At 57.3% G+C, this 227760-nt stretch carries 218 protein-coding genes, 8 tRNA genes, 3 pseudogenes and 2 CRISPR repeat arrays (2 of these 231 running past the window's edge); of the genes and pseudogenes, 103 read left to right on the top strand and 126 right to left on the bottom strand.

The genetic code is table 11. The features are described 5' to 3' along the window. The 6 genes from miaA to BM352_RS12020 form a co-directional block, all read left to right on the top strand. Window positions 1-524, top strand: partial view of a tRNA (adenosine(37)-N6)-dimethylallyltransferase MiaA gene (gene miaA, locus BM352_RS12045; RefSeq protein ID WP_342713604.1) — the 3' portion only. It extends 316 nt beyond the left edge of the window; only the last 524 of its 840 coding nucleotides appear in the window; the start codon falls outside the window, past its left edge; its stop codon occupies window positions 522-524. Window positions 525-628: 104 nt separating this feature from the next. Next, window positions 629-1411: an AraC family transcriptional regulator gene (locus BM352_RS12040; RefSeq protein WP_090217109.1), complete on the top strand. Its 783-nt coding sequence runs from the start codon at window positions 629-631 to the stop codon at window positions 1409-1411. A 276-nt stretch (window positions 1412-1687) separates the two neighbouring features. After that, window positions 1688-3361 (top strand): ABC transporter substrate-binding protein, encoded by a 1674-nt coding sequence (locus BM352_RS12035; RefSeq protein ID WP_090217106.1) that lies wholly within the window; start codon window positions 1688-1690, stop codon window positions 3359-3361. Between the two features lie 140 nt (window positions 3362-3501). After that, window positions 3502-4551 carry an ABC transporter permease gene (locus BM352_RS12030; RefSeq protein WP_090217104.1) on the top strand — a complete coding sequence of 350 codons (1050 nt, stop codon included), beginning with the start codon at window positions 3502-3504 and terminating at the stop codon, window positions 4549-4551. Continuing rightward, entirely contained in the window at window positions 4551-6011 is a 1461-nt protein-coding gene (locus tag BM352_RS12025) for an ABC transporter permease (protein WP_090217102.1), read from the top strand. The genes BM352_RS12030 and BM352_RS12025 overlap by 1 nt, the downstream gene beginning before the upstream one ends. Window positions 6012-6015: 4 nt before the next feature. After that, window positions 6016-8100, top strand: coding sequence for a dipeptide ABC transporter ATP-binding protein (locus BM352_RS12020; RefSeq protein WP_425434526.1), 2085 nt, complete (start codon window positions 6016-6018; stop codon window positions 8098-8100). On the opposite strand, the gene BM352_RS12015 is transcribed toward BM352_RS12020, so the two are convergent. From BM352_RS12015 to BM352_RS12000, 4 genes are all read right to left on the bottom strand, one after another. Continuing rightward, entirely contained in the window at window positions 8101-8991 is an 891-nt protein-coding gene (locus BM352_RS12015; protein ID WP_090217098.1) for a calcium-binding protein, read from the bottom strand. A 132-nt stretch (window positions 8992-9123) separates the two neighbouring features. Beyond that, window positions 9124-10593 carry a carboxypeptidase M32 gene (locus BM352_RS12010; protein ID WP_090217095.1) on the bottom strand — a complete coding sequence of 490 codons (1470 nt, stop codon included), beginning with the start codon at window positions 10591-10593 and terminating at the stop codon, window positions 9124-9126. A gap of 4 nt (window positions 10594-10597) precedes the next feature. Then, the gene (ctaA, locus tag BM352_RS12005; RefSeq protein ID WP_090217093.1) at window positions 10598-11734 is read right to left on the bottom strand and encodes a heme A synthase; all 1137 of its coding nucleotides are present in this window, start codon (window positions 11732-11734) and stop codon (window positions 10598-10600) included. A gap of 54 nt (window positions 11735-11788) precedes the next feature. Further along, the gene (locus BM352_RS12000; RefSeq protein WP_090217091.1) at window positions 11789-12562 is read right to left on the bottom strand and encodes an RNA methyltransferase; all 774 of its coding nucleotides are present in this window, start codon (window positions 12560-12562) and stop codon (window positions 11789-11791) included. Between the two features lie 118 nt (window positions 12563-12680). Between BM352_RS12000 and BM352_RS11995 the strand changes: the two genes are divergently transcribed. After that, window positions 12681-13322, top strand: coding sequence for a thiamine phosphate synthase (locus tag BM352_RS11995; RefSeq protein ID WP_090220221.1), 642 nt, complete (start codon window positions 12681-12683; stop codon window positions 13320-13322). On the opposite strand, the gene olsA is transcribed toward BM352_RS11995, so the two are convergent. The 3 genes from olsA to BM352_RS11980 form a co-directional block, all read right to left on the bottom strand. After that, the gene (gene olsA / locus BM352_RS11990; protein WP_090217089.1) at window positions 13288-14136 is read right to left on the bottom strand and encodes a lyso-ornithine lipid O-acyltransferase; all 849 of its coding nucleotides are present in this window, start codon (window positions 14134-14136) and stop codon (window positions 13288-13290) included. The genes BM352_RS11995 and olsA overlap by 35 nt on opposite strands. After that, entirely contained in the window at window positions 14133-14918 is a 786-nt protein-coding gene (olsB, locus tag BM352_RS11985) for an L-ornithine N(alpha)-acyltransferase (protein ID WP_090217086.1), read from the bottom strand. Before olsB ends, olsA begins: the two co-directional genes overlap by 4 nt. 78 nt (window positions 14919-14996) lie before the next feature. Further along, window positions 14997-15170 carry a DUF3553 domain-containing protein gene (locus BM352_RS11980; RefSeq protein ID WP_090217084.1) on the bottom strand — a complete coding sequence of 58 codons (174 nt, stop codon included), beginning with the start codon at window positions 15168-15170 and terminating at the stop codon, window positions 14997-14999. A gap of 1 nt (window position 15171) precedes the next feature. Between BM352_RS11980 and BM352_RS11975 the strand changes: the two genes are divergently transcribed. Beyond that, window positions 15172-15822, top strand: coding sequence for a histidine phosphotransferase family protein (locus BM352_RS11975; protein WP_090217081.1), 651 nt, complete (start codon window positions 15172-15174; stop codon window positions 15820-15822). Here BM352_RS11975 and BM352_RS11970 read toward each other — a convergent pair. From BM352_RS11970 to BM352_RS11960, 3 genes are read right to left on the bottom strand one after another with little or no spacing between them, the layout of a single operon-like run. Next, window positions 15819-16346, bottom strand: coding sequence for a gamma carbonic anhydrase family protein (locus BM352_RS11970; protein WP_090217079.1), 528 nt, complete (start codon window positions 16344-16346; stop codon window positions 15819-15821). The two genes, BM352_RS11975 and BM352_RS11970, sit on opposite strands and share 4 nt — an antisense overlap. Next, window positions 16343-16984, bottom strand: a complete 642-nt coding sequence (gene gmk / locus BM352_RS11965) for a guanylate kinase (RefSeq protein WP_090217077.1) — start codon at window positions 16982-16984, stop codon at window positions 16343-16345. The genes BM352_RS11970 and gmk overlap by 4 nt, the downstream gene beginning before the upstream one ends. 2 nt (window positions 16985-16986) lie before the next feature. Further along, window positions 16987-17859, bottom strand: a complete 873-nt coding sequence (locus BM352_RS11960; RefSeq protein ID WP_245780982.1) for a YicC/YloC family endoribonuclease — start codon at window positions 17857-17859, stop codon at window positions 16987-16989. A 199-nt stretch (window positions 17860-18058) separates the two neighbouring features. Here BM352_RS11960 and BM352_RS11955 point away from each other — a divergent pair, with 199 nt between their 5' ends. Further along, the gene (locus BM352_RS11955) at window positions 18059-18778 is read left to right on the top strand and encodes a PAS domain-containing protein (protein WP_090217072.1); all 720 of its coding nucleotides are present in this window, start codon (window positions 18059-18061) and stop codon (window positions 18776-18778) included. Window positions 18779-18831: 53 nt separating this feature from the next. On the opposite strand, the gene BM352_RS11950 is transcribed toward BM352_RS11955, so the two are convergent. Further along, the gene (locus BM352_RS11950) at window positions 18832-20202 is read right to left on the bottom strand and encodes a class II 3-deoxy-7-phosphoheptulonate synthase (RefSeq protein ID WP_090217070.1); all 1371 of its coding nucleotides are present in this window, start codon (window positions 20200-20202) and stop codon (window positions 18832-18834) included. A gap of 173 nt (window positions 20203-20375) precedes the next feature. Here BM352_RS11950 and BM352_RS11945 point away from each other — a divergent pair, with 173 nt between their 5' ends. After that, entirely contained in the window at window positions 20376-21377 is a 1002-nt protein-coding gene (locus tag BM352_RS11945) for a GlxA family transcriptional regulator (protein WP_245780981.1), read from the top strand. Here the strand turns inward: BM352_RS11945 and BM352_RS11940 are convergent. The 4 genes from BM352_RS11940 to BM352_RS11925 all read right to left on the bottom strand — a co-directional run bounded on the left by BM352_RS11940 (window position 21370) and on the right by BM352_RS11925 (window position 25667). Continuing rightward, the gene (locus BM352_RS11940; protein ID WP_090217068.1) at window positions 21370-22581 is read right to left on the bottom strand and encodes a beta-ketoacyl-[acyl-carrier-protein] synthase family protein; all 1212 of its coding nucleotides are present in this window, start codon (window positions 22579-22581) and stop codon (window positions 21370-21372) included. The genes BM352_RS11945 and BM352_RS11940 overlap by 8 nt on opposite strands. Before the next feature lie 6 nt (window positions 22582-22587). Then, the gene (locus tag BM352_RS11935; protein WP_090217066.1) at window positions 22588-22854 is read right to left on the bottom strand and encodes an acyl carrier protein; all 267 of its coding nucleotides are present in this window, start codon (window positions 22852-22854) and stop codon (window positions 22588-22590) included. Window positions 22855-22919: 65 nt separating this feature from the next. After that, a complete protein-coding gene (locus BM352_RS11930) occupies window positions 22920-23984 on the bottom strand; it encodes a UDP-3-O-(3-hydroxymyristoyl)glucosamine N-acyltransferase (RefSeq protein WP_090217062.1) in 1065 nt (354 codons plus the stop codon). Window positions 23985-24056: 72 nt separating this feature from the next. After that, the gene (locus BM352_RS11925; protein WP_090220213.1) at window positions 24057-25667 is read right to left on the bottom strand and encodes a L,D-transpeptidase family protein; all 1611 of its coding nucleotides are present in this window, start codon (window positions 25665-25667) and stop codon (window positions 24057-24059) included. A gap of 327 nt (window positions 25668-25994) precedes the next feature. Between BM352_RS11925 and mepK the strand changes: the two genes are divergently transcribed. The 8 genes and pseudogenes from mepK to BM352_RS11885 all read left to right on the top strand — a co-directional run bounded on the left by mepK (window position 25995) and on the right by BM352_RS11885 (window position 33196). After that, entirely contained in the window at window positions 25995-26564 is a 570-nt protein-coding gene (gene mepK, locus BM352_RS11920) for a peptidoglycan L,D-endopeptidase MepK (protein WP_090217060.1), read from the top strand. A gap of 85 nt (window positions 26565-26649) precedes the next feature. Next, a pseudogene (locus BM352_RS11915) lies at window positions 26650-27325 on the top strand (DUF6134 family protein). Between the two features lie 13 nt (window positions 27326-27338). Beyond that, window positions 27339-28016: a response regulator gene (locus tag BM352_RS11910; RefSeq protein WP_090217056.1), complete on the top strand. Its 678-nt coding sequence runs from the start codon at window positions 27339-27341 to the stop codon at window positions 28014-28016. Further along, window positions 28013-29371: an ATP-binding protein gene (locus tag BM352_RS11905; RefSeq protein ID WP_090217054.1), complete on the top strand. Its 1359-nt coding sequence runs from the start codon at window positions 28013-28015 to the stop codon at window positions 29369-29371. The genes BM352_RS11910 and BM352_RS11905 overlap by 4 nt, the downstream gene beginning before the upstream one ends. A gap of 110 nt (window positions 29372-29481) precedes the next feature. Next, window positions 29482-30069 carry a thermostable hemolysin gene (locus tag BM352_RS11900; RefSeq protein WP_175500673.1) on the top strand — a complete coding sequence of 196 codons (588 nt, stop codon included), beginning with the start codon at window positions 29482-29484 and terminating at the stop codon, window positions 30067-30069. Next, window positions 30069-31511, top strand: a complete 1443-nt coding sequence (locus BM352_RS11895; RefSeq protein ID WP_090217050.1) for an AMP-binding protein — start codon at window positions 30069-30071, stop codon at window positions 31509-31511. Before BM352_RS11900 ends, BM352_RS11895 begins: the two co-directional genes overlap by 1 nt. Continuing rightward, window positions 31508-32299, top strand: a complete 792-nt coding sequence (locus BM352_RS11890; RefSeq protein ID WP_090217047.1) for an SDR family NAD(P)-dependent oxidoreductase — start codon at window positions 31508-31510, stop codon at window positions 32297-32299. Before BM352_RS11895 ends, BM352_RS11890 begins: the two co-directional genes overlap by 4 nt. A gap of 36 nt (window positions 32300-32335) precedes the next feature. After that, complete coding sequence (locus tag BM352_RS11885) at window positions 32336-33196, top strand: TauD/TfdA family dioxygenase (protein WP_090217045.1); 861 nt, start codon at window positions 32336-32338, stop codon at window positions 33194-33196. 34 nt (window positions 33197-33230) lie between these two features. On the opposite strand, the gene BM352_RS11880 is transcribed toward BM352_RS11885, so the two are convergent. The 10 genes from BM352_RS11880 to iscR all read right to left on the bottom strand — a co-directional run bounded on the left by BM352_RS11880 (window position 33231) and on the right by iscR (window position 41514). After that, window positions 33231-33307 (bottom strand) — tRNA-Arg (locus BM352_RS11880). Window positions 33308-33373: 66 nt separating this feature from the next. Beyond that, complete coding sequence (locus tag BM352_RS11875) at window positions 33374-34594, bottom strand: cysteine desulfurase (protein ID WP_090217043.1); 1221 nt, start codon at window positions 34592-34594, stop codon at window positions 33374-33376. Next, window positions 34587-35183 (bottom strand): Yip1 family protein, encoded by a 597-nt coding sequence (locus tag BM352_RS11870; RefSeq protein WP_090217040.1) that lies wholly within the window; start codon window positions 35181-35183, stop codon window positions 34587-34589. Before BM352_RS11870 ends, BM352_RS11875 begins: the two co-directional genes overlap by 8 nt. Beyond that, window positions 35183-35671 carry a YIP1 family protein gene (locus BM352_RS11865; protein WP_090217037.1) on the bottom strand — a complete coding sequence of 163 codons (489 nt, stop codon included), beginning with the start codon at window positions 35669-35671 and terminating at the stop codon, window positions 35183-35185. The genes BM352_RS11870 and BM352_RS11865 overlap by 1 nt, the downstream gene beginning before the upstream one ends. Before the next feature lie 3 nt (window positions 35672-35674). Next, on the bottom strand, window positions 35675-36964 hold the full coding sequence (gene sufD / locus BM352_RS11860) for a Fe-S cluster assembly protein SufD (RefSeq protein ID WP_425434556.1): 1290 nt from the start codon (window positions 36962-36964) through the stop codon (window positions 35675-35677). Beyond that, on the bottom strand, window positions 36951-37706 hold the full coding sequence (sufC, locus tag BM352_RS11855) for a Fe-S cluster assembly ATPase SufC (protein WP_090217033.1): 756 nt from the start codon (window positions 37704-37706) through the stop codon (window positions 36951-36953). The genes sufD and sufC overlap by 14 nt, the downstream gene beginning before the upstream one ends. Window positions 37707-37783: 77 nt before the next feature. Beyond that, on the bottom strand, window positions 37784-38347 hold the full coding sequence (locus BM352_RS11850) for a hypothetical protein (RefSeq protein ID WP_090217030.1): 564 nt from the start codon (window positions 38345-38347) through the stop codon (window positions 37784-37786). 115 nt (window positions 38348-38462) lie between these two features. Further along, window positions 38463-39989: a Fe-S cluster assembly protein SufB gene (sufB, locus tag BM352_RS11845; protein WP_090217028.1), complete on the bottom strand. Its 1527-nt coding sequence runs from the start codon at window positions 39987-39989 to the stop codon at window positions 38463-38465. An 18-nt stretch (window positions 39990-40007) separates the two neighbouring features. Beyond that, a complete protein-coding gene (locus tag BM352_RS11840; protein WP_090217026.1) occupies window positions 40008-41051 on the bottom strand; it encodes a cysteine desulfurase family protein in 1044 nt (347 codons plus the stop codon). 1 nt (window position 41052) lies between these two features. Next, complete coding sequence (iscR, locus tag BM352_RS11835; protein WP_090217023.1) at window positions 41053-41514, bottom strand: Fe-S cluster assembly transcriptional regulator IscR; 462 nt, start codon at window positions 41512-41514, stop codon at window positions 41053-41055. Window positions 41515-41688: 174 nt separating this feature from the next. Here iscR and BM352_RS11830 point away from each other — a divergent pair, with 174 nt between their 5' ends. From BM352_RS11830 to BM352_RS11795, 8 genes are all read left to right on the top strand, one after another. Then, complete coding sequence (locus BM352_RS11830; RefSeq protein ID WP_090217019.1) at window positions 41689-42345, top strand: alpha/beta hydrolase; 657 nt, start codon at window positions 41689-41691, stop codon at window positions 42343-42345. Then, complete coding sequence (locus BM352_RS11825) at window positions 42345-42611, top strand: hypothetical protein (protein ID WP_175500672.1); 267 nt, start codon at window positions 42345-42347, stop codon at window positions 42609-42611. The genes BM352_RS11830 and BM352_RS11825 overlap by 1 nt, the downstream gene beginning before the upstream one ends. 118 nt (window positions 42612-42729) lie before the next feature. Further along, window positions 42730-43875, top strand: a complete 1146-nt coding sequence (locus BM352_RS11820) for an SPRY domain-containing protein (protein ID WP_090217016.1) — start codon at window positions 42730-42732, stop codon at window positions 43873-43875. 56 nt (window positions 43876-43931) lie between these two features. Next, on the top strand, window positions 43932-44510 hold the full coding sequence (locus BM352_RS11815; RefSeq protein WP_090217014.1) for an HD domain-containing protein: 579 nt from the start codon (window positions 43932-43934) through the stop codon (window positions 44508-44510). Window positions 44511-44625: 115 nt separating this feature from the next. After that, a complete protein-coding gene (locus tag BM352_RS11810) occupies window positions 44626-45834 on the top strand; it encodes an NADP-dependent isocitrate dehydrogenase (protein ID WP_090217011.1) in 1209 nt (402 codons plus the stop codon). Between the two features lie 78 nt (window positions 45835-45912). Continuing rightward, window positions 45913-46524: a YitT family protein gene (locus BM352_RS11805; protein WP_090217009.1), complete on the top strand. Its 612-nt coding sequence runs from the start codon at window positions 45913-45915 to the stop codon at window positions 46522-46524. Window positions 46525-46533: 9 nt separating this feature from the next. Next, window positions 46534-46869, top strand: a complete 336-nt coding sequence (locus BM352_RS11800; RefSeq protein WP_090217006.1) for an SMR family transporter — start codon at window positions 46534-46536, stop codon at window positions 46867-46869. Continuing rightward, window positions 46866-47459, top strand: coding sequence for a nucleotidyltransferase family protein (locus tag BM352_RS11795; protein ID WP_245780979.1), 594 nt, complete (start codon window positions 46866-46868; stop codon window positions 47457-47459). The genes BM352_RS11800 and BM352_RS11795 overlap by 4 nt, the downstream gene beginning before the upstream one ends. Before the next feature lie 120 nt (window positions 47460-47579). Here BM352_RS11795 and BM352_RS18800 read toward each other — a convergent pair whose 3' ends face one another. From BM352_RS18800 to BM352_RS11750, 3 genes are all read right to left on the bottom strand, one after another. Then, window positions 47580-54560 carry a cadherin-like domain-containing protein gene (locus tag BM352_RS18800; protein WP_139229827.1) on the bottom strand — a complete coding sequence of 2327 codons (6981 nt, stop codon included), beginning with the start codon at window positions 54558-54560 and terminating at the stop codon, window positions 47580-47582. A gap of 10 nt (window positions 54561-54570) precedes the next feature. Further along, a complete protein-coding gene (locus BM352_RS11755) occupies window positions 54571-54825 on the bottom strand; it encodes a hypothetical protein (protein WP_090217001.1) in 255 nt (84 codons plus the stop codon). An 805-nt stretch (window positions 54826-55630) separates the two neighbouring features. Then, window positions 55631-55714 (bottom strand) — tRNA-Leu (locus tag BM352_RS11750). A gap of 157 nt (window positions 55715-55871) precedes the next feature. On the opposite strand from BM352_RS11750, the gene BM352_RS11745 reads away from it, so the two are divergent. Beyond that, the gene (locus tag BM352_RS11745; RefSeq protein ID WP_090216998.1) at window positions 55872-56390 is read left to right on the top strand and encodes a glutathione peroxidase; all 519 of its coding nucleotides are present in this window, start codon (window positions 55872-55874) and stop codon (window positions 56388-56390) included. Here the strand turns inward: BM352_RS11745 and BM352_RS11740 are convergent. The 3 genes from BM352_RS11740 to ypfJ form a co-directional block, all read right to left on the bottom strand. After that, window positions 56387-57739, bottom strand: a complete 1353-nt coding sequence (locus tag BM352_RS11740) for a TRAP transporter large permease (protein WP_090216995.1) — start codon at window positions 57737-57739, stop codon at window positions 56387-56389. The genes BM352_RS11745 and BM352_RS11740 overlap by 4 nt on opposite strands. Then, window positions 57736-58320 (bottom strand): TRAP transporter small permease, encoded by a 585-nt coding sequence (locus tag BM352_RS11735; RefSeq protein ID WP_090216993.1) that lies wholly within the window; start codon window positions 58318-58320, stop codon window positions 57736-57738. Before BM352_RS11735 ends, BM352_RS11740 begins: the two co-directional genes overlap by 4 nt. A gap of 117 nt (window positions 58321-58437) precedes the next feature. Then, entirely contained in the window at window positions 58438-59298 is an 861-nt protein-coding gene (ypfJ, locus tag BM352_RS11730; RefSeq protein ID WP_090216991.1) for a KPN_02809 family neutral zinc metallopeptidase, read from the bottom strand. A 122-nt stretch (window positions 59299-59420) separates the two neighbouring features. Here ypfJ and BM352_RS11725 point away from each other — a divergent pair, with 122 nt between their 5' ends. Both BM352_RS11725 and BM352_RS11720 read left to right on the top strand, forming a co-directional pair. Further along, window positions 59421-59996: a YqaA family protein gene (locus BM352_RS11725; RefSeq protein ID WP_090216988.1), complete on the top strand. Its 576-nt coding sequence runs from the start codon at window positions 59421-59423 to the stop codon at window positions 59994-59996. Between the two features lie 2 nt (window positions 59997-59998). Further along, on the top strand, window positions 59999-60457 hold the full coding sequence (locus tag BM352_RS11720) for a disulfide bond formation protein B (RefSeq protein ID WP_175500671.1): 459 nt from the start codon (window positions 59999-60001) through the stop codon (window positions 60455-60457). On the opposite strand, the gene BM352_RS11715 is transcribed toward BM352_RS11720, so the two are convergent. After that, window positions 60454-60723 carry an usg protein gene (locus BM352_RS11715; RefSeq protein WP_090220208.1) on the bottom strand — a complete coding sequence of 90 codons (270 nt, stop codon included), beginning with the start codon at window positions 60721-60723 and terminating at the stop codon, window positions 60454-60456. The two genes, BM352_RS11720 and BM352_RS11715, sit on opposite strands and share 4 nt — an antisense overlap. Before the next feature lie 204 nt (window positions 60724-60927). On the opposite strand from BM352_RS11715, the gene gyrA reads away from it, so the two are divergent. The 4 genes from gyrA to gluQRS all read left to right on the top strand — a co-directional run bounded on the left by gyrA (window position 60928) and on the right by gluQRS (window position 66657). Continuing rightward, on the top strand, window positions 60928-63687 hold the full coding sequence (gyrA, locus tag BM352_RS11710) for a DNA gyrase subunit A (RefSeq protein ID WP_175500670.1): 2760 nt from the start codon (window positions 60928-60930) through the stop codon (window positions 63685-63687). Window positions 63688-63775: 88 nt separating this feature from the next. Further along, the gene (trmFO, locus tag BM352_RS11705) at window positions 63776-65134 is read left to right on the top strand and encodes a methylenetetrahydrofolate--tRNA-(uracil(54)-C(5))-methyltransferase (FADH(2)-oxidizing) TrmFO (RefSeq protein WP_090220203.1); all 1359 of its coding nucleotides are present in this window, start codon (window positions 63776-63778) and stop codon (window positions 65132-65134) included. 21 nt (window positions 65135-65155) lie between these two features. After that, on the top strand, window positions 65156-65767 hold the full coding sequence (locus tag BM352_RS11700; protein ID WP_090216983.1) for a class I SAM-dependent DNA methyltransferase: 612 nt from the start codon (window positions 65156-65158) through the stop codon (window positions 65765-65767). After that, window positions 65764-66657, top strand: a complete 894-nt coding sequence (gluQRS, locus tag BM352_RS11695; protein WP_090216980.1) for a tRNA glutamyl-Q(34) synthetase GluQRS — start codon at window positions 65764-65766, stop codon at window positions 66655-66657. The genes BM352_RS11700 and gluQRS overlap by 4 nt, the downstream gene beginning before the upstream one ends. Here the strand turns inward: gluQRS and hisI are convergent. Continuing rightward, entirely contained in the window at window positions 66654-67016 is a 363-nt protein-coding gene (gene hisI, locus BM352_RS11690) for a phosphoribosyl-AMP cyclohydrolase (protein ID WP_245780978.1), read from the bottom strand. The two genes, gluQRS and hisI, sit on opposite strands and share 4 nt — an antisense overlap. 81 nt (window positions 67017-67097) lie before the next feature. On the opposite strand from hisI, the gene BM352_RS11685 reads away from it, so the two are divergent. Then, window positions 67098-67550 carry an iron-sulfur cluster assembly scaffold protein gene (locus BM352_RS11685; protein WP_090216978.1) on the top strand — a complete coding sequence of 151 codons (453 nt, stop codon included), beginning with the start codon at window positions 67098-67100 and terminating at the stop codon, window positions 67548-67550. Window positions 67551-67725: 175 nt separating this feature from the next. On the opposite strand, the gene BM352_RS19240 is transcribed toward BM352_RS11685, so the two are convergent. The 5 genes from BM352_RS19240 to sciP form a co-directional block, all read right to left on the bottom strand. Beyond that, on the bottom strand, window positions 67726-67848 hold the full coding sequence (locus BM352_RS19240; protein WP_281245115.1) for a hypothetical protein: 123 nt from the start codon (window positions 67846-67848) through the stop codon (window positions 67726-67728). A 122-nt stretch (window positions 67849-67970) separates the two neighbouring features. Beyond that, on the bottom strand, window positions 67971-70061 hold the full coding sequence (recG, locus tag BM352_RS11680; protein ID WP_090216976.1) for an ATP-dependent DNA helicase RecG: 2091 nt from the start codon (window positions 70059-70061) through the stop codon (window positions 67971-67973). Between the two features lie 6 nt (window positions 70062-70067). Next, window positions 70068-72200, bottom strand: a complete 2133-nt coding sequence (ligA, locus tag BM352_RS11675) for an NAD-dependent DNA ligase LigA (RefSeq protein ID WP_245781037.1) — start codon at window positions 72198-72200, stop codon at window positions 70068-70070. A gap of 156 nt (window positions 72201-72356) precedes the next feature. Next, a complete protein-coding gene (gene ctrA, locus BM352_RS11670; protein WP_090216974.1) occupies window positions 72357-73079 on the bottom strand; it encodes a response regulator transcription factor CtrA in 723 nt (240 codons plus the stop codon). Window positions 73080-73157: 78 nt separating this feature from the next. After that, complete coding sequence (gene sciP, locus BM352_RS11665) at window positions 73158-73454, bottom strand: CtrA inhibitor SciP (protein WP_090216971.1); 297 nt, start codon at window positions 73452-73454, stop codon at window positions 73158-73160. 130 nt (window positions 73455-73584) lie between these two features. Here sciP and mnmA point away from each other — a divergent pair, with 130 nt between their 5' ends. Continuing rightward, entirely contained in the window at window positions 73585-74733 is a 1149-nt protein-coding gene (mnmA, locus tag BM352_RS11660; protein ID WP_090216969.1) for a tRNA 2-thiouridine(34) synthase MnmA, read from the top strand. A gap of 3 nt (window positions 74734-74736) precedes the next feature. Here the strand turns inward: mnmA and BM352_RS11655 are convergent, their stop codons facing one another. Both BM352_RS11655 and BM352_RS11650 read right to left on the bottom strand, forming a co-directional pair. After that, window positions 74737-75594, bottom strand: a complete 858-nt coding sequence (locus BM352_RS11655) for a glycosyltransferase (protein WP_090216968.1) — start codon at window positions 75592-75594, stop codon at window positions 74737-74739. Window positions 75595-75704: 110 nt separating this feature from the next. After that, window positions 75705-76160 (bottom strand): type II toxin-antitoxin system RatA family toxin, encoded by a 456-nt coding sequence (locus tag BM352_RS11650; protein ID WP_090216967.1) that lies wholly within the window; start codon window positions 76158-76160, stop codon window positions 75705-75707. A gap of 77 nt (window positions 76161-76237) precedes the next feature. Between BM352_RS11650 and hpt the strand changes: the two genes are divergently transcribed. Next, window positions 76238-76774: a hypoxanthine phosphoribosyltransferase gene (gene hpt, locus BM352_RS11645; protein WP_090216966.1), complete on the top strand. Its 537-nt coding sequence runs from the start codon at window positions 76238-76240 to the stop codon at window positions 76772-76774. After that, window positions 76771-76950 (top strand): hypothetical protein, encoded by a 180-nt coding sequence (locus tag BM352_RS11640; protein ID WP_090216964.1) that lies wholly within the window; start codon window positions 76771-76773, stop codon window positions 76948-76950. Before hpt ends, BM352_RS11640 begins: the two co-directional genes overlap by 4 nt. On the opposite strand, the gene BM352_RS11635 is transcribed toward BM352_RS11640, so the two are convergent. After that, window positions 76947-77792 (bottom strand): LysR family transcriptional regulator, encoded by an 846-nt coding sequence (locus BM352_RS11635; RefSeq protein WP_175500668.1) that lies wholly within the window; start codon window positions 77790-77792, stop codon window positions 76947-76949. The genes BM352_RS11640 and BM352_RS11635 overlap by 4 nt on opposite strands. 117 nt (window positions 77793-77909) lie before the next feature. On the opposite strand from BM352_RS11635, the gene BM352_RS11630 reads away from it, so the two are divergent. Both BM352_RS11630 and BM352_RS11625 read left to right on the top strand, forming a co-directional pair. Next, entirely contained in the window at window positions 77910-78380 is a 471-nt protein-coding gene (locus BM352_RS11630) for a c-type cytochrome (protein WP_090216959.1), read from the top strand. A 3-nt stretch (window positions 78381-78383) separates the two neighbouring features. Continuing rightward, on the top strand, window positions 78384-79280 hold the full coding sequence (locus BM352_RS11625; RefSeq protein ID WP_090216956.1) for a c-type cytochrome: 897 nt from the start codon (window positions 78384-78386) through the stop codon (window positions 79278-79280). An 11-nt stretch (window positions 79281-79291) separates the two neighbouring features. Here the strand turns inward: BM352_RS11625 and lipA are convergent. Further along, a pseudogene (gene lipA, locus BM352_RS11620) lies at window positions 79292-80257 on the bottom strand (lipoyl synthase); the annotation flags it as partial. A 174-nt stretch (window positions 80258-80431) separates the two neighbouring features. Further along, window positions 80432-81340, bottom strand: coding sequence for a DUF6456 domain-containing protein (locus BM352_RS11615; protein WP_342713603.1), 909 nt, complete (start codon window positions 81338-81340; stop codon window positions 80432-80434). A gap of 495 nt (window positions 81341-81835) precedes the next feature. Here BM352_RS11615 and BM352_RS11610 point away from each other — a divergent pair, with 495 nt between their 5' ends. Further along, window positions 81836-82162, top strand: coding sequence for a DUF6477 family protein (locus BM352_RS11610; protein ID WP_090216949.1), 327 nt, complete (start codon window positions 81836-81838; stop codon window positions 82160-82162). 6 nt (window positions 82163-82168) lie between these two features. On the opposite strand, the gene BM352_RS11605 is transcribed toward BM352_RS11610, so the two are convergent. Then, window positions 82169-83710 carry a trimethylamine methyltransferase family protein gene (locus BM352_RS11605; RefSeq protein ID WP_090216947.1) on the bottom strand — a complete coding sequence of 514 codons (1542 nt, stop codon included), beginning with the start codon at window positions 83708-83710 and terminating at the stop codon, window positions 82169-82171. Between the two features lie 187 nt (window positions 83711-83897). On the opposite strand from BM352_RS11605, the gene guaA reads away from it, so the two are divergent. Continuing rightward, window positions 83898-85475 (top strand): glutamine-hydrolyzing GMP synthase, encoded by a 1578-nt coding sequence (gene guaA / locus BM352_RS11600; protein ID WP_090216944.1) that lies wholly within the window; start codon window positions 83898-83900, stop codon window positions 85473-85475. A 1-nt stretch (window position 85476) separates the two neighbouring features. Here the strand turns inward: guaA and BM352_RS11595 are convergent, their stop codons facing one another. After that, window positions 85477-86892 (bottom strand): FGGY family carbohydrate kinase, encoded by a 1416-nt coding sequence (locus BM352_RS11595; RefSeq protein WP_090216942.1) that lies wholly within the window; start codon window positions 86890-86892, stop codon window positions 85477-85479. 367 nt (window positions 86893-87259) lie between these two features. On the opposite strand from BM352_RS11595, the gene BM352_RS11590 reads away from it, so the two are divergent. The 11 genes from BM352_RS11590 to BM352_RS11540 all read left to right on the top strand — a co-directional run bounded on the left by BM352_RS11590 (window position 87260) and on the right by BM352_RS11540 (window position 97842). Then, window positions 87260-87769 carry a TRAP transporter small permease subunit gene (locus tag BM352_RS11590; protein ID WP_090216939.1) on the top strand — a complete coding sequence of 170 codons (510 nt, stop codon included), beginning with the start codon at window positions 87260-87262 and terminating at the stop codon, window positions 87767-87769. Then, window positions 87769-89094, top strand: a complete 1326-nt coding sequence (locus BM352_RS11585) for a TRAP transporter large permease (RefSeq protein WP_090216937.1) — start codon at window positions 87769-87771, stop codon at window positions 89092-89094. The genes BM352_RS11590 and BM352_RS11585 overlap by 1 nt, the downstream gene beginning before the upstream one ends. A 69-nt stretch (window positions 89095-89163) precedes the next feature. Beyond that, complete coding sequence (locus BM352_RS11580; RefSeq protein WP_090216934.1) at window positions 89164-90207, top strand: twin-arginine translocation signal domain-containing protein; 1044 nt, start codon at window positions 89164-89166, stop codon at window positions 90205-90207. Between the two features lie 98 nt (window positions 90208-90305). Next, window positions 90306-91193: a DMT family transporter gene (locus BM352_RS11575; protein WP_175500667.1), complete on the top strand. Its 888-nt coding sequence runs from the start codon at window positions 90306-90308 to the stop codon at window positions 91191-91193. 151 nt (window positions 91194-91344) lie between these two features. Further along, window positions 91345-92448 (top strand): OmpP1/FadL family transporter, encoded by a 1104-nt coding sequence (locus BM352_RS11570; RefSeq protein ID WP_090216929.1) that lies wholly within the window; start codon window positions 91345-91347, stop codon window positions 92446-92448. Window positions 92449-92580: 132 nt separating this feature from the next. Then, window positions 92581-93474, top strand: a complete 894-nt coding sequence (locus BM352_RS11565; RefSeq protein WP_245780977.1) for a DMT family transporter — start codon at window positions 92581-92583, stop codon at window positions 93472-93474. 53 nt (window positions 93475-93527) lie between these two features. Next, window positions 93528-94391 (top strand): ATPase, encoded by an 864-nt coding sequence (locus tag BM352_RS11560; protein ID WP_090216924.1) that lies wholly within the window; start codon window positions 93528-93530, stop codon window positions 94389-94391. A 41-nt stretch (window positions 94392-94432) separates the two neighbouring features. Beyond that, window positions 94433-95353: a homoserine O-acetyltransferase MetA gene (gene metA, locus BM352_RS11555; RefSeq protein ID WP_090216921.1), complete on the top strand. Its 921-nt coding sequence runs from the start codon at window positions 94433-94435 to the stop codon at window positions 95351-95353. Further along, window positions 95289-96311, top strand: coding sequence for an alpha/beta fold hydrolase (locus tag BM352_RS11550; protein ID WP_090216919.1), 1023 nt, complete (start codon window positions 95289-95291; stop codon window positions 96309-96311). Before metA ends, BM352_RS11550 begins: the two co-directional genes overlap by 65 nt. Before the next feature lie 45 nt (window positions 96312-96356). Continuing rightward, window positions 96357-97232: a polyphosphate kinase 2 gene (gene ppk2, locus BM352_RS11545; protein ID WP_090216916.1), complete on the top strand. Its 876-nt coding sequence runs from the start codon at window positions 96357-96359 to the stop codon at window positions 97230-97232. Beyond that, window positions 97225-97842 carry a TetR/AcrR family transcriptional regulator gene (locus BM352_RS11540; protein WP_090216914.1) on the top strand — a complete coding sequence of 206 codons (618 nt, stop codon included), beginning with the start codon at window positions 97225-97227 and terminating at the stop codon, window positions 97840-97842. The genes ppk2 and BM352_RS11540 overlap by 8 nt, the downstream gene beginning before the upstream one ends. A gap of 114 nt (window positions 97843-97956) precedes the next feature. Here the strand turns inward: BM352_RS11540 and BM352_RS11535 are convergent, their stop codons facing one another. The 15 genes from BM352_RS11535 to BM352_RS11465 all read right to left on the bottom strand — a co-directional run bounded on the left by BM352_RS11535 (window position 97957) and on the right by BM352_RS11465 (window position 108806). After that, window positions 97957-98448 carry a peptide-methionine (S)-S-oxide reductase gene (locus BM352_RS11535; protein WP_090216911.1) on the bottom strand — a complete coding sequence of 164 codons (492 nt, stop codon included), beginning with the start codon at window positions 98446-98448 and terminating at the stop codon, window positions 97957-97959. Further along, window positions 98445-98861 carry a GreA/GreB family elongation factor gene (locus BM352_RS11530; protein WP_217643014.1) on the bottom strand — a complete coding sequence of 139 codons (417 nt, stop codon included), beginning with the start codon at window positions 98859-98861 and terminating at the stop codon, window positions 98445-98447. The genes BM352_RS11535 and BM352_RS11530 overlap by 4 nt, the downstream gene beginning before the upstream one ends. 56 nt (window positions 98862-98917) lie before the next feature. Further along, window positions 98918-100129: a cation:proton antiporter gene (locus BM352_RS11525; RefSeq protein ID WP_090216907.1), complete on the bottom strand. Its 1212-nt coding sequence runs from the start codon at window positions 100127-100129 to the stop codon at window positions 98918-98920. Between the two features lies 1 nt (window position 100130). Then, window positions 100131-100595, bottom strand: coding sequence for a carboxymuconolactone decarboxylase family protein (locus tag BM352_RS11520; RefSeq protein ID WP_090216904.1), 465 nt, complete (start codon window positions 100593-100595; stop codon window positions 100131-100133). After that, the gene (locus BM352_RS11515; protein ID WP_090216901.1) at window positions 100595-101128 is read right to left on the bottom strand and encodes an N-acetyltransferase; all 534 of its coding nucleotides are present in this window, start codon (window positions 101126-101128) and stop codon (window positions 100595-100597) included. Before BM352_RS11515 ends, BM352_RS11520 begins: the two co-directional genes overlap by 1 nt. Further along, on the bottom strand, window positions 101125-102534 hold the full coding sequence (locus tag BM352_RS11510; RefSeq protein ID WP_090216899.1) for a mercuric reductase: 1410 nt from the start codon (window positions 102532-102534) through the stop codon (window positions 101125-101127). Before BM352_RS11510 ends, BM352_RS11515 begins: the two co-directional genes overlap by 4 nt. A gap of 13 nt (window positions 102535-102547) precedes the next feature. Beyond that, window positions 102548-104029, bottom strand: a complete 1482-nt coding sequence (locus tag BM352_RS11505; RefSeq protein WP_090216896.1) for a protein adenylyltransferase SelO — start codon at window positions 104027-104029, stop codon at window positions 102548-102550. A gap of 62 nt (window positions 104030-104091) precedes the next feature. Next, the gene (locus tag BM352_RS11500) at window positions 104092-104592 is read right to left on the bottom strand and encodes a peroxiredoxin family protein (protein ID WP_090216893.1); all 501 of its coding nucleotides are present in this window, start codon (window positions 104590-104592) and stop codon (window positions 104092-104094) included. Between the two features lie 80 nt (window positions 104593-104672). Then, window positions 104673-105179: a peptide-methionine (S)-S-oxide reductase MsrA gene (msrA, locus tag BM352_RS11495; RefSeq protein WP_090216891.1), complete on the bottom strand. Its 507-nt coding sequence runs from the start codon at window positions 105177-105179 to the stop codon at window positions 104673-104675. Then, window positions 105179-105622, bottom strand: coding sequence for a peptide-methionine (R)-S-oxide reductase MsrB (msrB, locus tag BM352_RS11490; protein WP_090216887.1), 444 nt, complete (start codon window positions 105620-105622; stop codon window positions 105179-105181). The genes msrA and msrB overlap by 1 nt, the downstream gene beginning before the upstream one ends. 115 nt (window positions 105623-105737) lie before the next feature. Beyond that, window positions 105738-106631 carry a LysR family transcriptional regulator gene (locus tag BM352_RS11485; protein WP_217643012.1) on the bottom strand — a complete coding sequence of 298 codons (894 nt, stop codon included), beginning with the start codon at window positions 106629-106631 and terminating at the stop codon, window positions 105738-105740. Window positions 106632-106966: 335 nt separating this feature from the next. Beyond that, the gene (gene rpsI / locus BM352_RS11480; protein WP_090216885.1) at window positions 106967-107461 is read right to left on the bottom strand and encodes a 30S ribosomal protein S9; all 495 of its coding nucleotides are present in this window, start codon (window positions 107459-107461) and stop codon (window positions 106967-106969) included. A gap of 2 nt (window positions 107462-107463) precedes the next feature. Beyond that, window positions 107464-107925 carry a 50S ribosomal protein L13 gene (gene rplM / locus BM352_RS11475; protein ID WP_090216882.1) on the bottom strand — a complete coding sequence of 154 codons (462 nt, stop codon included), beginning with the start codon at window positions 107923-107925 and terminating at the stop codon, window positions 107464-107466. A 153-nt stretch (window positions 107926-108078) separates the two neighbouring features. After that, window positions 108079-108384 (bottom strand): hypothetical protein, encoded by a 306-nt coding sequence (locus BM352_RS11470; RefSeq protein WP_139229826.1) that lies wholly within the window; start codon window positions 108382-108384, stop codon window positions 108079-108081. After that, on the bottom strand, window positions 108381-108806 hold the full coding sequence (locus tag BM352_RS11465) for a PaaI family thioesterase (RefSeq protein WP_090216877.1): 426 nt from the start codon (window positions 108804-108806) through the stop codon (window positions 108381-108383). The genes BM352_RS11470 and BM352_RS11465 overlap by 4 nt, the downstream gene beginning before the upstream one ends. 70 nt (window positions 108807-108876) lie before the next feature. Between BM352_RS11465 and BM352_RS11460 the strand changes: the two genes are divergently transcribed. Then, entirely contained in the window at window positions 108877-109662 is a 786-nt protein-coding gene (locus BM352_RS11460; protein ID WP_090216875.1) for an enoyl-CoA hydratase, read from the top strand. Here BM352_RS11460 and BM352_RS11455 read toward each other — a convergent pair. The 6 genes and pseudogenes from BM352_RS11455 to BM352_RS11430 form a co-directional block, all read right to left on the bottom strand. Then, window positions 109659-110618 (bottom strand): DUF3179 domain-containing protein, encoded by a 960-nt coding sequence (locus BM352_RS11455; protein WP_090216873.1) that lies wholly within the window; start codon window positions 110616-110618, stop codon window positions 109659-109661. The two genes, BM352_RS11460 and BM352_RS11455, sit on opposite strands and share 4 nt — an antisense overlap. 75 nt (window positions 110619-110693) lie before the next feature. After that, window positions 110694-111242: a peptidylprolyl isomerase gene (locus tag BM352_RS11450; protein ID WP_090220193.1), complete on the bottom strand. Its 549-nt coding sequence runs from the start codon at window positions 111240-111242 to the stop codon at window positions 110694-110696. Window positions 111243-111309: 67 nt separating this feature from the next. Next, window positions 111310-111813, bottom strand: a pseudogene (locus BM352_RS11445) (peptidylprolyl isomerase); the annotation flags it as partial. 98 nt (window positions 111814-111911) lie between these two features. After that, a complete protein-coding gene (gene coaD, locus BM352_RS11440; protein WP_090216867.1) occupies window positions 111912-112403 on the bottom strand; it encodes a pantetheine-phosphate adenylyltransferase in 492 nt (163 codons plus the stop codon). Window positions 112404-112561: 158 nt separating this feature from the next. Beyond that, window positions 112562-112996, bottom strand: coding sequence for a CBS domain-containing protein (locus BM352_RS11435; protein ID WP_090216864.1), 435 nt, complete (start codon window positions 112994-112996; stop codon window positions 112562-112564). A gap of 69 nt (window positions 112997-113065) precedes the next feature. Next, window positions 113066-113965, bottom strand: a complete 900-nt coding sequence (locus BM352_RS11430) for a LysR family transcriptional regulator (protein ID WP_090216862.1) — start codon at window positions 113963-113965, stop codon at window positions 113066-113068. A 98-nt stretch (window positions 113966-114063) separates the two neighbouring features. Here BM352_RS11430 and BM352_RS11425 point away from each other — a divergent pair, with 98 nt between their 5' ends. From BM352_RS11425 to mmsB, 4 genes are all read left to right on the top strand, one after another. Then, window positions 114064-115563, top strand: a complete 1500-nt coding sequence (locus BM352_RS11425; RefSeq protein ID WP_090216860.1) for a CoA-acylating methylmalonate-semialdehyde dehydrogenase — start codon at window positions 114064-114066, stop codon at window positions 115561-115563. Between the two features lie 77 nt (window positions 115564-115640). After that, complete coding sequence (locus BM352_RS11420) at window positions 115641-116780, top strand: acyl-CoA dehydrogenase family protein (RefSeq protein WP_090216858.1); 1140 nt, start codon at window positions 115641-115643, stop codon at window positions 116778-116780. Next, window positions 116777-117808 (top strand): enoyl-CoA hydratase/isomerase family protein, encoded by a 1032-nt coding sequence (locus tag BM352_RS11415; protein WP_090216856.1) that lies wholly within the window; start codon window positions 116777-116779, stop codon window positions 117806-117808. The genes BM352_RS11420 and BM352_RS11415 overlap by 4 nt, the downstream gene beginning before the upstream one ends. Beyond that, window positions 117805-118677, top strand: a complete 873-nt coding sequence (mmsB, locus tag BM352_RS11410; protein WP_090216854.1) for a 3-hydroxyisobutyrate dehydrogenase — start codon at window positions 117805-117807, stop codon at window positions 118675-118677. Before BM352_RS11415 ends, mmsB begins: the two co-directional genes overlap by 4 nt. 124 nt (window positions 118678-118801) lie before the next feature. On the opposite strand, the gene BM352_RS11405 is transcribed toward mmsB, so the two are convergent. The 9 genes from BM352_RS11405 to BM352_RS11365 form a co-directional block, all read right to left on the bottom strand. Continuing rightward, a tRNA-Asp gene (locus tag BM352_RS11405) sits at window positions 118802-118878 on the bottom strand. A gap of 33 nt (window positions 118879-118911) precedes the next feature. Then, window positions 118912-118988: transfer RNA gene (locus BM352_RS11400), tRNA-Asp, on the bottom strand. 37 nt (window positions 118989-119025) lie between these two features. Further along, window positions 119026-119592: a GNAT family N-acetyltransferase gene (locus BM352_RS11395; RefSeq protein ID WP_090216852.1), complete on the bottom strand. Its 567-nt coding sequence runs from the start codon at window positions 119590-119592 to the stop codon at window positions 119026-119028. A gap of 45 nt (window positions 119593-119637) precedes the next feature. After that, a tRNA-Val gene (locus BM352_RS11390) sits at window positions 119638-119713 on the bottom strand. Between the two features lie 77 nt (window positions 119714-119790). After that, the gene (locus tag BM352_RS11385; protein ID WP_090216850.1) at window positions 119791-120369 is read right to left on the bottom strand and encodes a histidine phosphatase family protein; all 579 of its coding nucleotides are present in this window, start codon (window positions 120367-120369) and stop codon (window positions 119791-119793) included. Between the two features lie 62 nt (window positions 120370-120431). Then, window positions 120432-120506: transfer RNA gene (locus BM352_RS11380), tRNA-Val, on the bottom strand. 19 nt (window positions 120507-120525) lie between these two features. Continuing rightward, window positions 120526-120954 (bottom strand): HU family DNA-binding protein, encoded by a 429-nt coding sequence (locus tag BM352_RS11375; protein ID WP_090216848.1) that lies wholly within the window; start codon window positions 120952-120954, stop codon window positions 120526-120528. Window positions 120955-121053: 99 nt separating this feature from the next. Next, window positions 121054-122244: a class I SAM-dependent methyltransferase gene (locus BM352_RS11370; protein WP_090216846.1), complete on the bottom strand. Its 1191-nt coding sequence runs from the start codon at window positions 122242-122244 to the stop codon at window positions 121054-121056. Beyond that, window positions 122241-123032, bottom strand: coding sequence for a heme-dependent oxidative N-demethylase family protein (locus BM352_RS11365; RefSeq protein ID WP_090216844.1), 792 nt, complete (start codon window positions 123030-123032; stop codon window positions 122241-122243). Before BM352_RS11365 ends, BM352_RS11370 begins: the two co-directional genes overlap by 4 nt. A gap of 99 nt (window positions 123033-123131) precedes the next feature. Here BM352_RS11365 and dddP point away from each other — a divergent pair, with 99 nt between their 5' ends. Both dddP and BM352_RS11355 read left to right on the top strand, forming a co-directional pair. Further along, window positions 123132-124475 carry a dimethylsulfonioproprionate lyase DddP gene (gene dddP / locus BM352_RS11360; RefSeq protein WP_090216842.1) on the top strand — a complete coding sequence of 448 codons (1344 nt, stop codon included), beginning with the start codon at window positions 123132-123134 and terminating at the stop codon, window positions 124473-124475. A 101-nt stretch (window positions 124476-124576) separates the two neighbouring features. Next, entirely contained in the window at window positions 124577-125785 is a 1209-nt protein-coding gene (locus BM352_RS11355; RefSeq protein WP_090216839.1) for a bifunctional alpha/beta hydrolase/OsmC family protein, read from the top strand. A gap of 11 nt (window positions 125786-125796) precedes the next feature. Here BM352_RS11355 and BM352_RS11350 read toward each other — a convergent pair whose 3' ends face one another. From BM352_RS11350 to BM352_RS11310, 9 genes are all read right to left on the bottom strand, one after another. Continuing rightward, window positions 125797-126162, bottom strand: a complete 366-nt coding sequence (locus tag BM352_RS11350) for a hypothetical protein (RefSeq protein WP_090216837.1) — start codon at window positions 126160-126162, stop codon at window positions 125797-125799. After that, on the bottom strand, window positions 126159-129047 hold the full coding sequence (uvrA, locus tag BM352_RS11345; protein ID WP_090216834.1) for an excinuclease ABC subunit UvrA: 2889 nt from the start codon (window positions 129045-129047) through the stop codon (window positions 126159-126161). The genes BM352_RS11350 and uvrA overlap by 4 nt, the downstream gene beginning before the upstream one ends. Window positions 129048-129136: 89 nt before the next feature. Then, window positions 129137-130273 (bottom strand): MFS transporter, encoded by a 1137-nt coding sequence (locus BM352_RS11340; protein ID WP_139229825.1) that lies wholly within the window; start codon window positions 130271-130273, stop codon window positions 129137-129139. A gap of 130 nt (window positions 130274-130403) precedes the next feature. Further along, window positions 130404-131801, bottom strand: coding sequence for a dihydrolipoyl dehydrogenase (lpdA, locus tag BM352_RS11335; RefSeq protein WP_090216830.1), 1398 nt, complete (start codon window positions 131799-131801; stop codon window positions 130404-130406). A gap of 112 nt (window positions 131802-131913) precedes the next feature. Continuing rightward, window positions 131914-132609, bottom strand: a complete 696-nt coding sequence (locus BM352_RS11330) for an SGNH/GDSL hydrolase family protein (RefSeq protein WP_090216828.1) — start codon at window positions 132607-132609, stop codon at window positions 131914-131916. A 13-nt stretch (window positions 132610-132622) separates the two neighbouring features. Continuing rightward, window positions 132623-133201: a DUF924 family protein gene (locus tag BM352_RS11325; RefSeq protein WP_090216826.1), complete on the bottom strand. Its 579-nt coding sequence runs from the start codon at window positions 133199-133201 to the stop codon at window positions 132623-132625. A gap of 87 nt (window positions 133202-133288) precedes the next feature. Then, window positions 133289-134584, bottom strand: a complete 1296-nt coding sequence (locus BM352_RS11320; protein WP_090216824.1) for an MFS transporter — start codon at window positions 134582-134584, stop codon at window positions 133289-133291. A gap of 109 nt (window positions 134585-134693) precedes the next feature. After that, window positions 134694-135731 (bottom strand): tRNA preQ1(34) S-adenosylmethionine ribosyltransferase-isomerase QueA, encoded by a 1038-nt coding sequence (queA, locus tag BM352_RS11315; protein ID WP_090216822.1) that lies wholly within the window; start codon window positions 135729-135731, stop codon window positions 134694-134696. Window positions 135732-135741: 10 nt separating this feature from the next. Beyond that, window positions 135742-139104, bottom strand: coding sequence for a YhdP family protein (locus BM352_RS11310; RefSeq protein ID WP_090216819.1), 3363 nt, complete (start codon window positions 139102-139104; stop codon window positions 135742-135744). Window positions 139105-139215: 111 nt separating this feature from the next. On the opposite strand from BM352_RS11310, the gene bcp reads away from it, so the two are divergent. The 5 genes from bcp to BM352_RS11285 all read left to right on the top strand — a co-directional run bounded on the left by bcp (window position 139216) and on the right by BM352_RS11285 (window position 144014). Further along, entirely contained in the window at window positions 139216-139677 is a 462-nt protein-coding gene (bcp, locus tag BM352_RS11305; RefSeq protein WP_090216817.1) for a thioredoxin-dependent thiol peroxidase, read from the top strand. 17 nt (window positions 139678-139694) lie between these two features. Then, a complete protein-coding gene (locus BM352_RS11300) occupies window positions 139695-140492 on the top strand; it encodes a ferritin-like domain-containing protein (RefSeq protein WP_090220190.1) in 798 nt (265 codons plus the stop codon). A gap of 173 nt (window positions 140493-140665) precedes the next feature. Next, entirely contained in the window at window positions 140666-142012 is a 1347-nt protein-coding gene (locus tag BM352_RS11295) for a M23 family metallopeptidase (RefSeq protein ID WP_090216816.1), read from the top strand. After that, a complete protein-coding gene (locus BM352_RS11290) occupies window positions 142002-142526 on the top strand; it encodes a bactofilin family protein (RefSeq protein ID WP_090216814.1) in 525 nt (174 codons plus the stop codon). The genes BM352_RS11295 and BM352_RS11290 overlap by 11 nt, the downstream gene beginning before the upstream one ends. Window positions 142527-142532: 6 nt before the next feature. Next, the gene (locus BM352_RS11285; protein WP_090216812.1) at window positions 142533-144014 is read left to right on the top strand and encodes an MFS transporter; all 1482 of its coding nucleotides are present in this window, start codon (window positions 142533-142535) and stop codon (window positions 144012-144014) included. On the opposite strand, the gene prfB is transcribed toward BM352_RS11285, so the two are convergent. The 4 genes from prfB to BM352_RS11265 all read right to left on the bottom strand — a co-directional run bounded on the left by prfB (window position 144011) and on the right by BM352_RS11265 (window position 150291). Next, window positions 144011-145138, bottom strand: a complete 1128-nt coding sequence (gene prfB / locus BM352_RS11280; protein ID WP_090216808.1) for a peptide chain release factor 2 — start codon at window positions 145136-145138, stop codon at window positions 144011-144013. The genes BM352_RS11285 and prfB overlap by 4 nt on opposite strands. A 109-nt stretch (window positions 145139-145247) precedes the next feature. After that, the gene (locus BM352_RS11275) at window positions 145248-147770 is read right to left on the bottom strand and encodes a penicillin-binding protein 1A (RefSeq protein ID WP_090216806.1); all 2523 of its coding nucleotides are present in this window, start codon (window positions 147768-147770) and stop codon (window positions 145248-145250) included. Between the two features lie 117 nt (window positions 147771-147887). Continuing rightward, window positions 147888-149093 carry an N-acetylmuramoyl-L-alanine amidase gene (locus BM352_RS11270; protein WP_090216803.1) on the bottom strand — a complete coding sequence of 402 codons (1206 nt, stop codon included), beginning with the start codon at window positions 149091-149093 and terminating at the stop codon, window positions 147888-147890. 61 nt (window positions 149094-149154) lie between these two features. After that, window positions 149155-150291: a pyridoxal phosphate-dependent aminotransferase gene (locus tag BM352_RS11265; protein WP_090216801.1), complete on the bottom strand. Its 1137-nt coding sequence runs from the start codon at window positions 150289-150291 to the stop codon at window positions 149155-149157. A 110-nt stretch (window positions 150292-150401) separates the two neighbouring features. On the opposite strand from BM352_RS11265, the gene BM352_RS11260 reads away from it, so the two are divergent. Then, on the top strand, window positions 150402-151715 hold the full coding sequence (locus BM352_RS11260; RefSeq protein ID WP_090220187.1) for a M48 family metalloprotease: 1314 nt from the start codon (window positions 150402-150404) through the stop codon (window positions 151713-151715). A gap of 49 nt (window positions 151716-151764) precedes the next feature. Here the strand turns inward: BM352_RS11260 and BM352_RS11255 are convergent, their stop codons facing one another. The 8 genes from BM352_RS11255 to purC form a co-directional block, all read right to left on the bottom strand. After that, a complete protein-coding gene (locus BM352_RS11255; RefSeq protein WP_090220184.1) occupies window positions 151765-154581 on the bottom strand; it encodes an Rne/Rng family ribonuclease in 2817 nt (938 codons plus the stop codon). Window positions 154582-155033: 452 nt separating this feature from the next. Then, on the bottom strand, window positions 155034-156365 hold the full coding sequence (locus BM352_RS11250; RefSeq protein ID WP_090216799.1) for a sigma-54-dependent transcriptional regulator: 1332 nt from the start codon (window positions 156363-156365) through the stop codon (window positions 155034-155036). Window positions 156366-156392: 27 nt separating this feature from the next. Further along, on the bottom strand, window positions 156393-158234 hold the full coding sequence (locus BM352_RS11245) for a sensor histidine kinase (RefSeq protein WP_090216797.1): 1842 nt from the start codon (window positions 158232-158234) through the stop codon (window positions 156393-156395). A gap of 54 nt (window positions 158235-158288) precedes the next feature. Then, window positions 158289-158957 carry a phosphoribosylformylglycinamidine synthase subunit PurQ gene (gene purQ, locus BM352_RS11240; RefSeq protein WP_090216795.1) on the bottom strand — a complete coding sequence of 223 codons (669 nt, stop codon included), beginning with the start codon at window positions 158955-158957 and terminating at the stop codon, window positions 158289-158291. 12 nt (window positions 158958-158969) lie between these two features. Further along, on the bottom strand, window positions 158970-160007 hold the full coding sequence (locus tag BM352_RS11235; RefSeq protein ID WP_090216793.1) for a zinc-dependent alcohol dehydrogenase family protein: 1038 nt from the start codon (window positions 160005-160007) through the stop codon (window positions 158970-158972). Then, entirely contained in the window at window positions 160007-160237 is a 231-nt protein-coding gene (gene purS, locus BM352_RS11230) for a phosphoribosylformylglycinamidine synthase subunit PurS (protein ID WP_090216791.1), read from the bottom strand. The genes BM352_RS11235 and purS overlap by 1 nt, the downstream gene beginning before the upstream one ends. A 13-nt stretch (window positions 160238-160250) precedes the next feature. Then, window positions 160251-160625 carry a ribonuclease E inhibitor RraB gene (locus BM352_RS11225; protein WP_090216789.1) on the bottom strand — a complete coding sequence of 125 codons (375 nt, stop codon included), beginning with the start codon at window positions 160623-160625 and terminating at the stop codon, window positions 160251-160253. Between the two features lie 13 nt (window positions 160626-160638). Further along, a complete protein-coding gene (gene purC / locus BM352_RS11220) occupies window positions 160639-161400 on the bottom strand; it encodes a phosphoribosylaminoimidazolesuccinocarboxamide synthase (RefSeq protein ID WP_090216787.1) in 762 nt (253 codons plus the stop codon). Window positions 161401-161595: 195 nt separating this feature from the next. On the opposite strand from purC, the gene BM352_RS11215 reads away from it, so the two are divergent. From BM352_RS11215 to bmt, 3 genes are all read left to right on the top strand, one after another. Beyond that, window positions 161596-161910 (top strand): DUF1476 domain-containing protein, encoded by a 315-nt coding sequence (locus BM352_RS11215; protein ID WP_090216785.1) that lies wholly within the window; start codon window positions 161596-161598, stop codon window positions 161908-161910. A 182-nt stretch (window positions 161911-162092) separates the two neighbouring features. Next, entirely contained in the window at window positions 162093-164000 is a 1908-nt protein-coding gene (locus tag BM352_RS11210) for a phosphatidylglycerol lysyltransferase domain-containing protein (protein ID WP_090216782.1), read from the top strand. A 29-nt stretch (window positions 164001-164029) separates the two neighbouring features. Continuing rightward, window positions 164030-165043 carry a betaine--homocysteine S-methyltransferase gene (gene bmt / locus BM352_RS11205; protein ID WP_090216780.1) on the top strand — a complete coding sequence of 338 codons (1014 nt, stop codon included), beginning with the start codon at window positions 164030-164032 and terminating at the stop codon, window positions 165041-165043. Window positions 165044-165055: 12 nt separating this feature from the next. Here bmt and BM352_RS11200 read toward each other — a convergent pair whose 3' ends face one another. Then, window positions 165056-166159: a PA0069 family radical SAM protein gene (locus BM352_RS11200; protein ID WP_090216778.1), complete on the bottom strand. Its 1104-nt coding sequence runs from the start codon at window positions 166157-166159 to the stop codon at window positions 165056-165058. Between the two features lie 9 nt (window positions 166160-166168). On the opposite strand from BM352_RS11200, the gene BM352_RS18975 reads away from it, so the two are divergent. The 4 genes from BM352_RS18975 to BM352_RS11185 all read left to right on the top strand — a co-directional run bounded on the left by BM352_RS18975 (window position 166169) and on the right by BM352_RS11185 (window position 167971). Further along, entirely contained in the window at window positions 166169-166312 is a 144-nt protein-coding gene (locus tag BM352_RS18975; protein WP_175500666.1) for a hypothetical protein, read from the top strand. A gap of 4 nt (window positions 166313-166316) precedes the next feature. Further along, window positions 166317-167021 (top strand): corrinoid protein, encoded by a 705-nt coding sequence (locus BM352_RS11195; RefSeq protein WP_090216776.1) that lies wholly within the window; start codon window positions 166317-166319, stop codon window positions 167019-167021. 118 nt (window positions 167022-167139) lie between these two features. Continuing rightward, window positions 167140-167331 carry a hypothetical protein gene (locus BM352_RS11190; RefSeq protein WP_090216773.1) on the top strand — a complete coding sequence of 64 codons (192 nt, stop codon included), beginning with the start codon at window positions 167140-167142 and terminating at the stop codon, window positions 167329-167331. Continuing rightward, window positions 167321-167971, top strand: a complete 651-nt coding sequence (locus tag BM352_RS11185; protein WP_175500665.1) for a DUF1638 domain-containing protein — start codon at window positions 167321-167323, stop codon at window positions 167969-167971. Before BM352_RS11190 ends, BM352_RS11185 begins: the two co-directional genes overlap by 11 nt. A gap of 6 nt (window positions 167972-167977) precedes the next feature. On the opposite strand, the gene BM352_RS11180 is transcribed toward BM352_RS11185, so the two are convergent. Continuing rightward, on the bottom strand, window positions 167978-168388 hold the full coding sequence (locus tag BM352_RS11180) for a SufE family protein (protein ID WP_090216770.1): 411 nt from the start codon (window positions 168386-168388) through the stop codon (window positions 167978-167980). A gap of 137 nt (window positions 168389-168525) precedes the next feature. On the opposite strand from BM352_RS11180, the gene BM352_RS11175 reads away from it, so the two are divergent. Next, a complete protein-coding gene (locus BM352_RS11175; RefSeq protein ID WP_090216768.1) occupies window positions 168526-168984 on the top strand; it encodes a hypothetical protein in 459 nt (152 codons plus the stop codon). Window positions 168985-168993: 9 nt separating this feature from the next. Here the strand turns inward: BM352_RS11175 and rnd are convergent, their stop codons facing one another. From rnd to BM352_RS11155, 4 genes are all read right to left on the bottom strand, one after another. Further along, window positions 168994-170154 carry a ribonuclease D gene (gene rnd, locus BM352_RS11170; RefSeq protein ID WP_090220179.1) on the bottom strand — a complete coding sequence of 387 codons (1161 nt, stop codon included), beginning with the start codon at window positions 170152-170154 and terminating at the stop codon, window positions 168994-168996. Window positions 170155-170266: 112 nt separating this feature from the next. Next, the gene (purN, locus tag BM352_RS11165; protein ID WP_090216765.1) at window positions 170267-170857 is read right to left on the bottom strand and encodes a phosphoribosylglycinamide formyltransferase; all 591 of its coding nucleotides are present in this window, start codon (window positions 170855-170857) and stop codon (window positions 170267-170269) included. Beyond that, window positions 170854-171906 carry a phosphoribosylformylglycinamidine cyclo-ligase gene (gene purM, locus BM352_RS11160; RefSeq protein WP_090216763.1) on the bottom strand — a complete coding sequence of 351 codons (1053 nt, stop codon included), beginning with the start codon at window positions 171904-171906 and terminating at the stop codon, window positions 170854-170856. Before purM ends, purN begins: the two co-directional genes overlap by 4 nt. A 60-nt stretch (window positions 171907-171966) precedes the next feature. Beyond that, a complete protein-coding gene (locus BM352_RS11155) occupies window positions 171967-172425 on the bottom strand; it encodes an ABZJ_00895 family protein (RefSeq protein ID WP_090216760.1) in 459 nt (152 codons plus the stop codon). Between the two features lie 113 nt (window positions 172426-172538). On the opposite strand from BM352_RS11155, the gene BM352_RS11150 reads away from it, so the two are divergent. Further along, a tRNA-Ile gene (locus tag BM352_RS11150) sits at window positions 172539-172615 on the top strand. Window positions 172616-172625: 10 nt separating this feature from the next. Here BM352_RS11150 and BM352_RS11145 read toward each other — a convergent pair. Next, complete coding sequence (locus BM352_RS11145) at window positions 172626-173945, bottom strand: ATP-binding protein (RefSeq protein ID WP_090216758.1); 1320 nt, start codon at window positions 173943-173945, stop codon at window positions 172626-172628. Between the two features lie 41 nt (window positions 173946-173986). On the opposite strand from BM352_RS11145, the gene BM352_RS11140 reads away from it, so the two are divergent. From BM352_RS11140 to BM352_RS11125, 4 genes are all read left to right on the top strand, one after another. Further along, window positions 173987-174898 carry an MBL fold metallo-hydrolase gene (locus BM352_RS11140; RefSeq protein WP_090216756.1) on the top strand — a complete coding sequence of 304 codons (912 nt, stop codon included), beginning with the start codon at window positions 173987-173989 and terminating at the stop codon, window positions 174896-174898. Window positions 174899-174958: 60 nt separating this feature from the next. Further along, a tRNA-Asn gene (locus BM352_RS11135) sits at window positions 174959-175033 on the top strand. A 136-nt stretch (window positions 175034-175169) separates the two neighbouring features. Further along, window positions 175170-175949, top strand: a complete 780-nt coding sequence (locus BM352_RS11130) for a hypothetical protein (RefSeq protein WP_090216754.1) — start codon at window positions 175170-175172, stop codon at window positions 175947-175949. Beyond that, window positions 175924-177774, top strand: a complete 1851-nt coding sequence (locus BM352_RS11125; RefSeq protein ID WP_090216751.1) for a 7-cyano-7-deazaguanine synthase — start codon at window positions 175924-175926, stop codon at window positions 177772-177774. The genes BM352_RS11130 and BM352_RS11125 overlap by 26 nt, the downstream gene beginning before the upstream one ends. 109 nt (window positions 177775-177883) lie before the next feature. Here the strand turns inward: BM352_RS11125 and BM352_RS11120 are convergent, their stop codons facing one another. The 4 genes from BM352_RS11120 to BM352_RS18795 all read right to left on the bottom strand — a co-directional run bounded on the left by BM352_RS11120 (window position 177884) and on the right by BM352_RS18795 (window position 180193). Beyond that, complete coding sequence (locus BM352_RS11120) at window positions 177884-178957, bottom strand: tyrosine-type recombinase/integrase (RefSeq protein ID WP_090216750.1); 1074 nt, start codon at window positions 178955-178957, stop codon at window positions 177884-177886. Then, on the bottom strand, window positions 178935-179441 hold the full coding sequence (locus BM352_RS11115; RefSeq protein WP_090216748.1) for a helix-turn-helix domain-containing protein: 507 nt from the start codon (window positions 179439-179441) through the stop codon (window positions 178935-178937). The genes BM352_RS11120 and BM352_RS11115 overlap by 23 nt, the downstream gene beginning before the upstream one ends. Beyond that, window positions 179441-179644 (bottom strand): helix-turn-helix domain-containing protein, encoded by a 204-nt coding sequence (locus BM352_RS11110; protein WP_090216746.1) that lies wholly within the window; start codon window positions 179642-179644, stop codon window positions 179441-179443. Before BM352_RS11110 ends, BM352_RS11115 begins: the two co-directional genes overlap by 1 nt. 297 nt (window positions 179645-179941) lie before the next feature. After that, on the bottom strand, window positions 179942-180193 hold the full coding sequence (locus BM352_RS18795) for a hypothetical protein (protein WP_139229824.1): 252 nt from the start codon (window positions 180191-180193) through the stop codon (window positions 179942-179944). Between the two features lie 359 nt (window positions 180194-180552). On the opposite strand from BM352_RS18795, the gene BM352_RS11100 reads away from it, so the two are divergent. The 4 genes from BM352_RS11100 to BM352_RS11085 all read left to right on the top strand — a co-directional run bounded on the left by BM352_RS11100 (window position 180553) and on the right by BM352_RS11085 (window position 188713). Further along, window positions 180553-182232, top strand: a complete 1680-nt coding sequence (locus BM352_RS11100) for a hypothetical protein (protein ID WP_139229823.1) — start codon at window positions 180553-180555, stop codon at window positions 182230-182232. Window positions 182233-182412: 180 nt separating this feature from the next. Continuing rightward, a CRISPR array of direct repeats spans window positions 182413-182864; the repeat unit is 37 nt; unit sequence GTCGAAGACACATGTCCGCATGGAAGCGGATTGAGAC. Between the two features lie 115 nt (window positions 182865-182979). Further along, on the top strand, window positions 182980-184455 hold the full coding sequence (locus BM352_RS11095; protein WP_090216740.1) for a hypothetical protein: 1476 nt from the start codon (window positions 182980-182982) through the stop codon (window positions 184453-184455). Then, entirely contained in the window at window positions 184452-186158 is a 1707-nt protein-coding gene (locus BM352_RS11090; RefSeq protein WP_090216738.1) for an RAMP superfamily CRISPR-associated protein, read from the top strand. The genes BM352_RS11095 and BM352_RS11090 overlap by 4 nt, the downstream gene beginning before the upstream one ends. Further along, the gene (locus tag BM352_RS11085; protein WP_090216736.1) at window positions 186158-188713 is read left to right on the top strand and encodes an RAMP superfamily CRISPR-associated protein; all 2556 of its coding nucleotides are present in this window, start codon (window positions 186158-186160) and stop codon (window positions 188711-188713) included. The genes BM352_RS11090 and BM352_RS11085 overlap by 1 nt, the downstream gene beginning before the upstream one ends. Window positions 188714-188733: 20 nt before the next feature. On the opposite strand, the gene cas2 is transcribed toward BM352_RS11085, so the two are convergent. From cas2 to BM352_RS11070, 3 genes are all read right to left on the bottom strand, one after another. Then, on the bottom strand, window positions 188734-189024 hold the full coding sequence (cas2, locus tag BM352_RS11080) for a CRISPR-associated endonuclease Cas2 (protein WP_090216734.1): 291 nt from the start codon (window positions 189022-189024) through the stop codon (window positions 188734-188736). A 204-nt stretch (window positions 189025-189228) separates the two neighbouring features. Beyond that, window positions 189229-189553: direct repeats of the CRISPR family, unit length 37 nt; unit sequence GTCTGAGACCATTGTCCGCACGGAAGCGGATTGAGAC. 302 nt (window positions 189554-189855) lie between these two features. After that, complete coding sequence (gene cas6 / locus BM352_RS11075; RefSeq protein WP_139229821.1) at window positions 189856-190758, bottom strand: CRISPR system precrRNA processing endoribonuclease RAMP protein Cas6; 903 nt, start codon at window positions 190756-190758, stop codon at window positions 189856-189858. A gap of 84 nt (window positions 190759-190842) precedes the next feature. Continuing rightward, complete coding sequence (locus BM352_RS11070) at window positions 190843-192180, bottom strand: tyrosine-type recombinase/integrase (RefSeq protein WP_245780976.1); 1338 nt, start codon at window positions 192178-192180, stop codon at window positions 190843-190845. Window positions 192181-192711: 531 nt separating this feature from the next. Here BM352_RS11070 and BM352_RS11065 point away from each other — a divergent pair. Further along, complete coding sequence (locus BM352_RS11065) at window positions 192712-193041, top strand: TfoX/Sxy family protein (RefSeq protein ID WP_090216729.1); 330 nt, start codon at window positions 192712-192714, stop codon at window positions 193039-193041. 92 nt (window positions 193042-193133) lie between these two features. Continuing rightward, window positions 193134-194351: a methyltransferase domain-containing protein gene (locus BM352_RS11060; RefSeq protein WP_090216727.1), complete on the top strand. Its 1218-nt coding sequence runs from the start codon at window positions 193134-193136 to the stop codon at window positions 194349-194351. Window positions 194352-194409: 58 nt separating this feature from the next. On the opposite strand, the gene ndk is transcribed toward BM352_RS11060, so the two are convergent. Continuing rightward, window positions 194410-194832: a nucleoside-diphosphate kinase gene (gene ndk / locus BM352_RS11055; RefSeq protein WP_089946822.1), complete on the bottom strand. Its 423-nt coding sequence runs from the start codon at window positions 194830-194832 to the stop codon at window positions 194410-194412. A gap of 107 nt (window positions 194833-194939) precedes the next feature. Between ndk and abc-f the strand changes: the two genes are divergently transcribed. From abc-f to BM352_RS11040, 3 genes are read left to right on the top strand one after another with little or no spacing between them, the layout of a single operon-like run. Next, window positions 194940-196781 (top strand): ribosomal protection-like ABC-F family protein, encoded by a 1842-nt coding sequence (abc-f, locus tag BM352_RS11050; protein ID WP_090216725.1) that lies wholly within the window; start codon window positions 194940-194942, stop codon window positions 196779-196781. 2 nt (window positions 196782-196783) lie between these two features. After that, entirely contained in the window at window positions 196784-197410 is a 627-nt protein-coding gene (locus BM352_RS11045; protein ID WP_090216723.1) for a MarC family protein, read from the top strand. A gap of 22 nt (window positions 197411-197432) precedes the next feature. Beyond that, complete coding sequence (locus BM352_RS11040) at window positions 197433-198011, top strand: retropepsin-like aspartic protease family protein (protein ID WP_090216721.1); 579 nt, start codon at window positions 197433-197435, stop codon at window positions 198009-198011. Window positions 198012-198021: 10 nt separating this feature from the next. Here BM352_RS11040 and BM352_RS11035 read toward each other — a convergent pair whose 3' ends face one another. Both BM352_RS11035 and BM352_RS11030 read right to left on the bottom strand, forming a co-directional pair. Continuing rightward, the gene (locus BM352_RS11035) at window positions 198022-198480 is read right to left on the bottom strand and encodes a DNA polymerase III subunit chi (RefSeq protein ID WP_090220168.1); all 459 of its coding nucleotides are present in this window, start codon (window positions 198478-198480) and stop codon (window positions 198022-198024) included. A 2-nt stretch (window positions 198481-198482) separates the two neighbouring features. After that, on the bottom strand, window positions 198483-199955 hold the full coding sequence (locus BM352_RS11030; RefSeq protein WP_090216719.1) for a leucyl aminopeptidase: 1473 nt from the start codon (window positions 199953-199955) through the stop codon (window positions 198483-198485). A gap of 123 nt (window positions 199956-200078) precedes the next feature. Here BM352_RS11030 and lptF point away from each other — a divergent pair, with 123 nt between their 5' ends. From lptF to rsmA, 6 genes are read left to right on the top strand one after another with little or no spacing between them, the layout of a single operon-like run. After that, on the top strand, window positions 200079-201206 hold the full coding sequence (gene lptF, locus BM352_RS11025; RefSeq protein ID WP_090216717.1) for an LPS export ABC transporter permease LptF: 1128 nt from the start codon (window positions 200079-200081) through the stop codon (window positions 201204-201206). Then, window positions 201203-202300 carry an LPS export ABC transporter permease LptG gene (gene lptG / locus BM352_RS11020; protein ID WP_090216715.1) on the top strand — a complete coding sequence of 366 codons (1098 nt, stop codon included), beginning with the start codon at window positions 201203-201205 and terminating at the stop codon, window positions 202298-202300. Before lptF ends, lptG begins: the two co-directional genes overlap by 4 nt. A 1-nt stretch (window position 202301) precedes the next feature. Further along, entirely contained in the window at window positions 202302-204458 is a 2157-nt protein-coding gene (locus tag BM352_RS11015) for an LPS-assembly protein LptD (protein WP_090216713.1), read from the top strand. A 21-nt stretch (window positions 204459-204479) separates the two neighbouring features. After that, window positions 204480-205733 (top strand): peptidylprolyl isomerase, encoded by a 1254-nt coding sequence (locus BM352_RS11010; protein WP_090216709.1) that lies wholly within the window; start codon window positions 204480-204482, stop codon window positions 205731-205733. Further along, on the top strand, window positions 205730-206698 hold the full coding sequence (pdxA, locus tag BM352_RS11005) for a 4-hydroxythreonine-4-phosphate dehydrogenase PdxA (protein WP_090216708.1): 969 nt from the start codon (window positions 205730-205732) through the stop codon (window positions 206696-206698). Before BM352_RS11010 ends, pdxA begins: the two co-directional genes overlap by 4 nt. A 1-nt stretch (window position 206699) precedes the next feature. After that, on the top strand, window positions 206700-207542 hold the full coding sequence (rsmA, locus tag BM352_RS11000; protein WP_090216705.1) for a 16S rRNA (adenine(1518)-N(6)/adenine(1519)-N(6))-dimethyltransferase RsmA: 843 nt from the start codon (window positions 206700-206702) through the stop codon (window positions 207540-207542). A gap of 22 nt (window positions 207543-207564) precedes the next feature. On the opposite strand, the gene BM352_RS10995 is transcribed toward rsmA, so the two are convergent. From BM352_RS10995 to prfA, 3 genes are all read right to left on the bottom strand, one after another. After that, window positions 207565-208206, bottom strand: coding sequence for a DUF4167 domain-containing protein (locus BM352_RS10995; protein WP_090216703.1), 642 nt, complete (start codon window positions 208204-208206; stop codon window positions 207565-207567). Window positions 208207-208429: 223 nt separating this feature from the next. Continuing rightward, on the bottom strand, window positions 208430-209206 hold the full coding sequence (gene prmC / locus BM352_RS10990) for a peptide chain release factor N(5)-glutamine methyltransferase (protein ID WP_090216700.1): 777 nt from the start codon (window positions 209204-209206) through the stop codon (window positions 208430-208432). Next, window positions 209203-210255: a peptide chain release factor 1 gene (gene prfA, locus BM352_RS10985; RefSeq protein WP_090216698.1), complete on the bottom strand. Its 1053-nt coding sequence runs from the start codon at window positions 210253-210255 to the stop codon at window positions 209203-209205. The genes prmC and prfA overlap by 4 nt, the downstream gene beginning before the upstream one ends. 54 nt (window positions 210256-210309) lie before the next feature. On the opposite strand from prfA, the gene BM352_RS10980 reads away from it, so the two are divergent. Continuing rightward, entirely contained in the window at window positions 210310-210543 is a 234-nt protein-coding gene (locus BM352_RS10980) for a hypothetical protein (RefSeq protein WP_090216696.1), read from the top strand. On the opposite strand, the gene BM352_RS10975 is transcribed toward BM352_RS10980, so the two are convergent. From BM352_RS10975 to BM352_RS10955, 5 genes are all read right to left on the bottom strand, one after another. After that, window positions 210533-211006, bottom strand: coding sequence for a DUF1499 domain-containing protein (locus BM352_RS10975; RefSeq protein ID WP_090216693.1), 474 nt, complete (start codon window positions 211004-211006; stop codon window positions 210533-210535). The two genes, BM352_RS10980 and BM352_RS10975, sit on opposite strands and share 11 nt — an antisense overlap. Beyond that, the gene (gene ispG / locus BM352_RS10970; RefSeq protein ID WP_090216691.1) at window positions 211007-212137 is read right to left on the bottom strand and encodes a flavodoxin-dependent (E)-4-hydroxy-3-methylbut-2-enyl-diphosphate synthase; all 1131 of its coding nucleotides are present in this window, start codon (window positions 212135-212137) and stop codon (window positions 211007-211009) included. It abuts the gene before it with no gap. A 92-nt stretch (window positions 212138-212229) separates the two neighbouring features. Next, window positions 212230-213444: a helix-turn-helix domain-containing protein gene (locus BM352_RS10965; protein ID WP_090216689.1), complete on the bottom strand. Its 1215-nt coding sequence runs from the start codon at window positions 213442-213444 to the stop codon at window positions 212230-212232. 117 nt (window positions 213445-213561) lie between these two features. Continuing rightward, window positions 213562-214785 (bottom strand): 5-aminolevulinate synthase, encoded by a 1224-nt coding sequence (hemA, locus tag BM352_RS10960; RefSeq protein WP_090216686.1) that lies wholly within the window; start codon window positions 214783-214785, stop codon window positions 213562-213564. 153 nt (window positions 214786-214938) lie between these two features. Beyond that, on the bottom strand, window positions 214939-215526 hold the full coding sequence (locus BM352_RS10955) for a hypothetical protein (RefSeq protein WP_090216684.1): 588 nt from the start codon (window positions 215524-215526) through the stop codon (window positions 214939-214941). Between the two features lie 179 nt (window positions 215527-215705). Between BM352_RS10955 and BM352_RS10950 the strand changes: the two genes are divergently transcribed. Then, the gene (locus BM352_RS10950) at window positions 215706-217079 is read left to right on the top strand and encodes a M20/M25/M40 family metallo-hydrolase (protein WP_090216683.1); all 1374 of its coding nucleotides are present in this window, start codon (window positions 215706-215708) and stop codon (window positions 217077-217079) included. An 87-nt stretch (window positions 217080-217166) separates the two neighbouring features. Further along, on the top strand, window positions 217167-217619 hold the full coding sequence (locus BM352_RS10945; protein WP_090216681.1) for a hypothetical protein: 453 nt from the start codon (window positions 217167-217169) through the stop codon (window positions 217617-217619). Here BM352_RS10945 and BM352_RS10940 read toward each other — a convergent pair. Then, entirely contained in the window at window positions 217616-218077 is a 462-nt protein-coding gene (locus BM352_RS10940) for an Lrp/AsnC family transcriptional regulator (RefSeq protein ID WP_090216679.1), read from the bottom strand. The genes BM352_RS10945 and BM352_RS10940 overlap by 4 nt on opposite strands. A gap of 138 nt (window positions 218078-218215) precedes the next feature. Here BM352_RS10940 and cysG point away from each other — a divergent pair, with 138 nt between their 5' ends. From cysG to BM352_RS10910, 6 genes are all read left to right on the top strand, one after another. Beyond that, window positions 218216-219595, top strand: a complete 1380-nt coding sequence (cysG, locus tag BM352_RS10935) for a siroheme synthase CysG (protein WP_090216677.1) — start codon at window positions 218216-218218, stop codon at window positions 219593-219595. Next, window positions 219592-219894, top strand: coding sequence for a DUF2849 domain-containing protein (locus BM352_RS10930; protein ID WP_090216675.1), 303 nt, complete (start codon window positions 219592-219594; stop codon window positions 219892-219894). The genes cysG and BM352_RS10930 overlap by 4 nt, the downstream gene beginning before the upstream one ends. Further along, a complete protein-coding gene (locus tag BM352_RS10925) occupies window positions 219894-221558 on the top strand; it encodes a nitrite/sulfite reductase (protein ID WP_090216673.1) in 1665 nt (554 codons plus the stop codon). Before BM352_RS10930 ends, BM352_RS10925 begins: the two co-directional genes overlap by 1 nt. After that, window positions 221548-222288: a phosphoadenylyl-sulfate reductase gene (locus BM352_RS10920; protein WP_090216672.1), complete on the top strand. Its 741-nt coding sequence runs from the start codon at window positions 221548-221550 to the stop codon at window positions 222286-222288. The genes BM352_RS10925 and BM352_RS10920 overlap by 11 nt, the downstream gene beginning before the upstream one ends. Next, window positions 222285-222698 carry a DUF934 domain-containing protein gene (locus BM352_RS10915; protein WP_090216670.1) on the top strand — a complete coding sequence of 138 codons (414 nt, stop codon included), beginning with the start codon at window positions 222285-222287 and terminating at the stop codon, window positions 222696-222698. Before BM352_RS10920 ends, BM352_RS10915 begins: the two co-directional genes overlap by 4 nt. Before the next feature lie 73 nt (window positions 222699-222771). Next, window positions 222772-223617, top strand: coding sequence for a ferredoxin--NADP reductase (locus BM352_RS10910; RefSeq protein WP_090216667.1), 846 nt, complete (start codon window positions 222772-222774; stop codon window positions 223615-223617). Window positions 223618-223722: 105 nt separating this feature from the next. Here the strand turns inward: BM352_RS10910 and BM352_RS10905 are convergent, their stop codons facing one another. Beyond that, window positions 223723-224664 (bottom strand): hypothetical protein, encoded by a 942-nt coding sequence (locus BM352_RS10905; RefSeq protein ID WP_090216665.1) that lies wholly within the window; start codon window positions 224662-224664, stop codon window positions 223723-223725. 232 nt (window positions 224665-224896) lie between these two features. Between BM352_RS10905 and infC the strand changes: the two genes are divergently transcribed. Continuing rightward, window positions 224897-225412, top strand: coding sequence for a translation initiation factor IF-3 (gene infC / locus BM352_RS10900; RefSeq protein WP_245780975.1), 516 nt, complete (start codon window positions 224897-224899; stop codon window positions 225410-225412). 64 nt (window positions 225413-225476) lie between these two features. On the opposite strand, the gene BM352_RS10895 is transcribed toward infC, so the two are convergent. The 3 genes in view from BM352_RS10895 to BM352_RS10885 are tightly spaced (each overlapping or abutting the next) and all read right to left on the bottom strand, a layout consistent with a single transcriptional unit that may run on beyond the window. Beyond that, the gene (locus BM352_RS10895) at window positions 225477-226475 is read right to left on the bottom strand and encodes a molybdopterin-binding protein (protein ID WP_090216661.1); all 999 of its coding nucleotides are present in this window, start codon (window positions 226473-226475) and stop codon (window positions 225477-225479) included. Then, entirely contained in the window at window positions 226475-227440 is a 966-nt protein-coding gene (locus BM352_RS10890; protein WP_090216659.1) for an XdhC family protein, read from the bottom strand. The genes BM352_RS10895 and BM352_RS10890 overlap by 1 nt, the downstream gene beginning before the upstream one ends. Next, window positions 227430-227760: the 3' portion of a DUF1203 domain-containing protein gene (locus BM352_RS10885; RefSeq protein WP_090216657.1), read on the bottom strand. It continues 134 nt past the right edge of the window; only the last 331 of its 465 coding nucleotides appear in the window; the start codon falls outside the window, past its right edge — the gene reads right to left on this strand; its stop codon occupies window positions 227430-227432. The genes BM352_RS10890 and BM352_RS10885 overlap by 11 nt, the downstream gene beginning before the upstream one ends.

The raw sequence follows: 227760 nt of genomic DNA, 5'->3' as shown, positions 1-227760 counted from the left end.
TCCCGCCCATCCCCACAGGCGTGCGCGCCGCTGCCGAAGAGATGGAGCGCGAAGAGATGCTGGAGGCGCTGGATGTGGAAACAGTGTCACGGATCGACACACTCAACCGGGCGCGAGTGCAACGCGCTTGGGAGGTTCAGGAGGCAACCGGCCGCTCCATCAGCGTGTGGCAGGCAGAAACCCCACCTCCGAAATTGCGCCGAGAAGAGTGCGTCGCCATTGCCCTGAATGCCTCTGTGGACTGGTTGGATGATCGGATCATCCGCCGATTTGACCAGATGCTTGCGAAAGGCGCTTTAGATGAGGTCCGTGCGCTGCAACACGACTGGGACATTCAGCGCCCGTCCGCGAAAGCAATCGGCGGTCCTGAGCTTATGGCTCATCTCAATGGCGAAATTTCGCTTGCGGAGGCACGGGGTCAGGCAATTATCGCTTCGCGCCAATACGCTAAGCGTCAAAGGACTTGGTTCCGTGCCCGAATGAAAGACTGGACGCAGGTTTCCGCCGATACACTCTCTAATTGACACAGAATTGCCTTAATTCGACATTTGACAGTTCGGAGGAGCGCCAACTACTAATCAGGGCGTTGGAAGGTTACTTCGGCATTCCCATAATCATAGGACATTTCATGGCCCGTCAGAACTTGCCTAAGGTTGAAACGCTTGCGACGCACCAACGCTCCGAGGCGTGGCGGACGGACGCAGCGCAGTCTTTGGATTATCCGATCTTGTTCTGGATAACGCGCGGTCAAGGTCGCGTCATGGTGGACTGCAAGATGCGTGGCGTAGGCCCGAACACCGCGATCTATATCCCCCCGCATACGCTGTTCAGCTACGAGATGTTTGCGAGTCCGCAAGGCATGGTGGTTTCTCTGTCGCGGGATGAAAACGCAGGTTTCCCGAACCGACCCGCCTTGCTCAAGGCCACAAGCGTGCAAATGCAGAGCGAAATCAGCGGTCTTATTGATGCGCTGTCACGTGAACTCAACGAATTGCGCACTGGTCAACGTCGGGCGGTGATGGCTTATGCGATGATGATCGGCGTTTGGCTTGACCGCGCCCTGACCGACCAGCCGCAGGGGGAACTCGGCAAGTCAGATCGTGTCCTGCGAAAGTTCAGCCATGTCGTCAGTATCGGCCATCGTGACGGCAAGTCCCTCGGCGAATTCGCCGCTGACTTGCAAGTTACACCAACCCATCTGACGCGCCTGACACAAAACGCCGTTGGCAAACCAGCATCTGCAATTTTGCAGGAGCGTGTGATTCAAGCCGCGTGCGAAGCCCTGCTACATACGGACAGGCCAGTGCAAGATATTGCAGAAAAGCTTGGCTTTTCGAGCCCTGCCTATTTCACACGGGCATTTCAGGTGCATACAGGAAAAAGTCCCTCAGAATTTCGTAAAGCAAGGTAATTGTCCCGCAAATTTGCGCCTAGACACTTCATTTGCGCCGCCCCTCATGGGCGACATTAGTGTATGTCGCTTTTTGACCGTGGGTTTGTCGTTTTTAGAGCGCACACTGACGGTTCCAACCGTTGACCTTCTGTCAAAATTGTTGCGAAATGGCCTCTGGAGCGTTGAGGGGACACGCAAAAGTAAAACTCAAACAGCGACTGTTGCGGGCTGATCCGAGAACACTCGGGCGAAAGTGCTGCGAATTATAACGTCAAAGTCTACAGGGAGACAGACATGACAACCCAAACCATTAACGGAAAACCCGTGCATCCATCCGTGGAGATGTACCTGGAAGAGCACAAGGCCGGCCTTATGGACCGCCGCGAGTTTCTGACACGTGCAACCATGATGGGCGTTACGGTGACTGCAGCCTACGGCTTGATCGGGTCCGCTCCGGCCAAGGCAGCAGCTCACGCCCAGCAAGGCGGCACACTTCGTATGCAGATGGAAGTCCGCGCGCTTAAAGATCCGCGTACCTTCGACTGGACACAAATTGCGTATTTCACCGCCGGTTGGCTGGAATACATGGTTGAATACAACTCCGACGGTTCGTTCGAGCCAATGTTGCTGGAGTCGTGGGAAATCAATGACGACGCAACCGAGTACACCTTGAACGTCCGTAAAGGCGTGAAGTGGAACAACGGCGACGACTTCACAGCAGACGATGTGGCCCGCATGGTCACCGCATGGTGTGATAAAGACGTCGAAGGCAACTCGATGGCTGGTCGTTTCGCGATCTTGATCGATGCCAACACCAACAAAATCATCGATGGCGGCGCAACCGTTGTGGACAGTCACACCGTGAAGCTGAACCTTCCTGCGCCTGACATCACACTGATCGCGGGGATGTCTGACTATCCGGCAGCTGTTTACCACAGCTCCGCGACGGGAACGCCGGAAGATATGTTGGCAAACCCAATCGGCACCGGCCCTTACAAGCCAGAATCTCTGGAAGTTGGCGTCAAAGGCGCCATCGTTCGCAACGAAGGTTTCGAATGGTGGGGCTATGCCGCTGGCAAAGGCGCATATCTCGACCGTATCGAGTATATCGACTACGGCACCGACCCTGCTGCATGGGTTGCGGCTGCGGAAGCTGAAGAAGTCGACACCATCTACGAGACCGTGGGTGAATTTGTCGACGTCTTCGACGGTCTGGGCTGGAGCAAATCCGAAGTGGCCTCCGGTGCCACCATCGCGATCCGTCCGAACCAAGAAGCGGCCGACGCCAATGGTGTGAAGCCATATGCTGACGTTCGTGTGCGCCAAGCCATTGCACATGCGGTTGACCGGTCGGTCTGCCTTGAGCTGGGCTATGCGAACCAAGGTCAGGTCGGCGAGAACACCCATGTCGGCCCAATGCACCCTGAATACGCGAATGTGCCAGGTCTGGAATACGATCCAGCCAAGGCGAAAGCCCTTCTCGAAGAGGCCGGTATGGCGGACTACGAGTTCGAGCTGATCTCCATTGACGACGACTGGCGCAAGAACACCACCGATGCGGTTGGCGCTCAGCTGCGTGATGCCGGCTTCAACATCAAGCGGACAATCATTCCGGGCACCACGTTCTGGAACGACTGGACCAAATACGGCTTCTCGTCGACCAACTGGAACCACCGTCCTTTGGGCGTGCAAATTCTGGGCCTTGCTTACCGCTCCGGTGAAGCTTGGAATGAGAGCGCGTTCTCTAACGCGGAATTCGACGCCGCGCTGGCTGAAGCGAACTCGATCGCAGATGCCGACAAGCGCCGTGTTGTGATGGAGAAGCTTCAAACCATCATGCGCGACGAAGGCGTGACATTGCAGCCATACTGGCGTTCGCTGTATCGCCACTCCCGCGAGGGATATGTGGGTCTCGATATGCACATCGCGTATCTGCCACAAATCTACAAATGGGGCGTTGCAGCCTAAGCTGACATGGATCAGGGCCGTATCTTCGGATGCGGCCCTTTCCACATTAACAGGACCGCCATGCCGGGCATGAAAGCCCGGTTTCAGACGCCCTAAAGGGCGCGACCTCGGCGGCCAACCAACACAGGGACCCCAATCAAATGGGCATGTTCATCCTACGGCGTTTAGGCGTGATGCTACTGACGGCGCTGTGCCTGACGTTCATCGTGTTCTTCATGACGAACCTATATCCAAACCTCGAGAAGCTTGCCAAAACGCAAGGCAACTTCCGTATGTCGGACGAAGCGGTGGTCAGCTATCTGACCCGCGAGGGCTATATGGCCCCCCTGCCCGTCAAATACGGCCGCTGGCTCGGGGTTCTTCCCAATCACGTATTTACCAACGATCAGGGTGTGACGACTGGCAAATGTATTCGTGAGGGTGTCAACACGCCTGAAACGGCGCCACGCTACTGCGGTGTTCTACAAGGCGAGTGGGGATATTCTTCGGTTTTCAAGGATGACGCGGGTTCCATCATCGGCAAACGCCTCGGGCTTACCGGCTGGCTGGCCCTTTTGGCCTTTGCAGTGATGATCCCGGCGGCCTTGATAATCGGCGTCCTTGCGGGGATGCGCGAAGGCAGCAGGATGGACAGAACGCTCTCCACCTTCTCCATCGCTTCGTCCGCTACGCCCGAATATGTCTCTGGTGTTATCTTCATCGCCGTTTTCGCGTCCTCCGCCTTTGGCCTCAAATGGTTCAAAGGCTCTGCCACATCGGCCATGGATGACTTCACATGGGCCAACATCACCCTGCCCGTTGCGACGATCGCTCTTTACGGCGTCGGCTATGTGGCGCGAATGACCCGCGCCTCAATGGCCGAGGTTATGACCGCGCAATACATTCGCACAGCAAGATTGAAGGGCGTCAGCTTCGGCAATATCGTGATGCGCCACGCCCTTCGCAACGCGCTGATCGCACCGTTCACGGTCATCATGCTGCAATTCCCTTACTTGCTCACTGGCGTCGTCATTACTGAGACCTTGTTCAACTACAAAGGCTTCGGCTGGATGCTGGTGCAAGCGGCCTCGAACAACGATATCGACTTGCTTCTTGGCGGCTCGGTTGTCGCCGTAATCGTCGTTCTCGTGACGCAGCTGATCTCTGACATTGGCTACGTGTTCCTCAACCCTCGTATTAGGATTTCATAATGGAGCCGCTCACTTGGACAGGTGCGCTTGGCGCCTATTTGAACCCGATCTTCCTTCTTGCGGTCATCAGCCTTGTGCTTGCCGTCGTGGGGTATCTCGTCGTCAGCACGCTTGAGAACGCCAGATCAGTTTTTTCACCGACCAGCAGCGGCGCATTGGAAGTTTCCGCTCTCAACTCCGAGGTTTTAGCGGGTTTTCTTCTGCCCATTTCCCTCGTCACGCTCGGGCTCGCGCTCGTCTACCCGCTTGCCGGGATTGTGACGCCCTACGGCACTGCGGGTATTCTGGGCGAGCTTGGTATGCGCTTCCTCCCCGTGTGGATCGCCCTGATTGTGACGTTCTTTCTGTCGATTACCTACAAGCGAAAGTTGGGCCTCTACGGCAAACTGTTCGACAGCCCCATCGGTATGGTTGGCTTTGCCATCGTTATGTTCTGGGTCTTCACCGCGATCTTCGTGGCCATGGATCTGGTCATTACGCATGACCCGCTGGGTCAGGTCTCCGGCATGAAGAACAAGCTTCCCGGAACTCCACTGAGCGGCGCTGAGGAAGGCGAATATAGCCACTACTTACTAGGCGGCGACAACCTTGCACGAGACGTGTTCTCACGCATGGTTCAGGGCTCGCAGGTTGTTCTGGTCATCGCACCAGCCGCGACGCTGTTTGCATTTATGGTAGGGATCACACTGGGTCTGCCCGCTGGCTATTTCGGCGGTAAGCTCGACACGGTTATCAGCTTCCTTGCAAACCTCGTTTTGGCCTTCCCCGTCATCTTGCTGTTCTTCTTGCTCGTGACGCCGGAAATTCGCGCAGCGGGCATTCCGATCCCCGGTACGAATTACGTCTGGACTGTTCCGACAATCCTCGCGTCGATCTTATTTCTGTTCCCGCTGGTGTTCCTTGTGGTGCTGTTTGACTCGCGATTCTTCACTCAACCGTCCAAGCGCAACCTGTATGTCGGTTTGACAGTTCTGATCGGTGGCTACCTTTATCTGGGGCTGGCGTGGGACGCGGACCCGTTGGGCTTGATCTCCATTGATGGCGGCGTGTTGATTGTGTTTGTCTCGGTGGTCTTTGTGAACTCCCCCACTGTGTTCCGGATTGTGCGCGGTTTGGTGCTCGACATCAAAACGCGGGATTATGTGGCAGCGGGCCAAACCCGTGGCGAAGGTCCTTGGTACATCATGCTTTGGGAAATCCTGCCCAACGCACGTGGTCCGCTGATCGTCGATTTCTGTCTGCGCATCGGATACACGACCATCCTGCTCGGGACCTTGGGGTTCTTTGGGTTGGGTCTGTCGTCGGAAAGCCCTGACTGGGGGACCACGATCAATGCAGGCAGGCGCCTGCTGAGCATCTACCCGCATCCAGCCATTGTGCCAGCCATTGCATTGATGAGCCTCGTGCTGGGTCTTAACCTGCTCGCAGATGGTCTGCGCGAAGAAAGCCTGAAGGATTAAGCCTATGTCAGATGATACATATACCGGCCCGATCCTAGAGATCGACCAGCTGTCCATTTCCTTCTTCACGCGTCTGCGGGAAATTCCTGCAGTGATGGACTTCTCTTGCGTCGTTCAACCTGGCGAGGCCATGGGGCTTGTCGGGGAATCCGGATGCGGGAAATCCACCGTGGCGCTAGGGGTCATGCAGGACCTTGGCGTGAACGGGCGCGTGGTGGGTGGCTCCATCAAGTTCAAGGGACGCGACCTTGGCCAAATGAGTCCTGAAGAGCTTCGCAACATCCGTGGCTCCGAGATCGCGATGATCTATCAGGAACCTATGGCGTCGCTGAACCCGGCGATGCGCATCGGCAAGCAACTGATGGAAGTGCCGATGATCCATTTCGGCACCTCCGAAAAGGAAGCCTACGAGCGCGCTTTGGAGGTGGTCACAGACGTTAAGCTCCCCGATCCAAAACGTATCCTCAACTCCTTCCCGCACCAGTTGTCCGGCGGTCAGCAGCAACGGATTGTGATTGCGATGGCGTTAATGTCGAAGCCGTCCCTGTTGATCCTAGACGAACCCACCACCGCGCTCGACGTGACGGTTGAAGCCGCCGTGGTCGAATTGGTTAAGGATCTGGGCAAGAAATACGGCACGTCGATGCTGTTCATCTCTCACAACCTTGGGCTGGTGCTGGAAACCTGCGACAGAATTTGTGTGATGTATTCGGGTGAGGCGGTTGAGACCGGCTCCATCGAGGACGTGTTCGACGATATGCAGCACCCGTATACGCAGGCTCTGTTCCGTTCGATCCCCCTGCCCGGAGCCGATAAGAACGCGCGCCCGCTGGTGGCCATTCCGGGGAACTTTCCGCTCCCGCATGAGCGCCCGCAGGGTTGTAACTTTGGCCCGCGCTGCGACTACTTCCAAGCTGGTCTCTGTGACCAAGGCGACATTCGGATGCAGAAGATCAAAGGCAACGACCGCCACGGCTCCCGCTGCCTTCGCATCGAGGAGATCGACTGGAACGCCCCAATCGCGGCGGCGATCAAAACCGAAAAGTCCGAACCCGGTGAGGTAGTCCTTCGTATGGACAACCTTAAGAAATATTACGAGGTTGCGGCCTCCGCGCTCTTTGGCGGATCGAACAAAAAGGTCGTGAAAGCCAACGAAACGCTCAGCTTCGAGGCCCGCGAAAGTGAAACGCTGGCCATCGTTGGGGAATCCGGCTGCGGCAAATCCACATTCGCCAAAGTCCTGATGGGGTTGGAAACGGCCACGGACGGTAAAATCCTGCTTCATGGCAAAGAAATCCAAGACATCCCGATTGAAGAGCGTGACACCAAAACCATCGCAAATGTGCAGATGGTGTTCCAGAACCCGTTTGATACACTAAACCCGTCGATGACCGTCGGACGTCAGATCGTGCGCGCGCTGGAAATCTTCGGCATTGGTGACAGTGAAGCCGCCCGTGAAAAGCGGATGCTGGAACTTCTGGACTTGGTCAAACTGCCCAGAGAGTTCGCTACGCGTATGCCACGGCAGTTATCCGGTGGTCAGAAACAACGCGTCGGTATCGCTCGCGCCTTTGCCGGTGACGCCAAAATTGTGGTCGCGGATGAACCCGTCTCGGCGCTTGATGTGTCGGTTCAGGCCGCCGTGACAGACCTGCTGATGGAGATCCAACGAGAGAACAAGACGACGCTTTTGTTCATCTCTCATGACTTGAGCATCGTCCGCTATCTATCTGACCGCGTTATGGTTATGTATCTTGGCCACGTGGTTGAACTCGGCACGACGGATCAAGTATTCCAACCGCCATATCATCCCTATACCGAAGCGTTGTTGTCCGCCGTTCCGATCGCGGATACGTCGATCGAGAAGCAACACATCGTTCTGGAAGGTGACATTCCATCCGCCATGAATCCGCCCCCTGGCTGCCCGTTCCAGACGCGCTGCCGTTGGAAGGATCAAGTTCCGGGCGGCCTGTGCGAGAAGGATGTTCCACCCGTGCGGACGTTGGCGGAAGGCCATCAGGTTAAATGTCACCTCGCGGATGACATCCTTGCCCGCATGGAGCCTGTCATCAAGATCGCCGCCGAATAGCTAAACGGCGCCGCCGCCCAAAGCAGCCCCGTCAGTTGCGACGGGTTCAAGCGTGATGGTGCTCACATCAAAGTCGGTTTGCCCGTCTATGTTGAGGACTGCCACGCCGTTGCTTAAGATAGTGCTACCTCCGCCGTCGGCGTAGTTAGTGCTGGTCAGCTCTGGTGCAATCGGGGCGTCTGGATCGTCCGAGACGTCATAGCGCACGGTTATGGTGTCTTGAGCCGGGTCGAAATCGGTGATCCGAGCGGCCTCACCCGGCTCAATCGTTTCCTCGATCACAAACAGATCCGCCCCTTCGCCGCCCTCGCCTTCATCAAGGCTGGACAGGTAAAGCGTGTCATCTCCGTCGCCGCCAAACAGATAGTCTTGGGCGTCCCCTTCCACTGATGCGCCAAGAACGTTCCCGTGCAGAACATCGTCGCCCGCCTCGCCGCGCAGGATATCAGACCCCGTGCTTCCAGTTAGGGTGTCATTCCCGTCGCCGCCAAGGATCAAGTCGTCACCCGCAGCTCCGTTCAGCGTGTCGTTCCCTTCGTCGCCGCAAAGGGTATCATCGCCAAAGCCGCCATCCATACGGTCATTTCCCAAGCCCCCGATGCCGATATCGTCGCCACCGCGCAACAGCAACTCATCGTCGCCGGCGCCGCCATCAACTGTATCGGTGCCACCGCTGCCATCGAAACTGTCATCACCATCGAGCAGGAAGGTTGAGGCATTTGAGATGCTCGCCATCAGGGCGTCATCACCATCGGTGCCGAAGACCTCGGCCACTTCGGACTCGTCATCGGTTGTGGTTGTTGTTTTGTCGTCTGAATTGGCAAGCCACGGCACCAGAAAGCTCAACAGAAAGAATATCGCATTGCCGATTTCAGCCCAGTACCAACCCATCTCAGCCTCACATAATTTGTACACCCCGCTGCTTCGGCTGCGCGGGTTTAAAACTTTGTAAGCGTCATTCAGGACAAAAGAATGCCCTGAATTGGGACAGATTGCGTCGCGTAATGTGGTTCAACTGGTGCCTTACAGGCCATAGAGCCCGCTAAACTTAGCGTCGAGATAGTCCAGCAATGGCTTCTCTGACGGTTCAAACCCGCAGGCATGTGTGATCGTGGCGCGCGGTTCGCGAAGGCCGCCAAATTGCTGCAAGTTCTCACGCAGCCAGCCCGTCGCGGCAGTGGTATCCCCGCGTGACAGATCGCTATCCAGCGCCGGAACGGCTTCGCGCAGGGACTGGTAAAGACATCCTGCATAGACATTGCCCAGCGAATAAGTCGGGAAGTATCCGAACAAGCCGAACGACCAATGTACGTCCTGCAGAACCCCATTGGAGGGCTTGTCCACAGCCACGCCAAAATCAGCCTCGAACCGCGCATTCCAAGCGTCTTCAAGGTCAGCGACCTCCAACTCGCCAGAAATCAACTGACGTTCAAGATCGAAGCGCAACATGACATGTAAGTTGTAATGTACCTCGTCCGCCTCGGTGCGGATATAGCCAGAACCGACACGGTTCACGATGGCGTAAAACGCGTCCTCATCAGGCACCCCAAAATTACCAAACTGGTCCCGCATTTGCCCGTAGAGCCAGCCAGTGAACGCGCGCGAGCGGCCAAACTGGTTCTCATAAATGCGCGACTGGCTTTCATGGACGCCCATCGACACCCCGGCCCCAAGCGGGGTCAATGCGTAGTCAGCGCGGATCCCTTGTTCGTAGCAGGCGTGGCCCACCTCATGAATGGTGGAATAGAAGCAATTGAACGGGTCGCGTTCACTGGTCCGCGTGGTGATCCGAACATCCGTGCCGGAGCCACTAGAGAACGGGTGAACCGCCTTGTCGATCCGGCCGCGCGTCAGATCGTAACCAAAGACTTGCGCAAGTTTGGATGACAGAGCCATCTGCCCTGCCTCGTCAAACGAATGGTCAAGCGGTAGGGGTGCCTCTGCCGCCAACACCCGGGCGCGAAGGTCCACCAGCCGCGGGCGCATGTTGTTGAACAGGGTTTGAAGCTCCGCCCCCTTCATTCCGGGCTCATAGTCATCCAGTAGCGCGTCGTAAAGATCGCCGCCCTCTGCAAGACATGCCGCCTCTTGGCGCTTGAGGTCGATCATTCGCGTCAGCGTCGGTGCAAACGCCGCAAAGTCATCATTGGCCCGTGCCTTAGCCCAGATGCCCTGCCCTGCAGAGGTCTGGCGTGCGATATCAGTGGCCAGTTTCTCCGGCAGTTTGGTGTTGCGCGCATAAGACCGCTTCAGATGCCGCAAGATTGCTTCGCCCGTTTCGTCCGGCGCCTGTGCCTTTGCCAGCCAGTCGCCCACGCGGCTATTCGTGCGTCGCGCGTGCAGCACTGTCTCCAGCGCCGCCATCTCTTCACTGCGCAATTCCGCCGCGCCCTCTGGCATCATGGTTTCTTGGTCCCAGCCAGTGCGACCTGCAACAGACCCCAAAGCCTGAGTGGTCCGCTCATGGGCCATTAACTCTTCATATGCCGACATGTCTTCAAGTCCTTACAGATTGGGCGGGTGGATAAATGCTCAGGAAGCGCGCGCGCAGGATCAGACAGATCAACACAACAGCCCCGAATTGGTGGATGATCGCCAGATGCCACGGGGCGGCGTAGAGCACGGTGCCGATGCCCAGCACCACCTGCCCGAACATCATCACGGCGACCCAATCGAAGGCTTGTTTTACTGCTCGATTGGCCGCGCCTCGCGACTGCCACCACACGAACATGCCGAACAGAAACAAAATATAGCCCAAGGTGCGGTGATTGAACTGCACCAGCGCCTCGCTTTCGAAGAAGTTCCGCCAAAGGGGGCTGTATTCGAACGCGAGCTCGGGGAAGACATCGCCGGCCATGAGTGGCCAGTCCGTATACGTGCGCCCCGCATCAATGCCCGCAACCAAGGCTCCGACGACAACCTGAAAAAACGCCAGTGCGATCAGCCAAGTGGTGAGTTTGGACAGCCACAGGTTACCCGAACGGCGGGCTTGGATCAGGTCTGCTTCACGGCGCCCCAAGGCGTAAACATACCACGCGATCAACCCAAGGATGATAAACGCCAGGCCCAAATGGGTGGCCAAACGGTAGGACGCTACGTCCAGCATCTGGCCGGTAAGACCTGATGACACCATCCACCACCCGATAGCCCCTTGCAGGCCACCAAGCACGCCAATGCCGACAAGGCGGCCGGTCCAGCCCGTGGGGATTTGCTTGCGGAACAGGAACCAGAAGAAGCCAGCCGCCCAAACAAGACCGATCACACGGCCCAGCTGACGATGCCCCCATTCCCACCAATAGATGGTCTTGAATTCCGTTAGGCTCATGCCCTTGTTTTGCAGCTGGTACTCGGGAATGGCGCGATACTTTTCCAGTTCGACTTCCCAAGCGGCTTCCGACATAGGGGGCAGCGCTCCTGTCACCGGTTTCCATTCGGTGATGGAGAGGCCGCTGTCGGTCAGTCGCGTCAATCCACCCACAGCGATCATCACGACCACCAGCGCGAACAAAACCATCAACCATGCACGAATACCACGACGGTTTCCACGGCTTGCAGCCCGGTCAATTGCACCGGGTTGAGCGCTTGGTTTCTCGGCTGTTTGGACCTCTTCAAAGATACTGCGTTTGCCTGCCATATCATGCCTCGCTTGTTTGAAGGTAACCTAGGACGACCGTCCTTGCCCGACAAGTCAATCGCCGCGCTCTTTCCACCGTACAAACTGTCGCAGCATCCCGTGGAAGGTCTGAATATCCGCCTGCGTCATGGGCAAGCGCGACAGCATGTTGCGCAGATTCAAACGCATCGAGTCTGCTTTGTGGTCGGGAAAGAAAAACCCTGCATCGTCAAGGCGCTGCGAGAAATGCTCGAACAACTTCTCGACCTCGACTTGAGACGCAAAGTCGGTCCCCGCCAGTTCAACCACTTCCGGGGCATCCTCGCCGGTTTGCCTCCGCCACTCGTAGGCAACCAGCAAAACGCATTGGGCGAGGTTCAATGATGCGAACCCAGGATTGACCGGAACCGACACAATCGCGTTGGCCTGAGAGATGTCAACGTTCTCTAGCCCCGCCCGCTCTGGCCCGAACATGATCCCAACCCGCTTGCCCGCTGCAGTCATCGCGCGGGCATGTTCCATCGCGCGCTCCGGCGTCATAACGGGTTTGGTCAAATCACGCGACCGCGCTGTGGTGGCAAACACATAGTCCATTTCCGCCAAGGCATCGGCAGTGCTGTCGTAGACCTGTACATGGTCCAGAACCCGCGACGCGCCGGATGAGGTCGCCACCGCAGCCGGGTTTGGCCAACCATCGCGCGGGGTCACAAGCCGCATGCGCTCCAGTCCGAAATTCCACATTGCCCGCGCCGCAGAACCGATGTTCTCGCCCATCTGTGGCGCGATCAGAACAACTGTAGGTTGTGGTCCGCCCCAAGGGGCTTGTGAATTGTGGTCGGTGCCGGACATGGAGCCTCGTGTGACGTGTTGGGTGAAGGTGGGTTTAGGGCGGCGCGCTTCGCCCCGCAACACCCTTGTGAGCGTCTTCGCGCCCCGCTATGACGGGCAAAACAACGGGAAGAGCACCATGGCCCAAGATCACACCGCCCAAGACGGGCCGGAAACCCCACAAGTCTATCTGATCACACCGCCCGAGTTTGAGCTATCGAGCTTTCCGGCCAAGCTAGCCCGCGTGCTGGATGATGTCGAAATTGCCTGCATCCGCTTGAGCCTTGCCACCAAAGACGAAGAAAAGATCGCCCGTGCAGCTGACCTCATCCGTGAGGAAGCCCACGCGCGCGACATTCCATTGGTCATCGAAAGCCATTTCCTCCTTGTTGAAAAGCTAGGTCTCGACGGCGTACATCTGCTCGATGGAGCGCGGTCCATTCGGTATGTGCGCAAGGAGATTGGGGCCGAGGCCGTGATTGGCGCATTTTGCGGCCCGTCCCGCCACGACGGCATGACCGCTGGTGAAAACGGAGCGGATTATATCTCGCTTGGCCCTATCGGCGAAACCACCCTTGGCGATGGTCAGGTTGCCGAGACCGAAGCCTTCGAATGGTGGTCCAAGATGATCGAGCTGCCCATCGTCGCAGAAGGTGCTGTGACCGTAGACGGTGTGGAACGGTTGGCCCCCTACACCGACTTTTTCGCAGTTGGTGAGGAGATTTGGGGCAGTGATGATCCGAGCGCTACTTTGAAAGCATTGCTTGCGCCACTGGGCTGAGTTTCAAACCCGACCGGATGATCTTTTCGCACGCGAAGGCGAGGTCTTTGCGGCTTTCAAACTCTGACACTTTCAAGGGGCCGTGATATGTCACGGTCACTTGCCCCTGCGGCGCGGCTGACAGGGTTTGTAGAAGGTGCGGCGCGAAGTCCATATCACCCCACCACCCGTATAGACGGGGGTCGGATCCATTTGGCGCCTGATATGAAAGCGTCACAGGCTGGATATAGAGTTCATTCTTGAGTTCTGGCGTGAAGAACGCTGCAAAAAGTGTTGATTTGAATGGTAAAATTCTAATTCCGTCAGAGCTGGTTCCTTCCGGAAAAAACAGCAACTTATGGCCGGCCAAAAGCCGTTGCTCGAATAGCTTTTTCTGTTCACGGGCCTGACGCGGATCGCGGTCAATGAAAACAGTTCCCGTGGATCGTGCTAGCCACCCTATTCCAGGCCATTTAGACACTTCGGATTTCGATACGAAATATACGCGCTTGCGGGCGTTCAGCGCGAAAATATCAAGCCAACTTGCATGGTTCGAGACGACAGCGCCCCGCTGCTGCATCGGCTGCCCTTCAGATCGGAATCTCACCCCGAGGCAGATAAACGCCGCGCGGCAGACGAAGCGTGTAATATGCGGCGTCCAAGGGCGATGAAAGCCGTGGATGGGTCGTTCGACAAGCCGAACCAACAGCAACACTGCCAGCCCCCCAAACACCAAGATTGCCAAAGGAACCCCGCGCAGACCTACGCGCAGCCAAGCCATTGGTCCCATCTTGCGATGCGGGGGGGCAACGTTGCTGTCCCAAGTGCTGCTCATTGTTTATCTTTCTGGCTACCGCGCTTGCGAGCATAGATGTCACGATGCTTTTGCGACATACGCGCCGCATCCATCACCAAGCAAACGTCTATGGTATTGAACTCTCGGTCGATAAAGGCTCCATCCCCAACAACTCCGCCAAGCCGAAGATAGGCTTTGATCAACGCCGGTGTGTCTTTCATAGCCTTGGGGCGGTCAATTTCATCTGGGTCGACCAGATTCATGCGCTGATAGACCTTCGCGCGCGGCCGTAGTTCTGGTGGCGCCAGATGCGCGTGATGAAGGTAGGACAGGGATTGCGCTACTTTGCCGACGTCCGTGCCGTGAAATGACGCCACCCCAAAAAGGATTTCGATCCGATGCTCCGCCACATAATCCGACAGCGCTTGCCACAGATGAAACATCGCCGCCCCTCCACGGTAGTCGCGATGCAGACAGGACCGACCCAATTCTAACAGCCTTCGGCCGCTCGTCCTGAGCGGGCTGATGTCGTATTCGCCTTCACTGTAGAATGGCATTGCGTCTGGCAAAGCTTCACACCGCATCAACCGGTAGGCCCCCACGACCTGCCCCGCGCCCTCGGGCCGAGCATTGTCGATAAGCATCAGATGATCGAAATGGGGATCAAAGGCATCACGCTCCAGCTTGGCCGCGTGATCAACGCCTGCACCAGCGCCGCCCAACTCCTCAACAAACACGGTATACCGCAGGTGTTGGAGCGCGAGAAGATCGGTTTCACTTCGCGCCAGACGCGTTTCAAACTGAGGGGGGGCTTGGGTCATGAGCGGGTACGCTTGGAGCAGTTAACACGACGAAATACGCGGATGACGCCGCCCGCGCAATGATCGTGGCCACCCTCTTCAGGTGTCAAACTGACGTGCCAGAGCAACATTCGCGCTTTCCAAAGTCATTTTGCCCATATTCTCAAAATTAACCGTAATTTTACCGTTTATGTTGGATTGAACTTGTCCAAGCCCCCATTCGGGCTCGTGCGGGTTTCGCACCAGCATTCCGGGTTCTAACAAGGAGTTCATATTGTCCGACAAAGCTCGCTCCGACATCGTTGACACAGTTAAGCAGACTGAAGACCTAAAAGACACCGCATCCTTGCTGGCGTCTCGGATCTGCCATGACCTCATTAGCCCAATCGGCGCGATCAGCAACGGGATGGAGCTCTTAATGATGTCCGGCCTGCCCCCGTCACCGGAGCTGGCGCTGATCGAAGAGAGCATTGCGAATGCGAATGCGCGAGTCCGGTTGTTTCGGCTGGCGTTCGGGTCCGCAAATGCGAGCCAGCGCATGGCACGCAGCGACGTGCTGAAGCTGCTGAGGGATTGTTACGGATCAAGCCGCACCCAAGTTCTCTGGGAACCGACAGCCGACGTGAGCAGGATCGAAGCCAAAATAGCACTCTTGGCAGTGATGTGTCTGGAGGTCGCGCTTCCGGCTGGGGGCAAGATCGTTCTGCGTTGTGATCGCTCGAATTGGCAATTGCAGGCCTATGGCGAAAAAATCCGTTTCGATCCAGAAGCTTGGAGTTTATTGATGCCAACCACGCCCGTACCGACAGACATTCCGGCCTCTCAGGTCCAGTTCCTGCTGTTGCGAGATGCGTTGGCCAAGCTTGGCGAAACGGCACTGGCCGGACATTCGGACAGCGCGGTATCTTTGCGATATGATATCTAAAGCGTTTTAAGGCCCGCGCGGAAACGGCGCATATTGGCCTGATAGCCCAAGGCAGAGTTGATCAAACCCTGTTGAGCCGTTTTGTCCAACACGCGCACCACTTTTCCAGGTGCCCCCATGACCAACGAGCCATCGGGAATAACCTTGCCTTCGGTGACCAGCGCCCCTGCCCCGATCAAACAGCCCTTGCCGATTTGCGCTCCGTTTAGAACTGTGGCCCCCATCCCGATCAAGGAGCCTTCTCCAATCGTGCAGCCATGCAGCATCGCCTTATGCCCGATTGTGCAGTTCGCGCCTATCACCAACGGGAACCCCATGTCAGTGTGTAAAACGCAGTTCTCTTGGATGTTCGAGCCGCGCCCGACTGTGATGCACTCGTTATCCCCGCGCAGTGTTGAACCGAACCAGACGGATGCGGCTTCCTCAATGACAATATCGCCAATCAGGTTCGCGTCTGGTGCAATCCAGAAATCTTCACCTTCGGGCAGCTGTGGTGATTTATCGTCTAGCGCGTAGAGTGTCATTGTCGTGCCTCATACTCATCGTTCAACTGGCGGACCAAGGTCATCAATCCGGGCTGTCGCGACCGCTTGAGCCGTTCTGCAGTCAGAATCGCACGCAACTGATGCTCTGCCTCGTCAATGTCGTGATTGATCAAGCAGTAGTCATATTCGGCCCAGTGGCTGATCTCGTCGCGGCTTTTTTGCATGCGGGCGGCGATGACCTCGTCGCTGTCTTGTGCACGCGAGCGAAGCCGCTTCTCAAGCTCGACGATTGAGGGTGGGAGAATGAAGATCGACACGACATCCTCGGCCAGACCAGAGTTGCGCACCTGCTGACCACCCTGCCAATCGATGTCAAAGATAACATCGCGCCCTTGGCTGATCGCAGCCTCAACCGGTCCTTTTGGGGACCCATACAGGTTGTCGAACACTTCGGCATGCTCAAGCATCTCCCCATCAGCGACCATCTGCCGGAACTCATCATGGGAGCGGAAAAAATACTCTCGTCCATCCTTTTCGCCATCTCGTGGCGAACGGGTGGTGGCGGATACGGAAAAGGACAACGTGTCATCCCATTTCATCAGCCGCCCCGCCAAGGTAGACTTCCCCGCACCGGACGGAGACGAAAGGATAATCAGAATTCCGCGACGCGCTGTCATGGCTACTCCACGTTTTGAACTTGTTCACGCATCTGGTCGATCAGCGCTTTGAGGTCAAGCCCGACGCGTGTCAGCTCGGGCGCGCCGGATTTGGAACACAGGGTATTCGCCTCCCGGTTAAACTCTTGCATCAGGAAATCGAGTTTGCGCCCGACGGGTGCGTCACTTTCCAACAGTGCTTCGGCCGCGGCGACGTGTGCCGACAGACGATCAATTTCTTCGGAGACGTCAGCCTTCACAGCCAACAACGCCAATTCCTGGGCGACACGGTCGCGATCAGCCCCGTCGGTATTGTCCATCACACGGGCGAGATTAACTTTCAAAGTCGCAGCAACATGGTCTTTGCGCGCTTCCGCGAGCAGAGCGGCCTCAGCCGTGAGGCCTGCAATTTCGGCCAGTTGCTGGCGCAACACGCGCTCCAGCGCCGCCCCCTCGGACGCCCGCATAGCTGCAAATCCTGTGATGGCGGCATCGAAGCTTTGCAATATTTCGGCGTCTGGTAGTTTGGTGCTTTCAACATCGTTGCGCATCACTCCGCGCAGCGCCAGATAATCGGTTGCGGTGGACTCGGTCAGCTTTAGCCCCTTGTTCTTTGCCATAGTCCGCACACGAATGGCCGACAAGATGTAGCTCTCCAAGATGTGCTCATCGAGTTGAATGGCGCTCGCACTGCCTTCGACCTCTAGCCGCAGGGTCGCGCTGATATTGCCACGCGCGAAAGCTTTGGCGAGTTTACTGCGGATCACCTGCTCTTGTGGCATAAGGCGTTCCGGCAGGCGCAAGCGGATATCGAGCCCCTTGGCATTGACCCCGCGCATCTCCAGCACCCATGACATTTGGTCAGCATGGCCAGTTTCGGAAGCGAAGGCGGTCATTGATCGGATCATAGCAAGTTAACCTATTAACACTTTAGAAACCCACAAAGGGCAACATCCGTGCCATATTAAGACAACAGTAAGCATTGGCACTGTTGGGGTAACAAAACCGGAGTTCGATCACAACGCGTTCTGGCACACCAACACTTAAAAGAAATCGACGCGCCGTGGCTCGGGGGGGCCGCGCTTGGGGAAAAAGATGACACAGAACCACAATTCAAGTTCACGCAGCGCCGAGGTCGTTACCTTGTGGCAGCATCAAACCAAACGCGATGTTTCAGCGCTCAGCGAAATGCGGGGCTATTGGGAAAGCCTGAGAAGCGGGCGTTTGGTGCCACTGCGGTCCGAGATTGACCCGCGAGAGATTTCGGGCGCATTGGAATACGGTTTCATTCTGGAACGCCTGCAGCCCGGTGCTGTCCGCTTCCGGCTCGCGGGGATGCACTTGTGCGACCTGATGGGCATGGAGGTGCGTGGCATGCCTTTGCGTTCGTTCATCTCTCCAACAAGTCGCGCGCGGTTCTCTGCCACGTTAGAGCGGGTTTTCACCCAGCCGGAGATTCAAGAGTACACCTTGATCTCTGACGACACCAACGGCGCCCAACTGAAAGCGAGGCTCCTTGTTTTGCCTCTGAAAAGTGATGGCGGTAAAGTGGATCGAGCGATTGGATGCCTGACAACTGAAGGTGTCGTCGGTCTTGCGCCTCGCCGTTTTCGTGTTTTGGAAACGCGGGTGACGAGTTTAATCAACGGAACGCACACCTCTAGCATCGCACCTTCGGAAGAACTGGATCGACTTGCCCCGCGCGTGGCTGGATTTGCGGAGCAACAGGAGACGTTCAAGCCAGCCCCCCTGCCCGACGCGGAGCGCACGACGGGCAAGCCACATCTCCGGCTTGTTGTGACGGACACCCCCTAAACGAAATAAGCCGGGCAATTACGCCCGGCTTAATTGTTGTGATCGTGGTGACTTTAAACCGCCGCGCGGCTTTTTTCTTCGCGAAGTGCTGACAGCTCTTCAGACACCAAGAAGGCCAGTTCCAAAGACTGGGAGGCGTTCAGGCGTGGATCGCATGCTGTGTGGTACCTATCCGACAGGTCTTCATCTGTGACTGCACGGACACCGCCGGTGCATTCGGTCACATCTTTGCCGGTCATCTCGAAATGAACGCCGCCTGGAATGGTGCTTTCCGATGCGTGGATTTCAAAGAACTCACGAACTTCACGCAGCACGGATTCGAACGGGCGCGTTTTGTAGCCCGTGGACGACTTGATCGTGTTGCCGTGCATTGGATCACAGGTCCAAACGACGTTGGCCCCTTCTTCCTTCACGGTTTTGATAAGGCGCGGTAGATGCTCACCCACATTGCCCGCACCGAAACGTGCGATCAGGGTCAGCCGGCCGGCCTCGTTCTCTGGGTTCAGTTTGTTCATCAGCACTTTGAGATCATCAGCCGTCGTTGTCGGGCCGCACTTCAAACCGATCGGGTTTTGAACGCCACGCGCGAATTCGACATGCGCACCATCAGGCTGACGGGTGCGGTCACCGATCCAAATCATATGACCGGAGCCTGCAACCGGCAGACCAGAGGTGCTGTCGATCCGGCACAAGGCCTCTTCATACTCAAGCAACAATGCTTCATGCGAAACGTAGAAGTCGACCGATTGCAGTGTATGCGCGGTCTCCTGCGTTACGCCTGCGGCTTTCATGAAGTCCAAGGCCGCAGAAATGTTGTTCGCCATCTCGCGATACTTGGCAGCCTTTTCGCCTTCGGTGAAACCAAGGGTCCACGCATGAACCTGATGCACATCGGCGTAGCCACCCGTCGAGAACGCGCGCAGCAGGTTCAGCGAAGCCGCGGCCTGCGTGTAGGCTTGCAGCATCTTGGAGGGGTTCGGAATGCGGGCTTCAGACGTGAAGTCCAGCTCGTTGATAATGTCGCCGCGGTAGCTTGGAAGCTCTACGCCATCCTTTACCTCGGTCGGGGCCGAACGTGGTTTGGCGAATTGCCCTGCCATGCGGCCGACTTTGACCACCGGCACCTTTGCGCCATAAGTCAAGACCATCGCCATTTGCAGCATCACTTTGAACGTGTCGCGGATCGTGTCGGCTGAGAACTCGGCAAAGCTCTCGGCGCAATCGCCGCCTTGCAACAAGAACGCCTCGCCGCGCGAAACCGCGGCCAAAGAGGCTTTCAACTTGCGCGCTTCGCCAGCAAAGACCAACGGTGGATACTTGGCAAGTTGCGCCTCGACTGCCCCGAGGGCGTCTGCGTCTAGATAGTCAGGCATCTGCACGCGTGGTTTGTTGCGCCAGTCCGACTTCTTCCATGCCTGTGCCATGGTCTCATGCTCCATATATGATAGCGGTATCAATCTTAGGCCTCGTGTATAACCTCACACTCAAGGGCTTGCCAATGTCGAAAACTCAGCTAAGGCTTGGGTTTCGGTTGCGACATGCACTTAGTCGCTTTCCGCCCTCCGAAATGTGTCAATTGGATTGGGAGGTCCGCTGTTTGGCTCACTCTGATACTTCGAGCACTACGTCGGTCATTCCGACCAAAAAGCGGCGCTATGTCTTCGTTTTGATGGAGAACTTTACGATGCTGAGCTTTGCCGGCGCGGTTGACGCGTTGCGCATTGCAAACCGTATGGTGCCGGATACTTACGAATGGATTCTGGCGGGCGAAGGTGGAACGACCATTTCTTGCTCTTCCGGCATTAGCTACCAGCTCGACATGGATCTTGATGACGTTCAACGCGATGACACTATTATTTTATGCGGCGGGACACATGTTCAGGAAGCTACAACCAAGCGCCTTTTGAATTGGCTTCGACGCGAGGCGCGTCGCGGGGTGGTTATCGGGGCGCTGTGCACTGCGTCCTACGTTCTAGCACGGGCCGGACTTTTGGATGGCAAGCGCGCGACTATCCACTGGGAAAACCAAGACAGTTTCATCGAGGAATTCGAGGATGTCGAACTGACCAAGTCGGTGTTTGTCGTGGACGGAAACCGGATGACAACGGCGGGAGGCACATCATCGATTGACTTGATGCTCAAGATTATTGCGTCAGATTTGGGTGAAGATGTGGCCAACATGGTGGCCGATCAGCAGATTTACTCTTCCATTCGGACCGACCAAGACCAACAGCGCCTGTCGATCCCGACGCGTATCGGTGTCCGGCATCCGAAACTAAGCCGTGTCATTCAGATGATGGAAGTCAATGTCGAGGACCCTATCAGCCCGTCGCTGTTGGCAAAAGAGGTCGGAATGTCGACGCGTCAATTGGAGAGACTGTTCCGGCGCTATCTGAATCGATCCCCCAAGCGCTACTACATGGAAATCCGTTTACAGAAGGCCCGCAACTTGCTGATGCAAACAGACATGAGCGTCATCAACGTGGCGCTGGCCTGTGGGTTCGCATCACCGTCGCATTTCTCAAAATGCTATCGTGCGCACTACGACACCACGCCTTACCGCGAACGTGGCAGCCACGCGACGCGAACGCTTAGTTAGCTTTCCTAAGAGCCAATACAGCGTTCATTCCGCCAAATGCGAACGCATTGGACACCGCGACGTCAACCTTGGCGTCGCGCGCTTCATTTGGAACGACATCAAGCTCGCATTCGGGATCCGGCTCGTCATAGTTGATCGTCGGTGCAACAACGCCCTCTCGCAGGGCCATAATGCACGCTAGCAATTCAATTGCCCCGGTTCCGCCGATGACATGACCGTGCATGGATTTGGTCGAAGACATCATCAGCTTGTCAGCATGTGCGCCAAACACATCAGCGACCGCCGCGCATTCAGTTTTGTCGTTGGCCGCCGTGCCCGTGCCATGTGCGTTGATATAGGCCACATCGGACGGCGAAAGCTTGGCGTCCTTCAAAGCCCCTGAAATCGCGCGCGCAGCGCCCTGCTTGGACGGCATAACAATGTCCACGGCGTCTGATGACATCGCGAAGCCGACCACTTCGGCCAAAATGTCTGCACCACGGGCTTTGGCGTGCTCGTATTCCTCGAAGACGAAGATTGCAGCGCCCTCGCCCTGCACCATGCCGTTGCGATTGGCCGAGAACGGGCGGCATGCGTCCTTTGACATCACGCGCAGCCCCTCCCATGCTTTGACACCGCCAAAGCACAGCATGGATTCAGAGCCGCCCGTCACCATGGCCTTGGTCATACCGGAGCGCACGAATTGAAACGCCAACCCCATCGCGTGATTTGAAGAGGCGCAGGCAGTTGCGACGGTAAATGAAGGACCTTTGAGATTGTATTCCATCGACAAATGGGCCGCCGCCGCGTTGTTCATGAGCTTTGGGACAACAAAGGGATGAACCCTGTTCTTGCCCTCCTCATACACTGCACGATAATTCTCGTCTTGAGTGTTCATTCCACCACCAGCCGTGCCCAAGACCACCCCGGCTTCAGCTGCTAGTTGACCCGTAAAAACTAGTCCCGACTGGGCCAAGGCTTCGCGCGCGGCCAAAAGCGAAAACTGTGTGTAGCGGTCATAGAGCGCTATCTGCTGGCGATTGAATTCGGCGTTCGGGTCATAGTTTTTCACCTGTCCGCCGATCCGGATCGACAGGCGGTCGATATCGCGAATGTCCAGCTCTTCGATCCCGCAACGCCCCGCTTTGAAGGCGTCAAGAGTCTGCGCCACGTCAAATCCAAGGGCGTTAATTGTCCCCTGTCCAGTGATCACGACCCTAAGCATATCCGACTAGCCCTTCTGCTCCGACACAAGGCCTTCGACGGCTCCGATGATGGAGGCCACGCTTGAAATATCGAACTCACTCGACGTCGGATCATTCGCGTTAAAGGGAACGGAAATATCAAACGCCTCTTCAATTGCGAAGATGCTTTCGACCAGTCCAAGGCTGTCGATGCCCAAGTCCTCTAGCGTGGAGTCCAGCTTGACGTCGTCCACTTCCAGCACGGCTTGCTCTGCAATGATGGCGATCACCTGATCTTTGACGCTTTCGGCCATACGACTACCCCAGTCTTTATCGCGTTGCCGGAGATTTAAGCATTCGGGCCGCCTATTGCTACAATCTATTTGTCTTGTTTCAAAGACTTCATGAATCGTGGCAGACGGCGAAGGGATTTTTGCATCTCGATATGGGACTCCATTTTCACTGCCGGATAGCCAAGCAACACGCGACCTGCAGGCGCATTGGTGAAGATCTTAGAGGCCCCGCCCGCGATCACATCGTCACCGACAAAGATGTTGTCGTTCACACCGCATTGCCCCGCCATCACGACGCGATTGCCGATGCGAGACGAGCCCGCAACGCCGACTTGACCACAGAGCAGACAATCGTCCCCGATTTGGACGTTGTGTCCAATATGAACGAGGTTATCGAGCTTTGTTCCGTTGCCGATGGAGGTATCGCGAATGGTGCCGCGGTCGATCGCGCTGTTGGCACCGATCTCGACATCATTGCCAATGCGAACGCCGCCCAGCGAGTGGATGCGTGTCCAGCTTTGCTGTGCCGCTTCGCCCTGATCACCGAGGGACTGGCGCACATTTTCGACGCCGCTTTTCTCTGGGGTCACAAAGGAAAACCCGTCCGAGCCGATGACACACCCCGGCTGTGCGATGAAATTATCGCCGATCTGAACTCGCGCCCCGATGCGAACACCTTGTAAAATCAATGCATTGTCACCCAAAGCTGATCCTTCAGCGATGGAGACATGGGATGCAATCCGTGCGCACGTCCCGATCTTCACATCACGGCCGACTACCACGAATGGACCAATGGCGCATCCTTCACCGATGCTTGCAGTAGGGTGAACAATCGCCGTCGGGTGAATCCCAAGCTCAATATCGGGACCAGGGTCCATGAGGGTCGTCAGACCGGACATCGCATAACGCGGGCGCGGCACGAAGATAGCCGCTTTCAACCCGAGCGACTTCCAGTCGGCGCCTTGCCACAAGATCGCAGCTCGCGCGCGGCCTTCGGAAAGCCCGTCGCCGTATTTGGGGTCCATCGCCAGTGCCAGTTGATCCGGCTTTGCTGTTGAAGGCTCTGACGCGCCGGTCACGCGCAAATCACCGTCACCTTCGAGAGTCGCCCCAAGTGCGGTCGCAATCTGGGTCAGGGTGAAGTCCGTCATGGTATGCTCCGCAAAAGAAAAGGCACGCTGCGGTTCGCCCGCAACGTGCCTGCTGAACCTGTTCGAAGAGGTTTAGCTTGCAACCGAGCGTAGTGAAACCCCGGCACGGCTGAGGCCCGCAAAAATCCGCGCGTCGCGGTTATAAACGTCATCGCGATAGTGTGCGCGGCCCTTCGCATCCACCCATGCCGTATAATAGACGATATGGACGGGCAGCGGCTCTCGCAGGTCAACGCGGCGCTCCTGCTTGGTGCGCAATACGCCTTGGAAGAACCCTTCGGGATCCTTTTCCTGGTTTGCCAGAAGCGCATAGGCGAAATCAAACGGCTTGTGCACTCTGACGCAACCATGGCTAAAGGCGCGCGATTCACGGCCGAACAGCGATTTCGACGGCGTATCATGCAAGTAGATATTGTACTTGTTCGGGAACATGAACTTCACCAAGCCCAAAGCGTTCCCCTTGGACGGAGGCTGCTTCATCGAATACGGGAAATTCCGCTCATTGTACTGGGCGAAGTTGATGTTCGCGCGGTTTACCGGCCTACCGTTCGACCCAATGATCTGCAACTGACCGGCAGCACCCTTGTTCCGTTTGAGCAGCGGCAAATACTCTTTGGTCACGATCGAGCGCGGAACATACCAGCTCGGGTTAATGACCATAAATTCCATCGTGTCGGAAAATTCCGGCGTGCGGCGGTCGCTGGTGTTCTTGCCGACCACGACCCGCGAACGGAAAGTGGATTTGCCATTGTTCATGATGTCGACGTGGAAGTCTGGGATATTGACCCAGACGTGCTTTTTTTCGGTTGGGCGGGAGTTCCAGCGCTGGCGCTCCATTGCGACCAGCACCTGCTGTAGCCGTTCCTGAACATCCGTGTTAATTTGCGCGATGGTCGACGCTCCGGCCACACCATCTGGCGCCAAGCCATGGTTGACCTGAAACTGCTGCACAGCAGATTGGATCGCGGCATCATAGGTTTGCGATGCTGATTTACGCATATACCCCATGCGGATCATGCGATTACGCAATTGCACTACAGCCCCGCCCGACTGGCCGGGCTTCAGGGATTTTGCTTGAATCTTTTCGCCCCAACCGCCTTTACCCAAAAGCTTTTCAAGGTTCATTTTCTCTTTCTGAAGGCGGACATATTCCGCTTTCCGCGGGGCCATTTTCTTCAGAAATGCTGCAGGGTTCGATTTAGAGAACGCGTCAATTGTAGAGGCGCGGTCGTAGCGCGGGACGTCCATGACCAACGAGCTGTCAACGCTTCGCGGGTTCAGAACGCCAGAGCGCATGTGGTCGGCATAATCCAGAAAGCGTTGCGCGGCCTGCACTTCGACACGGCCCTGATCGCTTGGCGTTCTTGCTGCCTTCATTGCGGCCTTCAAGCCGTCAGCATCGTAGGCTTTCGTTGGCAACCCATGATCGCCAGAAGAAGCCAACGCCTTCAGCAAAGCGCCACGCCGGCGACCGTCCCCATTGCCCACGAAGACAGGCTTATAGTTCCGTTCGCGATAGAACGCGCTCAGTGCTTCGTCACGCGCTGCCGCCTCTGCTATCGATTGCTTGAGCGCTGTGACCGCCGCATTTGCCTGCCCTGCCCCAAAATTTGGCAGCACGAAGCTGGCCGCACCGGCGGCCATCATTTTAAGCGTCAAACGACGGGTGGGCGATCGGGTCATAGCAGCATACCTCAAACTCAACTGAACAATTGCGTCAGCATACATTTCACCGCTGGCGGAGAGTCCATTCACTTTCCTAAAGAAACCACGCCTTTTTTTCGCCACGTTGCGATTAGGTCACCGTTCACACACAGCATATAGCGTTTGGAGTTTGATCCAGCTCAAGGTGAAATGCGCAAAATTTCGCCTATTTTCACCTTATTAACGCCTCTCTTTCAGAGTGTACTTGGTAATAGAATCAAGTTGTGGCATAGCATCCCCATCTGGGGATCAAAAAAGACGAAGGCCGTGGCAGCGGTCTATTGAATACGGGACAGGCATCATACCATGAGCGATAATAAATCCGCATTGATCACGCGGCGCGCACTCTTGGGCGCTTTTGCAGCAACCACCCTCACAGCGGCCCCTGTGTACTCCAAAGCATTCGGATTTCTGAAAGGTGCCGGCGACGTCCGCCGCATCAAAATGTATTCTGGCCGCACCGGCGAAAAGATCGATATGATCTACTGGATCGAAGGCGAATACATCAAAGAGTCCCTGAAAGAAGTAAACTTTTTCATGCGTGACTGGCGTCAGGATTCTTCGATCCAGATGGACACTCGCACAATCGACATCATGACTGCCGCGCACAACCTGATGGGTGTGAATGAGCCCTACATGCTGTTGTCCGGCTATCGTTCGCCAAAAACAAACGCGATGCTCCGGTCGCGCTCGCGCGGCGTTGCTAAGAATTCGCTCCATATGAAGGGTCAAGCTGCCGATCTTCGCCTTTCCTCACGCTCTGTTGGCCAGATTTCGCGCGCGGCGTCCTCCTGCTCGGCGGGTGGAGTGGGGAGATATTCCAGCTCGAACTTCGTTCACATGGATTGCGGCCCTATCCGGACTTGGGGCCGATAAGACACACGTATCTAAAACGAATTTATCGAAGCCGCCCCTGTTTTTGGGCGGTTTTTTTGTGCTGTCATGTGTTCACGAGTAGGTCATGGCATTCTGTAAGGCTCTTGTAAGGCAATCGATCCAAGACACGATCAATCTCAGTCAAAATAGGATCGGAGTTAAGAGAATGCGTCTATTTGGATTGGCCACTGGCCTAGCCCTAGCATTGGCAATGCCTGTCAGTGCGCTCACTCTTCCCAGCGATGGCAACCTCAAGTTTGATGTGGTGCGTAAGGGCAAAGATATCGGAGACCACAGCTACCAATTCTCCGGCAACCAGAATGCGTTTACTGTAAAGGTGTCGACTGACGTCGTGGTCAAAGCGCCATTGATCCGCACAACGGCCTACAGTTTCAAACATGACAGCCTCGAACAGTGGAAAGGCGGCAAGTTGCAAAAGCTGAACTCCGCCACCAACGACGATGGCAAACCTCAAAAGTTGAGCACTTCAGGCAAGGGCGCGTTGCCCGCCAGTCTTTGGAATGACGATATCGTCAAAACAGGCAAACTCATGAATACAATCGACGGGACGATAATGAGTGTTCGCGTGGCCGACTTGGGAACAGAGCGTGTCACTACAAAAAAAAGGCAATGTGACTGCGCATCATTACCACCTCTCCGGCGGCTTGGAACGCGATTTATGGTATGATAACAATGGCAATCTTGCGCGCGTCGCGTTCAAGGCTGAGGATGGGTCAACCGTGACGTACATCCGCAAATAGGGCATACCGTCGGATGCGGATATTATACGTAGAGGATAATGAAAGACTGGCGCTCAACACGAGTGCCAGTTTGCAGGATGCAGGGTTTGTCGTCGATACGGTCCACACGGCCGAGGATGCGCTTCACGCGATCAAGAGCTTCGACTATGACGCAACAGTGCTGGACCTTGGCCTGCCGGACCGTGATGGGCTGAGCGTGTTGCCAGACCTCAAAAGTGCGGCACCGCAAACCCCTGTTATCATCTGCACCGCACGTGACGCGCTGGATGACCGGATTAAGGGCCTGAATACTGGTTCGGACGATTACCTGATCAAGCCTTTCGCAGTGTCAGAACTGGTCGCTCGCATCAACGCGCTTCTGCGACGCCAAGGTGGCGCACTTGGTATTCGGCTGTTCTTGGGCAACATCACGTTCGAGACAACGGACCGTACAGTGAGCATAAACGGCGACGCACGCCGGTTCACAAAGCGAGAACTGGCCCTGCTCGAATTGCTTTTACGTCGCGCAGAGCGGGTCGTGTCCAAAGACGCCATCGAAAACGCGCTCTACAGCTTTGATGAACCGCCAACGCCGAATGCAATCGAAGTTCTGACCCATCGCCTGCGCAAGAAGCTCATCGACATGGGGGCGACAGTCGCGATCCATAACTTGCGTGGAATTGGGTATGTCCTACAGGCCTTACCGGAATGAATGTGATCACCTCCGTTTTCGGGAACAAACGGTCGCTACGCCGCGGCTTGATTGTCAATGTCATCATCGCGCTACTGTTGTGCCTGCTTATTGCTGGCATCATCTTGGTCAAAGAATTCTACGAGCATCTGGAAGAGAATTTAGACGCTGCATTGCTGAACGAGGCGACAGAGGTCATTGGGCAAATCGACCCAGATGCCGCGTTCTACGGCCTAAACCCGGACGCGCTCCGATTTCAGGGCGTTAACGGAGCCTACCGGTATACAGTTTTCGACGGTTCAGGTGCCGTTGTCGTCGGCGGCGAAACCTCGGAGGCAATTCAGGCGCAGATCGTCACCATTGCGCTTGGTCAACCAATGCGCATCAGCCTTCCGGGGGTTCGGGTTGGCATTGGCTTGAAGGCAAAGGTGAAGGAACGTGACGTTTACGTACTGGTGTCGACCTACCCTCAAGGTGAAGACGCAACCGCCATTCAGGAAATCATTCATGAGATTGAGGAAGAGCTCGGCTGGGTCGTCTTAGGCGTGATCATTGTTCTAGCCTCGGCCTTGCTCGCGACGCAGCGGGCCCTGATCCCCATCCAGAACCTGTCAGATCAAGCTGAACGGATTGGCCCCGCAGCGGCAAATCAGCGGCTCAAAACAGATCAGGTTCCAACTGAGATCGCTCCGCTTATCAAATCGGTGAACGCTGCATTCGACCGGCTGGAAGACGGATATCAAGCTCAACGGGATTTCGCGTCCAACGTCGCACATGAGATTCGCACCCCAATTGCTGTATTGCGCTCAAGCGTTGAACGCATCTCGGACCCCACCATAAAGGCAACACTGGAACAAGACGTGCTGCGCCTTGACCAGATGTTCGGACAGTTAATTAATTTGGCGCGCGCTGACGCCGCCATCAAATCCAGTTTCTCGGAGGTTGATTTGCACGACATCGCCGTGGACGTGGCAAGTGACGCAGTGCAGGCTGCCCTTGGTCAGGGTCGAAGCCTTTCAGTCACAGGGACCGCCCAAGCGACGGTTAAGGGACATTCCGGGCTGCTCACTGTCGCGCTTTCCAATCTTGTCAGCAATGCACTGGCCTACGCCCCCGTAGGATCCGAGATAGAAATTGAAGTTCTAGCCAATCCAGCCGGTTTTCGCGTTCTTGACCGAGGCCCCGGTGTTCCTGATGACCTCAAGCCGTTACTGTTTGAACGGTTTAACCGTGGGGCGCAAACCAACACGAATTCCACTGGCTCGGGCATTGGACTCGCCATCGTTAAGTCCGTTGCGAAATCGCATGGTGCTGTTGTAGACATCGCAGATCGCGAGGGCGGCGGCAGTGCCTTTTCTTTTAGCTTTGATGGCTAAGCTAGCCTCGTGACTGAATTTTCTGATATCGGTCCGGTTTTGTAAGTCTGCTGTAAGACTGGCACGCAAAGATGCTTCAAACAAAAGTTGAAAGCATCTTGAGGTCGAACATGCAGATTGAGTTCCTAGAGGCAAAGGACCCGGGCTATGTGCGGGTGCAGTCTCATATCCGAGAGGTCTACGGGACTGTTTACGGCGCAGTGGTATCAGACTTCGCACCGCTTCTTGTGTCGGCAAAGCGCCCGGATGGACAAATCCTTTGCGCGGCTGGAATTAGAACCGCGAAAGATGGGTTCTTTTCGGACCGCTATCTTCAAACAGACTTGAGCACCGCTCTTTTGACGACTGTCGGACTTGAAACGCCAGAGGCGCAGATCATGGAAGTCGTCTCTCTTGCCTCCCTTACCCCTTTTCCAGTTTTGCCTTTGCTTGATACGATGATCCGTTGGGGGCGCCTTCACGGCATGACATGTGGCGTCTTCACCGCGACGAAACCACTGCGACGGCTGCTGAAACGGACCGGGCTTTCATATATAGAACTGGCGGAAGCAGAAGCGTCGAAGCTGGAAAATTCTGACACTTGGGGGAGTTATTATGAAACCGACCCCCGCGTCTGCGCTTTTAGCGAAATGCTGTGTTCCCCCGTCACGCTATCCCCTCGGGAGCGCGCAGTTTCACTTCAGTTTGAGGCGTCCTGATGAAACAGGTTTTCGAAGCGCTTGCTAAACACAAGCGAACCCGACCCGATGACATCGCTTTCTCGGATGATCAAGGTGACCTTACTTGGGCGGAATTATCGGCTCGTGTGGAAAATTTGGCCTCGCAACTGGGTCAACCATGCGAAGTGGTCGCGATCGGTCTTGCGGGCGGGATCGACTATGTCGTGGCGGACCTTGCGGCGAGCTTGGCAGGCAAGCGCCAGATTCCCCTGCCTTTCTTTTTCAGCACGGCACAGAACGCGCATATTCTGTTCGACGCAAAGGTCGATACAGTCATAACCAAAGATCCAGATCTTTTTGCGCAACTGCCGCACCTGACACTCATTGACCCGGCATCGCGTGTGCCATCAGAAACTTCGATCCGCGACTATAGTGGTGGTTCTCAGCGTGTGATCTATACATCCGGCTCTTCAGGAACGCCGAAGGGCGTCGTGTTAGGGGATCGTCAAATCGCGGCCTCCATCGAGGCGCTCAGCCGTCTGGTCGCCGCTAGCCCGAATGACCACCATCTATCGGTCCTTCCTTTGGCTCAACTGTTGGAGCAGATTTGCGGTGTTTTCCTGCCGATTGTCGCCGGGGCCCGCACATCATTCCGGTTTGAAGCCACCAAAGCACTGTTTGGGGCACCCATCGGCCCATTGGTCGCCGCATTTGAAGAGGTCGCCCCGACAACAAGTCTCGTTGCACCTGCCCTTTTGGCGCGTTGGGCTGGTGCGCTGAAAGCTCATGGCAGCCAAGCACCATCGAGTTTACGCTTCGTTGCTGTGGGCGGCGCATCTACGGCACCTGCCCTGATCCAAGAGGCACAAAGTGCAGGCATTCCGGTGCACGAAGGCTACGGCTTGTCGGAATGCTGTGCCGTGGTCGCGATGAACCGGCCCGGAGACAATTACCCGGGAACCGTCGGCCCTGTCTTGGATGGGCTGGACGTCCGTATTGTTCAGGGAGAGATCGTCGTTCAAGGCCCTACGGTCATGGCTGGCTACCTGAACGCGCCAGACGCGCCAGAGCGATGGCATACTGGTGATCTGGGGCATTTCGCAGGTGATCGATTGGTGATTGACGGACGCAAAGACGCGCTGCTGATCACCGGCGCGGGCCGTAATGTCTCTCCGGAATGGGTAGAGCAACGCCTCAATGCTGACCCGCGCGTCGTAAGCTCTGCACTTGGACTGCGCAAACCAGATGGGGCGTTGATCCTGATCCTTGTGACCACCGCAATCATCACTCCGAGCGAGGTCGAAAGAGCTTTGGCCGATCTTCCCCAATATGCCCGCCCAGCGGGTCTGATCCTGACCGACCCGAGCGAGCCTGATTTGCTGTTCCCCGTCAGAACACCAAACCGGAAAGTGGCTGCCCAAGTCATTAACTCACGTACAGCGATCCCCCTGAGCTTCGAGCCAGAAAGCATGGCCTCATGATGCATCACAAAACTGTTCTCATCACAGGTGCCGGATCGGGCATTGGGCGCGCCTTGGCAATAACGGCAGCCGCGAAAGGGTTCCGGTTGATCCTGGCCGGGCGGACAAAGCTGTCACTGAGGGAAACCGCACAGCAGTGCGCAAGTGGAACTCATCAAATTGTTGTAGCTGATGTGAACACTCCAAACGGTCGCGCCGCTCTTGCGAGCGCTGCTGGTGGAGCGCTTGATATCCTAATCAATAACGCCGGGGTCCTGGCCGTCGGACATCTGCGCGACATCGATGACGCATCTCTTGACCAGATGGTTACAACCAACCTTCTCGCTCCGATGGCGCTGACACGTGACTTGCTGCCCGCGCTGCAAGCCAGCCAAGGGCGCATCGTCAATATCGGTTCAGTCTTCGGGGACATTGCATACCCGTATTTCGCCAGCTACTCCGCAACAAAGTTCGGGCTTCGTGGCTATTCAGACGCGATACGCCGCGAGTTATCGGGAACAGGCGTCGGGGTGACCTACATCGCCCCACGCGCAACTCGGACTGCCGCTGAAACGAGTTTCAACGCGTTGATCGAACCGCTTGATATGACGTTGGACAGTGCGGAATCCGTTTCAGCACAGGCGTGGGCGGCAATCTTGAATGGAAAGCGTGAGTGCTTTCCCAAAGGCAAAGAGCGCTTCTTCGTCAAGATACAACGCCTTTTTCCTGCGCTCGTCGACAAATCCGTGGGCGCACAGGCGCGTCACCCAAAAACACTGGCAGCGCTTGCGCGCACGCGCCAAACCTAGAAATCCGCATCCGCGACACATCACTGGACAATTTCAATGACTTACAACGTTATCCGAGCCTCAGAAATCGGCACCAAGACTGTCACCCCTGCCATTCTTGCAGACATCCGAAGCCAGCTCCACAAATACGGCTGGTCGCTATTACGCGGTTTTGAGATGGACATGCAGACATTTAGCGACATGACATCAAAGCTATGCAAAACGATCACCTTTGATCCTGCGCGCGAAAACACAGAGAAAAACACACAGAAGGTGGATGCTGGACTTGGCCCCATCGGGCTTCACATCGAAAACGGAAATACCCCTGTCTGCCCGGATGTGGTTGCATTCTACAGTACCAAAGCCGCATTCGAGGGCTCTCAAACAACGATTTGCGACGGACGGAAGTTGCTTGAAGAGTTTACCGATGACCAACAGGCCCGCTGGTCACAACGCATGAAGGTTCAACGAACGCTGCCTGAGCAATTGTGGAAGCGCTATCTGGCCAACGAGCATCCTGCGATCAGCCGACCCGAAGAAGTCACCCACGAGCACATTCTTCAGTTCAAAGCTGCGATCCCCGATCAGGACTTTTCGTTGAACGATGATGGGTCCCTTGAATACAGCCTGAAGGTTTCCCCGGTTCGCGCGTCTTCCATGTCAGGCGGAATGGCTTTTGCGAACGCCATTCTTGGCCCATCGCACAACTACGAACCACCAGTCTACACTCTTGACGATGGCTCGATTATTTCATCGGCCGAGATTGAAGATCTTCGCGTCATAGCCGAGCGCTGCACCATAGAGATCAACTGGCAGGACGGGGATGTAGCTGTAATTGACAACACCCGTGTCATGCACGGTCGCCGCGCGATTAAAGACGTGGATCGTCAATTGTTCATAGGGATGGGCCGCGTCTAAAGTGAGCGTCCGGTATGAAGTCATGCATTGGAAATGGCGCACCCGACAGGATTCGAACCTGTGGCCTCTGCCTTCGGAGGGCAGCGCTCTATCCAGCTGAGCTACGGGTGCTTGAGCAACGCTATACAAGCGCGTCCCCGCTGCCGCAACGCCAAATCATGACTTCTTTCGCGGTGCTTAGGCAAACAGCTCGTGACAAAGTTCCAGCGCTTCGACCAGCTTATCGACTTCGCCTTCAGTGTTGTACATTCCGAAGGACGCGCGGCAGGTGGCATTGATCCCCATGTGCTCCATCAAAGGCTGCGCGCAGTGCTGTCCGGCCCGAACCGCCACACCTTTCTTATCCAGGACTGTCGAGATGTCATGCGGATGCGCCGCCCCATCCAAGGTGAAGGAGAAGATCGCGCCCTTACCGGCGGACTGGCCCTGAACATTCAACCAGTTCAATCCATCCAGCTTTGATCTTGCATAGTCGCGCAGGGCACGCTCATGCGTGGCAATATTCTCCATGCCAATGCCGGTCATGTAGTCAACCGCGACGCCAAGCCCGATCATCTGAACAATTCCAGGTGTACCGGCTTCGAATTTCATTGGTGCGTCGTTATAGATCACGTCATCCTTGTGCACATCGCGGATCATGTCGCCACCGCCGAGGAAGGGCCGCATCTCGGCCATTCGTTCGGATTTGACGTAAATGGCACCGGACCCTGATGGGCCATACAGCTTGTGCCCCGTGACGGGATAAAAATCGCAGCCGATTTCTTGCACATTGACGGGCATGTGCACCGCTGCTTGCGAACCGTCAACAAGCACCGGCACGCCGCGTGCGCGCGCAGCGTCACAAATGGATTTTACGTCCACCACGGTTCCGAGCACGTTCGACATATGCGTGACCGCAATCAGTTTGGTGCGCGGTGTGATGGCGTCAATGACCTTTTGCGGGTCGAGATCCCCATTCGCGTCGACATCGACCCAGACCAGCTTCACGCCTTGTCGTTCCCGCAGGAAATGCCATGGCACGATGTTGGCGTGGTGCTCCATCACACTAAGGATGATCTCATCCCCCGCTTCCATCCGCGGCTCGGCCCAGCCGTAGGCGACCATGTTGATCCCCTCAGTCGTGCCAGAATTGAAGATGATCTCGTCCTCTGATCCCGCACTGAGAAATCCGGCGATCTTGCCACGAACGGCTTCGTACTTGTCCGTCGCCAAGTTGGAAAGGAAGTGCAGCCCACGGTGCACGTTCGCATATTCATGCGCATAGGCTTGCGTCACGGCATCGATCACGACCTGAGGTTTTTGTGCAGAGGCACCATTGTCTAGATAAACCAACGGCTTGCCGTTCACCGTTCGGGCCAGAATGGGAAAATCAGCCCGTATTTTTTGGACGTCATACATTTGCACCCAGCTCCAATCCGAAAAGTGCTGCAATCATTCCGATGGCGGCAGCGATACCAACGCTCAGCCCCAAGATCGCTACAATCGCACCTGCGAGAACCAGTCCGAGCGATCTGAAACCATGGAGAACCCTTACAAACTGAAGGAATACATAAAACACATAAGCGGCGGCGACCCAGCCGAACAGAACGGCGACGATGGGTGCGATGATAAACAACGCGATCTGGAAGACCTGCAAAACCAGCAGAACAATCTGCATCCAGATGACTGTTATCAAACTGCCATCCAACGTGCCTGCACCGTCAAAGGCCCGCGAAATATAGTGGGTGAAGAAAACTGACAGAACCAATAAGCCCCAGATCACCAGCACCAACAGGAACGGACTGGTGGGCAACGCGCCTTGGTTCGCTACCATCTCGGGCGGGACGAACGCCATCGTCAGTGCGTTAAACAGCACCGAGACAATGGACACCAAGGCCAACGTCAACCAAAGCGTTCCGCGCTCGAGTTTGAAATTCAGCACGGTTTCGGCCGCCTGACTCGGTCGGCGCAGGGTCTCACCGACCAGTTGAAGCAAAACGGCCAACATCAGCGCGCCCTTTCCAGTTCGATCAGGCTATTAATCCAGACCCAAAGAAACACCAGGAACGACAAAAGCGCCACGAGGCCCGCTTGTGGCCCCGGCCCGATCAGTGCCGCAACGAGGCCCTGAAACAGAACCAGCGGCGCGGACGCTAAAAGCCCCCAAAACATTGCCAACCTCGCATCCGTCATACTGCCCTGAGCGCCAAAGAAGCGTGCAATGACATGGCTGAGGCTCGCGACGATATAGAAAAAAATCGGCGCCAGCAGCATGGTTCCGAAGAATGTCCCTAGCGCTAGTCCAAACAACGGCACCTCTCCGTCGCTCAGGTGCGAGGTCCGTGCGAGGTCTGGCAACCGCGCGATGAAAAACAGGATGCAGGCGGCAAAGAGCCAACCCAATCCTGTACCCTCATCCGCGCCAGCATCGCGAAACCTGCGCGCGACAACACGCGGCGCACGGTAGCTGCTGAATATGGCCTGCGCCGTCGACATCGGCTATCTGCGACGCCGCGCGAGCCAGGCCTCAAGACGGATCGACAGGTCCTCGGCCAAATCGTCATCCTCAATCTCTTCCAAAGCTTCGCGCAGAAATGCCAGAACGAGAAGATCCTGAGCATCACCTGCCGACACACCGCGAGACCGCAGATAAAACAAGGCGTCCTCGTCAATCGCGCCGGACGTAGAGCCGTGAGAACACGCCACATCGTCGGCATAGATTTCAAGTTCTGGCTTGGCAAAGAACTGACTGTCATCATCCAGAAGCAAGGACTGACTAATTTGGTATCCATCAGTTTTTTGCGCGCCTGGTTTCACCAGAATTTTGCCTTGAAATACCCCTGTCGCACCATTCCGCAGAACTTTTTTGAAGACCTGCCGGCTTTCGCAATTCACTGCGTCATGGGTGATGAAAACGGTGTCATCGTGCAGGAAATCCCCGTCCCCGACAGCAGCACCCGCAATATGTGCAACTGCGTCGTCACCGGTCAGCTCGATCACGCATTCGTTGCGGGTCAGCACACCATTCACAGTGAGCGTGAAGCTCTTGAACGTGCTCTCCTTGCCCAAACGCGCGAAGATATGCGTGGCCGCGCGGCGCTCATGGTCGCGACCTTGCGCACGCACATGGTGAAATGCGGCTGTGTCAGCAATGTCGACCTCGAGGCATTTGTTGAAGCGGGCAGCCGCTGGGCCGGTCTCGATCAATGTAAGCTCTGCGCCCGCCTCTACCTTAACCACGTGATGCAAAATCGCATCCGAGGATTTTGATTTGTGCAGGTAAGACATGTGCACAGGTTTGCTGACCTTGCTTGTCACACGGATCAGAAGGCCATCCGTTGCAAAAGCCGTGTTCGCTGCGGCCAAGGGGCGCGAAACAGGGTTTTGACCGTTGGTTTCGAGAACGCCATATACGTCTTTCGCCCAATGGATATCGGACTGTGCGGCCTCTTCCAGCCGCGAGATTTCCAAGCCTTCCAGTGCCAGATCGTCCGACGCATCTGCATCAAAAACACCATCAACAAAGACGACGCGCAACGAGTCAACATCGCCGAAAATTGGAGCCTCGTCCGATACAAGCACATCGGCTTCTGGTGCCACGACATCGGTCAAGCTGGTTGGATTGGTGTATTTCCAGTACTCGTCACGACGACCCGGAAGAGCCATCGTGTTGAGCCGCTGCTCAGCGGCCTCACGGGCAAGCTGCGCCCACGCGCCCTGCCCGCTGGGCAGCTGGCGCGATGCGACGGTGGATAGTTTTTCAGCGGCACTCATCTCAGGCCACCTCAGCCAGCAGGTCAGCATAGCCGTTGTTTTCAACTTCCAGAGCCAATTCCGGCCCGCCGGTCTTGATGATGCGACCGTCTGCCATGATGTGAACCACGTCGGGTTTGATGTGGTCCAGAAGGCGTTGGTAGTGCGTGATCACAAGGAAAGACCGCCCTTCAGAACGCAAAGCGTTTACGCCCTCGGACACCAGTTTCATGGCATCCACGTCCAGGCCGGAGTCTGTTTCGTCAAGGATGCACATTTTCGGCTCAAGCATCGCCATCTGCAGGATCTCGTTACGCTTTTTCTCGCCGCCGGAGAAACCGACATTGACCGGACGCTTGAGCATCTCGGCGTCAATTTTCAGGCTCTTGGCCTTCTCACGCACGAATTTCAGGAAGTCGCCAGCAGACATTTCTTCTTCGCCGCGCGCTTTGCGCTGCGAATTCACTGCGGTTCGCAGGAACGTCATGTTACCGACGCCAGGAATTTCGACCGGATACTGGAATGCGAGGAACAGGCCAGCAGCGGCGCGTTCTTCTGGGTCCATATCCAGAATGTCAGCGCCATCCAGCGTGGCGGAGCCGTCCGTCACTTCGTAGCCGTCTTTGCCCGACAGAACGTAAGAGAGGGTCGATTTGCCGGACCCGTTTGGCCCCATGATAGCGTGCACTTCACCAGCGCCAACTGTCAGGTTGACGCCTTTGAGGATTTGCTTATCCTCTTCTTCAAGTTGCACGTGCAGGTTTTTGATTTCCAACATTTTTTCTCTCTTTCAACAGGAACGACCCCGCATGGGATACCCATGCGAGGTGCGTGTCAGTGCGTTCGATTTATGGTTTATTCGGTGGCAAGCTCCGGCGGTGGCGCGAGGCCCCACTGCGTCGTTTGCGCGAAGGCTTGAAATTTCAGTGCGTCGGCATGTTCCGCCGAATACATTTGTGTCCACACCTCTGGCAGCGCGCGTGCCAAGTGCGGCTCGGCGACATGCGTCGCGTAAAAGCCAAGGACGATCACGACCACCAACATGATTGAGCGGAGCCCGGATACGTAAAGCAGGAAGAACGCCAGAACAGCCGACATTCCCATTGGCCCCAAGGCTTCCACCAAGGGTCGAAACTGATCGAATTCCGACGCCACACCTTGCGTTGCGTGAAACGCGCCGAGGCTGCCCCCGAAATACGAGATGATCCCCAGAAGGAAGGCCACCATGACCTTCTTCACAGGAAACTTCTTCTTTTCCTGAATTCCGGTGGTAGCGGCGGGTTTCGGTGCTTTGCCCGCTTCTTGGCGTTTGCGAATTGCGTGTAACTCGCCGTTGCCCAGCAGCCCTTCCGCCACAAAACCCTTGCCCGAATTTATCCGCTCCAAGCGCGCCTGAAAGCTTGCATCCGCCATGCTCATAGGTAGCCCCTCCGTCTTTGGTCATAGACAGGGTTAAATGGGCATCAGGGCCGGAATATGGCGAGAAACTGAAGATTTTGGACGTCCTAAACGTTGAATTGGTGGAAGCTGGGAGTTACCCGACGGATCCTTCCAGCGAGATTGCGACCAATTGCTGTGCTTCCATGGCAAATTCCATCGGCAGCGCTTGCAGCACTTCCTTGGCGAAGCCGTTCACAATCAGTGCGACCGCCTCTTCCTCGTCCATGCCGCGTTGGCGGCAGTAGAAGACCTGATCGTCGTCCACTTTGGACGTTGTCGCCTCATGCTCCACACGGCTCGAGTTGTTCTTCACCTCGATATAGGGGACCGTGTGTGCGCCACATTTGTCGCCAATCAACAGGCTGTCGCATTGCGTGTAATTCCGGGAATCCTTGGCTTTCGGGTGCATAGACACCAGACCACGATAGGTGTTCTGCGCCTTGCCAGCCGAAATGCCCTTGGACACGATGCGTGACTTGGTTCGCTTGCCAAGATGGATCATCTTGGTGCCGGTATCGGCCTGCTGCATGTGGTTTGCGATGGCGATAGAATAGAATTCGCCTTGGCTGTCGTCGCCGCGCAGGATGCAGGACGGGTATTTCCACGTCACGGCAGAGCCGGTTTCGACCTGTGTCCACATCACCTTCGAGCGATCGCCGCGGCAATCCGCACGTTTGGTGACGAAGTTGTAGATGCCGCCCTTGCCCTCTTCATCACCCGGATACCAGTTCTGAACGGTGGAATACTTAATCTCGGCGTCGTCGAGCAGCACTAATTCTACCACTGCGGCGTGAAGCTGGTTGGTGTCGCGCATCGGCGCCGTGCAGCCCTCAAGGTAAGACACATAGGACTCCTTGTCCGCGATGATCAGCGTGCGCTCGAACTGGCCCGTGTTCTCAGCATTGATGCGGAAATAGGTCGACAGTTCCATCGGGCAGCGAACGCCCGGCGGAATGTAGACAAAAGACCCGTCCGAGAAGACTGCAGAGTTTAGCGTTGCGTAGAAGTTGTCGCTTTGAGGCACGACGGAGCCAAGGTATTTTTTCACCAGCTCGGGATGCTCTTTGATCGCCTCCGAAATGGAGCAAAAGATGACGCCCTTCGATTTCAACTCTGCTTGGAACGTCGTGCCAACAGAGACGGAATCGAAAACAGCGTCCACAGCGACTTTGCGCGGTGCGTCCGTCAGATCTTCTGCACCTTCGACACCCGCAAGAATCATCTGCTCTTTTAACGGAATGCCAAGCTTTTTATATGTTTCCAGCAGCTTGGGATCCACATCGTCCAGTGACTTTGGCTTGTCTGCCATAGATTTCGGCGAGGCGTAGTAGTACTGATCTTGGAAGTCGATCTTGGGATAATGAACCATCGCCCATGTCGGCTCGGTCATCTGCAACCACCGCGCATAGGCCTGAAGACGCCATTCCAGCATCCATTCCGGCTCCCCGTTTTTTTCGGAGATGAGACGCACGATGTCTTCGCTCAAACCTTTCGGCGCGTAGTCCATCTCGATCTCGGTGTTCCAGCCGTATTTATACTTGCCGCCCACTTCGCGAACGGCATCCACGGTGTCCTGATCTACGCCCTCTTTGACGTTGTCTACGACTTCCTCAAGCGACATGTGCTGTCTCCTTGCTCATCACGCCGCCTTGGCGTGAAATTTTCGTTCCGCCTTCAGCCACGCATCTGCGAAGCGAAGGATCTGTTCTTCGGTCGTGTCGGGCCCCAGCGAAACGCGCAACGTGCTTGTCGCTACACTCTCGTCAAACCCCATGGCCGCCACGGTCTTGCTGGCCTTCACCTTGCCACTTGAACAAGCCGATCCCGCGGAAACCGCGAAGCCGGCCAAGTCCATAGCCATCACTTGTGTTTCGCCCTTCCAGCCCGGAGTTGCGAAACACGAGGTATTGGGCAACCTGTTCGACTCATTCCCGACAAAAATAGTATTCTTTGCGCTGACCTCAATGGCCTTTTCTAGAATATTTCTAAGTTCTGCAACCCGATCCCAGACCCCGTCAGCCAAATCTTGCGCCGCAGCAGCGGTGGCGGCCCCAAAACCGGCAATTCCGATAACGTTTTCTGTGCCAGACCTGCGCCCCATTTCCTGCCCGCCGCCCTTGATGCGCGGTTCAACATCCAGCCCTTGGCGCAAGACCAACGCCCCGATGCCTTTAGGACCACCCAGCTTATGGGCTGAGACCAGCGCCATCTGCGCACCAGACCATGAGAACGCCATAGGAAGCTTGCCGAAAGCCTGCGTCATGTCGGACACTGCCAAGCCTTCTGGAAGTTGCTGTACAACACCCGTTTCGGAATTGGCGAGCTGCAACGTGCTATTTGCGGGATCGACCACGGAAACCAGCCCGTGCGCATCTACAGGCAGGTCGCACGATGTCCATGCCCCGACGGCATCATGCTCCACCGCGGCGCTTTTGAGGCCCCTGCCCGCACAGGCCAATGCCGCAGCTTCGGTCGCGGACGAGGTAAATACGATATCTGCCCCAGAGGCCCCGAGTGCATCCGAGACTTGCATTCGCGCACGTTCGACGACCGCCTTGGCAGCACGCCCCTCGGCATGGACCGAGGACGGATTGCCTGCCACATCCATCGCCGCGATCATTGCGTCGCGTGCGGCCTGCCTCAACGGCACGGTGGCGTTATGGTCGAGATAGACACGGCCCATGTCAGGTTTCGTCGACGACTGTGAACAAGGTCGGCACAGCGGGACAGGGTGTCAGATCATTCTCGATGACGTCGGATAATCTGGTCTGATGCAAGAACACGTAGACATGTGCCGACAGGCTTTCCCACAAACGGTTTGTCATGCTTTGCGCTTTTGACCCCGACGACGCGCCGGATGCGCCCGCGCCGGTGTGCATTGCGCTTACCGTTTCATCGACTGCCGCCAAAACTTCAGAAACTCGAATGGCATCAGGCGACTTGGCAAGACGATATCCGCCCCCCGGCCCGCGCACGGATTCAACCAGCCCAGCACGACGTAGTTTGACGAAAAGCTGCTCCAGATAGGGCAGCGACACGTCTTGTCGTTTGGAAATCTCGCCCAAAGACACGAGCCCATCACCGGCACTTTGTGCGAGGTCAGCCAAGGCGACCATTGCATAACGGCCCTTTGTGCTGAGTTTCATAGCGTAATCCCCCGAAAATAAGCGAATATCGTTGACGATGGCAGGCGCAGACCTTAACTCAATTTGACCTGCCCGGCATCAAACGACTGGCCAGTTTAGAATTATTCTAGATAACCTGAGCAATCTCGTCAACTATATGAGAGGCCTCAGTATCTGACGCAAGGAAAGACGCCTATGCCCGAAGTGATTTTCCCCGGACCGGAAGGCCGCCTAGAAGGCCGCTACCATCCCCACAAAGGCATGCGCGACGCCCCGATCGCTATCATCCTGCACCCGCATCCGCAGTTCGGCGGCACGATGAACAACCGGGTCGTCTATAATTTGCACTACACGTTCCACAATATGGGCTTCAACGTGCTGCGGTTTAACTTCCGTGGCGTCGGCCGGTCGCAAGGTGAATACGATCAAGGGATCGGGGAGCTGTCCGACGCGGCTTCCGCGCTCGACTACCTGCAATCGATGAACCAGAATGCCAAACATTGCTGGGTTGCTGGCTTTAGCTTTGGGGCATGGATCGGGATGCAGTTGCTGATGCGCCGCCCCGAGATTACCGGCTTTATCTCCGTATCACCTCCGGCGAACATGTATGACTTCTCTTTCCTCGCGCCGTGCCCGTCCTCGGGTCTGGTGATCAACGGCTCTGGCGACCGCGTCGCGCCGCCACAGGATACGGTCAATCTGGTGAACAAGCTGCATGAGCAAAAAGGCATCACCATCACCCACCAAGAAGTAGATGGCGCAGGCCACTTCTTCGAGAACGACCACATGGACACGCTAACGGGCTCCGTCGAGGGATATGTCCAACGTCGTCTGACCGAGAACACACGCTAATGGGTATCACCGAAGATATCGCCGACAACCTCGCCAAAAAGGCGATTGCTGTCGAGAACGAGCTTGATGATGAAAGTGTTATCCCACATGTCGCGACGTTGATCGGCGCGTCCTCCCAGACCACGCAAGAAGCGTTTTTGACCGCGGTGCGTGTGCGCAAGGCTGAAGCGCGGGCGATCAAGTTTCTCAAAGACAAACTGGCGGGCAAAGTGGTCGAGTCCGATTTGCCCAGCACCGGCGATGTGATTGAAACCACCGACCATTAGGCCGCTTGGCGCGCCGGCTCACACCCTTCTCACTGAGGTTTCACACACCTTTTGAACTATTCTGAACGCGAGCCCGACGATCCGGCTCGTTTAACGGAATTCTTCAGGAGGACGACCCATGCGCATTCTTGCACTCATGGTGGCCACTGCAATCGTCACCAATTCCACCACGCCCGCTCTGGCCGAAACAGGCGTTCGCTTCCAAAGTTGCGGCACCGCAGTCAAAGAAAAAATTATTCAGGCCTATCGGCGGGTGCTCAAAAGGCGCGGTCAACAACGCGAGCAATTGGTCCGATGCATGGATCAGGCTTACGTGGTGGAGCATCAGCGCCATGGCCCCGAAAAGCTCGTGAATGAGTTGCGCAAGGCAGACGTCACGACCTTCTTGTGTCGCAATCTTGATGCCAATGCGAGCGCGCACAAGTTGCTCTTGGACAGAGGGAAAATGAAGATCGACCGAGACTTCGTGCGGGACAGAGGTACCAATGAGGTTGCTGGCACAATCGCTCATGAGATGATGCATAACAGGGGTTACAAGCACAGCGGCAACCCGATTGGCACGGATTTCTACCCCAACACCGTTCCAGAGCAGATTGAAAACTGTGTCGAAATGCTTACCCCGAACGCCTATGGCAGCGGCAATAGTAATACTCCTATCCCCCCTGGACGCGATCATTATGACGCTACCAAAATGCTGGGTTTCGCCTTGGACGGAGAGAACAACTACGTCTTCGGTTGGGACCTGAACGGCACAGTCTTCGCAGGCTCGACCACGCGCATTCACAACTACCGCATCCCCTACACCTTCGCCGTGGCACCGAGCGTGAACCGTAATGATATCGTGGGCTTTGGTCTCGACGGGGACACCAATATGGTGTTCGCGTGGCTGCGCGACGGACGAGTGATTGCCGGGGCTAGCAATGATCTCGACAGCAAGCGCGCACCTTATCGCTACCGCCTGCCGTCAGGCTACACCCCGAATGACATTGTCGGCATGGGGGTGGATGGCGAGAACAACAACAACTTCGCTTGGTATCGCGACGGGCGGGTCTCGGTCGGGACAAGCGATAATCTGGGCAGCCGCCGCGCGCCGTATCGCTACACACTGGCGCCGGGATACACCCCCGCTGATGTTGTGGGCATGGCAGTTGATGGGGAGAACAACATGATCTTTGCGTTCTACCGCGACGGAATGGTGTCAGCAGGAACGTCCGATGATCTTGACAAGTTCCGCGCCCCCGCTCGCGTGATTACAGGACGCTAGCAAGCTCTTTTAGGAAGCTCTTTTCATGCGGGCGGCCCCATGGCAGGGTCGCCCGCATGACCGATACCTTATCTCAGCAGATTGCGTTTCTGAACGAAGCGGACAAATTGAAATCCGTTCTGCGCGGCACGACCCTTTGCGACGGGTCTCGACGCGAAAACTCTGGCGAGCACAGTTGGCATATCGCCCTTTACGCCATGGTTCTGGCCGAACATGCCACGCGCCCTGTAAACATCGACCGCGTGATCAAGATGCTCTTGCTCCACGATCTTGTAGAAATCGATGCTGGCGACAACCCCATTCACGGCGACCATGATCCGGCCAAAATGGCTGTGATTGAGCAAGCCGCTGCCGACCGGATTTTCGGGCTGCTTCCACTGAGGCAAAATCAACAGTTTCGCTCTCTATGGGAGGAATTCGAGGCCGCGGAAACCGATGACGCCATCTTCGCCAAATCCATAGATCGCGTGCAGCCCGTCATCGCCAACCTTGAGACTGGTGGCGGATCATGGACCGAATACAAGGTCTCAGCCGAACAGCTGGAGACACGTGTGGGTGTGAAGGTCCGGCGTGGCGCACCAGCGATTTGGGCGCACCTCAAGACGCGCATCGATACTTGGTTTGCCACTCATTAAACCTTTCCGCACAAATACGCGCCGCCACTCCGTATACAATTGCATACCGACTTCCCAAGAGGCCTAAGGTGCGCTATCACCAGCGCAATAGATTCCGCATTGGCAGGAGAAAACCATGTCCAAAATCAAGGTAGAGAACCCCGTCGTCGAGCTCGACGGCGATGAAATGACCCGCATCATCTGGGATTTCATCAAGAAGAAGCTGATCCTGCCTTATCTGGACCTTGACCTGAAATACTACGACCTCGGCATGGAAGCCCGTGACGACACCAATGACCAGATCACGATCGACGCCGCCGAAGCGATCAAAAAATTCGGTGTCGGCGTCAAATGCGCGACAATCACTCCTGATGAGGCCCGCGTCGAAGAATTCGGGCTCAAGCAAATGTGGCGTTCCCCCAACGGTACAATCCGCAACATCTTAGGCGGCGTTGTCTTCCGCGCCCCGATCATCTGCAAAAACGTGCCGCGTCTTGTGCCCGGCTGGACCCATCCGATCGTGATCGGCCGCCATGCGTTCGGGGACCAATACAAAGCCACCGATTTTCTGATGCCCGGGCCTGGCAAGCTGACGATGAAATTCGTTGGCGAAGACGGCACGACCATTGAACGCGAAGTCTTTGACGCCCCCTCCGCCGGTGTGGCCATGGGGATGTACAATCTCGACTCGTCCATCATCGACTTCGCCCGTGCATCCTTCAATTACGGGCTTAATGTTGGCTGGCCGGTTTATCTGTCGACCAAGAACACCATCCTGAAGGCCTATGACGGGCGCTTCAAAGACTTATTTCAGGAAATCTACGATGCCGAATTCAAGGCGCAGTTCGAAGAGGCTGGAATCTACTACGAGCACCGACTGATCGACGATATGGTGGCATCTGCAATGAAGTGGTCGGGCAAATTTGTCTGGGCCTGTAAGAACTATGATGGCGATGTGCAGTCCGATACCGTCGCCCAAGGTTTCGGCTCGCTTGGCTTGATGACCTCCGCGCTGATGACGCCGGATGGCAAGGTGGTCGAAGCAGAAGCCGCACATGGGACTGTGACCCGCCATTACCGTCAACATCAGAAAGGTGAGGCCACCTCGACCAATTCAATCGCATCAATCTATGCGTGGACTGGCGGCCTGAAGCACCGCGCCAAGCTCGACAACAACGCGCAACTTCAAACCTTTGTGGAAACGCTGGAGAAGGTCGTAGTTGATACGGTCGAAAGCGGCTTCATGACCAAAGATCTGGCATTGCTGGTCGGGCCTGACCAAAGATGGCTGACCACTGAAGGTTTCCTCGAGAAAATCGACGAGAACCTAAACAAGGCGATGTAATCCGTCGCATTTTTCGGTATCGCGAGCGGGCGCTTTGTTTCAACAGTGCGCCCGCTTCATATTTTACCGAGAAGAGTCATGGCCGAGCCGCACAAGCCCACAGATCACCGACTTCATGAAGACATTCAGGCCTTCGTGCTGGGCACTGGCCTGTGTGCACTTGGGATTGTGCTGTTCACCCATGCCGGTCTGATCGCGGGACAAACAGCGGGGCTCGCCGTGCTGCTCAGCTACATGTCCCCCTTTTCGTTCGGTCTGATCTTTTTCGTGGTGAACTTGCCGTTCTATGCGTTGGCACTGCTTCGGATGGGGCTCCGCTTTACGATGCGCAGTTTCGCGGCAGTGACATTGTTATCGCTGTGGGCAGAGTTTCTGCCGCATGTCTTGAAGATATCGTACATCCATCCGGGCGCCGCCGCGGTCTTGGGCGGCGCAGTATCGGGCATGGGGTTGATTATCATTTTCCGCCATGGGGGCAGCCTTGGCGGTATCGGCGTTCTCGGACTCTACCTACAGGACAAAATCAACGTGCAGGCCGGTTGGATTCAGCTTGGATTTGACGTCATCCTTTTTGCCATGGCGTTTTTGCTTCTTCCATGGCCGCAAGTCATGTGGTCTTTGTTGGGCGCGGTTGTGGTCAACCTGATTATCGGAGTGAACCACCGCAAGGACCGCTACACAGGACAATAGAGCTTCCGCATGCCACTGCATTATATCTACCTCTTTCTGGCGATCGTTTTCGAGACTATCGGCACCTCGGCCCTTCACGCCAGCGCGCAATTCACCAAGCTATGGCCCTCGGTCGTGGTTGTAATCGCCTACGCAGTTTCGTTTTACTTGCTTGCATTGACGTTGAAATATATGCCCGTCGGCATCATGTATGCGCTGTGGTCCGGCATCGGCATTGTGTGTATCGCAGCCATCGGCTGGCTCTACTTCGGCCAACGACTGGATCTTGCGGCAGTGGTCGGAATCTCACTGATCCTTGCTGGCATTTTGGTGATCAACATCTTTTCCTCCACGGCAACACATTGAGCATTACCGCGATCCTTTTGGCAGGGGGCGCGTCATCGCGGATGGGGACGCGAGACAAGCTGCTCGAAGATATTGATGGCACTCCCCTGCTCCGCCGACGTGCCGAGACCTGCCTTGCCTCAAACGTCGACGCGGTGCGCGTCGTATTGCCGCCGGATCGGGCAGAACGTGAGCAGGCTTTGTCGGGGCTGGAATTGGACATCGTTCACAATGACGGCTCCGCGCTTGGGATCTCACATTCCCTAAAGCGCGGATTTGCGGAATTGGGGACTGACGCCGCGTTAATCGTGTTGGCGGATCTACCGGATTTGACAGCAACAGACCTCAACAAACTCATCGACGCGGCGCGCGCGCATCCATTGGCCAAGGTTTTGCGCGGAGCAACTCTGGACGGTAAGGCCGGTCACCCTGTTTTGCTGAGACGCACTCTATTTTCCGAGATTGAGAGACTTGGAGGCGATGTAGGGGCCCAGCCCCTTTTCAAGCGCCATCAACGCGACACCGTTTTGGTCCCAATCGGACCGGCAGCACTGCGCGATCTCGACACGCCGGAGGACTGGGCCAGTTGGCGCGCGGACCAGAAAACCTAGGTTCGCTTGGGCGGGTGGCTTTAGCTTGAAATACGTAAAGAACCGCCCAATGAATGGGCGGCTCGTACTCGTTATAGTTGGCGGGCGCCCCAACTTCGGGGCACCCGCGCAGCTGCACTCTTATTTGAACAGAAGTCGCGCTTCGTGCTTTTTCAGTGTCAGACGAGCGGAGGCATATGCCTCGCGGCCAGCTTCACCCTGAAGCTCTGGGAAGAGTTCAAAGATCTCGTTCCGCTGAGCATTGCCGATCCCTTTCAGGCTGTAATCACCTGGCTGGAAGCTCTCGGTCCATGCACCGTTCGACAGAACAACCTCGTGGCTGTCGAACATGAAGTGGATGTAGGTCGTGCCCATCGAATTGATGGTCTGGACGCCTTCGGTCGGGTTCACCAAGTGCTTGGCCGAAACCAGAACTTCGTTTTCCTCGAAGTAGAGCGACACACGATCATTGTTGACCAGCATCCGGTGGTTCGGGCTGACCAGCATATCACGCTCTGGCAGACCATTCCCGAGCGACCCTTTTTGGATGCGCACTGGCTGCAGATGCGGGTTGGCTTGCAACTCGCGGCCATCCATGCGCTTGGCACCGATCCAGCGGATCTCTTGGATACCGTTGTCACGGGTGATGACCTTGTCACCCACCATCAGGTCTTCAACCAGAACCTCACCACGTGGTGTGGCAATCGAAGTCCCTGGTGTGAAGCAAGGCACGATCTGTTCGATTTCGGAGAATTCGAGCGTACCGATCACCGCGCCGCCGATCCCGTCAAGGAACTCGACAGTACCAGAGGTGGAGTTGCCGTCCGCATCAACCGTCTCGCCAACGATCCGCAGCGGGCCAGATCCTGTCAGGTCAAGGATGTCGAAGTCGTCAACATCACCTGGTGCTGTGGAGCCTGTACCGCCGTCGATCACGTCGCCGATACCGTCTTCCGCGCTGCTCACGATGATCGTGTCACGGTCGTCGCCACCAGAGATGGTGTCAGCACCTTGGCCACCTATCAACGTATCGTTGCCTGTTCCACCATCGATTGTGTCGTCGTCCACACCGCCGTCGATGTAGTCGTCGCCAGCGTCACCGTTCAGGATGTCGTCGTCATCGGCACCAAAGATGGTGTCGTTGCCGTTACCACCGTTGACCACGTCTTGGCCGTTGTTGGTCACCAGATCGCCATCCACATCTGCGATGTCGAGGTTGTCAGGCAGGCCAAGATCGGGGTCGATGCCCGCATAGATGGTGTCGTCGCCGTCACCACCGTCGATCGTGTCGGAGCCTTCGCCACCCACGATCCGGTCATCACCGTCACCACCGTCGATGGTGTCGTTATCCAAGCCGCCGTCGATCGTGTCGTTGCCGGTGCCACCGAAAATGGTGTCAGCGTCATCGCCGGTTTTGATCGTGTCGTTGCCTGCGCCTCCATCAACGAAGTCGATGTCGTCATTCGGGTTTGGATCGCTCGGGAACAGACCCGGGTAGCCCAGATCAGGCAATGGCGAGCCGCCAGATGTGTCGATAACATCGTCACCCTCACCGCCTTCGACGGTGTCGTTGCCGTCGCCGCCCGTGATGGTGTCGTTGCCGGAGCCGCCGCCCAGGATGTCATCCCCGTCGCCGCCATCAAGCACATCGTCCTGATTGCCGCCCCAGATGTCATCGTTGCCAGCGCCGCCGATCAACACGTCTTCGCCCTGATCGCCTTCGATCCGGTCGTCGCCGTCGCCGCCTTCTATGACGTCGTCGCCTTCTTGGCCGAACAACCTGTCATCGCCAGCACCGCCGTCGATGGTGTCATCTCCAGCCCCGCCGTTGACCAAATCATCGCCGTCGCCAGCATCCACGCTGTCGTTGCCGTCATTGCCGTCGATGTCGTCGTTGCCAGTGCCGCCCAAGATAGTATCGTCGTTGTTGCCGCCGATGATTTCATCGTCGCCTGCGCCACCATCCATCAAGTCAGTGCCCGGCCCACCTAGCAGCAGGTCGTCACCGTCTTCGCCGAACAGTTGGTCAGCGCCTTGACCCGCATCCAGCACATCGTCGCCGTCGCCGCCGTAGATGACGTCGTCACCTTCGCCGCCGGACAGGTAGTCGTCGCCTGCCTCGCCGTAGAGTGTGTCGTTGCCGTCTTCGCCATAGACCTCGTCGTTGCCTTCGCCAGCGAATACGGTGTCGTTGCCGTCACCTGCCAACACGATGTCGTCCTGTGGGCCTTCGCCCGGCAGGAATTCGTCGTTGTTGTCGATCATGTCGCCTTCCGGGTCATCCATGTAGTTGACATCAATCAGGTCATCGCCAGCGGTGCCTTCAACGATACCGTCATTGACCTTCACAGTGACAGTTGCGGTGTCGAAGCCGCCATTGCCGTCTGTGATGGTGTAGGTAATCGTTGCCACGCCACCGAAGTTGGCGTCTGGCGTGTAGGTCAGCGTGCCATCCGAGTTGATGGAGACATCGCCGAAATCAACAGACGCTTCGGTAACCGTCAGATCGTCGCCTTCTGGGTCAGTGTCATTGGCCAGAACCGGGATGACAACAGGTGTCACGTTATTGGTCGAGGCTTCATCATCCACCGCATCCGGACCATCGTTGACCGAACCGACAGTGACCGTGACGGTCGCTGTGTCGGTGCCGCCATTGCCGTCAGAGACGGTGTAGGTGATGGTCGTGTCGCCGTTGAAGTCAGGGTCCGGCGTGAAGGTGATCGTGCCGTTCGCGTTGATCACAACGTCGCCGTCTGGCGAGGTCGCTTCAGTCACGGTCAGGTCGTCGCCGTCCACATCGGTGTCGTTGCCGAGCACGTCGATGGTGACAGGCGCGTCCTCGTCAGTCGACGCGGTGTCATCATTGGCAACAGGATCGTCGTTCACCGGGTTCACAGTGACATTTACCGTCGCAGTGTCCTCGCCGCCGTTGCCGTCGGAGATCGTGTAGGTGATCGTGGTGTCGCCGTTGAAATTCTCGTCAGGCGTGAAGGTGATCGTCCCATCAGCGTTGATCACAACGTCGCCGTCTGGCGAGGTCGCTTCGGTCACGGTCAGGTCGTCGCCGTCCACATCGGTGTCGTTGCCGAGCACGTCGATGGTGACAGGCGCGTCCTCGTCGGTCGACGCGGTGTCATCATTGGCAACAGGATCGTCGTTCACCGGAGTGACCTCGATCGTGTGGATCGCCGTGTCTGTACCGCCGTTGCTGTCGGAGATTTCATACGAGATCGTCGCCGTCCCGTTGAAATTTGGCGCTGGCGTGAAGGTCACCGTGCCGTCGCCGTTGTTGACCAGCGTGCCTTGATCCGCAGGGACCGTGGCGTTGATGACTGTCAGGTCATCACCGTCGTCATCTGAGTCGTTGGCCAGCAGATCAACCGTGACCGGAGTGTCTTCGTCGGTCACATCGCTGTCGTCTCCGGCAACTGGGCCGTCATTTATTGCGCCAACTGAGACAACCGCCTGGCCTTCATCTTCACCGCCTTGTCCGTCAACAACCGTGTAGGTGATTGTCGCAGGGCCGTTGAAGTTTGGCGCAGGTGTGAAGGTCACCGTACCGTCGCCATTGTCGACAACTGTACCTTGGTCCGCAGGAACCGAGACGGAACCCACGCTCAGCGGGTCGCCATCAACGTCTGTGTCGTTGGAAATCAGGTCGATAGTGATCGGCTGGTCTTCATCCGTGGTCTCGATGTCGTCAACTGCGATCGGATCATCGTTCACCGGTGTTACAGTCACGACCACTTCACCGATATCCGCACCGCCGTTGCCGTCGGTGATACCATAGGTGATCGTCGCTTCGCCGTTGAAGTTTTCAGCAGGCGTGAACACCAACTTGCCGTCCACAACCTCAACAGTGCCCTGATCAGCTGGAACAGTGGCAGTTGTGATGCTCAGCGCGTCACCTTCAGTGTCAAAGTCGTTGTCCAACACGTCGATGGTGACCGGCGTGTCTTCGTCCGTTGTTGCCGTGTCATCGACAGCCTGAGGGCCGTCATTTACGCCGATAACCTCGACATTCACAACCGCTTCGCCGCTGTCTTCACCGCCTTGGCCGTCCTGGACCGTGTAGGTGATTTGCGCGGGGCCCGTGTAGTTCGGGGCCGGAGTGAAGGTCACTGTGCCATCGCCATTATCGACGACCGTGCCTTGCTCAGGCGGAACCGAAACGGTGCCGATGTTCAACGGATCGCCGTCAACGTCTGTGTCGTTGCCGATCAGGTCGATAACAACGGCTTCGTCCTCGAAGGTTTCAGCAATATCATCAACCGCCACCGGAGCGTCGTTCACCGGGGTCACATGAACCACGTGGATCGCTGTGTCCGTGCCGCCGTTTCCGTCGGAGATCGAGTAGCTGATGGTTGCAGTGCCGTTGAAGTTTTCGGCAGGTGTGAACACCACTTGGTTGCCCACAATCTCTACTGTCCCTTGCTCTACAGGAACAGTTGCGCCGGTCACTGTCAGGTCGTCGTTCTCTGTGTCCGTATCGTTGGCCAGAACATCAACCGTGATCGGTGTGTCCTCATCCGTGGTGCTCTCGTCGTTGACCGCATCGGGTGCATCGTTGACCGAACCGACAGTGACCGTGACGGTCGCTGTGTCGGTGCCGCCATTGCCGTCAGAGACGGTGTAGGTGATGGTCGTGTCGCCGTTGAAGTCAGGGTCCGGCGTGAAGGTGATCGTGCCGTTCGCATTGATCACAACGTCGCCGTCTGGCGAGGTCGCTTCAGTCACGGTCAGGTCGTCGCCGTCCACATCGGTGTCGTTGCCGAGCACGTCGATGGTGACAGGCGCGTCCTCGTCAGTCGACGCGGTGTCATCATTCGCAACAGGATCGTCGTTCACGGCTTCAACCGTAACAGCAACGGTTGCTGTGTCGGTGTTCCCCGCTTCATCTTCAATCGTATAGGTGATCGTGGTGTCACCGTTGAAGTTCTCATCAGGGGTAAAGGTGATCGTCCCATCAGCGTTGATCACAACGTCGCCGTCTGGCGAGGTCGCCTCGATCACGGTCAGATCATCATTCTCAGGATCCGTATCGTTGCCCAGTACGTCGATTATGACGCTGTCATCTTCGTCGACCGTTGCCGAGTCATCATTCGCGTCAGGGCCTAAGTTTACGGGCTCGCCGATGATTTTTTCAATCTCAGAGAATTGAAGCGAGCCAGTCACGTTACCATCGCCATCAAGGAATTCGACCGTACCAGATGTGGAATTCCCATCAGAATCTACGGTTTCGTTCACGATCCTAAACGGGCCTTCGCCTGTCAGATCCAGAATGTCGAAATCATCGCCACCGCTGCCGCCGTCAACAACATCGCCGTCTGTACCGCCAATGATGGTATCACGATCGTAGTCGCCAGAAATATTGTCCGCCCCGTCACCACCGGACAGAGTGTCATTTCCTTTGCCGCCTATGAGAGTGTCATCACCCGCGCCACCGAAGAGCTCATCGTCATCATACTTGCCGTCGAGAATGTCGTCGCCGTCGCCGCCTTCAAGGCGGTCGTTACCCTTGCCGCCGTCAAGATTATCGTTCCCGTCTCCTCCAAGCAGCGTATCGTCGCCGTAATCGCCCTTCAGATCATCATCGCCAGCTCCGCCGTCCAAAATGTCGTTGCCTTCGCCGCCGTCCAACTCGTCATTGCCGGAGCCGCCATCCAAAGTGTCGTCGCCATCTTCGCCTTCAAGCTTGTCATCACCGCCTTCACCAAAAATGGTGTCATTGCCGTAACCACCTTTAAGCTCATCGTTTCCATCTTCGCCGTCATCGACCACCGGAACGTCGTGATAAATATCGGTTACATTGATGCCCGTATTATTGGACCCATCTTGAACGTGGATGATCTCTATGCGGCTAACTGGGCCAGGAATGTCGACCAAGAGCGAATACTGTGGTGAGTCGTCGTCTTGATAACCACCCTTGCTGTCGGCCGTATCGGCGCCAGCAACGGAATCAGTATCTAGAAGCGTCAATTTGCTTCCACCAACCAAATTGACGGTGATTGGATTTCCTGATGCGTCATAGGCGCGAACAGTTACGACGCCATCGCCGTCGATATCGTTAATTCTAAAAGAAACATTCTCGACTGGTGCAGAGTATTCTATGCGGTAAGCGGTGTCGTTGCCCTCACCGTTTGTGACAGAGTAGAGCGACGCGTCGTCGTCGATAGTTTCACCACCGGAATTGATGCCCGAAACGAGCTGGTCATCATTCTCAAAACCAGTTTCGGCACTCCCCTCTTCGGTTAGAATAGAGAATGTAACATCGACGGAGCCCGTGTTTTGAGTGAACCCGGTCTCAATGTCGCTTTTGTCTTCATACCAGCTGAGGTGCTCGCGCACAGAAGCGCCGGCCCCTGGCCCAGCGTAATTGCTGTCACCATAGATCACGTCGTCGCCCGCGCCACCGTCGACCTTGTCGTCGCCGGAGCCCGCATAAACTTCGTCGTTGCCTTCGCCGGATTTAATGTCGTCGTCGCCACCGAATGCATCAACGATATCGTCATTCGGGCCCTCGCCCGGAAGGATTTCGTCGTTGGCGTCAATCATGTCGCCCTCTGGGTCGCCGTCATAGCCCGCATCAATGACGTCTGCGCCGGCAGAACCTTCTACAATACCATCAAGCTCGTCGGCGGCTTCAGGAGTCACGTAGCAGATGTTATCGATCGCACCGGAGCCACACAGCTCCACTTCCATGCGCGCAACGCCGTCTGTGTTTACGTTCACGGTGACTTGGCCGTTATTGCTTGTGCATGGGATCTGGATGGTTTTGATCAGCTGTCCGGCTTCGTTGTAAAGACGCACTGTGCCGCCTTCTTCAACGTCCAGAGCGCGGAAGTTCACAACATCGGAAGGCTCGTCGAACTCAAAGATGAATTTGCCGCCGCCTGCATTGTCATCGGGGTCGTTGCTGTCGCCGTCTTCAGACAGGATCAGGACGTTGCCCAGATTGTTTGTGTGCAGGTCGGAGTCGCCACCGGTCGGGTTATCTGTATCGAACACCATAGGAGGGGTCGACGGGTTGCCCGAACTGATCGTAACCCCATTGCTGTAATATTGGCCGTTGACGATGTCACCGGCTTGCAGGTCTTCAAACGTAAGCAGAACGTTAGGCATTTTCAGTCTCCTATGACTTCACAGACATCGGTCGATGCGCAACCGACCCCATGAATTCGACAAACTCGTGAGCGCGCACGTGTGAGATCTTTCCAGAGGTAAAAACTGCGCTTAACGCAGTCAAAACACCCATCAGTAGAATAGCTTCGACCATGAATTTCCCCTCGGCGTTGCGCAGTTCGATCTCACCCGTGATTGAGCAAAGACGCCAAAAACAGCGGCCACACTCCAACGCGGTGCCAAACAAGGGGATAAAGCGGGCCATTTAGGCCCTGTGTCCGTGACGTTTTACGTTCTGCGCCCGTTCAAAGAGAACGAGCCACGCAAGCGATCACACGACTTCCCTCGCATCCGGCAGAGATGCGTTATCGTGCGGCCGCCCCCGTGGCCTATGTCTTTACCCCCCAGTTGGGCATGGCTCAGTGATACCGCCTCGCCATCGCGTCAAAAAGCGAAAACTCTTAGAATCGACACAGAAATGCCCACTTTCGTGACGCGAAAGAAAATTTCAGAAATTGTTTCCGCTACGTTAACCAATTGATCCCTTGGTCCAAGCGCGCTCGAGACATCTGAATATTCGGATACGCGAAATTTGGCCGATCTGCGAGTTTTCTATTATTTTCGGGGAATTAGGAAGGTTTTGTTTAGGATGACGTAACTTTTGATCTGCCAAACTGACGCTGAATGGAGCGACTTCCACAGGGTAAGTGAATCCATACTTGTCGGCTCAATCACGGTTACGAATCCAAATATTTTCCCCGGTCGAAACGATGATACAATCGACCGGATTTCCTTCGACTGTTCGAGAAATGTCGTAAATAGCCAAGTTTTTGATTCGCATCAGCAAAAGCTGCCGCTAGGGCAGGCTATCGTGTGGCGGGTCTATTAATTCCAATCTGGAAACAATCCTTACAATCGCCTCTGATTAAGCTTCAAATTTCGGCCTTGCCCGATTTTTGACACATTTTCTCCACAGGTCAGAGCCCAAGCTGCGCGCGTGAGCAACCCGCCCTCTTGAGCAGGCGAGAGCGGCAGTTTTCACGACACAATACATGACTAAAAAGAAGGTTTGGTACCCGAGGTCGGACTCGAACCGACACGCCTCGCGGCAACGGATTTTGAATCCGTCGCGTCTACCATTCCGCCACTCGGGCCCCTTGTCTCTTACGGATGGCGCGGTAGCCGCCACCAGAGGTGCGTGCGGTGTAGCCAATGCAATCGGGCGCGTCAATTCGTCGAACGCGATATCGGTAAGTTTTTGAAATTTCCTGCGCACGCTCTAAGTTTTGAACCAGATAGGGAGTATCCTACATGCGCGCCTTTTTTGCCCTCCTCGCCACCTTCTTAGTGTCAGCAAACGCAGCGCTGGCCTTCACTTTTCCCAGCATTGATGGCGGGAACATCGATCTTGATGCCTGGAAGGGCCGTCCTGTGCTGATCGCAAATACCGCATCTCTTTGCGCCTACACGCCCCAATATGACGGATTACAGGCACTTTATGACGCCTACAAAGACAAAGGCCTGATTGTACTGGCCGTGCCGTCCGACGATTTCAAACAGGAACTTGCCAGCGCAGATCAGGTCAAGGAATTCTGCGCGGTGAACTTCAACCTGAACCTTCCGATGACGATGGTGACCAAAGTGCGCGGCAGCCAAGCCCACCCTTTCTATAAAGACGTGAAGGCCAAAACCGGTTTCGCCCCGCGCTGGAACTTCAACAAGGTGCTGCTCGATCAAAACGGCAATGTGGTCGCGACCTTTGGCTCTAACGCCAAACCAATGGGTGCAAGCATTCGCAGCCAGATCGACGCCTTGCTGGCAGGCTCTTAGAACATCACCGACACAAGCCACAGAGTGATGCTTGGGAATGCCACAAGTACCGCGACACGCACCAGATCAGAGGCAACGAAGGGCAGCACGCCGCGATAGGTCTGCGAGATCGGAATATCGCGCCCGACCTGATTGATGATGAACAGGTTCATCCCTACAGGCGGCGTGATCAATCCGACCTCGACGACAATCAGGGTCAGCACGCCGAACCAGATTGCGGTGTTCTCCGCCCCCAGCCCGAAATCCAGTGCCTCAATGATCGGGAAGAAGATTGGGATGGTCAGCAGGATCATCGAAAGGCTGTCCATCATGCAACCAAATACCAAATAGCAAAGCAACATCGCCAGCAAAACGGTCATCGGGGCGAAGCCCTGCCCCATCACCCATTCCGCCATTGCCTGCGGGGCCTGCGTGAAGGCAAGGAACGAGTTGAAAACTTGCGCGCCAAAAATGATCAGGAAGATCATGGCAGAGGCTTGGGCCGTCTCCAAAATGGACGCCTTAAATTCCTCCCACCCCAGCGTTCGCGTGGCCGCTCCATATAATCCCGTTGCGACAGCTCCGACCGCTGCACCCTCTGTTGGAGTGAATAACGCCTGAACGCCGGGTTTGAACCAGTTCCAGTCCGCGGCGATGCCGCCCATCACAAGCACGAAGATCAAGACAACCGGCCACACACCGACAAGCGTTCGAAGGCGGGCGCGGATCGGTTTGCGCTCTGCCACAGGTCCAGAGCCCGGGCGCACGCGCACATAAATCGCGACGGTCAGCATATACCCCAAAGCTGCCAAGATGCCGGGAACCAGTGCTGCGATGAACATTTTGACGATGTTCTGTTCGGTCAGGATAGCGTAGATCACCAATATGATCGAAGGCGGGATCAGTATTCCCAAAGTGCCACCCGCCGCCAGAACCCCTGTGCTCAGCGCATCCGAGTAGCCGCGCTTGCGCATTTCGGGCAAGGCCACCTGCCCCATGGTGCTGGCCGTAGCCAGTGACGATCCACACACGGCCCCAAACCCCGCACACGCGCCAACGGCGGCCATCGCCACACCACCCTTGCGGTGCCCAAGCCAATCGGACGCGGCATTGAACAATGCCGAGCTCATCCCTGATTTGGTGGCAAACTGCCCCATCAGTAAAAACAGGGGGACGATGGTCAATGAATAGCTGGAGAACGTGTCATAAGTCAGCGTCTTCATCTGGCTGAGTGTTGCGGATGGTCGCCCAAGAACGATCCATGTTCCGATGAACCCTGCCGCGAACATCGCAGCGGCGATCGGGATACGCAGGAAGATGCCCAGTAACATCACCCCGAAACCTGAAAGGGCCAGTTCCAAACCGCTCATAGGGCTGGCTCCTGCCCTGACAAAAGCCAGTTGAGTGCGCGCCAAACAGTGTAGAGGCTCACAATAAAAAACAACGCCGCCCCGATTGTGGCTAGACCGTAGGGTATCCACACCGGCAACTCCAATTCATAGGTTGTCTCAGGATAGTAAGGCCGCGCGCCCATCCTAAAGACATCGCGAAAGACGTCAGAGCCGTAGGGGAATTTCTCTGCAAACCCGAGGTAGAGCCGCCATAAAATCAGCGAGGAAACGACGGAGATGGCGACGTCTCCAAGCAATCCGAAAAAAGCTTTCGCCCGCTTGGACATCTGGTTGACCAGCACATCGACCGTCACGTGTCCGCGTCTGAGTTGGCACCAAGGCAGAAATGCGAAGATGGCAATGGCGCAACTGGTTTCGACCAGCTCGAAATCTCCCCGCACAGGACCAAGGCCCGCGAACAGGAAAAACCGCCCAATAATAGAAGCCACGGTGACCAGTGCCGCGGCGACGAGGATGAGCCCGCCGCCATAAGCCAGCGCACGGCACGCCCACTCCAGCGCCCGTCCGACTCGGGCCTCCAAGTTTGCGGCTAAGGCCATTATGCTCCCTCTAAGCTGCGCGCACCGACACGATCAGCGCGGACCTATACTGTCCAAGCCTAGAAATACAGAGGTTTTGCTTTCGCCATGATGCGCGCGAAGGATGAATGCTATTCCTTACAACCGGTCGGTTCCGAATGTGTCGCAGGCCTGTATCGATGCTTTCTCATAGCCTGTCGCGAACCAGCGTTGCCGTTGTTCGGACGTGCCGTGGGTAAAACTATGCGGGTTCGGTCTGCGACCGGCGTTGCGCTGCAATGTATCGTCGCCAATTTGCTTGGCAGCGTTGATGGCCTCCTTCAGATCACCTTTCTCCAGCGAGTTGAACCTCGCTTGGGCATAGCGCGCCCAGACACCGGACAGACAATCCGCCTGCAATTCGATCCTGACAGAAATGGCGTTGCTTTCGGCCTGCCCGACCTGTTGACGAATTTTGTTGGCCTGCCCCAGAATGCCCAGTTCATCTTGAACGTGGTGTGCAATTTCGTGGGCCACGACATAAGCCGCTGCGAAGTCGCCTGAGGCGCCCATGCGGCGCGACAAGGTCGTGAAGAACTCGGTATCCAGATAGGCTTTGTTGTCGGCTGGGCAGTAGAACGGCCCAGAGGCACCCGAAGCGCCACCGCACGGGCTTTGCGTGCCACCTTTAAACAGGACGAGCGTCGCAGGCTCATAGGGCCGCCCTACCTGCTTGTCGAAAATTTCAGCCCATACTTCTTCGGTATCGGCGAGCACAACCGATACGAACTCGCCAGCCTGTTTGTCCGCTTCGGTGATCTCCCCGCCGCCGGATGCGACCTGCCCGCCACCTGCGTTCTGCAGTAAAGGCGTGACGTCCACACCAAGGAAATAGCCGATCACCAGCACCGCGATGATGCCCACGCCGCCAATGCCACCAGCCTTGCCGCCACGGCTCATGCCGGTTTGCATACGGCGATCTTCGATGTTACGGCTGCTCCGCCGGCCTTTCCAACGCATTTGAGCGCTCCTCTTGCTGGACTTAGGGGCCGGTTCAGGCCATGGTGCATTGAAGGCAAAACGAACCCTTTTGGCAACCGACAACAATAAGTTGGGGCGCAGAAGGCGAAGCAGGATCCAAAATGAAGCGTCTCTATAATTGGACTCTGTCCTTGGCGGACCATCCTTATGCGATGTGGGCCCTTGTGATTGTGGCCTTCGCAGAAAGCTCTTTCTTTCCTATTCCCCCTGACCTTCTGATGATTCCGATGATTATTGCACGCCCGAACAAGGCGTTCGTGATCGCGGGTTTGGCCATGGCCGCGTCGGTTATCGGCGGGCTTCTAGGCTATGCGATTGGCGCGTTGGCCTTCGAGCAAATCGGCCGACCGATTCTTGAGGCTCTAGGCAAAGCCGATGCCGCGGCCGAGTTTAATACGCGTTTCAATGACATGGGGTTCTGGCCGGTGCTGATCGCAGGACTGACCCCCTTCCCCTATAAGGTTATAACGATCATGTCGGGCTGGACGGGGATGCCTTTGGGTACGTTTCTTGTGGCGTCAATCGTCGCCCGCGGAGGCCGGTTCTTTATCGTGGCCGCCCTGTTGTGGAAATTCGGCGACCCGATCCGCGGCTTTATTGAAAAGCGGCTCGGGCTCACGCTGACTCTCTTTCTCGCCATCCTGCTGGGTGGCTTTGCTTTGGTGAGGTTCTTATGAGCATGTCTCGCACTCAAATCGTAACCACCGCTGCTGGCGGTTCTGCGCTGCTTCTTGCGGGGGCATTTCTGTTTCAGATGTTGGGCTATCCGCCCTGCACCCTTTGCATCTGGCAACGCTGGCCACATGCAATTGCTTTCGTCATCGGGATCGCTTTTCTGGTCATACCAAGCCGCATCCTAGCCGTACTGGGGAGCTTGGCCGTTGCCACCTCTGGCTTCATCGGGGTTTACCATGCCGGGGTCGAGCAGAAATGGTGGCAAGGCCCGACAACCTGCACATCTGGCGATATTTCCAATCTGACCCCGGAGCAATTGTTGGAGCAGATCATGGCTGCGCCCTTGGTCCGTTGCGACGAAATCCCTTGGGCGCTGGCTGGAATTTCCATGGCTGGTTGGAACGCGATTATCTCGCTTTTTCTGGCGGGCATCTGGTTAGTAGCCGCCCGCCGCTTTTCCTAATGCACATAGAATTCTTGCACGACATTGCGCCACTCACCTGGTCCGATCAGTTTGCGGTGTGTAAACCGAACCGAGTGGAGCGGACCTTCGATTTCATCCTGCCAGAACTCGATAAACCCGAATAACTTGGGATAGTCAGGCGCAAGATCGTAATCCTGCCAGACAAAGCTGTTCAAGATGCTCTGATGATCTGGCAGTCGGTAGAACATTTCTGCCGTGGTTAACCCATAACCCTGAAGCATCAGTTCGGTCTCGGATCGGGGCATTTTCACCTCCATTTTCAGACACTGCTCCTAGATGCTGGCAGAACAAATGGAAAAATCAACAAAAACATGATGTTGGCACTTTACCGCAGTGGCTGACAAGGCAATCGGTCCGCACCCATTGCACCCTAAACCTAGGTTGGGTTATAGTGCGCTCAACTAAATATAGACGCCAAGAAGCGCATCCAACTCGAGATCGGACCCAACGTGAGCGACACGCCGGAAACCCCTGAAAACGAAGAAGAAAACACACCGTTCCGCATGCATCATGACGGACCGCAGATCAACATCTCGGATGAGATGAAGACCTCCTTCCTCGAATACGCAATGAGCGTGATTATTTCGCGGGCGATTCCTGATCTGCGTGATGGCCTGAAGCCTGTGCACCGACGTATCCTCTACGCGATGCACGAGACCGGCAACACGCACGACAAATCCTATAAAAAGTCAGCCCGCCCGGTTGGCGACGTCATGGGTAAATATCACCCCCACGGCGACAGCGCCATTTACGACGCGCTTGTGCGTATGGCGCAGGATTTCTCGATGTCGCTGCCTTTGCTGGATGGTCAGGGCAACTTCGGCTCCATGGATGGCGATAACGCCGCCGCCATGCGATATACCGAAGTGCGCATGGACAAGCCTGCTGGCGCGTTGTTGGCGGATATCGAAAAAGACACAGTCGACTTTCAGGACAACTATGACGGTAAAGACCGTGAACCAACGGTTCTGCCCGCCCGCTTCCCGAACATGTTGGTCAATGGTGCTGGCGGTATCGCGGTCGGTATGGCGACCAACATTCCGCCACACAACTTGGGTGAGGTGATCGACGCAACGCTTGCCCTGATCGAAAGCCCTGATCTGGACGAACACCAGCTGATGGAATACGTCCCCGCCCCCGACTTCCCCACAGGTGGCGTCATCTTGGGCCGCAGCGGGGCGATCAAAGCCTACACCGAGGGGCGCGGCTCTGTCATCGTGCGCTCCAAGACGCACGTCGAAGAAATCCGCAAAGACCGCTTCGCGATCGTGATAACCGAAATTCCCTATCAGGTGAACAAGGCCACGATGATCGAGCGGATTGCAGAGACTGCCCGCGACAAGAAGATCGAAGGCATTAGTCACGTTCAAGACGAATCTGATCGGGTCGGCGTACGTGTCGTCGTCGAGCTGAAGCGCGACGCAACAGCCGAAGTTGTGCTGAACCAGTTGTTCCGCTTCACCCCGATGCAAACCAGCTTTGCTTGCAACATGCTGGCTCTGAATGGCGGCAAGCCCGAGCAACTGACCCTGCGCACCTTCCTGACCAACTTCATCGCCTTCCGCGAGGAAGTCGTCGCCCGTAGAACGGCGTTCGAGTTGCGCAAGGCTCGTGAGCGCAGCCATATTTTGTGCGGCCTCGCCGTTGCCGTTACCAATATTGACGAAGTCGTCGCGACCATCCGGTCGTCGCAAGATGCAGCCGAAGCGCGCCATCGCCTGATGACACGCGCATGGCCTGCCGCAGATATCGCGCAGTATATCCGCCTGATTGACGACCCGACCCACACCGTGAACGATGATGGGACTTACCACCTGTCCGAGACCCAAGCCCGCGCCATTCTGGAACTGCGGCTTCAGCGCCTCACCCAGATCGGCGTCAAAGAGGTCACGGACGAGTTGGAAGAACTTGCCAAGAAGATTACCGAATACCTCGCCATCCTGCGCTCTCGCGAGCGGATTATGGAGATCATCAGCAACGAGCTGACCGAGGTCAAAGACCAGTTCGCCGTCCCACGTCGCACCGAGATCGTGGAATGGTCCGGCGATATGGAAGACGAAGATCTGATCGAAAAAGAAGACATGGTCGTCACGATCACCCAATCGGGCTGGATCAAACGCACCCCGCTGGCTGAATTCCGCGCGCAACGCCGTGGTGGCAAGGGCCTGTCGGGCATGTCGACCAAAGATGATGACGTGGTGACGCAACTGTTCGTGGCGAACACCCATACGCAGCTTTTGTTCTTCACCACAGACGGTATGGCTTACAAGCTGAAGACATGGCGCCTGCCCCAAGGCGGTCGCACCGCTAAAGGTAAAGCTATCGTCAATATCCTTCCGATCCCGACCGGCGTTTCCATTGCGGCCATCATGCCCGTGGACCGCGACGAGAAAGAATGGGGCGATCTGCAAATCGTCTTTGCCACCACTGCGGGCGACGTGCGCCGCAACGCGCTGTCGGACTTCACCAATGTCATGCGCAACGGCAAAATCGCGATGAAGCTGCCCGAGGGCGTAGAGCTGGTGAACGCCCGTATCTGTGACGAAAACGACGACGTTATGCTAATCACCAATGCGGGCCGAGCGATCCGCTTCTCCTCGACCGATGTGCGGGTGTTCTCGTCGCGCAACTCGACTGGTGTGCGTGGTATCCGGCTCAAAGATGGACAGCGCGTCGTCTCTATGTCGGTCATTCGACACTTCGAGGCTGACCCGTCCGAGCGTACTGCGTATTTGAAAATGCGCCGTGCTATCATGGGCTTGTCGGACGATGCTGAAGTTGAAGATGAAGAAGCACCAGCAGGTGACATCAGCCCAGAACGCTACGCCGAGATGTCTGCCTATGAGGACCTGATCCTGACAATCACCAAAGGCGGCGCAGGCAAACTTAGCTCCTCCCATGATTATCCGGTGCGTGGTCGCGGCGGCATGGGTGTCACAGCAATGGACAAGGCCATGCGCGGCGGCGAGATTATCGCGTCTTTTCCCGTAGAGATGAGCGATCAGATTATGCTCGCCACCTCTAAGGGTCAGTCGATCCGTTGCCCTGTAGACGGCATCTCCTTCCGCTCCCGCTCGGCGGGGGGCGTCAAGGTCTTTGACACCGGCAAAGGGGAAGAAGTCGTATCGGTCGCATGGATCGCAGACCAAAGTGACGAGGAAACCGACGCCGACATCAACGGTGACGAAAGCCCTGCCGAGGAAAGCTAACCGGCCCATCCTTCAATTCTAATGGCCGCCTCTCTGGGGTGGCCATTTTGCTTTTGTGCTTAACCACACGCTGCGCTACATCCCCCCCATGACAGATCGTATCCTCAATATTATCGGCGGCGGAATGGCGGGCTCTGAAGCCGCTTGGCAGGCTGCCAACATGGGCGTCAAAGTGGTGATCCACGAGATGCGTCCCAAGGTCGAAACCTTCGCCCATCGCACCGGCGACCTGGCGGAAATGGTGTGTTCCAACTCCTTCCGTTCGGATGATAGCGAGCAAAACGCCGTTGGACTGTTGCACTGGGAAATGCGCCAAGCGGGCGGCATCATCATGGAAATGGCCGACAAACACGCCCTGCCCGCTGGCGGCGCTTTGGCCGTCGACCGCGATCCTTTTGCGCAATCCGTCACAGCCAAGCTAACCGCGCACCCTGATATCTCCGTTTCTTACGAGCCAATCGAAGCGCTGCCCGAAAGTGGCGACTGGATCATCGCCACAGGGCCACTGACTTCGCCCGGCTTGGCAGAAGCCATTGCTGCGGAAACCGGCCAAGACGCCTTGGCCTTTTTCGACGCCATCGCGCCGATTATCTACTTCGACACGATCAACATGGAAAAGGCGTGGTTCCAGTCCCGCTATGACAAGGGCGAAACCGAGGAAGACCGCACCGCTTACCTCAACTGCCCGATGGACAAAGACACATACGAGGCCTTTATCGACAGGCTTCTGGAAGCCGAGAAGACCGAATTCAAACCGGGTGAGACCGCAGGTTATTTCGACGGCTGTCTCCCGATCGAAGTCATGGCGGAACGCGGCCGCGAAACACTGCGATACGGCCCAATGAAGCCCGTAGGCCTCACCAACCCGCACCAGCCAACTATCAAGGCCCATGCCATCGTGCAACTTCGTCGCGACAACGCTCTTGGGACATTGTTCAATATTGTCGGATTCCAGACCAAGATGAAATACGGGGCGCAAAAGGAAGTTTTGCGTATGATACCGGGCCTTGAGAACGCAGAATTTGCGCGTCTGGGCGGCATCCACCGCAACACCTTCATTAACTCTCCCACTCTTCTGGATGGCCAGATGCGTTTGAAATCGAAGCCGCATCTACGTTTTGCGGGCCAGATCACGGGCGTTGAGGGCTATGTAGAATCCGCCGCAATGGGGCTGCTTGCCGGGCGTTACGCCGCTGCGGAAATACTTGGCCGCGAACTCAGCGTTCCCGAACCGACCACAGCCATGGGTGCGCTTGTGACACACATCACAGGCGGCGCGGATGCGAAAACCTTCCAGCCGATGAATGTCAATTTCGGGCTCTTCCCGCCCGTGGTTGACGCCAAGACTGGCCGCAAAAACCGCACCACGCGCTACAAAATGTATACCGATCGGGCCAAAGAAGCATGGACACGCTGGCTGGAGAACGCGCGACTGGACGCCGCGTAAGGAATTTGTCAGGCTGCACCTATGGCTGAAAAATTCTTGGATAAAGTCTACGAAACCAGCGGCGCCGAGGCAACGCGCGAGCTGTATGACGCTTGGTCGTCCAGCTATAACGAAGAGATTTCCGAGAACGGCTACCAGACGCCGCGGCGGGTCGCTCAGGCCTTGGCAACGATCAGTGAGGATCAAACCCTTCCAGTTCTGGACTACGGTTGCGGGACAGGATTGTCCGGTGCCGAGTTGCAATCCGCAGGGTTTTCAACGCTTGATGGGGCCGACCCGTCAACCGGCATGTTGGCGCAAGCGCGTCAGACAGGCCATTTCCGCGAGCTTATTGAACTGGATTTATCCCAGCCCCTGCCTTTCAAACCCAACACTTACCAAGCCATCACTGCCATCGGCGTGATCTCCACCGGGGCCGGGCCAGCTTCACTGATGGATGATCTGATTGCTCTTCTCCCCTCAGGCGGCTTGTTTGGGTTCTCGCTGAATGACCACGCCCTTGCCGATCCTGAGTATGCGAATGGGGTCCAGCGTCTCAGGCAGGCGGGGCACGCTTTGCGGATCGAAAACTACGGCGCCCACTTGCCGGGCCTTGGGCTCAAGTCCACCATCTATATCTTCGAGAAAAAGTGACATTTCGCACCCGTTTCGCGCCGTCCCCGACGGGGCCGCTCCATCTTGGCCACGCCTATTCAGCGCTTTTGGCGTATGACATGGCGATGTGTGAAGGCGGCGACTTTCTTTTACGCATTGAGGATATCGACCAAGGCCGCGCACGCCTTGCATGGGAAGCGCAGATATATGACGATTTAAAATGGCTCGGGATCTGCTGGCCAGAGCCCGTCATGCGCCAATCTGATCGATTAGGCCAATATAGGATGGCTATCGAAACATCTGCACTGGCGGGGCTGATTTATCCCTGCGGCTGTTCTCGGGCAGACATCAAGGAAGCTCTGTCCGCTCCACAAGAAGGGGTCGCGGTCTATGGGCCAGACGGCCTTGTTTATCCGGGCACTTGCCGCCCTGAAGAAGGGATTTCTGTAAAGCGGCAGTGGAACGAAGGCGACACTCTGCGGTTGGATATGCGGGCAGCCGTAACGCATCTCGGCGCCAGCAAGTCGCGTCACGGCCCGTTCACTTTCAGCTTCACCGAAACCGGAGAAGGCCCCAATGGCGAAACCGGCCTGATCGAGTTTACCCCCGACGCGTTGATCGAAACCATTGGCGACGTCGTTCTCGCCCGCCGCGATATGGGGACGTCCTATCACTTGTCTGTCGTCCTGGACGACGCGGCCCAGAAAATCAGCCATGTCGTACGCGGTCGGGATTTGTTCGAAGCCACAAAGATCCACGTCGTGTTGCAACAACTTTTAGGCCTTCCGACGCCGACCTATCACCACCACAAGCTGATCCGTGACGAAGATGGGAAACGGCTGGCCAAGCGCGACGATGCCCGCGCAATCTCAAAATACCGCGAGGATGGGCTTACTCCACAAGACATTCGCGCGATGGTCGGGCTTTAGCTTTCCGGCTTCATCAACTCGCGCTCTGCGCCGTCTACAACCGAGGTGTAAAAGCAACTGCGCCGGTTGGTGTGACACGCTGGACCGACCTGCTCCACGACTGCCAGCAGGCAATCCCGATCACAATCAACACGCAGGTCTACCAAGGTTTGCACATGACCGGAGGTCTCGCCCTTGACCCAGAACGCCTGACGCGACCGAGACCAATAGGTTACTTTCTTGGTTTCCAAAGTCTGTGCTACAGCCTCAGCGTTCATCCAGGCCAGCATCAATACTTCGCCGCTTACATGGTCCTGCGCGATCACAGGCACCAAGCCTTGGTCATTGAATGTGAGGCTTAGTGAATCAAAGCGGGTCATGGGATTTACCTTTTGCAAACGCGGCACTACGGCTTATCTATGGATTTGTCCCCGTTGAAAAGGTCCGTTAGGAGCACCGAGATGTCTGAGAATACCGACCTGATAAAGCTCTACTCGGGCCAAATTCTTGCGCTTGCTGCTGACATTCCACATACAGAGCGCCTCTCCGCGCCTCAGGCTACGATCAAGCGGCGCTCTCCGCTCTGCGGCTCGACCGTGACTGTGGATTTATGTCTGGATGGCGACCAAATTTCGAAGTTTGGTCAAGACGTGAAGGCCTGCGCCTTGGGTCAGGCTGCCGCTTCTGTGGTTGGGGGCGCCATCATCGGGCGCACCGAAGACGAGGTTCGCACAGCACAGGCGCAACTCAAGGCCATGCTCAAATCCGACGGCCCTGCCCCCGACGCTCCGTTCGACGGGTTGAAGGTTCTGCTACCAGCCAAAGAATTCCGCAACCGACATGCGTCGATTATGTTGGCGCTGGATGCGACCGTCGAGGCGCTGGAACAGGTCCGCAACGCAAGCTGCGCATAAAAAAAAGCCGCCGCGCCCGGGCGGGACGCAGCGGCCAGTCGGCTTGTCTAGTCAGGTCAGATGCGCAAACCGGGAAAGAGGCAGCCGGCATAGTTTGGGGACATTGCGCATCCTCAGCGGGTCACGGGACAGAAGACCAGCCGAGCCAAGGGAAAAGACAGCAGGCAGTTAACTCTTAAAAAAGCGTGGGCATGTAGAGGGCGACAGTCATCATCACGCCAATGGCAGCGATGCCAGCCGCATCCTGGGCAAGGGCTTTAGGGGACCGGGCCAGTATATCGCGAAGATCGTTGATCATGATGAAAACTCCCTCAAGTGATTTGCTTTTGTTGCACCTTTGTTCTCATTTTTCCCAACACCTGTAAAGAACTTTTTAAGAACATTTGAGAACAAACAGGGGCTTTTCTTGTGTCGACCTTGCTAACCAATTGAAATCAAACGAATTGCCTTATCCTGCTCCATCAGCCACAAAAGAACACGCGCGGCACGCCCCCTAGAGGTTTCGAGTTTTGGATCATCCGAGAGCAGCTTGCGCGCATCACTTTGAGCAATTGCCATGAGCGCGGTCTGACGCTCGATATCCGCAATTCGAAAACGGGGCAGACCGCTTTGCGCGGTGCCGATCAGATCACCTGCCCCGCGCATCGCCAAATCCTCCTCCGAAATCCTGAACCCGTCTTCGGTCTCTCGCATGATGCTCAATCGGCGTTTGGCTGTCTCGGACAACGGGTCTTGGAACAAGAGCAGGCAGGTCGACGCCGCATCCCCGCGCCCGACCCGTCCGCGCAATTGGTGAAGCTGCGCTAATCCAAAGGTCTCGGCCCGCTCAATCACCATAATTGTTGCATTTGGCACGTTCACACCAACCTCGATCACCGTGGTCGCAACCAAAACGGACGTCTCACCCGCCACAAACCGCGCCATCGCTGCGTCTTTTTCGGCGGGGGGCATTTGTCCGTGCACAAGTCCCACGACCCCTTCGCCCAAGGCGGCACGCAGTCGCTTGAAACGATCTTCGGCCGCGGTCTTGTCGGTCAGCTCGCTTTCCTCAACCAGCGGGCAGACCCAGTAGGCCTGCCGACCGGCGGCAATAGCCCTGCGCAGCTTGGCAACCACCTCGTCTATGCGCGCAGTAGATACCGTGGCTGTCGTGATCGGTTTTCGCCCGGGCGGCTTTTCGTCCAGAATAGAGATATCCATATCGCCGTATTGCGCCAAAGACAGGGACCGCGGGATCGGCGTTGCGGTCATCACCAGAACATCCACAGCCCGCCCTTTCGCGCCAAGCTCCAGCCGCTGGTTCACCCCAAAACGGTGCTGCTCATCCACGACCGCAAGGCGCAAGTCGTGGAACGCGACGTCCTTCTGGAACACTGCATGAGTGCCGACCAACACCTGAATTTCCCCAGACGCCAAGGCCGCTAGTTTTGCTGCCCGCTCCGCCCCTTTGTCGCGCCCAGTCAGAAGTTCAAGCACAACACCTGCGTCCTGCGCCAACGGAACAAGGCTTTCATGATGTTGCCGCGCCAAAATTTCTGTCGGCGCCATCATCACGCCCTGCCCGCCTGCTTCAACGCCGGCCAGCAGCGCCATGAATGCCACCAATGTTTTTCCCGCGCCCACATCACCTTGCAGCAAACGGTTCATCCGCAACGGGGTCTCCATATCCGCCGCGATCTCGGCGATCGCACGCTTTTGCGCACCAGTTGGGCTATATGGCAGCGCCGCCAAAACACGAGATTGGAGGACACCAGTAGCCTTGCTGGGCACGCCCGGCTTGGCGCGCACGGTGGAGCGCGCGAGCGCCAACGTCAACTGATGGGCGAACAGCTCGTCGTAAGCCAGCCGCTCCCGAGCTGGGTCCGTAGCGGTGATTTGGGACAGTTCTTTGGGCGTATGGGCCGCCCGAATAGCCGCGTGCCAGTCAGGCCAGCCCGCTTTTGCCTTCTGCGCCGGATCTACCCATTCGGCCAACTCAGGCACACGCTCTAAGGCCGACTGCGCAGCCTTATGGACGACCCGCTGTGTAATACCATGGGTGAGCGGATAGATCGGTTCGAACTCAGGGATTTCGGACGCTCGCGCGACCGGCAGCATGTAGTCGGGATGCACCATCTGCGCCTGCCCGTCGAACATCTCAACCTTGCCCGACACCACGCGCCGCTGCCCGGTCGGCAGTTGTTTTTGCAGGTAGTCCCCATGTGCGTGGAAGAACACCAAGCGGAACTCCAGCTTATCGTCGCGGACATGGATATGATAAGGACGCCCCCTTGATCGAGGCGGCACGTGCATACCAATCTCAACTTCGACGGTTACGACATCCGGCAGATTGGCGTCCTGCACCGATTTCCGAACAGCGCGGTCGATGCCTGATTGCGGCAGGGTGAACAACAGATCGCGCGGCTTCTCGATCCCCAATTGCTCGAAATGCTTCGCCGTTTTGGGGCCTACGCCCTCCAGTTCCGTTAGCTCGGAGAACAAGGGGAACAGTATTTCAGGACGCCCTGCCATATTCGCTCAGGCGTCACCGATCAGGGCGAGCCATTCATCTTCGTCGATGACTTTGACCCCCAGATCGGCAGCTTTTGTGGCTTTCGATCCGGCACCAGGACCTGCCACTAACAAATCGGTCTTCGCCGAAACGCTGCCAGACACTTTCGCCCCCAAGGCTTCCGCGCGCGCCTTGGCTTCCGCGCGAGTCATCTTTTCCAAGGTGCCTGTGAAGACCACAGTTTGTCCCGCCACGGGGCTCGCATCGTGGGACGGTCGCGCGACATCCTGAATATCCAACTCGGCGACAAGACGATCAATCGAGGCGTATTCCGCGTCCTGAGCGAAACTTTGCGTCAGTGACGCCGCCATGACTGCGCCGACCCCGTCAATCGACAGCAGATCATCCCACGCCGGCCCCTCTTGAGGCTCTGCATCCTTCATGGCCAGATCAAAATCGGCCCAAGTGTTATAGTGGCGTGCTAGCAAGTTTGACGCGCTTTCCCCGACATGGCGAAGCCCAAGTGCATAAATCACGCGGTTGAGCGGAATATGCCGCCGCTCGTCAATCGCGTTGAACAGGTTACGCGCAGAGATCTCGCCCCATCCGTCACGGTTTTTCAGTTTGGTGAGTGCCTGCTCGTCGCGCTGCTTTAGTGTAAAGATATCGGCTGGCTCGCGCACTCGAAGCTGGTCGTCATTGTAGAACGCCTCGACCTGCTTTGCCCCGAGACCATCAATATCGAACGCACCGCGACTGACAAAATGCTTCAGCTTTTCAACAGCTTGGGCAGGGCAAATCAGCCCGCCAGTACAGCGGCGCACGGCGTCCCCTTCCTCGCGGATCGCGGCGGACCCGCATTCAGGACAACGATCTGGAAACTTGTAGGGCTTGGCCGTCTCAGGGCGTTGGGACAGATCAACATCAGCCACTTTGGGGATCACATCCCCCGCGCGATAGACTTGAACAAAATCACCTTCCCGGATGTCTTTCCCGTCGCGAATTTCGGCGCCCTTACTGTCGAGGCCTTTGATGTAATCTTCATTGTGCAACGTCGCGTTCGAGACAACGACTCCGCCAACAGTGACCGGAGACAAGCGCGCAACGGGCGACAACGCCCCGGTCCGCCCGACTTGAATCTCGATGGCCTCCAGCCGCGTCCAAGCAAGTTCGGCGGCAAATTTATGGGCGATGGCCCATCGCGGCGTGGTCGACCGAAATCCCAAGCGGCGCTGAAGCGCAAGGTCGTCGACCTTATAGACCACCCCGTCGATGTCGTAGCCCAGATCAGGGCGCGCGGATTCAATGTCCTTGTAGTGGTCGATTAACGCGTTTGGCCCTGCGCACAGCTTGGTCAGCGGGTTGATCTGAAACCCGAATGCGCCGAGCCGCTCAATCGCGCCCATCTGCGTTTCGGCCAATGGCTCCGACAGTGCCCCCCAAGCATAAGCGAAAAAAGCCAAAGGGCGGGATTGGGTCACGTTTGGATCAAGCTGGCGTAAAGAGCCTGCCGCTGCATTGCGCGGATTCGCAAAGCTCTTTGCACCTGCTGCGTCTTGCTTGGCGTTCAGGGCCGCGAAGTCGGCGTGGCTCATATAAACTTCGCCACGCACTTCCAGCACATCTGGCGCATTTGATAGGGTTTGCGGAATCCCCTCAATCATTCTGGCGTTGGCTGTCACGTTCTCGCCCACCTCACCGTCACCGCGCGTTGCAGCATAGACAAGTTGGCCGTCCTCATAGCGCAGCGACAGCGACAATCCGTCGATCTTCGGTTCCGCCGTGTAGGACAGCGGCTCGGTATCGGACAGCCCAAGATATTTGCGGATGCGCGCGTCGAACTCGAAAACGTCATCGTCTTCGAACGCATTTCCCAGCGACAACATCCGGACTTCGTGGCGAATTTTCGAAAACCCTTCAGCAAGCGGGCCGCCAACTTGCTCGGTCGGGCTATCAGTGCGCTTGAGATGTGGAAATACATCTTCAATGGCCGCGTTGCGCCGCTTTAGAGCGTCGTATTCTGCATCACTAATCGCAGGGTCATCCTTGCCGTGATAGTCCAGATTGGCTTGTGCCAGCACCGCCGCCAGGCGTTCCAATTCAGAAACTGCTTGTGCTTCAGTCAAGTCCGCCGGATCGATCCGCTCGACATCACTCACCTGTTCCAAGGATCATCCCCCATTGCTCGCACACTGTGTTGATATGGCGAGAATGAAGGGCCGTCCAGTCGCTCGGGCCAAAGCAAGCAAGTGTCAACGCCGGTTACGAACCTGCGCCGACACTGACTCGTGCATCGATTACGTTAGGCGTGACTATCAGGCAGAGGCTGCGATCCGCTTGCTGTCATTGCGCTCCGAAACGGGTTGCGGATCACGCAGAACGTATCCCCGCCCCCAAACGGTTTCGATACTGCTTTCGCCGCCTGTTGCCAAAGCCAGCTTTTTCCGCAGTTTGCAGATAAATACGTCAATGATCTTCAATTCTGGCTCGTCCATGCCGCCATACAGATGGTTGAGGAACATTTCCTTGGTCAGGGTCGTGCCTTTCCGTAGGCTGAGGAGCTCCAGCATCTGGTATTCCTTGCCGGTCAGATGAACAGGTGCGCCATCGACATCGACCGTTTTGGCATCAAGGTTTACAGCGATCGAGCCCGTTTGAATGATCGACTGGGAATGCCCCTTGGAGCGGCGGATAATAGCATGTATGCGCGCAACAAGTTCTTCGCGATGAAATGGCTTGGTCAGGTAATCATCCGCCCCGAAACCAAAGCCCTTGAGTTTGCTTTCCGTGTCATCCGCACCGGAAAGAATTAGGATTGGCGTCTCGATCCGCGCCTGCCGTAGCTGCCGTAGAACCTCGTGGCCCGTCATATCGGGCAAATTCAGGTCAAGAAGGATCAGATCGTAATCGTAGAGCTTCGCAAGATCGATGCCCTCCTCACCCAGATCGGTTGAGTATACGTTCAGATTTGCATGGGTCAGCATCATAGAGATGGACTTGGCGGTGGTTGGATCGTCTTCGACGAGTAGCACTCGCATTATTAGGTCTCCGATTAGCTTCCCCTCATGTAAGTTAACTTTAAATCCGAAAAGGTTAATTTGTTATTACCGAAACACTTACCTGTTACTTTCAGGATCATTCTGCCTATAGCTTTGAACCGATGTGGCCCGAAGTGCCTTGATTCCATGCTCAGCGACCGCCTCCCGCCACGATGTCAGCTCTTCATCCGACAATCCGTACATCCCGCACGCTTCTTCCGCCGAAATCAAATCCGCCTCAACAGCATGGACCACGCGGGCTTTCCGGCTGGCGACCCATCGCCGCGTTGCGCGGTCGGGCAGGTCCGCACGACTCATTCTGGATCCGTCTGGCAGAACCACCATGCGCGGCCCCGGTTCGCGTTTCAGATACATCACAATTCATCCCGGCTATCCAACTACCCGTTCAATTTAGGTGTTGATGCCTTAAGGGGATGTGAAGCGTGGCCTTGTGACTGGCTAAGATTTTCCTATATTCCCGCGTATCCCCGCAACGGAGGCCATTATGGCATTGGACTGGACACCCGGACGTCTGAACTCACTTGGTTTTGCCAAGCCCCCATCCGAGACACGTGTCGTTGTCGCGATGTCCGGAGGCGTGGACAGCTCCGTCGTGGCCGCTCAGCTGGCCGAAGAAGGCTACGACGTGGTCGGCGTGACTTTACAGCTTTATGACCATGGCGCGGCCTTGGCCAAAAAAGGGGCGTGCTGCGCCGGACGTGATATTCATGATGCCCGACGCGTGGCCGAAGATATGGGATTTCCGCATTACGTTCTGGATTATGAAAACGTGTTCAAGGACGCGGTGATCGACGAGTTTGCGGACAGCTACCTTGGAGGCGCGACCCCCGTCCCCTGCATCCGCTGCAACGAACGGGTGAAATTCAAGGATTTGCTGGAAACAGCTAAGGACTTGGATGCCGATTGCATGGCAACCGGCCACTACATCCAACGCAAAATGGGCGAGCACGGCGCGGAGCTTCATTCCGCCGCCGACGCCAACCGCGACCAAAGTTATTTCCTGTTCTCAACCACGCCGCAGCAACTGGACTACCTGCGCTTTCCACTCGGGCATCTGGCATCCAAGGCGGAAACGCGGGCCTTGGCGTCGAAATACGGCCTGTCCGTCGCGGATAAGCCCGACAGCCAAGACATCTGCTTTGTTCCGAATGGCGACTATGCGTCTGTCATCGAAAAGCTGCGTCCTGGCGCGGGTGAGCCGGGCGACATCGTCGATATGGATGGCACTGTTCTGGCGCGTCACAACGGGTTGATCCACTACACCATCGGGCAGCGACGGGGTTTGGGCATCGGTGGGCTGTCGACGCCGCTTTATGTCGTGAAACTCGATGTCGATACCAAAAGGGTCATCGTCGGGCCGAAAGAAGCGCTCGCCACCCGAAAAATTCCCGTGCGGGAGATCAACTGGCTGGGTGATGCGCCTTTCGACAGCCAAGAGGAGTGGCATGTCGGGGTGAAAGTACGCTCTACCCGCCCCCCTGCCGCGGCAATCATCCGCCCTCTCTCCGCCACGGAGGCAGAGGTGGAGCTTCTGACGCCCGAAGAAGGCGTTTCGCCCGGTCAGGCCTGCGTGTTTTACGACGACAGCACCAGCCGCATCTTTGGCGGCGGCTGGATTTGGCGCGGCTACTAGGCGTCAGCCCGCACGTCGCAACCTGACCACGCCGTTCACATCAGTCGGCTGTGGCTGCGCGCGGTCTTCGCTCACACGGATGTCATGAGGCGCGCGCAGGATGTTAAATTCGTTAATCGCTTGATCCAGAATGCGTTGTTCAATCGCCGGCATGACTTTCGCACTCTCTCCAGAGATCGCGCGCAGGCAGTGAAGCCCTTGGGACCGAATAGAGACATGCGGGAACTTCACGCCCAGCCCGTCAGCGTTGATCAAGGTCGGATTGTATCGGCTAGACGGCCGCGCCACGAGGCTTAAGCCGAACGGGACGCTCGGTGCTGTCGTTGGCTCCAAAGCTGTCAGTTTCTTCCGCTCGATCCGAAGATTTAGACCCCGCTTGAAGGATATAAACGTGCCGCCAGTCGCACTGCGCCCTTCCCCTGTCGGGCCAGTCGCCCAACTCTCGATTCCGTGCTCGCGCAGACGTTGCACAAAACGTTTACCGAAGGCCTCGCCGTCAAGCACTTGGGTCTGGATCACTGGTGCATCGCCGCGCCCCAGCCCTTGCATATAGCGTCGGAACACCCGCCCGGGGACCATCGGGCGCGAATAAAGAACTTCTGAGCGACCGGGCAAATAATGGTTCAACAACCAAGTCAGGTGATCCTTGCATTCGTCCGGCATCCGCGCGCTGGACAACATCACCAGACGAAATGACGGGTCATCCTGATCGCGCAAAGATGGCAGGGTCAGCCGTTCCAACACGTCGAACTGACGCAAAATATCTGCTTCGTTAAACGCCCGCGAAGAATTGGAGGCGCGAGTCATCAGCCCCTCTGGCTTTCCGCAATAGGAAAACCGCATCTGGAAAAACACTTCCATTATGTCACCACTTGTTACTACTCGGGGGCTTTGCGCCCCATTTTTATGGGATCAGGATGGGAGCAGCCGCGATCCAAATCAAGAGAGTTACTTAGCGTAAAGCAGTGGTGTTACCCGCGTGCACCATAGAGCACATCAGCCCGTTCTTCGAAGGCGCGAACGATCCGTTGCATCGCCTCGTTGAAGAATAGACCAGCTGCACCCTGCAACAGACGGTTCTTGAATTCGAAATCGACATCAAATTCGACTTCGCATCCCGCCGTTTCCAGATCGTGGAATTCCCAAGTGCTTTTCAAAAATTTAAAAGGCCCATCAAGATATTCCGTGTCAATCTTCATGTCATTTTGCCACAAGGTCACCTTGCTTCCAAACCGTTCGCGGAAGACTTTGAAGCTGATCACGAGATCCGCCAACATCACTTCTGCTTCACCCTCGGCAACGCGGGATCGAATCCGAGCGGCAGAACACCACGGGAGAAACTCGGGGTAACTCGCCACATCTGCAACAAGGGCATACATCTGGTCTGCACTATAGGGCAGCTTGCGTTTTTCGCGGTGGCTTGGCATAGGCGTTTAGGGCTCTGCTTGCTCGATCGGTTGCAGGGGGGTGTCCCCCAGCCGGACGCAAAATTCAAGGGGATAACATGTCTCATCCACCCTATGTCATCGACGAGTTGATCTCGGCCAAGGCCATCGCTGCTCGCATCGAGTCCCTCGCCCGCGAGATTCATGACCGCTTCAAAGACACAGACAAACTGGTGGTGGTGGGGCTGCTGCGCGGCTCGTTTGTATTCATTGCGGACCTTGTGCGCGAGTTGGATTTGCCAGTCGAAGTCGATTTCCTCGAGGCGTCCAGCTACGGCGACGGCATGGAAAGCTCGCGAGAGGTTCGAATTCTTAAGGACTTGCGCGGCGAAATCGGCGGGCGCGACGTATTGGTCGTGGAAGACATCGTAGACACCGGCTTCACCTTGTCCCACGTATTGCACCTGCTCGAAAGCCGCGCCCCTGCTCGCATGGAGACGATCGCCTTGCTCGACAAGCCGACCCGCCGCGAGGTGGACATCAAGGCAACATGGACAGGCTTCGAAATCCCCGATGAATTCGTGGTCGGTTACGGCATCGACTATGCACAACGTAACCGCAACCTGCCTTTCATCGGTAAGGTCCGCTTTACATGAACTGGCGCTGGCTGCTGCGTGCCTCCATGTGGGTGCGCCGCCCGCCGTCAGCAAAGCGCGTGAAACTCGTGGTCGGCCTGATCGCCGTCTGCATCGCCGTCGCCCTGATTGAGCATTACGTCGGCTGGCCCGACTGGGCGCAAATGGACCGCGCGCCGCGAGTCCCAAGGTTCTAGTTTCCTGATAAGGCCGCGCTATGCTCCAACAGCTTGGCAACCAGCAATCGCGAAACCTGCGTGATGCGTGGCACGCGATGAAGGTCGGCATGGCTCGCCACCCAGAGAGGCACCGAAAACGACGGGGCCATCCCCTGACATTCGCGCAGTCTTTGATCACCCACGCCTAACACCTTGGGTAGGAACGAAATGCCGCCCCCGGCAGCTACCATCTCGCGCAGCGTCAGAAAGCTGTCGGCTGAACCTCTGATCTGTGCGTCTGTAAGATTGCTTGCCATCCAGCGGGCAGCCAACGTTCGCGATAGCGGACCCGACAGGCCGAGCCAGAACGCTTCTTCGGTCGGCGCGCGCAGCGCCGACTGGTAAATGCCGAACTCCAGCTCTCCGGCACGCTCTCCCAGCAAGTGGTCCGGCAATTCTGCCGCTGGTCGCACAGTGATGTCCGCATCCAGTCTGGTCATATCCAGATGCGCATTGGTTGAAATCAGCTCGAGCGTCAGCCCCTCGGATTCGGCCTGCATTTCGGACACAATCACCGGCAGGATCGAATGGCACAGCGTATCGGTCGACGTTATGCGCACCTTACCGCTCAGTGGGGCTTTGCCCCCTTCTATCAACCGCTCGACCGTGCGCACTGCGTGATCAACCTCGCGGATCGCATCGATCAGGGGCTCGTTCTCCTTAGGAAGGCGGTAACCTTGAGGTGTTCGGTCGAAGACACTCAGACCAAAACGTTCCTCGAACAGACTCACACGTCGCAGCACGGTTGCATGATTGACTTGTAACCGGCGACCCGCTCTCGAAACCGAGCCCCCGTCCGCAACCGCAAGAAGATATTTCAAGTCGTCCCAATTAAACCTGTGCATATTTTCACCATCCCTCTCCGAAAATACATACTAGCTTTACATTTCATAACAGGTAGCATTTCGAGAGTCATAACGCTTTTGGAGGACGACCCCATGATGCTGCCAAAGATACTTGCAACCTCAGGCCTTGCCGCTGTCTTGATGTCGGGACTGGCATTTGCAGACGGTCATGACGCCCTGCCTGCGGAAGTCAAAGCGCGCAACGGACTGATGAATAACTACGCTTTGAACTTGGGCATCTTGGGCAATATGGCCAAAGGCACGTCCGACTACGACGCAAATGTCGCCGCCCTCGCCGCCGCAAACCTCGCCGCATTTTCTGCCACGGATCAGTCACTGCTGTGGACTGCGAATACTGACACCATGTCGATCGACGGCACTCGTGCCTTGCCAAAAATCTGGGAAGATCGCGCTGATTTTGACGCCAAAGGCAACGATCTTGCGATGGCAGCCAAGGCCTTGGCCGACGTAGCGGGGACGGATCTCGCCGCACTTCAAGGTGCAATGGGTAGCATCGGCGGCGCCTGTGGTGCCTGCCACAAAGTCTACCGCGAGCCAAAATAAGCGATGAAAAAACGCGCAATAGCTGCCGTCGCCCTTCTGGGCGCAGGCTTTGCGTGGTGGATGACCGCGCCCAAATATTTGCCCCATTCGACGGAAACGGCATTGCTCACGGCGCCCGCCGACCCTGCCCATGGGGAACAGGTGTTTTGGGCTGCAGGATGCGCATCGTGCCATGTGGCCCCGGGTGCAGAGGAAACCGATACGCCCCTGCTGTCCGGTGGGATGAGCTTTCCCAGCGACTTCGGAACCTTCTACGCTCCAAACATATCGCCCAGCCCGCAAGGGTTAGAAGGCTGGACCCTGATCCAATTCAACAACGCGCTCCAAGCGGGCGTCAGCCCGGAGGGCAAGCACTATTACCCCGCCTTCCCCTACACGGCCTACGCCAAGGCCAGCCCTGCGGACATCGCGGCGCTCTATGCCTTCATGCAAACGCTGCCCAGCGACGCCACCCCGTCGCGCGCGCATGACGTAGGCTTCCCTTTCAATATCAGGCGCAGTTTGGGAGGCTGGAAGCTGTTGTTCGGCTCTCCCAAAGGGCCTGAGTTGGCAGCCGCGACCGACTCCGTTCAGCGCGGCCAGTATTTGGCAGAGGCGCTGGCTCATTGCACAGAGTGCCACACGGAGCGGAACGCACTGGGAGGTCTGAACACCGCGAACTGGCTGGGCGGGGCCGCGAACCCAAATGGCAAAGGGCGCATCCCGAATATCACGCCGGCCGCACTGGATTGGTCCGAAGTTGATTTGATGGCCTATTTCACCACAGGCCTAACCCCCGAATATGACAGCGCGGGCGGACACATGGCGTCAGTGGTGCAAAACCTTGCGCGCCTGCCCGAAGCAGACCGACAAGCCATTGTCGACTATTTGAAAGCCTTGCCCCCAGTCGCCAACCCTTAGCGGGTTGCGGCTCAGGCCTTGCCGAGTTTCGCCAGACGTGCCTCGCGCAGTTTGGCGAAGTCATCGCCTGCGTGGTAGCTGGATCGGGTCAAAGGCGTAGACGACACCATCAAGAAGCCCTTCCCGAACGCTGCTTTCTCGTAAGCTGCGAACTCTTCGGGTGTCACAAAGCGGTCAACGCGATGATGCTTCGGCGTTGGCTGGAGGTACTGACCGATGGTCAGAAAATCGATATCCGCCGCGCGCATATCTTCCATCACCTGCATGACCGATTGGCGATCCTCACCCAAGCCGACCATGATGCCGGATTTGGTGAACATCGTCGGGTCCAGCTCTTTTACGCGCTGCAAAAGGCGCAGCGAATGGAAGTAGCGCGCACCGGGCCGCACCTCGGGATAGAGCCCCGGAACGGTTTCAAGATTATGATTGAAGACGTCGGGTCGCGCTTCAACAACGACCTCCAACACTTTGGGATCGCAGCGAATAAAGTCAGGCGTCAATATCTCGATCGTCGTTCCCGGCGATTGGCGACGAATGGCGCGGATGGTTTGCGCGAAATGCTCCGCCCCGCCATCCTCAATGTCGTCCCGATCGACCGAGGTGACCACTACGTGGTTCAGACCCAGTTTTTTTACCGCATCCGCCACACGTCCCGGCTCGAACACGTCCAGATCTTCTGGCGGTTTACCTGTCGCGATGTTGCAGAAGGTGCAGGCCCGCGTGCACACCTCGCCCATAATCATCATGGTGGCATGGCCTTGGTTCCAGCACTCGCCGACATTTGGACAACCGGCCTCTTCGCACACCGTCGTCAGTTTATGCTCGCGCATAATCCTGTGGGTGTCCTTGTAGCCTTCACCCACGGGCGCTTTCACCCTGATCCAAGACGGTTTCTTGGGCTGGGCATTGTCTGGGCGTTTCGCCTTTTCCGGATGCCGTTGGCTTGGAATTTTCAGGTCGCGGGTCGCCATGAAATCGGTTCCTTTTGGGGTCGCGTAGCGTTTACGCCAAAAATTAGTTTAACGCTAAACGAAGTATTGTCGCAGGTCCACGTTACAAGGGGCGATCCTATCCCCGTCTGGTGGAAATGAAAACAGGGCGCGCAACCCTGTCGAACGCCCTGCCCCAAGCCCCAAACCAACCGAGGCGCGTCAGCCGATCATCGGGCTAACATGGCCATGGGCCTCTAGATAATGGCGGTGCAGGCGTTGCAGTGCGATCCTTAACACCACCTTGCCGGAACGCGCGGACCATCCCATGCGTTTCTCGGCCGTCTCCAACCCCTCCAGAAAGCAGCAGCAGCGCATGATGATATCGCTCAAACCGGGCCCCAGATCATCCAGCGCTGATAGCATTCGTGTGCGCGCGGCCTTTGGGCCTTCTGGCAAGTCGTCATCTGCAGCCAACGCCGCGCGGTCGCCAGAGGTCATAAACCGGTCCCAGTGTTGCGGCGCACTCATCCCAATCTGCGCAAGTTCGAAATCCTCTCGAAACCGCTCGCCAGCCTGCGCAAGCTCGGGGCTGAGAAACGAGCGTCCTTCCTTGTCACGCCGCCGCGCCAGCATCGCCAAGGGGCTTTCGGCCATGGTCGGACGGGACTGTCCCGCGCCGCGCCCGTCGGAGCCGTATGCCCAGCCAAGTTGCGGATCGCCAAGGGCCCGAGTGCTGTCCGGTCGCCCCTTGGCGCTGCGCTTGCGTTCCATATCTTCTGCCAGATACTGTTTCAGTGCGGCGCGCCCTGCCGAGGTGATGGTATAGCTCGCAACCCGCCCCATCCGCGCGCAGCTGATCCAATCCTTCAAAGCAAAGGCTTGCGCCACATCGCGCGACACAACCGCAGTGCGTGTCGGAGGGCCATCCTTGAACGAGCGCAATACCACGGCCTTGTCCATATCCGGGGCCAAGGCCAGCACCGCCCCGGTCTCACAAAGCCGTCGCAACACACGGCGCGCTTCACGGGCGAGCTGATCCTTGTCATCCGCAACTGCCGGCCCCGTAACAGGGTCAGCTTTACTGGCGTTGGAATAGGTTTCGGAATGGTTACGGAGGTGTGCGGTCATAATGTCTTGTCCTTCTGGAAAGTCGTGGGGGTCGCAGGTGTTCAAGGTGCAACTCAGACGATGAAGGGCTTCATCCACCAGCGGATCATCGCGCCGGTTCTCAAACCGGCGAACCTGACGTAATATGGTGGACGCGTGGCATCCCTCCCGACGCGCCAAGTCTCTTAAAGACAAACCTTTTTCTGTGTGGATCAGATACCGGCGAGCGGCTTTCGGTAGCCAGCTCGGCAACAGAGAATCTGGTGTTAACGCAGCAGCAGACAGCATGTAGAGCACCCCTTTGGTCTTGAGCGCAAAGGCGGCAAAAGCACCTCGGCAACGGGCACAACTTGAGGTTGCATTGCTTACGAGTTGGTTAACGAAAGCCCCATTTCCAGCGAACTGTTTCCAAATGGTAAACGATGGCGAGCGCAGCGTTCGGCGACCCGCGCACTGCGCAACAGCAGCGCACGCCGCTCTAGATTGAGGGTGAAAATTCTGCACCGGAGACCTGCCATGACCGACCTCACCGCTCAACTCACCGACCTACGCCGCCCGCGCCTCCTTGTGCGCGCGGCCCGTCACGGCGTTAGCACATACAGACGAAATCGCGATCTGCGCCGCATCACTGGTCAGTCACACAGCACGTCATCGCCACAAACCGTGGTTGAATCGCTGCTTCATCAAGAAGAGCAGTTGGAACAAATCCGTCAGGCCCATGATGGGACCTACAACGTTGGCAAACATGTCGAATTGCTTATCGCTCTGATGGCCGAAAGCCGGTGCTTGCCCGTAGAGACACGTTCAGTAGGCCGCCCCGGTTGGCGGCCCACTGTCGTTTGACGTCGCCTAGATGAAGGCGTCGGGCATGCTGTCTTTCTTTTCGCGCACATAGGCACGCAGTGCCTCATCAATGGCGGGATCAAGGTGCGGCTGCTGGTAGTCGTCCAGTTGTTTCTTCACGCGGGCCGCCGCCAAGGCAACGGTGTCCCGCTCGCCCTCGTCGGCCCACGTCTCGAACGGCTTGTAGTCGAAAAGGTTGGACCGCCAGAACGCGGTTTTAAAGTTATTCTGCGTATGCTCGCATCCCAGATAGTGCCCGCCAGGCCCCACTTCTCGAATGGCTCCCATAGCTTGCGCGTTTTCGTCAACGCTGACGCCTTTGGCAAAGTGATGCAACGCGCCCAGCTGATCGGCATCCATTACGAATTTCTCGAAGGACGAGACCAGACCGCCTTCAAGCCAGCCGCAGCCGTGCAGCATGAAGTTCACCCCGGAGAGAAGGCCCATATTCAGGCTGTTCGCTGTCTCGTATGCGGCCTGAGCGTCCGGCAGCTTTGATCCACAGAATGCACCCGCCGACCGATAGGGCAGCCCCATGCGGCGGGCCAGCTGCCCTGCTCCATAGGTGATGTGCGAGGCTTCGGGCGTGCCGAATGTCGGCGCACCGGAGTTCATGTCGATCGACGTCACAAACGCTCCAAAAATCACCGGCGCACCCTTGCGGACCAACTGGCTATAGGCCACGCCCGCCAGCACTTCTGCCAGCACCTGCGTTAGCGTGCCTGCAACAGAGACCGGTGCCATCGCACCGCCTACAATAAAGGGCGAGATGATGCAGGCCTGATTGGCGCGCGCATAGACTTCCAACGCCCCCATCATGATCGAGTCGAACGTCATCGGGGAGTTGATGTTGATCAGCGAGGTCATCACCGTGCGGTCGTTCAGGCCGCCGAACAGTATTTCGCACATGTCGACAGAATCTTGCGCCCGCGACGGCTCTGTGACCGATCCCATGAAGGGTTTGTCGCTCAGCGACATGTGGGCGTAGAGCATATCCAGATGGCGCTTGTTCACAGCCACATCAGTTGGCTCGCACACAGTGCCGCCCGAATGGTGAAGCCACTTGGACATGTACCCGAGCTTCACGAACTTGTTGAAGTCGTCCATTGTCGCGTAGCGTCGACCACCGTCCAAATCCCGAACAAAGGGCGGGCCATACACGGGCGCGATGACCAGGTTCTTACCGCCGATTTCCACCGAACGCTCGGGGTTGCGGGCCACTTGGGTAATGCTTGAGGGCGCAGTCTTGCACAGCTCGCGCGCCAGACCGCGCGGGATGCGCACGCGCTCCCCGTCGACTTCGGCCCCCGCCTCACGCCACAGGTCCAGCGCATATGGGTTGTCGACGAAGTTTACGCCAATTTCGGCCAGCACGGTCTCGGCGTTGGCCTCGATGATTTGCAGCGCCTCTTCGGTCAACACTTCGAAGTTGGGGATATTGCGCTCGATATATTTCGCGGTCTCGACCGAGACTGCAGTGCGCTCGGCACGGCGGGCGGCCCCGCCGCCTCCGCGGGCGCGTCTACGTGGTGCGGCTGTATCGGACATGGTCGGCTCCCCTCAAAACTCTTGAAGAGTGATTAGCCTACCGCGCGCAAAGCCGACGCCAGAAACCGTCCCTTACGGCGAAAAAGCGACATGGGAGAACAAATATGGTCGCGCGTGACACTTGAAGGGGCATTTCCGTCGCCTCAAGCCTCTTGCAACACGGCGCGGAGCCTCATAATCAGCGTGCATGACAGATCATCTCATCGACCCCGCCGCCACCCATGAAAAACTGCTGATCATCGACTTTGGATCGCAGGTCACTCAATTGATCGCGCGCCGTCTGCGCGAGTTGAATGTCTATTGCGAGATACACCCTTATCAAAAGGTAGATGACGCGTTTCTGGCGGAGTTTGCCCCCAAAGCTGTGATCTTCTCGGGCGGCCCTTGCTCGGTGATCGATGAAGGCTCCCCGCGGCCACCGGAAAGCGTTTACGACCTTGGTGTCCCGATCTTGGGAATTTGCTACGGTCAGCAGGTTATGATGCAGGGCTTGGGCGGCTTGGTGGAACGCGGACACGGGACGGCGGAATTCGGGCGCGCCTACGTAGTTCCCCATGGGGAACTTGAGCTGCTGAATGGCTGGTTCCAGACCGATAAAGAACAAGTGTGGATGAGCCACGGCGACCACGTATCGGAAATCGCACCGGGGTTTGAGGTGTATGGGACGTCCCCCAACGCGCCGTTCGCGATCACGGCAGACGTAAAGCGCCGCTTCTACGCGGTGCAATTCCACCCTGAAGTTCACCACACACCGAACGGTGCGAAGCTTTATGAAAACTTCGTGCGCATGGCGGGGTTCACCGGTGACTGGACAATGGGTGCTTATCGCGAGCAGGCCATCGCCGCCATCCGTGAGCAGGTTGGCGACAGCCATGTCATTTGCGGCCTCTCCGGCGGCGTTGATTCTTCGGTGGCAGCAGTGCTGATCCACGAAGCGATTGGCGACCAGTTGACCTGCGTGTTCGTGGATCACGGTTTGCTGCGCAAGGGTGAGGCTGAAGAGGTCGTCACCATGTTCCGCGATCACTACAACATGAAGCTGATCCATGCGGATGAGCAGGACCTATTCTTGGGAGAGTTGGACGGCCAGTCCGATCCGGAGACCAAGCGCAAAATCATCGGCAAGCTGTTCATTGATGTGTTCCAGAAATACGCCAATGAAATCGACGGCGCGAAGTTCCTCGCCCAAGGCACACTTTACCCAGATGTGATTGAAAGTGTTAGCTTTTCTGGCGGACCATCGGTGACCATCAAGTCACACCACAATGTGGGCGGCCTGCCTGAAAAGATGGGACTGAAGCTGGTGGAGCCGTTGCGCGAATTGTTCAAGGACGAGGTGCGCGCGCTAGGGACCGAACTGGGTCTTCCGAAATCGTTCATCGGTCGCCACCCCTTCCCCGGACCGGGCCTTGCCATCCGCTGCCCTGGCGAGATCACCCGCGCCAAGCTCGACATTCTGCGCGAAGCGGATGCCGTGTATATCGACCAGATCCGCAAGCACGGGCTGTATGACGAAATCTGGCAAGCGTTCGTTGCTATCCTGCCGGTGCGGACGGTCGGTGTGATGGGCGACGGTCGCACCTATGACTACGCATGTGCCCTGCGCGCGGTGACCTCTGTTGACGGGATGACGGCGGATTACTACCCGTTCTCTCACGAGTTCTTGGGTGAGACCGCGACACGCATCATCAACGAAGTGCCGGGCATCAACCGCGTGACGTATGACATCACTTCGAAGCCGCCGGGCACGATCGAGTGGGAATAAGCTAGGACGCTTTCGCAGCCTCTACCGCACGCGTGAAGCGTTCGATCGGCAATGATCGATCCGTATTGGGTTGGACGGCCCCGAACTCCGCCGGCGTCTGCAATGTGATCCCCAGTGCACTGGCCGCGAGGCTGATCGTGCCGAACCCAGTCAGTTCCGGCATAGCGGCGGGGCGAATTTCGCGCCCTGTCACATCGGCCAAAAACTGGACGAAATACGGGTTCTTGCTCATCCCGCCATCTATCGGCAGCGCCCCGTTAAGAGGGATGCATGCGTTCATAGCCTCGACGACCTCCGCCGCGCGAAGGGCAACCCCTTCAAGAATGGACTGCACCAAATCACGCGGACCGTGGTCAATAGACAACCCCGCCCAAAGCCCACGCGCTTTCGGGTCCCAATGCGGGCAGCCAAGCCCAGCCAAGGCCGGAACAAAGACGAGTCCTGCTTCAAGTGCGCTGGCAAGTGAAAACGCGTTGATCTCATTGAAATCGTGAAACAAACCCAATGCCTTCGCCCAGTTTAGCGCCGCACTCGCGGTGTAGACGCCACCGTCCAAAGCAAAGACGGGATCCTGCCCTTCAAGCTGCCACGCGAGCGTCGGGAGCAGGCCCAAGCTCGGTTTGTAGACGATCTCCGTCCCCGTGACCATCAACGCAAACGCCCCTGTGCCAAAGGTTATTTTAGCATCCCCCTTGGCGCGGCAACCGAACCCGTATAGCGCGGCTTGCTGGTCCACGACACTGGCGGTCACCTGCACCTCGCCTTGTTCTGTGGAGACTGCCCCGAAGGTGCCCGTGGTCGATACGATTTGAGGCAAGCATTCAATCGGAACGCCGAACAGGTCACACAGGGTTTGATCCCACTCCTGCCGCTCCAAGTTCATCAGGGACGTGCGGCTAGCTGTCGTAACATCTGTGACGCCAAGCCCTGTCAGCCTGTCCAGAAAGAAAGCGTCGGTGGTGCCCAGCCGCAAGGTACCGCGCTTGTGCGCCTGTTGCGCGGCATCGGAGTTTTCGACAATCCAGCCCAGCTTGCTGGCGGAAAAATAGGGATCCAGCGGCAGTTTGGCGCGGGCGAGTGTTTCAGCTTCCGCGCCGTGAGCCTTCATCGCAGTAATCCGGTTGATCGTGCGGTTGTCTTGCCAAACCAAAACCGGCGTCAACGCTTCTTTGGTTTCAGCATCCCACGCGAGGCAACTTTCGCCTTGATTGTCGATGCCAAGCGCATCGACCGCCCCGACAGCCGCGATGCAGTCTTTAATGTTGGAGATCAGCTCTTCAGGGTCATGTTCGACCCACCCTTCTTGCGGATAAAACTGGCGATGCTCTACGGAATGCGCAATCCGGAGCGCCCCTGCCTCGTCAAGGATCAGCGCGCGGGTGCTGGTCGTGCCTTGGTCAATGCCCGCAAATCTCATGTTGCCTTTCCTTCGCCTTCTTGCGCGTGCTGTCAGGTCTGTCTTGCACCAAGGCAGTCGCATTTACGCTGCCTGTCAAGCACGCGTCGGGCAGCGGCTTGAGTGCAATCTGTCATTCAGGGCGTAAATTCTGCGCAAAGTTAAAGAATTACAGCTTTGTTTTTAGGCCGCTTTTGATGATTTTTGACCATTCGGTCACGGATTTGTTTACAAGTGAAGGCAGCTTGATACAGTTAACGCAGGTTACTTTTGGGGGAGTAGCACGTGTTTGACTGGCAAGCTGCAATGCAAGATGAAGACAGAAAGGCGGCGATCCATGATCGGCGCTGATGCACGCCCCGAGGCATCATAGCCGGATGGGGACTCCATGTTGAAATTCGCAGCGACCTACGTCCGCGTGGTGGACCGAGTGAACTACGTGCTTGGCCGGATTATGATGTACAGCCTGTTCGCGATGATAGCGATTCTGCTGTGGTCGACAATTTCAAAACAGATGTTCGTGGTTCCGTCCTTTTGGACGCTGGAAATGGCCCAGTTCGCGTTGGTTGCTTACTATCTCGTTGGCGGCCCCTACTCGATCCAGATGGGCTCGAACGTGCGGATGGATTTGTTTTACGGCGAATGGACCGACCGCAAGAAGGCATGGGTCGACAGCTTCACGGTGCTTTTGCTGATCTTCTATCTTGGCGTGCTGCTCTATGGCGGCATCGATTCTACCCGCTATTCGCTGGAATACGGCGAACGTGCTCCGACCCTTTGGCGTCCGTTTCTGTGGCCTGTCAAAATGGTCATGTGCTTCGGCATTTTCATGATGTTGCTCCAAGCTGTGTCCGAGCTGATCAAAGACATCGCAAAACTCCGCGAGGTCGAGATTTAATGTCCTATGAACTCATCGCCATTTTAATGTTCTCGTCGATGATGCTGATGCTAATGACGGGGCAGCGGGTGTTCGGCGCCATCGGGGGCATCGCCTCCATCGCGGCACTTACACTTTGGGGCACCGGCGGGTCGGACATCCCGTTCTCGGCCGCGATGAAGGTGATGAAATGGTATCCGATGCTGACCCTGCCAATGTTCATCTTCATGGGCTACGTGCTGTCCGAAAGCCGTCTTGCGGATGACCTTTATAAGATGTTCCACGTCTGGATGGGCCCGATCAATGGCGGGCTGGCCATCGGGACGATCGGGCTGATGGTGCTGATCTCGGCCATGAACGGACTGTCAGTCGCGGGTATGGCCATCGGGGCAACCATTGCGCTGCCGGAACTCCTTAAACGCGGGTATGACAAGCGAATGGTGACCGGCGTGGTGCAGGCCGGATCATCATTGGGAATATTGGTGCCGCCCTCGGTCGTTTTGGTACTTTATGCGATGATTGCGCGCCAACCTGTGGGCCAGCTTTGGCTCGCGGGCATCTTCCCCGGTCTGATGATGGCTGGCCTGTTTATCCTCTACATCTATATACGCTGCCGCATCCAGCCTGAGTTGGGGCCAGCCCTAAGCGACGAAGACGTCAACAGCGTCCCGCGGGCCGAAAAAATCCGACTTCTGGGTGCAGGGCTGCTGCCTTTGGGCATCTTCGCTTCCATGATGGTGCCTTTTCTTAACGGCTGGACGAGTCTTGTGGAAAGCTCCGCGATTGGGGCGTTGGCGGCGTTCATCGCGGCGGTGCTGAAAGGCCGGATGACGCGCGAGGTATTCGAAACTTCGACACGCATGACACTCGCCATTTCATGCATGTTCATGTGGATCGTTCTGGCCGCTTTGGGATTTGGCGCGGTGTTTGACGGGTTGGGAGCGGTGAAAGCGATCGAGAATCTGTTTACCGAGCAACTGGGGCTCGACCCTTGGGTGATCCTGATCCTTATGCAGTTGTCCTTCCTGCTGATGGGCACGTTCCTTGACGACACCGCGATGCTGGTGATTGTCGCCCCGCTTTATGTGCCTTTGGTTAAACTGCTGGGGTTCGATCTAATTTGGTACGGGGTGCTCTATACGATCACCACGCAGATTGCCTATATGACGCCGCCCTTCGGCTACAACCTGTTCTTGATGCGCGCGATGGCCCCTCCCGAGATCGGGATCAAGGACATCTACGCGTCAATTATCCCATTCGTGCTGGTCATGCTGCTGGCCCTCATCTTGATCATGGTGTTCCCGCAGATTGCCATGTGGCTCCCCAACTACGTTTACGGAAAATAACAAACGCATTTCGAGAGGCAGTCCCTTTTAACAAACGACCCCTGAGCAAGGTCAAACAAGGAGAAGACTATGACTTCCAGACGTAAGTTCCTGACAACGGCGACTATGGGTGGCGCTGCTGCTCTGGCCGCCCCAAGCGTGGTCAAAGCGCAGGCGCCCATCAAATGGCGGCTACAAACCTACTCCGGCGCGCCGCTGGGGGCGCATGTGATCAAACCACAGATCGAAGCGTTCAACATCGCCGCGAATGGCGAGATGGAGATCGAGTTGTTCTACGCTGACCAACTGGTTCCCACCGGCGAGCTGTTCCGCGCGCTGCAAAACGGCACGCTTGATGCGGTGCAGTCGGATGACGCGACCATGGCCTCGCCTGCTGATATTTCCGACTTTGGCGGCTACTTCCCCTTCTCGTCGCGCTACAGCCTTGATCTTCCAGTGCTGTTCAACCGCTACGGGTTGAATGAGATCTGGCAAGAGGCCTATGACGACATCGAGGGCGTGGAGTGGCTGGGGGCCGGTGCTTGGGATCCGCTGCATATCTTCACCACCAACAAGAAGATCGAGAAGCTGGAAGACATGGCCGGCCTTCGCGTGTTCGGCGTGCCAACGGCTGGTCGCTTCCTGTCGCGCTACGGCATGATCCCCGTCACCGTGCCGTGGGAAGATGTGGAAGTTGCGCTGCAAACCGGCGAGCTGGACGGCGTTGCATGGTGCGGCTTTACCGAAGCTTACGAGGTCGGTTGGGCCGACATTTGCAAATACGCGCTTCTGAACAACGTGACGGGCGCGTGGTGCGGCTCGTATTTCGCGAACAGCGACAGCTGGGCCAAGGTGCCACCACACCTGCAAGAGCTGTTCAAGATGTCGATGGATCAATCGCACTATTATCGCCAAGTCTGGTATTGGGGCGGCGAGGCAGATCTGCGCGTCAACGGCGACAAGCTGGAACTGACCACCATCCCAGCCGAGGAATGGGATACCGTTGTCGGCGACGCCGCAGGGTTCTGGGACGAGTTGGCATCGCGTAACGAACGCTCTGCCCGCGTCATCGAGATCTTCAAGAAATATCGCGACACGATGGAAAAAGCCGGCGTTCCTTACCGCTATTCCTAGGCTGATCCTTGGGCGGGCTGCGCTGGTGGCCCGCCTGTTCAGCTGAGCGTTGCGCATTTCATCTTGACCATTGCCTGTGAAGCGGGTCTTCAAGCGGAATGACCGCTTCACCCGCCTCTAACATGCCGTTGGCCGCCCTCTGGATGGCCGGAGCGATCCTGTCGTTTTCCGCGATGGCAGTGGCCGGACGGGCTGTCAGTATCGAGCTGGATACGTTCGAGCTGATGACCTACCGCTCCTTCATCTCGGTGTTGTTGGTTCTAGGGATTGGCGCCGCTGCCGGGACGCTGGGCCAGATCAGCACGCGCGATTTTGGCCTGCATAGCATTAGAAACCTGTCGCATTTCACCGGGCAAAACCTTTGGTTTGCAGCCATTTCGATGATACCGCTGGCTCAGGTCGTAGCGCTTGAATTCACCTCCCCAATTTGGGTTGCGTTGCTGGCCCCGCTGTTTCTTGGGGAGCGGCTCACGAGGCTTCGAATTTTCGTCGCCATCGTCGGTTTCTTTGGGATTCTGGTCGTGGCACGGCCCGATCTAAGCAACATTGAGCTAGGCTCGGCATTTGCGGCAGCGTCCGCGATTGGCTTTGCGGGGTCGGCGATCGCGACGAAACGGCTAACGCGGCACCATTCGATCACTTGCATCTTGTTCTGGCTCGCGTTGATGCAGCTTTGCTTTGGGCTCATCACGGCGGGCTGGGATGGCAACGTCGCATGGCCGTCAGTGGCTGTTATGCCTTGGGTTGTGATGGTTGCGTGCTCGGGCCTAGGGGCGCATTTCTGTCTGACTACAGCGCTGAGACACGCGCCGGCAGTGGTTGTGATGCCGATGGATTTCGCCCGACTGCCCTTGGTAGCCTTGCTTGGAGTTCTCTTATTTCAAGAAGCGCTCGATCTTTGGGTCTTTGTCGGTGCGGCCATCATTTTTGGCGCGAATTACCTGAACATCGCGGCCGAGGCACGCCGGAACAGAGCGCTGACCTAGGGTAAATTGTGCGCTTTTCGCCACGACTTACGGCCCATTCGGTAAATTCTTTCACCAAAATAGCCGTGACGCTGGGTCACAAATTGACGCAGGCGGAAACTCGCCCCTAGGGTGGATCAAAGTCACATTCAAGTGTTTCGGGGAGGAAACCATGAAGAAATTCGTTAGCGCCGCTGCAATGCTGGCCGCAACAACATCCCTTGCATCCGCAGGCGGCATCGACCGTTCTGGTCAGGGCATCGGACTGATCTTCGAACAGGGTAACTATGCAGAGCTGTCATACGGTAGCGTCTCGCCAAGCGTGTCCGGCACCGCGACCGCCGGTTTCGGTGGTGCTGCATCCGGTGACATGGCCCCGAACTACACCCTTTTGGGTCTTGGCTATAAATACGAGTTCAATGACAAGCTTTCCTTCTCGCTGATCTATGACCAGCCTTTCGGCGCTGATGTCGCCTACCCTGCTGCGACCGCGATTCCTGCGTATTTCGCGCAAACTGCGACAGCGACGCTGGAAGCCACAGCGTTGACCGGTTTGGTGCGCTACAAGTTTGACGATAACTGGTCGGTTCATGGCGGTATCCGCTACCAGTCACTTGAAGCCGTGGCATCAATCCCGTTCGTTGCTGGCTACACTGCTTCGGCTGCGAAAGACTACGGCGTCGGTTATGTCCTTGGTGCGGCTTACGAACGCCCGGACATCGCACTGCGCGTCGCTCTGACATACTCCTCGGAAATCTCGCACGCACTTTCGACTGTAGAAGCTGGTCCCTTGGCGCTTACGAGCACGACTAATGTGGACACACCTCAGTCACTCAACTTGGATTTTCAAACGGGGATCGCTGCCGACACGTTGCTGTTCGGCTCCATTCGCTGGGTTGACTGGAGCGACTTCCGCATTGCTCCAACAGGCTACGGACTTGCGACAGCCGGCAGCGCACTCGTGTCCTACGCGGATGACGTAATCACCTACAACATCGGTGTCGGTCGTCGCTTTAACGAGAACTGGTCCGGCGCGGTTTCGCTCGGCTATGAAAAATCCAACGGCGGGTTCTCCTCCAACCTTGGCCCAACTGACGGCAACATCAGCATTGGCCTTGGTGGCACTTACACCAACGGCGGCGTCAAAGTCACTGGCGGCGTTCGCTACATCAAAATCGGCAACGCACAGACCACTTTGGGTGGCGGTGCTGCGGCCTCCAACTTCACTGACAACAAAGCAATCGCTGTTGGCATCAAAGTCGGCTACAGCTACTAAGCTTTTCCCAAGATAAAGCTTTTCAGCGCCCGGCCCTCATCGGCCGGGCGCTTTTCGTTTAACCGCAATAATCGGGTCGCGAATGGTAGCGGAGTTCGGTTACTGGTCGGCATGAGACTTGCTCAAAAATCGATGTCTACCCGCGCCTGGAGCGAATTGGGATTGCTGGCCCTGATCTGGGGCGGCTCTTTCCTGTCGATCCGTCTCGCATTGAACGAGATACCGGTCTTCACTGTCGTCGCGCATCGCGTGTTCTGGGCAATGCTTGTTTTATGGGGCTACATCCTGATCCGCCGCCTACCCTTGCCGCGTACGCCCGCAGTGTGGGCGGCCTTTCTGGTGATGGGACTGCTGAACAACGTCATTCCGTTTTCCCTGATGGCTTGGGGGCAATTACATATCGAGACCGGGCTGACCTCGATCCTGAACTCGACAACCGCGATCTTTGGAGTTGTCGTCGCCTCAGTCGCGTTCGCCGATGAGAAGCTGACAGTGAACCGTGTTATTGGTGTCGTGCTTGGGTTTCTTGGCGTTTCCACGGCGATTGGGCTGGAGAACCTGATGCAATTCAACATTCGCTCCACCGCGCAAATTGCTGTTTTAGCTGGAACTTTATCATATGCACTGGCCGGAGTCTGGGCACGTAGGATGCTTGCGGGGCTTTCCCCACAAGTGGCGTCCGCGGGGATGCTGACCGGCGCCGCATTGGTGATGGTGCCGCTTGCCTTGATCATCGACGGGGCGCCGTCATTTGACCTGAGCCTCACGGCATGGAGTGCGATCACGTATTATGCCGTCATCGCCACGGCCTGCGCCTATTTGCTGTACTACCGGATCCTGTCGATGGCAGGCAGCGGCAATCTAATGATCTGCACGCTCCTGATGGCCCCCGTCGCAATCGTTCTGGGCGCACTCGTATTGGGCGAGGACCTTGCCCCACGTGCCTATGTTGGGTTCGGCTTACTGGCCCTTGGATTGTTGGTGTTGGATGGTCGCATCTTGGGGATTTTGCGCAAAGCCCCCTAGCAAGCCGGCGCTGGCCCCGCTACCAATTTGCACGGGGCAAAGGAGCGACGTCCATGATCTACAAATCCGCGCAGGACTGGCAGCAAGCCGAAGCGAAGAAAGTGCTGTTCTTTGGCATGTCAGGCCTTGGAAAAACGCATGTGTCCAACATGTTACGCGCCACAGGTGACTGGTTCCACTACAGTGCTGATTACCGGATCGGCACGCGCTATATGGGTGAGTATATCACCGACAACTTCAAACGCCGCGCCATGCAGGACCCGTTTCTGGCCGAGCTTCTGCGGTCAGACAGCATCTATATCGCGTCGAACCTGACCTTTGACGACCTGTCGCCGCTGTCCACCTATCTAGGCAAACCCGGAAATCCGGCCTTGGGCGGCCTCAGTTTCGTAGAATACCAAAAACGCCAAGCGCAACACCACCGCGCAGAGGTGGCAGCACTTTATGACACGGCCCATTTCATTGAACGCGCGAAGGATCTGTATGGCTACAGCAATTTCGTGTGCGACAGCGGTGGCTCGACCTGCGAGGTGGTGGACCCGTTCAATGCTGCAGACCCATTGCTGACCGAACTGGCGAAGAACCACCTTATGGTCTGGATTGAAGGCTCTGCTGATCACGAGGCGGAACTGGTGCGCCGTTTTAAGCGCGCGCCAAAGCCGATGTGCTACCGCCCCGAGTTCCTGCAAGAGCTCTGGTCCGAGTATCTGGACACCCATAAGTGCGCCGAGGAAGAGGTCGACCCGAATGCCTTCATGACCTTCACCTATGCGCGGGCCATCTCACAGAGGGAGCCACGTTACCGTGCCATGGCGGATAATTACGGGATCAAGGTGTCTCATACGGATCTGGGCAAGGTGACGACGCCTGAAGGTCTCGACGAGTTGATCGCCGCCACCCTTGGCAACGCCAACTAACGAACCTAGTTAAACAATCCTAACAAAAGCGGACGCCTGTTATGCCTATCAAGCTGCCCTCCTCCTCTCTGCCTGCCTATGACGTGCTCTCGCACGAGGGCGTGAGCGTGATGAGCGAAGATCAGGCAGCGCGGCAAGACATTCGGCCCTTGCGCATCGCGTTGCTGAACCTGATGCCGAAGAAAATTCAGACCGAGAACCAGTTCGCGCGACTGATCGGGGCCACACCCCTGCAGATCGAGCTATCTCTGATCCGCATGTCGGAGCATGAAACCAAAACCACCGCCGCCGAGCATATGGCCGAGTTCTACCGCCCCTTCCAAGAGGTGAAACACGAGAAGTTTGACGGGCTGATCATCACCGGCGCCCCGATTGAACATCTGCCTTTTGACGAGGTGACCTATTGGGACGAGCTGCGAGAAGTGATGGACTGGACGCAAACCAATGTGCATTCCACGTTTGGCGTGTGCTGGGGCGGCATGGCGATGATCAACTATTTCCACGGGGTGAAAAAGCACCTTCTGGATCACAAGTTGTTCGGTTGCTTCCGCCACACCAACCTTGATCCTTCTTCGCCCTACTTGCGCGGGTTTTCGGATGACTGCGTGATCCCAGTGTCGCGTTGGACGGAGATGCGCCAAAACGAGATCGATGCCGCAGACGGGTTAAGAACCCTTCTGGGAAGCGACACTGCGGGCCCGTGTCTGGTGGAGGATCGCAAGCACCGTGCGCTCTATATCTTCAACCATTTCGAGTATGACAGCGGCACCTTGAAAGAAGAATACGACCGCGACGTGCAAGCCGGAACAGCGATCAACGTGCCGACCAATTACTATCCCGATGACGACCCTACCAAGAAGCCGATGAACCGCTGGCGCAGCCACGCGCATCTGCTCTATGGCAACTGGATCAACGAGATTTATCAGACGACCCATTTCGATCTGGACCAAATCGGTGCTTAAGGGTGCGTTGCTTCTAGGAGCCGTTCTGGGCCTGACAGGATGCGGTGTCGCGCTGGATAAGCGCATCAAAGGCCGCACGGCCAAAGCTCTGGCGGAACATCCACCAACTGGGCAAATACTGGATGTGAACGGCACCAAGGTGCATGTCCATGTGGAGGGCACCGGCCCCGATGTGGTGCTTATCCATGGCGCTGGTGGCAATTGGCAGGACTTCACGTTCTCGATGGTTCCAAAGCTGAGGGGCGAGTTCCGCTTCATCGCGATTGACCGCCCTGCCCATGGTCATACCGGCCGCATCGCGAACCGCGCCAGCGACGTGGAAAGCTTGGCCGAGCAGGCTGACCTGTTGCACGCCGCAGCCACGATGGTTGGGGCGAAGAAACCGATCATCGTGGGGCAAAGCTACGGGGGCGCAGTGGCGCTCGCTTACGGCTTGCGGCACGGTCAGGACGTATCGGGCCTTGTGATTGTGTCGGGGGTCTCCAACCCTTGGGAAGGAGATCTGGATATCTGGTATCGCCTGACGGACACGTGGTTCGGGCGGCATGTGCTGATCCCTGTGACCTCTGCCTTTGCCAATGACCAACGCGCCATTGAGACGCTCGAGAGCATCTTCACCCCTGACCCCGTTCCCGAAGGGTATCTGGATCACATGGGCTACGGCTTAGCGATCCGCCCGAGCCAATTGAAAACCAATGCCATGATGGTGAATTCTTTGCTGCCGCAGATCGAAGCGCAGTCGGAGCATTACGGCGAGCTGACCATGCCCGTCGAAATTGTTCATGGCACGGCGGACACGATCGTGCCCTTTGACGTTCATGCAGTTCCACTGTCGCAGAAATTGCCCGATGTGGAACTGACGAAGCTGGACGGAATCGGGCACATGCCCCACCACGCGGATGAACCGAGCACTTTCGCCGCCCTGCGCCGCGCGGCAGAACGCGCTGGCCTGCGATAGGCTAAGCCTCCATAATACCGCTCAAACATAAGCTAAGAGGCCTTCATGACCCTGCCCTTCGACGGTGCCATCTCCAAGTTCTACAAGGAAGAAATCCCCGAAAGCGTGCGCGAGGCGATCCGGCTTGCGGGCAAAGATGACATTTTGGCCCAAAGTTACCCGTACGAAGAACGTATGGACCGAGACGACTACGAAGACACGATGGAACGCCTCCAGATCGAGTTGATGAAGCTTCAGGCCTGGGTGAAGAATGAGGGCAAGCGTGTTGCAATCGTCTTTGAGGGGCGCGACGCGTCTGGCAAAGGCGGCACCATCAAGCGGTTCCGCGAGAATATGAACCCGCGCAATTGCAAGATCGTGGCCCTGTCAAAACCCACCGAGGAAGAGCGCGGCCAGTGGTACTTCCAGCGCTACGTCAAACACTTGCCCACGGCGGGACAAATTACCCTGTTTGACCGGAGCTGGTACAACCGCGGCGTCGTCGAGGACGTGTTCGGCTTCTGCTCCATCGGGGAACGTCAGCACTTTTTCACTCAAGTGCCCGACTTCGAGAAAATGCTGGTCGATGACGGAATTATCCTGATCAAGCTGTGGCTGAATGTGGGCCGCGCGGAGCAGTTGCGGCGCATGCTCGCCCGCGAGAAGGACAAGCTGAAACAGTGGAAGCTCTCCTCCATCGACGTGGAAGGCCTGCATAAATGGGACGCCTATTCGCGGGCGATCTCCGAGACGTTCGAAGCCAGTGATACCTCGCATGCGCGCTGGACCGTCATCCGCTCCGACGACAAGCGCAGGGCGCGGATTTCGGCGTTGCGCAAGGTCTTGAATACAATCCATTACGCCAACAAGGATGACAGCATCGCCATCCGTCCCGACCAGAAAATCTGTGGCGGCGTGGAGATGTGGTCACCTGATGCCTAAACGCGGCTACCATCACGGTAATCTCAAGCAGGCTCTGGTCGAAGCGACCTTGAAACTGATTGAAGATAAAGGCCCGACCGGCTTCACGGTCGCAGAGGCTGCCAAGCTTGCGGGCGTGACGCCTGCTGCGGTGTATCGCCACTTCGACGGTCGCGAGACCATGATCGCCGAATGCGCGTTGCAAGGGCATCGCATTTTCGGTGACTTGATGGAGCATGCCTATGCTGACGGCCGTCCAACTGCACTAAAGGCATTTGAGGCGACGGGCCGTGCCTATCTGGCCTTTGCCCGCAAGTTTCCCGGTCACTACATGGCGATGTTCGAGAGTGGTGTGAACCTACAAGCCAACCCCGCCTTGGCAGCCGCAGCCGACCGGTCGCGCGGCGTTCTAGAACAGGCGGCGTTGAGGCTGTCCGAACGGATTCCAGAGGACAAGCGGCCCCCAGCCACAATGTTTTCGAGCCATATCTGGGCCCTGTCGCACGGGGTTGTGGAACTTTTCGCCCGCGGAACGCCCGGCTCCAAAGCGCCCTACCCGCCCGACGAGCTTTTAGAGGCTGGGATCGGCATCTACCTCCGTGGCCTGGGATTGATAGCGCCGGACGAGTAACTCTGCTCCGCGGACAAAGCACCAATTCGCTGCGGTTGCTCCAATGGCGGCTTTATCGCGTTCTGGCTAAAGCATTCGATGTTTGTTGATGTTAGTCCTGAGGTCAGGCCTTCGTCACTCCTGGACCGAATATTGACCAAACAGTCTTCTTATCTTGCTTAGTTTCGGATCAATGTAAGCGGTACAGAATGGCTTTCTTGGGTTCGTTTCATAATACCGTTGAAACCGTTCCAGCGATGGCTTGAAGCCATCAAACGGGAGCGTCATTGTCACAATCGGCTCATCAAAATCGCTTTGCGCTTCTTTGATATGGCGTTGAACACAGTCAGCTTGGTCACTCGAATATGTATAAACAGCACTCCGGTATTTACCGCGCATTTTATGTTGCGACGTGCTGGCATGGGTGCGCAGGTGCACGTCGATCAAGACCTTCAAGGGAATAACGTCAGGGTCGAACTTCACGACAACAGCTTCGGAAAAGCCGTCATGTGGAGCAATGGACTTGATGAACCCCTGCTCCACTTTGCTGACGCCACGAAGTGATTGGAACACCGCTTCTGTGCACCAATGACACCCGCCGCCAAAGCCTATTTTTATCTGGTTCAATGAACTTCGCTCACGACGAGTTCGCGTCCGTTAAAGGTGCAGGTATCGCCTGCTATTTTACCTTCGAGCGCACTGTAAATCGGAGACGCTGTTGATATTCCGATAAAGTCCTGCCCCTGACATCTGAAAGCCGCGGTTGATACACCGACCACGAGGTAGCGATTGCCGATCTTGACGACAGCACCGGGGCCAACTTCATCTTTCGGGCCAAAATCAATGCCGTTGATTACCGCGATCTTTGCGCTGTGGTCATGGGCTTTATCATCAAAGGCCTCGGCCAGATCCGCCGCGGCTTCGGCCTGCGACTGTTCGCTGGCGTCGATTGTCTCGTTGCGTTCAAGGCGGGCCGCGGCCAGAAATACTTGGTATTTTTGTTCCGCCTGCGCGAGGTCGGCTTCTGTCAGCGCAAGCATTGTTGTTTTTACGTGAGACTTATCCATGGGGCTTCTCCTCTTGAGTTAGAGCAAATTCAGGTGGCGCGGCCTATCCATTTTGACAGTGGCGCTGCCGAAATGCCGTGCAGAATGATCGACAAGAAGACTGTCATTGAGACACAGGCGAGCAGTTCCTGTTCGCCGGGAAAGTCGAATTCGTCCATCATGATCAGGGTAAAGAGGATAGAGGCCAAACCTCTTGGCCCGAACCAGCCCAAAAACAGTTTTTCCCGCAGGGCTAGGCCGGTCCCCAGAAGCGACAGCCAGATTGGCAACATACGCACAACTGTGAGGAACAGAACTGCAAGCACCACGGCATTCCACGTCATATGCTTCAATCCGTCCGGCAACAGTAGCGCCCCAAAGACCAGAAACGCGAACATCGTGAGCAGTTGCCCGACGCCCTCCATGAACTCTCCGATAAAGTGGATTTCATGTTTGTAGGTATTGCCGAACACCATGCCCGCGACGAAAGCTGCGATGAAACCGTTGCCGCCGACGATTTCGGAGCCGATGAATGCGGAAAACGCGACGGCGAGAAACGCAACCCCGCCAGCGGCTTCGGCCATCAGATCGCGGTTCTGGGCCAGATCCATGGCTTTGGCAAAGCCCCAGCCGAACGCGATGCCAACGATTGGCCCCAAGACGACTTGCAGCAAGGCCGATGTCGCCAGCCCATCGGTCGCTGCACCCTCCATCCCCGCTGACGCAAGAATGGCCCCGAAGAGGACGAAGGGCAGCACAAGCCCATCATTCAGCCCGCTTTCGACGTTGATTGTCTGGCGCAGTGGCTCTGGCACGTCAGAGCTTGAAACAACAGTTTGCCCAAGCGCCGCATCTGTCGGGGTCAGGACAGCCGCCGTCAATAGCGCCATTGCCAGGCCGCTTTCGGGGTTGAGCAGGTAGGCGACGCTCATCCCCAACCCAATGGTAAGCGGCAACCCGACAACCAACATGCGCAAGGGGATGTTGAAACTCTGTCGCAGCGATTTGAAGCGCACATGGCTTGCATCTGAAAACAGCACGAGCACAAGCGTGACCTCGGCCAAGAGCCGTTTGCCCTCATCAAGGATGTCCGGCTCAGCCAGTGCTTCGATCGGGCGTGCACAGAGATACCCCACCACCATGAAGATGATTGGCAAGGTTATGACTGTTTTTGCAATCGCGTTGGTGAGCAAAGAATAGAGGAAAACGCTTGCCAAGATCGCGAGCAAAATAGTGTCGGTTGACCAGTGTATTGCCCCCATTTCAGCTCTCCAGCACGGGAGTTGCGCCTTGCGCCAGTTTCAGGCGAGTCCAGAGGTTCATATTGATCACAATCGCTGCTGCCTCGGCTATTTCGGTTTCCGCGAAATACTCTGTCATCGCCTCATGAAGCGAAGCAAACGCGGCTGGGGTATAGTCTGTCAGCGCTTCGCAATAGCCAAGGGCCGCTTGTTCAGCGGCGCTAAACAAAGTGCTTTCCTGCCAGCTTTGCAGATGGGCGACTTTGGCGGGATGAATGCCCTGATCGTGGGCGGCTTTTGTGTGCAGGATCAGGCAGTATGAGCAGGCGTTTATCTGCGCGACGCGCAGCCGAAGAAGTTGTGCCAGCTGTTTTTCAACGGCCATATCTGCCGTGTAGCCAACCGATTTGGCCATCTGTTGGGCAATGCCGTGAAAATCGACCAGATCAGGCTCAAAGCGTGTGTTCTTGAATGTGATATCGCTCATTATGTGTCCTTCAAATAAAACTTCTTGCGCCACTCAGGTCGCGTTGCGCCAACAATGCGCAGGAAAGGGCAAGTCAAACGCACCTCGTGGGGGGCGCTCTCAAGGTGCTCGAACACCTCTGTCGCAAAGCGTGCGCCAAGCCCTGATCCGCGAAGCGACGGGTCGGTTTCGATATGGCCGAGCACCATACGTTCACCCTGCCAAGTGTAACTGACAAATGCGTCTGACGGGGCCATATGCCGAATGAAACGTCGGCTCATTTGGTCATGAACCAGTCCGGGGTCGTAAAGCCCGGACCGCGCGAGGGTTTTATCGAGGTCAGGTAGCGTAGGATTACGCAATTTGCGCCCGTTGATTTCAAACGTGGGGAACTTGTCAGCGCTCCCTGTGAGCGCAGACAATCGTTTCGCAGCTTCCGGGTTTTTGTCGACTTGTGCCAATTCATACTCCAACCCACGCTCTTCCAGAGCCGCTTGGTAGTAGCGTGTTTTGTGGCATCGCAGCTCACCATACAGGGTAATGGGCTGCGTCATTTTGCGGCCAGCGGCTTGAGGTTGGCCAGCAGTGTGGGCAGCAGCTCGGCAACCGTTGGATGCACCGGAAGCGCTTGCTGCATGAAGCGATAGCTTGCGCCTGTGGCCATGTAGTTTGACAACACGGAGATGATCTCGTCGCCCGCTATGCCAAAGACCGTAGCACCCAAAAACTGCTCTGTCTCACCATCCACGATCAGACGTATCAGGCCAGCTGTTTCGCCTTCTTCCTTGGCGCGTGAGATGTCCGACATCGCCATGTCCGCGAGCAAAATGCTGCGCCCGTCATTTGCTGCGTCTTGGGCATCGGCGAGCGACATGCCGACGCGCCCCAAGGGCGGGTCCGTGAACATTGCATAGGTTGTCGGGCGCTGGTCGGCATCCTTCCATTGGTGCAACTGGCCCGCGTTTTCATCCGAATTGGCCAGAATGATCTCATGGTCGTGATAACTGGTATGCGTAAAGGCGCCGCGCGCGTTGATATCCCCGAGAGCCCAGATTCCGGGCACATTGGTTGCGAGCTGCGCATTGGTGCGAATAAAGCCGCGCTCATCCGTGTAGACACCGACGGAATTCAGGTTGAGCGTTTCGCTATTCGCGCTGCGCCCTGTTGCGAAAAACAAATGCGAGCCTTGAAAGCTGAAGCCATCCGGCATGATAAGGCTCACACCGTCGCGCGTTGGCTCTACCTTCGCGATTGACGCGTTATTCACAACGGTCACACCTTCATCATCCAAAAAGCCCTGAATGATCTTGGACACGTCAGCATCTTCGCGCATGGCAAGACGTGGCGCGCTATTGATGATGGTGACTTCCGCGCCAAGCCTGCGGAAAATCTGGCCCATCTCCAGACCGATATAACTGCCGCCAACAATGATCAGATGACGCGGGAGCTCGGTCAGTGCAAGCAAGCCGACATTGTCGAGATGCGGGATTGTGTCCAAGCCCCGCACCGTTGGGGTGAAGGCCCGCGTGCCGGTGTTGATATAGACTTTGTCTGCGGTCAGCCGCGTTTCCCCAGCCGTGAGAACAAACTTTTCCCCATCTCTCCCCTCAAAAGCACCCCAGCCTTCTATGATATCAACATTCTTGGTCCGCTTAAGCCATGCAGTAAGTCCGCGTCGCGCAGTGTCAACGCGCTCGCGCATCCGTGCCATTGCAGCTCCGAAATCAACCGTGATTTCGCCGGTTTGCACACCAAAATCACCCGCGCGCCGCGCCATATGCGCAACGCGCGCAGATTTACGCAATGTCTTCGTCGGCGTGCAGCCCGCGTTGACGCATGACCCACCAAGCTGTGCGCCTTCGATCAAGGCGACGCATTCGCCGCGCCTGGCAAGGGCAACCGCCAAGGCAGGGGCAGCCTGACCGGACCCGATGATCGCAGTGTCATAGTGCTTCGTCATGGTCAGTTTCCTCCTATGTGCCGCAGAAAGTTTTGTAGGGGCCAAAGTCGTCAGGAGCTGGTCCTTCATAGCCCTCCAGTCCGTCACGATTGGTAAACGGGTCGGCGAGCACCTCTAGCAATTTGCTAAGCAGGCTCATGTCGCCCGTTTCTGCCGCAACCAGAGCTTCTTCAACGCGGTGATTGCGTGGAATATAGATCGGGTTCACGCTGTTCATGGCTTTGGCACGCTCGTTCGGATCAAGCGGATCGCGCAAAAGCCTGTCCTGCCATAGCTTCAACCAAGCCAGAATCTTCTCGCGGTCATCAAACAGCGACACGATATTGCTATCCTGCCCAAGTGCGGCATCGGCCAGATTGCGGAAAAACAGTGTATAATCCACGTTCTGTCCTTCCATCGCGGTGAACAGATCATTGATCAAAGCCGCATCGTCATCCTCGCTGGACGCAAGGCCGATCTTGGCGCGCATACCTGCGGTCCAGATTTCCGTATATCGGCCAACGAAACTGTTGATGACATTCGTCGCGAGCCTGATGGCGTTTTCGCTGTCGTCAGGATCGATCAAAGGCAACAGCGTTTCGGCAAAGCGTGTCAGGTTCCACTGAGCAATCACAGGCTGGTTGCCAAAGGCGTAGCGCCCGTCACGGTCGATCGAGCTGAATACGGCCTTCGGGTCATAGGTGTCGACAAAGGCGCAGGGGCCATAGTCGATCGTTTCGCCCGAGATGGTCATGTTGTCCGTGTTCATGACGCCATGCACGAAGCCCGAGTGAAGCCACTTGGCAACGAGTAACGCCTGCCGCTCCAAGACAGCCGAGAGAAATCCAAGGTATTTGTCGTCAGCCGAGGCCAGCTCAGGATAGTGGCGATCAATGGCGTAGTCTGCCAGCTTGCGCACCTTGTCCCATTCCTTGCGGGCCGCAAAGAACTGAAACGTGCCAACGCGCAAGTGGCTGGACGCAATCCGCGTCAGAACTGCACCCGGTTTCAAACCGTCGCGCGCGACCTCTTCGCCTGTTGTAACTGCCGCCAAGGCGCGCGTTGTCGGCACGCCAAGCGCGTGCATCGCTTCGCCCATCAGGTATTCCCGCAACACGGGGCCAAGCACGGCCTTGCCGTCACCGCCACGCGAAAACGGCGTGCGGCCCGAGCCTTTCAATTGCAGGTCAAACCGCGCGCCATTCTTGTCCAGCACCTCGCCCAAAAGCAACGCACGACCATCGCCAAGCTGCTCGGAGAACCCGCCAAACTGGTGCCCCGCATAGGCTAGGGCCAGCGGGGTTGCGCCCATAGGGGCCACACTGCCCGCGAAATTGGCAGCACCATCACTGCTGAATAATGCGTCACTATCAAGGCCCAGATCGTCGGCAAGCGCGCGGTTAAACAGAACGATCTTTGGTGCGGGCGCAGCTGCACCCTGCCACGGAACGTAGAAGCCTTCCAACTCGCGGGCATATGTGTTGTCGAAATTGAACGTGGGGTCATGTTTTGTCATCGGACTGCCTACTCAAATCTGAGGGGGTGGCAGGGCCGGAACCAGCCCTGCCAAAGGATGCGTTATGCGTTTGAAAACTCGACATCATCCGCGCCAAGCGCTTTCATGAAGCGCACCGGATCAATGCGGAAATCCGCGTAAACGACGTGTCCTTGCGGATCGATCACGGTAAACCAAGGCGTGCCGCCGCTGACATAGTCCTCCATAAATGAGGGATGTCGTTCACCTTTCGCCGGAACATCATGCCCGAACGGAATTTTCAGGCTGTACTGCTCCTGATTGACCCGCAGTTTGTCGAAGGTGTTGACCTCTGATCCTTCAAACACGGTCTGGATCACAGCAAAGCTGAACCCTTTGTCTTTGAGGTTATCGTGCAGATATTTGAGCGTCGGAAATCCGCGCGAGTGGCAGCCGGGGCACCAATGTTGGAAGCAATAAATGATCTTGTAGCCATCCCCGAGATCAGACAGCTGAAGCTGCTTTTCCATCGGGTTGCCGTCACCATCAATCCAAGCCCCGACACGCAGTTCATTGGCAGGGCCATTAAGGGAACCAAATTGCATAGCGTCTCCTTTCATCAGGCTTGTGCCTGAATCCATGTTAGGTCTGCCCCCCGCAAAAAGCGGGGGAAGCTCTGTTTGGTTTATTCGGCTGCTTCGCGCTTTGGCAGAACCCAGTCGGGCCGCACAAAGTGGCAGGTATAGCCATTGGGCCTGTGCATCAGATAGTCCTGATGCTCGGGCTCGGCTTCCCAGAAGTCACCGACAGGCTCTACCTCTGTCACCACCTTGCCAGGCCAAAGGCCTGAGGCGTCGACATCCGCGATCGTGTTGAGCGCCTCGTCGCGCTGCGCGTCATCCACATAATAAATCGCAGAGCGGTAGGATGTGCCGCGATCATTGCCTTGGCGCAGCTCGGTTGTCGGATCATGGATCTGAAAGAAGAACTCCAGCAGTTTGCGATAGCTGGTCTTCGCCGGATCGAAGATGATCTCGATGCCCTCAGCATGGGTGCCATGATTGCGGTAGGTGGCGAATTTCACGTCGCCTCCTGTATAGCCCACGCGGGTGGAGATAACGCCGGGACGCTTGCGGATCAAATCCTGCATGCCCCAAAAACAACCTCCGGCAAGAATTGCACGTTCTGTCATTATGTATCCTCCACTTGATCCAGATATTCGCCGTAGCCTTCGTCTTTCATCGCATCGCGGTGAATGAACCGCAGACTGGCAGAGTTGATGCAGTAGCGCAGACCACCTGTGTGGCGCGGCCCATCGGGGAACACATGCCCCAGATGACTGTCGCCATGCTTGGAACGCACTTCCGTGCGGACCATGCCAAACCCTTCATCCTTATGCTCGGTCACATGTTCGGACACGATCGGCTTGGTGAAACTGGGCCAGCCGCAGCCGGATTCGAACTTGTCAGATGAGGCGAATAGTGGTTCGCCCGATACGATATCGACGTAAATGCCCGGCTCTTTGTTGCCAGTCAGGGCCCCTGTTCCCGCGCGCTCGGTGCCGTTTTCCTGCGTCACACGAAATTGCTCAGGTGTCAGCTTGCTCAGGGCTTCTTGGGTTTTTGCATATTTCATTTCGCCGCTCCTCTGGTCCGTTCTTCGATGGAACAGAGATAGCGACTACGTTTCGGTATTCCCAATAGCCAGCGACTATAGTTTCTATGCCTGCCGGAAAGTTAGCGGCGTAGGCCTACCACTGATAGGCTGCGGCCATACCCGTGATCTGGCGCAATTCCGAAGGTGTGCCATTGCCCGAAACGGTAACAAGAACGACCTCGCGCGAGATATCCATCGTGGCCACAGGGCGCGCATCAATACCGGCCACGGTGCAGGAGCGCTCTGGCATGATACAAACCGCGTTGCCAGAGGCGACGATATGCTGAACCCAATCCTCACGCTCGGAGCTGAACCGCGGATACATCAAGATATCGCGGTCCATGAAATGCGCGATGATCTGGCTGTGAAATTCGCAAGCGAGACGGTCGACGAATTGCTCGCGTGCCATCTCTTTGGCGGGGATCTCGTCAAAGCGCGACAAGGCATGCCCTTTAGCGAACGCCAAGAGATAACGTTCCCGAAACAGTGGCTGAACGGCGAGCTTGAAGTTTTCCTTGGGGGCCGTTGGCAATATGCAGGCATCGTATTTGCCTGACAAAACCTCCGCTGCACCTTCATCAGCCGCCAAGGTATGCACGTTGAGTTCAATGCTGGGGAGTTGGGACAGGACGTGCTGGATAAAGCCGGAAAATGCATTGGGGGCAATCGTTGAGGCCACGCCAATTGACAAGACACGCTTGCGTCCGCGGACGGAGTTTTCGGCAAGCTCGCGCACGTTCATCAACCCGGAGTCAATCCGCATGAACTCGACCTGAATTTCACGGCCAAGCGCGGTCAACCTGCTATCCTTGCCATCCCGATACAAGAGTGGACCGCCCAGTTCTTCTTCGAGCTTACGGATGGATTTGGTCAGGCTGGGTTGCGCCACACCACTGCGCCGCGCGGCTTCGGTAAAGTTGAGCGTGTCCGCGAGGTGCAAAAAATAAGTGATCTGATTGATGTCCATCGCGTCCCAACCGGCTTTCACGCTTATGCCTTGATCTCACAACCCGACATGGATTGAGCGTTAAGTATGGGGCTATCCGTTCTCATTGTCAGCATTCGAAACCCAAGAGCTGGATTTCCGCTTTGAAGCGAGTAGGATCCGTGACGTGCAAGGGCCAAACATTATCTAATGGCTGGATTGGCGCGCGGCTCTGCCGTTTAGGCGATGTGCAGCATTGGTAAGGTGAGCTCAAAGCCGCCACTCGTTTCAACTAAGCACTACGTGAATACTGCTCGTCGCCTGCATACTCGCGGGCGCAATACCAAAAAAGGCCACCCGAACGGGTGGCCTTTTCCAATTTCGCATATTCTCGAAGCTTAACGCTTGGAGAACTGGAAGCTCTTACGGGCTTTTGCTTTACCGTATTTCTTACGCTCAACGACGCGGCTGTCACGGGTCAGGAAGCCAGCGGCTTTCAGAGCGCCACGCAGGGACGGATCATACAGCTGCAGCGCCTTGGAAATGCCGTGCTTCACTGCACCAGCTTGACCAGACAGACCGCCGCCTTTGACAGTTGCGAACACGTCGAACTGATCTTCGGTGCCGGACACTGTGAAAGGCTGGCGCAGGATCATTTGCAGCACAGGGCGTGCAAAATATGCGTTCTGCTCTTTACCGTTCACGGTAACCTTGCCGGAACCCGGCTTGATCCAAACGCGCGCAACAGCGTCTTTACGCTTGCCGGTTGCGTAGGAGCGGCCCAGATCGTCACGGACAGGCTCACGAGCGATTGCAGCGGAGACTACTTCAGCAGACGTTACGCCTTCTGCGACGGTGTTCAGCTCGTCGAGGGATTTGATTTCGTCAGCCATTCTTATGCGCTCCGAGTGTTTTTCTTGTTCATGGCCTTAACGTCCAGAACTTCGGGGGATTGAGCCTCATGCGGGTGATCAGCCGACGCGTAAACACGCAGGTTGGTCATTTGCTGACGCGACAGTGGGCCGCCTGGAAGCATACGCTTCACAGCTTGGGTCACAACGCGCTCAGGGTGCTTGCCCTCAAGAATTTCGGCGTTGGTGCGGGACTTGATGCCGCCCGGGTGGCCGGTGTGCCAGTAGTTTGGCTTCTCGCGCTTGTTGCCGGTCAGCTGGATTTTGTCAGCATTCACGATGATCACGTTGTCGCCCATATCCATGTGAGGAGTGAAGGACGGCTTGTGCTTGCCACGCAGGCGCATGGCAACGATGGACGCGAGACGGCCCAGAACAACGCCTTCAGCGTCGATCAGGATCCATTTCTTGTCGATATCGCTAGGAGTAGCGGTAAAGGTTTTCATGGGTTTTCCTCAAGAATTGCGGCCATGGGACATAAAGCCCCTTGGGATGGCGTGGTTCTAAAGGTTTTGAGAGCACAGTCAACGTCAGAGTTGGTGAAATAAATATGTTAAAACAATATCTTACAAATAAGGTATTATTTTACCCCACAGCCTTCACGTCACGTAGACCATACTTGGCGTCAACGCCATGCCGATGAACCAGCCGATCACCCAAAGACCGCAGCCCAGCCCCGCCAATGCTGCCAGCCGCATCCTCCCGCGTGCTAATGCATAGATCATCAAGGGCACCTGAGCCATAGCCAGCAAAAAGCCGGCGAGTGTGAGGAACAGCTCCACCCCGACAACGAAGCCGACCATTCCGACATCCGTCGCCCAGGTGTGACGGGTTGCCAGAACGAACAAGGCGAACGCCGCTCCCCACGCTGCGGGTGACAGGGCAAGGACCTCGAGACGTCTCACTTCGGCGCGGGCGGGATAGAATAGGTCAGCGATGCACGCGCAACAGGTTTTGTGGGCTCTGCCTCGGAATATATCCGCCCTTCGGTTACAGCGAGCGCACGACCAAGCTTCAGCAACTCCATCCGGCAGAGCAATCGCCCAGGCGCGGGCTTGCGCATAAAGTCGATTGAGCAATTGGTAGTAACGGCCAAGGCGACGGGACCCAGCACGGACAGGATACAGAAATAGGCGCAGACATCGGCCAAGGCGAACATGGACGGGCCGGAAACCGTGCCGCCGGGGCGCAAGTGCTTTTCAGAGGCCGACAATGCCATGGTTACGTAGGGAGGCGCGATCTCCACGAATTCGAAGTCGTCTGCCACTTGGGTAAAGTCACGCTCCAGAAAGGCCTGCAATGCGGCCTTATCCATCTTCACTTCCATACTTCCCCCCTGCCCCTGTTCGTCCTAGGCTTTGCCCGTTACCGGAGCAGATCAAGGGTGGAATGACAAGATGAACGATGCGTTAGTTTTACGTGCGGATGACGGCCCGATCGCCCGACTGACCCTCAATAACCCTTCCAAACTGAACGCTTTGTCTGACGCCATGCTTGCCGCCCTTCATGCGGCATTGGATCAGGTGGCGGGGGATGAAACCATACGCGTCGTCATCCTGAACGGTGCCGGAAAGGTCTTTTGTGCGGGGCATGATCTGAAAGAGATGCAAGCCGCCCGCAAGGCCGAGGATGGTGGTCGTGCGGCATGGCTGGATCTGTTCGAACGGTGCTCTGCCGTTATGGCGCGCATTCAGAGCCTGCCACAACCGGTGATTGCACAAGCCCACGGGATTGCGACCGCTGCGGGCTGCCAGTTGGTGGCGACCTGCGATCTGGCCGTGGCGGAGGAAGGCACCAAGTTCGGGGTGAATGGCGTTAATATCGGGCTGTTTTGCTCTACGCCAATGGTCGCCTTGAGCCGGAACATCCACCGCAAGCAAGTGTTCGAAATGCTAACGACGGGAGAATTCATCGACGCGGAGCGTGCGCAGGAGGTTGGATTGATTAACCGTGTGTCCACGGGCGACCTCGCCAAGGACACGATGGCACTGGCTAAAACCATCGCTGGAAAATTGGGGTCTGCCGTGCGCATCGGGAAGCAAGCCTTTTATGAGCAGGCTCAAATGTCGGTGGCAGAGGCCTATGCTTACACCGGCGAGGTGATGGCGGTGAATATGGCTCTTGAGGACACGGATGAAGGCATCAAGGCCTTCCTAGAGAAGCGCAAACCAGATTGGAGCTAGTGCCACGTTCCCTTCGGGTAGAAGGCGTGAAAGGCAAAGGCAAACATCACATCATGCACCACATCGCGCCCTTGAGCGTCCCGAACGCGCACAGCGCCAACGCTGCGACCGTTGCCAATTTGGCGGCTGTCTAGCGCGGACGCCTGATCCCCTTGCCAAGTCAGTTCCACCCCGTTCTCGCGGATACGTTTCTCACGGCGCAGACGCTCCAATGACCACGCACGCGTGCCCACACGGATAACCCGCGCCATCGGGTCAATACCGTTCGGTGGCAGCTCTCCATCATAGAGAAAAGGGCGCGCGGAGGTGTCATAGTTCACATACGGGTTCGTGCCGTAGTTGAAGTTCTGTCGCGGCGCGTTCAGCACTAACCCGTCAGGGTTACGCATCCTGTAGTCAACCCAGCTTTCCATCCAGCTTGGAATCTGGCGCAAGGTGCGACCGGCGAAATGGCCCACGATGCCCTCCCCGACTGCCTGTTGCCACCAGCTTTCGGTCTGCCTGTCATACATCACCATGTCCGAATTCCGCAGATTGCCGGACACACCGAACGACAGGGGGCGGCCTGCCACACGACGATCGAAAACCACGCCGGAATTGCACAGCGGGCAAAAGGTGACGGCAATCGGCACGCCGCCGATCACATCATTCACGATCTCATGGACCATGAAGTAGCGGATCGGATAGGCCCTTGCGCGCTGTCCGGAGATTTCAACGGTCAACACGGGTTCACGTGCGCCGATCCTGCGCTCATCTGATGCGACAAGAAACGTCGGCTTATCTACAGCGGGGATGCCGTCTTTGCCGGGGCCGCCAGAACGGATTTCAGACAGATCTACCGTTGCTTTGGAAAAATCGGTGTTAGGCCACTGGGCCGAAAGAAATGCGGTCTGCGCGCTTGCCGCGCAAACGGCCAGTAACCAGATCGTAGCTATCAAAAACGAAAAACGGGCCATGCTGACTCCTCCCAAAGCAGCATGGCCCGTTCGTCGCGGCCTGACCATCCCCGCTCACGCGGGGTTGATGGCGCGTTAGTCGGTGACGCGGACAGCCTTCATTTGATCGGGCTCCCCGATAACGGAGCCGTTGGCCCCTTTGCCACGTTTGATTTGATCAACGACATCCATACCGGACGTCACCTTACCCACGACAGTGTATTGGCCGTTCAGGAAAGAGCCTTCATCGAACATGATGAAGAACTGGCTGTTGGCCGAGTTCGGGTTCTGGCTGCGTGCCATGCCGACAACACCACGGTCGAAGTTGAGATCGGAGAACTCCGCAGGCAGATCGGGACGGCTAGAGCCGCCGCGGCCAGCTGCGCTCATGTCGTTGCCGATGCGGCCAAACTCGACATCGCCCGTTTGCGCCATGAAACCGTCGATCACACGGTGGAAGACAACGCCGTCATAAGCGCCTTCTGCCGCCAATGCGGTAATTTGCTCCACGTGCTTCGGTGCAACGTCTTCCAACAGGTCGATTACAACGGTGCCATTGGCCTCGCCTGAAATATCCACCTCCAACCCGGTTGCAAGCGCGGGGCTTGCAACCAGAAACGCGCAAGTTGCGAGAAACTTATTCACCGTCGCCACCGTCTGTATCGGGCTCGGCCGCAGCTTCTGGCTCTTCAGCCGGCGCAGCAGAGCCGCCCGCATCTGCAGCAACCTTGACCGAGATCATGCGGTCAGGGTTCATTGGCGGCTCGCCACGCTGGATCGCGTCCACATGCTCCATGCCTTCGATGACACGGCCATAAACGGTGTATTGGCCGTTCAGGAAATTGTTGTCAGAGAAGTTGATGAAGAACTGGCTGTTGGCCGAGTTCGGGTTGGCAGAACGTGCCGCGCCGATGGTGCCACGGTCATGCGGCAGTTTGGAGAACTCGGCTGGCAGGTCTGGCATGTCGGAGCCGCCTGTGCCGGCCATGCGGATGTTGAAATCCTTTTCCATGTTCCCGTTTGCCACGTCGCCGGTTTGCGCCATGAACCCGTCAATTACACGGTGAAACGCGACGTTGTCGTAGGCGCCGGAGCGCGCCAGCTCTTTCATGCGCGCGCTGTGCTGCGGGGCAACGTCGGGCAGCAACTCGATCGTCACTGTGCCGCCGGTGAGTTCCAACAGGATTGTGTTTTCGGGATCTTTGATATCGGCCATTTTAAGGGCGCTCCTAAGCGTTTTGAATTTGGCGACAAACTAGACCAGTTGCAGGCGGTGTAAACCCCCGCCAGCAAACGCAGTGCTCGCTTTTGAACCTAGCCCAAGCGTTCAAGCAAAGCAGCTTTGACTGGGGGTGTGACGAACTTCGAGACATCGCCGCCAAGGCGGGCTATCTCTTTGACCAGCTTGGACGCAATTGCCTGATGCTGGGCTTCAGCCATCAAGAACACAGTCTCGACGCTGTTATCCATTGCACGGTTCATCCCGACCATCTGATATTCGTACTCGAAATCGGCAACAGCGCGCAGGCCGCGAATAATCACAGTTGCACCGACATCGCGGGCACAATGGATCAACAGGTTTTCAAACGGGTGCACCAATATTTCGCAGCCGGATTCCGCGCTGACCTGAGCGCACTCGGCCTCAATCATTGCGGTGCGTTCCTCGAGCGAAAACAACGGCCCCTTGTCGCGATTGATCGCGACGCCAATCACCAAGCGGTCGACCAAGGAACAGGCCCGACGGATGATGTCGGAATGCCCAAGCGTGATGGGATCAAATGTTCCCGGGTAAAGTCCAATGCGCATGAGCTGGGCCCTTGTTCGTCTGAAGCACGGCTACGCAACAATATTGCGCAGTGGATTGCAAGGCGATTATATTCAAGCCTTTCGGATGCGACCCTCATAAGGTTTCGGCACGCGGAAAAACGAAGTCGCGCGGGCGGCAGTTGATCAGAGGAGCACGGCTAGTGCCCCATGATCATACCTTCCAGCGCATCTTTCTCCATCGCAAGCTCGCTCAGCCGAGCTTTGACAACGTCGCCCAGAGTGATCAGTCCGACCATCACCCCATCCTCGATGACAGGCATGTGGCGAAAGCGGCCCTCGGTCATCGTCGCCAAGATGGAGTCGGCGCGATCACTTGTTGTGCAAGTCACAAGCTTTTTGGTCATCATGCTGTCCACGCTTTCGGATAGACAGCCCGCACCGCGTTTGCCGATTTCACGTACAATGTCGCGCTCCGAAAGGATACCTAGTGCCGTTTTCTTATCAGAGGACACCACAACCGAACCGATCCGGCGTGTGGACAGCATGTTGGCTGCATCCGAGACCGAGGCGTCCGGCCCGATCGTTACAACACCGTCATCCGCCTTAAGCTTCAAAATGTGGCTTACCAGCATTCACTTCTCCTCTTCTTTTCAAACAATAGCGTTCAATATCTCTACTGTCGTCCCAAGGTTGGGTTTGCGTCAAGTCTGGCCTTCAAGCCTTACCACTTCTTGGCGAATTTTAGTTCCGAGTTCCTGCGCGAAAAAGCGCAACCTCGAGATGTTGCGGTCGTCGGCGTGGCGGACAAGATAGAAGCTTCGTTTCAACGAAAACTGGTCGTCCAGCACCCGTTTCAGCTCTGGCGCGAATGGCAGTGCAAAATCGTGGCCGATCACCAACCCTGCCCCCACGCGCGCCCAATTAAGTTGCACCGACGCCGAGTTGGAGGCGAAGTTGGTGTGCGGCCCACCGATTTCCGACAGATAATCAAGCTCTGAGTCGAAAATCAGATCCGCAATGTAGCCGATGATTTTGTGATCTTTCAGGTCGCTCAACTTTTTCAAAGGCGGGGCTTTGGCGATGTAGTCGTGGCTGGCCATCAGGTGCAAATGATAGTCGGCAAGCTTCTGGCTCGTCAGCCGCCCAGCTGTGGGTGGCGACACAGTGATCGCCATATCCGCCTCGCGTTTTGACAGGTTTAGCACCCGCGGGAGCGCTACGATCTGAACCTCTAGCCCCGGATGTTCAGCACAGATCGCGGCGCATACCTGAGGCAGCAGATAATTCGCGCAGCCATCCGGTGCCCCGACGCGGATTTGACCGGTCATTGCTTCGGCCCCTCCGGTCGCATCATCATGGGCATTCAGGATCGCCGTCTCGACTGCCTCCGCACGTGATGCCAGCCGCTCCCCCGCTTGGGTTAGCGCGTAACCTTGCGGGGATTTGATGAACAGCGTGACGCCCAACGCCTCCTCCAACCGCGCGATCCGACGACCGACCGTTGCCGGATCCAGCCGCAATGCTTTACCACCGCGCGACAGGCTTTCCGTTCGGGCCACGGCAAGAAAAACCCGTAAATCGTCCCACTTAGGTTCAGCCATCTCAGTCCTGACATTTTTGCAAAATAGTTTTGGGAAACTGGACCTTTTTATTGCAGAAATGCAAGCATAAGCTGGCGTGGAAAACTTAGGAGGATTCTATGCAAGAGCTTACCCACTACATCAATGGTGCCCACGTCAAAGGCACCTCCGGTCGCTTTGCCGACATCTTCAACCCTGCAACTGGTGAAGTTCAGGCAAAGGTGCCTTTGGCGTCGAAGGACGAGTTGGATCAAGCCGTTCAGATCGCCGCCGCAGCCCAACCTGCGTGGGCTGCCGTGAATCCTCAGCGACGTGCGCGGGTGATGATGAAGCTCGTCGACCTTCTCAACCGTGATATGGACAAACTGGCCGAAGCGCTGTCGCGCGAGCATGGTAAAACGCTGCCGGACGCTGCGGGCGATGTGCAACGCGGTTTGGAAGTCGTGGAATACTGCATCGGCGCCCCACAGCTGCTGAAAGGTGATTACACCGATAGTGCAGGCCCTGGCATTGACATGTATTCGATGAAGCAGGCGCTTGGTGTCACTGCGGGCATCACCCCCTTCAACTTCCCTGCGATGATCCCGATGTGGATGTTCGCCCCGGCAATCGCTTGCGGCAACGCCTTCATCCTCAAGCCATCCGAGCGTGATCCCTCCGTGCCACTGATGCTGGCCGAGTTGATGGAGGAGGCCGGCCTGCCGAAAGGCATCCTGCAAGTTGTCAACGGCGACAAAGAGGCCGTGGACGCCATTCTGGAGCATGACGTCATTCAGTCGGTCGGCTTCGTCGGCTCTACCCCGATTGCCGAATATATTTACGGCAAGGGCTGTTCTCACGGGAAGCGCGTCCAATGTTTTGGCGGCGCGAAAAACCATATGATCATCATGCCCGACGCTGACATGAACCAAGCCGCTGATGCGCTGGTGGGTGCTGGCTACGGCGCAGCGGGCGAGCGTTGCATGGCGATTTCCGTTGCGGTGGCCGTGGGCGACGATACCGCAGACCGTTTGCTGGAGCATTTGGTTCCGAAGGTCGAGGCGCTGAAAGTTGGACCCTACACCTCTGGCAATGATGTGGACTACGGCCCTGTCGTAACCGCCGCCGCCAAGGCTAATATCGAGCGCCTGGTTCAGACTGGCATTGACCAGGGCGCCAAGCTGGTTGTCGACGGGCGCGGCTTCAAGCTTCAAGGCTACGAAGACGGCTTCTTTGTTGGCCCGCACCTGTTTGATGGCGTCACCACGGACATGGACATCTACAAGTACGAGATCTTTGGGCCCGTGCTGTCGACCGTGCGCGCCCAGACTTACGAAGACGCCCTGAAGATGGCGATGGACCACGAATACGGCAACGGCACCGCGATCTTTACCCGTGATGGCGACACCGCTCGTGATTTCGCGAACCGTGTCAATATCGGCATGGTTGGCATCAACGTACCGATCCCTGTTCCTTTGGCCTACCACACCTTCGGTGGCTGGAAGAAATCCATGTTCGGCGATTTGAACCAGCATGGCCCCGATGCGTTCAAGTTCTATACGCGCACCAAAACCATCACGTCGCGCTGGCCTTCGGGCATCAAAGAGGGCGGTGAGTTCTCTATCCCAGTGATGGAATAAGCTGACGATCAGCGCCCTTGCCTTTTAACGGCAAGGGCGCATGACTAAATGTGTGCTCAATTCTGTGGGAGGAAGACATGGACTTCGCGTTATCCGATGAGCAAACCGCCATTTTCGATATGGCAAAGGCCTTTGGCGACGAATTCATCGCCCCAAATGCGCTTCAGTGGGAAAAAGACGAAAACATTCCCAAAGACCTGTGGCCCCGATTGGCAGAGCTCGGATTTGGGGGGCTTTACGTCTCTGAGGACAGCGGCGGCTCCGGCCTGTCACGCCTTGACGCGACGCTTGTGTTTGAGGCCCTTTCGATGGCCTGCCCTTCGGTTGCGGCGTTTCTCTCTATCCACAACATGTGTGCCGCCATGATCGACAAGAATGGCTCCGATGCGCTCAAGGCAAAGTATCTTGAGAAAGCCCTGTCGATGGAGACCTTTTTTTCCTATTGCTTGACAGAACCCGGTTCCGGTTCCGACGCGGCAGCGTTGAAGACCCGTGCCGAGCGGACCAACGAAGGGTTTGCGCTGTCTGGTACCAAGGCGTTCATCTCTGGCGGCGGATACTCCGATGCCTATATCGTCATGGCGCGCACCGGCGATGCGGGTCCTAAGGGCATTTCGGCTGTGGTGGTTGACGACGGCGCAGATGGGCTGTCATTCGGCGGACTTGAGGACAAAATGGGTTGGCGCGCGCAACCAACGCGCCAAGTGCAGTTGGACAATTGCAACATTCCGGCCGACAATTTGCTAGGTGATGAGGGTAAAGGTTTCACATATGCAATGCAGGGACTGAATGGAGGGCGTTTGAATATCTCCGCCTGTTCGCTTGGGGCCGCGCAGTCAGCGTTGGACAAAACTCTCGCCTATATGTCCGAACGCCAAGCCTTCGGTAAATCCATTGACCAGTTCCAAGCCCTGCAATTCCGCCTCGCCGATATGGAGATCGAACTGCAAGCCTCCCGCGCTTTTCTGCGCCAAGCGGCTTGGAAGCTGGACACCAATGCACCTGACGCTGTGCAGCATTGCGCCATGGCCAAGAAGTTCGTGACAGAGGCCGGATCGCGTGTCGTTGACGGGTGTTTGCAGCTGCATGGCGGCTATGGCTATCTGGCGGATTACGGCATCGAGAAACTGGCACGGGACCTCCGTGTGCATCAGATCCTTGAGGGCACCAACGAGATCATGCGCATGATCGTCGCCCGCCAGATGATCGCGGCATGAGTGACATCTTCATCCGCGTCGAAGGTCGCGCTGGTCGGATCACCCTGCAGCGCCCTGAGGCGCTGAATGCTCTCACCTATGAGATGGTGCTCGCGATTGAAACCGCGCTGGACGACTGGCGCGTGGCGGACATCGATCTTGTCATGCTGGATGCAGAGGGCGACCGCGCCTTCTGCTCTGGTGGCGACATTGCAGATATGTACGCCTCCGGCCAGAAGGGCGATTTGGATTACGGGCGTCAGTTCTGGCGGGACGAGTATCGTTTGAACGCCAAAATCTTCGAATACCCCAAGCCGATCGTCAGTTTTCTTCAAGGTTTCACCATGGGAGGCGGTGTTGGCGTCGGGTGTCATGGATCGCTTCGCATTGTCGGTGACAGCAGCCAGATCGCTATGCCCGAATGCGGCATTGGCCTTGTGCCCGATGTCGGCGGATCCCTGATGCTGGCTCTGGCGCCGGGACGGCTGGGAGAATACTTGGGGCTTACGGCCACTCGGATGGGGCCGGCGGATGCTATCTTCTCGGGTTTTGCTGATGCTTACGCGCCAGAGGCCGTATGGCCGGACCTGAAGGCACAGATGATTTTAACGGGCGAAATTCCTCAGATAGGTGGCCCTGCCCCAGCGGGCGTGCTCCAGGCCCGCCTTGAAGACATTGACCGCCACTTCGCCGGAGAAACCCTTGGTGACATCGTGCGGTCGCTCAAGGCCGATGACGGTGAGTTCGCGCAAACTGCCTTGAAGGCGCTGAACCGCAACGCGCCCTTGGCGATGGCCTGCGCTATGGCCATCGTTCGGCGCTTGCGCTCCGCGAGTTCGATCCGTCAGGCGCTGGATCAGGAGTTTCGTTACACCTACCGATCTGTCGCACAAGGCGATTTCATCGAAGGTATCCGCGCCGCAATCATCGACCGCGACCGCAGCCCGAAATGGGCGCATGACGGCCCCGAGGCGGTCAAGGAAATTGACGTGAGCCAAATGTTGATGCCCCTTGGGGCCCATGCTCTGAACTGGGAGGAGATGCCATGAAAATCGGATTTATCGGACTTGGAAATATGGGGGCACCCATGGCGTCCAACCTCGCAAAAGCAGGGCATGACGTTGTAGGCTTCGACATCGCCAACCAACCGCCTGCAGGCGTGAACGCCGCGAAGACCGTCACCGAAGCTGCGACGGACATGGATGTCGTCATCACCATGCTTCCCAATGGTGCAATCCTGCGGAGCGTCGCGGATCAGGTGATCCCCGCAATGCGCCAAGGGGCGACCCTGTTGGACTGCTCGACCGTCGACGTCGAAAGTGCGCGCGCCGTTGCGGACAAGGCCCAAGCAGGTGGATTGATGGCTGTGGACGCCCCCGTCTCTGGCGGGATTGGCGGCGCTGCGGCCGGCACACTGACCTTCATGGCCGGCGGCACAGATGAGGGTTTTGCCTCTGTCGCCCCGTTGTTCGACGTGATGGGGCAAAAGGCCGTTCACTGCGGCCCATCGGGCAACGGTCAGGCCGCCAAGATTTGCAACAACATGATTCTGGGTGTCACAATGATCGGCACCTGCGAGGCCTTCGCGTTGGCAGACAAGCTCGGGCTGGACCGCCAGAAGATGTTTGATGTGGTGTCCACATCTTCGGGCTACTCTTGGACCATGAACGCCTATTGCCCCGCTCCGGGTGTGGGCCCACAGAGCCCTGCTGATAACGACTATCAACCCGGATTTGCAGCCGACCTGATGCTGAAAGACCTGCGACTGAGCCAGCAAGCTGCAGAAGCCTCGGACGCAGACACACCAATGGGCGCTCGTGCGACTGAGCTTTATGCACAATTCGTCGAGGAAGAAGACGGTGCAGGGCGCGATTTCTCGGCAATGCTGCCGCGCTTCGTCTCACGTCGGCGGCATTAAGGCCAATCCCCATTGGTTTAATTAGGGCGGGGGCCATAGCTTCCGTGCTTTTCACATGCTGCAGAGGCACCAAAACGCACCGCGCCCACGCTTCGACATCTAAAGACTTTACTATGGGAAGGAGTGGCGCGGTTGACGGGGCTCGAACCCGCGACCCCCGGCGTGACAGGCCGGTACTCTAACCAACTGAGCTACAACCGCGCATCGGCCTGTGGGGTTCATTTAGTGCAGCGGTGGCGCGGTTGACGGGGCTCGAACCCGCGACCCCCGGCGTGACAGGCCGGTACTCTAACCAACTGAGCTACAACCGCCCGCTGCACACCTGAACCCTCAGGCGTGGGGGTGGTATTATGTCCCTGTATCGACCTCGTCAAGCGGCGATACGACCTGCCGTGCGTTTTTCGACAATTCTGCAAGATCTTCCCAACGGACGGGAAGGCTCGTGACCGTTTGCCCGAACATCTGGTCGGAGCCAGCGGTTCCTTCGACCCCGCCAAGACGGCGGTAGAACGCGCGCGCACGCAAGTTCGTGTCCACAACCGTCAGCCAGAGAGTATGCCCCCCAAGCGCTGCTAACGCGTCGGCGAGATGTGCCATGAGCAGATAGGAGGCTCCCCCGCCCCTCGCCGCTTCCAGCATATGCAAATTGTCGAGATAGGGCTCTTCTCCCAGGCGAGTCGCCGCAAACCCGAGAATCTTTCCTGAGGTATCGAAGGCACCAAACAGCAGATCACACTCGGTCAGTCCCGCCGACCAGCGTTGCGCGATGTCGCGTTCCATCGGCGCGCCGAGATAATCCCGAGGTAAAACATCCGCATAGGTGCCGCGCCAGCTATGCAACTGCACTTCAGCAACAGCGCCTAGGTCAGCGTCATCCAATCGGCGGATGCGAACATGGTTGAGAGATGTCTTCATATCATCCTCCGGCTACCTGATCGGGGTCTGCCTAAGTGGGGGAGATGGTGGGTGGTGAGGGGCTCGAACCCCCGACATCCTCGGTGTAAACGAGACGCTCTACCAACTGAGCTAACCACCCGACTGGCGATCCATTAGCGGAAAGCAGACCACGACCGCAACCCCAAAACGGGTCGTTGGCCCGCGTCTAAGGCAAAATTATTTCAGAACCTCGTGGTGGCCATCTTTCAAATGAAAAACCACGCCCTGCCCGCCCGGCAAATCCTCCATCGCCTCATTCGGCAAATTTAGCGCGACCACTCGCAGCATCCGCGAGGTGATCCCATGGGTGACCAGCACGGCAGGCCCCGCCAGCGCCCCTAGAAACGCCTCACAACGCTGTCTTAAGGCCGGAAAGCCTTCGCCGCCCTCGGCCTGTTCGTAGAACGCCAGTGGACCGTCCACCGTCATCCTCGGATCACCGCTAATGGACAGCTCCGCACGCATCCGCCCTTGCCACTTACCTACATCGATTTCCCTGAGCGACGGATCCGTGTTGATCTCGTGCCCCGCATCGCCAAAGATTTCCAACGCAGTATGCAACGCCCGAATTTGCGGGCTGGATATGATCCGAGCTGCTGAAAGGTCCACGTTGGCCAAGATACGCTGCTGCGTATGAGCCTGCGCGATCCCTTTCTCTGTCAGCGGGGAATGCAGCCGTCCTTGCATGCGACCCGAGACGTTCCATTCCGTCTCGCCGTGGCGCAAAATGTATAACTCCGGATAGCGACTGGCCATCAACACACCACCTTAAAAACAGGCGGCGCGCCCGACACGAAAACCGTGGGGCGCGCCAAAACTGGTGGGTGATAAGAGATTTGAACTCCTGACATCTTCGATGTGAACGAAGCGCTCTACCACTGAGCTAATCACCCGTTGGCGGGCGGTTTAGCGTTACTCTGCCGCTTCTGCAAGTGGCTCATTGGGGAGGTCCGGCTTCGGTTCTTTCAGCTTGGCGCGGAGCACAACCATCTTGCCATTTGGCGTATCCTTGGTGCGTGCAATCTTGATTTTACCCAAGGGAGGCAGCGACAGATTGTTGCCTTCGCGCAGCGCATCAGCGAGCGCATCCATGGTTGCTTCGAGGGCACGACGGGCGTCGCCCTTCTTCATGCCGCTTTTGGCGACCATGCGCGCGACCATTTCTTTTTTGGTCCATTCAGGCGCGTCGGCAGTGATCGAAACATCCGGATTCACCGATTTGGTCGACACGACTGTGGCTTTCGGCGCCGTCTTGGCGGCAGCCTTAGGTGTAGTGCTTGCAGCCCGTGTAGTGGACCGTTTGGTCTTCTTCGTACCTGTGGTTTTAGGTTTGGTAGCCATGAGATTGCTCGATCCCGCAATGAAATTTATGAAGCATTAATACCAACTCCGTGTGAACAGTGCCAGATGATTGTTTCCAAAACGGAAATGGTGTGCGTTTTAGGTCAATAGGCGCGAATAGAGCAGCAGTCCGAACTGCTCCAATGTTCGCGACGTCTTTGGCCATGTTGCAGCCCAAGCCAACGGATCCAGCCCCGCCCCCGCCCGTAAGGCGGCAATGTCGCGACGACCATCTATGCCCGCGATGACGCGTCCGGCCTGTTTGGGAAGCGATACTTTGTGCGTCACGCCGTTCAGAGTCACCGGAATCTCGCCAGTTGACGCCACAACCTTGGCCAGTGCTCCGGCAGATACTCCCTTCAGATGCGGCACAGCGCGGTCAGATTGCCCAGCGACTTTGGGTGAAGATGACTTCAACCGCGCGTAGACGACATGTGTTTTGATCGTTCCGTCCAACTTTTCCGCAAGTGCCATCGCCGTGACGTCGTCCATACCGTCAGGCCGTTGGGTGAAACGCTCCAAGTCGTAGAGGAAAGCCTGCGGGAGGCCTCCGATGGCCAGACCAGAGTTGCTAAGCGATTGGGAAAGTTGGTCAATCCGATAGGGCCGGTCCTGCGAGTGCAGCAGCAAATCATAAAACCCTGCATCACTTTGCTTGTGGTCCACCAAATGCGGGTTCCGCTTGAAGGGATGCCCCTCTGGCAGCGCCTTAAACATTGCTTTGGCGCGCGCCAGTTTCTGTTGGGGGGACAGGCCTTGGGTAAGCGCGCCAAACGCATCTTGCAACGGGTACACACCAGAGCGCCCAAAAGGGGCATAAACCATCAGCCCGATACCACCCTCGGGGGCCACCGCAGCTGCAAGCGCATCGAACCCGTCTTGCGGTTCCGGCAAGTGATGCAGCACTCCGCAACAATCGATATAATCAAAAGGGCCGTATTGCGGAGCATCCAGCAAGCTGCCTGTGATAAAAGTGATGCCCTTGAGGCCACGCGTTTTGGCGCGGGCCTCGGCGACTTTGCGAGATGCGGTAGACAGATCGATGTAAGTGATCTCGTAAGCCCGCCCCGCGCTGGTCAGAACCTGAGCCAGTTGAATGAGCGCATCCCCAGTCCCGCCGCCCGCGACCAGAATGCGGATGGTGACGGACCAATCCCGCTGCCCGCCGAACAGATGGTGGTCTAACTCCAACGGATGGGACGGTGACCCCGTGATGAGACGCGCCTTTTCGTCCTTCGGGTCGCGTTCAGGATATGGAAACGCTTCATACTGGGCGGCGACGTCAGTCATGATGCAGCCCCTTCAAAAATGATTGGGTGGTCGCGCAGTCCTTCGGCCTGCTTTGCAGACAGGCTTGCTTCGCGCACCAGATAGGTGTGGATCGAGAACACGACAGCCTGCGTTTTTTGCAGGCGGAGCATGCATTGGCGTTCCGACCGGATGAAGCCGGTTTGGCCGGCATCGCGAAGGGCGTCGGAGCCACGTCGGGGATGATGCAGGTCGGGATCGGCGTAGATCAGCGCGTTGCTCCGCGTCAGCGGTTGATCGACCCGTATCGCACTAAACATCCGCTCTACCTTTCGCGCAAGCATGTCGTCATACTCCTCGACTGGATCGTGGATCGCCGTGAGCGGCTTTCCAAATTTGTCGGCCAAAGACCAGCTCGCGGGGAAACACAAAAGTGCGCCGGTGAGCACATGCACATCGCCCTGCTTTTGCAGGATCACGAAATCTTCTTGAAACAGCGTAGACAGGGTTTCGAATGGCGCGTTGAAATCAGGTTCGATTGCGCGGCCATCGGGACATAGAACTGCCTCACCTCGGGAAAATCCGGCTGGCAGATGGGTCAGCGCTGTTTCGAGCAGCTCTTGCGCTGGCGCGATGCATTGAGGATCGCACATCAGAACCGCAGCGCGTTTCTCGCGTAGAAGTCGTGCCTTGTAGGCAAGCTGCGCCGAATAAGCGTCATCGACCTGCAACCAGTCCGAGTAAGCGAGCGGCACCACGCCAGGTAAGCGGCGGGTTCGGTCTTCCATCCACGGCGCGAATGGCAAGTGACTTTGCAGAATTGGCTCCATACCGTCTTTAACCACCCAAAATCGACATTATCCATGACGTTTTTAAAACAGCCCAGCGTCCCGCCGCCACCCAAACTACACCCAACAAGGAGGCCGGCTATGAACACCCATTTTCGCGACACTCGAAAAATCGACCCCAGCAAAGGCATGCGACTGGGTGATGGCAACCTTAATGACAATGACCGGATCGAGATCGGCCCAACCCTGCTGGCCTATCAAGAATGGGAGGAGGCTGGTCTTGCCCTGCCCGATCTCGAACGCATGCGCGAATTTCGCTGGACCCGCCTGACCCAACATATCGTCGAACGCGACTGGGGCGGATTGCTGATGTTTGATCCGCTCAACATCCGCTACGCCACAGACAGCACGAATATGCAGCTTTGGAACACTCACAATCCGTTCCGCGCGGTGCTGCTATGCGCGGACGGCTACATGGTAATTTGGGATTATAAGAACTCGCCTTTCCTGTCGAAATTCAATCCTCTCGTGCGTGAACAACGCTCTGGCGCGGATTTGTTTTATTTCGACCGAGGGGACAGGATCGACGTCGCAGCAGATGTGTTCGCGACACAGGTTCGGGAGTTGATAGCGGAACATGGTGGAAGCAACTCTCGCATCGGTGTCGACAAGATCATGATCCACGGCTTACGCGCGTTGGAAGCGCAAGGGTTCGAAGTCATGCCCGGCGAGGAATGCACTGAAAAATCGCGGTCGATCAAGGGGACAGACGAAATTCTAGCCATGCGCGCGGCGTGTTTCTCTTGTGAGGCAGCCGTTTTAGAGATGGAAAACTTCGCGCGCCTGAACGTCCCCAACGGAGGCACCAGCGAGGATGATATTTGGGCGGTGCTCCACGCAGAAAACATCCGCCGCGGCGGCGAGTGGATCGAAACGCGCCTTTTGGCCTCGGGTCAGCGGACCAACCCTTGGTTCCAAGAATGCGGCCCACGCATTACGCAAAACAACGAGATCATCAGCTTCGACACCGACTTGGTTGGCGCATACGGCATCTGTTGTGACATCTCGCGCAGTTGGTGGATCGGGGACGAGGCACCGCGCCAAGACATGATCGATGCGATGAAACACGGGCACGAGCATATCATGACAAATATGGAAATGCTGAAGCCCGGCATCTCGATCAATGAATTGAGTGCCCGCACCCATGTCCTGCACGACAAGTTTCAGGCCCAAAAATACGGATGCCTGATGCACGGGGTTGGCCTGTGCGACGAGTGGCCGTTGGTGGCCTATCCTGGAAAGCATGTTGATGGCGCCTTCGATTATGAGCTTCAGCCGGGTATGACTCTGTGCGTTGAAGCCTTGGTGGGTGAGGTCGGAGGCGACTTTTCGATTAAGCTCGAAGATCAGGTTTTGATCACCGAGGACGGCTACGAAAATCTCACGAAATATCCGTTCGATGCCGCGCTCATGGGCGGAAGCTGACACAACTGCTCACCATGCCGTGACAATGGTCATGCAAACCTTGTTTGCTGCGCTCAAGAACTCCATTCCTAGTGGTACGCATTTCGAGCAGGAGCCTAACCATGGGCATTGAACGCATAAACTTCACCGGCCATTCCGGTGCATCGCTAGCGGCACGTCTGGACATGCCGGACGGCCCGCACCTTGCGACCGCACTTTTTGCGCATTGCTTCACATGCTCGAAAGACATCTCCGCCGCCAAGCGCATCTCGGCGCGCCTCGCGGGAATGGGGATCGCCGTCATGCGCTTCGACTTTACCGGTCTTGGGCATTCGGATGGCGAATTCGAAAACACCACCTTCACCTCCAACGTCGATGACCTGCTGCTCGCCGCAGAGCATCTGGAGAGTCTTGGCATGGCCCCGACCCTGCTCATCGGTCATTCCCTTGGCGGAGCCGCGATCTTGAAGGCCGCGCCGCGCATCAAATCCGCCAAAGCGGTTGTGACCATTGGAGCGCCTTTTGATCCGGCGCATGTCACGCATAATTTTAAAGACGCCTTGTCAGATATCCAATCCAAAGGCGTGGGCGAGGTAGTGTTGGGTGGCCGCCCGATCCGGATCGGGCGCGACTTCGTGGAAGACATCGCGGCAGAGAACCTCGTGGACTCCATTCGCAATCTCAAGAAGTCCCTTCTGATCTTGCACGCCCCGCTCGACGAAACCGTCAGCATTGAGAATGCCGCGCAGATCTTCCAGCACGCCAAGCATCCAAAGAGCTTCGTGACCCTGTGCCATTCCGACCACCTGATTTCCCGACCCGATGACGCGGAGTATGTGGCGACTGTCATCGCAGGTTGGGCGTCACGCGATCTGGAATTGCGCCCGCCTGCCCCACCCATTGGTGCGCCAGAGGGCGTCGTTCGGGTGACGGAGGCTGATCCCGATGGATTTTTGCAGGACATCAACTCCGGCCCGCGCCACCACATCCAAGCGGATGAGCCGCTTGCCTATGGCGGGACAAATCGCGGCATGTCGCCTTACGGCCTTCTGGCCTCAGGCTTGGGGGCTTGCACTTCAATGACCATTCGCATGTATGCCCGCCGCAAGAAGTGGCCCCTTACCCGCGTGTGGGTGGATGTAACACACAACGCCATGCACGCGCAGGATGCCGGCGGACCGTCCAAAATTGACCGCTTCAACCGTGAGATTCATCTTGAGGGTGACCTGGACGAGGCGCAGAGGCAACGCCTGCTAGAGATCGCGGACAAATGCCCCGTTCACAAGACGCTTGAGTCTGGCGCTGAAATCAAAACAGTTCTAGCAGATTGATTTCGAAGAAATTAATCTCGCCAAAAGCGGATGTAGTAGAAAGCAAAAAACGCTTCGACTGCGACGGCGAGCATTATGCCAAGTCCCGCTACCCCGCGAAATAGCTCGAACAAGCCTAAGATCATGAGCCCTGCCATGCTGACGGCGAAGGCCAAAGATACGACCTGCCTGACCTCATCGCTTTCCGTGTCGGACGTGACAAGGGCTAGAACCGAAAAGCCTGCAAACAGCATCGCAGCGCGGCGGGCAATAAAATCAGCAGAGGCCGACGCGTCGATGGAAAAAAGCCAGTAGATCGGCGCAGGAAAGAACAACAATACCAAGCAAAGCGCTGCTGTGATCGCAAAGGCCAGCTTGTTCACGACATCGAACGTCACTCCGCTGCCACCTTCTTCTTATCGATCACCTTCGGCAGGGGCTTCTTGGGCTGCAACATCGGCTTGAGATAATAGCCTGTGTAAGAGCCGTCGACCTCCGCCACCTGTTCCGGCGTGCCGGTTGCCACGACCTGACCACCGCCATCGCCGCCTTCAGGCCCAATGTCGATGATGTGGTCGGCAGTCTTCACGACGTCCAAATTGTGCTCAATCACGATGACGGAGTTGCCTTGATCGACCAGCTCATGAAGCACTTCGAGCAACTTCTTCACATCTTCAAAGTGCAGCCCAGTGGTCGGCTCGTCCAAAATATACAACGTGCGGCCGGTCGAGCGTTTGGCGAGTTCTTTAGACAATTTCACCCGTTGCGCTTCGCCGCCGGATAGCGTTGTGGCCTGCTGGCCAACCTTGATGTAGCCCAGCCCCACCCGCATGAGCGCGTCCATCTTCTCGCGGATCGAGGGCACCGCCTTGAAGAAATCCTGTGCGTCTTCCACCGTCATGTTCAGAACGTCTGCGATTGATTTGCCCTTGAACTTGACCTCGAGAGTTTCACGGTTGTACCGCGCGCCCTTACAGGTTTCGCATTCAACATAAACGTCGGGCAGGAAGTGCATCTCGATCTTAATGACGCCGTCACCTTGGCAGGCCTCGCACCGCCCGCCCTTCACGTTGAACGAGAAGCGACCGGGCTTGTAGCCTCGCGCCTTGGACTCTGGCAGCCCTGCGAACCAGTCGCGGATCGGTGTGAAAGCCCCCGTGTAGGTCGCAGGGTTAGAGCGCGGTGTGCGCCCAATAGGGCGCTGGTCGATGTCGATAACTTTGTCGAGGTGTTCCAGACCCTTGATCGTCTCGCAAGGGGCCGGAGTTTGACGCGCGCCGTTCAGCGTCATCGACGCCGTTTTGAACAGAGTCTCAATGGTCAGCGTGGACTTTCCACCGCCGGACACACCCGTGACGCAGACAAATTTGCCCAAAGGGAAATCGACGGTAACGTCATGTAAGTTGTTTCCCGACGCTTTCACGACGGTCAGCTTCTTCTTGTTTCCTTTGCGCCGCTCGGATCGCACAGGGATTTGGCGTTTGCCTGTCAGGTATTCGCCGGTGATCGAGCCTTCGGTCGCGGCGACTTCAGCTGGCGTACCTTTGGCCACGACCTGACCGCCATGCACCCCTGCCCCTGGGCCTATATCAAAGACATAATCCGCTTCACGAATGGCCTCTTCGTCATGCTCCACCACAATCACGGTATTGCCTTGGTCACGTAGATTCTTCAGCGTCGTCAGCAGCCGATCATTGTCACGTTGATGGAGGCCAATCGACGGCTCGTCGAGCACGTAAAGAACCCCGGTCAGGCCGGAGCCGATCTGGCTCGCCAGTCGGATACGCTGGCTTTCACCACCCGACAACGTGCCCGCGTTGCGCGACAGTGTCAGATACTCAAGACCCACATTGTTCAGAAAGCCCAAGCGCTCGCGGATCTCTTTCAGGATTGCCCGTGCGATCTCGTTTTTCTGTTTGCTCAAGGCGGCGGGAACATTCTCGCACCAGTCGAACGCTTCCTTGATCGACATCTCAACCACTTGGCCCGCGTGCAAGCCATCGATCTTCACGGCCAAGGCCTCGGGGCGAAGACGGTATCCTTCGCAGACATGGCATTTGCGGTTGTTCTGGTACCGTTCAAACTCTTCGCGAATCCAGTTACTGTCCGTCTCGCGGTAGCGGCGCTCCATATTCGGAATGACGCCTTCGAAACTGCGGGTCACCTGATAGACACGACCACCCTCGTCATAGCGGAACGGAATTTCATCATCGCCCGAACCATAGAGGAATACCTGCTTCACATGGGCATCAAGGTTCTTCCAAGGGGTGTTTTTGTCGAATTCGTAGTGGTTTGCGATGGCTTCGATGGTCTGAAGGAAATACGGACTTTTGCCCTTCCGCCAAGGCGCAAGCGCCCCATCGTACAGCTTGAGCGTCTGGTCAGGCACGACAAGGCGCTCGTCAAAGAACAACTCAACCCCTAGGCCGTCACATTCAGGGCAAGCCCCGAATGGCGCGTTGAATGAAAACAGGCGCGGCTCAATTTCGGGGATGGTGAAGCCGGAAACAGGGCAGGCAAATTTCTCCGAGAATGTAATTCGCTCGGGCTCACCTTCCTTCGGAGCGGTTTCCAGAATGGTGATCCCATCCGCCAGATCAAGCGCTGTTCGGAAGCTGTCCGCAAGCCGAGTTTCCAGCCCTTCGCGCACGATAATGCGGTCAACCACGACGTCGATGTCGTGTCGGTATTTCTTGTCCAGCGTCGGGGGGCTGTCGAGCTCGTAGAACTCGCCGTCGACTTTGACACGTTGAAAGCCTTGCTTGGCCAGCTCCATGAATTCCTTGCGGTATTCGCCTTTGCGGTCGCGAATGATCGGAGCCAGCAGATAGCCGCGCGTCCCCTCCTCCATCGTCATAACGCGGTCAACCATATCTTGGACCTGTTGAGCCTCGATCGGTTTACCCGTGGCCGGCGAATACGGCGTGCCGACGCGGGCAAACAGCAGGCGCATGTAGTCATAAATCTCAGTGACCGTCCCGACGGTCGAGCGCGGGTTCTTCGACGTTGTCTTTTGCTCAATGGAAATGGCAGGACTAAGCCCAGAGATGTGATCCACATCCGGCTTTTCCATCATATCAAGGAACTGACGCGCATAGGCCGACAGCGACTCGACATATCGGCGCTGCCCTTCGGCATAGATCGTATCGAAAGCGAGCGACGACTTGCCAGAGCCCGACAGCCCTGTGATCACCACAAGCTGATCGCGGGGGATGTCTACGTCGATGTTCTTCAGATTGTGCTCGCGCGCGCCGCGCACTTCGATGTTCTTCAACTCAGCCATGGTCCACCCCAGATGTGTTGAGCCACACTTAATACGTCTGGCCGGAGGTTCCAACGGGTTATCAGAACATTAAGCGAACATCTACAGATTTATTTGATCCGCGCCCGCAGCAAAGCCGTGCACACGATCCCAATGGCACAAAACACGGCCATCAAAAGACATACGCCCCCCAGCCCCGCCTGATCGAAGGTGATCACGAAAAGCGGTGTGCCAGTGGTGGTTCCCACATTGCCCAACTGCGCAATGCCACCTGTTGCACGGGCGCGGTCGGTTGCATTGTCATTGAAATAGGGGATGGCGGCAAAGGACGCCGCAGGATTCAGCGCCATGACAAAGAACAGCGCAAACAGGGGCCAAATGGCGGGGCTAGCGACATAGACCAAACCACTTGCGGCAATGGTCAGAGCAAAGCCCACAATCACCAGCTGATCGGGCACAACACGTTTGCCAAGCACACCGCCCACAAGGGTGCCTCCGATGCTGATCAACGGCAATGCCGTGATAGCCCAGACTGGCAGATCAAGGGCGACGGGCAACACAGCAAGTAGTGCAATGTAAAGGATCGTGTACCACACGAAACCGCCACCGGGGATCAGCAGGCGCGGTGTTGAATAGATAATATGATGCTCTGCCGGATAGGAAATCGGGACGGGGGTTGCGATACGCTCGCGCGGGAGAAGCACCAGCAATGCCAACCCCATCGCAAGCATTCCAACGCCATGCGCCAGGAACACCGCGCTCAGCCCGCCCAAGGCCAAAAGAGACGGGAGTATCGCAGCGGTCAATGCCATCGAAATCCCAAAGAACGAAGCCCAAATGCCCATCACCACCGAACGGTCCTTGTCGGACGCAACGCTCGCCATCAAGGTCGGAGCCGCAACTACAATCGCCAGATGCGACAGCCCTTCGGCCACGCGCAACGCCACGAAAAGCGAGATATGAGGCAGGCTCGCCTCCAGTAGGGACAACGCGCCGCCCGCAAACAGTGCAAAGGTAAGTGCACGAGCCACCCCGATCCGAGCGACAACAGATCCCGCGACGGCACCAAGCACGATCCCGACCATGCCAACAATCGAGATGAGCACAGGCACGAACGCCCCTCCCTCTGGGTAGGTGTCCCGCAATACCGGCAGCGTCAGCGTCAACTTGCCAAACTGCGCAGCTGCGAAAAGCCCCGCTAAAAGCAGAGAAAAGACCAAAAGCCAGTTTGTTTTTTGTGGAGCCATGTGTGCGTTTTGCGCTGCACGAAGCACCGCGTCAATCTGCTATGCCGCACAGAAAAGGCGCGCGGGTTGCCCCACGCGCCAAATCAAGGATCATGCGCCGCGCGAGCGGCCCATTTAGATCATGGCCCTCTCAGAAGTGGATCGCGCGACCATACGCATCAAGCACAGATTCGTGCATCATCTCTGACAGCGTCGGGTGCGGGAAGACGGTGTTCATCAGATCTTCCTCGGTTGTCTCCAAGGCGCGCCCGACGACATAGCCTTGGATCAGCTCTGTCACTTCCGCGCCGATCATGTGGGCGCCCAGCAACTCGCCGGTTTTTTCGTCAAAGATGGTTTTGACCATACCTTCCGGCTCTCCCAGAGCAATCGCCTTGCCGTTGCCAATGAACGGGAAGCGGCCAACCTTGATTTTGTATCCTGCCTCTTTCGCCTTTTCTTCGGTGAAACCGACGGAGGCCACTTGAGGATGGCAATAGGTGCAACCTGCAATGCTCTCGGGACGCACCGGATGGACATGGTTTTTGCCTGCAATCAGCTCTGCCACCATGACGCCCTCGTGGGACGCTTTGTGCGCCAACCAAGGAGCGCCGGCGATATCGCCAATGGCGAACAGCCCATCGACACCTGTGCGGCAGTATTCATCTACGATCACGTGGGTGCGGTCGATTTTGACACCAAGCGCCTCCAGCCCCAGATTTTCGACATTGCCAACAATGCCGACCGCAGAAATCACAGTGTCAAACTCGACTCCCTCGATTTTGCCGTTTGCTTCGATATGCGCCGTTACCTTGCCCTTGCCACGGTCGAGCTGTTTGACCATGGTTTTTTCCATGATCTTCATGCCCTGCTTGACGAATTGCTTCTTGGCGAAGGCGGAAATTTCAGCGTCTTCTACGGGCAGGATACGGTCCATCACCTCTACGACTGTCGTGTCGCAACCCAGCGTGTTGTAGAAGCTGGCAAACTCGATCCCGATTGCGCCGGACCCGATCACCAGAAGCTTCTTGGGCATCCGCTTGGGCGTCAGTGCGTGTTTGTAGGTCCAGACTGTATCGCCGTCAGCCTCCAAGCCCGGCAGTTCACGTGCACGTGCACCGGTGGCCAGCACGATGTTTTTCGCGGTCAGCTCTTCTGTGCCCTTATCAGTTTTGACCGAGACCTTGCCTTTGGCTGGGATTGTGGCTTCGCCCATTATCGTTGTGATCTTGTTCTTTTTCATCAGGTGGCCGATGCCGCCCGACAACTGCCCTGCCACGGCGCGCGAGCGTTTGACGACCGCATCCAGATCATACCCGATATTATCGGCCTTCAAGCCGTAGTCCTTAGCCCGTTCCATCAAGTGGAACACTTCGGAAGATCGCAGCATCGCCTTGGTCGGGATACAGCCCCAATTCAAGCAAATACCGCCCAAATGCTCCCGCTCTACAATGGCCACGTTGAGCCCAAGCTGAGCACCCCGAATTGCGGCGACATAGCCGCCGGGGCCTGCCCCAATTACGATAAGATCGAAGGATTTCGCGGCCATTATGTCTTTCTCCCGGGTCGAGTTTGAAGTAGTTTAGCGTTAAACTACTTTTTTTCACCCCGCAAAGCAATGTGAGAATGTGCCGTTGCGTCATGCTTTCACTGCATAACTTTCAGCGTTGGTTTTTTTCCAATTGCTCAAGGGCTTTGGCCAATAATGCTCCTACCCTCCGCGTCCCCTTTCGGGACAAGTGAATGCCATCAAGGGCAAAATGGCTGCGGTTGGAAGGATCAATCGCGGCTTTCGTCCGGACGAACTCAACGCCTTTCATCCGCTCCGCCAAGCGGCGTTGACGCTCTGTTAACTCTTTGACCACTTGCTCGCAGCGCGAGAACAGGTTCGGCCGTTTGTTGCCCTGATAATATGCCAGCAGGATTACCTTTGGCCCGTCTTTGCGGATCTGGGCCGCCAGATCAGGAAGCACGCCTGCCTTGGCGTCCTTGGTGATCAAACGGTCCAATACACCGTCGCACTGGTTGCAACCACATTTTGCCAACAGGTCATTCGCGCCGCCATTGACCACAACCCAATTCCAGTCGCCTTTGGTGTATTGCGTGGGGATCACGCTACGTGCTTTGCCCGTGGCACCGGTGAGATATAGCTTCGCGCCAGAGGCCGCGCGGTTCTCGACCGAGCGCCGAGTGCGCTTTTGCAGCACCTGTGGGATTGAAGCCCCCCTTATGCTTTGCCATTCCAACATACTGTCACCGATGACCAGAATGTCTTCCTTGCCCTGAGCATAAGACGGGATGGACGCGGCCAATACGAGACAGGCCGCCATCAACTGCTGACGAAAATAGAGGTTCACGCGTGTCTGATCCTTAGCCTGCGGCACTCACAGCGTTTACGGTTGTTCCGTATCCACCGTCTTCCAAATAGGCGTTTTCGGTCTGCGTCGTCCTGCGGTCAAGGGCTTCGTTGCGATACGGGAAGCGCCCGAACTTGCGGATGACTTCGCGGTGAGCCTTTGCATGGAGCAGATTGCCGGCCCCTGTTTGCGGCATGCGCGTCATAAACAGACGCACACAGCGTTCCTGATCGGTCACACTCTCGGAATGCATCAGAGGAAGATAGAAGAACTGCCGCGCGGGCTCATCAATCTTCAAATCCCAATTCTTGCTGATAACTGTTTTTGCAACGGCCAATGCCAGACGGTCTGACGCGAAGGCCTGTTCAGTTCCTCGGAACATGTTGCGCGGGAACTGGTCGGTTAGAATGATATAGGCCAACACGCCGCTTGGATAGGTCATCCACATCGACAGCCCGCCTTTCATAGCATTGTGCCAAAGCGGCTCGAACCGATCACGAATTTCGGCGTCTAGCGCCTCGCCTCCCGCGTACCAGCCCTTCTCGCCCTGTTCATCCAACCAGAACGAAAGCACTTTCTCAGGTGTAGACATGGCAATTCCTCCCGTGCCGCCGCCCCCAAGTGTTAATAAACTGTTACAATTCAAAGGCAAAACCGCAAGCCTTTTTAAACAACTTGATTAATTGTTGGTCTCATCGGCCACATCGTCTGTTGCCTCAGCGATCTCTTCTGCGGCCTCCACATAGTACTCTTGCGCCATCTCAGCGATGTAGGGCGTAGAGCCAGGACCAACCGCCGCGTATGGAACTGCTTCGTATTCGTCCTCCTCCGAGTAGGCCGATGCACGGCGAGTCATTCGGTATGCGGCGTAAGCGGTGGTCACAGCCATTGTCACCATAATCACCAACCAGAAACCCGATGGGCCGAACTGGGTCATCAACCAACCCGTCACAACAGGGCCTGCAATCGCGCCAAGCCCGTTTACAAACAACAGCCCGCCCGAGGCGCCTGCCATGTCATCGGGTTCCAGATAGTCGTTGGTGTAGGCGATCAGCAAGGAATACAGCGGGTTTGTCATCCCCCCGATTACAAAAGAACAGGCCAGCAGCACGGGGAAGTAGTCACCAAACACCCAAGCAACGCATGCGGCGACGCAGGCCAGCGCTGACACCCAAAGGATCAAAACGCGCCGATCCATCCGGTCCGACATCCAGCCAATCGGGTATTGCAATATCATTGCGCCCACGAAGATCGAGGAGACGAAGACCGAAATCTGTGGGACCGAGAATCCTGCCGCCGTTCCGTAAACAGCCGACATGCCAAATTGAGCCGAGAACACTCCGCCTAGCAGCAGCATCCCTATCACACCTAGGGGAGAGACCTTGAACAAGTCTCTAAAACTCAGCTGCCGAGTTGTTCCAAACGCAGGCGTTGGTGCGACAGACAGCAAGATCGGTGCAAAGGAAATAGACACCAGCACTGACGGGATGATGAACAGGATAAACCCGCCGGGATCCGCCACGTTCAGCAACCCTTGCGCGGCTACAATCCCGACCATTTGAACGATCATGTAAAGCGACAGGGCCTGTCCGCGCGTTTCGTTGGAGGAAGAATTGTTCAACCAACTTTCCGCGGTGACATAAACACCAGAGAAACAGAACCCGATGATGACCCGAAGAATGACCCACGCAATAGGATCAGTTACCGCAGGATACAGGATCAACGTCGCAGAAATAAAGGAGCCCAATGCTGCGAACACACGCACGTGGCCGACCCTTTGAATAAATCCCGGTGCCAGTCTCGAGCCGCCAAGAAACCCAAGGAAATAGCCGGACGTAATCAATGACAACTCGAACGTGCTGAACCCTTCGATCCCGCCCCGCACACCGATAAGCGAGCCCTGAAGGCCGTTGCCGACCATCAACAACATCATCCCCAACAGAAGCGCCCATGAAGACTTTAGAACTTCAAACATATTACGTCCCTTGATCCCGATGAAGGTCACGCTCACTCGAAGGCGTATCCGATTGAGGGCGCCTATAGAGACCCAAGTCCGACCTCACAAGGGCCACCAGCGTCAAAGCCTAGGGCAAGAGAAGTGAGGAATCCCCGTAAGAGAAGAAACGGTAGTCGTGGGCTATGGCATGATCGTAAATTTCGCGCACCCTTTGCTGACCCATCAGCGCGGAGACGAGCATCATCAGCGTCGATTTCGGCAGGTGGAAATTGGTCATCAATGCATCCGCGATTTGAAAGGTGAAGCCGGGGTAAATGAAGATGTCGGTCTCGCCCTGCCACGGGCCGATTTGCCCGTCCCCGGTGGCTGCGCTTTCGATCAGTCGCAATGCGGTCGTTCCAACCGGAATGACCCGTCGACCTTCCGTTTTTGCCGCGCTTATCTGGGCCGCGGCTGCCTCTGGCACGCGCCCCCATTCCGCGTGCATCTTGTGGGTTTGCACATCCTCGACCTTTACCGGCAGAAATGTCCCTGCTCCGACGTGAAGCGTTACATGTGCAAATTCGACGCCATTGGCAGCAAGCCTCTCCAGCAGGGCTTGATCAAAATGCAAAGACGCCGTGGGGGCCGCGACGGCCCCCGTGGTTTTGGCAAAAACAGTCTGGTAGTCGGTTTTGTCCTGCGCATCTGCGGCGCGTTTCGCGGCGATATAGGGCGGCAACGGCATTTGCCCTGCCTCGGCCAGCGCATCGTCAAAGGCTTGGCCCTGTAAGTTGAACGCAAGCGTGGCCTGCCCGTCGTCACGTCCAAGTAGCGTCGCTTCTAGACCTGCCGCAAAGGTTATGGACTCGCCGTCACGAACCTTCCGCAACGGTTTCACGAGCGCACGCCATGTGCCGTCAGGCGTTGGGGATAACAACGTGACCTCGATCTTCGAGACGTTTCCATCGCGCTCACGATGTCCGAACAACCTTGCAGGAATGACCTTTGTATCGTTCAACACAAGCAGGTCGCCCGCACCTAGTAGATCGGGCAAGTCGAAGACGCTCTTATCGGAAAGTTGATCCGGTGTCGCCACAAGCAGCCGTGAGGCACTTCGCGGCACAACCGGGCGTGTGGCGATCAACCGCTCCGGCAGATCGAAGTCAAAGTCGCTTAGTTTCATGGTGTCAGTCTCAGTTGCTCAGCTTTGGTGGCGGCTGCCGGAAGATTTCACGGAAGATACCAGGGGTCAGAACGGATAGCGGGTTAACCCCGACTTTCGGTCCGTCCGCTGATCCTTTCAGCGTGTAATTGAAGCCGAATAGCCCTTCGCCCTTGCGCGGTGCAAAGAGCGCCCCGAACAGGCCGTTCACCGCATAAATCGGCGACACCACGCCCCTCATGTCCATCCGCCTCGTCCCTGTGTTGTAGATTCCGTCCATGGTGATCCCCATCGAAGGCCCCACAGCGGACGAGCTTCTGAGGGTCACACCCCCGGGCGTCAATAGGAAACGTGCCTCGGTGTTCGTGAAAAGAATGCCGTCCCCCGTTAACTGCTCCAACAGACCAATGACGCTGAGCGCAGCCAGAAGATCAGCCAAAGCCGGCGCTTTCTTCACACGGGTGTTGGTTACTGTCAGCGAGCCTTCAAACTGCCCCGGTTTCCCGTTCGGTTGCAAGGTCAGAGACATATCTCCACCATTCGCATTCCGGAAAATGCCCGTGGCTGAAATTACGTTGCCACCGTTGCTGGACTGGATTCGAACCGCTGGCCCCTGCGCCGTAGGAACCACGGTCCCGCTAATCGGAGCCTTGCCATTCAAGCTGGCCTTGAACGTCCCGTCGATCCCTTTGTCATTGCGAAAGCTGCCGCGAAATTGATCCATTGAAATGGAGTCAGTTACAACCAATCGATCCAGCGCGAGTTCCAAAGGTGGTCCGCCCGTGCTGCGACCGCCTGTCGTCACTCCGAACTTGCGAATGTCGATGGTACCGCCTTTGATGACCACTTGGGGCTGGCGGTTCGCGCCGCGTCCGATGATCTCGACTTGCGAGTTCAGGCGTCCGGCGACTTTGAGCGGTGAAAAGACCGCCTTGTCCAGCCCGCCACCATTCGGCTTAAGCGAAACTGTGCCTCGTGCGTCAAGGCCACTGACATTCACCCGCACGTCCTTCACATTCGGGGTATCTCCCAGCGTCAGATCAAGCGCGAGACTGCCCTTTGCGCCCTGAGGCTTTGCCCACCCCAAGGACGGAATTGCGAGCCCCACACCTGCCAGATCAGAAGATAACGTCACATCCGGCACTTGCCCCTTGACCAACCGCACGGCCATTTTGGCGCGGCCAGAACCGGACACACTGCCCTTGGGCAAGCCGACGTTAAATGTCTCTAGCATACGAGGGGAAAGCTCTATCGTCCCTTCCACAAGGCTGGTGCGACCGGTTCCCTCGCCAATATCGCGAGACCAGACAACATCAATCGGAACACCGTCGATCGTGCCCTTGCCCGCGATAGAAAGCTCCCCGTCGCCTGCAAGAACCTCCATCAGGTCCGATTGCAGCGACCGCCCCTTGATCAACGTATCCGATTTTACGTCGCGCACCTCAGCGGACACAACGTATCCAACATCTTTCACGTCAACATACTTTGTCAAAGGCACCGTCAGGCGGGTCGAAATCTTGGCGGCCCCTGTAGCGATGTCTGGTGTCAGACCGGACTTCGCCAAAAACTCGAACGGCTCCTCGTCCAGTAAACTGAGTGTCGCAGCCAAAGGGCCGTCCAACGTCAGGTCAAATGTCGCGACAGAAGGCTTCGCCGACATGTCGGGGATTTGCATGACAGAGCCACCAGCCTCGATCGCACCACCAAGCGGCGCCGTCACCCTTCCCTCTCTGAGGCTCAGGTTGAAGGCGTTGCCGGTGATTGATGCGTAGCCGCGGGCCTGTTCCACCGGCGGAAGTGTTTTAAGGAAGCGAACCTTGGCGTCGGCGAAGTCAAAGCTGACTGCGGCTTGGATAGGCTTTTCAGGCACGACGCGAAGTGCTGCGTGCGCGTGCTCTAGACGTCCTTCCTGAATATTGTCGATCAACCACTGGCGAGTCTGCTCCGCTGCGGTTTCGGGCCACAGAGCCATGACGCGGACGTAATCAATCGTCTCGATCCCCGCATCAAGGGAAACGGCCCACCCTTCCGGAAGGACATTAACACTGCCGGACGTCACAATCTCCGCACCATCATTGCGCAGGAGCAGTTGCCCGACATCCAATGAAAGCTCTGTTGGGCGGTATCGCAGGTCTAACGCCCCATCCGCGAAGGCTACGGGTGCCTCGAACATCCCCTCAGGTGCAAGACGCACGTTTGAGAACCGAAGCTGACCCAGCAAAGTTTGCGGTATGCCGGCATCAAAGTCGCGCAAATCAGCATGGCCCGTTGCAGTCAGACGAAGTTGCGGGGAATCCAATGTGATCTGATCGAAAGTCAGCCGCCCCGACCCAGCCTCGTAACGCAGATAGCTTTTGGCTGAGTTGAACGGGACGGGCTTTGCCTGCTCGGTCGGGCGTAGAACGCCCTTGGCTAGGTCCAATGTTCCCGCCAAGGCAACGACCTGCCCTGCGGCGTCGATCTCCGCCGTGAGTGAGCCGGACGCAGGCGCGTCCAATACGTTTAGGAAGTTCAGGGCACCCACCTGCGCTGCAAGGTCACGTGCGCGCAAATCGCTGAACTTTCCAATCAGTCGCGCACCTTCGACGCCTTTGGCTTTGTCCGCCGCGAAAAACAGCCGTGCAGGTGCGCCGCTGGGTTGGTCCAGATCGAAGGAAATATTCAGCGCGATTACGCGATCCCCATTTGTCAGCGTGAGCTGGCCCTGTTCGACGATCGTGACCTCGCCGCTGCGCAGGTCGGAGAGGCGGATGGTCAACTCTTGAGCCTTGACCTCTTCCATCTCTGCCATCCACGGGGCGTCGAGCCATAGGTCGATCTGTCCCATGACCTCGGCCATCGAACCCGCTTCGACCTGCGCGCCACCCATTTGCGCGCCGAAGGCCAGCTCGATTTGGCCGTTCTTGTCGCGGTTCAACTCCAGGATCGCACCCTGTAACTCGATCGTTTCCAGTTTGATACGGCCCAGCAAAAGCTCTGACGTGTCCAACTTGCTGCGCAGGCGAGGCAGAACCAGAAGTGGAGCATCTTCGGCATTGTAGATTTGGACACCCGTCACATCGACGGTGGGGCGATAGGCTTGATCGCGCAAGCCGACAGAAATCGTTGAGAGCTGGATTTTCTCGCCATGCAGCTCTGCATTGAGTCGTGTTTCAATCTGCGCGACGGCCCATTGTGGCAGCTCGACGCTGCGCCCCATGACAGAAACCAGTGCGACGATCGCTAAGAACAAAGTAAATGTCAGAAGAGAACCCATCACCGACGCCATCAGCACAATGACACCGCGCTTCCGGTGGCGACGTTTGACACGCTTAGGTTGAGGTTTTCCTTCCCCTGCGGCGTCGGCCTCAGGGGGGGTGTCCTCGTCCTTGATCTGCGTGGCGTCGTCGACCATGCCACCTCATCTTTCATCAGCAGGCGCAAGCTGTTGCGTTTGGGCCTTTATCTTTACATACAGCGCCCTAACCTTGGGGACACATCAATTCTACACCAAAGGACGCCCCCTATGACACAGATTGGCGATATGGCCCCTGATTTCACCCTTCCGCGCGATGGCGGTGACAGTGTGACGCTGTCGGCCCTTCGTCCCGCCAAGGTGGTCTTGTACTTCTATCCCAAGGACGACACCTCTGGATGCACCAAGCAAGCGATCGGATTTACCGAACACTTGCAGGCATTTAAAGAAGCGGGATGCGAAATCGTCGGGATTTCCAAGGACAGCGTCGCAAAACATGACAAGTTCCGCGAAAAGCACGCTCTGGGGATCATCTTGGCCTCCGATGCGGAAAACGATGTTTGCGAGCAATACGGAGTCTGGAAAGAGAAGAGCATGTATGGCAAAATCTACATGGGCATCGAGCGGTCTACCTTCCTGATTGGCAGCGATGGAAAGATACTTCAAGAATGGCGCAAAGTGCGCGTCCCCGGCCATGTAGAAGCGGTTCTGGAGGCTGCGCGGTCAGTATGACGTTTTGTTTGCGCGATATGGCGGTGGCCGTCCTCACGACTGCGGACCCTCGGGTAAAAACTGCTCTATCGCGTGAATTTGCTCAATCCTGGCGCGACGCGCGAGCAGCCGAACGGGCAATCCCCTTAGGCACGGCACAGCCTCCGGACATGCCTTCACGTCCTGACAAACCAGAACTATTGGACCCGCGCGACGTGCCTTTGCGCAAACCTGGAACGCCTGAAGGTCGGATCGCACTGCTTCATGCGATCGCCCATATTGAACTGAATGCGGTTGATCTGCATTGGGACATCATTGCGCGCTTCCCTGACATTGATTTCCCCATCGGATTTTATGACGACTGGGTTCAAGCCGCTGATGATGAATCGAAACATTTCAACTTAATAGCTGACTGTCTTGAAGCGCGGGGCAGCCATTACGGCGCATTGCCCGCCCATGCGGGAATGTGGAATTCCGCGACACAAACCGAGCAAGACATCATGGGTCGGCTGGCAGTTGTGCCCATGGTGTTAGAAGCGCGTGGGCTGGACGTAACCCCCGGCATGATCGCGCTGTTCAAGCAGGCAAAGGACAAGCCCGCAGTGGATGCTCTGAATGTCATCTACGCCGAGGAAGTGGCTCATGTTGCCTATGGCTCCAAGTGGTTTCACTTTCTATGCGGGCGTCACGATCTGGACCCGACGCCAACATTTCATAGCCTCGTCCGGCGGTATTTCCATGGGGCCCTCAAACCTCCCTTCAACGAAGAAAAACGCGCCGAAGCGGGCCTTGCGCCGGATTTCTACTGGCCCTTGGTTGAGCGAACAAAACCCTGAACCCCAGTAAATCGGCAAGATATCGCCAAAATGGGCGCAAACAGGCACCTGTTGTCACAGTGCGGGCCTTAATTGTTGCGCCAATAGCGATCAAAGTTTAAGCAACCGCAAGCTAACGGAAGGTGGGGACCCTTGGTTGGCCGAGACGTCTGGGGAAAACGGGAACAAGAACTGTGAAAACACGCCTTTTCAGCGCATTAGATCATGCAATTGAACGCAAATTGCCAGAACAACGACTGTTTCTGAAATCCGAGGAAGGCACACGGTTTATCCGTTTGCGCCCGACGATGCAGGCAGGGATCATTCTGGGCGGTGCGGCGATCGCGTGTTGGACCTTCGTTGTAACTGCGATTTTCCTGATGGACACGATCAGCTCAGGCAATGCGCGCGAGCAGGCTCAGCGCGAACGGGCAATCTATGAGGCCCGATTGAACGCCTTGTCGAATGAGCGTGACAACCGTGCCGTTGAGGCTGCAGCCGCGCATGACCGCTTTTATGTCGCGCTGGAGCAAATCTCCGAAATGCAGTCCTCCCTGCTCGCGTCAGAAGATCGCCGCAACGAACTGGAAACCGGCATTGAAGTGATCCAGACCACCCTGCGCAAGACAATTAAAGACCGCGACGCCGCCCGCGACGAGACTGAAATCCTCACAGCGCAACTGAACGCAGACGAAAGCGCAGATGCTCCGATGCTGGCGCGCGCGCGCACAGTCGACGGCTCTGTTGCGTTTCTGACCAGCGCGTTGGAGCAAACCGCCGCAGAACGCGACCAAATCGCGCAAGACGCTCAAAGCGCCATCGATGCCGCCGACGAGCTGCGCTTCGCCCTTAAGATGAACGAAGACCGCAACGAGCAAATCTTCTCACGTTTGGAAGAAGCCGTCACCGTTTCACTGGAGCCATTGGACAAGATGTTCCGTGCTGCGGGCATGCCAACGGAAAGCATCCTGCGCGAAGTGCGTCGCGGCTATTCCGGTCAAGGTGGCCCCCTGCTTCCGGCGACCATGTCCACATCAGGTGGCGGGACGATCACCGATCAAACCTCGACCCGCGCCAATCGCCTGCTGAAAGAGTTGGATCGCATTAACCTATTCCGCATTGCCGCAGACAAATCCCCCGTTGCGATGCCCGTTAAATCAGCCTTCCGCTTCACGTCGCCGTTTGGCTACCGTCGTGACCCCAAAGGGGCTGGCCGCCGGATGCACGCGGGCGTGGACTTCGCTGGATCACGCGGCACACCGATTTATGCGACCGCCGATGGCGTTGTTACCCACGCCGGTTGGCAGTCGGGTTACGGCAAACTCGTGAAAATTAAACATGCCTTTGGTATTGAAACCCGCTATGCCCATAACTCAAATATTCGTGTAAAAGTGGGTCAAAGGGTATCGCGTGGAGACCGTATCAGTGATATGGGAGCCACTGGCCGTGTCACCGGCACCCATCTTCACTACGAGGTCCGTCTGAACGGAACTCCGGTCAACCCGATGACCTATATCAAGGCAGGACGCGATGTTTTCTAAAAGCAAAATCAACGACCCAAGTGCAAAACCATCTGACGACGCCTCGGCTTCGCCAGCTCCGGCGACAGCACCATCCTCCGGCTCGGCCTCCAAGCCGGACTTCACATCGTCGGCCCCTCGTCCGAAGGCACCGCCCTCGACCCTGTCGACTGATCTGACAATCACAGGCAACCTGAAGACCACCGGAGACATCCAAGTTGAAGGCAATGTGGAAGGCGATATCCGCGCCCACCTGCTGACGGTTGGTGAGACCGCTGTGATCAAAGGCGAAATCGTTGCTGACGACATCGTCGTCAACGGCCGTGTGATTGGCCGTGTTCGCGGCCTCAAAGTCCGTTTGACTTCGACTGCACGGGTTGAAGGCGACATCATTCACAAGACCATCGCGATCGAAAGCGGGGCTCATTTTGAAGGCTCTGTCCAACGTCAGGATGATCCGCTGAACACTGGCGCACCGAAAAAAGGCGCTGCACCTGCGCCTGCGCCAGCCTCGTCTGAAGCCCCAAAAGCTTAAGCGCGCATGCCGGACCTAGCGTCCTTGGACCGCAATGATCCAAGGACGTTACCTCTCTGTACGCCTGAAAGCCGCGTCTATCTTCTGATCGCGGCTATCCTTGCTTCCTCTCTTGGCTTTATCGACGGCTCCATCGTCGCCATCGCCCTACCCGCCATGCGCATGTCGCTTGGCGCGACACTGATTGAAGCACAGTGGATTTCCAACGCCTATATGCTGACCCTCAGCGCTCTGATCCTTGTGGGGGGAGCGGCTGGAGATCGATTCGGTCTCGCTCGGGTATTTGGCGGGGGTATCGCGCTTTTCGTGTTGGCCTCCATGGCGTGCGCCTTTGCGCCGACAGCTGGTTTCCTCATCGGCGCCCGCGCCGTTCAAGGGCTGGGCGCTGCATTCATGGTTCCCGGATCGTTGGCCCTGATTAGCCGCGCCTACCCTAGGGAGGAGCGGTCTCGTGCGATCGGAATATGGGCCGCGTCTGCCGCAGTGACCTCCGCGCTAGGACCGATCATCGGCGGACTGGTGTTGACCTTTGGCGGACCAGATGTGTGGCGTTGGATTTTTGCCGTTAACCTGCCGCTGGGTTTGCTAGCCCTCTACTTCCTGTTCACTAAGATCGCTCAGGATCCGGGGCAACCAGAGCGAGGTCTCGACATTCCCGGCGGAATTACTGCTGTTTTAGGGCTTGGTCTGCTGGCTTTGTCGCTAAGTGGCGCAGAGCATGGTGACACAGTTAGTCGCGGTGCCGTAGCCATCGGCGTGGTCGGACTTCTAACACTTCTGCTCTTCCTCCGTATCGAGGCGCGGAGTCCACACCCGATGATGCCACTGACGCTCTTTCAGAATGTTGGCTTCTCGGCGGCCAATATTGTGGCGTTTGGTATCTATTTCGCATTTTCTGCCATCTTGATGTACCTTCCCATGGTCGTTGTCGGCGGCTGGGGCGAGTCCGAGATCACAACATCTGCGGCCTATGCACCCCTTTCAATTTTCATAGCCTTGCTCTCCGGCTTTGCGGGCAAGCTCGCAGGTCGGATTGGCCCCACACCGCTTTTGGTTGCAGGCTCTCTGGTCCTTGCCACCGGCTATGGAGCGCTGGCGTTGGTTATTCCAACATTGAACTTTTGGGGCGCGGTCCTTCCTGCCATGTGCTTGCAAGGAATTGGTATGGGGCTTGTCGTAGCTCCGTTGTCATCCGCGGTCATGGGCTCTGTCGCGCCCTACGCAACAGGGACAGCCTCAGGCATCAACAACGCTGTCACGCGCATGGCAAGCTTGATCGCGGTCGCAATCATGGGCAGCATCGTCGCCATTGGTTATGGAGCTGCGGACGGACCCGCAACCTTTGGCGAGATCATGCGCGATCCCGGACACACAGCAGCCACCAACGCAGCTTTCATCAAGGTAGCGTGGGGCGCGTCTGGCGTCTGCTTGTTGTCTGCGATTGTTGCTTTGATCGGCGGTCGCGCAGCCGCTCGGCGAAAACCTTAGTCTTCGGCTTGCGCCTCGGCGCGGGACTTGCCCGACACGTCCATAGCCAGCGTGGCCCCCATAAACCCATCCAGATCGCCATCTAGCACACCTTTGGTGTCGGAGGTTTCGTGGTTCGTGCGCAGGTCTTTAACCATCTGGTAAGGCTGCAAAACATAGGACCGGATTTGGTTCCCCCAACCAGCATCGCCCTTGTTCTCATGTGCCTCGTTGATCGCGGCGTTTCTGCGGTCGAGTTCCATCTGATACAAGCGCGACTTCAGCGCCTTCATGGCGATGTCGCGGTTCTGGTGCTGTGACTTCTCAGAGCTTGTGACGACGATGCCGGTTGGCTCATGCGTGATCCGCACCGCCGAGTCAGTCGTGTTCACGTGCTGCCCGCCTGCGCCGGATGAACGGTAGGTATCAATGCGGATGTCAGACGGGTTCACTTCAATCTCGATATTGTCATCGACTACGGGATAGACCCAAACCGAGCTGAATGATGTGTGCCGCTTGGCCGCGGAATCGTAGGGCGAAATGCGCACAAGGCGGTGCACACCGCTTTCGGACTTGAGCCACCCATAAGCGTTGTGACCGCTGATCTTATAGGCTGCGGATTTGATACCCGCCTCATCACCCGGCGACATGGATTGAAGCTCAACCCTATAGCCACGCTTTTCAGCCCATCGGGTGTACATCCGTGCCAGCATCGACGCCCAATCACAGCTTTCGGTGCCGCCTGCGCCCGCGTTGATCTCCAGGAAGGTATCGTTTGCATCGGCCTCCCCATTCAGCAGCGCTTCCAACTCGGCAGCGGCGGCGCGTTCCTTCAGAGCCACAAGACCGGCCTCGGCCTCTGCGACGACATCCGTGTCGCCCTCCATATCACCAAGCTCGATTAACTCTATATTGTCATCAAGGTCCTGCTTCATCGCGCTATAGCTGTCGATGGAATCTACCAGGGTCTGGCGGTCGCGCATCAGCTTCTGCGCAGCTTCTGGATCGTCCCACAGGTTTGGATCCTCGACACGCGCATTGAACTCTTCCAGACGATAGGCTGCCGTCTCCCAATCCATCCGCTGGCGCAACAGCGCCAGAGATTTTTCGATAGCATCCACGTTGTTCTGAGCGTCGGCACGCATGGGAAAAGTCCTGCAATTCTGGTTAGATCAAGGTGATAGGCCAGAGCCCGCCGCCACGCAAGCAGGCTTCAACTCGGCTCTGGCTTTCGGATCAGCTGCGCAGGCGGGGTCAGTACAACCCGCCCGCACTAAGCGTTCCAAAGTTGGCGCGTTTCGGGATAACTGCTTTTTTACCGGTTGAGGTTGTCACTTCCGTCACCGCCGTCACATCGTCATCGCCGCGCGTAAACAGGTTCAGGTTAGAGCCCATTGCAAAGCCGCCGTCGATGATTGCGCCAAGCCCGTAAGCCGGCTCTTCACCTTCACGGAAATATTCGACGACAACGTGGTCACCGCTCGCATTGGACGGCAACACTGCCCCTGTAAAGCGGTCAATCTTGACGAAGTATCCGCCGGGTGGGACGTCAAACTTGCCGCCGCCATACTTGGCCGTGGCTTTCTTCATGAAACGGTTGAATACCGGACCACACATGCCGCCACCACCCGCGCCCCGACCAAGGCCACGCGGGCGGTCGTAGCCGATGTAGCAGCCTGCTACGATGTTCGAAGTGAACCCAACAAACCAAACATCCTTGGCGTCGTTGGTTGTACCGGTCTTGCCAGCAGTTGGGACGCTCAGGTTTACCGTTTTGCGGGCTGTCCCGCGCTGCACAACGCCCTGCATCATCGAGGTCAGCTGATACGCGGTAATCGCGTCCATGACGCGTTCGCGGCTGGAGGTAATCGTAGGCGCAAAGTCGGGATCAAGTGAGGTCAACTGGCAATCTTCGCAGCTGCGCTTGTCATGGCGGTAAACCGTGCGGCCCCAGCGATCCTGAACGCGGTCGACCAAGGTAGGCTCAACCCGCTCGCCGCCATTTGCGAACATGGCGTAAGCTGTGACCATCTTCATCAGTGTCGTTTCCTGAGCGCCGAGGGCATTAGACAGGAACGGGTTCATATCGTCATACACGCCAAAGCGTTCGGCATAGGCTGCAACAGTATCCATGCCGATCTCTTGAGCAAGACGGATGGTCATCAGGTTCCGCGATTGCTCGATGCCCGTGCGTACGGGCGACGGCCCATAGAAGCGGTTCGACGCGTTCTTCGGGCGCCACAGGCCTTGCGGCGTGTTGATCTCGATCGGCGCGTCCACGACGATGGTGTTGGGGGAGAAGCCACTATCAAGCGCGGCTGCGTAAACGAACGGCTTGAAGCTGGAGCCGGGCTGGCGGGTGGCTTGTGTGGCGCGGTTGAACACCGACGCCTGATACGAGAAGCCGCCCTGCATAGCCAGCACGCGGCCGGTGTTAACGTCCATGGCCATGAAACCGCCCTGCACTTCCGGCACCTGCCGCAGCGACCAAGTGCCGTCATCGCGTGCAAGGACGTGGACGACATCGCCCACATCTAAAAGGTTGTCCGCATTCGCAGATGCTTTGCCGAGCTTGCCTTCAGCGTTGCGCGGGCGCGCCCATTTTACGTCGGCACCTAGGATACGGCCTTTTTCGCTCACGCCTTCGACGCCAATGATCGCATCGCTCCCCTCGAAGCCCAAAACGACCGCGGCCTTCCAGCCTTCGACGTCCCGCGGGAATACGGTGTCATTCAGAGCCGACTTCCAGTTCTCGCCCGAAAGCTGGTCGGCTTCGATTTTGGTTTTCACGCGGTGGAAGACACCGCGGCTACGATCATAGTCTTCCAGAGCACGGCGCAGGGATTTTGCAGCCTCGTCCTGAAGCTCCCGATCCACCGTCGCGCGAATGGTCAGACCGCCTCCAAAGAACTCCTCTTCGCCGAAGTCCTTGGACAGTTGTCGGCGGATTTCGTCGGTGAAGTAGTCACGGTCTGGCAGGTCAGATTTGAAGTCTGCAAAGCTTCCGCTTTGAACAGTATCCAACGGCTTCTCGCGCGCGATCTTGTACACATCTTCGGTAATGTAGCCGTTCTCGAACATCTCGCGCAGGACGAAGTTGCGGCGTCCGATGGCACGCTCTGCTTCGCGAACAGGGTGGTAGCGCGACGGCGCTTTTGGCAACACTGCCAGATAAGCCGCCTCTTCTACCTCAAGTTCGGAGAGGGTCTTGTTGAAGTAGGTTTGTGCCGCCGCTGCCACGCCGAAACTGTTCTGCCCAAGGAAGATTTCGTTCAGATACAGTTCCAGAATTTTATCTTTGCTCAGCGTGCCTTCGATGCGCGATGCGAGGATCAATTCCTTGATCTTCCTCTCGGCCGAGCGGTCGCCAGACAGCAGGAAGTTCTTCATAACCTGCTGGGTGATCGTGGAGGCCCCGCGCAATCGCCCGCCTTGTGCGGCGTCCAATGCGGCTTTGGCCATGCCCAACGGATCGTAGCCCTTGTGGGTGTAGAAATACTTGTCCTCTGCCGAGATGAATGCCTGCTTCACCATATCAGGAATTTGGTCTGCGGGGGCGAACAGACGGCGTTCTTGAGCGAACTCGTCAATCAGCGCACCTTGTCCCGAATAAATCCGGCTGATGGTCGGTGGAGAATATTGGGCAAGCTGGTCCGTGTCAGGCAAGTCGCGCGCGTACATGAAGAAGATCGCGCCGATCAGCAACGCCACCGCAAAAGCGCCGATGCAGATCAGACTAAAGATCGACCCGAAAAAGGATAGAATCGCGCGCAGCATTAGCTTTGCCCCCAAATGCGTGTTGCACAGTATATATGTGTCGGGCCGCCCAAGGTCAAAACGCCCCTTGGGGGAAAACCAGCTGAATCTGGCCAATTTTGATCACGTTTTTCATGTTCAGGGCCGCCCTGCCGCGATTGCCGCGTCTTCAAGCGCCCATAGGTCCATAGCGTCAACGATTCCCGCCGCGGCCTGACTGCGCCAGACTGGATCTTGCAACCGGTCCAGATCCGTTTGGGATGACATGAAACCAAGCTCGATCAGTACCGATGGAATATCGGGAGCCTTGAGCACCGAGAATCCTGCTTCCAGCCTTGGGCGTTTATGCAGCTTGCCCAGAGTATTGCGAAGCCCATCGACCAAGGCTTCTGCCAACCGGTCGGTGCGCGGCGTTGTTTCGGCCCGCGCCAAATCCATCAACACAGTCGCTATCTGGTCGTCCTGCGCAGTCAAATCCACACCTGCCAAAATGTCCGTCCTGTCCTGACGCTCTGCCAGTTTCGCCGACGCTTCGTCTGAGGCGTCATCCGACAGCGTATAGATAGTTGTGCCTGTGGCGCGGCCTTCTGCCAAAGCATCGGCATGCAGCGACAAAAACGCGTCAGCCCCGGCGGCACGCGCCAGCGACACCCTTTGGGGAAGCGACACGAAGCTGTCATCCTCGCGGGTCATGATGACGTCATAACGTCCAGAGCGGAGCAACTGTTCGCGCAGTTCCCGTGCAAATTGAAGCATGATGTCGGCTTCGTTCACGCCGAACCGTTGAGCCCCTGGGTCCACCCCACCATGGCCGGGATCGACAACAATCATCCGCCGCGCATCCGCGGCGGCTTCCGCCGGACGTTCCCACGCCACGATCTGCGTCAGATTGGCCTCGGCACGCACAGCAAACTCGGTTTCGGACGCAGGCCTTAGGTGCAGGTTGATAACTGCGTCCCCGTCCTGCGGGTCGGTTTCCATGCCAGCGGAGGCCACGAGCATCGGCTCGGTCAGTTCAAGAACAAGGCGCGACCAGCCATCGCGGATCACCCCTGCCCTAAGCTGCGCAACACGGTCGGAGCGGTCCAGCACACTCAGGTCCGGCTCAAATGCCACCTCGCGAAAATCCAGCGCGATCCTTGGCGGCCCATCAAAGACCTGCACGCGGTAGGGAACCGCCTGCGTGAGCGCCAGCGAAAGCGACGTCGCGCCATAGCTGTCTTCCACAACAGAGCTCGACATATCGACACGTGCCAGCGCACGCAGGTCTTGCGACTCCGCGACACCTGTCATTCCCACGCCCCAAAGGGACGCAGCCACCGAAAGTGAGATCAGCCTGCTCATGACCGCCCTTATTGTTTTGCCAGCATCCTAGCAGGATTCCCAAGCCGGGCGAAGGGGCGAATTATTTCCGCTCAGCCATAAACCGTTTCAATCGGTCCAAGCCCTCGGCGATGTCCGCAGTGCTGCGCGCATAGGAAAAACGCAACGTAGTGTGGCCGCGAACCGGATCAAAATCCAAGCCAGGCGTGACCGCGACCCCGGCTTGCTCAAGAATTTCCGCAGCAAAGGCAAGGCTGTCTTGGGTCAGGTCCGAGACGTCGGCATAGATGTAGAATGCTCCGTCCGGTGGCGCGATCTTGTTGAAACCGGCCTGTGGCAACCCTTCCAGCATGAGGCGTCGGTTCTCCCTATAAACCGCCAGCATTGCCTCGGTCTCGTCGCGGGCACCCAACGCGCCAAGGGCTGCAATCTGGGCAGCATGCGGGGCGCAGATGAACATGTTTTGTGCCAAACGTTCGATGCGGCGGACGTGATCCTCTGGCACGATCATCCACCCCAGCCGCCATCCCGTCATCGAGAAGTACTTAGAGAAGGAGTTGATGACATACACGTCATCGGACAGCTCCAATGCCGACACCGCGCGGCCCTCATACTGAACTCCGTGGTAAATCTCGTCCGAAATAAAGGCAGTCCCCTGCTTCTGGCACGCTGAGATCAACTGGCCCAGATCGTCTTTTGATAACATCGTCCCCGTCGGGTTCGCGGGCGATGCCACGATAAGCCCTGCCAATTTTTCGTTTGGCATTTTGGGAACATGACGATCCTTCGCATGTGTCGGGATCGGCCACGAGGTCAGGCTGAGCGATTTGAGGATTTGGCGGTAGGACGGATATCCCGGCTCGGTCACACCCACGGCCTCCCCGGCTTCGAACAATGCGGTAAAGGCCAGAACGAACGCGGCAGACGAGCCTGCGGTGACGACGACGCGCTCCGGACTAACCTGGACGCCGTACCAGTCCGCATATAACCTCGCGATCCCTTCGCGCAGTTCCGGCAACCCGAGTGCGACAGTATAGCCAAGCGCCTCCTGCTCCATCGCTTGCGCCAATGCGGCGCGGGCAGCTTTCGGTGCAGGCGTCCCCGGTTGCCCGACTTCCATGTGAATGATCGAACGCCCGGCCTGCTCCAGACGACGGGCTTGCTCCATCACATCCATAACAATGAAGGGATCGACATCGCCACGGCTTGAACTTCGCATGATATCCTCGCAGGGTTATGGCGTTTCGCACTTCAAACCAGTCCTCGGCGTCGGGGTCAATCGGCCGAAAGGATCTTGCCTTGAAACTCTTGCGCTTTGCTTTGTTCTTCATGGCTACCGCCTTTGCGACGGTGCCTGCTCATGCCGTCAGCCTAATCCGTGATGCCGAGATCGAACAAGCGCTTCAGCAGCTCGCCAAACCTGTTCTGCGCTCCGCAGGGTTCGGGGTCGGTCGGATCCGCATTTTGGTGATCAACGACTCGAAATTGAACGCCTTTGTGGTCGACGCCAATCACGTGTTCATCCACTCCGGCCTTATCACGAAACTCAGGCGTCCAGAGGCGCTGCAAGCAGTCATTGCCCATGAGCTTGCCCATATCGCTAACGGTCACCTAACCCGCCGCGCGACAAATGCACGCGTGGCCGGACGCGTAACAGCAATCGGAATGGCACTCGCTGCGGCGGCAGCTATTGGCGGGAATGGTGACGCGGCAATCGGGCTGGCCGCAGGCACAAGCAGTTCGGCAGCGCGCCGGTTCTTTGCCCATACGCGGGCCGAAGAATCCTCCGCAGATCAATCCGCAATGCGTTATATGGCCAGCGCAAATCTCGACCCCGCCGCGATGACCGACATTTTGGAGATTTTCCGAGGTCAGGAAGCGCTTCGTCCGGGTCGCCAAGACCCTTATGCGCGCACGCACCCGCTGTCGCAGGACCGCCTGCGCGCCGTGAAGGGATACGCCGCCAGCTACAAATCCCGCGTCAAGCCAACGACGCCAGAGGCGCAGTATTGGTATGCCCGTATGTCGGCCAAGCTCAGCGGATTCTTAGGCAATCCGCGCTATGTTTTGCGCCGCGCTGAAAGCAAAGGAAATGGAGAGATTGCAATGCTTCGACGCGCGATTGCGTATCACAAGACACCCAATCTCAAGAAAGCACTCGCAGAGATGAATGCGCTGCTGAAGATGCGCCCACGTGACCCCTATTATCATGAATTGAAAGGTCAAGTCCTTCTAGAGGGACGCCAGTTCGATGCCGCCGTCAGCTCGTACAAGCAAGCTTTGGCGTTGGCTCCGCGCGAGGCGCTGATCGAAGCTGGGTTAGGACGGGCATTACTTGCTCAAGGGTCTGCGGGTGCAGCGAAACAGGCGCTCGCTATTCTAATTCGCGCACGGTCCCGCGACCCGGGTGATCCACAGATGCTGCGCAATCTGGCGCTGGCCCATGCCAAGAACGGGCAAAACGCCATGGCCTCGGTGGCGACGGCGGAGCGTTACGCAGTTCTGGGGCGCTATGATGATGCAGTGATCCACGCCAAGCGCGCCTCGGGCGCATTGCCGCGTGGCTCTTCGGGTTGGTTGCGTGCGCAGGATGTTCTGGCAGCCGCGTCAGCAGCCCCGAAAGGACGCAAGGGCCGCAAATAAAAAGGCCGGACAAAAAAGCCCGGCCTTTCCAATGAACTTCGCAAGGGCTTTAGCGGCCCAGCGACCACCAGCCTTTACGCTTGGGCTTCGTCTCGTCAGCGTCAGGTGCAGCCTCAGCGACCGTTTCCGCAACTTGCGCTTCTGGCTGAGGTTTAGAGACGCGGGTGCGTGTCTTCTTCGGTTTCGGTTCAGCCGGAGCATCTGCCACCACGGCGTCTGCTGGGGCTTCGACTGCAACCTGTTGGGATGCGGCAACCTTAGGCGCCTCTTCCTTCTTGGCAGTTGTCGATTTCGCGCGGCTCGACGTTGACTTTCGTGTGGTCGTCTTCTTCGGCTTTTCTTCTTTAGCGGCGATAGCTTCATCCGATGCAGGCGCATCAGTTGCAACGGCTTCTGCCACTTCGGTCACCTCTTTCGACCGAGAACGCGTGCTGGTCTTTTTCTTCGGCTTCTCTGCATCTGCTTCGGATGTACCATCCGCTTCAGGCGCAACAGTTTCGGTTTCTGCAGAGACCGTTTCCTCGGCCTTCGCCTTGGACGATTTCGAAGACGAGCGGCTACGTGAACGGGATTTCGACTTGGGCTTCTCGTCAGCTGCCGGCGTCGTTTCCGATTTCACGTCAGCGTCAACAGCCTGCGTTTCCGGCTCAGGCGAGTCAGTCTTCGCATCACCATTCGCATCTTCGGTCTCATCAGACTCATCTTCAGAGCGATAAGACGATGACTTGGAGCGGCCACGACCACCCCGACGACGACGACGTTTTTTCTTCTTCGGGTTGCCGTTTTCATCAAGTTCTGGCGCGTCGACTTCGGCTTCCGCTTCTGCCTCGACCACCTCTTCTTCGCCCTCCATATCGTCGATATCGGACATATCAATGCTGTCCATGGACACCACATTTGTAGCGATCGGGTTGATCACTCGTGTGGCAGTCTTGAACTTCTCGATCGTGTAATCAGGGCTGACCAGATGCGCGTCAGCTTCGAGCCGAACCGCCATGTTGTAGCGGCTTTCAATCTGGGCGACGTGTTCGCGCTTTTCGTTCATCAGGTAGTTGATGACGGCAATCGGCGCTTTCAGCAGAACCTCTTTGGAGCGCTTGCGCGTTCCCTCTTCTTCCAGCTGGCGCAGAATGGTGAGCGCTAGGCTGTCATTGGAGCGGATCAGACCAGTGCCGTGACACGCAGGACAAGGCTGGGTTGAAGCTTCCAACATCCCCGGACGCAGACGCTGACGAGACATCTCCAGCAAGCCAAAGCCCGAGATACGCCCAACTTGAATGCGAGCGCGATCTGTCTTCAGCTTGTCTTTCAACAGCTTCTCAACGGCGGTGTTGTTGCGCCGTTCATCCATGTCGATGAAGTCGATAACAATAAGGCCAGCAAGGTCACGCAGACGCATTTGGCGGGCGACTTCAGCGGCGGCCTCCAAGTTGGTTTTGAGCGCGGTTTGCTCGATCGAGCCTTCTTTCGTAGCACGACCAGAGTTAACGTCGATTGCCACCAAAGCCTCGGTCACGCCGATCACAATATAGCCACCCGAAGGGAGCTGAACGGTCGGGTTGAACATACCAGAGAGGTAGGACTCAACCTGATAACGCGCAAACAGCGGCATCGGATCGTTGTAGCGTTTCACGTTTTTGGCGTGGGACGGCATGATCATTTTCATGAAGTCCTTGGCAACGCGGTATCCGGCTTCGCCCTCAACGATCACTTCGTCGATGTCTTTGTTGTAGAGGTCGCGAATAGATCGCTTGATCAGGTCGCCTTCTTCATAGATCTGCGCAGGCGCGATGGACTTCAATGTCAACTCGCGCACCTGTTCCCACTGGCGCTGCAGGTATTCGTAGTCGCGCTTGATCTCTGTTTTGGTACGTTGCGCACCAGCGGTCCGGACAATGAGCCCCGCGCCCAATGGCACGTCAATCTCATTGGCGATTTCTTTAAGCTTTTTGCGGTCAGCCGCGTTGGTGATCTTGCGGGAGATACCGCCGCCACGCGCTGTGTTCGGCATCAGCACGCAATACCGGCCAGCGAGCGACAGGTAAGTGGTCAGCGCCGCGCCCTTGTTGCCGCGCTCTTCTTTGACGACTTGCACCAGCAGTATTTGGCGCACTTTGATGACTTCTTGGATTTTGTAACGCTTCACACGTGGTTTGCGTGGTTGGCGAATTTCCTCGATCACGTCTTCCTGAGCGACGCTCTCGATGTTCTCGTCTTTCTCGGAAGCAGACGTTTCCCCGTCATCGTCCTCGTCACGTTCGGGCGTATCAACGGCATCCTCTTCGGAAGCGTCTTCCAGATCGACCACGTCCATTCCTGGAATGGCGGGCGCCTCTTCTGCATCAGTCGTGACGACTTCCGCATTTACCTGTTCTGACGCCTCTGCATCGCTGCCCTCAGCAACTGGCGCATCATCGTCGGCCGCTCCGGCGTCAGCTTGGTCTTCAGAAGCAGTATCCTGAACGTCTTCGGTGACCACCGCATCATCAGTCTTTGCTTTTTGCGAGCGGGAACGCGACCGCGAACGGGAGCGCGAGGACTTCTTCGGCTTCTCGTCTTCTTCAGCTTGTTGGCGAGCGTATTCGAGTTCTTCCTCGATCAGTGCCTGACGGTCAGCCATCGGGATTTGATAATAGTCAGGATGAATTTCAGAATAGGCAAGGAAGCCATGGCGGTTTCCGCCATAGTCCACAAAGGCCGCCTGAAGCGACGGCTCAACCCGAGTTACTTTTGCAAGATAGATGTTGCCAGCTAGCTGGCGCTTGTTTTCCGATTCAAAGTCAAACTCGTCAACTTTGTTTCCGTCTGCCACCACGACACGGGTCTCTTCCGCGTGGGTGGCGTCGATAAGCATTTTCTTAGCCATGTTTTCCGATTGCATCTGGCCAACGTCCTTAGCGCCCCTGGGGGCGCGTCAGAATTAGCGGGATGTCTAGTTTGGGCGAGCCTGGACGCGGATGGCTGCAAAACGGCCTGTGACGCGGGGTGTCCCCCGTCACGGTATCCGTAGCTGTGCCTGTCGCGTCTCATCGCGTTCTTGTCTCCGACTTGGGCCAAAATTGGGGGCGCAAGCCTTACGAATGGTGCCACGGCGCGTTTTGCGAGCCAGCGGCGATGGCCCAAATGGGCCGTCAATCCTGCGGTGCCTGTGCCCGTTTTGTCCTTCGGGCGAAGCTGCAGTGAAACTCTAACCGGTCCAATGCGCCTCTTCGGGACACCGGACCGTCCTCAACACATAGTATTGTTTGCATGCCGATTACAATGAACAATCGCTTATGGCATGAAGAACGGTCCGGTCCATTCGCGAAATACGCGCTACTAGACGTAGTCCGCGCGTTGCAATCCGTATTTTGCCATCTTTTCGTTCAGTGTTCGACGCGGGAGGCACAATTCGTCCATCACCGACGCGATAGAACCCTTGTGGCGACGCATGGTGTTGTCGATCAGCATCCTCTCGAACGCTTCTACGTATTCCTTGAGCGGTTTGCCCTCGGTGGTGATCACGGGGCCCATCTCGGAGTTGTCCGCCATCAAAAGCGACGCGATCGAGCCGGATCCACGGCGGTTTTGCAATACGGCCCGCTCTGCCACGTTGATCAATTGGCGCACATTTCCCGGCCACGGGGCCTGCAGCAGCTGTGCTGCTTCTTGCGCTGAGACCTCGGGCGCGTCGGAGCCGTATTCTTCGCCGAACTGTTCCCCAAACCGATTGAACAGCGTGAGAATATCCTCGCCCCTTTGGCGAAGCGGCGGGATGGTAATTTTCATCGCGGCTAGGCGGTAATACAGATCGGCACGGATCAGGTCTTCACAGGTTTTGTCTTGTTCTTGTGTGTTGCAGATCGCGATGATGCGGGTTTCTGCGGGGCTACCCTGCTCATTGATGAGTTGCAGCAGACGCGCTTGCAACGTACTCGGCAGCGCTTCGATATCTTCAAGCACCAAGGTGCCGCCGCGCGCTTGCTCGACCAGAGGCAGCTCCTCGCCCTCCTCTACCGGATCGAACAGCTTGCGCGACAAGGCCGTCTCGTCGAATGCCGCACAGCTCAGTGTAACAAATTTCTTCCCGGCCCGTGGACCAACGGCGTGGAGCGCGTGTGCGGTGAGCGTTTTACCGGAACCGGTTTCCCCGTCGATGAGGACGTGACCGTCTGCTTGCCCTAAATCCAGAATGTCCTCGCGCAGGCGATCCATAACGGGGGACGAGCCGATTAGTTTTCGCATCAAGGCCGCGCCGTCGGACAGTTCGCGGCGCAGCGCACGGTTGTCGAGCGTCAGGCGGCGAGAGATCGTCGCGCGTTTGGCAAGCTGGGTCATCCGGTCGGGATTGAATGGCTTTTCAAGAAAATCAAACGCCCCGACTCGCATCGCCTCGACCGCCATGGGAACATCGCCATGGCCTGTAATCATGATCACCGGCAAAGCGCTATCTTGGCTCATCAACCTTTTGAGGAACTGCATCCCGTCCATACCAGGCATCTTGATGTCACTGACAACGATCCCGGGGTAATCGTTGCCGATCCCCTTCAAAGCTTCCTCTGCGCTCGCAAACGTCTCAGTGTCATAGCCCGACAGGGCAAGCCACTGGGAAATCGACTGCCGCATATCCTGTTCGTCATCTACAATCGCGATTTTCAATGCATTGGCCATGATCTGGCTCCTTTTGGTGACTAGCGCCTATTCGGCGGCCTCAATTTTTTGGTCGGTGACCGGCAAAGGTGTCGGCGGTTGGGTCTTGATCGCCTCTTGACCCAAAATGGGAAGCTGTACCTCGAAAACGGCACCGCCAGCGTGACCATTGCGTGCGGTCAACCGCCCCCCCAAATCGGCGACAATCCCTGAGGAGATTGCGAGCCCGAGCCCGACCCCCTCTCCGGGTTGTTTGGTGGTGTAAAACGGCTCGAACAACTCATCCAAATTCTCCAGCCCTTCGCCGTTGTCGCGAACACTGAGCACGGCAGTTTCGCCAGAATTCAGTAGAATTTCGACCTGCGGCCGCTGCGCGCCCTTCGTGGCGTCAAGTGCGTTGCGGAACAAGTTGATGATCACCTGCTCCAAGCGGACACGGTCGCCAAGAACCAAAACCGGCTCGTCCGGCAAGGTCGAGATCACGCGAACGTCGCCGCGTTTCAGCTGCGGTTCCATCATCGAGAGCGACCCGCGCACAGCGTCGCGTAAATCAACGGGCTCTAGCGCGTCGCCGCCCTTTCTGGCGTAAGATTTCAACTGGCGCGTGATCGCGCCCATCCGCTCGATCAGGTCATCAATCCTTTGAAATGATGCTTGCGCTTCATCCGGTCGGCGACGTTGTAGCAACAGCTTTGCGCCCGCAAGATAGGTCTTCATCGCTGCAAGCGGCTGGTTCAACTCATGGCTCACGGCGGCTGACATTTCGCCCAAGGCCGCCAGTTTCTGCGACTGGGCAAGTGATTGCTCCGCCACCTCCAGGTTCTTTTGGACTTTCTGACGTTCCGCGATTTCACGGCTGAGACGCAGGTTCAACGCGCGCAATTCTTCACTTTCTCGACGAAAGAAGCCCGCTTGCGACTGCGCCCGACGCGACAACACATAGAACGCCAAGGCCAGCAGGATGGCGAACGCCATGATCTCAATGGCCAAGACTCCGTTCACCCGCTCGCGTACACTTGCATAAGTGGAAAACGACGTTATCCGCCAGCCACGGAATGGAATACGCCCCGACATCTCCATGACGGCCTCGCCACGGAAATAGGCATCCGGTTGCTCTATGTCGAAAAACCCGCCGGTGGCCTCAAACGCGCGGCGCAACGCACTGTCTGGAGTGCGGGTTTCCAATGCTTCCGAAATATCCAAACCACGCCATCTCGGGTCGGTTGCAATGACGGTCAGGCCTTCTGAATTGGTCACCAAAACCGCCTCTGACGGCGACCGCCAACGCGTTTCGAATTGGCGCAGATCTACATCAACGACGATTACGCCGATGCCCTGCTTTTCAGATTCGATGCGGCGGGCATAGGTGAATTTGTAAGCGCCACTCTCAAGCTGTGTCGCGTTGAACACCGTTTCATTGGTGCGCAAGGCAGCTACGAAGTAGGGCGCATTGCGGAAGGCCGCGCCTAACTCATTGCGGTCTGCCGAGGCCACGATCACACCGTTCTGATCCAGCAGACGTAAACCCGCCGCCCCAATCTCTTCGGAGAACGAAATCAAGCGGCGCGACGTCGCGGAAAAGTCGTTGGAGTTCAGAGCCGAGATCATCACCGGGTCGCGGGACAGCAGCAACGGCACCACGCGGTTTCGCTGGAGCTCGGACGTGATCGCATTGGAATACAGCGCTAACCGGATCTCGCCACGGTTGCGCGTGGTTTCGGTAAACCGATCCGTCAGCCAAAGATTTGAAACCCAGATGATGCCAACCGCAACGGCGATCAACCCCACGACAACGCCCCGCACCAGCCATGTCGCCTTGCGCGATGGCCGAACTTGGAAGGGCGGCACCGTTTTCAAGTCGGTCCCGCCGGAAGGAGGCGTTGTTTTCATAGCCGCTAGATTAGGTGAGACATCGCCCACTCTCAAGCGCACCCATAAGCGGAATTACGCCAGCGCCAAAAGCTCGTTCAAAGATTTGAAAACGCCCTGCCCGTCCGTGCCACCATGCGCAGGCTCGCAAGCGCGTTCAGGATGCGGCATCATTCCCAGAACGCGGCGGTTTTCACTTAGAATTCCAGCAATATCGCCAGCAGAACCGTTCGGGTTGCCGACATAGCTGAACGCCACGCGATCTTCGCCACGGAGGCGCGCCACCAATTCTGCATCGGCGGAAAAGTTCCCATCGTGGTGGGCGATTGGCACCATGATCTCGCTGCCCTTGCTGTAGGCGTTGGTGAAGGGGCTGTCCTCGGTCTCGACCCGTAGGGTTTGCTGGCGGCATACGAACTTCAGCCCCGCATTGCGCATCAGCACACCAGGGAGCAATCCGGTTTCGCACAACACCTGAAAGCCGTTACAGAACCCCAAGACGTGGCCGCCCCTATGGGCATAGTCCACAACCGCGCGGCAAATCGGCGATTGGGCCGCGATCGCGCCGCACCGCAGGTAGTCGCCAAAAGAAAAGCCCCCGGGAATACCGATCACATCCATGCCTTCCGGCAAAGCGGTGTCTTTGTGCCAAACCATGGAGACGTCAAATCCGGCTTGGCGGAAGCCTTCGGCCAAATCGCGGTCGCAGTTGGATCCGGGGAAAACGATGACAGCAGCTTTCATAGAAACGGCCCTTTAGCTAAGAAAATCGGTGATAACGGCCACGCCCGGAGGGGTCGGCCCGTTGAAGGCAGCAAGTTCATCGGACACGCCGGACAACCCGATCTCGCGAGCAATGAGCGGCGACATGTCAATCCGCCCACTGGTGATGAGCGCCAGCAAGCTGGGGTATTTCCACGATGGCATTCCGCGCGTGCCGAAAAGTGCCAGATTACCTTGGTAGACGGCACTCATGTTGATTTCCATCGTCGCGGTGTGCCCTACGGGCATCCCGACCTGCACATGTCGGCCCAACGGCCGCAAGCACTCGATAGACGCATTCGTCGTCACAGGCAGACCAAGCGCCTCAACCGAGACATGAGCCCCGCCGCCAGTGATTTCTTTGATTTGAGCCGCGACATCGCCCTTCATGGCGTTTACCGCAGCTTCGGCGCCCAACCCTTTGGCGTGGGACAGTTTTTCCTCGACAATGTCGACGACGACAACACGCGCACCCATTGCGATACCAAGCAACAGCGTGGACAGACCAATGCCGCCAGTTCCATGAACGGCAAGCCATTCCCCCGGCTGCAAAGCGGCGCGACCCGTCAAGGCGTGCCATGCCGTCGTAACTCGACAACCAAGTCCAGCGGCTACAGTCGGTGACAGGTTTTCCGGCAGATGCGCCAGATTATGATCGAACGGGACCGCAACGTATTCGGCAAACGCACCCGGCTCGATAAAGCCCGGAAGGCGCTGGTTCGGACAGGTGTTCTGGTTGCCTTCCTGACAGGACGGGCATGTGCCACAGGCCAGGATAAACGGGGCGATCAGCTTGTCGCCGACCTTGTGCGCGGCCAATGGGCCCGCTTCGACCACTTCACCGCAATACTCGTGCCCGCCGATCTGACCGGGTTTCACGCGGGGATGTTCTCCGGTCCAACCGTGCCAGTCCGAACGGCACACGCCGCAGGCCATAACCTTCAGGACGACGCCATCCTGCGGGCATTCCGGCTCTGCCACGTCCTCAAGGGACAGCGGCGCGTTGTATTCGCGGAGCACGGCAGCCCGCATCACGCCAGCTCGATCGTGTAGCTTTCGATCACCGTGTTCGCGAGCAGTTTTTCGCACATGTCCTTGACGGTCGCTTCGGTGGTGCCGTCGGCCAGGTCCAGTTCGATCACCTTTCCCTGGCGCACACCGTGCACACCGTCGAAGCCCAAAGTCCCAAGGGCGTGGCGCACAGCCTCGCCTTGTGGATCAAGGACCCCGTTTTTCAACATGATATGGACGCGTGCCTTCATTGCTCTAGCTCCCTCAGCTTTTTAGGACGGCGCATTCCCAGCCGTCATATTCCCACCCCATGCGCGAAAACTCGTCGCGCAGGCTGTCGGTCAATTGGTCAAATTCTTCGTCGGCCACAGCGGCATAATGCTCGCCCACGACACCGCCGCGATATTGGGCTTCGGAGATATCCAGCCCCGCCTCTGCAAATAGCTCTAGAGCCGAGTGCTTGTTGGCAGCGTTCGCACCGCGCATTGGATAGGCAAAGTGGCGAACATGGCGTTCCTGCGTGCCGTCATCCCCCTGCTCTGCTATCTGATCGAGCACCAGCTTGTTGGCCTTAGGGCTGCCCAATTCCAACGGCTTGCGAAACCGCGCGGCGATAGAATTTAGCAGACGTAAGATCACTGGTCCCTGCCCGTCAGTTAATCAGTGTGGGCTTGCCCAACGGCGCATTGGTGTTTGGCAACACACCAAGACGTCGCGCAACTTCGGTGTAGGCATCGGCCAAATTCCCGAGATCGCGGCGGAACACGTCCTTGTCGAGCTTTTGGCCAGTCTCCATGTCCCACAACCGGCAGCTGTCTGGGCTAATCTCGTCGGCCACGATCAGACGTTGGAAATCTCCATCGAACTGGCGGCCAATCTCGATCTTGAAATCAATCAGCTTGATTCCCACGCCATACATAACGCCGGACATGAAGTCATTCACCCGCAACGCCAAAGCCACAATATCGTCGAGGTCTTGCTGGCTGGCCCATCCCAAAGCGATAATATATTCTTCGGGAACCAACGGATCGCCAAGCGCGTCATCTTTGTAGGAGAACTCTACAATCGGGCGCGGCAACATCGTGCCTTCTTCCATGCCAAGACGTTTTGCCATCGAGCCGGCGGCGTAGTTGCGCACGATCACTTCCAGCGGAATGATTTCCACAGCGCGGATCAACTGCTCACGCATATTGATGCGTTTGATGAAATGCGTCGGCACGCCAATATGACCCAAGCCGGTCATGAAGAACTCGCTCAAACGGTTGTTTAGAACGCCTTTGCCCTCGATGATGCCATGCTTCTCAGCGTTGTTGGCTGTCGCGTCGTCCTTGAAATACTGGACCAGCGTTCCGGGCTCGGGGCCTTCGTAGAGGGTTTTTGCTTTGCCTTCGTATATCTTTTTGCGGCGTGCCATGGGCATCTCCTGTAACGCGGCGTCCCGCGCGGGGGCGGGACTCGCGTCCCATCATTAGCCGTGCCTATACGTCACACAAGCGGGTCAGACAAGCGAAGCAAAGCGCGTCACTTCACCCCGTCTTGGCAGCCAGCACTTGCGTCAGCCCGAAAGCATGGGCATATCAAGGACAACAGACTTATACAGGAGCTTCGAATGACCACCTTCGACGATCGCGAAAACGCCTTTGAAAACAAATTCGCCCACGATGCAGAAATGCAATTCAAAGCCGAAGCCCGCCGCAACAAGTTGCTGGGTCTTTGGGCAGCTGATCTGATGGGCAAATCTGGCGATGACGCCGCTGATTACGCCAAAGAAGTGGTTCGCGCCGATTTCGAAGAAGCCGGCGACGAGGACGTTTACCGCAAAGTGGCGGGTGATCTTGGCGACAAGGCCAGTGAAGCAACCATTCGCGCAAAGATGGTTGAGCTTATGGTCAAAGCCAAAGCGCAGTTGATGTCCGAGATCTAACCCTCTGATCTTTCATGATTTCGAAAGGCCGCTAGATCGCATCTAGCGGCCTTTCTTGTTCGCCCCCAAAGGGAGAGCCGAGCGCAACGCCCAAATTTCTTTGCAGCGCATTTTATCTGTTAAGCAACACCTCATGTGGTCCGACTAGACCCACTCCATGTGATTGAGAATGGGGTGAGAACATGGGGATTTCAGACGGCCGAAGTGCATATAGGACGCGTGTGGCGCGACAGGTATCGGCCGTTGGCCTGTCCCTCGCGATAGTTGGCCTTCTCTATCATAAAACCGCCGCGATCGACGTTGCAGCTGTTTTTGAAGTGTTCCAAACCTTCTCGTTCGATACGTGGATCTTGAGTGCAATTTTCACTGGGATAAGCCTTGCAGCGGTCGGGTGCTATGATGTGCTCGCCGCCCGTTACCTGCAACTGGACCTTCCGGATACGCACGCTCACTCTGTGGGATGGCGCGCGACAGCGATTGCTCAAGCGGTCGGATTCGGTTTGTTCAGCGGCTCACTGGTGCGATGGAAGCTTCACGCAAACCAACCAGAGTTTACGCTTTGGCTCGCAACGAAGATGACTGGCATTGTCACTGCCTGTTTTCTTGGGGGATGGGTCATAGTTGCCAGCGCTGCCGGCCTTGTTGCACCGAATATTCCGCCCCAAATCTGGTGGCTGTCATTACTGTGCCTATGGATTGCTATTTGTGTCGCGGCTTTCTCGTTTAGCGCCGCCGCACAGACAGTGCGGCTACTCCCTCCTATCAGGTTGATCTCGCGCGCGACGATCGTCACGCTGATCGACACATGCGCCGCAAGTTTTGTCATTTTCGTTTTTATCCCCGATGGTTATGTTCCTTTTTTAACCCTATATTCGGTGTTCTTACTGGCGTATTTCGCAGGTTTGATCTCGGGCGTTCCCGCTGGTATTGGACCATTCGAGCTTTGCTTCCTGGCCCTATTGCCAAATGTCGAGCCAACGGCGCTGCTCGCGGCTCTGCTTGCCTACAGGGTGATCTATTTCGCCGCACCTGCATTGATCGCCCTAGCGCCCCAAAGGCGGCGCGCAAATCCGATGCCGGACGTCGAACCTGATGCTCTAGATTACATTTCGGGAGCAGAACCCGCAGAAATGTCCCTTCTCACACAGGGGCAGCTTCATCAGATCGCCAACCCTTACGGTAGATCCAAATCGCTGGGTCGCCGCACCTGTAATACTGAAATCCTGTTTCGCGATCCGTTTGGTGGTGACCCAATCGGATTTCTTGTCGCGCGACTTCGGTTGGCGCGTCGAGCCTTTCGTGGATTGCTTATCTATAAGGCCAGTTCGCAAACCGCACAGGCGGCGCGTGCAATTGGACTGTCAGCGCATCAAATTGGCAGCGAGGCAGTGCTCAACCCTTCTGCGTTCACTCTAAACACGCCCTCTCGGGCAAAATTGCGCCGGAAGCTGCGCAGCAGCGCGAAGGAGGGCGTCCACACGGTTCCAAATGCACCGCAAATGTCAAAGCTGCACAAGATTGATCGTGATTGGCAGGCAAAAAACGGTCCAGCGCGCGGTTTCTCTGTGGGACGCTTTGGCAAAGAAATCGTTTCAACCCAGCGGGTATTCACTGCTTATCAAGACGAGCGACCAGTTGCCTTCGTGACGTTTCACTATTCCAAAGATCGTTGGGTGCTTGATCTTGTCCGTAGCGGGCGAAACTGTCCTGACGGGGCCATCTACACTTTGATTGCGGCAGCAATCGACGCCGCACGAGAGCAAGGTGTTGGCACATTGTCACTCTGCTCCGCACCTCTGCACCTGTCTGATACCCCAAAAACATGGGTGGAGTATATTCTACGGATCACCTTTCAACGCAGCAAAGCGTCGCGCGGTCTGCACCAGTTCAAATCCTACTTTGATCCGAACTGGGTGCCCCAATTCATCGTGGCTGATAGTATTTTCACTCTGATATCGGGGGGCATCGAATTGTATAATCTTATTCACGCTCGACAACGCCAGAACACCGGTGATCCCATCCCTGCTCATGATCATTATGATGATTATCAATTTGATTCATACGCGCTCGCGTGTGAAGAGGCGCGGTGACGGAATCCGAAATTTGACAGGACAATTCAATGACCAGCACAAACGCCCTCAGCCGCCTGCTTGCGGAACGAGACTGGCTTCTTGCCGACGGGGCGACGGGGACACAGTTGTTCAACATGGGTCTAAGTTCCGGAGATGCGCCGGAACTGTGGAATGCCGATCACCCTGATCGCATCCACCGGCTTTACAGCGACGCGGTCAATGCCGGCTCCGACCTGTTTCTCACGAACACGTTTGGTGGCAACGCCTCGCGCCTCAAGCTGCATGATGCGCAAGACCGCGTATTTGAACTGAACCGCCTCGCAGCCGAGATTGGCCGAGATGTTGCTGACGCCGCAGGGCGACCCGTGATCGTTGCTGGCTCCATGGGACCGACAGGTGATATTATGGTTCCGATGGGCACGCTAACACACGAAAGCGCCGTCGAGATGTTCCACGAACAGGCAGAGGGCCTGAAAGCCGGTGGCGCGGATGTGCTTTGGTCTGAAACCATTTCCGCCCCCGAAGAGCTGAAGGCCGCCTCCGAAGCCGCGAAACTTGCCGACATGCCTTGGTGCTGCACCATGAGCTTTGACACTGCTGGTCGCACCATGATGGGGCTGACCTCCGCCGCGCTGACAGCGTTGGCGGCGCGTTTGGCACAAAAGCCGCTGGCGTTTGGGGCGAATTGCGGTGTCGGCTCATCTGATCTGCTGCGCACGGTTCTGGGCTTTGGCGACAGCGACATTCCAATCATTGCGAAGGGCAATGCCGGGATTCCAAAATACCATGACGGGCACATCCACTATGACGGAACGCCCGAATTGATGGCGGATTACGCCTGCCTCGCCCGCGACGCGGGTGCAACGATCATCGGCGGCTGCTGTGGCACCACGCCCGCGCACCTCGTTCAGATGCGCGCAGCGCTGGAATTACGCCCGCGCGGCCCAAAACCATCATTGGACCAAATCGCCGAAAAGCTTGGCGGGTTCTCGTCGGAAAGTGACGGAACTGATGGCGCAGGTCCCGCACCTCGCGTGACGCGTCGCCGTAGCCGCGCTTGAATGGTGCAAGCCTCAGAACAGGCTGAGCTGATCGCCTGCTTTCGGCGGACGGGCGAACAAGTCCGATCTTGGTCGGGGCAGACGCTCTGCCAGACCAAACCGTTTGCAAGCCGTCTTGAACCGACGCCGCAAAAGATCAGCATGTGTGCCCTGCCCCCGCATGCGGTGTCCGAAACTCGGATCGTAGTCGCGCCCACCATGCATCTGACGCACACGCCCCATCACCTTGTCCGCGCTGCCCGGAAGATCGCGCGCAAGCCAGTCTTGAAACAACTCCGACACCTCACGCGGAAGGCGCAAGCCGATTGCATTGGCAGCAGTTGCCCCTGCGTCTCGTGCCGCCTGCAATATGGCTTCCAACTCGTGGTCAGTCAGTCCAGGGATCACGGGTGCCACACTTACCCTTACAGGGATGCCCGCTTCGGCCAAGCGCTCGATCGTGCGCAGTCTGCGCGCTGGCGGCGGCACACGCGGTTCCATCTGTCGGGCGAGCTTCCTATCCAGCGTGGTGATCGAGATCGAGGCCGTAGCCAGCCCCAATGCCGCCATGTCCCGCAGGATATCCACATCGCGCTCGATCAGGCTGCCTTTCGTGACGATGGCGACAGGATGATTAAAGCGCTGCAAAACCTCCAACACATCGCGCATGATGCGACGGTCTTTTTCGATCGGTTGATAGGCGTCGGTGTTCGTCCCGATGGCCAACACGTCTGGCATGTATCCCGGTCGGCGAAGTTCACGCTCCAACGCCTGCGCCGCATTCGGGCGGGCGATCAGACGCGTCTCGAAATCCAATCCGGGCGAAAGCCCCAGAAACGCATGGCTGGGACGCGCAAAACAGTAGGTGCACCCATGCTCGCATCCGCGATACGGGTTCAAAGACCGATCGAACGGGACATCCGGCGAGGTGTTTCGCGTCACCACCTTGGTCACGCGCTCGTCGGACACATGCGTCCGCACTACGGGCAAGTCATCCTCCGCCTCGGCCCAACCGTCATCGAAGGCCACGCGATCAAGGGCTTCAAATCGACCGGTCTCGTTGCGCGGAGTTCCACGGCCTTTGACGCGGCCCGTCAAACGCTCCAATCCGATTGCTGTGGAACGGGTTTTATCCATTCTGACAAAATGGAACATAATGAGAACACTGGCAAGCGTAAGTCGGTGCAAGCTAACGCTATGTCGCAAATCGTCGCGCCGCAGGTAGCCCCGCAGCGCATCACTAAACTAACGAAAGACCACGACGCATTTGCGCGTGTTGAGGAGTTCTAAGCCTATGTCAGACGAAGAAGACGATATCATCCTGTCGGAACTCGACGATGAAGAGCTTGTCGCGCAGATGTTCGATGACCTTTACGACGGTCTCAAAGAAGAGATCGAAGAGGGGGTCAACATTCTGCTGGAACGCAAGTGGGAACCCTACGACGTCCTGACAAAGGCGCTTGTTGGTGGCATGACCATCGTGGGCAATGACTTCCGCGACGGAATCTTGTTTGTTCCAGAGGTTTTGTTGGCTGCCAACGCGATGAAGGGCGGCATGGCCATCCTCAAGCCGCTGCTGGTTGAAACAGGCGCGCCACGTGTCGGCAAAATGGTTATTGGCACCGTGAAGGGTGACATCCATGACATCGGCAAGAACCTTGTAGGCATGATGATGGAAGGCGCAGGCTTCGAAGTTGTGGATCTTGGTATCAACAATTCGGTCGACGCCTATCTCGAAGCGCTTGAAAGCGAAACGCCAGACATTCTGGGCATGTCCGCCCTACTCACCACAACGATGCCTTACATGAAGGTCGTGATCGACACGTTGGTCGAAAAAGGTATGCGCGATGACTACACCGTTTTGGTCGGCGGAGCGCCCTTGAACGAAGAGTTTGGTAAAGCCATCGGGGCAGACGCCTATTGCCGTGACGCCGCGGTCGCTGTCGAAACAGCGAAAGAGTTCATGGCCCGCAAGCACAACCAGATGGCCGCTGGCTGACTGCGCTAGTATCAGCGACACGCGTAGCGGGCCCTGCGGGGCCCGTTTTCGCGTCCGAGGCAAGCTCTTGACCTCAGACGCGTCGAAGCGCAATCCTCACTACTCCGGAGGAGCATTCATGCCATTCACCCGCTTTGCCCTGATCCTGTGTTACGTGCTTGTCGCTTCAGGCCTCACCGTGTTCATTTTTGCCCAGATGCAGCCGCAAGGTGAGGCCTCGAGCGCCCTGCCCGCTTTGCTCCCGCTGGCAATGCTTGCGGGGCTGGTGATCCGCGCACTGCACAAGAGGCTCGACCGCGATGATACCTGACGACGCCACCTTGCGAGACGCAGGTCTTGCTCCGCCTCGTGAAGGACGCATCCTGCTGCTTGCTTGCGGGGCCTTGGCGCGTGAAATCCTAGCGTTGACGGAACGGAACGGCTGGAGCCACATGACGCTCGCGTGCCTTCCCGCAATTTTTCACAACACGCCCGAGAAAATCGTGCCGGCAATCCGAGAGGCTGTTGAGAAGCACAAAGCAGATTTCGAGAAGATCTTTGTCGTCTACGCTGATTGCGGAACGGGCGGGCAACTAAAAGCTGCGTGCGACGAGCTTGGCATCGGTATGCTGGAAGGTCCGCATTGCTACAGCTTTTACGACGGCAACGCGGCGTTTGAGGCGCGCGACGAGGTGACGTCGTTCTACCTCACCGATTTTCTTGCCCGTCAGTTTGACGCCTTTGTGACCATGCCCTTGGGTCTAGATCGTCACCCTGAACTACGGAACATGTATTTCGGCAATTACGAAAAGCTGGTCTATGAAGCACAGACCCGCGACGCCGCGCTGGAAGACAAGGCCAAAGCCTGCGCAGAGTTCTTGGGGTTGGACTACGAGTATCGTTTTACCGGCTACGGCGATCTGGAAACGGAGTTGGCCGCACAGGCCGAGCCAATGCGCCCTGCCCGATAATGGTTCCTAAGCGGCAGAAGCCGCCACGTTCCGAATGCGCTCGACCATTGCGCGCACTCCGTTAGATCGCTGCGATGACAGATGTTCGTTCAATCCCAGGCGCCCAAGCTCGGCCACGGCATCGACCTTGCCCACTTCCGCAAGGGGAAGACCCGAATAAAGCCCCTTCAGCACAGCAATCAGGCCGCGCACGATCATCGCATCACTGTCGCCCTCAAAGGTAAACACTCCATCGGCGGCTTTCGGATGCAGCCAGACCTGACTGGCGCAGCCATCCACCTTGGTCGCAGGCACCTTCAGCGCGTCATCCAGAGGGTCCATCGCCTTGCCCATATCGATGACATGGCGATAGCGATCTTCCCAATCTTCAAGAAACTCGAACGTCTCCACAATGTCTTCAAACGCCTCTTGCGCCATCGGTCGGGCCCCTTCTGGTAGTCTGATAGCTGAGTTAACCCGCGCGTGCGGCATCGTCCAGTGCAGGCCGGACTTTTCAAGTCGTCTCGGTTGCGCTACTCCATTGGGAAACACACGCGCTGGCGGGGACACGAGCAATGACACGCACTATTTTGGCAATTCTGGCGATCAGCCTGACCGTGACCGCTTGCGGTCGCATTCGCGACTCGCGCATCAATCCATTCAACTGGTTTGGCCGCGACCGTGCGGAGCAGAGTGTCGTCGCCGACGAGGCGCTGCTACGTGACCCGCGCCCGTTCGTGGCAGAAGTGCTGTCCCTGAAAGTCGAGCCGACCCCAGAGGGTGCCATTATTCGCGCTGTGGGCCTGCCCGGCTTGCAAGGCTACTGGAACGCCGAGCTTCTGGAAGTTGATCGCGACGATCTCAGCACGCTCACCTATGAATTCCGCGTGACGCCACCGCCCTACCAAACGCGCCAAAGCACCCAACGGTCCCGCGAGATATTTGTGGGCAAAGCGGTATCGACCACGCGGTTGAACAAGGTGCGCACAATTACGGTCATCGGGCAGACAAATCGCCGCGCCGTCCGCCGTTAAGGTCAGGGCCTAAAGCTCTATAATTTTTACGGAATTTCCGGAACAGGATAACGCCAAATCACCGTCGCACAGGCGCAGCGCATCTTTGCCGAATACTTCTGCGCGCCATCCTTTGAGGGCAAGCCCGTCACGTTCGCCCAAGGCGATGTCATCAAGATCAGAAGCGGTTGCGATCAGCTTCTGGGCGATCCCAACTTCCTCGGCCTTGGCCTTCAGCATCACCCTTAAGAGATCAGCCAAGGCCGAATTCATGTTCGAGCGGTCCCGTACAGGTGGCGCCTTTGGCATTTCGTCCGGCGGACATGAAACGCCTTTGGCAACGGCCTCTAATATCCCATCCGCGATTGCGCCTTTACGGGCTTCGCGCAACAAAAGACGTGATTTACCAAGATCGCGTTCGTCTTTGGGCTTGGTTGACGCCAGTTCTAACAAGGCGTCGTCTTTATAGACGCGGCTGCGTGGTACGTTACGCTCTTGTGCGTAAGCTTCGCGGAACCTCGCCAGCTCTCGCACGATGGCCAGAAATTTAGGCGCATTGGAGCGCACTTTGACGCGGCGCCATGCAGCGTCTGGTTGGACAATATAAGTCTCCGGCGCGCGGAGGATGGCCATCTCTTCTTCGACCCAAGCCTTGCGACCGGACCGTTCCAGCCGCTTGGACAGGTATTCGTAGATGTCGCGCAAATGGGTAACATCAGCCAATGCGTAAAGCTTTTGCGCGTCACTTAGTGGACGCCGCGACCAATCCGTGAAGCGCGAGGACTTATCGACAGAAGCTTTCGCTATCTTGCGCACGAGGGTTTCATAGCCCACCTGCTCGCCGAAGTCGCAAACCATCGCAGCGACCTGTGTGTCGAACAAGGGAGCTGGAATGACGCCACCCTCGACGTAGAAAATCTCGAGGTCTTGGCGGGCCGCGTGGAACACCTTGACCACGTTCGGGTCGCGAAACAGGTCATACAGCGGCTCAAGCGACATATCCGAGCCTTCAATTGGATCCACCAGCACAGCGTCGTTTCGATCATCGCCGGGGATTGCCAGCTGGATCAGACACAGCTTCGCGTAATACGTGCGCTCGCGCAGGAACTCCGTATCGACTGTGATGTAAGGATGGCCCTTCGCTCGCTCGCAAAACGCGGCGAGGTCTTCGGTGGTGGTAATCGTGATTATATTGGATGGCATCAGGGTACTTCGGGTAATCGGTTGTTGTTCTTGATCTTTGTAGACTGCCCCCAGCCTCCCCCTTCTTAAGCGCATTGCAACTAAAAGGGAAGGATTAGCATCAGGTCAATTCTACTGGCGTGTTATCGCCTTTGGCAAAGCGCCGAAGGACGGCTGGGTATAATCGGTGCTCTTGGATCAGGACTTTGGCGGCCAAGGTCTCGGCGGTTTCATCTGGAGCGACCTGCACGCGTGCCTGCCCAAGGATCGGGCCGTCATCGAGCTCTGGGGTAACGATATGGACAGAGCATCCTGCCTCGGCATCACCCGCTTCCAGCGCACGGGCGTGGGTGTTTAGCCCCTTGTATTTCGGCAAGAGCGACGGGTGAATATTGAGCATCCTACCGGCATAGCGCTCGACGAAGCTAGCAGTCAGAACGCGCATGAACCCGGCAAGGCAAATGATGTCAGGTTCGGCTGCATCCAGCAGCTTGACCAGTTCTGCCTCGAACGCCGCGCGGTCCTTGCCGAATTGGCGGTGATCCACCGCTGCAGCGGTCAGTCCACGGGCGGTGGCCCTCTCAAGGCCTTTCGCATTTGGGTCGTTCGACAGCACCAATACAGGGCGTGCAGGATGATCCGCTACCATGCTGTCGCAAAGCGTCAGCATGTTCGAGCCGCCGCCGGATACCAGAATGGCGACTTTTTTCAAAGCAGGCGACCTGAGTAGCGCACGCCTTCGCCGGGCGTGATAGCACCGATGCGGAACACTGTTTCGCCTGTGTCTTGCAACAGCGATGTCAGCGCTTCGGCGGCACGCGGATCAACGGCGAGAACCATGCCGATGCCCGAGTTAAAGGTTTTCAGCATCTCCGCCTCTTCAATGCCAGCCACGCCAGCCATCCAAGTAAAGACACCGGGCAAGTCCCACGTGCCAAGGTCGATCTCTGCGCCAAGGCCCTCGGGCAAAACCCGTGGCAGGTTTTCTGTCAACCCGCCGCCCGTGATGTGGGCCAGCGCATGAACGCCCCCTGCCCGCACGGCGGACAAAGCGGATTTCACATAGAGGCGCGTCGGGGTCAGCAATGCCTCACCCAAAGATTTCCCCTCGTCGAAGGGCGCGGCGTCATCCCAGCTGAGGCCCGAGGCCTCTACGACTTTGCGCACCAAGGAGTAGCCGTTGGAATGCACCCCGTTCGAGGCCAGCCCCAAAAGCACGTCGCCTTCGGCCACTCCAGCGGGCAAGGCAGTGCCTCGCTCCATCGCTCCGACTGCAAAACCAGCCAGATCGAAATCACCCTCGCTATACATGCCTGGCATCTCGGCGGTCTCGCCCCCGATCAGTGCACAACCGGAATCGGCACAGCCCGCTGCAATCCCGTTGATAATTGTCGTGGCCGTATCAAGATCAAGCTTGCCCGTGGCAAAGTAATCCAGGAACAGCAAAGGTTCCGCCCCTTGGCAGACCAAATCGTTGACGCACATCGCCACGAGATCGACACCGATGGTATCATAGTGGCCCGTGTCGATGGCGATCCGCAGCTTGGTGCCCACCCCGTCAGTTGCCGAGACGAGGATTGGATCTTTGAACCCTGCGTCCTTCAGGTCGAACAAGGCACCGAAGCCGCCCAAACCTTCCATGACGCCAGACCGTTTGGTGGCGGCAGCAGCGGGCTTGATCCGGTCAATCAGCGCGTTGCCTGCATCAATATCCACACCGGCATCGGCATAGGTCAAACTGTTCTTCGGGGTCTCAGTCATGGGTCACATCCCGCAGCAGATTAAGAGTTGCGCCGACCTATCAAGCCAGCCTTCGCGAGTCTATGGCTGCTTTTTCGCCGCCAGCTTTTCTTGCAGCTTCAACTCGTTTTTCGCACCGAAGCCGAAGAAAAAGCGGCTGGCCAGCCAGTAAATCGCAAATGCGATTGCAATAATGATGACCCAGCCTAGGGCACCGACCGCAGCCAACAACTCCGACACATCGGCCAGACCACCGAACGCAACGGCAAAAACCATCGAGAACGCAACACCAATCGCCGCATTGATCAGGACGAACACGGCAGAGATCTTCCATGCAAAACTGCTGGCGGGCATTTCCTTCATGCGCCGCGCGTAGGTTTGACCCGCGTCCATTGCCGGAACCAGAGCCGTTGCGATTGACCCGCCCGAACCAATGTCAAAACCTGCAAGTTCCGCCAGCAGATAAGTGATGACCATGACCACCACCATGGTGATCAAAGAGACGATTGCGTAGCGCTTCAAAAGGTAAGACGTGCTCATGGGATGTTCCTTGTTAACTCGAGTGTGTTCTAGGAGACCCGACCCACTTTCGCAAATCTTGCATCATAGAGACTTGACGCGGGCGACCGGTCTGGTAGCCATCCGGTTTTAGGGGGCCTGTAGCTCAACTGGTTAGAGCAGAGCGCTCATAACGCTTTGGTTGCGGGTTCAAGTCCTGCCGGGCCTACCACCGTTTCCCCTCATCTTGGCAGAACAAGTTCCGCCTTCAGCCCGCCTAAGGTTGTGCTGTCGCCCAGTCGCAAAGTGCCACCGTGCGAACGTGCGACATCGGCGGCGATCGCAAGTCCCAGCCCGACGCCGGAACCGGCATTTTGATTGCGGGACGCATCCAGCCGCGAAAAAGCTTTTACCGCCTGCTCGCGCTGCGCCTCGGGGATGCCGGGGCCGTTATCCTCGACGCTGATGCGCAGAGCGGTTTCCAGAATGGCGACATCGACGTGGGCCTTGGTGCCATATCGTACGGCATTGTTGATCAGGTTCTCGACCGCGCGCTGGACAGAAAGCGGGCGCAACTTCATGGAGAGCGGCTCTGGCAGCGCATCGGACAGCTCGACCTGTTTGCCCGAGCGCTGAGCATTAGCCACGAGGTCTTTGACCAAAGCAACCGGATCGCAGCGCTCCAGTTCCTCTTGCGCATCGGCCTTGGCGAAATCCAGAAAAGCCTCGATCAGGCGCTCCATCTCGTCAACGTCACCGATCAAGTCCTGAGTGTCCTCCGTTTGCTGCTGCATCGCCAACCCGAGCTTTAGTCGGGTCAACGGCGTGCGCAGGTCATGGCTCACACCCGACAGCATTAGCGTGCGCTGCTCGATCTGGCGTTCGATACGCGCGCGCATGTTCAGGAACGCCGCCCCGGCCGAGCGGACCTCTGAGGCACCTCCCGGATAGTAGGGTTCATTGCGTCCCTTGCCGAATGCCTCTGCCGCGCGGGCCAGACGTCGGATCGGGCGCAATTGGTTGCGTAGAAACAGATAGGAAATGATCGTCATCAAAATTGCTGTGAACAGCATCAACACCAACAACTGATGCGGATTGGTCGCCGCCACCCGACGCCGGGAAAAGGCGACCTCCAGAATTCCTTTTGACGTCTCGATGCTGGCAAGAACGGTCTTGTCGCGGCTCACAAGGTCGACCGTGCGCAGGTTAGCGAACTGTTGTTCCAGTGTATTACGGATTACCCGTCCCGATAGATCGGTGAAACTTCGCCGCTCGGCCACTTCAGCGCCCGGAAATGTGACCTGCATATCTAACGCCTCGGCCGTGTCGCCCACGCGCCGCGAGGCAGCCGCGACATCCGGAGCGGTTTCGACAACATCGAGGAGCAACCGCAGCTCCACGGAAATGTTCTGCGTCATCTGCGCGGTCACATCTTCATAGAGCCTCTGGATAAAGGCGAATGACACAACCAACTGGATCGTCACAATCGGCACCAGAAGGATCAGCGCGGCCCTGCCGTAGAGGCTGCGTGGAAGGTAGCGTTTGATTGTGAACCGTGCCATGTTTCGGACCGTAAAGCCCCTTGGCCCAAAGGAAAAGAGCGATGGCGTCTGCACAGCCTGACACCCGAAGACCGGGCCAGCCCGTCACACTCGCGTCCGGACTGCGCTGCATTCTAGCGCCCAATGCCTCGCCGATGACGTACACGGGCACAAACACCTATTTGCTTGGCACGCGTGATATCGCGGTGATCGACCCCGGGCCCCCAGATGAGGCCCACCTCGCGGCCATCCTTGATGCATTGGAAGCGCATCAACGAATAAGCCATATCTTGGTGACCCATTCGCATATCGACCATTCGCCCTTGGCAATGGTTCTTGCCCAAATCAGCGGGGCAAAAATCTTCGGTTTCGGGGACAGCCGCGCTGGCCGCTCCGCCGTGATGGCCGCCTTTGACGATCTGGGCGGCGGCGAAGGGGTTGATGCGACGTTCATGCCCGATGTCAGACTTCTCGACGGGGAGATGGTCGAAGGGTCTGATTGGACACTGACGGCGCTTCACACACCGGGGCACATGGGGAATCATCTTTGCTTTCATTGGCATGAGGGGAAAGCACTGTTCAGCGGTGATCTGGTGATGGGCTGGGCGACATCAATGGTCTCACCGCCGGACGGCCACCTGACCGATTTTTTGACTTCGCTTGAGATGTTGGCCCTTCGCACGAGTGACGAGGTTTATTACAGCGGCCACGGAATGCCGATCAAGACGCCTAGCGCACGGGTCCAAGAGTTGTTGATCCACCGACGCATGCGCGAATCCCAAATTATTGAGGCGCTTGATGATGCGGCCCTCACTCCCAGCGAACTGACGGCCATGATCTACACTGACATCCCCCCGACCTTGCTGCCTGCGGCCCAACGAAATGTCATCGCCCACCTTATTGATCTGTCAGAGCGAAATCGGGTTCGCCCAGACCAAAAACTCAGCGCGACAAGCCGCTTTTCCCTTATCTGAATATTTTGGGTAAAAGTCTCTTTACGACGGGAATCGCGCTTGCTATACGCGCTCCACCGTTCCGGCGTAGCTCAGCGGTAGAGCAGTTGACTGTTAATCAATTGGTCGTAGGTTCGATCCCTACCGCCGGAGCCAATAATCTCAATATCTTAGCACGAAATGCAACTTCTCTGCTTTCCCCGGGGTAAGCACGGGGTAAGCATTGTATCGCGTTTTTTCCGTTGCTTTCAGCATTTGGTTGTCCCAGCGTTGAAGCATTCAGGAGGATGCTATGGGCCATATTAGGCTCGGGACATTATCACAGTCAAAAAAGTGGCGTGACGTCATTGGTTTGCTCGATTCAGGTGCTTCGCTGGAAGAAGTAGCCGAAGCGGCGGCGCGGGCGTCTGAACTGGACCTTGGGCGTGCGTCGGATGATCTCTCTTTTCAGTTCGTAACAAGCCTATTGGTCCGCCTACCCTTGATGGCGCGCGCGCCGGGATTTGAAGATGCCTTGGCCGAGATTGGTGTCGGCAATGATGCCGCCACATCAGTCACTTCATTGCTTGCCGGGCTGAAACGGGCGATCGACTTGAATGCCTTTGCCGTCGGTCGGTCGTCAGATGCCGGGGAACTGGCGAAGGCAACACTGCTGGAATGCCTGTCGGTTCAGTTGCATGACCGGTTGCCGTCATTGTTCGAACCGACACGCCAGGATATTCGCAAAGAGCTGGCATCGTTCTCCAGCGGTCAGAACTTCGCGCTTCTGGCACGCGACTTCTTTGCCCGGCTTTCCTACAAATCTCTGGATTATTACCTGAGCCGCGAGTTGGCCAATCATACTGGCGGCGACAAACGGTTCGCATCTGACGCGGATCGCACGGAATTCCAGCGAGGGCTCTCTCAGCATACTTTTGAGGCATCGCAGATTGTCAAAGAGTTCGCAGGGGGCTGGTACGGCAAGACCGTCTGGCAGAAGCAGAGCCTCAGCCAGGATGAGATCAATCAGTTCACGCGGTTTGCGTTCAAGAAAATGAGGTCCGAACTTGGTCGGCGTCGCACCTCAGCCTGAGTACCGGGTCAAATGCCTGCCGCCCATCACATTCGGCGGCGGTGACGAACGGCTGATCTTTGAGGTCAATGGACGCAGAAAGGGTGTGTCGCTCAAAATCAGGCAGTTGAGCCGCCAATTGGTTGCGGCACTGCCGGATCGGGCGCTGGACTTGATTGAAATCGCGGCGCTGGTCTATGCCGTGGACGCCTCTGTCAGTCGCGGGGGACTGACAGATCAGCATATGGGGGCAAAATGGCACCGCAGGTTTCTGATCGAAATGCCGGTGCTGGATTTGTCCCTTTGGACCTCGCCAGACTTACAGCGCGATCTGGAAGAGACACTGATGTTTCTGTCCGGCGACAAGTTCGAGTTCAAGTTCGTTCAACGTGAAGGCAGAACAATCAAGCAATCTGGCTTCTTTGACTATGGGCCGGATTCAGCCTGGGTTCCAGACACCGTGATGATGTTCTCAGGGGGACTGGATTCATTTGCTGGGGCGCTTGAGGAACTGGTCGAGCGCAAGAACAAGGTCGCGTTGATCAGCCATTTCTCGTCCAGCAAGATCGCCCCGATCCAACAGACGCTGCAGAAGGCTATCAGCGAGAAACTCGGCCCCGGAAAATCAATGCATTTCCCAATGCGAGTTCAATTGCAGGACGGCACAAATTCCGAGGGCACCCACCGAACGCGGTCGCTACTGTTTGCTGCACTTGGGGTGGCCACCGCGCTTTCATTTGGCAAGGACAAGGTGTCATTCTACGAAAACGGCATCGTGAGCCTTAACTTGCCGCCGGTCGGCAATGTGCTGGGAACACGCGCGACGCGGACAACCCATCCCCAGACGCTGATCAGGTTCTCAAAGCTGTTCAGCAGTATTTTTAATGCAAAATTGATCATCGACAATCCGTTCTTCTGGCGAACCAAGACCGACATCGTCTCCAAGATCCACCAGCTTGGCATGGGCGACCAGATCGCGAACACTCGAAGCTGTGCCGACGTTCACAACCAGACAAAGCAATACGCGCATTGCGGTCGGTGTTCTCAATGTATCGATCGGCGGTTCGCCATTCTGGCAGCGGGGTTGCAGGCTCAGGACCCGCAAGAGGCCTACCGTGTCGATCTGATGACTGGGGTTCGCAAGGCAGTCCAGGACAAGGAGGCGGCACTGTCCTACGTGCGCAATGCATTTGGATTTGAGGCGATGACGTCCTCCGATCTGGAGCAGAGGTTCCCGCCCATTCTGGATGCAGTCGAGCATTTGCACGAACCGGCAAGTACAGCCCTTTCGCGCCTGACTGAGCTGTTACGGCGTCACGGTACCGCCGTCGCAGGCGTGATGCGCGAAACCATGGATGGTAAACGACCTGACCAGTTTCCCAAAGACAGTCTGCCATTCCTGTTTGGTGAACAGCAGCGCGAGACATACTTTACCCCTCAAATACCACTCTTCCCGAATACGACCTCGGAACCGAGCCTCGAAAAATTTATGTTAGTCTTTGATGAGCAGCGCAAGTGTTTGACCATCAACGATGCCATTGAGGTGAAAGGCGCGGACTACGGGCTATTTATCTGCTTGGCAAAAGAACATCTGCGCGCAGCCGGACTTGGCCTTGATCCGCTGGACTACCCGACGACAACTGCGCGGAAACTGGCGCGCGCCCTGCAAGTTGAGGCCAGTGAAGCTGTGCGCCGCAGGATTTTAAGGGCGCGCAATGCCCTTGCAAAAAAAGCAACTTCCGCAGGACTTGATCCGCACCGCGCAAAAGCGCTGATCGAGAACCTGCCGTCGCACGGATACCGGTTGGCGCCGGATTTGGTCATCGTGCGAATGCCCACCGCCTAGGACGTTACACGATCCCCTTGAATGAAGAAGTATCACCCGCAGGACCGAGGCTGCGTTTGCAGTGCAAATGCGTAGCGGTTGCGGTTGATGCCGATTGAGCGGAAACGCTCTAGTCGTCGTCGATGAGATCAAGATCGCTGTCGCCATCATCCAACGGCCCGCGCTTTCGGAACTTTGCCATGAGGTCTATCTGCCGCCCGGTCGCGACCGATCCATAGGATCGGAAAGTTGTCAGGACATCATCGTGGCCCATGTTCTGCGACCAGGCCTTGTAATCTTCCGGCGTTCGACAATGTTCGCTGGCCAGCTCGGCCAAAGTGTCGCGAACCCGGTGAGGCGAGAATGAAGGTAATCCCGCATCATCAAAGGCCGCCTTGAAAATCTTGGCAGCCGACGATGGGCTGGACCACGGAACCCTGCAGATGCCGGTTGCGGCAAAACGTCGGGATGGGCCCTGGCAAACCTTGGTCTTCGGGAACAGTGGATCGCTAGCAGAAAACAAGTGATCGTCCTTCAGCTCTGCGATCCATTCGCGCACGATGCGTTCGACATCATGGCCGAAGGGAAAGAACGCTGTGGTAAAAGTCTTTCCAAACTTGGTGTCGACGCTTTTGCCGTCGAAATGAACGCAGGCATTGGCAAGATCAACATGGGCAAGCCGAAGCGTAATTGCCGCCCCTTCGCGGGACCCTGTCAAAAACAGGAAGGCAATCAAGGCACGATCCCGGCGCCGAAGCACGGTGTCGGTCGGCATTTGGTGCAACAGGACTCGAACCTGTGCAGGCGATGGGTGTGGCTTCCAGCAACTGCTACGCCGCGCGTTCTCGGATTTGCGATCCGGCGACAGGTAATCTGTATCAGAGGAAGTAATCTTTGATTTGTAGCCGGGCTGATCCGACAACCAGAGGAAAAAGGCCTTCACCTCGCGCAGTGTTCCATTGATCGAACTACGGGACAGCTTTCCGCCAGTGTGTTGATTTTGCTGAGAAGCAAGGCGACGCTTGAAGGCACGGGCGCGTTCAGGATGGAAGGCTCGAAGATCCTTGCCTTCAAGGAAACTCGTGTAGGCAGAGATTGCAGCCGCAGCCTTGTCGACCGAGGCCTCGGAAAGCCCCCTGGCATCCTGTAGCCGGACCAGGTATTTGCGTGTGATGCGCAGGTTATCGGGTGCGCGTTTTGACATGGGTCTGATCCTCATCTCTGAAGGTGACATTTGAGTGGGCATCGGTACAGAACACTAATCTTGGGTTGGCCTGCTGAACTGTGACCGCGATTTTTGCCCGGACGGCTCCCAGATCGGCCCGTCGGATCATCTTGTTCATGATGCACCCGCAATCCGGGCACAGCGCAGACAGCATCCCGGATGATGGCGTTGTCTGTAAGTAATCGGCGAATTTTCCATCAGGTTCCTGCGGCAGCTTGCAGCCCAGGCAATACAATTGGTGCAGGTTAAGTTTGCACCTGGACTTCTTGCGCCCCTGACCAAGAAAAACCTTTAAATCGCTGCCCCTTATCAGCCAGGGGCGCTGCGATCTGTCGGCAATCAGCCCCTTCTCCTTGATCCACCGGATGATAGTCTGCCGATGCCTGCCGAGTGCCTCGGCGGCTTCCCAGACCGTATAAATGCGGTGGCTCTTGATCCTGCTGGGGGCTGGGAAACGGGGCATTACCGTCCCTCCAACGGCAACGGGCCAGAGGTGTTCTGGCAAAGCTGCGCAGCCTCATAGGCCTCGATGTCTTTCTCGCGATAAAGAACCCGCGCGCCGATCTTCAGGAATCTCGGCCCCTTGCCCAGCCAACGCCACTGCTCAAGTGTCCTAGGTGATATCTGCCAGCGCAGCGCCAGCTGTTCCTGCGAAATTTTGTCCACGGCAAACCTCAATTCTTCTGCGAAGGCCGAGGTGTTTCGGCCCGCTTCGTGCCCTGATCTTGGGGCCTTACGAGATGGAATGATGTTGACAGCCGAGCGAATGGCGTGACCAAGGTGGGTGCTAACTAATTGAAAATTATAGGTGTCCCGAACAAAAGTGTGACCAAAACAAATTAGGCATCACGCAGCGGGATCTGCGCTGGCTATTCCTTGGGAATCAAGTGGTGTGACCAGGGGCACGAGGTGGTGCTCTATTTGCGGCCCTGTGCTGGTGCCCGTTTCCGAATGCCGAAATTCTCAGATTCGCGCAGCTCTGATCACTGGCAACCTGTCCGCATCCGAAACCGTCGCCGCCAACGCGGCCAGCCTGGTCAGGCCGATCGGACATTGCCCATTCGTCTGCGTAATTTTGGCGACAGGCCAGGCGACCGCGCCGACAAGATGGCAGTCGAGCGTGAATTTTCGCCCCGGAAGCATCTGTTCCAATGCACCTGCGGCCGTGTAAAGATCGTCATGATGGCCGGTGATCCTGGCACGATCGGCACTCACTGCGCCGCCTGCATTTCCTGGGCCGTCGGGGCGGCCAGCACCGCAGAATGAATATATCCATTCCCCAACGATCTACACAGTCTGACTTGCGAAAACTCGCAGTTCGCGCCAGTCTCTGACTATACGTGTCTGGCCCTGATCATGAAAGAATTTCGATCCTACTCTGCGATTGGCGGACATCACCGCAGCGGCCAATCTAGGCCCACATATATGCCAACCCGTGCACACCTGCCCTACAAAGCAGCATTCCGCCAGGACGACCAAGGATAGCCACAATGCCCAGTGAAGCTGAACCACAACAGGCAGACGCCACAGACCACACTGTCAAAAAACTCGCGATCTGGTTCCAGTTTCCGATCGTGATCGACGATATGCCCCCAGACATGGCTCCGTGGGTCAAGGCGACCGGGCCGCTCGGCGATTTTGGGGATCATACATATTTCCATGGCTTCGTCGCGGATCAACTGTTCGGAACACCGCCCAGCGACGGCAACCCGGCAAGCGCCAAGCCTCCCACCTTTGATACCTACAAACGCACCGACTTGAATAGCGACTGGTTCGGCGACAAACTGCTTTTCGAAAAGGATCTGGGTTTCGCTGTCAAACGGTTCGGCTTTCGCGTGACCAACGCCGAATTGCGCATCATGTCGCGCGGGCAAAAGCGGCTGGCCGTGGTAACTGTCGCGGTTCTGATCACCAAGGCAGCGCAATGCGCCTGGAAACCTGACATGGGCGAAGCCTTGCGATCCAACGACTTCCCCGACCGCCCCTTCACCCTTGCCGATGCTCAGGACGCACTGGATTGGATGCGCCGGGTCTATCCGCGCTGGTGGCGGAAAACACCGTTCAAGCCCATCCCCGGAGACACGCTGTACCGCGTGTTTCGGACCACTCCGGACACCAGTGGCCCTGACGAACAGGACATGGACGAGACCTTTGCAAACACGGGCCGCGTACCGCTCTTGCCTTGGGTGCGCGGGCTGATCCGTCCGCTCGTCGTCGATGGCCCGCTGCCACGGGGCACCGGCAATACCGCGCCACCCAACGCCCGTCACATGAACGACGAACGCGCCTATATGGCCAGCGTCGTCACCCTGAACCAGTTGCAGCGCGACGGCGAGACGCTAAGCGAACAGCAGACCATGCTGGCCCTGCGCCAGGGCGATCAGTTTCGGCTAGCAGAGGCGGATCGGTCAGGCCCTGGAACGAACTACTATAGTCCTGATTTCAACAGGAGCCTCCGCGACGCGATCTTTTACGACCGCCATGCGCCCCACAAAGACGCTGACCCGGGCCGCACCACCTACTACATGTTCAGTCATAAACATATCTGTGCTGCCACCACATGGGACCAGGCGACTGATGACATGGGCGACTATTACCGGCATATGCACATGCTCTGCGTGTTTGAATATCATCAATTGCTGGTGTTCTCGCAGAACCTCAGCGATCTGGTGCGCCGGTATCGCGACAATCGACAGGACGACGAACGCTTTCTGGAGGACCTCCAAAAGATCCGCGCCGATTTCTTGACCCACACCCATCTGCACCACTTCTCCAACGTCTCCTCGCAACTGCAACCGCGCGAGATCTATGATCGGCTTTACACTGCCTTTGGCATTGAAAAGATGTTCCGCGAGGTAGACGAGGAACTGCGCTCTGCCACCGACTTTGCCGCAACGCTTCGCACCCAGGCCCAAGCGAGACGCGACAGCACGCTGAACGAATACGTGGCGCTAGGAATTCCCGCAGCGTTGGCGGTCGGGCTGGGCGGGATGAACTTGCTGGTGGGAGCAGAGTCATTTGATCTGGCCATGTTCAATGACAAGGCGCACCCGCTGGCCTGGCAGATCGGCCAGTTTTCTCTGCTGGTGGCGTTCAGCTTTGTCGCATGGAACTGGTTCACGACCCTGTTTCTGAAACCGTCGGGCCAGGATAAGCCAGTAGAGAAGTCCGCGACCAAACCGGCGCTTGTGATTGCTGGGGTTTCTGCCGTGATCTCTTTTGTTGCTTATGGGTATCTTTTCATGCAGTCTTGAGTTTGCAGGGGCCTGGACCGAATTCGGCCTTGGAAATCAGCCAAGCCCCTGAAAACAAACCTGTATCAGCGCTTTTTTGGACGAAACCTCCGAAACAGCGCACGAATTGAAGGGGGAAATGAATCAGGCTTGGAAATACGTCAGTTTTTATGCCTTGTATCAGAGGATTGCAGAGAGCCAGTCGAAGACACATGTCCGCATGGAAGCGGATTGAGACTTCCCAAATGAGCCTTACTGCTGTCATTATGGGTCGAAGACACATGTCCGCATGGAAGCGGATTGAGACACGGACGTCGAGATGATGCGTTTTACCGAAGCGGTCGAAGACACATGTCCGCATGGAAGCGGATTGAGACTCCGGCGAATGAAGTCGACGTGGATACCGTTGTCGAAGACACATGTCCGCATGGAAGCGGATTGAGACGATGACTTCTGCGAGCAGTGCATCATAAGCAACGTCGAAGACACATGTCCGCATGGAAGCGGATTGAGACACATTCATTCCTACAGGGGGGGAGATAGTCTAAGTCGAAGACACATGTCCGCATGGAAGCGGATTGAGACGCAAAGGCGATTCACCATTGTTTGAACGAAGGTCGAAGACACATGTCCGCATGGAAGCGGATTGAGTCTGGACCTGCCATTGCCTGATCAGAAAAGCGATCCGGCCCGACGCCGGGTCGTTTTTGTTTGCGCATTCCTGCACAGTGAGTATCGTTGACAGATTACTCAGCGATTGGGTGTACCATGTTTTTGTATTTCGAAGGCGTCAATCATGCCGAAACGCTGTATGACACCGACGACATTTCCACCATCCGCGGCAGTTCGATCCAGCTCGAGGATCTGGGCCCCAAAATGAAGGCGGCCTGCGCCCCCCTGAACCCCCAATTGCTGTCTTTCGGCGCCTCCAAGGCCCTGCTCTACATCGACGCGCCCCGCACAGCATTGGAACAGGCGGGGCAAGACGCGGTGCAGCGCGCCGAATGGCAGCCCTTTTCGATCACCTGGGGTATCGGTGACAGTGACGCCCAGGCGATTGCCGCCGCCCGTATCCGCCAGTTCCAAAGCTGGACCTTTCCGCCCCCCGATCCCGCCGCCGCCGCCGTGCAGGACGCCCTTGACCAGACCCGCCCGGCGACGATCCTTGATATTCACGGCAGTGGAGAAAAGCGGATGCTGTCCCCCGCCACCAGTGCCCGCCGCGAGAACGGCAAAAAGAACCGCCGGAATCTCTTTACCGACGCGCAAAAATTCGCCCCGCCACAAAGTTTCGAGGATATCACCGCCGACCCGCCCCCCGACATCCCGCAAATGGTGCGCGGCAAGCTGGCGGTGATCTATGCCGACGGCGCCGGTGGCGGCAAGCTGCGCAAGGCAGTCGGTGACGACTTGTTGTTCAGCAAAGACATCGCCAAGCATCGCGCAGCCCTGGCCGCCGCAGTAGAAAGCTGGATGCTCGCGCGCGGCCCTTATGGTTGTCGCACACAGAACGGCAAGACGGTCCCCCGGTTTGACACGCTGCTGTGGGGCGGCGACGATATGACTTTTATCCTGCCCGCATGGCTGGCGCTCCCCTTTATCGGATTCTTCTTCGAGCAGATCGAAAACTGGACCTTTATGACCAAAACGCAGGGCGAACAGCACCTGCGCCATCGACTAAGCTGCGTGATCGCGGGTCAGAAAACCCCGATCCGCCAGTTCCGCACTCTGGCAAGGAACGGCGACAGCCTGCTGAAAAGAGCCGTCAAGAACACTCTAGATGATGCCCCGCAAAGCGCCTTTTCAATCGATATCTTCGAAAGCTCGGCGCTGCCGTTTGACGGGCTTCTTGCCTATCGACGCCAGCTTTACAGCCCGACCTACGAACCCAAGGACGACTTTTTCCTGCCCCCGGACGCCACCAAGCTGACGGATTTCTGCGCCGATGTCCTGCGCGCCGATGACGAGGGCGTGTTGTCTGTCACCCAGATCCATGGTGCACTGGAAAGCCTGCGCCGAGGTCAGGGCGATGATCCGTCCTCGTTGACGGTCGCCTCGTCAAAAGGCGACAATCGCACCCGCGAACTCGTGACCTCATATTATGAGCGCGTCAAAGGTTCTCCGCCGCCATTCGACGCAATCATCGCGGCATTTTCGGATCAACCGCGCCGGTTCTCGATGCTGCTTGCGCAAGCTGCACAACTGCACCCCTACGCAGTTGCAGCACGGAAAGCTTTGCAATGAAGCGGCACGCCTTTGATCTGAACATCACCGTATTCGCACCATTCCTGTTCCCCGGAGTTGCCGCTGGCCGATATGGGCTGGACCGAGTCGCCTTGCGCAAAAAGGGTGGCGATCTGGTTTTGCCAATGGATCAGGTGCGCGGCATCCTACTGCACGGCGTGCGGGCCCTGGCCAAGGTCACACATGATCCCGCCGCCACAACGTCAAATATTCGCGCCCTATTCGGTGCAGAGTCAGGCGATGCAACCGACGATACTGCAGCAAGCCTCGATCCCCTTCGCGGCTCGCTGTTCCTGACCGATCTGACAGCGCCGGTTCCCGCATCAAACCTGAAAACCAACACCTATCCGAGGGTCAGGATCGACGAGGATAGCGGCGCGGCGGCAGAGGGTCAGCTGCTCTTTGTCGAACAACTCGTAGCCCCAGGAAAGGACGTCGATTTCACTGGCGAACTGGCTTTCTATTGTACCGACGCCGAGGCGGAACAAAGGCTGCAACTGCTATCGGCGGCGCTAAGAATAACGCTATCTGTCGGTTCATATAAGTCCATCGGGTTCGGCCTGATCAAGCAAGAGACATCCGGTATTGTCAGGCGGACGGTTCCGGCAGCGCCGGTTGCCTCGTTGCCACCAGAAAGCCGGATTGCCTGGTCCTTCACTCTTGACCGCCCATATCTGGTCGATGCAACCCGAATTGCAAACAACGCCTATCTGGGCAGCGCTGCAATTCCAGGCGGCACGCTCAAGGGATGTCTTGCCAGAAACCTGCAGTTGCTGGGGGTGGATATTCAAACTCCAGAGATGCAACAAGGCCTCGCTGCGCTGCATGTATCCCATGCTCGACCAACTGGGTCTGGCGACAGGACAATCCCGATCTCGATTGTTCAGGACAGCAGAACCCAGACATTCCATGATCTCCTGGCGCCGCACAATACAGAGCCCGAATTTTCGCCCAGTTTCGCGCTGGACTGGAAGTCAGACACTGAACGTCTGGCCCGTGGACTGCTTGGGCAGACAGAGCAAATCGATACCTTCGAAGAACGCGTGCACTCAGCCATAAACGCGGACACCGGCGCCGTTGTCGACGAAAAGCTGTTCAGCACAATCAGCGTCGTGCCCGACAAGAAAGGTTTTCAGTCCGTTCTGGATTTTGGTGGTGTGGCTGCGGACGCTAAAAAAACCATAGCGGATGCCTTGATGCGTGGACTGGAAGGTCTGGGCCGCACCGGCGCGCGGCTTGGCTCAAACGTATTGACCCCGGCGCAAGATCAGTTTTCGACCGTCAGCGCTGGCGAGGTATGTCTCATTTTGCTCTCGCCGGGTCTTTGCGCTCAATACGATGACGGCGCAGATGCCCCGTCAGCGTATGCGGTGTTTTGGCAGCGCATCTTTCCAAACTCGGAATTGCTGGACTTTTATGCAGCGCAGTCTCTGGTCGGCGGCTATCAGGGGCGGCGCTTCGGGCTGGACGACGGGCAATATCGACCCTGGCTATTGACGAACCCGGGCTCTGTTTTCAAGTTTGCACTAGATGCATCTGACGTACCAACGGCCAACGCAATTCTTGCTCGGGGGCTTGCCAGAACGGAAATCGCCGGAACGCGCCTGACTTGGGAAAACTGCCCCTTTGTCCGCGAAAACGGCTACGGCGAAGTCTCAGTCTATCACCCAAACAAGAACCTGTCAGAACCGAGGGCGAATTGATGCAACGTGTTTCCATCTCGGTCAACTTCCAGACCAGATCAGTCCTGCACATCGGGACCGGCGCAGTTGACGAAACGCCAGAGGGTGAAGCCGACATCGCCGCGATCACTATTGATCAGCAGGGCAACCCTTGGATCCCGGGAAGCACGCTAAAGGGTGCCCTGCGCGCTGCGTGCGATGGCGCCGCAAAGGACCTTTTGTTCGGGACCCCGCATGAAATGGCGCAGATTTCGGCAAAAGCCGCCAATACCGATACCACCTCGCAAAGCCGCCCGAAAACCTTTCGCGGCCTTGTCACGGTCACCGGGGCGACCTGTGCCACCGACAAAACCCTACAGATCTCGCGCACTCATATCGACCCAGGAACCGGCGTCGCCGAGGCCACCAAACTTTTCACCACGCTCTATGTCGAGGTTGGAACGAAATTTCAGGCGACCTTCTGGCTTGATGGCCCGATTGCCACTGGAAACGCCGACCTGACTGAATTCCTGACAGTTCTGTCTGAATTTGCAACACCAGAGGGACGCGAGATCGGCGCGGGCAAGGCTGATGGACTTGGACGGATAGCCATAACAGGCGACGTCACCATAAAACGGATGCACCTGACTCAGCGCGGTTATGAAACGGTATCTGAGGAGTCCAAAACCCTGACGCCACCCACCCAATCCACACAGCCTGAAACCTTTGTACTGGAATGCCCCGGCCCCTATCTGGTCAGGGATGGCACCAAACCCGAAAGCGCTGCCCCCGACGCACCGCAAATCACCACCCCCCTGCGCAACGCCGCCACAGATGCGCCCCGCCAGATTGGCACCGGCATCTCCGGCGCCCTGCGCGCCCGGGCTGCCTGGCTTCTGGCCCTCGCCGAACACCGCGAGGACGCCACCCTCTCAAACACCCCGAAACCCTGCCCGACCTCCAGTGGGCCGCAGGACCTGTCTGTCCTGAAACGGCTGTTCGGCGACACCGGCTATCGTGCCCGCCTGAAACTGATGGTCACGCATATCTCGTGCAAGAAGCCCCCCTCGTTCCACCCCTCTGTCGCCATCGACCCGATCTCGCAGGCCCCCTACGAAGGCGCCCTGTTCAAAATAGAGGCAGACCACGGTGTCGCCCTCAACTTTACCCTGACCCCCTGGCAACCCCTAGACGAGGACGAGGACCTACTGTTCCAAGCCCTATGCACAGACATCCGCAAGAACGGCCTGACACTGGGCGCAGGCACCACCAAGGGCTTTGGCTGGTTCCAGACCCCGAACACCGACCTGACCACCGCAGAAATCAAACACCACAGGCCCGACCCGTCGGCAGCCGATACCCTGCTGGATCGCCTGCCAGACGAGCGCGTCACCCTACCCTACCGAAACATGGCCGTCGACCTTCACCGCATCGGCCTGCCACCCCAGGACATCACCGAAGCCTGGCGCAACAGCACCTTGCACGACCAGCCTCTAAACGGAGGCGTCAGTGGCTGGCTCGACGTGACTTGGTGCTTTGAAACGCCAATGCTGATCGGCGATGGCAAGACGCCCTGCGCCCCGCAAAGGATCGACGGTCACGCAGTCCTGCCAGGAACCACCCTGCGCGGCAACCTTCGGGCGATCGTCGCTGCCGCCACCTCGGCGCGGCTGACCCACGTCAACCCAGTCGCCGACGCCATCCTACCTGCCGTGACCGGCCCCCTTCAGGCCCAGGTACAAGCGCTGCTGAATTCGCCCATCCACTCACCTGCGCCTGACGAAAACTTCGCTCCCGACTTTACCGAGGCGCTCTTTGGCTACATCCGCGACCGCGCTACAGACGACACCGGCCCCGCAACACACCGCCGCTTGCACCTGAAATCACGACTGTCGTTCGGCTTTGCCACCCTGACAAATAATGACGACCTGCGCCTACGGATGACGCCCTACAGCCTTGTCATGGGCGGCCCCAACCCGTCCTCCAATCTCTACGACCAGATCGCGCGCAAGACCTACCCGGCAGACACTGCCAATCCCGACCGGGTCCGAACGCGGCTAACCGCGCACGCCGCAAACCCAGAGGACAACACCGTCAGCACCCTTAAATTCCTGCACCCGGCAGCCAACGGCTTGTTGCAATTTCGCGGTCGGATCAGGTTTCACAATGTCCTGCCACAGGAACTCGGCGCGCTGCTCTGGGCCGTCACATGGGGCGGCGATCCGCGACGGCGGCACCGGATCGGTCATGCCAAGGCCTTTGGGGCGGGCAAATGCTTTGCCTCCGGCCTGCATCTGCATGTGCAGCCAAATGACACCAGCACACCAGTTGCGGCGATACCTCCCGAAACCAGCCTCTTCGGCCTGCAAGGCCACGGGATCATGCCCTACCTCAACGCCTTCACGACCTATCTTTCCGACGGACGACTGTCAGGCGCGCAGAGCTTTGAAGAACTAGTCAGTGCCGCGCGACCTGAAATCGGGCGTCATCTGCGCGGGCAGGATGTTCGCTATCAGACATGGGAGCAACTGCGCGATCATGCCCCGGAGATCCGCACCGCAAACGGCGGACGACTTGCCGCCATGTTGAAACCATGACCCCGCAGCGCCCCCGACACTCAGACAATCCAATAGCCCTCTGTGGTCTCGAACGGCATGCCGTCGCCGTAAACCCGGCTGCGTTCCAGCCCGTTGGCGCCCACCGCATAGACCCGCAGGCTGTCGCCCGGATCAAGCTCTGCCGCGACCCGCTGGGCAACCGCCGCCGCCTGCTGTCGAGTCATCCGCGTCTCGAACACCGAATACTGCACCCGGCTGGCCGCATCCTCCAGGATTTTCGCCACCCGGCGGCGCTTTTTGTCTCTGGACACATCATAGGTGAAAACCGTCAGCATCTCGCCGCGCGCCATGAAAACCTCTACAGAAAACCCAGCAAATTCAACCGAAAACTGCCCTATCTGCCTTGGAAACTCAAGAAATTGTTGATTCTATTCTCAAATCTAGCGAACTTTTGCAGAAACCCCGAAGAACCATGAAAGGTCAAACCCGAAATTGACTCCGGCTTGGAAAGATGCCAACTTAACCCAGTGGTATCAGACGGTTGCAGAAGGGCAGTCTGAGACCATTGTCCGCACGGAAGCGGATTGAGACTTGCTTCCCGAAGGTCTTTGACGTTTTCCTTGCGTCTGAGACCATTGTCCGCACGGAAGCGGATTGAGACTTCCCCTTGAATTCTAAGGTACACAACGCAACCAGTATCTGAAGTCTGAGACCATTGTCCGCACGGAAGCGGATTGAGACGCAGTTCAAAGCTGGGAATAACCACCATTTAGGTCTGAGACCATTGTCCGCACGGAAGCGGATTGAGACTGCGTATGTTGCAGCCAAGTGTACGGTGCCCGGTCTGAGACCATTGTCCGCACGGAAGCGGATTGAGACTAGATCGAAATGGTTTCATTTGTACCTCACGGTCTGACAGACATGTCCGCATGGATGCGGATTGACGGTCTGTCGCTGCTGTCCCGCCTGCGCGGGCCGTCGTCGAGTTGTGCGTGTCTGGCAGCTGGCCCGGGGGGCTGTGAGTTGCTGGCAGTACTTGCGCCGGAGCCGCACCGGCGTTGCACGAATGTGGATTTAGGACGCGTAAATCGGCGGGCACAAACTGCTTATTTCATTTTGCGCCCTAATATCAGCAACTTGCCCCCGACCTCCATGGGGGCACCCGTTTTCGGAGCTGTAAGTCAGCCCGGATCAGCCTCTAATCCCAGCATGTAGCGCCCCGGCCCCGCCGCGCATTTCGCCCCGATATGAGTCTGCACCCCCAGCTGCAAGAGCCTCCCGATCAGATCCCCAGGCGCCGGATATCGCAACCACCCGCAACGCCCGGTCTGCTTTCGCGGCACCTTCGCCGCGCTGAACCGCCCGCCGCGATGCCAGTGATCATCTTGCCCCTCATGCTGCGCCAGCCCTCCGATCCGCGCTGCATCGGCCTTCAGTTCCGCCGCGTCCAGTTCCAGCACCACCCCATGCCAGCGCGCCATTCCGGTTATCCGGTTGCCCAGCCCAGTTAGCAGCGACACCGGATCAAAGATCGGCTTCTTAGCGCGGCTCTGCATCACCGGCGTCAGAAAGTTCAGAACTACGGGCGTATTCATCGGCCGCCGGACCGGCACCGGCAGCGCCACCTGTTCCATCGCCAGAACCCGAGGTCGCAACCGTCTGCCTCCCCCCGCTTCCAGCCCGGCTCGCAATCCGGCCACCAGCCCCGCCCCGAATTCATGCGCCCGATCACAGGCCTCTCCAAACAGCCGTAACGTGACCAGAAGGTCCTCGCCAGCTGGGTCGGTCTGAATAACGAAAGGTTTGGGCATTTCTAGCCCCCCAGTCACACTGGCGCGCGCATTGTGAAACAGATCGTAGGTGCAGGGCGGTTGAAACGGACACTGTTGCCCGGCGACCGCCTGATCGGACGCGCCAGCCCGCAACGCATGTCCCATCGCGCCGCGAATCTTTTGCGGGATCTCGGTGTAGCGGGCAACCTGCCCATGCCCGTCGCATAGCACTCGGATTTCCAAAGCGCGCCAAATGTCGAACAGTGCATCCAGGCACACGACAGGCTCCGGTCCTGTAGGCTTTGTCTGCAAGGGATAGGTTAAAGTGCGCAAGGGAAGTCATTTCAAATCGAGGAATCCACACGAAAGATGTTTCCATACTTCGGCAATGTCCAGTCAATCCGGTTGCGCCTTGCCGCTACCAGTCATCTTGCCCGCAAACATCTCTGCCGCTTGGCGCAGCGGATCGTCCGCGAGATGCGCATATCGTTGGGTTGTGGATGGGTTTGTGTGCCCCAACAGGCGCCCCACGATGGGCAAACTCAGCCCACTCGATACTAGGTGGGACGCATGGGTGTGGCGATTGTCATGTAGGCGGTAGTCGGACAGTCGGGCCATAGAGCATATCTGTTTCCAAACCCGCCGCAGGCTCTGCAATGGCTTCTCAGGATCCCGCCCCGGAAACAAGTATTCTGACGAAGACAATGGTCGCTGGATCCGGAGCAGTTCAATCGCCGCCGAAGACAGGGGCAGATACTCGGTGCGTTTCTGCTTGGTGTGGTGCGACGGTTTGATCCACACATCCCGATCGAAATCAAAATCCGCCCATTTCGCAGTCAGGATTTCGCCAATCCGCGCACCGGTCAGCAATTGCAAACGGATAGCATTTGCCGCCAGTTGGTTTGGATGCTGATCCAGCGCGTCAGTGAGTCTTATTAGTTCTGCATCGGAAAGCCACCGGTGCCTTTTGTCTTCGTAGTACTTCTCCACTCCACGAGCCGGATTGTCAGGCCGCCAGCCCCAACGAACCGACAACTCGAACATCTTGGACAACAGCGACAGCGTTCTATTTGCCTGATATGGAGTTTCGCACATGGAGTTGTGCAATACTTGCACGTCCTGATGCCGTACTTCGCAGACTTTGTATTTGACCAAACTAGGTAGAATAAATCTATCCAGCATGACCCGGTCATTCTTTACGCTATTCGGTCGTTTTTTTGGCACAGCATGTTTCGATAGATAGTCCTCAGCAAGATCGCGGATCGTCGGTGCTGCCCGAGTAATATGTGCTTCGGCTACCGGGTCGCCACCACGCATCACGTCGGCGAGGTAACCCCTAGCAATCGTACGTGCCGCTTGAAACCCTAGGAGTGGCCCGTGGCGTCCTATTGTCTTTCGTCGCGAGCGACCCGAGGTACGATTGCGATACTGGATAATGTAAGTTTTGATTCCAGTCGGCTTTACGCGCACGCCGAAACCGGGAAGTGAGTCATCCCAAAATACGACATCTGCCTTCTCTGCCGCGAGGTGGTCCACGATTGATTTTGACAGCTTCAACTGGGGCATCACACATTCCGCTTGGGATATCGGGTAAGCATAAGGTAAGCCAGAATACGCGAATTGGGAAGAGTTTGGTAGCACGCTGAAGTAGGCCGACATTCCAAAAATTTTGATTTTATTGTTATAAATCGCGAAGTATCGAATCTCATCGAAATTCAACGAGCTATGGGTCATAAGACTGTTAATCAATTGGTCGTAGGTTCGATCCCTACCGCCGGAGCCAATTCACCCTAGTCGGCAGATAATTGGCAAACTTGCTTCAAGGCGAAGCCCCTTGACGATTGGTATTCGATTTTTCAAGTTTCCCCCGAGCGATCCGCCCCTTCAGGTCGGTTTCAGGAGCGGGGAAAAGTTTTCGGCCTTGCGCAAAGCAAGGTCACCGCGTTTCAGAAATATCTATATTTAGTAGTGGTTCACTCACCCTTTGGCTTATATCGATTTCACTCTGTTGCCCTGAATCCCCGCCACATTTCCGCCTTATTCCTGACGCCTGCGCGCCCCATTTCGGTGGTGGCCTGAACCTCTATCGAGCAAACGAAACAACTCAGGAGGTCAAGAAATGGCCTATGAAGCACCAGCCCCTACTCCGCGCCCGCAGCCGCAGGACACGAAATCTCCGCGGCCTACGCCCCCGACGGGGTTCTCGGATTGGGCGAGCCTCTAATCCCGCTTTCGCCTTTGGCGTGAGACTTGTATCCATGTGGAATGACAGACCCCGTGTCCTCAATCCGCAATCTTGGCCCCGCCTACGAGGCTAGTCTGGCACGTGTCGGCATCCATTCCGCTGACGCCCTTCGTGCTATAGGTGCAGACGCCGCGTATGCCAAATTGCTACAGAATGGCGATCGCCCTCATTTCATTGGATATTATGCACTGGTCATGGCTCTGCAAGGTCGCCCGTGGAATGATTGCAAAGGCCCCGAGAAGGCGGCCTTGCGCGTTAAATTCGATATGATCAAAGACCAACACCAATCCAGTGACACGACAGCATTCGAAGATGCACTAAACCTAATTGGCACTGGGCGGCGTCGGTAGGAGCCGGGTCAATCCGTCTCGCAACTAAATGCGGACTTTTGAAACCAGAACGTGTTTACTAGTCTGGTATTTGGTTTTGATTGGTTTTTTTAATGTCCCAGAACGATCCCAGCGAAGGTATTTTGCGCGACGCATCCCGCCATTACGCAAGTGGGGCGGCTGACAAAGCCAAAAAGCTCATGCGCAAACTTCCGCCGCCCAAATCATGGGCCGCACGCGCTGCTTTCGTTCAACTTCACCGCAATCTCGGAACCCCTCGACCCGAAGAAGAGGCCAGCCTTAGCGCCGAGTTAGCCCCCCCTCCCGTTAGCGCCGAGCAAGCCTTCGACCGCGCGCAGGCGTATCTTTTGTTGAACCACGCCGAGGCCTTACCTGCGGCGCAATTGGCCCACGCCTTGAACCCGACCGAGGACGGGCCGATCCTTTTGGTGCTGAAAATACTCCTTGAGGCCAACCAACCGGATGAAGCCTATGCCGCGATGCTGAAGGCCGTTGATCGACGCACGGACCAAGGGGGGCTATTGCTTGCGGTGGCCAAGATATTCGGGCAGCGCGACCACATACCTCATGCAGAAGCTTTGCTGGATCTGGCTCGGCCGCACCATCAAGACAACCTTGCGGAGTTCGACTTCGTCAAGGCTGGCATTCTGGGCACCCTTCCCGCTGGATCATCGCAATCCGACATGGCCGAAACGATTTTCAACAAGTTCGCTGGCGACTACGATCAAGTGCTGGCCGACATTGGCTACCGGGTTCCCGAGATTGTACGCGAGATGCTCGCAGCATCGCCGCTCAAAAAGTCTAAACACCTCAACGTGCTGGATGCTGGATGCGGCACGGGCCTTTGCGCCAAACTGCTTCGTCCGTATTCTAAATCCTTGCATGGTGTAGATATTTCCGCCGCCATGCTGGAGAAAGCGAAAGCCAAGAAAATATATGATGGCCTGACCCGCAGCGACCTTAACCAACCGGCAACGGTTCCAGCCGGCCCGTTTGATCTGGTTGTGGCGGCGGATGTGCTTATCTATTTTGGCAATCTGGCACCAGTGCTCGCGTCTTTGGGGCAAAGGGTCGCCCCCGGAGGCTGGCTCCTGCTGACGGTCGAGAATGGCGAAGCGCTCCCCTCGCCCGGCTTCAAGCTAGGCGCATCCGGTCGCTACAAGCATAGCGAAGACCATGTCACATCTGCATTGACGGCTGCGGGCATGGGGCGCCCGAAACAAATGCTTCATCGCACTCTACGATATGAGTTCGGCACTGAAGTGAAAGGCCTCGCCTTTGCCGCGCAAAAGCCTATGCTGGCCTTCTAATCGAAAAAGCCCGCGCCGGATGCTTCCGACGCGGGCTTTCTTTACAAAATAAGGTAGCTTAGCCGACCAGTTCGAGGCCGGAGAAGAAGAACGCGATTTCTTCAGCAGCAGTCTCTGGAGCGTCGGACCCGTGGACAGAGTTTTCGCCGATGGACAGAGCGAATTCCTTACGGATCGTGCCTTCAGCGGCGTCTGCCGGGTTGGTTGCACCCATAACTTCGCGGTTTTTCGCGATGGCGTCTTCGCCTTCCAGAACCTGAACAACGATCGGCTCAGAGATCATGAACTCGCACAACTCGCCGAAGAACGGGCGCTCGGAGTGCACACCGTAGAATTGTTGCGCTTGAGCCAGTGTCAGTTGGATGCGCTTGGAAGCCACAATACGCAAGCCGGCCTCTTCGAACTTGGCGGCGATTTTGCCGGTCAGGTTCCGTTTGGTGGCATCTGGTTTGATGATCGAGAAAGTGCGTTGGATCGCCATGGTGCTCGTCCTTATACAAGAGTGAATTTGGGGCGCACCTAGCATGACGTTGGGGACATGAAAAGCGCCCAATTGACACCCCTGCTCGCATAGGCGACACGCAGGGCATGTTACGTCTCAATGATCTACGCTTCTCCGTCGAAGGCCGAACCCTGCTTGAAGGGACTTCTGCCACTATTCCAACTGGACACAAGGTCGGCCTTGTTGGTCGAAACGGCACGGGTAAAACCACGCTGTTCCGGCTCATCAAAGGTGAGTTGGTGCTGGAAGGCGGCACCATCACGATGCCCGACCGCGCCCGCATCGGTGGCATTGCGCAGGAAGTTCCGTCAAACGACGTGTCCCTTTTGAACACTGTGCTGGCTGCCGACACGGAGCGTGCCAACCTGATGGCCGAAGCCGAAACCGCCACAGATCCGAACCGCATTGCAGAAATCCAGACCCGATTGGTGGATATCGATGCATGGTCGGCAGAGGCCCGTGCCTCGTCAATCCTTGTGGGACTTGGCTTCACACCTGCGGAGACGCACCGCCCCTGCGCCGACTTCTCCGGCGGCTGGCGTATGCGAGTGGCCCTCGCGGCTGTCTTGTTCTCCGAGCCTGACTTGCTTTTGCTCGACGAGCCGACCAACTATCTTGACCTCGAAGGCGCGCTTTGGCTGGAGCATTACCTGACCCGCTATCCGCATACAGTCATCATCATCTCGCACGACCGCGAGTTGCTGAACCGGTCTGTAAACGGCATCCTGCATCTCGAAGACAAGCAACTGACCTTCTATTCCGGCAACTATGACCAATTTGCACGACAACGGATTGCGCGCCGCGCGGTGCAGGCTGCCGCCGCGAAGAAGCAGGAACTGCAACGTGCGCACCTGCAATCCTTCGTAGACCGGTTCAAGGCCAAGGCGTCGAAGGCCAAGCAGGCCCAATCCCGCGTCAAAATGCTGGAAAAGATGGAAACCATCACTGCGCCAGAAGACGCAGCGCGCGTGGTATTTACGTTTCCCGAACCTGAAGAGCTGTCCCCGCCGATTATCAGCACCGAAAGCGTCTCGGTCGGCTATGATGACAAAGCGATCCTGAGCCACCTGAACCTGCGCATCGACCAAGACGATCGCATCGCGTTGCTCGGCCGCAATGGCGAAGGAAAATCCACCCTTTCCAAAATGTTATCAGGTCGTCTTGATGTGATGGGCGGACGTATGACCACGTCGAATAAGCTGCGCATCGGCTTCTTTGCCCAGCATCAGGTGGACGAGCTTCACATCGACCAGACCCCGCTTGAACATTTGCTGAAGGAGCGGCCCAACGAAGGCCAATCCAGACTGCGGGCACGTTTGGCCAGCTTCGGGCTTGGCCCTGATCAGGCGGATACCGAAGTAGGTCGACTTTCAGGTGGCCAGAAGGCACGCCTGTCCTTGCTGCTCGCCACCCTGCCCGCCCCGCATCTGTTGATCCTCGACGAGCCGACGAACCACCTTGATATCGAAAGCCGCGAGGCCTTGGTGCAAGCGCTGACCGCCTACTCGGGCGCGGTCATTCTGGTGTCTCACGACATGCACTTGCTGTCGCTGGTGGCGGATCGTCTGTGGCTGGTCAAGGATGGCCGCGTGAACCCGTATGAGGGCGACCTTCCAAGCTACCGTAAGCTGCTGCTGACCCCGCCAGAGAAGGCCGAGAAGGATAAACCAAAGCCCAAACGTGCCTCCCGCGATGACATTCTGGAACTGCGCGCCGAAGTTCGCAAATGCGAAGCGCGCGTCGAGAAGCTGTCGGAGATGCAAAACGAACTGGCGAAACGTTTAGGCGACCCGAAGGTCTACGAAGATCATATGGCCGATAAGCGGTTGGTTTGGCAGAAGAAATACTCCGAAGTGATGGATGCCATGGATCGCGCCGAAAGCATGTGGCTCAAAGCGCAGGCCAAGCTGGAAAAAGCGGAAGCCTAGGGATGGAACTTCACCTCGCCATCACCGCCTTTGTCACCCTGTTCGTGGTGATCGACCCGATCGGCCTCGCGCCCCTGTTCGTGGCGCTGACGACTGGCATGGACTTTCGGCACAGGCTTCGTATCGCAATCCGGTCTTGCCTGACTGCCATTGGTGTTTTGACGCTGTTCGGGCTTGCGGGTGAAGCACTGCTTGATTTCGTTGGCATCTCTATGGCCGCGTTCCGCATCTCGGGAGGCGTGCTGCTGTTTGTGACCGCGCTCGACATGTTGTTCGAGCGGCGCACCCAACGGCGCGAGGACCAAGCCGAAGGGCTACCCGACGAAGATCCTTCGATCTTCCCGCTGGCCACGCCACTTATCGCCGGTCCGGGGTCCATGGCCACGATGATCCTGTTGACCGGCACGCCCGGTGCCGATTGGCCATATGTCTTGGCTGTGCATGGCGTCATGCTTGCAGTGATTGCCGTCGTTTTTTCTTTGTTCTTGATGTCCGGCCTGATGGAGCGCGCGCTTGGTGCCACGGGCATTAAAGTCGTCACGCGTTTGCTGGGGATGCTATTGGCTGCATTGTCCGTGCAATTCGTGCTGGATGGGTTGCGCGAATTCGGTGTGGTGGCAGCGGGCTGATCCGCGCCCTATATAGGTCACTATGGATAGCGAAGACACCGCCCGCCTCATCTACCTTGTGCTGCTTGGCTCCGTGATCGCGGGGTATTTCCTGATTTCGAACCGCGCCCGAATGGGCGAAGCGGCACGACAGGCAGCACTTTGGGGTTTTATCTTCATCGGCGTGATCGTCGCTTATGGCTTATGGTCCGACGTGTCCCAAACAGTCCTGCCCCAGCAAAGCACTTTTGAGGGCGGTCGCATCGAAGTCCCTGTTCGAACTGACGGGCACTACCACCTGACACTCCATGTCGGGGAGGTTCCGATTGAATTTGTCGTCGACACCGGTGCCAGCGGTGTTGTGCTGTCACAGGAAGATGCGGCGCAGGTCGGGATCGACACGGATACACTGATCTACGGAGGCCGAGCATCTACTGCAAACGGGGAAGTCAGGACTGCCCGCGTGACCTTGGAGAACGTCCGACTTGGCAAATTTCAGGAAGGTCGTGTGCGAGCCTATGTGAACGAGGGCGAATTGGCGAACTCCCTGCTGGGCATGGATTACCTGGAGCGGTTCAACCGTATCGAAATCCAACGAGGCAAGCTGGTTCTGGAGCGTTAACCCGCGCGACTTATGCCGGATGCTCGGCCTTCTTCTCCCAACGACCGCCTTCTTGCGACCAGTATTGCGCCGGACACCCCGCCGCGGTGAGGGCCTTCCACTGTTCGCGCGCGCGCATGACCGCATCGCCGTCCCCGCCGTCAAACAGGATCATCGTGCGTTCTGATCCGGTGACTTCATCCGGCAAAACCTCTGCCCCGTCTAAGCTGACCAAACAGGTCGCACCGTTCGGAACATCACCTGCATCCGTCAGCAGGATGGGCTGGTCGGCATCATGTGCCCCGCCAGAGCGCCCATGCGCCAAAAACCCGTCAGCGTCCCAGAGCCTTACGTCAAGATGATCCAGCCGCGCGGTGTCGCGGCCTCGCACCACGACACGCCAACCGGCCCCGCGCGCCTTGCCCAACAACATGGGCAAGGTCACATCCACAGGCTGCGTTGTCATGTGATAGAAAAAGGCCGCGCCCATTTTCATTCGCATTCGAAATTATCCATGATCAATCGGTTAAGCGCCCGAACGCCCCAACCGGTTGCACCTTTGGGCGCAAAGTCGGAGTCGGTCTTCAAGGAGGCCACGCCAGCAATATCGAGGTGAATCCATGGCGTTTCCGGCTTCACGAACCGTTGCAGGAATTGCGCGGCCGTGATGGAACCTGCAGGGCGTCCGCCTACGTTCTTCATATCGGCAATGCGTGATTTCAATTGGTCGTCATAAGCCTTGCCCATCGGCATACGCCAAGCGCCCTCTTCCTCGACATTGGCAGCTTTCAGGAACGCATTGGCCAGCGCGTCGTTGTTGGAAAAGACGCCCGCATTTTCATGCCCCAAGCCGATGATGATCGCCCCCGTGAGGGTGGCGAGGTTGATCATGCCCAGTGGCGCGAAACGTTCTTGCGCATACCAAAGCACGTCGGCCAGAACCAGACGGCCTTCGGCGTCTGTGTTTATGACTTCAATGGTGTCGCCCTTCATGGATGTCACGACATCCCCCGGGCGAACGGCGTTGCCGGACGGCATGTTTTCCACCAAACCAACCAGACCGACGACATTCGCCTTGGCCTTGCGCATCGCCAGCGCTTTCATGACGCCAGCAACGACACCTGCGCCGCCCATATCCATGGTCATGTCTTCCATGCCTGCGGCAGGTTTCAGCGAAATGCCGCCCGTGTCGAACACCACGCCTTTGCCCACAAACGCGAATGGCTGGTCGCCCTTCTTGCCACCTTCCCATTCCATGACAACGACTTTGGACGGGCTATCTGACCCTTGACCGACACACAGAAGCGATCCCATGCCGAGTTTCTCAAGGTCTTTTTCCTCAAGCACTTCGACCTTCATGCCCAGTTTTTTGAGGTCCGAAAGTTGTTTAGCGAACTCGGTCGTCGTCAGCACATTGGCGGGCATGTTCACCAGATCACGCGTGAAGAACACGCCTTCAGCCAACGCGTCCAATCCCTCGAAAGCGGTCTTCATTTCTTCGGGCGAATTCACCATGACGGTCAGGCCTTCATGGGGCGTATTCTCAGCCGTTTTCTGGTCGATATAATCGTAGGCACGCAGAAGCACTCCGTAGGCTAACTCGTGCGCACGACGCAGGTTTCCGCACAGCGCGGTCACTTTGGAGGTTCCCGCCTGCTTGGCCAATGTGGCCCCCGCCTTTCGGGCTTCACCAACAGATGGGCGGCGGGCAAGTTTCACAATGATCACCGCTTCTGCTGGGATGTTCACAGGATAGGACAGCACCATGGCCTCCCCGTCCTTGAGCTTTTCAAAGGCGGGGCTCGAAACGGCCCGCGCGACCGAACCACGTGTCAGGCGGTTGACCCTTTTCGCCGTCGTGTCGAGCGTCCCTGCAGGGGGGACGAAAATGGCCAGACGACCCTCCATATCCTTGATGGCGTCGATGTCGGTGGCGGCGAAGTCTACTGGGATCAGAGCGGTCATGAGTCTGCCTATGTTGGAGGGTTTCCCCATAGCTAGCGCGGGAGAAAGGCAATGACCAGAACCCCCTGTTCCACCCCCAGATTTTGCGCTAGAAAACGGGGCAACAACTAAGGAGGACAGCGCTTGGCACGATTCGACAGATATATGCTGTCGCAATTGTTGGTGCTGTTCGGCTTCTTTTCCCTTGTGCTGGTGTCGGTCTACTGGGTGAACCGCGCGATCGGCCTATTTGACCAGTTGATCAGCGACGGGCAATCCGCACTGGTCTTCATGGAATTCACACTTCTCACCCTGCCTTACGTCATTTTGATTGTTCTGCCGATTTCTGCCTTCGTGGCGGCGGTCTATGTGACCAATCGGCTGAGCTCTGATTCAGAAATGGTTGTGCTTCAAACAGCTGGGGCGTCGTCCCTGCGCATCGGGCGGCCTGTGATTTATTTCGGGGTCTTGGTCGCCATTCTTGTGGCCGTTCTGGCGCATGTTTTGGTGCCTGCCGCCCGCACCGAACTGGCGTCCCGCAGCCAAGAAATCTCGCGCGATATCACCGCGCAGTTTCTCAAAGAGGGGCAGTTCCTGCACCCGACCTCAGAAATTGCCGTCTATATCCGCAACATCACCGATCTTGGAGAACTGGAAGAGTTGTTCCTTGAAGACAGCCGTGATCGCGCTGCGGTTGTGACTTACACGGCCAAACAGGCCTTTCTTGTGAACGGCGACGATGGCCCACGTCTGGTGATGCGCGACGGGCTTGCTCAAACCTTTCGGCCGGAAACCGGCCGGTTGTCGACAGTGGCGTTTGAGGATTTCGCCTACAATATCGGCGCATTGATCAACTCCGGCGGTGCACGTGCGCGTGACCTTCGCGAATTTTCCACACCTGTGTTGCTGAACCCGTCAGAAGGCGATTTGGCGTCGGCTTATGGCGACCTGCCCGACTTTCTGTTTGAAGCACATGATCGCTTCGCCAAATCTCTGCTGGCCATAGTGGTGCCGCTGATGGGGTTCGCCGCATTGATGCTAGGCGGCTTTTCGCGCTTCGGCGTCTGGAGGCAGGTCGTGATAGCGGTTGTGCTGATCATCTTGGTCCAACTGGTCTCCAACGTCGCCGAAGACACGGCCCGTAAGGATGCGGCCCTCTTTTGGTTGGCTTATGCCGGACCAGCGTTCGGCGGAGCAATCGCGGCAGGGCTGATCTATTCCACCTCACTGCGACGCAGACGGGGCCGTACGCCCAAAGGGGTTCCGGCATGAGGCTAGATCTTTATTTTGCGCGCCGCTTTGTCTGGTCCTTTACGCTGGTATTCGGCGTGTTCTTCGGCATCGTCCTGCTCATCGATCTGGTCGAACAAATGCGCCGCTTTGACAACGCTCAAGTCGGCGTCGTGGAGGCTGGGCAATTGGCGCTGCTCAACGCGCCCGCGACAATGTATCGAATGTTGCCATTGTTGGTGGTGCTGGCGACGATCACACTTTTTCTCGGGCTCGCTCGGACGTCGGAGATGGTCGTCACCCGCGCGTCGGGCAGATCAGCCTTGCGGTCGCTCGTGGCCCCTGTGCTCACCGCGCTGGTGTTCGGCGCACTTGGGGTCGCGGTGCTGAACCCGATTGTTGCCGCTACTTCGAAGCAGTTCGAAGTCGTCTCAGGACGCTATGCGAATACCGGCGCGTCCATCAGTTCTGTTTCCGAGGAAGGGCTTTGGCTGCGTCAGGCCAGTGCGGGGGGGCAAGTCGTGATCCGCGCCGAACGCTCCAATCTGGATGGAACGCGCTTTTTCGGGGTGACCTTCTACGGCTTTAGCAATGCTGGCGCTATCACCTACAGGATCGAAGCCGCCGAAGCCCTTTTGGAACCCGGAACATGGGTCTTGTCGAAGGCCAAGCGTTGGACGTTCGCCGAACTTGAGAATGCTGAAACCGGAGCCGTCCTGCATCCCAAGCTGAATGTGCCATCTGATCTGACCAGCGACCAGATTCGGGACAGCTTTGGGAACCCGTCCTCCATTCCGATCTGGGAGTTGCCCAAGTTCATCCGACAGTTGGATCGCGCGGGCTTTTCTGCCCTGCAACATAGGGTGTGGCTGAACATGGAGCTGGCAAATCCAGTATTGTTGGCCGCAATGGTGTTGATTGGCGCGGGCTTCACCATGCGCCACACGCGTTTTGGACGGACCGGCCTCATGGTGCTGTTCGCGGTTTTGATGGGCTTTGGCATCTTCTTCTTGCGGAACTTCGCTCAGGTGCTTGGCCAGAACGGTCAAATTCCGATACTGGTTGCTGCATGGGCCCCTCCTTTGGCAGGCATCTTCCTGTCACTGGGCCTATTGTTGCATACGGAGGACGGCTGACATGCGCGCGGCCTTGTTTGGATTACTGATGGCTGCGACCGCTGCCGCGCCCGGTTTCGCGCAGCAAGCGGCCGATACCGCAAGCCTTGTGGCCGACAGCGTTGCCTTTTCCAGCGGCACACAGGTGTTGAGCGCCTCTGGCAATGTGGAAATCCTACAGAATGGAACCCGGCTGCGCGCGCAATCCATCACCTATAACGGCGAGACCGACAGGTTGGTCGTCACTGGCCCGATCTATATTTCAGAGCAATCTTCCGACACGCTGATTGTTGCAGATTTTGCAGAGCTGTCGGGTGATCTACAGGACGGTGTGCTGAAAAGTGCCCGCGTTGTTTATGCACGTCAGTTGCAGCTCGCCGCCGCAGAGATCAACCGGAGCGAGGGCCGCTATACGCAATTCTACAAAACCATCGCGTCGAGCTGCTACATCTGCGAGAGCGATCCGGTGCCCCTGTGGGAAATTCGATCCAAACGGGTGGTGCATGATGCGAAAGAGCGCCAGATCTATTTTGACGAGGCGACGCTACGCGTTCTAGGCGTGCCGGTATTTTATACGCCCTATCTGCGCCTGCCCGATCCCACAGTGAAACGGGCGAACGGGTTTCTGATCCCGGAGCTGCGTTCGAACGGTGACTTGGGCGTCGGTCTGCGCACGCCCTACTTCTTCACATTGGGTGAACATGCCGACCTGACATTGACGCCATGGCTCACCTCCAAAGGCGCGAAAACGCTGGAAGCGCGTTACCGACAAAAGTTTGTGAATGGCGAGATTGAATTGAACGGTGCGCTCACAGACGACAACGTTGCCAATATCGATGCCCGCAGCTACCTGTTTGCTGATGGCACATTTGCCTTGGGTCGCGGGTTCACCGGCAAGTTCGATATAGAGTTGACGTCTGACGCAGGCTACCTACTGCTCTACGATTATTCGGACAAAGACATCCTCGACAGTGCCATCTCGGTCGACCGCGCAAGCCGCGACGAATATGTCAGCGCCGAGTTGATCCATTACAAATCCTTGCGCGATGGGGACGATAACCGCACGCTACCAACTCTGGTTGGCGACGCGAGCTACGTGAAACGCTTCACTCCTTCCATGTTGGGCGGTGTCGCGACGCTATCTGCCGAATTGCACGGCCATTATCGCCGCGCGGACACAGATGTTACAAATGCAGGGCTGTCGCGCGACGTGGTGCGTGTGACAACCTCGGCGGAATGGCGCAGGGATTGGGTTTACGGCAACGGGATGATCTTGGCTGCAGAAGGTGCCGTGTTCATAGACGGCTACAAGATTCGCCAGCCCCGCCCCGATGCGACCTTGGCCTTTGACGATACAGTCGAAGTCACGCCCTACGCTGCTTTGGAATGGCGCTGGCCCATGCTGCGCCAGGGTGCGCGAGCAAACCACCTGCTTGAACCGGTCGTGCAGCTCGTTTTGTCAAAAAACAGCGTCAGTGGCGAGGTCGACAACGAGGACAGCCTGCTGGTCGAGTTTGACGAGGCTAATATCTTTGAGTTTTCTCGCTCTCCCGGCGCGGATAACCGTGAGCTTGGCAATCGCCTCAATCTTGGTCTGACCTATACCCGTGAAAGCCATTCCGGCTGGAAGCTGGGCCTGACGGTTGGTCGCATCATCCGGCAAGACGACCTCAACCAGTTCTCCAACTCGACCGGACTGACGGGATCGAAATCGGATTGGCTTTTGGCGGCGCAGCTTAAAGTCGGGGAACGGTTCGATCTGGTAAACCGTGCGATCTTCGATGACGAGTTCTCCTTCGCGCGAAACGAGATGCGCATGGGCTGGACGACCGACAAGTTCCAACTCGCCTCAACTTTTGCGTGGCTTGAGGCAGACACGAATGAGGGACGCCCCACCGACACGTCAGAGCTGGCCTTCGAAGGAGCTTACCGCGTGTCGCGTCATTGGACTTTGTCGAGCGAGCTGCGCTACGATTTCGTCAACGACCGCACCACCGAAGCGGGCTTGGGTATCAGCTACCAAAACGAATGCGCGAAAATGGACCTTTCGGTCTCGCGCCGCTTCACGACTTCGACTAGTGTATCGCCAACGACGGATCTTAGCCTGTCGGTCCAACTCGCGGGCTTCGGCGCGCGGGGGATCGGCGGAGCAAGCTTCGCCCGACGGTGCAACGGATAAGAACAGAGCAGAGCAGACAAGATGACGCCGAAATATGCACTCCTGACCCGAATTTTCGCCCTGACCCTTGCGGCTTTGGCATTGCTGTCCCCCGCACAGGCGCAGCAGCAAGGGCTTTTTAGAACCGCTATCACAGTTAACGACTTGGTCATCACCAACTACGAACTGCAACAGCGCGAGTTGTTCCTGAACGTGCTGCGCGCACCAGGCAACGCGAAGACCGAAGCCCGAAAGGGCCTGATCGATGACCGTCTGCGCCTGATGGAAACGCGGCGGGCCGGGATCACTTTGACCGATGAGCAAGTCCAAGCCGGCATGGAAGAATTCGCGGGCCGTGCAGAATTGACCGCGGACGAGTTTATCAAAGCTATTGGTCAAGCTGGCGTTTCCGCAGAAACCTTCCGGGACTTCGTGGCAGCCGGTTTGGCATGGCGCGAGATGGTGCAGGGACGGTTTGGTCCGCGCAGCCAAGTAACGGAATCCGAAGTTGACCGTGCAATTGCGCTGCAAGGCACGACCAGTGGGGCGCGTGTTTTGTTGGCCGAGATCATTCTGCCACTCGCCCCGCCTGTTGCAGAGCGCAACCAAGCCTTGGCGCAGCGCCTTTCTGAAACCCTCAAGACCGAAGGCGCGTTCAGTGCAGCAGCCCGACGCTACTCCGCCTCTCCGACCCGTGGCAGCGGCGGTCGACTGGAATGGCTGCCTTTGGGCAATGTCCCGCCGCAGATCCGTGCCGCTGTGCTGACGCTTGGCCCCGGTGAAGTGTCTGAACCGCTGAGCCTTGGCAATGCCGTCGGCATCTTCCAATTGCGTAGCCTTGAGGAAACCGAAGCTGGCACGCCTGAAACCCAAGCACTGGAATATGCCACTGTCTTGTTCCCAGGGGGTCGGACCACTGAGACGCTGGCACAGGCCAAGTCGTTTGAGGAAAAATATGACACTTGCGACGACCTTTACGCGCCAGCCAAGACCCTGCCGCCTGAATATTTCGAACGCACCGTTCTCCCTGCAGCGGAAGTTCCCGGCGATATCGCGCTTGAACTTGCCAAGCTGGACAGCAACGAGGTGTCAACGGCGCTCACTCGTCAAAACGGGCAGTTCCTAGTTTACCTGATGCTCTGCGGTCGCACAGTCGACGTGCCGTTGGACGAAAACGGCGAGGAGATCGACCTGCGCGCGCGCGTGCGCGAACAGTTGTTCAACCAACGCATCACCTCTTATGCAGACAGCTTCCTTGAAGAGCTGCGCGCCGACGCTGTCATCGTCGAACAATGAACACCCTTTCCCCCGTTGTGGTGAGCTGCGGCGAACCTGCGGGGGTTGGTCTTGAAATCGCCCATAAAGCGTTCGACGCTCTTCGCGACGAGGTGCCGATAGTCCTGTTGGCAGATCGCCGCCATGTGACCGGCCCCGTGACCGAGTTAGGGGCTTTGGACCACTTCACCGGCAACGAGACTGCCCTGCCCTTGCTTCATCATGACTTTGCAGGGACGGCCACTCCGGGCCAACCTGATCCAAGGAATGCGCAAGGTGTGATCGACGTGATCGCACGCGGCGTCGACTTCGTGACCAAAGGCGACGCCTGCGCGCTTTGCACCCTACCGATCCATAAGAAAGCACTCAAAGACGGCGCGGCATTCGCCTATCCCGGTCATACGGAATACCTCGCAGCACTTGCCGGGGTCGAACGTGTGGTCATGATGTTGGCATGTCCCGATTTGCGCGTTGTTCCGGTGACCATACATATAGCGATTGACGAGGTGCCAAATGCGCTGACGTCCGAGCTGCTGGAAAACACCATTCGCATTACGCATGATGCGCTAAGGCGTGATTTCGGCATCGATGCACCTAGACTTGCGGTTGCTGGGCTGAACCCCCATGCGGGCGAAGGTGGGGCGATGGGACATGAAGAAATCACCCTGATTTCGCCCCTGCTCGAACGGCTTTCACAGGACGGCCTGCAACTGTCTGGCCCGATGAGCGCCGACACGATGTTCCACGCACAAGCGCGGGCGCACTATGACGCGGCAATCTGCATGTATCACGACCAAGCGCTGATCCCGATCAAGACAATCGACTTTGCAGGGGGCGTCAACGTTACCCTTGGTCTGCCCTTTATCCGAACCTCCCCCGATCACGGGACCGCTTTTGATATAGCAGGAACCGGCGTGGCCGACGCCACCTCGACCATCGCAGCCTTGCGGATGGCGTGGGATATGTCCGGTAAGAGGGGCCACTGATATGGCACAGATTGACGGCCTCCCGCCGCTCTCGGACGTAATCCGCACCTATGAGCTGTCGGCCAAGAAAAGCCTTGGGCAGAACTTCCTGCTTGACCTGAACCTCACCGCAAAGATCGCGCGACAGGCCGGAGATTTATCGGGGTGTGATGTGTTGGAGGTCGGTCCCGGCCCCGGCGGCCTGACCCGTGGCCTTTTGGCTGAAGGCGCGCGACGGGTGCTCGCAGTTGAAAAAGACCCCCGTTGCTTGCCTGCTTTGGCAGAGATTTCGGCGGCTTATCCCGGTAAGTTGCACGTGATCGAAGGCGACGCGCTAGAAATCAATCCTTTGGAGCATTTGACCCCACCGATCCGCGTTGCGGCCAACCTGCCCTACAATGTCGGTACGGAATTGCTTGTGCGCTGGCTCACCCCGAAAGAGTGGCCGCCCTTCTGGCAAAGCCTGACGCTGATGTTCCAGCGCGAGGTCGCTGAACGGATCGTTGCAGCGCCTGGTACAAAGAAATACGGACGTCTGGCCTTGTTGGCGCAATGGCGTGCAGATGCGCGGATCGTTATGGAACTGCCACCAGAGGCGTTTGTTCCTGCACCTAAGGTCCACTCTGCCGTGGTGCATTTGACAGCACTGGAGAAGCCTCGTTTTGAAGCCGACGCGGCCACGCTGTCACGGGTGGTTGGGGCGGCTTTCAACCAACGTCGGAAAATGCTGCGGGCGGCCCTCAAGGCGCTTTCGCCTGATATCGAGGACCGACTGCGCGCGGCGGGCATTCCGCCCACTGAGCGGGCGGAGCAGGTATCACTGGAAGCGTTCTGTGCCTTGGCACGGGAAATGGCGCGGCGCTAACAGCCCGCTTTGCGAAAAGACACTATTCTGCCGCTGGGGCTTCGTCCTCGGGCGTTGCGTCGGCGGCGTCACTCGGCGTCGCCTTAGGCTTGCGGGAGCGTGGCTTGCGCGCTGGTTTAGGTGCCGCCTCAACGGTCTCTACCAAACCGCTGTCGCCGTTATCGCCACCTTCGGACAGGTCAATAACGTCCGGCTGCTTACCTGCTGCACGCGCTTCGGCCTCTGCGGCAAGGGCTGCGGGGGACATATCATCCACCGAAACGTCCGGCTGCTGGTCTTCCTTGCGATCTCGCGACTGGTCGCGGTTGTGACTTTGGCCGGAGTTCTGGCCTTGGTTCTGATCGCGCTTTTGCTGTTGTTCGCGCTGCGCCTGCTGCTGGGCCTCTTGCGCTTCGCGGCGGGCCTCCTGCTCTTTCATCGCCTCGCCAAGCATACGAGCATAGTGCTCTGCATGTTGGGCGAAGTTTTCCGCAGCGACGCGGTCATTCGACAGTTGAGCATCGCGGTGTAGCTGCTGATACTTTTCGATGATCTGTTGCGGCGTGCCACGCACCTTGCCCTCAGGGCCAGAGCTGTCGAACACTCGGTTGACGACATTAACGCCAGAGCGGTTGTTGTTGTTATTGCGGCTCTTTCCGCGCGAGCGGGACTTCGATGATCTCATGAGTTTTGGGTTCCAGCCGTTAGCGCTTTGGTCTTGTTATCAATCCTGACCGCTTCTTAGCTCGCGGCGTCCCCATGACATTAGGATTGAGACCTTATTTTGGGCTTAAGCGTAGGGGGCGCCTGAAACGCCTGCGTCCTACTGCGAAAGACAAAAGCAGCCAAACAAGTCATTTGCAAGCTGATTCTGTGGGATAAGGCGGGTATTCGCCCTGTTTTCAGGGCTATTGCGGCGCTTTGGCACGGATGACGCGGTCCTTACCGTTGAGGTCTGGGATGCAGGCCACGTTTCGCCAGCCATGCGTGCGGAACATGGACTGTACGCTGGCCCCTTGATCGTAGCCGATTTCCACCACCGCGTAGCCATCTGGAGACAGATACTTTGGACCCTCAGCCGCAATTACACGGTAAGATGCCAACCCGTCCCCGCCGGGGGTCAGAGCGATACGCGGCTCAAACCGCTGAACCGTGGGATGCAGTTCTGCATAAGCATCCTCGGTAATGTAAGGCGGGTTGGAGACAATCAGGTCAAACTGGCCTTTGACTGCGGCGAACCAATCGCTTTCGATCAAAAGCGCTCGATCTGCCACCCCCGTCGCATCGGCGTTGCGCTGCGCAACTTGTAGGGCCGCGGTCGAGATGTCAGTCCCAGTACCCATGGTTGAGGGCCGTTCAGCCAATATCGAGCACAGGATGCAGCCCGAGCCTGTCCCTAAGTCCAGCACAGTATCAAACGGCAGGCTCAGTGCCACCTCGACCAGAGTTTCGGTGTCCGGCCGCGGATCCAGCACATCGGAAGAGACGAAAAAGTCATGGTTCCAAAAGGCACGACGACCGGCGATATGCGAAAACGGCTCAAAGGTAATACGTCGCGCAACCAAATCGGCAAGGTCCGCCCCCTGCTCAGTTGCCAGCGCGTCCAGCTTGCGCGCCTCGTTGACGGGATCGGGGATACCTGCCTCGTGCAGCCGCACGGTCGCCGTCGCAAGCGGATCGCTCATAGGCCCTGTTCGGCCAACATCTGCGCTTGCGCGTCAGCCGTCAGCGCGTCGATGATTTCATCAAGGTCGCCCTGCATGATCTGGTCTAGTTTGTAGAGCGTCAGGTTTATCCGGTGATCAGACATGCGCCCCTGTGGGAAGTTGTAAGTCCTGATCCGTTCGGACCTGTCGCCCGTCCCGATCTGGCTTTTGCGCGCGGCGGAGCGTTCGTCGTCGAGTTTCTGGCGCTCAAGGTCGTAAAGTCGCGCCCGCAGCACTTGCATTGCGATTTCGCGGTTGCGGTGCTGGGATTTCTCGGCGCTGACCACAATGATCCCCGTCGGGATGTGGGTAATGCGCACGGCGGAGTCTGTCGTGTTAACGTGCTGTCCCCCTGCCCCTGACGCGCGCATGGTGTCGATGCGGATATCCGTGGCCGGAATGTCGATGTCGACCTCTTCGGCCTCTGGGAGCACCGCGACAGTTGCAGCGGAGGTGTGAACCCGTCCCCCGCTTTCCGTCACTGGCACGCGTTGCACGCGGTGAACGCCGCTTTCAAATTTCAGGCGGGCAAAGACGTTTTGCCCTTTAATATGCGCTGTCACCGCTTTGACGCCGCCCAGCTCGCTTTCCTGATACTCGATCAGGTCAAACGTCCATCCGCGCGCCTCGGAATAGCGGCGGTACATGTTGAGCAGATCGCCAGCGAACAGCGAGGCTTCGTCGCCCCCTGTTCCAGGGCGAATTTCAAGCATCGCGGGGCGGGCGTCGGCAGCATCACGCGGCAGCAATGCCAACTTGATCGAGCTTTCCGCCTCTGGCAGCTGTGCCTCAAGGGTCGGCAATTCCTCTTGTGCCAGCTCCCGCATTTCGGGATCGGACATCATCGCGCGCGCCTCGTCTATTCCATTGACCAGCTGAACATAGGCCGCGACTTCATCCGCAACGGGCTTCAGTTCCGAATACTCGCGCGAAAGCGCAGCGAAATCCTCCGTATCCCCGGAGGCGAGCCGCGCCTCAAGATACTCAAACCGTTCGGTGATTTGCTGAAGTCTGTCCAATGGAACCATGCGTCGTAGATGAACATTTGGAGGTGTGGGGTCAAGTGTGCTAATTTAAGACCCATGTGGAAATATGCTTTGGCTTTCATCGTGCTGGCTCTTCCAATTAGCGCGGACGTCACTTCCCCGTCGGGCAAAACCGTCGAATGCTACTGCACCGACAAGGCCGGCAGCCGAGTGGAGCTTGGGGAACAACGCTGCTTGAGCGTCGGCGGACGCATCTTCATGGCCCGCTGCGAGATGGCGCTGAACGTGCCGATGTGGCGCGAGACCGGTAGCAGCTGCGTTACTGGGTAAGCTGGCCTAGCCAATCGCGCACGCGGGCTTCGTTCACGCCAAAGTCGTATTTGCCATAAACCAGCCGTCCATGCATAGAAACACTTGTCCCAGCATTCGTCGCCTCAATTTTAACCGATGTTACATCTGGAAAGCCCCAGATGCCTGACCTCGTGACATAGCTCGCACGGTAAACCGATTGCGGCTGATCTTCGGAAAGCCAGCCAGCCAGCAACGTCGTGCGCGGCGTTGCCTCTATGATATCTTTGAGCCTTGCGGCGACTTGTTGTGGGCTTTCATCGCGAAATACCGGCGACGGAAGGTCCGCGTCCTGCCCCACGCTAAAGCGGCCATTCTCGCCCTGCGTCATCAAGGGTTGGATGTCTTCGAATTGGTAATCTGTCGCGGCTATTGGGGTCATACGAACCAAAGTCGCGCCAATCACCAATACGACAATCAGACCCAGCAGAATGTACTTAATCATTTATTCTGCCGCCTCAGCCGCCATCTTCGCTTCGATCACGCTGGCGCGCTTCTCGACTTGCTCCACGATGTGGTCAACCATCTGGTCATTGCTCAGCTTGTGACTTTGCTTGCCTGCAAGATAAACCATGCCGGACCCTGCCCCGCCGCCGGTGAACCCCACATCTGTCATCAGCGCCTCGCCCGGACCATTGACCACACAGCCGATGATGCTGAGGCTCATCGGCGTTTTGATATGCTCCAGACGTTTCTCCAACGCCTCAACCGTTTTGATCACGTCAAAGCCTTGCCGTGCGCAGGACGGGCAAGAGATGATATTCACGCCACGGTGGCGAAGACCCAGAGATTTTAGAATTTCATAGCCGACTTTGACCTCTTCCACCGGATCGGCTGACAAGGACACCCGTATGGTGTCGCCGATGCCGCTCCAAAGCAGGTTGCCCAAACCAATGGCGGATTTAATCGTGCCAGAGGTCAGCCCGCCCGCCTCGGTGATGCCAAGGTGGATTGGTGCATCGGTCGCTTCGGCCAAGCCTTGGTATGCGGCGGCAGCAAGGAAAACGTCTGACGCCTTGCAGCTGATCTTGAATTCGTGGAAGTCATTATCTTGCAGGATACGGATGTGATCCAAGCCACTTTCGATCATCGCTTCGGGGCAAGGTTCTGCATATTTATCAAGCAGATGCTTTTCTAGGCTGCCGGCGTTCACGCCGATCCGGATGGAACAGCCGTGATCTTTCGCGGCCTTTATCACTTCGCGCACACGGGACGCATCGCCGATATTGCCGGGATTGATCCTGAGGCAGGCGGCGCCAGCCTCTGCCGCTTCAATGGCGCGCTTATAATGAAAGTGAATGTCGGCCACGATCGGCACAGGGCTTTCCTTAACGATTTCGCGCAGTGCCTTGGTTGAGCTTTCGTCAGGTGTAGACACCCGCACGATATCGACGCCCGCATCTACGCAAGCCTGAATTTGCCCAACTGTCGCCGCGACGTCCGAGCTATCGGTGTTGGTCATCGTTTGCACAGTGATCGGCGCATCCCCACCAACCGGCACATTGCCGACCATGATCTGGCGGGATTTACGGCGGTCGATTTGGCGCCACGGGCGAATAGAATGGAGGGAGGACATGGGCTGCAAGCCTTATAGTATTACCGCTGTTGTCTGGTGATATAGCCCCCATGCATAGGGGTCGCAACGTGTGGGCCGGATAAATCCGGCCGCTACTCTGTTGCTGGTGCTGTTGGGTCGACAACGATGGGGGTAGATGCCATCGCGGTCAGCGTCTCGGACAACAATGGATCCGTAGTATCGGCCACGGCGTAATTCTCTGTAATCGCCTCAACCCCGAGGGCCACGTTCTTCGCCACGGACGTGCCGGGACCCGCTGGCCCGTAGGTTTGCCCCTTCACATTGAAGAACAAGGAGCCGGAATTGCCAGCGCGCAGGATCGGTGTCTCGTCGGTTTGCGGCAAAACATAGGTCTCGCCGGAATCGAGCACTTTTTCGAACAAGACGGTTCCGTCGGCATTCGAAATCCGGATCCACGCCGGGCGAGTGGCAAAGAGCATCACGTCAGGCGCGCTTTCGGCCAAAACCTGAGGAGTTGCGGGCACGGGCGCATCATTTGCAGTTAGACTAAGAGCCGCAGCCGCGAGGCGGTGATCCGGCCCATCAACCAACGCACCAATAGAATTTGGATCTAATGCTGCGATCGGCCCATCCCGTGCCGTCAGCACGGGCGCCTCCAGCGCTTGTGGGCGATACAAACGATCCAACGCGTCGGGCGCAGGGGCCACAAAACCCGTGGCCAGCTCGTTCTGCCCCGGTGCTGCAGACGCAGGCGCAAGAGACGCGACATCGCTCGACAGACTTGGGGATTGGTCCACTGGTGCAAATTCGACTCGCTGGATTTCCTGCAAAACCGAGTACCCGCCGAAGCCAATCAGACCAATCAGGCCAAAAAGAACCGCTATTGAACCGATTGCGCCCGGTTCGATCCGTGAAAAGATACTTTCGCCAGAGGGCGCATAGGGCGCCACAGGGCGCATGATCGCTTCTTCGCCAACGGCTTTGGTGCGGGTCTTGGCCTCTTTGCGAGAGGTGGCAGAGTTGCCGGAAAGCCCCTCAACCCCAGCAAAGCCACTTTCCTGACAGAACCGCTCAAACGCCCAATCGGGATCCATTCCCAAATAGCGCGAATAGGACCGTACGTAGCCTGCGATAAACCCAGGGGTCTCGAAAACAGACGGATCGGAATTTTCGACAGCTGCGATGTAGGTGGCTTTGATTTTCAGTTCGCGCTGGACGTCGAGCAGGGATTTGCCAAGCGTAGCACGCTCGCCACGCATCATGTCGCCGAGGCGCATTTCGAACGCATCGAACCCCCGAACCGAGTCGGTCTTTTCCGATTTGGGCTGTTTGGATCGCCCCAACATACGCGTCTGCCCGCTGTTATCTGTTATCACAATAACGCGGCATCGATTCGTCCCCACACCGCCGCGTTGTCGTGACGTTAGCACATCGCGGTCGCCTGTTGCAGTGCAGAAAAAGTGTTAACCGGCCAATTCGGCGCGATTCAGCGCACAATGCGACCACAGTTCGTCCAGTGCATGGACAAGCGCATCCACTTGGTCAGGACCGTGAACCGGCGACGGGGTGAACCGCAACCGCTCAGTGCCACGCGGGACTGTCGGGAAGTTGATTGGCTGGACGTAAATGCCGAAATCATCCAGCAATCTGTCCGAGATCATTTTGCATTTTACGGGGTCACCTACGTGAACCGGCACAATATGCGATCCGTGGTCGATCAGCGGCAAGCCCAAGCCTTTCAAGCGCAGCTTCAAAGCCGCAGCGCCGTCTTGGTGCTTCTTGCGCAGCGCTGTATCAGTCTTCAAATGAGCTACCGAGGCCGCAGCACCCGCTGCCACGGCTGGTGGCAGCGATGTGGTGAAGATGAAGCCCGGCGCGTAAGACCTTATGGCATCGCACATTTTCGCGGATGCGGCGATGTAACCGCCCATCACACCGTAGGCTTTCGCCAAGGTGCCGTTGATGATGTCGATCCGGCCCATAAGCCCGTCTCGCTCCGCCACGCCTGCACCGCGAGGGCCATACATTCCCACCGCGTGAACTTCATCGATATAGGTCAAGGCGTTGTATTCGTCGGCCAAATCCAGAATGGCTTCGATTGGGCCAAAATCGCCATCCATCGAATAGACGCTTTCAAACGCGATCAGCTTTGGCAGGTTCGCCGGAACCGCCTCCAGTTGAGCGCGCAGATCGTCAAGATCGTTGTGCTTGAAAATGCGCTTGGCCCCGCCATTGCGGCGGATGCCTTCGATCATTGAAGCGTGGTTTAGATTGTCGCTGAGGATCACCAAACCAGGGAAGAGTTTCGGCAACGTAGACAGAGTTGCGTCATTCGCGACGTAGGCAGATGTAAACAGCAGCGCTGCTTCCTTGCCGTGCAGATCGGCAAGCTCGGCCTCCAGACGCTTGTGATATACTGTCGTGCCGGAAATGTTGCGCGTCCCACCGGAACCCGCGCCCGTTGCATCAATTGCCTCGTGCATTGCTGCCAAAACAACGGGGTGCTGCCCCATACCCAGATAATCGTTGCCGCACCAGATGGTCACGTCTTGCGTTGTTCCGTCCGGCTTGGTCCAAACCGCGTGCGGAAAATTGCCGCGCGCGCGCTCGACATCGATGAAGGTTCTATAGCGGCCTTCGTCGTGGAGGCGTTGCAGGGCGGTATCTAGCGCAGAGTCGTAAGTCACAGGTTTGGCAGCCTTTTCGCTGTGGCATTAGAACAGTTTTAACGCGTTTAACGAAAATATGCATTCACGAATAGGCTACAATTTGCCGCCCCAAGAAAAAGTCAGGTTCTTATGGGCGACAGTCGCCCCCGATCAGCAACGCAAGTGTCGGCTCTAATCGGCCACCACGACCCTGCAATCCTTGGCCCCACCCCCTGCCTTGGCACAGGCATCCAACGCCCTCGCCCCGTCACCGCCTGCAAAGCCAAAGGTGCCCTGCTCTTGCGAAATGGCGAACGCTTTAGGTGACTTGAGTTTGCGATATTCGCCACGCAATGTGTCAGCAGCTTCGGCCGAAAGGCTCAGAGCAGCATCAGCTTTCGCGCCCTTGGGTGACACTTCCAGCACCACCACACATTTGGCTGACGCTTTCTTCCGGTTCGCGTCACAGTGCTTGAGTGCGACCTTGCGCGCTGCGTCCAGACTGTGGTGTTGGCCCGCGGCATTCAGCCATTCGACAAATAGACCCTCGTCAGGCGAAAGGGCTAACGCGCCGTAATAGGGTATGGTGTCTTTCAGGGTCAGAACGATAGCTTGTTGCTTGGCATCTAAAAAGGTCGTGTCCGGCAAAACCGCTTCGGTGCGGTTCCCTTTCGGCAACGCCTTGCGCGCATCCTTGAACTTGAGCGACTCAGCAGCAAGCGGCATGGCCAAACTCGCCAACGCAAACGCGGCCACGCCGCAACGCAGAGTGTGAAACATGCAAGGTACCCCCAAGATATAGCTTATTGTTGCTCTTCATTACGCGTCAATTCGGCGTCAGTCTCAAGGGTGAAATGCGATTGTTTCGTTACTGTGCTTGAACTCCGCTAGTTGCTGGACAGCGGTGCCGCGGCTGTTAACCTATACGGCACATAAATCAGCATGGGGGCTGAATAATCATGACACTGAACGCCGTATTGGATCAGGTCGACGGAGATTTGGAATCTGCTGTCGCCAGACTTTTGGAGCTGCTCCGCATTCCGTCGATCTCGACGGATCCTGCCTATAAAGGGGATTGCGATGCCGCCGCCGACTGGCTGGTGGATGATCTACAGAGCATCGGCTTTGACGTGTCTAAGCGTCCCACACCCGGCCATCCAATGGTCGTGGCACATGGCGAGGGCGACGGCCCCCATGTGATGTTCTACGGCCATTATGACGTACAACCTGTTGACCCCCTATCACTTTGGAGCAACCCGCCTTTCGAGCCCCGTTTGGAAGAGACAGAAAATGGTCCAGTGATCCGTGGCCGCGGCTCTTCCGACGACAAGGGCCAGCTCATGACCTTCGTGGAGGCGTGCCGCGCATGGCAAGTGGTTCACGGGGCTCTGCCTGCCAAAATCTCATTGTTCTTTGAGGGGGAGGAAGAAAGCGGCTCGCCGTCACTCGTCCCATTCATGCAAGAAAACGCCGACGAGCTGAAAGCCGACATCGCCCTGATCTGCGACACCGGACTTTTCGGGGAGGCCACGCCCGCCATCGTCACACGCTTGCGCGGACTGCTGGGTGAAGAGCTTACGATAACAGGGCCCAACAAAGACCTGCATTCCGGCATGTATGGCGGTATCGCGCGCAACCCCATCCGTGTGCTGGCCAAGATCATTGCCAGTCTCCACGATTCCTCCGGCCAGATCATGGTGCCCGGTTTCTATGACGGTGTGGAAGAACTCCCCGCTGATATCGCGCAGCAATGGACCGACCTGGGTTTCGACAGCAGTCAGTTTCTGGGCGAAGTCGGCCTTGGCATTCCTGCAGGTGAGGACAAAAGAACAGGTCTGGAGATGATCTGGTCCCGCCCAACCTGCGAGGTCAACGGCATTTCCGGCGGGTATCAGGGCGACGGTTTCAAAACGGTCCTGCCCTCGGTCGCCAGCGCCAAGATTTCGTTTCGACTGGTGCCGGGCCAAGACCCTCTAAAGCTGCGTGAAAGCTTCCGCGCTTTTGTCGAAGCTCAACTGCCAGATGATTGCACCGTAGAGTTCAAAGGCCATGGTGCAGGTTCGGCGTCCGAGATGTCCACCGATCACCCTGCTTTTGAGCAGGCCCGCGCGGCGTTGTCCGACGAATGGCCCAATCCTGCAGCGTTTGTAGGCTGCGGCGGATCAATCCCTATTGCGGGCCATTTCAAGGATATTCTTGGTATGGACGCCATGCTGATTGGATTTGGCAAGGATGACGATCAAATCCACTCACCGAACGAAAAATACGACCTGGAGAGCTTTCATAAAGGCATCCGGTCTTGGGTCCGCATTTTGGATGCAATGTCCAAATAGGGCAAAAAAGTACGTCTGGATTTAAGGTTTTTTTCAGGGATCGCCTCCTACGGTCTGGCTTAGTCGCCATGACCCAGAGGATCCTACATGCAAGCTCTCGTTCTGTCGGACGATCCCGCGACGCAGTTGCGTCTGTCAGCCGTCTTAATCAAGCGCGGTTTTCAGGTCGCGCAATGCGAAAGCGTGTTGATGGCAACGGCCCATGTCAGGGCGTGTGTCTTCGACCTTGTGGCGATGGAAGAGCGCGTTCACGGGCAACTCACGCACGGCGTCGCGCTTTCTGCGGAAAAACGCGCGCCATTCGTCAAAACAGTGCTGTTAAGCAATCGAACCGACGCGGGTGTGGAAGAGCTCTACGAACTCTTGCCAAGCCTTGTCAGCATCATCAGTCCGGATTTGCCCCCTGATCTCATCGGGCAGTTCGCTTTTGCCTGTGTGGCCGGTCGGGCCCAAGTTGGCCCCGAGGCCGAAGCCACACCAAACGGCTTGCCTGAGTTTAACAGTCGACGCGCAGTAGCTGACCGGGCCCTTGCGAGCTAGAGTGGCAACGCGGTTGTGGATTTGATCTCCTCCATCGACAAAAGGGCTGTGACGTTGAAAATTCGGACTTCTGAGATCAAGGCCTGATAGAATTCATCATAAGCGCGAGCGTTGGCGACCCTGACCTTCAAAATGTAGTCAATGTCGCCCGCAAGGCGATGCGCCTCCAGCACCTCTGGCCGCGCTTGCAGTGCTTTCAAGAATTTGTCCTGCCAGTCGCTCTCATGCTCGGATGTACGGATCAAAACGAAGAAACATGCTTCCAGCCCCAGCTTCTCAGGATCAAGCACCACGGTGTCCTGCCGGATCACTCCAGCGGCACGTAGCTTCTTGATTCTGTTCCAAACAGGCGTCTTGGAAGAGCCAGTTTTACGGGCAATTTCATCAAGACTTTGTGAGGCGTCCTCTTGCAGTTGCGCAAGGATATTCCTATCCATCGCATCGATCTGAGCTGCCATTCGCGTTTACCTCCATCAAAGGAACAACCGTTCCGAAAATTCTTTACAGACGAACGTTATTCCTTATTTGCGTGAATGGATAGCATGTCTTGGGAAATTTTTCTATTTATAGGAGCAAGAAACCCAAGGACGGCTCTTATGAAGCATTTTCCAATCTTTATGGCCCTGGAAGGTCGCCGCGTTGTCGTATCTGGCGGCGGCGAAGCAGCCTTGGCCAAACTGCGCCTTCTGTTGAAGACTGAAGCCAAGCTTGTTGTCGTGACCGAAGACGCCGCGCCTGAAATTGCCCAATGGGCACAAGACGGCCGCCTGACTTTGATCCGCCGCGCAATGGAGCCTGGCGACGCACTCTGCGCCCGCTTGTTCTATGCTGCCAATGAAGACGACGCCGAAGATGCGCGTGTCGCCGAACTGGCCCACCGCGACGGTGCTTTGGTGAACATCGTCGACAATCTAGAGGACAGCCAGTTCATCACACCCGCCATGGTGGATCGCGACCCCGTGGTCGTCGCGATTGGGACGGAAGGTGCAGCGCCGGTTTTGGCTCGCGCGATTAAGAAAGATATCGAAGAGCGCCTGTCGCCGCGCCTTGGCCTTATGGCCCGCATGGGCAAAGCCTTCCGAGCACGTGCAGAAGCTTTGCCCTTTGGCGTCAAGCGCCGCGAGTTTTGGGCGGACTACTATGCGCAAGGCGTGGCGTCCGAGACGGACGCCTCATCGTCGCTCGAAGCGTTGCTGGACAAGCACCTCACCGCAAAGCCCAAAGAGGGCCGTGTCGATTTGGTCGGCGCTGGACCGGGAGACCCTGAATTGTTGACGCTGAAGGCCCGCAAAGCGCTCGATGAGGCCGATGTGGTGATCTATGATCGTCTTGTCGCCCCAGAAATCTTGGAACTCGCCCGCCGCGAAGCTGTGATGCTGTCCGCCGGCAAAGAAGGGTTCGGCCCATCTGTCACACAAGACGCCATCAACGAAATGATCGTCAGCCACGCGCGTAGCGGCGCCCATGTGGTCCGCCTGAAATCGGGCGACCCAACCGTGTTCGGGCGTCTGGATGAGGAGATCGACGCCTGCGACGCGTCCGGCATCGCATGGACCATCATTCCGGGCATCACGTCGGCATCTGCTGCGGTGGCCGCCCTTGGTCAGAGCTTCACCAAACGTGGCCGCAACTCCGGCGTCCGCTTTATTACCGGACATGACACAAAGGGCTTCGCGGACCATGACTGGAAAACGCTGGCCAGCGAAGGAGAGGTTGCCGCGATCTACATGGGCAAAAAATCTGCCCGCTTCATCCAAGGCCGCCTGTTGATGCACGGCGCTGACCCGCTGACGCAGGTGACGGTGATTGAAAACGCCTCCCGCCCGGAGCAACGCATCCTCGCCACCACCTTGGGCGAGCTGGAGCCAACTTTGACACACGCCAACCTGACCGGCCCTGCGCTGGTCTTTCTTGGCCTTGCCCCACGCGCGGCGCTGGTCGCCGCACAACATCACGAAATGGAGGCCGCGATATGAGCAAGCCGTTTACCCCCAAAGTCGTCACAGCTAATGCCTTACTGGAAGGTGACGTTGTCTACCTGACCGCCGACGACGCTTGGTCGCGCGACCTGAGTGACGCTGAGATTATCGAAGACGAAGCCCATGCAGAGCTGCGCCTCCTCGATGGCGCGTCCAAGGTCAATACGGTTGTCGGCGTCTATCTCGCTGACATCGCGCTGAAAGATGGCGTGCCACAGCCCACACATTTTCGCGAAGAATTCCGCACACGCGGCCCATCCAATTACAACCACGGCAAACAGGCGGATCTGGTTTAATGTATCAATACAATGACTTCGACCGCGACTTCCTCGCAGAACGCAACGCTCAATTCCGCGCCCAGGTGGAACGCCGCATCGACGGGTCTTTGACCGAAGACGAGTTCAAACCGCTGCGTCTGATGAATGGCCTTTATTTGCAACTTCATGCTTACATGCTCCGTGTAGCAATCCCGTATGGCACGCTGAATGCAGGCCAAATGGACGTGCTGGCGGATATCGCTGACAAGTGGGACAAGGGCTACGGCCATTTCACCACGCGTCAGAACATCCAATACAACTGGCCAAAGCTGAAAGACGTGCCCGACATGCTGGACGCGTTGGGCGAGGTTGGCATGCACGCCATCCAGACGTCAGGCAACACCATCCGTAACGTCACTGCCGACCATTTCGCAGGTGCCGCCAAAGATGAAGTGGCGGACCCACGTCCGACCGCCGAATTGCTGCGCCAATGGTCTACAGATCACCCCGAGTTTCAGTTCCTGCCGCGAAAATTCAAACTGGCCGTTACGGGCTCTGCCAATGACCGTGCCGTCATCAAGGCACATGACATCGGCATTCGCTTGCTGTCCCGTGACGGGATTGAAGGCTACGAGATCGTTGTTGGCGGTGGCTTGGGCCGCACACCGATGATCGGCAAGGTGCTGCGCGACTTCCTGCCCAAGGCAGACCTGCTGCCCTATTGCGAGGCGATTGTCAGCGTCTACAACCTGCTGGGTCGCCGCGACAACAAGTACAAAGCGCGCATCAAGATCACTGTGCATGAGAACGGCATCGAGACCATTCGCGACTTGGTGGAAGAGCGTTTCGCTTTGCTGAAACCGCAATTCGGTGGCGTTGACCAAGACATGCTGAAAGGCATTGAGGCACAGTTCGCTTTGCCAGACTTCAAGACCGGTTCAGTCGCTGCGTTCAAGGATGCCTACCACACAGATCCTGTGTTCCGCTCCTGGGCCGATACCAACCTGACCGCGCATAAGAATGACGAGTATTCTATCGTGTCGATCTCTATCAAGAAGCACGGCCAAACACCGGGTGACGCGACCTCTGAACAGATGCGGGAAATGGCTGCCATCGCTCGTGAGTTTGCACATAACGAACTTCGTATCAGCCATGAGCAGAATGTAATCTTGCCTCACGTGCACAAATCGAACCTTCCAGCAATCCACGCTCGACTGAAGGCTGTTGAGCTGGCGACCGCGAATATCGGCAAAATCTCCGACATTATCGCATGCCCCGGTATGGACTACTGCGCGCTGGCGACGGCCCGTTCAATTCCTGTTGCACAGCAAATCGCGATCCGCTTTGACGAGCTGAAGCTGGAGCATGAAATCGGCGATCTGAAGATCAAAATCTCCGGCTGCATCAACGCCTGCGGGCACCACCATGTGGGTCATATCGGCATCCTCGGGCTCGACCGCGCGGGTGTGGAGAACTACCAGATCACTTTGGGTGGCGACCACACCGAAACCGCTGCCGTGGGCGAGCGGGCCGGTCCGGGCTTTGCCTATGACGAGATCGTGCCCGCCATCGAGCGGCTGATCGAGGCCTACCTTGCGCATCGCGCTGATGCACAAGAACGGTTCATCGACGCCTATCGCCGCCTTGGCATGGCGCCGTTTAAGGCTGCCCTTTATCCGGAGGCGAAAGCCAATGCCGCTTGAAGCCCCCCTCGCCCCCGCATCCGAGCGTGCAGCAGAGCTAAACGCCCGCTACCGCAACCACGCGGCCGTTGATGTGCTGCGCCATGCCTTAACCGATCCACAGGTCGGCAGCACCGCGCTGGTCAGCTCTTTCGGCGCGGAATCAGTCGTGCTTTTACACCTGTTGTCGACGCTTGATCGAAGTGTACCGGTCATATTCCTCGACACGGAGATGCTCTTTCCTGAAACAAAAACCTACCAGAAAGATCTGGCAGAGAGCCTAGGCCTTAACGTGCGGGTCATCGGTCCCGACCGCGCCAAGCTGTTGGACCAAGACCCCGAGGCGCTCCTGTATCGCCGCGACCCCGACGCGTGCTGCGCCATGCGCAAGACCGAACCCTTAGAGCACGCCCTTAGCGGGTTTGACGCTTGGATCACAGGTCGCAAGCGGGTTCAGGGCGGCGCACGCGCAACGCTAGAATTCTTTGAAGCCGATGAGCAAAACAGGATCAAGATCAATCCTTTGGCTCATTTTACGCTGCAAGATATTCAGGATTACATCACTAACAATCGCTTGCCGCGTCATCCGTTGGTAGCCCGCGGGTTCGCTTCAATTGGATGCGCGCCGTGCACCACGAAAACCAAACCCGGAGAGGACCCGCGCGCGGGTCGCTGGCGGGGCCAAGACAAAACCGAATGCGGCATTCACATCGTGGATGGGAAAATCGTTAGAAAAAGGGACGCAGCATGAGCGTGATCATCACCGACACAGGCTTCGCCGCGGACACGTGGCAGCAAGGATTTACCGATCTAGCCGCCCTGCCCGCCAACGATACGCCGTGCTGCATTGACGTTCCGTCTGATGCAGACATCGCCGATCTGGCTCCGCGTCTCGACAAGATCAAGATGATCCGCGTGGACTTTCCAAGCTCTGCCGACGGTCGCGGGTTCACCATCGCACGCCGGTTGCGGCTTATGGGGTTCATCGGGCGCCTGCGCGCGCGCGGCCACGTCATCGCGGACCAATACGCCATGGCGCGGCGTTCGGGCTTTGACGAGGTAGAGATCGACGATGATCTTGCCGCTCGCCAACCGGAAGCCCAATGGCTCGCACGGGCCGATTGGAAAGCCCATAACTATCAGGCGCGGCTGCGCGGCTGAACGTCCCATTTAAAAACTGACACAAGAGTTCTAGAAAGGCCGGTGAGGTGTTATGCCTCGCCGGACAAATGCCATGAATGAAGTAACTGCAATGAATGCTCCTGTAAAAGCCGTTCCAACCTTGCCAGACGCGCAAACCGTCACCGAGGTGAAGCACTGGACGGACCGCCTGTTCTCTTTCCGCGTCACCCGTCCCGCATCGTTGCGCTTCCGCTCCGGTGAGTTCGTGATGATTGGCCTCATGGGTGACCCCGATCCCGTGTCAGGCAAGCAAAAACCATTGCTGCGTGCGTATTCCATAGCGTCCCCTAGCTGGGATGAAGAGTTGGAGTTCTACTCCATCAAGGTGCAAGACGGGCCGCTGACCTCGAAGTTGCAGCACATCAAAGTCGGCGACGAGATCATCCTGCGCCCGAAACCCGTTGGCACGCTGGTCCATGATGCGCTGCTGCCTGGCAAACGGTTGTGGTTCTTCGCCACCGGCACGGGCTTCGCGCCTTTCGCCTCCCTGCTACGCGACCCGCAGACTTACGAAGACTATGACGAAGTGATCATCACCCACACCTGCCGCGAAGTGGCGGAGCTGGAATATGGTCGCCAACTGATCGAAGAAATCCGCAGTGACGAGTTGCTGGGCGAGCTGATCGGCGAGGACAACCTCAAGAAGCTGGTCTACTACCCGACGACAACGCGAGAAGAGAGCCCCAAGATGGGCCGCGTCACGGACAAGCTGCGCTCCGGTGAGCTGTTCGCGGATTTGGGTGTGCCACCGATGACCCCAGAGACGGACCGCGCGATGGTCTGCGGCTCCATCGGGCTGAACATGGATCTTAAGGAAATCTTCGAAGGTTTCGGGCTGGAAGAAGGTGCCAATAGCGATCCAAAGCACTACGTTGTCGAAAAGGCCTTTGTTGGCTAAACCGCTCTACAGCATAAATAAAATACGCCGCGTCGGATGATCCCACGCGGCGTTTTTTTTAGGTAACGTCTGGCCCCAAGCAGGGATCAGACATTACGGCAAGGATTACATACCCATTGCCGCTTTGATGTTGTCGAGAACGCCAGACAGCATTTCAGGGTTGTCTTTGGCTTGGTTCAGACCGGTTTTCAGTGTGGTCTTGGTCAAGGCGCCCAGATCAGAGCTATCAACCATTTCAACCACCTTGTCGTAGTTGAAACCGTCAACTGTCAGCAGATCGGACATACCAGCCATTGAGCCGGTGTCGGTAGCGGCTTCAGTGCCGGTCACCGCGTCGGTTGCTTCTGCGGTCGTATCGGCAACAGCGTCGGTTGCGTCGCTAGCAGCATCAGCGGTTGCGTTCGCAGCGTCAGATGCGGTGTCAGCGACAGCGTTCGCAGTATCGGCAGCCGCATCGGTCGCAGCTTCGGTTGCTTCAGCAGCGGTGTCCGCGGCGGTGTTTGCAGCGTCGCTTGCAGCGTCAGTGGTTGCTTCGACGGCGTCGGATGTTGCTGTTGCAGCTTCGTTGGCAGCTTCGGTGGTTGACTCAGCAGCGTCAGATACAGCGTCAGTTGCGGCCTCTGTGGCCTCGGCTGCGGTATCAGCAACAGCGTTGGCAGCGTCCGAAGCAGCGTCGGTCGCAGCTTCGACTGCTTCGCCAGCGGCTTCTGCAGCACCTTCCGCAGCGCCCTCAACAGCGTTCACAGCATCTGCAGCAGCTTCGGTTGCGCCCTCGACGGCACCCTCAACAGCGTCGGACGCTGCGTCGGCTGCTTCCGCAGCAGCTTCAGATGCACCTTCAACAGTTTCGGTCACGGTGTCGCTGGCGGCTTCGGCAGCCTCGGATGCGGCTTCAGTGGTGGCTTCCACGGCACCTTCAACAGCAGTTGTGGCGTCACCGGCTGCCTCTTTGACAGCGTCCATGGCGTCGCCGTCCTTGTTCATCCAAGCATATCCGCCCAGCCCGAGCAGCGCGAGCACCACAATGACAATAATTCCACGTTGCATATTTCTAATAGTCCCTATGTTTGCGCGGGGAACGCCCCGCTTGCTGCGGTGAGCTATGCCATAGAGTTGTCGGTTACAACGGGATTTCACCACTGTTTTTCCCCGTCTTGGCGAAATGGGCGGAAAACCGACTTGTAGGACGGGCTGCGGCCCTCTATTTTGGCAACTCGAAACACCTGTAACAAAAGAAGGACTTCAGGCCATAGCCCGCAGACCACACAATGCGCCACCCGTGCGTGAAACCGGACCGCGCGTCAACGACCGCATCCGCTCTGATGAAATTCGCCTTATTGGCGCAGAAGGCGAAAACGTGGGCGTAGTCACGCCCGCCCGAGCAATGGCCATGGCAGAAGAAGCCGGGCTTGACCTCGTCGAGATATCGCCAAACGCCAGCCCGCCTGTTTGCAAGATCATGGATTTCGGCAAGTATAAGTACGAAACCCAGAAGAAAGAGGCCGAGGCCCGCAAGAAGCAAAAGATCATCGAGATTAAAGAGGTCAAGTTTCGTCCGAATACGGATACCAATGACTATGATGTGAAAATGCGCAATGTTTTCAAGTTTCTGGAAAACGGAGATAAGGTGAAAGTCACCTTGCGTTTCCGTGGTCGCGAGATGGCTCACCTTAACCTTGGTCGCGAACTTCTGGAACGCGTTGCTGACGACATCGAAGGCAAAGGCAAGGTCGAGAACTTCCCCAAGATGGAAGGTCGCCAAATGATCATGCTGATCGGCCCGATGAAAGCCTGATCTATCCGATTTGTTTGATTTTGAGAGCCCCGAGGACCCGCTGGTCGTCGGGGCTTTTTCTTATCTAGCTTCGTTTTGGATTGCGCGGGTGCGGGCGCGTCGGAATTTCCTTTAGCAGCCCGCCGACCCCCATGCCCATGATGTCTTCGGGCCGCACTTGAACACCGCAAATCACCCGCTCCAGCACCCAATCCGCACCGTTGAGAGCAGGTGAGCGCGCGCATCCCGGCATTCCGATCACCGGCCGACCACCAAGCTCGCCAATAAAGAGCAGGTTTCCGGGATCAACCGGCATCCCGAAATGAGCAACCGAGCCGCCCGCTCTTCTGACGGCTTCAGGCGCTGTATCGCGCAGATCGGAGGTGGCGGATGCCGTGAGTATCAAGATTACATCCCCGTCCGCTCGCTTCAGGGCTGCTGCCAATGCGGATACGTCATGGGCGCATTGTATAGGGGTGTCCATCTCGGCCCCGAGTGCTTCCACCCGATCACGAATGGCAGCCTCCCCTTTGGAGGCCAATGGCGAGGCGAGCACCGTTTCAATGAAACTCGCGCGTCGCAAACTGGCGACTGCCAGACGCAACGCCGAACGACCCGCGACTTGCGTCTTCTCCAGCGCTTGCTCGGGCACGCCGTAGGATATGATTTTCACCGTGGCCACCATACCACCTTGCCCCATACGATGAAGTTGCGGCACCGTCGAAACGGTGATCATCGGGTGGATCGCATTCAGCGTATTGATTGCGTCAGCATCAATCTCAACCACGCCAGGGGCGGAGGCGAAAATGTTGCAACGCCCTGTGCCAACGGGGCCAAGCGTCAGATGCGCAGCCGCCTCGTCCGGCACCAAGGCCTGCGCGAGGCGCAAGGCCGCATCGTCTTCATGCACATCCTCAGCGTCAAGCCGCGCAACAGTGACTTCATACTCCCCCGCCGCGACAAGCTGGTCGATTTGGGGCTGCTGCAGGATCACGCCCTTGCGCAATCGCTGCCCCGCAACCTGAACGGAGTGCGCGAGGATTGCACCGTGCGCGTTCTGCGTTGGAACTGGGCCGAACTCCATCAGCCTTGCCGCAATGTCTGGATGATCTGCGCCATGATGCTTACCGCGATTTCTGCGGGGGACTTGGCGCCGATATTCAAGCCAACCGGCGCATGAATGCGCGCGATCTGTGCTTCGTCAAAACCGGCCTCGACAAGTCGCGCCACGCGTTTGGCATGCGTTCGGGTAGATCCAAGGCAACCAAGGTAAAAGCAGCTCGATCTCAATGCCGCCTGAATGGCTGGATCATCCAGCTTCGGGTCATGGGTCAGCGTCACAATAGCGGTTCGGGCATCAATGCCGACCGCATCAAGGGCGGCGTCGGGCCAATCGTGAAGCAGAGTCGTCTCCGGGAACCGCTCCGCGCTGGCAAAGGCTTCGCGCGGGTCAATCAGAACCGGCGCAAATCCGGCGGCGCGCGCCATCGGCAGCAAGCTTTGGGCGATATGCACGCCACCGATCACAGCCATCCGCAATGGGGGGTTGTGGATGGCAACAAAAAGACTGCCCTCGAAGCCAGACTTGTCAGACTTGAACCTCTCAGGAAATGAGTCTGGCCCGACCAATTCGCGCACCCAGCTTTCCGTGTCGACCGTGTAGGCAATCGGCGTGGACGCCGCGCGAGCCTCTACGAGTTGAGCCAACAAATCTTCGGAAATCGCGGCCCCGACCGGCTCCACCAACACACGGATCGTGCCGCCACAGGCCAGCCCGACTGCGAAGGCCTCATCGTCAGACACGCCGTATTCCAGCAGGCGCGGTTTGCCGTCATCCAAGGCGTCCATCGCCTCGACCACAACGGCCCCCTCGACACAGCCGCCAGACACGGAGCCCATGATATCCCCATGCCCTGAGATCGCCAGCTGAGAGCCGACGGGGCGCGGGGCAGACCCCCAAGTTTCGACCACTGTCGCCAAGGCCGCACCTGTGCCCGCGCGGTGCCACTTTAGGGCGATGGCCGGGATGTCGTTGAGGTCAGTCGTCACGATATATCCTCGTCAGAAAACAGTTATTTCGAGCAGAGCGTGCATCAATGTAGGCCACATCTGCGCGCTCGAAAAGCGCCGTGGCGTAGTCCTCGATCTGATCCGCGGAGGTGATCTGGCCAGTCCCGTAGATGATACGGTTGTCTGCGGAATAGGCTTTCAGCAAATAATCGGGGGAGCTGGTCAAGATGGGCGGTGCGCCTGCCCCTTCATACGGCGTACAGGCCTCTGCACATAGAAAAATCGGGCCCAGCTCGGCATAAGGTTGTGGCTCTGGGAAGGGGCGCGCGGCCAGAATCAGCATATAAGCGCCATCGGGC

Origin of the sequence: Litoreibacter janthinus, assembly GCF_900111945.1 — a bacterium.
GTDB classification, from domain to species: Bacteria; Pseudomonadota; Alphaproteobacteria; order Rhodobacterales; family Rhodobacteraceae; genus Litoreibacter; species Litoreibacter janthinus.
The sequence above is the reverse complement of the archived record's forward strand: the minus strand, read 5'-3'. Positions and strand labels throughout refer to the sequence as shown.

Excerpts from the sequence above, each read along its gene's own strand:
- BM352_RS11320 (WP_090216824.1), bottom strand. The coding sequence starts at position 134,584 with ATGTTTGAAGTTCTAAAGTCTTCATGGGCGCTTCTGTTGGGGATGATG.
- BM352_RS11030 (WP_090216719.1), bottom strand. The coding sequence starts at position 199,955 with ATGACCGCTCTGATCCCAGTAGACTTCGCCGCCACCGACATCGACGCC.
- lptG (WP_090216715.1), top strand. The coding sequence starts at position 201,203 with ATGAGGCTAGATCTTTATTTTGCGCGCCGCTTTGTCTGGTCCTTTACG.
- BM352_RS11130 (WP_090216754.1), top strand. The coding sequence starts at position 175,170 with ATGGGCCATATTAGGCTCGGGACATTATCACAGTCAAAAAAGTGGCGT.
- ppk2 (WP_090216916.1), top strand. The coding sequence starts at position 96,357 with ATGACCCTGCCCTTCGACGGTGCCATCTCCAAGTTCTACAAGGAAGAA.
- BM352_RS19240 (WP_281245115.1), bottom strand. The coding sequence starts at position 67,848 with ATGATCAACGATCTTCGCGATATACTGGCCCGGTCCCCTAAAGCCCTT.
- hisI (WP_245780978.1), bottom strand. The coding sequence starts at position 67,016 with ATGACCCGCTTTGATTCACTAAGCCTCACATTCAATGACCAAGGCTTG.
- BM352_RS11265 (WP_090216801.1), bottom strand. The coding sequence starts at position 150,291 with ATGCGAAGTTCAAGCCGTGGCGATGTCGATCCCTTCATTGTTATGGAT.
- msrB (WP_090216887.1), bottom strand. The coding sequence starts at position 105,622 with ATGAAATATGCAAAAACCCAAGAAGCCCTGAGCAAGCTGACACCTGAG.
- BM352_RS11095 (WP_090216740.1), top strand. The coding sequence starts at position 182,980 with ATGTTTTTGTATTTCGAAGGCGTCAATCATGCCGAAACGCTGTATGAC.
- BM352_RS10975 (WP_090216693.1), bottom strand. The coding sequence starts at position 211,006 with ATGATTAAGTACATTCTGCTGGGTCTGATTGTCGTATTGGTGATTGGC.
- BM352_RS11465 (WP_090216877.1), bottom strand. The coding sequence starts at position 108,806 with ATGGAAGTGAAGATGGATAAGGCCGCATTGCAGGCCTTTCTGGAGCGT.
- BM352_RS11910 (WP_090217056.1), top strand. The coding sequence starts at position 27,339 with ATGCGGATATTATACGTAGAGGATAATGAAAGACTGGCGCTCAACACG.
- sufB (WP_090217028.1), bottom strand. The coding sequence starts at position 39,989 with ATGTCGCTTGAGGAAGTCGTAGACAACGTCAAAGAGGGCGTAGATCAG.
- coaD (WP_090216867.1), bottom strand. The coding sequence starts at position 112,403 with ATGCGCATTGGACTTTACCCGGGAACATTTGATCCCATCACGCTTGGG.
- BM352_RS11980 (WP_090217084.1), bottom strand. The coding sequence starts at position 15,170 with ATGAACTCCTTGTTAGAACCCGGAATGCTGGTGCGAAACCCGCACGAG.
- BM352_RS11550 (WP_090216919.1), top strand. The coding sequence starts at position 95,289 with ATGGCAACTGGATCAACGAGATTTATCAGACGACCCATTTCGATCTGG.
- BM352_RS11540 (WP_090216914.1), top strand. The coding sequence starts at position 97,225 with ATGCCTAAACGCGGCTACCATCACGGTAATCTCAAGCAGGCTCTGGTC.
- BM352_RS11430 (WP_090216862.1), bottom strand. The coding sequence starts at position 113,965 with ATGGCTGAACCTAAGTGGGACGATTTACGGGTTTTTCTTGCCGTGGCC.
- BM352_RS11195 (WP_090216776.1), top strand. The coding sequence starts at position 166,317 with ATGTCAGACGAAGAAGACGATATCATCCTGTCGGAACTCGACGATGAA.
- BM352_RS12035 (WP_090217106.1), top strand. The coding sequence starts at position 1,688 with ATGACAACCCAAACCATTAACGGAAAACCCGTGCATCCATCCGTGGAG.
- BM352_RS10965 (WP_090216689.1), bottom strand. The coding sequence starts at position 213,444 with ATGTTGGGGCGATCCAAACAGCCCAAATCGGAAAAGACCGACTCGGTT.
- ypfJ (WP_090216991.1), bottom strand. The coding sequence starts at position 59,298 with ATGCGTTGGAAAGGCCGGCGGAGCAGCCGTAACATCGAAGATCGCCGT.
- BM352_RS11250 (WP_090216799.1), bottom strand. The coding sequence starts at position 156,365 with ATGGCCAATGCATTGAAAATCGCGATTGTAGATGACGAACAGGATATG.
- BM352_RS11590 (WP_090216939.1), top strand. The coding sequence starts at position 87,260 with ATGTTGAAATTCGCAGCGACCTACGTCCGCGTGGTGGACCGAGTGAAC.
- prmC (WP_090216700.1), bottom strand. The coding sequence starts at position 209,206 with ATGAGCGATCCGCTTGCGACGGCGACCGTGCGGCTGCACGAGGCAGGT.
- BM352_RS11010 (WP_090216709.1), top strand. The coding sequence starts at position 204,480 with ATGACGCCGAAATATGCACTCCTGACCCGAATTTTCGCCCTGACCCTT.
- BM352_RS11045 (WP_090216723.1), top strand. The coding sequence starts at position 196,784 with ATGGAACTTCACCTCGCCATCACCGCCTTTGTCACCCTGTTCGTGGTG.
- bmt (WP_090216780.1), top strand. The coding sequence starts at position 164,030 with ATGACCAGCACAAACGCCCTCAGCCGCCTGCTTGCGGAACGAGACTGG.
- BM352_RS11065 (WP_090216729.1), top strand. The coding sequence starts at position 192,712 with ATGACAGACCCCGTGTCCTCAATCCGCAATCTTGGCCCCGCCTACGAG.
- olsA (WP_090217089.1), bottom strand. The coding sequence starts at position 14,136 with ATGAGCAGCACTTGGGACAGCAACGTTGCCCCCCCGCATCGCAAGATG.
- BM352_RS11810 (WP_090217011.1), top strand. The coding sequence starts at position 44,626 with ATGTCCAAAATCAAGGTAGAGAACCCCGTCGTCGAGCTCGACGGCGAT.
- BM352_RS11235 (WP_090216793.1), bottom strand. The coding sequence starts at position 160,007 with ATGCGGGCTGCCGTGCTCCGCGAATACAACGCGCCGCTGTCCCTTGAG.
- BM352_RS11610 (WP_090216949.1), top strand. The coding sequence starts at position 81,836 with ATGACCGACCTCACCGCTCAACTCACCGACCTACGCCGCCCGCGCCTC.
- BM352_RS11275 (WP_090216806.1), bottom strand. The coding sequence starts at position 147,770 with ATGCTGCGCGCGATTCTATCCTTTTTCGGGTCGATCTTTAGTCTGATC.
- BM352_RS11725 (WP_090216988.1), top strand. The coding sequence starts at position 59,421 with ATGAAGCGTCTCTATAATTGGACTCTGTCCTTGGCGGACCATCCTTAT.
- queA (WP_090216822.1), bottom strand. The coding sequence starts at position 135,731 with ATGAAACTAAGCGACTTTGACTTCGATCTGCCGGAGCGGTTGATCGCC.
- BM352_RS12025 (WP_090217102.1), top strand. The coding sequence starts at position 4,551 with ATGGAGCCGCTCACTTGGACAGGTGCGCTTGGCGCCTATTTGAACCCG.
- BM352_RS11640 (WP_090216964.1), top strand. The coding sequence starts at position 76,771 with ATGAACTGGCGCTGGCTGCTGCGTGCCTCCATGTGGGTGCGCCGCCCG.
- BM352_RS11895 (WP_090217050.1), top strand. The coding sequence starts at position 30,069 with ATGAAACAGGTTTTCGAAGCGCTTGCTAAACACAAGCGAACCCGACCC.
- BM352_RS11560 (WP_090216924.1), top strand. The coding sequence starts at position 93,528 with ATGATCTACAAATCCGCGCAGGACTGGCAGCAAGCCGAAGCGAAGAAA.
- BM352_RS11085 (WP_090216736.1), top strand. The coding sequence starts at position 186,158 with ATGCAACGTGTTTCCATCTCGGTCAACTTCCAGACCAGATCAGTCCTG.
- BM352_RS10910 (WP_090216667.1), top strand. The coding sequence starts at position 222,772 with ATGAATGAAGTAACTGCAATGAATGCTCCTGTAAAAGCCGTTCCAACC.
- BM352_RS12000 (WP_090217091.1), bottom strand. The coding sequence starts at position 12,562 with ATGTCCGGCACCGACCACAATTCACAAGCCCCTTGGGGCGGACCACAA.
- BM352_RS11805 (WP_090217009.1), top strand. The coding sequence starts at position 45,913 with ATGGCCGAGCCGCACAAGCCCACAGATCACCGACTTCATGAAGACATT.
- BM352_RS11565 (WP_245780977.1), top strand. The coding sequence starts at position 92,581 with ATGTCTACCCGCGCCTGGAGCGAATTGGGATTGCTGGCCCTGATCTGG.
- BM352_RS11650 (WP_090216967.1), bottom strand. The coding sequence starts at position 76,160 with ATGCCAAGCCACCGCGAAAAACGCAAGCTGCCCTATAGTGCAGACCAG.
- BM352_RS11290 (WP_090216814.1), top strand. The coding sequence starts at position 142,002 with ATGTTTTCTAAAAGCAAAATCAACGACCCAAGTGCAAAACCATCTGAC.
- BM352_RS11375 (WP_090216848.1), bottom strand. The coding sequence starts at position 120,954 with ATGGCTACCAAACCTAAAACCACAGGTACGAAGAAGACCAAACGGTCC.
- BM352_RS10905 (WP_090216665.1), bottom strand. The coding sequence starts at position 224,664 with ATGCAACGTGGAATTATTGTCATTGTGGTGCTCGCGCTGCTCGGGCTG.
- BM352_RS11885 (WP_090217045.1), top strand. The coding sequence starts at position 32,336 with ATGACTTACAACGTTATCCGAGCCTCAGAAATCGGCACCAAGACTGTC.
- cysG (WP_090216677.1), top strand. The coding sequence starts at position 218,216 with ATGAAGCATTTTCCAATCTTTATGGCCCTGGAAGGTCGCCGCGTTGTC.
- BM352_RS11820 (WP_090217016.1), top strand. The coding sequence starts at position 42,730 with ATGCGCATTCTTGCACTCATGGTGGCCACTGCAATCGTCACCAATTCC.
- BM352_RS11255 (WP_090220184.1), bottom strand. The coding sequence starts at position 154,581 with ATGGCTAAGAAAATGCTTATCGACGCCACCCACGCGGAAGAGACCCGT.
- purM (WP_090216763.1), bottom strand. The coding sequence starts at position 171,906 with ATGACTGAGACCCCGAAGAACAGTTTGACCTATGCCGATGCCGGTGTG.
- BM352_RS10995 (WP_090216703.1), bottom strand. The coding sequence starts at position 208,206 with ATGAGATCATCGAAGTCCCGCTCGCGCGGAAAGAGCCGCAATAACAAC.
- ispG (WP_090216691.1), bottom strand. The coding sequence starts at position 212,137 with ATGTCCTCCCTCCATTCTATTCGCCCGTGGCGCCAAATCGACCGCCGT.
- BM352_RS11925 (WP_090220213.1), bottom strand. The coding sequence starts at position 25,667 with ATGACCCGATCGCCCACCCGTCGTTTGACGCTTAAAATGATGGCCGCC.
- olsB (WP_090217086.1), bottom strand. The coding sequence starts at position 14,918 with ATGACCCAAGCCCCCCCTCAGTTTGAAACGCGTCTGGCGCGAAGTGAA.
- BM352_RS18975 (WP_175500666.1), top strand. The coding sequence starts at position 166,169 with ATGGAACATAATGAGAACACTGGCAAGCGTAAGTCGGTGCAAGCTAAC.
- BM352_RS11310 (WP_090216819.1), bottom strand. The coding sequence starts at position 139,104 with ATGGTCGACGACGCCACGCAGATCAAGGACGAGGACACCCCCCCTGAG.
- BM352_RS10955 (WP_090216684.1), bottom strand. The coding sequence starts at position 215,526 with ATGTTTCACACTCTGCGTTGCGGCGTGGCCGCGTTTGCGTTGGCGAGT.
- BM352_RS11180 (WP_090216770.1), bottom strand. The coding sequence starts at position 168,388 with ATGGCGCAAGAGGCGTTTGAAGACATTGTGGAGACGTTCGAGTTTCTT.
- BM352_RS10895 (WP_090216661.1), bottom strand. The coding sequence starts at position 226,475 with ATGGAGTTCGGCCCAGTTCCAACGCAGAACGCGCACGGTGCAATCCTC.
- rsmA (WP_090216705.1), top strand. The coding sequence starts at position 206,700 with ATGGCACAGATTGACGGCCTCCCGCCGCTCTCGGACGTAATCCGCACC.
- BM352_RS11455 (WP_090216873.1), bottom strand. The coding sequence starts at position 110,618 with ATGGCCCGTTTTTCGTTTTTGATAGCTACGATCTGGTTACTGGCCGTT.
- BM352_RS11425 (WP_090216860.1), top strand. The coding sequence starts at position 114,064 with ATGCAAGAGCTTACCCACTACATCAATGGTGCCCACGTCAAAGGCACC.
- BM352_RS11960 (WP_245780982.1), bottom strand. The coding sequence starts at position 17,859 with ATGACCGCCTTCGCTTCCGAAACTGGCCATGCTGACCAAATGTCATGG.
- BM352_RS11190 (WP_090216773.1), top strand. The coding sequence starts at position 167,140 with ATGCCATTCACCCGCTTTGCCCTGATCCTGTGTTACGTGCTTGTCGCT.
- BM352_RS11995 (WP_090220221.1), top strand. The coding sequence starts at position 12,681 with ATGGCCCAAGATCACACCGCCCAAGACGGGCCGGAAACCCCACAAGTC.
- BM352_RS11365 (WP_090216844.1), bottom strand. The coding sequence starts at position 123,032 with ATGGAGCCAATTCTGCAAAGTCACTTGCCATTCGCGCCGTGGATGGAA.
- mnmA (WP_090216969.1), top strand. The coding sequence starts at position 73,585 with ATGGCATTGGACTGGACACCCGGACGTCTGAACTCACTTGGTTTTGCC.
- sufC (WP_090217033.1), bottom strand. The coding sequence starts at position 37,706 with ATGTTGGAAATCAAAAACCTGCACGTGCAACTTGAAGAAGAGGATAAG.
- BM352_RS11605 (WP_090216947.1), bottom strand. The coding sequence starts at position 83,710 with ATGTCCGATACAGCCGCACCACGTAGACGCGCCCGCGGAGGCGGCGGG.
- BM352_RS11800 (WP_090217006.1), top strand. The coding sequence starts at position 46,534 with ATGCCACTGCATTATATCTACCTCTTTCTGGCGATCGTTTTCGAGACT.
- abc-f (WP_090216725.1), top strand. The coding sequence starts at position 194,940 with ATGTTACGTCTCAATGATCTACGCTTCTCCGTCGAAGGCCGAACCCTG.
- BM352_RS11395 (WP_090216852.1), bottom strand. The coding sequence starts at position 119,592 with ATGAAGACATCTCTCAACCATGTTCGCATCCGCCGATTGGATGACGCT.
- BM352_RS11285 (WP_090216812.1), top strand. The coding sequence starts at position 142,533 with ATGCCGGACCTAGCGTCCTTGGACCGCAATGATCCAAGGACGTTACCT.
- ctaA (WP_090217093.1), bottom strand. The coding sequence starts at position 11,734 with ATGGCAGGCAAACGCAGTATCTTTGAAGAGGTCCAAACAGCCGAGAAA.
- BM352_RS11740 (WP_090216995.1), bottom strand. The coding sequence starts at position 57,739 with ATGAGCGGTTTGGAACTGGCCCTTTCAGGTTTCGGGGTGATGTTACTG.
- BM352_RS11655 (WP_090216968.1), bottom strand. The coding sequence starts at position 75,594 with ATGGAAGTGTTTTTCCAGATGCGGTTTTCCTATTGCGGAAAGCCAGAG.
- BM352_RS11515 (WP_090216901.1), bottom strand. The coding sequence starts at position 101,128 with ATGACGCAGCCCATTACCCTGTATGGTGAGCTGCGATGCCACAAAACA.
- BM352_RS11570 (WP_090216929.1), top strand. The coding sequence starts at position 91,345 with ATGAAGAAATTCGTTAGCGCCGCTGCAATGCTGGCCGCAACAACATCC.
- purC (WP_090216787.1), bottom strand. The coding sequence starts at position 161,400 with ATGGCACGCCGCAAAAAGATATACGAAGGCAAAGCAAAAACCCTCTAC.
- BM352_RS11035 (WP_090220168.1), bottom strand. The coding sequence starts at position 198,480 with ATGGGCGCGGCCTTTTTCTATCACATGACAACGCAGCCTGTGGATGTG.
- BM352_RS11420 (WP_090216858.1), top strand. The coding sequence starts at position 115,641 with ATGGACTTCGCGTTATCCGATGAGCAAACCGCCATTTTCGATATGGCA.
- BM352_RS11270 (WP_090216803.1), bottom strand. The coding sequence starts at position 149,093 with ATGAGCAGGCTGATCTCACTTTCGGTGGCTGCGTCCCTTTGGGGCGTG.
- BM352_RS11505 (WP_090216896.1), bottom strand. The coding sequence starts at position 104,029 with ATGACAAAACATGACCCCACGTTCAATTTCGACAACACATATGCCCGC.
- guaA (WP_090216944.1), top strand. The coding sequence starts at position 83,898 with ATGACAGATCATCTCATCGACCCCGCCGCCACCCATGAAAAACTGCTG.
- BM352_RS11930 (WP_090217062.1), bottom strand. The coding sequence starts at position 23,984 with ATGACGGACTTCACCCTGACCCAGATTGCGACCGCACTTGGGGCGACT.
- BM352_RS11090 (WP_090216738.1), top strand. The coding sequence starts at position 184,452 with ATGAAGCGGCACGCCTTTGATCTGAACATCACCGTATTCGCACCATTC.
- BM352_RS11435 (WP_090216864.1), bottom strand. The coding sequence starts at position 112,996 with ATGCTGGTAAGCCACATTTTGAAGCTTAAGGCGGATGACGGTGTTGTA.
- BM352_RS11060 (WP_090216727.1), top strand. The coding sequence starts at position 193,134 with ATGTCCCAGAACGATCCCAGCGAAGGTATTTTGCGCGACGCATCCCGC.
- BM352_RS11355 (WP_090216839.1), top strand. The coding sequence starts at position 124,577 with ATGGGCATTGAACGCATAAACTTCACCGGCCATTCCGGTGCATCGCTA.
- BM352_RS11210 (WP_090216782.1), top strand. The coding sequence starts at position 162,093 with ATGGGGATTTCAGACGGCCGAAGTGCATATAGGACGCGTGTGGCGCGA.
- msrA (WP_090216891.1), bottom strand. The coding sequence starts at position 105,179 with ATGACAGAACGTGCAATTCTTGCCGGAGGTTGTTTTTGGGGCATGCAG.
- BM352_RS11415 (WP_090216856.1), top strand. The coding sequence starts at position 116,777 with ATGAGTGACATCTTCATCCGCGTCGAAGGTCGCGCTGGTCGGATCACC.
- BM352_RS12030 (WP_090217104.1), top strand. The coding sequence starts at position 3,502 with ATGGGCATGTTCATCCTACGGCGTTTAGGCGTGATGCTACTGACGGCG.
- BM352_RS11215 (WP_090216785.1), top strand. The coding sequence starts at position 161,596 with ATGACCACCTTCGACGATCGCGAAAACGCCTTTGAAAACAAATTCGCC.
- sciP (WP_090216971.1), bottom strand. The coding sequence starts at position 73,454 with ATGTATCTGAAACGCGAACCGGGGCCGCGCATGGTGGTTCTGCCAGAC.
- BM352_RS11900 (WP_175500673.1), top strand. The coding sequence starts at position 29,482 with ATGCAGATTGAGTTCCTAGAGGCAAAGGACCCGGGCTATGTGCGGGTG.
- BM352_RS11890 (WP_090217047.1), top strand. The coding sequence starts at position 31,508 with ATGATGCATCACAAAACTGTTCTCATCACAGGTGCCGGATCGGGCATT.
- ndk (WP_089946822.1), bottom strand. The coding sequence starts at position 194,832 with ATGGCGATCCAACGCACTTTCTCGATCATCAAACCAGATGCCACCAAA.
- BM352_RS10940 (WP_090216679.1), bottom strand. The coding sequence starts at position 218,077 with ATGGCAGCTCAGATCGATGCGATGGATAGGAATATCCTTGCGCAACTG.
- BM352_RS12040 (WP_090217109.1), top strand. The coding sequence starts at position 629 with ATGGCCCGTCAGAACTTGCCTAAGGTTGAAACGCTTGCGACGCACCAA.
- rpsI (WP_090216885.1), bottom strand. The coding sequence starts at position 107,461 with ATGGCTGACGAAATCAAATCCCTCGACGAGCTGAACACCGTCGCAGAA.
- BM352_RS11460 (WP_090216875.1), top strand. The coding sequence starts at position 108,877 with ATGAACGATGCGTTAGTTTTACGTGCGGATGACGGCCCGATCGCCCGA.
- BM352_RS11530 (WP_217643014.1), bottom strand. The coding sequence starts at position 98,861 with ATGCTTGCGCTGACAGAAGCCGACCTCGCGCAGGCGGAACAAAAATAC.
- BM352_RS11370 (WP_090216846.1), bottom strand. The coding sequence starts at position 122,244 with ATGACTGACGTCGCCGCCCAGTATGAAGCGTTTCCATATCCTGAACGC.
- metA (WP_090216921.1), top strand. The coding sequence starts at position 94,433 with ATGCCTATCAAGCTGCCCTCCTCCTCTCTGCCTGCCTATGACGTGCTC.
- BM352_RS11580 (WP_090216934.1), top strand. The coding sequence starts at position 89,164 with ATGACTTCCAGACGTAAGTTCCTGACAACGGCGACTATGGGTGGCGCT.
- BM352_RS10920 (WP_090216672.1), top strand. The coding sequence starts at position 221,548 with ATGCCGCTTGAAGCCCCCCTCGCCCCCGCATCCGAGCGTGCAGCAGAG.
- hpt (WP_090216966.1), top strand. The coding sequence starts at position 76,238 with ATGTCTCATCCACCCTATGTCATCGACGAGTTGATCTCGGCCAAGGCC.
- BM352_RS11815 (WP_090217014.1), top strand. The coding sequence starts at position 43,932 with ATGACCGATACCTTATCTCAGCAGATTGCGTTTCTGAACGAAGCGGAC.
- BM352_RS11500 (WP_090216893.1), bottom strand. The coding sequence starts at position 104,592 with ATGCAATTTGGTTCCCTTAATGGCCCTGCCAATGAACTGCGTGTCGGG.
- BM352_RS11140 (WP_090216756.1), top strand. The coding sequence starts at position 173,987 with ATGGCGTCTGCACAGCCTGACACCCGAAGACCGGGCCAGCCCGTCACA.
- BM352_RS11625 (WP_090216956.1), top strand. The coding sequence starts at position 78,384 with ATGAAAAAACGCGCAATAGCTGCCGTCGCCCTTCTGGGCGCAGGCTTT.
- BM352_RS11300 (WP_090220190.1), top strand. The coding sequence starts at position 139,695 with ATGGCGGTGGCCGTCCTCACGACTGCGGACCCTCGGGTAAAAACTGCT.
- BM352_RS11385 (WP_090216850.1), bottom strand. The coding sequence starts at position 120,369 with ATGGCCAGTCGCTATCCGGAGTTATACATTTTGCGCCACGGCGAGACG.
- BM352_RS11940 (WP_090217068.1), bottom strand. The coding sequence starts at position 22,581 with ATGCTTAGGGTCGTGATCACTGGACAGGGGACAATTAACGCCCTTGGA.
- BM352_RS11850 (WP_090217030.1), bottom strand. The coding sequence starts at position 38,347 with ATGAGCATGGCGGATGCAAGCTTTCAGGCGCGCTTGGAGCGGATAAAT.
- BM352_RS11735 (WP_090216993.1), bottom strand. The coding sequence starts at position 58,320 with ATGGCCTTAGCCGCAAACTTGGAGGCCCGAGTCGGACGGGCGCTGGAG.
- BM352_RS10950 (WP_090216683.1), top strand. The coding sequence starts at position 215,706 with ATGACACTGAACGCCGTATTGGATCAGGTCGACGGAGATTTGGAATCT.
- iscR (WP_090217023.1), bottom strand. The coding sequence starts at position 41,514 with ATGAAACTCAGCACAAAGGGCCGTTATGCAATGGTCGCCTTGGCTGAC.
- prfA (WP_090216698.1), bottom strand. The coding sequence starts at position 210,255 with ATGGTTCCATTGGACAGACTTCAGCAAATCACCGAACGGTTTGAGTAT.
- BM352_RS12015 (WP_090217098.1), bottom strand. The coding sequence starts at position 8,991 with ATGGGTTGGTACTGGGCTGAAATCGGCAATGCGATATTCTTTCTGTTG.
- BM352_RS11520 (WP_090216904.1), bottom strand. The coding sequence starts at position 100,595 with ATGAGCGATATCACATTCAAGAACACACGCTTTGAGCCTGATCTGGTC.
- BM352_RS10915 (WP_090216670.1), top strand. The coding sequence starts at position 222,285 with ATGAGCGTGATCATCACCGACACAGGCTTCGCCGCGGACACGTGGCAG.
- BM352_RS11525 (WP_090216907.1), bottom strand. The coding sequence starts at position 100,129 with ATGGGGGCAATACACTGGTCAACCGACACTATTTTGCTCGCGATCTTG.
- gmk (WP_090217077.1), bottom strand. The coding sequence starts at position 16,984 with ATGACAGCGCGTCGCGGAATTCTGATTATCCTTTCGTCTCCGTCCGGT.
- BM352_RS10930 (WP_090216675.1), top strand. The coding sequence starts at position 219,592 with ATGAGCAAGCCGTTTACCCCCAAAGTCGTCACAGCTAATGCCTTACTG.
- BM352_RS11510 (WP_090216899.1), bottom strand. The coding sequence starts at position 102,534 with ATGACGAAGCACTATGACACTGCGATCATCGGGTCCGGTCAGGCTGCC.
- BM352_RS11935 (WP_090217066.1), bottom strand. The coding sequence starts at position 22,854 with ATGGCCGAAAGCGTCAAAGATCAGGTGATCGCCATCATTGCAGAGCAA.
- BM352_RS11840 (WP_090217026.1), bottom strand. The coding sequence starts at position 41,051 with ATGGGCCGTGTCTATCTCGACCATAACGCCACCGTGCCGTTGAGGCAG.
- rplM (WP_090216882.1), bottom strand. The coding sequence starts at position 107,925 with ATGAAAACCTTTACCGCTACTCCTAGCGATATCGACAAGAAATGGATC.
- BM352_RS11955 (WP_090217072.1), top strand. The coding sequence starts at position 18,059 with ATGACACAGAACCACAATTCAAGTTCACGCAGCGCCGAGGTCGTTACC.
- BM352_RS11585 (WP_090216937.1), top strand. The coding sequence starts at position 87,769 with ATGTCCTATGAACTCATCGCCATTTTAATGTTCTCGTCGATGATGCTG.
- mmsB (WP_090216854.1), top strand. The coding sequence starts at position 117,805 with ATGAAAATCGGATTTATCGGACTTGGAAATATGGGGGCACCCATGGCG.
- BM352_RS11015 (WP_090216713.1), top strand. The coding sequence starts at position 202,302 with ATGCGCGCGGCCTTGTTTGGATTACTGATGGCTGCGACCGCTGCCGCG.
- BM352_RS11245 (WP_090216797.1), bottom strand. The coding sequence starts at position 158,234 with ATGAAAACAACGCCTCCTTCCGGCGGGACCGACTTGAAAACGGTGCCG.
- BM352_RS11970 (WP_090217079.1), bottom strand. The coding sequence starts at position 16,346 with ATGACACTCTACGCGCTAGACGATAAATCACCACAGCTGCCCGAAGGT.
- dddP (WP_090216842.1), top strand. The coding sequence starts at position 123,132 with ATGAACACCCATTTTCGCGACACTCGAAAAATCGACCCCAGCAAAGGC.
- BM352_RS10980 (WP_090216696.1), top strand. The coding sequence starts at position 210,310 with ATGTGGAAATATGCTTTGGCTTTCATCGTGCTGGCTCTTCCAATTAGC.
- BM352_RS11700 (WP_090216983.1), top strand. The coding sequence starts at position 65,156 with ATGGCTGAAAAATTCTTGGATAAAGTCTACGAAACCAGCGGCGCCGAG.
- BM352_RS11115 (WP_090216748.1), bottom strand. The coding sequence starts at position 179,441 with ATGCCCCGTTTCCCAGCCCCCAGCAGGATCAAGAGCCACCGCATTTAT.
- BM352_RS11260 (WP_090220187.1), top strand. The coding sequence starts at position 150,402 with ATGGCTACCGCCTTTGCGACGGTGCCTGCTCATGCCGTCAGCCTAATC.
- BM352_RS12020 (WP_425434526.1), top strand. The coding sequence starts at position 6,016 with ATGTCAGATGATACATATACCGGCCCGATCCTAGAGATCGACCAGCTG.
- cas2 (WP_090216734.1), bottom strand. The coding sequence starts at position 189,024 with ATGGCGCGCGGCGAGATGCTGACGGTTTTCACCTATGATGTGTCCAGA.
- BM352_RS12010 (WP_090217095.1), bottom strand. The coding sequence starts at position 10,593 with ATGTCGGCATATGAAGAGTTAATGGCCCATGAGCGGACCACTCAGGCT.
- recG (WP_090216976.1), bottom strand. The coding sequence starts at position 70,061 with ATGGCAGGGCGTCCTGAAATACTGTTCCCCTTGTTCTCCGAGCTAACG.
- uvrA (WP_090216834.1), bottom strand. The coding sequence starts at position 129,047 with ATGGCTGAGTTGAAGAACATCGAAGTGCGCGGCGCGCGCGAGCACAAT.
- bcp (WP_090216817.1), top strand. The coding sequence starts at position 139,216 with ATGACACAGATTGGCGATATGGCCCCTGATTTCACCCTTCCGCGCGAT.
- BM352_RS11340 (WP_139229825.1), bottom strand. The coding sequence starts at position 130,273 with ATGGCTCCACAAAAAACAAACTGGCTTTTGGTCTTTTCTCTGCTTTTA.
- BM352_RS11200 (WP_090216778.1), bottom strand. The coding sequence starts at position 166,159 with ATGGATAAAACCCGTTCCACAGCAATCGGATTGGAGCGTTTGACGGGC.
- BM352_RS11865 (WP_090217037.1), bottom strand. The coding sequence starts at position 35,671 with ATGTCGACGGCGCAGGCCATATTCAGCAGCTACCGTGCGCCGCGTGTT.
- BM352_RS11685 (WP_090216978.1), top strand. The coding sequence starts at position 67,098 with ATGTCTGAGAATACCGACCTGATAAAGCTCTACTCGGGCCAAATTCTT.
- BM352_RS11755 (WP_090217001.1), bottom strand. The coding sequence starts at position 54,825 with ATGGCCCGCTTTATCCCCTTGTTTGGCACCGCGTTGGAGTGTGGCCGC.
- purQ (WP_090216795.1), bottom strand. The coding sequence starts at position 158,957 with ATGAAAGCTGCTGTCATCGTTTTCCCCGGATCCAACTGCGACCGCGAT.
- BM352_RS18800 (WP_139229827.1), bottom strand. The coding sequence starts at position 54,560 with ATGCCTAACGTTCTGCTTACGTTTGAAGACCTGCAAGCCGGTGACATC.
- BM352_RS11905 (WP_090217054.1), top strand. The coding sequence starts at position 28,013 with ATGAATGTGATCACCTCCGTTTTCGGGAACAAACGGTCGCTACGCCGC.
- BM352_RS10945 (WP_090216681.1), top strand. The coding sequence starts at position 217,167 with ATGCAAGCTCTCGTTCTGTCGGACGATCCCGCGACGCAGTTGCGTCTG.
- BM352_RS11575 (WP_175500667.1), top strand. The coding sequence starts at position 90,306 with ATGACCGCTTCACCCGCCTCTAACATGCCGTTGGCCGCCCTCTGGATG.
- BM352_RS10925 (WP_090216673.1), top strand. The coding sequence starts at position 219,894 with ATGTATCAATACAATGACTTCGACCGCGACTTCCTCGCAGAACGCAAC.
- BM352_RS11745 (WP_090216998.1), top strand. The coding sequence starts at position 55,872 with ATGCGCGCCTTTTTTGCCCTCCTCGCCACCTTCTTAGTGTCAGCAAAC.
- BM352_RS11155 (WP_090216760.1), bottom strand. The coding sequence starts at position 172,425 with ATGAGCACGTCTTACCTTTTGAAGCGCTACGCAATCGTCTCTTTGATC.
- BM352_RS11870 (WP_090217040.1), bottom strand. The coding sequence starts at position 35,183 with ATGTTGGCCGTTTTGCTTCAACTGGTCGGTGAGACCCTGCGCCGACCG.
- BM352_RS11040 (WP_090216721.1), top strand. The coding sequence starts at position 197,433 with ATGGATAGCGAAGACACCGCCCGCCTCATCTACCTTGTGCTGCTTGGC.
- BM352_RS11145 (WP_090216758.1), bottom strand. The coding sequence starts at position 173,945 with ATGGCACGGTTCACAATCAAACGCTACCTTCCACGCAGCCTCTACGGC.
- BM352_RS11175 (WP_090216768.1), top strand. The coding sequence starts at position 168,526 with ATGACACGCACTATTTTGGCAATTCTGGCGATCAGCCTGACCGTGACC.
- BM352_RS11325 (WP_090216826.1), bottom strand. The coding sequence starts at position 133,201 with ATGTCTACACCTGAGAAAGTGCTTTCGTTCTGGTTGGATGAACAGGGC.
- trmFO (WP_090220203.1), top strand. The coding sequence starts at position 63,776 with ATGACAGATCGTATCCTCAATATTATCGGCGGCGGAATGGCGGGCTCT.
- BM352_RS11630 (WP_090216959.1), top strand. The coding sequence starts at position 77,910 with ATGATGCTGCCAAAGATACTTGCAACCTCAGGCCTTGCCGCTGTCTTG.
- BM352_RS11120 (WP_090216750.1), bottom strand. The coding sequence starts at position 178,957 with ATGTCAAAACGCGCACCCGATAACCTGCGCATCACACGCAAATACCTG.
- BM352_RS11875 (WP_090217043.1), bottom strand. The coding sequence starts at position 34,594 with ATGTATGACGTCCAAAAAATACGGGCTGATTTTCCCATTCTGGCCCGA.
- lpdA (WP_090216830.1), bottom strand. The coding sequence starts at position 131,801 with ATGGCCGCGAAATCCTTCGATCTTATCGTAATTGGGGCAGGCCCCGGC.
- BM352_RS11720 (WP_175500671.1), top strand. The coding sequence starts at position 59,999 with ATGTCTCGCACTCAAATCGTAACCACCGCTGCTGGCGGTTCTGCGCTG.
- BM352_RS11070 (WP_245780976.1), bottom strand. The coding sequence starts at position 192,180 with ATGACCCATAGCTCGTTGAATTTCGATGAGATTCGATACTTCGCGATT.
- BM352_RS11830 (WP_090217019.1), top strand. The coding sequence starts at position 41,689 with ATGCCCGAAGTGATTTTCCCCGGACCGGAAGGCCGCCTAGAAGGCCGC.
- BM352_RS11950 (WP_090217070.1), bottom strand. The coding sequence starts at position 20,202 with ATGGCACAGGCATGGAAGAAGTCGGACTGGCGCAACAAACCACGCGTG.
- BM352_RS11715 (WP_090220208.1), bottom strand. The coding sequence starts at position 60,723 with ATGCCCCGATCCGAGACCGAACTGATGCTTCAGGGTTATGGGTTAACC.
- prfB (WP_090216808.1), bottom strand. The coding sequence starts at position 145,138 with ATGCGTGCCGACGCTCAGAACAACGTGGATGCTATCGAAAAATCTCTG.
- BM352_RS11825 (WP_175500672.1), top strand. The coding sequence starts at position 42,345 with ATGGGTATCACCGAAGATATCGCCGACAACCTCGCCAAAAAGGCGATT.
- BM352_RS11595 (WP_090216942.1), bottom strand. The coding sequence starts at position 86,892 with ATGAGATTTGCGGGCATTGACCAAGGCACGACCAGCACCCGCGCGCTG.
- pdxA (WP_090216708.1), top strand. The coding sequence starts at position 205,730 with ATGAACACCCTTTCCCCCGTTGTGGTGAGCTGCGGCGAACCTGCGGGG.
- purS (WP_090216791.1), bottom strand. The coding sequence starts at position 160,237 with ATGAAGGCACGCGTCCATATCATGTTGAAAAACGGGGTCCTTGATCCA.
- BM352_RS11615 (WP_342713603.1), bottom strand. The coding sequence starts at position 81,340 with ATGACCGCACACCTCCGTAACCATTCCGAAACCTATTCCAACGCCAGT.
- ctrA (WP_090216974.1), bottom strand. The coding sequence starts at position 73,079 with ATGCGAGTGCTACTCGTCGAAGACGATCCAACCACCGCCAAGTCCATC.
- BM352_RS11185 (WP_175500665.1), top strand. The coding sequence starts at position 167,321 with ATGATACCTGACGACGCCACCTTGCGAGACGCAGGTCTTGCTCCGCCT.
- mepK (WP_090217060.1), top strand. The coding sequence starts at position 25,995 with ATGAGCGATAATAAATCCGCATTGATCACGCGGCGCGCACTCTTGGGC.